Here is a 220,423-nt window from a genome sequence, read left to right as displayed (position 1 = left end):
CGCGATCACCAGCAGAATGCGAAACATGGGTATCCCCCGTCCGGAACGTTACTCGGCAGGAAACGCCTCGGCCGCGGCGGGGTTCCGCTGCGGCGAGGTTGACCATCGCCGCGCGGCATTGTCCCTTCCATCGGCAGGGAGACACGCGGAATGTTCGAGGATCTCAAGGGCAAGCGGGTTCTGGTGACGGGCGCTTCCTCGGGGTTAGGGGCGCATTTCGCCCGGCTGCTCGCGGGGAAGGGAGCGCATGTGGTGGCTGCGGCGCGCCGGACCGAGCGACTTGAGGAACTGGCGCGTGAGTGCGAGAGCTTGCGGGGCAAGGTCTTGCCGCTCGCGCTCGATGTGAGTTCGGCCAAGGTGATCGAGGCAGGCGTCGCCGAGGCTGCCAGGCTGCTCGGCGGGCTCGACGTGCTGGTCAACAATGCCGGCGTCGGCGAGACGGAAGCTGCGCTCTCGGTCAGCGAGGCGCAGTGGGACAGCCAGATCGACGTCAACCTGAAGGGCTGCTTCTTTGCGGCGCAGGCGGCGGCGAAGCTTATGGTGGAACAGGACGGCGGCGGGGCGATCGTCAACATCGCCTCGATCCTGGGCGAGCGCGTCGCCGGCAAGGTCGCACCCTATGCGATCTCCAAGGCCGGGCTGATCCAGATGACCAAGGCGCTGGCGCTGGAATGGGCCCGGCACAAGATCAGAGTCAACGCGCTGGCGCCGGGCTACATCGTCACCGACATCAATCGCGCGTTCTTCGCAGGGGAAGCCGGCGAGGCGCTGAAGAAGCGCATCCCGATGCGCCGGGCCGGTGAGCTCGATGATCTCGACGGGCCGCTCCTGCTGCTCTGCTCGGAGGCCGGCCGCTACATGACCGGCGCGGTCGTCGCGGTCGATGGCGGGCATCTGGTCAGCGGATTGTAGGTGGCCGGAACAGCCGGCGGCTGGGCAAGTTTCCTGTGTGGAAACAGGAGGAACCCATGCACAAGCCGGAAGGGCACAACGCGGTCTCGCCCTATCTCATGGTCACCGATGCCGAGCAGGCGCTCGCTTTCGCCAAGGCCGTCTTCGGAGCTGATCCCAGCTTTATCGCCCGGCGCGAGGATGGCGGGATCATGCATGCCGAGTTCAGGATCGACGATTCGATCGTGATGCTCGGGCAGGCGCCGGGCGGGCCGGAATCCCATGTCCATGTCTATGTGGCCGACCCCGACGCTTTGATCGCGAAGGCTGTGGCGGCTGGCGGCACGCTGATCCAGGCGCCGGAAGAGAAGGGGGACGGCGATCGCCGCGGCGGGGTCAAGGACCCCGCCGGTACGACGTGGTGGCTGGCGCGGATGGTCGATCCGGCGGGGCGAAAGAAGACGAACGCGCTCTAGCCAGAGGGCATTAAATCGCGCATCCGCAGCAAGGTTATCTTCTCGACCTGCGCGAGGGCGGTCTCGAATTCGCGCTGTGGCGTGCTCGCCATCCGTTCCTCGAAGTTCGCGAGGATGTCGGCCTTCGTCAGTCCCTTGACGGCCAGGATGAAGGGGATGCCGAACCTCGCCTTGTACGCTTCGTTCAGAGCGGTGAAACGGGCGCGCTCGTCGGATGTCAGGCGGTCGAGACCGGCCGAGCCCTGTTCGTCCGCCGATTCCGCGGTCAACTCGCCGGCGGCGGCGATCTTGCCGGCAAGGTCGGGGTGCTGTTTCAGGAAGGCTATCTGGGTTTCGCGCGGACTTTCCCGCACGACCCTGAACATTGCGGAGTGGAGCGCATCGGCGGAGTCGTGCTTCGCATTGATGCCAGCCGCGTAGGCCTTCTCGGCGATCCACGACGAATGCTCGAAGACCCGGCCAAAGACCTCGACGAAAAGCGCCCGAGGCAGCCGCGAGGGCCTGTAGCCCCCTTCCGGCGGATGTGTCCTGACCCAATGTCGGGCGATGTCGAGCCGCGTCGCGACCCAGACGCGATCATGGCTGTGGACGTAATCGAGGAAGCGGGCGAGCGCGGCGGCCCGGCCGGGCCGGCCGACGAGCCGGCAATGCAGGCCGACCGACATCATCTTCGGCGCGGTCTCGCCCTCGGCATAGAGCGTGTCGAACGAGTCCTTGAGATAGGCGAAGAACTGGTCGCCGCTGTTGAAGCCCTGTGGCGTCGCAAAGCGCATGTCGTTGGCGTCGAGCGTATAGGGGACGGCGAGCTGCGGGCCATGCGGCCCCTGCAGCCAATAGGGCAATTCGTCGGCATAGACGTCGGCGGTGTAGAGGAAGCCGCCTTCCGCCATGGTCAGCGGAATGGTGTTGACCGAGGTGCGGCCCTGATAGCAGCCGAGCGGACGGGTCCCGGCGAGCTCGGTCTGGATGCGGATCGCCTCGAGGATGTGCTCGCGCTCGAGCTCTGCGGGTGCGTCGCGATAGTCGATCCATTTCAGGCCGTGGGTCGCGATCTCCCAGCCGGCCTCCTGCATCGAGGCAACGATCTGCGGATAGCGCTGCAGGGCCGATGCGACGGCGAACACCGTGACGGGCAGATTGCGCTCAGTGAACATCCGCCACAGCCGCCAATAGCCGGCGCGCGAGCCGTATTCGTAGATCGACTCCATGTTCATATGGCGCTGGCCGGGCCAGGGCGCGGCACCGACGATTTCGGAGAGGAAGGCCTCCGAGGCGGCATCGCCATGCAGGATGTTGTTCTCGCCGCCCTCCTCGTAATTGACCACGAACTGCAAGGCGATGCGGGCCTGCCCCGGCCAGTGCGGATGCGGAGGGGTGCGGCCATAGCCGACGAGGTCGCGCGGGTAGGAAGGGCTCATGAGATGATTCAAGTCCATGCGAGCGAGAGTCAAGAACGGCCGGCAAGCCGTTGTCGATGAGGCGTTTTCAGCTGCCGCGATAGGTTGAATAGCTCCAGGGCGAAGCGAGCAGCGGTACGTGATAATGGCCCTGCGGCTCGGCGATGGCGAAGCGGATCGGCACGAGATCGAGGAAGGCCGGCTCAGGCAGTTTCGTGCCGAGATGGCGGAAATAGTCGCCGATCGCGAAGGTCAATTCATAGCTGCCGACCGGTAGCCTGCCGGTGAGCAGAGGCGCATCGGTGCGGCCGTCGGCATTGGTGACGGTGTCGGCGATCCGTTCGCGGCTACCGTCCGGCAGCAGCGCGTCGAGCGCGATCGCGACGCCCGCGGCCGGCCTGCCGTTGACCGTATCGAGCACATGCGTCGACAGACGCCCCATAGCCCTGAACCTCTCGTTGACGCTGCGTTGAGCAGCTGGAATGACGCTTGCCTTCCAAGGCTGCGAACCTAGTCTGAACTGTGATGCAAGTTCCCTTCCGGATTCCGCCCTGTCAAATCGCACACATACCGCTCCACCCGGAGTCCGTCCGTGCTTGAAGCCTATCTGATGGAGTGGGGCAGCCAGCTCCTGCGCTGGCTGCATGTGATCGCGGCGATCGCCTGGATCGGCTCGTCCTTCTTCTTCATCCACTTGGACGCCTCGCTGAGGGCCGCGCCGGATGCGCCCAGGACCGAGGCCGGTCAGCCGACGCAGTTTCTCGCCTGGCAGGTCCATGGCGGCGGCTTCTACGCGATGCGCAAATACCTGGTAGCGCCGGAGGTCCTGCCGAAGGAGCTGACCTGGCACAAATGGCAGGCCTACTGGACCTGGATCTCGGGCTTCTTCCTGCTGGTCTGGGTCTATTACGCCCAGTCGGAGCTCTATCTGATCGACCCGGCGGTGATGGCACTTTCGCCGATCGCGGCAGGCGCGATCGGCATCGCGGCATTGGCCGGGGGCTGGCTTTTCTACGATCTGCTCTGCAAGTCGCCGCTCGGCAAGAACGACGTCGTGCTCGGCCTGCTCGGCTTCGGCTACGTGGTGGCCGCAAGCTGGGCCTTTGCCTCGGTCTTCTCCGGGCGCGGCGCGCTGATTCATACCGGGGCGCTGATGGCGACGATCATGTCGGCCAATGTCTTCTTCGTGATCATGCCCGGCCAGCGCAAGACCATCGCTGCGATGGTCGCCGGCGAGGTGCCCGATCCGAAATACGGCAAGCAGGCCAAGCAGCGCTCGCTGCACAACAACTACATCACCCTGCCGGTACTGTTCCTGATGCTGGCGAACCACTACCCGGTGACCTACGCCAATTCGGCGGTGATCCCGGTTCTGGTCGCGCTGATCATCATCGCGGGTGCACTGATCCGGCATTTTTACAATGTTCGCCATGCCGACCATGCCAAGTCGCCGTGGTGGACCTGGGCGGTGGCGGCGCTTGCGCTCTGGCTCGCCTTCTGGGTGGCGATGGCGTCCTCGCCCGGAGGTCGCGAGCGTCTCGGGCTGAAGCCGCTGGAACCGGCCAAGCCGATGATGCTCGCCGGCCTGGTGCCGTCCTCGCCGGAGGTCGCCAACATCGTCACCGGACGCTGCGCCATGTGCCATGCGCCGGAGCCGTCCTGGCCTGGCCTGCAGATCGCGCCCAAGGGCGTCTTCCTGCACGAACCCGAGCTGATCGCCCGCCAGCGCCGCGCCATCGGCGTGCAGGCGGTGCTGACCCACGCCATGCCGCCGAACAACCTGTCGGGCATGACCGCGGACGAGCGGCGCGTCCTCGCCGCCTGGGTGGCGCAGAAGCGCTGACCCGGCTTCGCACGGCGCGGCAAGTTGACGCTGCCGGGCCACAGTCGGGCGCTCGATCCGCGCTGTTCAGTTTCATTCAGTTTCGGTTCATCGCGGAACCATCATCGTCGAACGTGATCACATCGGCGTGATCGGCGCGTGATCATGCGCGCCGGGCGCGCCGGGGGCCTTGGGGGTCCAGTTGAAAACCGTGTGGAGATCGGGCTCCAGCTACTGGCTGGCGGCCGCGCTGTTCTGTTGCGCCTGGGGGGCGCTGTGCTGGCCCTGGCTGTCGGGAGCGGTGACGATTCCGTTCGACGCCAAGGCGCATTTCCAGGCGCAGATCCAGTTCCTGGCGCAGGCCCTGCACTCGGGCCAGTCGCCGTTCTGGACCCACAACGTCTTCGCCGGCTCGCCCCAGGTCGCCGATCCGCAATCGCTGATCTTCTCGCCCGCGATCCTGCTGGCGCTGTTCAATCCCTCGCCGAGCTTCCGTGCGGTCGATGCCTATGTGCTGGCGCATCTGCTGGTCGGCGGGCTCGCCATGCTGATGTTCTTCCGCGACCGCAACTGGCATCCGGCCGGGGCGCTGCTCGCGGCGCTGGTTTTCGCCTTCGGCGCCTCCGCCGCCTGGCGGGTGCAGCATGTCGGCCAGATCGCTAGCTTTGCCTTCTTCGGATTGTCGTTCTGGCTGACGGCGCGGATGCTGCAGCGCGCCTCGCTGCGCTATGGCCTGCTCGCCGGCTTTTCCGCCGGGATGATGGTGCTCGAGCCCGATCAGGTCGCGTTGCTCGGCGCCTATATCCTGATCGGCATGGTTGTGGCCTACTGGCTCTCCGAGGGCTGGACGGGGTTGCGCGAAAGTCTCGCGCCGATCGCGGCCGCTTGCTTCGCCGGGATCGTCACCATTGCGGTGCCGCTGCTCTGGACCTGGCTCTTCGCCGAGGCGACGACGCGCCCCGCCATTGATCTCGTCGAAGCCGGCAGGGGCTCGCTGCACCCGGCCTCGCTGCTGACCGCCTTCGTCGGCGACCTGTTCGGCGTGCGTGACCCGTCCGTCGAATTCTGGGGACCTTACGCCCCGGACTGGAACGCCAAGGAGCTCTTCCTGTCGAAAAACATGGGGCAGGTCTATCTGGGGGCGTTGCCTTTCCTGCTGCTGATCGTGCCGGGCCTGACGCGCGGCTGGCTCTGGGACAGGGCGATCCGGCCCTTCACCATCCTGTTCGTGCTGATGGTGCTGTTCGCGCTCGGCCGCTACACGCCGCTGTTCCACCTGGCCTATGACTATCTGCCGGGCGTCAAGGTGTTCCGGCGGCCGGCCGATGCGACCTTCCTGATCGGCGGACTCGGGGCCGTGCTCTCGGGCTACCTGCTGCATCGCATGCTCAGCGAGGAGAAGCAGGGCGCGATCTGGCGCGATCTCGGCATCGGCGCCGGTGCGATCGCGCTGCTGATCGGCGTTGCCCTGCTGGTGGCGCGTCAGGCCGGCCATCTCGGTCAGGCCTGGCTGCCGAGCGCGACCGCTGCCGCCTGGTTCGCCAGCGCGCTCCTGCTCCTCGTGGTGCTGACGCGCTGGCGCGGCGCTGCGACCCCGCTTGCCGCAAGCCTGTTCATCACGGGCGTCGTCGCTGCCGACCTTGCTGCCAATAACGGTCCGAACGAGGCTACGGCGCTGGCGCCCGAGGTCTACGACGTGCTCCGGCCGGAGACCAAGAACGAGACCGTCGCCGTGCTGAAGAAGCTGACGGCGCAGCCGTCGGATTCAGCCCGGCGCGACCGGGTCGAACTGCTCGGCATGGGCTTCGAGTGGCCCAACGCCGGCATGATCCACGGCTTCGATCATACGCTCGGCTACAACCCGCTGCGTCTGGCCGACTTTTCGGATGCGGTCGGCACGCGCGATTCGATCGCGGCGCCGGGCGAGCGCGTGTTCACGCCCCTGTTCCCGTCCTATCGCTGCCGCCTCGCCGATTTCCTCGGCCTGCGCTACATCGCGACCAGGGTGCCGATCGGTGAGGTCGACCGCTCGCTGCGCGAGGGCGACCTCAAGCTCGTCGCCTATACCAAGGACGGCTACATCTACGAGAACCCGCGGGCGCTGCCGCGCGTGATGTTCGTCGGCGGCTGGGAGCTTGCCGATTTCGAGGGGATGAAGTCGGCCGGGAAATGGCCGGAGGCCGACCCGCAGCGCGTCGTCCTGCTCGACCAGGAGCCGGAGCCCGGCGTGCCGGAAGGGCCGGTCGCGAGCAATGCCGAGGTCAAGCTCAAGCGCTACCGCAACACGGTGGTCGAGATCGAGGTCACGACCGCCCAGCCCGGCTTCGTCGTGCTGAACGACATCTGGCACCCCTGGTGGAAGGCCGAGCTCGACGGCCAGGAGGTCGAGATCCTCAAGGCGAATGTCCTGTTCCGCGCCGTGCAGGTTCCGGCGGGCACGCACAAGATCCGCTTCAGCTTCCATCCGCTCGAGGGGGCGATCGCCGAACTGCGCGACCGCGTGACGCCGCCGGAAGAGGAGGGCGTGGTCGCGGAAGCGCCGACGCATAGCGGCCCCTCGGGCTCGCCGGCGACGCGCATCCAGCCGGTGCCGCCGGAGCCGGTTTCGCGCCCGGCGCACGACATGGCCGCACATGAGATGCTGCCGTCCGCGTCGGCGATATCGGTGGTGCGGTAGGGGCAAGCAACGTCATGCTCGGCCTTGAGCCGAGCATCTCAGGCCGGAACAGACTCCAATAGCGCCTTCCCGTCATGAGATTCTCGGGTCTGCGCTTCGCTTCGCCCGAGAATGACGCTGAGGGCTCAAGCCACGCCGAGCTTCTTCTGCAGGGCGCTCGACGAGGTCGTGTACTGGAAAGTCAGCCGCTTCTCCGGATAGACGTAGCGGTGGACCTTCTGGGCGGCGAGCGCCGCCTCGTGGAAGCCCGAGAGGATCAGCTTCAGCTTGCCGGGATAGGTGTTGATGTCGCCGATGGCGAAGATGCCAGGCACATTGGTCTCGAACTTCTCGGTGTCGGCCGGGATCAGGTTCTCGTGGAGGTTGAGACCCCAGTCTGCGATCGGGCCGAGCTTCATCGTCAACCCGAAGAAGGGCAGCATCGTGTTGCAGGCGATCTCGAACTCGACGCCGGCATTGTCACGGCAGATCGCGCCGTGCAGCTCGTTGCCCTCGCCCTTGAGGCCCATGACCTGGCCGAGCCGCAGATCCATCGCACCGGAGGCGACGAGGGCACGCATCTGCTCGACCGAATGCGGCGCGGCGCGAAAATCGTCGCGCCGATGCATCAGCGTCACGCGCTTTGCGATCGGCTGCAGGTTCAGCGTCCAGTCGAGCGCCGAATCGCCGCCGCCGACGATCAAGATCTCGCGGCCGCGGAAGGCCTCCATCTTGCGCACGGCATAGTGCACGCCGCCGCCGTCGCTGCGGCCCTCATAGGCCTCGATGCCGGGAATCGGGGGCTTCTTGGGCAGGAAGGAGCCGCCACCGGCGGCGATCAGCACCGTCTTGGCCGCGAACACCGTGCCGCCATCGGTGCGCAGGCGGAAACGCGGGGCCTCGGCTGAGCCGAGCACCTCGACCGCCTCGATCATCTGGTTGAGATGGAAGGTCGCGCCGAAGGGCTTGATCTGCTCCATCAGGTTGTCGACCAGCCCCTGGCCGGTGACGAGCGGGAAGCCGGGAATGTCGTAGATCGGCTTCTCCGGATAGAGCTCGGCGCACTGGCCGCCGACCTTGGGCAGGATGTCGACGAGATGGGCCCTGATGTCGAGCAGGCCGAGCTCGAACACGGCGAACAGGCCGCAGGGGCCGGCGCCGATGATCAGCGCGTCGGTCTCGACGGTCTCGCCCTCGATGGTGGCGGCGATGTTCATGGGTCTTCGTTCCTCAGGACGGCTTCAAGGGCCGCCGATCGCCCCCCGTTGCCGGAAATCCGCCGGCCTTGCAATGCGACATCGCGCAAGGCCGGGCGGGCCCGATCGCATGCGGGATGGGGCTTTCAACCGCCGGTTTCGGCGGTGAGCCCAGCGGCGGCGATGCCGGCGAGCGCCGCCGCCTCGTCATTGTCCGAGGTGTCGCCGGAGATGCCGACGACGCCGATGAGGTTGCCGCCGGGATCGCGGATCAGCGCGCCGCCGGGCACGGGCACGACCGGGCCGCCGACCGAGAGAGCGACGCCGTTGATGAAGTGCGGGCGCTCCAGCGCCATCTTGTTGAGGGTGCGCGGGCCGACGCCGAGCGCGATCGCGCCATTGGCCTTGCCGAGCGCGATCTCGCCGCGCTTCAGGCTGGTGCCGTCCTGCGCCAGGAAGAACTTCTGCGCGCCGCGGGCGTCGAGTACCGCGATGGCGAGCGGCTTCAGCCCGTTCTCGCGGGCGTATTTCAGGGCGCCGTCGACGATCACGTTGGCCTGGTCGAGGGAGAGGGCGGTCATGGGTGGCCTTTCCTGGGTATCGATGGCGGAGCCTGCCAGCTTGGCAACGTTCTGCCAGTGCCGGCGACATGAGGGAAGGGCAGTCGTCAGGCTTGGTCTCGTGACGGTTTAGTCTTGCAGTTGTCGTTCCGAGTCGGCTTCATGTGTTGCCCGCCTCGGGATATGTTCCGCAAGGTGATTGCCATTTTTGCGACCAGAACATGCTCCAAGGCTGTCGTGTTGCGCGAAGCCCGATCGTTCGGCCAATCCTGGCGGGGCGGCCAGCGCATGAGGAGAATACGCCATGGGTCTGTTCAGTTTCATCAAGGAAGCCGGCGCCAAGATCTTCGGGTCGAGCTCGGCCAATGCGGCAACGGCTGATCAGTTGCAGAAGGAACTGGCGGGCCATGGCCTGCCGTCCGACGTCAAGATCGACGTCTCAGGCGACAAGGTGAAGGTCTCCGGCAAGGCGATGACCACGGAGGAGGCCGAGAAGATCATCCTGGCGATCGGCAACACAGCCGGCGTCGGCTCGGTCGAATCGGAGCTGATCGTCAACAAGGAGGCGGCAGCCGCGGTATTCTACACGGTCAAGAAGGGCGATACGCTCTGGAAGATCGCCGAGGAGCATTACGGCAAGGGCAAGGGCGCCAAGTACACCGAGATCGTCAAGGCCAACACGCCGCCGGTGAAGGATCCCGACCTGATCCAGCCGGGCTGGGTGCTGCGCATCCCGCCGCTGGCCTGAGCCGGCGCGGCGTCTCCGCCGCTTGCCAATTGGTTGCAGATGAAACTATTATGACCGGGAGGCCGTCAGCGACGGCCTCCCGGCTTGCGTTCAGGCCGGTTTCCACCTCAATAGTGCAAGACGCGAGACGGGACGGGCGGCGAGGCCGCCGAAAGCCCGCGGCAGGGGCGACCGCAACCACCGATTTTTCCCAGGGGAGGGATGTAATGACTTTTGACCGCCGCAAATTCCTGACGCTCGCCGGCTCGGCCGTGGCTGCGCCCGCCGTGCTGCGCGCCACGCGCGCCAATGCCCAGGAAGTGACGCTGCGCATGCACCACTTCCTGCCGCCGGTGGCGAACGGGCATTCCAAGTTCCTGAAGCCATGGGCGGACAAGGTCGGAGCCGAATCGAACGGCCGGATCAAGATCGACATCTTCCCGTCGATGCAGCTCGGCGGCACGCCGCCGCAGCTCTACGATCAGGCTCGCGACGGCGTCGTCGACATCGTCTGGACGCTGCCCGGCAACACGCCCGGCCGCTTCACCGGCATCGAGGCGTTCGAACTGCCGTTCGTGCCGAACAAGCGGGCGCTGGTGAACTCGCTGGCGCTGACCGACTATGCCGCGGAGCACCTCAAGGACGAATTCAAGGACGTCCATCCGATCTGCTTCTGGGCGCATGATCACGGGCTGATCCACGCTAACAAGCCGGTGAAGACGATGGAGGACCTGAAGGGCCTCAAGCTGCGCTTCCCGACCCGGCTCGCCGGCGAGGCGCTGCGCGCGCTCGGCGCCAACGCCATCGGCATGCCGATCCCGCAGGTGCCGGAATCGCTGGCGCAGCGCGTCATCGACGGCTGCGTCGTGCCCTGGGAGGTCGTGCCGTCGATCAAGGTCCAGGAGCTGGTCAAGAACCATACCGAGATCCCAGGCTCGCCGACCTTCTATGTCGCGACCTTCGTGCTTGCCATGAACAAGGCCAAGTACGAGGGCCTGGCGCCCGACCTCAAGGCGATCATCGACAAGAACTCCGGCGCTGCGGCAGCGGCGATGGCCGGCAAGGTCTGGGACGAGCAGGCTGTCGTCGTCTCCGAGATGGTCAAGAAGCGCGGCAACAGCATCGTCACGCTGGAGCAGGCCGAGGCCGAGCGCTGGCAGAAGGCGACCGCGCCGGTGATCGAGGGCTGGCTCAAGACCGCCAAGGACAAGGGCCTCGACGGCGAGAAGCTGCTCGCCTCTGCTCGCGCCGCACTGACCAAGCACCAGAACGCCGCCTGACGCGATGACCGACAGGGCAGGGGAAGAGCGGCCGCCATCGCGCATCGACGCGGTGGCGGAGACGGTCGCGCTCGTCGGCGGTGCGCTGCTGATCGCGGTCGCGACCATGGTCGTGGTCAGCGTGACCTTGCGCAGCGATCTCGTCGGCGCCGCCGGCGTGCCAGGCGATTTCGAGCTGGTGCAGATGGCGACCGCGGTCGCCGCCTTCTGCTTCCTGCCGCTCTGCCAATTGAAGCGCGGCAACATCTTCGTCGACACTTTCACCCTGAAGCTGCCGCAGCGCTGGCGCGACGGCATCGATGCGCTCTGGGACGTGGTCTACGGCCTCGCCATGGCGCTGATCGCCTGGCGGCTCGGCGTCGGCGCGCGCTCGGCCCTCGCCAGCGGCGAGAACACCATGGTGCTGCAGCTGCCGGCCTATCTGCCGATCGCGCTCTGCGCGGTGCTCGCCGGCTTCGTCGCGCTCGCCGCCTTCGTCAGCGCCAGCCGCCTGATGAGGCAGCCCCGATGAGCGGCGCATATCTCGCGATCACCGGCTTTGCCGTCATGCTGGCGCTGATGGCGCTGCGCCTGCCGATCGGCCTCGCCATGCTGGTCGTCGGCAGCGCCGGCTATATCCAGCTCAACGGGCTCGAGCCCTTCCTCAACTACATCCGCACCACGCCGTATCAGATCTTCGCCAATTACACGCTCTCGGTGATCCCGCTCTTCGTGCTGATGGGCGCCTTCGCCGAGCGTTCCGGGCTGGCGGGCGACCTGTTCAAGGCGGCTTCCGCCTTCGTCGGCCATCGCCGCGGGGGCCTCGGCATGGCGATGATCGGGGCCTGCACCGGCTTCGGCGCGATCTGCGGCTCTTCGGTCGCGACCACCGCGACCTTCGCCCGCGCCGCGCTGCCCCAATTGCGCAGCTATCGCTACGATCCCGGCTTCGCCTGCGGCGTGACCGCGGTCGGCGGCACCCTCGGCATCCTGATCCCGCCCTCTGTCATCCTCGTCGTCTATGCGATCTCGACCGAGCAGAACATCGCCAAGCTGTTCCAGGCGGCGCTGATCCCCGGGCTGATGGCGGCGACGTTCTACTGCATTACCATCTGGATCATGTCGCGCGTCGACGGCACGCTCGCGCCCGCCCATGAGCGCACGCCCTGGCGCGAGCGCTGGCCGCTGCTGCTCGGTGTCATCCCGGCGCTGACGGTCGCGGTGATTGTGGTCGGCGGCATCTATGGCGGCGTCTTCACGCCGACGGAGGGAGCGTCGGTCGGCGCCTTCATCATGCTGGCGATCGGCCTGTTCCGGCGCACGCTCGGCTTCGACGGCGTCAAGCAGGCGATCCTGCAGACGGCCGAGACCTCGGCGATGATCTTCGCCATCCTGCTCGGCGCAGAGGTATTCAACGCCTTCCTGGCGCTGACGCAGGTGCCGACCGCGGCGGCGGAGATGATCGCGGCCTCCGGCTGGGCGCCCTATACGGTGCTGGTCGGCCTCCTGCTGTTCTACATCGTGCTCGGCGGCGTGATGGACGAACTCGCCATGATCCTGCTGACGCTGCCGGTGTTCTTCCCGATCGTGACGGCGCTCGATTTCGGCATGCCGACCGACGACATCGCGATCTGGTTCGGCATCCTCGTGCTGATCGTGGTCGGCATCGGCATGACCTGCCCGCCGATCGGGCTCAACGTCTTCGTCGTCGCCTCGCTGGCGCGCGACGTGCCGGTGACGCGGATCTATCGCGGCGTGCTGCCCTTCGTCGGCGCCGACGTGATCAGGCTCGGCATCTGCGTGGCATTTCCGGCGCTCAGCCTCTATCTGGTGAAGCTCCTGAACTGAGCGACCGCGAGCAGCAGCATGATCGTACACGACCTCGACATCGATGCCGTCAAGGCGGGCCTGGCCGATGGCTCGATCCTCATCGTCGACGTGCGCGAGCCGCATGAGTTCGCCGCCGGACGCATTCCGGGCTCGGTGTCACGGCCGCTGTCGCAATTCGATCCTGCCGACCTGCCGAACGAGCCGGGCAAACGCGTCGTGCTCTCCTGCGCCGCCGGGGTGCGCTCGCTGCGGGCGCTGGAATTCGCGCAGGCGGCCGGGCTCGACATCGACAGCCACTATATCGGCGGCTTCAAGGATTGGGCGATGCGGGGAGAATCCGTAGAGCGCTGACATCCGCTGAGCCCTCATCCTGAGAAGCGCTCCGCAGGATGAGGGCTTTGAAGGTATCGACGAGGTGCATCGCCTTCCGGTTGCGGTCAGCGGCACCAGCGTCGATAACGTGGCGCGGCCTCAAATCCGGCCGTGGTCGACCAAAGGTGCCCTATGAAGGCCTCCCGCCTGCTGAGCCTCTCCCTGGCAGCCCTGCTTTGCTCCGTGTCCGCAGCGCCGCCCGCCTTTTCGCAGGCCGCCCCGCAGACAGCAGCGAAGAAGCCGGCGCAGGATCCGGAGCTGCAGGCGGCGATCGCCAAGTCGAATGCCTATACCTCGCTCTCCAACCGGACGATCCGGGCGATCGAATCCTGGGATCGCTACAAGAGCTGGGTCGACCTGAAGAAGGGCCCGACCGGCAAGGAGCGCTACATCGATTACGGGCTCTACAGCCTCTATGACGTGAAGGACGAGATCGCCAAGGCCGAGGCGGCCGCCGGCCAGCCGCCGGCGCAGCCGGAGCTAGACGCCGCCGTGAAGCGCTATATCGCCGCCTATCAGGAGCTGGCGCCGCTGATCACCCGGGCCGAGCGCTATTACGAGCGCAAGGACTATCGCGGCGACAATCTCGCCGAGGGCCGCGAGCTGCATGCCAAGATGGTGCCGGCGGCGGAGGCTTTCCTGCGCGAGCGGACCGTGTTCGGCAATCAGCTCAACGGCTACAAGAAGGGCATCGACGCGCGCGAACTCGCCGCGATCGAGGCGAGCGAGGGCCGGCAGGCCCGCTGGCAGCTGCGCAACATCATGATCAATGCCCGTGCCGTCATGGACGTGATGCCGAGCAACGAGAAGCCGATCGTCGACCTGGCCGCCTTCGATACGGCGCTCGCCGGCTATTCCGGCGCGATCAAGGAGATGGACGCGTTCAAGGACAAGAATGCGTCCGGCGTGCCGATGATCGATTCCTCGGCCAGCTCCTGGCTCGGCAACCTGCGCGATTTCCGCGAGAAGCTCGGCAAGTCGAAGGGCGACGTCCGCAAGGGCGCGGCGGGCGACGCCAACCGGATCGTCTCCAGCTACAACATGATGGTGAGCATGGCAGACAGCGCCGCGCGCATGATCCGCTGAGTTTCAAGTCCCGCCTGCTTGCGCCCGGCGCATCCCGGCCCCCCTATATGGACTGGGGTGACGGCGCGGCTATCCTGCGCCAGTCTTTCTCATTCGAGTGATCCGAAGGAAGTTTGCCGATGCGTCCGATGAAGTTCGGGATGGGCCAGCCGGTGCGGCGGGTCGAGGATCAGCGCCTGACAACCGGCACCGGCCGCTATACCGACGACACCGCGGTCGAGGGCGCTCTGCACGCCTATGTGCTGCGCTCGCCGCACGCGCATGCCAAGTTCAAGATCGTCGACAAGCAGGCGGCGCTGAAGCGCAAGGGCGTCAAGCTGATCCTGACCGGCGAGGACGTCGCGCATCTCGGTGACATCCCCTGCAAGGGGCTTATCAAGGACATCTCCGGCAAGAACGTGAAGCCGAATTCGGTGCCGGTGCTGCCGACCGACACGGTGCGCCATGTCGGCGAGGCCATCGCCTTCATCGTCGCCGAGACGCTCGACCAGGCGCGCGACGCCGCCGAGGCGATCGAGATCGAGTTCGAGACGCTGCCGTCGATCACGGGCATCGCCGAGGCGCTCGAGAGCGGAGCGCCGCAGGTCTGGTCAGATCGCGACGGCAATGTCGCCTTCGAGGCGGAGCAGGGCAATCGCGAGCGGACGGAGAAGGCCTTCGCCAAGGCCGACCGGACGATCTCGATCACCATCGTCAACAACCGCCTCGCCTCCAACTACATGGAGACGCGCGCCTGCATCGCCGAATACGACAAGGCGACCAAGCGCTGGACCCTGACGCATGGCAGCCAGGGCAGCCACGGCACGCGCGACATCCTCGCCAACTACATCCTCAAGGTCGATCCCTCCCGCATCCGGGTGATCACCCCCGATGTCGGCGGCGGCTTCGGCACCAAGATCTTCATGTACCGCGAATACCCGCTGACCATGGTCGCGGCCGAGAAGCTGAAGCGGCCGGTGCGCTGGGTCGCGGACCGTACCGAGCACTTCCTCGCAGACACCCACGGCCGCGCCAATCTCACCACCGCGACGATGGCGCTCGACAAGCGCGGCAAGTTCATCGGCCTCAAGGTCGATCTCGCCGCCGACATGGGCGCCTATCTCTCGCAGTATGGGCCCTTCATCCCCTGGGTCGGCACGACGATGACGCCGGGCTGCTACAATATCCCGGCGGTGCATGTCCGCTTCCGCGGCGTCTTCACCCACACGACGCCGGTCGATGCCTATCGCGGCGCCGGGCGGCCCGAGGCGGCCTATCTGATCGAGCGTCTGGTCGATGCGATCGCGCGCGAGACCGGCAAGAGTCCTGATGCGGTGCGGGCGCTCAACTTCGTCAAGCCGGCCGAGATGCCGCACAAGACGCAGACCGGGCCGGTCTACGATTCCGGCGAGTTCGAGGGCCATATGCGCCGCGCCATGGAGGTGGCGGACTGGAAGGGCTTCAAGAGCCGCCTGAAGACCTCGCAGAAGGCCGGCAAGCTCCGCGGCATCGGCCTGGCCTGCTATATCGAGGCCTGCGGCGGCGGCGGGCCGGAGAGCTCGACTGTGATCCTGGAGAAGGACGGAACCGTCACCGTGCTGATCGGCACCCAGTCGAACGGGCAGGGCCACGAGACCGCCTATTCGCAGCTCGTCGCCCAGCATCTCGACATCCCGCTCGACCGCATCAAGGTCGTGCAGGGCGACACCGACCGGATCGCGACCGGCTCGGGCACCGGCGGCTCGCGCTCGATCCCGGTGGGCGGCGCGGCGCTGAATGCGGCGACCGGCATCCTCGCGGACAATCTCAAGAGCCTCGCCTCGGAGGCGCTCGAGGCCGCCCCGGGCGATCTCGAGATCGTCGACGGCGCCGTGCGAATCGTCGGCACCGACAAGGCGCTCGATCTCAAGGCGATCGCCAACCTGCCCGGCGCCAAGGCCGAGCAGCTCAGCGTGCATCAGAGCTGGACGCCGCCGGAGGCGACCTATCCGAACGGCACGCATGTCGTCGAGCTGGAGGTCGACCCGGCGACCGGCGGCACCGAAATCCAGAACTATGTCGTGGTCGACGATTTCGGCGTGACGCTGAACCCCATCATGCTGCAGGGGCAGGTCCACGGCGGTGCGGCCCAGGGCATCGGCCAGGCGCTGATGGAGGAGATCCGCTTCGATTCGTCCGGCCAGATGCTGACCGCGACCTTCATGGACTACGCCCTGCCGCGCGCGATCGACATCCCGAACTTCCATTTCGAGACGCGCAATGTGCCTTGTGTCACCAACGCCCTCGGCGTGAAGGGCGCAGGCGAGGCCGGGGCGATTGGTGCTTGCCCGGCGGTGATGAACGCCATGGTCGATGCGCTGAACCGCGCTGCCGGCATCAAGGCGATCGACATGCCGGCGACCCCACCAAAGGTGTTCTCGACGTTGAAGGCGGCGGGCTATCTCTCTTGATGCAAGGAGGCGTTTGCTTCCTTGCAAGGAGATTCACGACAATGCGACTTGGCGCTGTCGTGCACGTCAGGTGATCTGGAAGAGTTCAAAACAGCGCCGGGTCCGGCGCTGCCTTCCGGAGGATTCCCACGCATGCTTCGCTCTGCTTTCGTCGCCCTCGGTCTCGCCGTCGGCATTTCCGCCGTACTGGCCCAGGCCAACCCGATCTCCGAGCGGCGCGACGCGATGAAGGCGGTCGGCGCCGCGACGCGCGAGGGCGCGGCGATGGCCAAGGGCGAGGCGCCGTTCGATGCCGCCAAGGCGCAGGCGGTATTCAAGGTCTATGGCGACGCCGCCAAGAAGATGCCGGGCCTCTATCCGGACAGCGCCAAGACCGGCGGCGAGACCACGGCGGCGCCGAAGATCTGGGAGGACCAGGCCGGTTTCAAGGCCGCTTTCGCCAAGTTCGAGGCGGATGCCGCCAGGGGCGCTGCGGTGACCGATCTCGCCGGCTTCCGCACCGCTTTTGGTGACGCCACCAAGAATTGCGGCACCTGCCACGAGACCTACCGCATCAAGAAGTGACGGGCGGCTTCAAGCCGCCAGATTTGACCTGATCGAAGGAGCGGGCTTCCTTGAGGGAAGGCCCGCTCCATTCGTGTCTGCGAGGTTCGGCTCGAACCCTGTCGCGATACGAGCGTTGTTTGCCCGGGACAACCGAATGAGGAACCGATGCGCCGCCTGCTGATCACGCTTCTGGTCTTCATCGCGTTCGGCGTTGCCGGCTTCTTCGTCCTCACCGATCCACGTGTGGTCTCGCCTGGGCCCGAGGTCGGCACGCTGCCGGCGCCGGATCTCGAGAACGGCAAGCTGCTGTTCGCGGCCGGCGGCTGCGCCTCCTGCCATGCGACGCCGGGGCAGGACGACAAGAGCAGGCTGGGCGGCGGGCTGGTGCTGGAGTCGCCCTTCGGCAAGTTCCATGTGCCGAACATCTCGCCGCATACGCGTGACGGCATCGGCAACTGGGGCACGGCCGACTTCATCCAGGCGATGACTGCGGGTGTCTCGCCCTCGGGCCAGCACTATTACCCGGCCTTTCCCTATACCTCCTACCGGCAGATGCCGGCCAAGGCGGTGGCCGATCTCCTCGCCTATATCCGCACGCTGCCCTCGGTCGAGGGCAAGGCGCCGGCCCATGAGCTCGGCTTCCCCTTCAACATCCGCCGCCTGGTCGGCGGCTGGAAGCTGCTGTTCTTCGACGGCGCGCCGTTCAAGGCCGATCCCTCCAAGAGCGAGGAATGGAATCGCGGCGCCTATCTGGTGAACGGTCCCGGCCACTGCGCCGAATGCCATTCCAGCCGCAACCGGCTCGGCGCGATCGTTCAGGCAACGCGCTTTGCCGGCGGTCCCGATCCCGAGGGCAAGGGCTGGGTGCCGAACATCACCCAGGCCGAGGACGGGCTCGGCAAATGGTCCAAGGCCGAGATTGCCGAGTTGCTCAAGACCGGCTTCACGCCGAGCTTCGACAATGTCGGCGGCTCGATGGCTGCAGTGGTTCGCAACATGGCGCAATTGTCGGATGCCGACCGGCTGGCGATGGCTGAGTACCTGAAGTCGCTGCCGGCGGTGCACGGGCCAGCGAGGCCGCCGAAACCCGCGGGCTAGCCGGACCCCATACTCAGACCGTCGCTGCGCCTGCCGCGATCAGGTCCAGCATGCTCAACGCATCAGCCGGAAGCTGGAGTTCCACTGCCGCCAGATTTTCGCGCAGATGGGCGGTCGACGACGTGCCGGGGATCAGCAATATGTTGGGCGCGCGCTGCAGGAGCCAAGCCAGCGCCACTTGCATCGGGGTCGCGTCGAGCGCCTTGGCGACATCGGACAGTGCGGTCGATTGCAGCGGCGTGAAGCCGCCGAGGGGGAAGAACGGCACATAGGCTATCCCGGCAGCGGCGAGGTCATCGATCAGGGCGTCGTCATGCCGATGCGCCAGATTGTATTGGTTCTGCACGCAGACGATCTCGGCAATGCCGCGCCCCTGCGCCAGCTGTGTCGGAGTTATGTTGCTGAGCCCGATATGGCGGACGAGGCCCTGGCGCTGCAATTCGGCGAGCGCGGTAAGCGGTGCCTCGATCGAGCCTTCGGCAGGCCCGTGCACATCGAACATGACGCGCAGATTGACAACGTCGAGCGCATCCAGACCGAGATTGCGCAGGTTGTCATGGACTGCGCTGGTCAGCTCCTCGGCGGAGAAAGCCGGATTCCAGGAGCCGCCGGCACCGCGCTTTGCGCCGATCTTCGTGACGATGACGAGATCGTCCGGATAGGGGTGGAGAGCCTCGCGGATGATCTGGTTAGTGACGTGCGGGCCGTAGAAGTCGCTGGTGTCGATGTGGTCGACGCCACTGGCGACGGCTTCGCGCAGGACTGAAAGAGCTGCCTGCCGATCTTTGGGCGGGCCGAACACGCCCGGCCCCGCCAGTTGCATGGCGCCATAGCCCATGCGCTTCACCCGACGCGTGCCGAGCGTGAATGTTCCGACTTTGCCGATGTCCGTCATTGACCTGTCTCCTTTGGCTTGACCGAGCATGTACGCGGTCGGCATATAATGGATAAGGCAGCTCAATCGGTATGGGCTGTTCGGGAAAGCGAACAATGGCGGCTGATCTTGGCGACCTCACGGCCTTCGTCGCGGTTGCGCGCGCCGGCGGCTTCCGCGATGCGGCGCGGGCCAGCAATGGCAGCGCCTCAAGTTTCAGCGAGGCTGTGCGGCGGCTCGAAGCGCGGCTCGGTGTGCGCCTCCTCAACCGCACCACGCGCAGCGTCGCGCCGACCGAAGCGGGAGCCCGCCTGCTCGACAGGCTGGGACCGGCGCTCGGAGAGGTCGAGGCGGCGCTCGACGTCGTCAACGGCTTCCGCGATCGGCCGGCCGGGACGCTGAGGCTGAACGTGCCGGTCAGCGCGGCGCGGCTCGTGCTGCCCAGGATCGTGCCGGCCTTTCTCGCCGCCTATCCCGACATCACTCTGGAGGTGATCGCCGAGGACAGCTTCGTCGACATGCTCGCTTCGGGCTGCGATGCCGGGATCAGATATGGCGAGCGTCTGGAGCAGGACATGATCGCGGTGCCGATCGGCCCGGCCGAACAGCGCTTTGCGACGGCGGCGTCGCCCGCCTATCTCGATCGCTGCGGGCGGCCTGAGCATCCGCGCGACCTGCTGGGCCATGCCTGCCTGCGCGGCCGCTTCTCGAGCGGCGCGATGACATCCTGGGAATTCGAGCGCGACGGCGAGATCGTCCGCGTGGAGCCGAGCGGCCCGCTCATCGTTCGTGCCGGCGCTGCGATCGACCTTGCCGTCGAGGCAGCGATTGCGGGCAGCGGCGTCATCCAGCTCTTCGAGGACTGGCTGCGGCCTCATCTCGACAACGGCGCGCTGGAGCCCGTTCTCGAATCCTGGTGGGAGCGCTTCCCCGGGCCGTTCCTGTACTATCCGGGCAGGCGTCATCTGCCGGCGCCCCTCCGCGCCTTCGTCGACTTCGTCAAGGCGCAGGGGCGGTGGCCGTGACTGCGTCTAGTCCATCACCGCGGCCTTGAGGATGCAGACCATCAGGGCGGTGCCGGGCTGGTCGCCGATGCAGCGGACGATGTGCTGGCGGTCGCAGCGATAGCGCAGGGTCTCGCCGGCCTTGGCGCGCTGGGTGATGCCGCCGACATCGACCTCGAACTCGCCCGCGCTGACCGAGAGCGATTCGATCGAGCCGCGCTGATGCCCTTCCGAATCGAGCTCGCCGCCCGGCTCGGCGCTGACCTCGTACCACTGCAGCCATTCGACCGTCTTGATCCAGCCGATGATGGCGAGGCGCAGCTTGCCGTCCTCCGAGACCAGGATCGGCGTGTCGGGCCGCGCGATCTTCTCGATGAAGGCCTCTTCCTCGTTGTTCGAGAGCACGCGCTCGATCGAGACGTCGAGCGCCTGCGACAGCCGCCAGATCGTCGCCAGCGTCGGATTGGTCTCGTTGCGCTCGATCTGGCTGATGATCGACTTGGCGACACCGGACTGTTCGGCCAGTTCGGAGAGCGACAGGTTGTAGGCCTTGCGCAGCCGCTGGATGGTCTTGCCGAGCTGGCCCGAAATCACCTGCGCGCCGGATGCGAGCTCTCGGCCGCCACGTTCCCTGGTTTCGATGCCCATTGTGCTCATGCCTGCCGTCGCTCCTCTTGCCCGTCCAGAATGTGCCGTTTGGGAAAGAGAACGATTGGTTTGTCTTAGCGGACAATGCCTTGGATCGCTCCAGGCGGCAAGTCGAGTGGCTTCAGACCGAGCGGGACGGGCCGGCCTCGCGCGTCTCTTTCTTGAGCAGGCCGAGCTGCTTCTCGCGTAGGATGACGTAGATGCCCGACGCGATCACGATCAGCGAGCCGATGAGCACCGCCTGGACCGGCCATTCGCCGAAGACGAACCAGCCCAGCGCGGTCGCCCAGATCATCGTCGAATACTCGAACGGCGCGATCAGCGAGGCGTCGCCATAGCGGTAGGCCTGGACCAGCAGCATCTGGCCGAGACCGCCGAGCACGCCGATGGTGACGAGCAGGATGAAGTCCTTCAGGTCAGGCACGGTCCAGCCGAGCGCGAGCGTCAGCAGACCGAGCAGCGAGGTCAGCGACATGAAATAGAAGACGATGGCGCCGGTCTTCTCGGTATGGGTCAGCAGCCGGACCTCGATCGAGGCGAAGGCCGAGCAGAAGGCGCCGGCAAGCGCGAGCAGGGCGCCGATGGCCGGGCCGCCCGAGAGCCCGTGGCCGAAGGCCTGCGCGCCCATATGCGGGGAGAGCATCAGGAGCACGCCGAGGAAGCCGACGGCGACCGCGGTCCAGCGATAGATGCGCACGCGCTCCTTCAGGATCAGCGCCGCCAGCACGACGACGATCAACGGCGCGGCATAGCCGATCGCGACCGCGTCCGAGAGCGGCAGCAGATGCAGCGCGGCGAAGCCGAGGAACATGCCGGTCGAGCCGATGACGCCGCGCTTGAGATGGCCGCGCAGATTGCTCGTCTTGAGCGCCTCGGGGAATTCATGCCGCCAGGCCAGCCAGATGATCAGCGGAATCAGCGCGAAGAACGAGCGGAAGAAGACGAGCTCGCCGGTCGGATAGCGCGAGGCCAGCGTCTTGATGCCGGCCGACATCAGCGTGAACGACAGGGCCGAAAGCAGCTTGAGGCTGATGCCGAGGAGCGGTGACAAGGGAACAGGTCGGGCGCGAGGAATGGAAGTCTTGTGCAAGACCTCCAGTCCTTAGACCACGAGCGCCGAGCCGTTCCAAGCGCCGATCTTGCAAACCGGACCGGCGCGTCGCGGGACGCGATGGCGATGCGGTTCAGGCGAGGCGGTATTCGAGGATCTCGTCGTCCCGGTCGTCGAACGTGCCGGTCGAGGTCCAGCCCAGATGCCGGTAGAAACCATATGAGCGCACCGCCGGATCGGGTGAGCAACTGAGGAACAATCTGGCGAAGCCAAGCTCCCTGAAGTCGGCGACGACCAGGTTCAGCAAGGTCCGTCCGACACCTCTGTCCTCATGGTCGGGGAGCAGCGCCAGCACGGCGATCTCGCCGGTCTCGCGCTCGCCGAAGCAGTAGCCGACAATCTCATCGGCCTCGGTCGCGACATGGCCCGGCAGGCTGCCATCGGCGATGCCGGCCTGCCAGCTTTCGAGCGTGACACCCGCTTCCGCGAGGCGCTCGACCGATAAGGCGTTCTCCCGTGTCCTGCCGCGTAGAACGACGCAGGCAGGCGTATCCTCGGGGACGGCGCGGCGATAGGCGATGGTCATTGGTCTCGGTTTGGTACTGGAGGGTGAGAGCCGGAGCGCATCCTGACGCGCCCCGGCCGGCCCGGTTCAGAAATTGGCGCGGAACGACCCGCCGTCGATCAGGAAGTTCTGGCCGGTGATGTAGCCGGCATGGGCGCTGGCGATGAAGGCGCAGAGCTTGCCGAACTCGTCGGGCGTGCCGAGGCGGCCGGCCGGGACGGCTGCGAGCCTGCGCTTCGTCGCCTCCTCGATGCTGATGCCCTGCATCTCGGCGACCTTGTTGGTCGCGGTCTTGATCCGGTCGGTATCGAACACGCCGGGCAGGATGTTGTTGATGGTGACGTTGGCATGGGCGATCTCGCGGGCGACGCCGGCGAGGAAGGCGGTGAGGCCGGCGCGGGCGGCGGAGGAGACGTCGAGCCCGGTCAGCGGGGTGAGCACGCTCGCCGAGGTGATGTTGACGATGCGGCCGAAGCGCCGCTCGATCATGCCGTCGACCACGCGCTGCACCAGCTCCAGCGGCGTCGCCATGTTCTGCGCGACGCCTTCGAGCAGCCCCTCGCGCGTCACCTCGCGGAACGGCTTGGGCGGCGGGCCGCCATTGTTGTTGACCAGGATGTCAGGATTGGGCGCAGCGGCGAGCAGCGCATCCTGACCGGCCTTGGTCCCGACGTCGGCGACGACGGCGATCACGGTCGCGCCGGTGCTGGCACGAATCGCGGCCGCGGTGTCCTCAAGCGTCGTGGCGTCACGGCCGTTGACGACGACGGTACAGCCCGCTTCGGCCAGTGCCTGCGCGCAGCCGCGGCCCAGCCCCTTGCTCGAGGCGCAAACGATGGCCGTGCGGCCGGCGATACCCAGATCCATGGTCGTCTCCCGGAAAGGTCCGTTCCTGTGCGGGCAGGCAAAGCATGCTTTTGCCGCCGCGTCATCAAAGCGTAGTGCAAATCAGCCACACGCCGCAGGCAAGGCAACAGCATGGGCCGGCGGCCATGAGCGACGACAGCGACGCCAAGCAGGTTCGCAGCATCTTCATCTCGGACCTGCATCTGGGCACGCGCGGGGCCCAGGCGGATCTCGTGCTGGAGTTCCTGCGCGACTATGACGCGCCGACGATCTACCTGGTCGGCGACATCATCGATGGCTGGCGGCTGAAGAGCGGCTGGTACTTCCCGCAGTCGCACAACGACGTGGTGCAGAAGCTGCTGCGCAAGGTGCGCAAGGGCTCGAAGCTGATCTACGTCACCGGCAACCACGACGACTTCCTGCGCGATTATACCGGCCTGCAGTTCGGCGGCATCACGCTGGTCGATGACATCGTCCACGAGACGGCCGACGGCAAGCGCATGCTCGTCATTCATGGCGACCTGTTCGACCTCGTGGTGCGCAATGCCAAATGGCTCGCTCTGCTCGGCGACTGGGCCTACACGATCGCGCTCGTGCTCAACCACGGCATCAACAAGGTCCGCCGCGTCCTTCGCCTGCCGCACTGGTCGCTCTCGGCCTGGGCCAAGCACAAGGTCAAGAACGCCGTGAACTATATCGGCGAGTTCGAGCAGTGCCTCGCCGACGAGGCACGCCGGCACAAGGCCGACGGCGTGATCTGCGGCCACATCCACCATGCCGCGCAGCGCGAGATCGGCGGGCTGACCTACATCAACACCGGCGACTGGGTCGAAAGCTGCACGGCCGTGGTCGAGCACGACGATGGCCGCTTCGAGATCGTCCGCTGGCCGCAGCATCGGCAGAAGGGCGAGAAGCTGGCGCCCGTCATGGCACGCCCGACGCCAGCGCCGAGCCTCGTCGAGGCCGCGTGATGCGCGTCCTGATCGCGACGGACGCCTGGCGCCCGCAGATCAACGGCGTGGTGCGCTCGCTGGAGCGGATGGTCGAGGCGGCGCCTGAGTTCGGCGTCACCCCGCATATGCTGACGCCGGAAGGCTTCTGGCAGGTCGGCCTGCCGTCCTACCCCGACATCCGCATCGCACTGGCGACGCGCCGGCATGTCGCGAGGCGGATCGCCGAGTTCGCCCCGGACCATATCCATATCGCGACGGAAGGGCCGATCGGCTGGCTGACGCGCGCCGTCTGCCTGGCCCAGAAGCGCACTTTCACCACGAGCTATCACACCCGCTTTCCGCAATATGTCGCGGCGCGCTGGCCGATCCCCGAAAGCTGGAGCTATCGCTTCCTGCGTCGTTTTCACGGGCCGGCGGCTGGCGTGATGGTCTCGACGGCCACCGTCGAGGCGGAGCTCAGCGCCCATGGCTTCGAGCGCATCCTGCGCTGGGGCCGGGGTGTCGATCTCTCGCTGTTTCATCCGCGCCCTGAGAGCGTGCTCGACCTGCCGCGGCCGATCTTCCTCAGCGTCGGCCGGGTCGCAGTCGAGAAGAACCTCGAAGCCTTCCTGTCGCTGCGCCTGCCTGGCAGCAAGGTCGTGGTCGGTGACGGGCCCGCCCGTGCGGACCTCATGCGCGCCTTTCCGGAGGCGCATTTCCTCGGCGCTCGCGAGGGCGAGGATCTCGCGGCGATCTATGCCTCCTCCGACGTCTTCGTCTTTCCGAGCCTGACCGACACCTTCGGCATCGTGCTGCTGGAGGCGGCGGCGAGCGGGCTGCCGGTCGCAGCCTTCCCGGTGCAGGGACCGAGCGACGTCTTCGCCGGCAGCGAGGCGGCGGTGTTGCATGAGGATCTGCGCAGTGCTGCGCTCTCGGCCCTGCGTCTGCCACGCGAGGCCGGGCTGGAACTGGCCAAGCGCCACAGCTGGAACAGCAGCGCGGAGCAGTTCTACGGCCATATGCGCCGGGCGATGCAGGCGGCGGCCGCCGGCAAAATGGTGCGTATCGAGCCGGCGCCGGCCGAGACGACTGCGCTGTCCGTGCGGCTTGAGCCGGCGGAGCGGAAGGAATTCGCGTAAGTCTGGATCAGGCGCCCGGCGTCACAGCCGCCGCGAGCGGGCATGGCGCGGCAGGGCGGGCTGCGGCGCGCTCGCCGGCTTGAGCTCGCTGCGGAAATCGTCTCGGCGCTGGTGCACCGAGGCGATGACGAGGCCCATCGGCACGCCGAGGCCGACCAGCGCCGCTTCCGACAATTGCAGGCTGGCTTCGATCGTTTCCGGTACGGCGTCGTTCACCCCAAGCTCGTACAGATGCCGCGCATGCTTGGCGTCGCGGGCGCGGGCGACGATGATGAGGTCCTGCCGCACGCCGCGCGCTGCCGCGACGATCTCGTCGACGGCGCGGGGATTGTCGATGGTGACGATCAGCGCGGTCGCCTCCTCGAGGCCGCAGAGTCGCAGGAAATCCGGCTGGGTGGCGTTGCCGTAGAAGGCGGGGCGGCCGGCGCGGCGTTGCGTCGCGACCACGGCCGGGTCTGCGTCGAGGCTGATATAGGGCACCTTGTGCTGCGAGAGCATCTCGCCGACCAGCCGGCCGACGCGGCCGAGGCCGACGACAATGGCGCGGGGGGCATGATCGTCCGGCGGCAGGATATTCGCTTCGTCCGGAATTTTCACGGCCGGCGCCAGGCGTGCCGAGAGCTTTCGCGCCATGCGGGCAGCGAGCGGCAGGAAGATCATCGTCAGCGAGACGCCCGCGAGCACGAGCGCGGCCGCGTTCTGGTCGACCAGCTTGGCCGCGACGGACGCGGTCAGCAGCACGAAGGCGAACTCGCCGCCGGGCCCGACCATGATCGCGGTTTCGAGCGCGGTCGGCACCGACAGTTTGAAGTAGCGGGCGAACAGGAAGGTGATCGCGACCTTGGCGAGGAAGAGCCCGGCGGCGATGCTCAGGATCGCAACGGGCTGGGCCGCCAGGGCTGCAGGGTTCACGCTCATGCCGACGGTGAGGAAGAAGACGCCGATCAGCAGCGACTTGAACGGCTCGATCGTCACCTCGATGGCGCGGCGATACTCGGTCTCCGCCAGCAGGAGCCCGGCGATGAAGGCCCCGAGCCCCATGGAGAGGCCGGCTCCGGCGGCGATCAGCCCTGTGCCGAGCGCGACCAGCAGGGTTGCCGCCATGAAACTCTCGGAGGAATCCGTCGATGCGACCAGGCGAAAGAGCGGGCGCATGGCGAGACGGCCGATCACGACGATCGCGGCAATGGCTGCAATCGCCTGCAGCAGCGCCTGGGTCAGGCCGGCGATCAGCGAACCGCCATTCTGCGCACCGAGCACGCTGACCAGGAAGAGCAGCGGAATCACCGCAAGGTCCTGGCAGAGCAGGATGGCGAAGCTGGCGCGTCCGGCCGAGGAGGTCATGCGGCGATGGGCCGAGAGCAGCTCGACCACCATCGCGGTCGAGGACAGGGCGAGCGCCGTGCCAATCAGCAGCGCCGCGGCAGCCGGCTGTCCGAAGCTGTAGGCGATGGCGCTGATCGCCGCGGCCGAGAACGCGACCTGCCCGAGGCCCAGTCCGAAGACCAGCCGGCGCATGGTCTTGAGGCGCTCATAGGACAGTTCCAGCCCGATGACGAAGAGCAGGAAGGCGACGCCGAGTTCGGCCGGGCCGGCGAGCGCCTCTGCGCTCGAGACGGTGATGGTGCTGAGGATCGGGATCTTGGCGACGAGCCCGCCGAGACCATAGGGGCCGAGCACGGCACCGCAGGCCATGAAGGCGACGACCGAATTGACCCGGAAACGCTTGGCGAAGGGCACGATCACGCCGGCCGTGGCGAGCACGACCACGGCGTCACGATAGGCGGAAGGATCGATCGTCCCGGCCACGTCACCCTCGAAGAATCAAGCGAAGCTGCTGATCGCGAAGCTTTGCTTGGCAAAGCCTTGCAACACAAACCAAAACTCGCGTCGGGCCGACGAAAACTTGCCCTGTTGCCGGTCGACCTCTAAGCACGATGCTGTTCGCGGCAGCAGCATGGCCGCAAGCCAGCGATATGAAGGTCCCGCATGCGCTTTACCGGCACCGCTTCCTACGTCGCCACCGAGGACCTGACCGTCGCGGTCAATGCCGCGATCCGGCTGGAGCGACCGCTGCTGGTCAAGGGCGAGCCCGGCACCGGCAAGACCGTGCTGGCCGAGGAGATCGCCGCCGCGCTCGGCGCGCCGCTGCTGACCTGGCACGTCAAGTCGACGACCAAGGCGCAGCAGGGCCTCTACGAGTACGACGCGGTCAGCCGCCTGCGCGACAGCCAGCTCGGCGACGCCCGCGTCTCCGACATCGCCAACTACATCAAGCGCGGCAAGCTCTGGGAGGCCTTCGTCTCGCCGGTGCGGCCCGTGCTGCTCATCGACGAGATCGACAAGGCCGACATCGAGTTCCCGAACGACCTGCTGCTCGAGCTCGACCGCATGGAGTTCCATGTCTACGAGACCGGCGAGACGATCCGCGCGGCGCAGCGGCCGGTAATGATCATCACCTCGAACAACGAGAAGGAGCTGCCGGACGCCTTCCTGCGCCGCTGCTTCTTCCACTACATCCGCTTCCCGGACGCCGAGACGATGCAGAAAATCGTCGAGGTGCATTTCCCTGGCATCAAGAAGCGACTGATGGAGGAGGCGCTGCGCCTGTTTTTCGAGGTGCGCGAGGTGCCGGGCATCAAGAAGAAGCCCTCGACCTCCGAATTGCTCGACTGGCTGAAGCTGCTCGTCGCCGACGATATCGGCCCCGAGGTGCTGCGCGAGCGCGATCCGCGCAAGCTGATCCCGCCACTGCACGGCGCGCTGCTCAAGAACGAGCAGGATGTCTCGCTGTTCGAGAAGCTCGCCTTCATGGCGCGGCGGGAGAGCCGTTGAGCTTGGCCTCCGCCACCGTGTCGCAAGGCGGGATCGCGGTGGCGAGGTCGACTTTGGGATCGATCTCGCGGACGGCGTCCCTGAGATCGAAATCACGCATCAGCAGGACATAGTCCTGTGTTTCCGACGTCCTGAGATAGCCTGACATCGCGATCGGCTTGCCTGAGAGCTCGCCCAGGCGGCAAGCCTTGTCAGCTCCCAGCGCCAGGCTGCCGCGATTGCCGCTGTTCTGCGGGCCGGCGAACATCTCCTCGCGGAAGGCGCCAAGGCGGGCGGTGTCGGCCCGGCTCAGCCTGAACAGGGTGAAGCGGCGTCCCGGCGAAGCCACCGCCGGCAGCTTCGCCAGCTCGGCGGCTTCGCGGACTTCTTCCAGCACGACCTTGCGTTCATGGCGCCCGCCATCCTTGGGCAAGGCGATGAGCGTCATGGTGACGCCGCCGGGCAGGGTGCGGATGTCGGCCGGCAGGCTGATGCCGGCGCGCAGCTCGGCGAGGTCGGTCGTTCTGATGTCGACCTTGGCCAGCTTCGGCAAAGAGGCCAGCGGGACGTGGCCGCAGCCGGCGAGCAGGCCGCAAAGCAGCAGTGTGGCGGGCAGAACAGGGCGCATCGAGCTTTCCAGTGAAATGGTTTTGACATTCAGAAATTCATTTCTTAGTTTAATTTTGTCAATCACGGAGTGAAGATTCATGGCATTCTTTGTGAGCACGGCGCAGGAGCGGTCCCCCATGGCGAGGCTGCGGCGCATGAGTACGATTGCGCGCGTCCTGTGCATTGCGGCGGCGGCCTTGATGGCGTTCGGCGCCGTCTGGCTCTGGCGCGATCCCGAGCAGCTCGCCGCCTATGCCCGCGGCACGATCGGCGTCAGCGCCCCGGTCGGCCCGTTCTCGGAGCGCGGCTATTGGGCGGCGCTGACGATCGGCCTCGTACCTGCGGGCCTCTTCGTTGCCGCGATGTTGCGGCTCTCGAGCCTGTTCGGCCGCTTCGGCCGCGGCCAGGTGCTGGAGGAGGAGAACGCGCAGCGCCTCACCCGGATTGGCTGGCTGCTAACGGCAATGGGCGTCGCGACGCCACTGGCGCGGGCGCTGCAGAGTGTCGCGCTGACCTTCGACAACCCGTCAGGCCAGAAGCAATTGGCGATCACGCTCGATCCGGGGACGTTCGGCGTGCTGGCCGCAGGGGCGGCGCTGGTCGCCTTCGGGTTGGTCCTCAGAGAGGCGGTCCGGCTCGCGGACGAGAATCAGAGTTTCGTGTAGGAGTTCGACGATGCCGATCATCGTCGAACTCGATGTCATGCTGGCGCGCCGCAAAATGCGCTCGAAGGAACTGGCCCAGCGCATCGGTCTGACCGAGCAGCAGGTCTCGCAGCTGAAGTCCGGCAAGGTCCGCGGCATGCGCTTCGATACGCTGACGCGGATCTGTGCCGTGCTCGATTGCCAGCCGGGCGACCTGCTGCGCTACGAGCCGGGCGCCGATGATCTTGTGCCCGGCTCCGATGGCGATGATGCGTAGTGCCTGTCAGCCCAGCCCGAGCAGCGGGCGCGCCTGCAGCGCCGCGACGAGCGCCGTCGCGGTGATGGCGGCATAGGCGGCCGAGACCGTCCCGAGCGCAAAGAGCCCGGCCTTGCGCTGCCGGCTCGCCAACCAGAGAGCCACGCCGATCGCCGGGATGAACTGCAAGGCGTGCAAGCCAAGGAAATGCGCGATGCGCAGATCCCCGATCGTCAGCGACCAGCCGAAGAAGGGTATCGTCCGATGCGCTTCCGGCACGATGCCGACATAGTGGCCGCTCGCGCTCGAACTGAGGATGGCGCCGCTGGCGAGCCCGAAGACGCAGGTGAGGGCGAGCCCGACGACCAGAGACCAGCGCACCACCTCCGGCATCGGGGCGGCATCACGGCGGGAAAGCCCATAGGCAAGGAAGCCGGGCGCGATCGTGAACATCACCGCGCCGATGCCCATCAGCGCGTAGAGCGCGATGCCGATCCAGTCGTCGCGGTTGTAGTGCGAGGCTTCGACCCGCGAGGCGCGCCAGGCGATGTAGAGCACTTCGAGGACGATCGGCACGATCACCGGCCAGACCATGTAGCGCCCGAGCCAGGAGGCGCGGAAGCGGTCGCTCGCGAGCGGCAGGAACAGCGCCAGAGTCAGCAGGTAGATGGCGACCGAGATCTCGAATTTCAGCGGCTTGATCCAGGTGTCGACGCCATGGAACTGCCTGGTATCGATCAGCCAGGCGAGGCTGGTCGGCGCGGCCAAAGCGAGCATGGCGAAGGCGGCGGCGGTGAGGCGCGGCTCCAGCTCGAGATCAGGCAGCCAGGCCGGAAGGCGGGCCTGCAGGCGTGCGATGCGGTCTTCACGTGCCAGGCGAAAACAGGTTTCCAGCAGCAGGTAGGTGATGAAACCGAACGGGCCGAACAGGAAGACTATCGGCAGCACCGGCAGCATCAGCCAATGCGGGATCGCCTCTTCCTGCGAGCGGCGCAGGATCCAATTGCCGAGGAAGAGGTCGAAGGCGAGGTAGTGCACCCAGCCGGCGAGCAGCAGCGGCTTCGAGGCGAACAGGGCCGCAACCGAATCGAGCGAGGAGAAGCCGCCCTTGGCGTCGTGCCAACGGACGGCGATCAGCACGGCATAGCCGAGCGAGAGCAGGGCCGGGATGATCCAACCGGCAAGCGCTGCGGAAATGCCGCGCCAGCGTGGCAGCAGGATCAAGGCGGCCCAGCCGATCATCGCGAGCTGGCCTGCCCGGGTGAAGGCATCGTCGAAGCTGAGAGGCATCCTGCGCTCCAATCTTGACGCTGTTTAGTTGCGGGCTTGTCCTATTGCGTTATCTTAACGGCGTCAAGTTTGTTGGCGGCGGCGTGCGGGCGGGGCGTGCGATGGATACCAAGGTCGGCAAGCGCGGCGGCTATCATCATGGCGACCTGCGCCAGGCGATGATCGACGCGGCCGAGGCGGTGCTGGCCGAGAAGGGCGTCGGCGGCTTCACCTTGCGCGAATGCGCCCGCCGGGCCGGCGTGTCGCCAGCGGCGCCGGCGCATCATTTCGGCAATCTCGTCGGCCTTCTGACCGCGATCGCGACGCTCGGCTTCGACGATCTGTCGCAGACGATGGAGGCGGCCATCGCCAAGGCCGAGGCGTCCGGCGGCGATCGGCTGGCGGCGATCTGCGAGGGCTATCTCGCGGTCGCGCTGACGCGGCCCGGCCGCTTCCGCGTCGTCTTCGGGCGGCTCGGCCTGAAGAGCGGGGACGACGATCTGCGTCGCGCCGCCGTCCGGGCCTTCGGCATCCTGGTCCGGGAGACCAAGCTGGCGCTGGGGCGAGAGGTCGATGCCGATGTGCTGATGCGGCTGCCGTCGAGCTATGACGATGACGCCGATCTCGCCGAGATCCTGTTCGTCTGGTCGATCACCCATGGCTTCTCGACCATGCTGATCGACGGCCAGCTCGCGCCACTGGAGATGCAGCCGGGCGGGCGCGAGCGGCTGATCGCGCTGTATTCGGGTCGTCTCATGGAGATGCTTCTCGCCGCAGTACGGGCTTCCCCGCCCAAGCCACTCGCAAATCCCGCCAGCCATGGTTAGATGGCGGCCATGCGCCGCCTCATGCTTCTGCGCCATGCCAAATCGGCCTGGCCCGCCAACACCGCCGATCGCGACCGGCCGCTCGCCACGCGTGGACGCGAAGCCGCCCCGGTCATGGGTCGTTATCTCGCCGAGGAGCTGCTGCTGCCGGATCTCGTCCTGATCTCGCCGGCCAAGCGCACGGCCGAGACCTGGGAGCTGGTCAAGCCGATGCTGCCGGAGAAGCCGCCGACGCATTACGAGCCGCGCATCTACGAGGCCAAGCCCGAGCGCCTGCTCAACGTGGTGCAGGAGACGGATCCTGGCGTCCGCACGCTCCTCATGATCGGCCATAATCCCGGCTTCGAGGAGCTGGCCGCCAGGCTCGCCGGCCATGGCGACCGCTATGCCGCCGCGCGGATGGCGCAGAAATACCCGACCTGCGGCCTCGCCGTGATCGATTTTGCCATCGAGGACTGGCGCGATCTGGCCGCGCAAGGCGGCCGGCTCGACCGCTTCGTCACGCCGGGCTCGCTCGGCGAGGGGCCCGACGAATGAGATCGGTCTCGTACACACCCGCGCTCATCCTGAGGAGCGCTCTGAAGGAGCGCGTCTCGAAGGATGCTCCAGTTGTTTCCGGAGCCTCTTGGAGCATCCTTCGAGACGCCGCAGCGCGGCTCCTCAGGATGAGGGCTGAGGGTATTCCGCAGCGGCTTTCGAATCCGCTGCCCCGGTGAGCGAGCGCTCCTATCTCGAAGAGGCGCGCAATGCCGCGCTCGCCTTCGGCGACAGCCTGCTCGGGCTGGCGCGGCCGCGCCTGCGCATCGGCGTCACCGGGCTGTCGCGCTCGGGCAAGACGGTCTTCACCACCGCGCTGATCCAGAACCTGGTCGAAGGCGCAAAGCTGCCGGTGCTGAAGGCTTCCGCGGAAGGGCGGATTGCCCGTGTGCGACTGGTGCCGCAGCCCGACCCGGAGATCCCGCGCTTTCCCTATGAGGCGCATCGCGCCGCGCTGTCAGGCCCGGATCGGCGCTGGCCGGAGTCGACGCGGCGGATCTCGGAGCTGCGGATCGAGATCGATTACGAGCGCGCCGAGGGCTGGTTCAAGGGGCCGGCGACGCTGACGCTCGACATCGTCGACTATCCCGGCGAGTGGCTGCTCGATCTCGCGCTGATCGGGCAGGATTACGCCAGCTGGTCGGCGCAGGCGGTCGCGGATGCGCGCAAGGCGCACCGGCTCGCCATCGCTGCACCCTGGCTCGACGATTTGAAACAGCGCGACCCGGCCGGGCCAGCGGACGAGCTGGTGGCCGAAGCCGCCAGCGACGTGTTCAAGGCCTATCTCGCCGCCCTGCGCGCTGATCCGGAGGCCGTGGCGGTGACCCCGCCCGGCCGCTTCCTGATGCCGGGCGATCTTGAGGGCTCGCCGGCCCTGACCTTCGCGCCGCTCGACCTGCCACCGGGCGTGCAGCCGCAGGCCGGCACGCTCGCCGGACTGATGGCCGAGCGCTTCGAAGCCTATAAGCGGGTCGTGGTCGGCCCCTTCTTTCGCGAGCATTTCGCCCGGCTCGACCGGCAGATCGTACTGGTCGACGCGCTGGCGGCGCTCGATGCGGGTCCGGCTGCGCTCGCCGATCTCGAAACCGCGCTCGGCCAGGCGCTCTCGGCCTTCGCCGTCGGCCGCAACAGCCTGCTGTCGAGCCTGTTTGCGCCGCGGATCGAGAAGGTGCTGTTCGCCGCGACAAAGGCCGATCATCTGCACCATACCAGCCATGACCGGCTCGCCGGCGTGATGTCGCATCTGGTCGCGCGGGCCGCTGCGCAGGCGCAAGGGGCGGGGGCGAAGGTGGAGGCGATGGCCTTCGCGGCGATCCGCGCCACGCGCGAGGTCCGCATCCGCGAGGGCCGCGAGGAGTTGCCGGCGATCGCCGGGGTGCCGGAGGCAGGCGAAGTCGTCGACGGCGAGGTCTTCGATGGCCAGACGGAAGCGGCGATTTTTCCGGGCGACCTGCCGGAGCGGCCCGAGGCGATCTTCGATCCCGACGCGCCGCGCTGGCATGTCCGGGCGCCACGCTTCCGGCCGCCGCTGGTCAAGCCGGATGCCGGCGGGCGTTTGGTGCCGCCGCCGCAGATCCGCCTCGACCGCGCGCTCGAATTCCTGATCGGTGACAGGCTGGCGTGAGGAGGCGAGCATGAGCAAGGCGCCGCGTGCCATCCGGCTCGATCCGCAGGACGGCTCTTCCAACGACGCGGTCTTCGGCGGGCGCGGCGATGTCGCCGTCGTGCCGGAGGTCGAGCCGATCGAGCCGGAAGCCGCTCCGATTCCGCAGCCGAGGCGTCGCCGCTTCAGCTGGGGCAGCCTGTTCGTCGCGGCGCTGTCGGGCCTGCTGGCGCTCTCGGTCACGGTCTGGGCCGAGCAGACGATCCGCTGGCTGCTCGCCCTCAACCCGGCCGTCGGCATCGCGGCGCTGGTCTGCGCGGGCGTTGCGGCACTGGCGCTACTGGTCATGCTTCTGCGCGTGCTGCGCGACATCCTGCGCGAGCGGCGGGTCGAGGCACTGCGCGAGCGCGCCGTCGCGGCGCTCTCTGAGAGCGATCTCGGCAAGGCGCGCAGCGTCGCTGGCGATCTCGACAAGCTCTATGCTGGAAGGCCCGAGACGGCGAAGGGCAGGGCGGAGCTGACCCTGCATACGCCGCAGCTGCTCGCTGCCCGCGACCTGCTCACCGTTGCCGAGCGCAGCCTGCTCGCGCCGCTCGATGCGCTCGCGCAGGCGCAGGTTGCGCAGGCGGCGCGGCGCGTCTCGCTGGTCACGGCGGTGAGCCCGCGGGCGCTGGTCGACGTCGTCTTCGTGCTCGTCGCCTGCGCCCGGCTGCTGCGGACGATCGCGACGATCTATGCCGGTCGCCCCGGCGCGCTCGGGCTGTTCAGATTGGCGCGACAGGTGCTCGGCCATCTCGTCGTCACCGGCGGCATGGCGGCGGGCGATGCAGTGATCCAGCAGGTGCTCGGCCAGGGGCTGGCGGCGCGGCTTTCGGCCAAGCTCGGCGAGGGCGTGCTCAACGGCTTGCTGACCGCCCGGATCGGGCTCGCAGCCATCGCGGTCTGCAGGCCGCTGCCCTTCGTCGAGGAGACGCCGCCGGGATTGTCCGATGTCGCCGGCGATCTCTCCGGCTGGGGCGGCAAGGATAGTTGAGCCCGGCAGAATTTGCCGGTAGCGGACGAATCTGCCCGGTCGGAATCGTCCGGAAACCTTTCAAAAACCATCCAAGCTCTTGAAATATCTCACGCATGGCTCTGGCACAGGCCGTGCAAAACCAGCCTCGGTTCGACATGCCGCCCATGGGGGGCGCTGTCCAGGTCAGGTGACCAGGTGAGGTTGCGATGGGTGTTTTCAGTGCGCTGACGACGGCGGTGACGGGCATGCAGGCCCAGTCCTACGCCCTCGAGAATATCTCCGGCAACATCGCGAACTCGCGCACCGCCGGCTTCAAGCGGGTCGATACCAGCTTTTCCGACCTGGTGCCGGATTCGGCGCTGAACCGGCAGATCGCCGGCTCGGTCGCCTCCTATAGCCGCGCCACCAACACGATCCAGGGCGACCTGAACGCGACGCGCATCGACACCAACGCCGCGATCAACGGCGACGGCTTCTTCGTCGTCGACCAGCGCCAGAGCGGCGTCGGCGCTTCGACACAGTTCGCCAACAGCAATCTTTACACCCGCCGCGGCGATTTCGACTTCGACGCCGACGGCTACCTCGTCAACGGCGCCGGCTATTACCTCAAGGGCCAGAAGATCGACCCTGTCACCGGCCAGATCATCGGCAGCCAGCCCGACGTGCTGCGCATCACCAAGGACCAGTTCCCGGCCAAGGCGACAACCCAGATCGAATACAGCGCCAACATCCCGGCCTATCCGAAGACCAACAATGCCAATACCTCGACCCCGGGCTCCGAGCTGCTCAATGCCGGCACCGGCTTCGGTACGAATCCCGGAACGACCGCCTCGGGCGGTACCGGCACCGTGGTGGGCAGCGACCTGACCACCTTCCTCAACCGCTCGATCCCGGGTGGCTCGGTCACGGTCTACGATACGCTCGGCAAGGCAACCAGCGTCGAGCTGCGCTGGGCCAAGGTCTCCAATGCCGCGGCTGGCCCGCCGGCGGTGGCCGATACCTGGAACCTGTTCATCGCCGAGAACACCGGCGCGACCGGTACGACCGTCGCCTATCGAAATGTCGATACCGACATCACCTTCGACAACACCGGCAAGATGACGTCGCCGGCCAGCGGCAACATCACGATCCCGCCCATGACGATCGGTGGAAACGCCATCTCGCCTGCCTCCGCGCCGATCAGCATCGTCACCAACGGCACCAGCCTGACCCAGAACGGTGACACCAGTGGCCAGATCGACGCCCGCAGCATCCGCCAGAACGGTTACACCGCCGGTACGCTCGACCGGGTCTCGATCTCGAACGAAGGCCAGGTGATCGGCACCTTCAGCAACGGCCAGGTCGTGCCGCTGGCGCAGATCGCGGTCGCCCGCTTCAACGCAGGCAATGCGCTGAAGCGTCTCGATGGCGGCGCCTTCGAGGAGACGATCGAGTCGGGCGCGCCGATCGTCGGCCTGGGCACCGCGGCGCTGATCGGCGGCAATGTCGAGCAGTCCAACACCGACATCGCCGACGAGTTCTCGAAGATGATCGTCACCCAGCAGGCCTATTCGGCCAACACCAAGGTGATCTCGACGGCGCAGGAGATGCTGCGCGACGTCTTCAACATCATCCGCTGAGCGCTGAGAGCAGCCTGGCCTGACGGCCCAGAAGGGCCGGGCCAAAGAACAAGAGCCAAAGACGACAGGAGTTGACGATGGGTCTCAATACCGCACTCGGCACGTCGATTTCCGGGCTGAACAGCGCCCAGATCGGCATCGGCGTCGTCTCGCAGAACGTCGCCAATGCCAGCACGCCGGGCTATGTCCGGCGCAATGTCTCCAGCGTCGACTCGATCAGCGGCGGCACCGTCGGGGTCAGCAACCCCAACGTCCAGCGGCTGCTCGACCGCATCGTCCAGCACCAGCTGCTGCAGGAGAGCTCGGGCGCGTCCTATACCTCGACCCGCGCCCAGGTCTTCGCCAATCTCGACCAGCTCTTTGGTGCTCCTGGCAGCAAGACGGCGCTGGACTCGATGTACAGCACCTTCACCAATTCGCTGCAGGCGCTGCAGAACGACCCGTCCTCCTACACCAACCGCACGGCGGTGCTCGATGCGGCGAGCCAGCTCGCCAACCGGCTGCGGGGGCTGTCGGACGGCGTCCAGCAGCAGCGCTCGCAGGCCGAGGCCGGCATCGGCGCGGGGGTCACACGCGTCAACGAGCTGCTCGACCAGCTGACCAACGTCAATGCACGGATCGTCAACGCCCAGCAGACCTCCGGCACGGCGGATCTGCGCGACCAGCGTGACCGCATCGTTTCCGAGCTCTCGCAATATGTCGAGATCCGCACCGACGAGCGCCCGAACGGCGCGCTCAGCATCACGACCGCCTCGGGCACGCAGCTCTTCGACGGCCGCCCGACGGTCAAGTTCGAGTTCGACGCGCGCGCCAATATCGGCCCGCAGTCGCAATGGAGCAGCGACCCGACCAAGCGGACGGTCGGCACGATCGTCGCGCGCGACCTGAACGGCAACACGTTCGACGCGATCGCCAACAACACCTTCCGCTCTGGCGAGATCGGCGCGCTGGTCGAACTGCGCGACAAGACGCTGGTTCAGGCACAGGCGCAGCTCGACGAGATCGCCGCCCAGCTCTCCAGCGCGCTCTCGGATCGCGAGATCGCCGGCACGGCGGTCACGGCCGGCGGCTTCAACGGCTTCGACGTCGACCTCAGCGGGCTGGCCGCCGGCAATTCGGTGACGCTGGACTACACGATTCCGCCGAGCGGGCAGACGCAGCGCTTCACCTTCGTGCGCGTCGACTCGGCGACGTCGCTGCCCTTGCCGGCCTCGGCCCAGGGCGACGCCAACAACCGCGTCGTCGGCATCGACTTCTCCGGTGGCCCCGCATCCGTCGCGACGCAGATCCAGGCGGCCGTCGGCGCCGGCTTCACCGTGTCCAACACCGGCTCGACGCTGCGGGTCGTCGGCAGCGCGACGCGCGACGTCGCCGGCCTGACCGCGCGCCCGACCCAGACCTCGCTGACCGGCGGCACCGCCGAAATGCCGTTCTTCGTCGACGCGGGGCGCAACAACTCCGCCTATACCGGCTCCTATGAGGGTGGGGCGCAGTCGGTCGGCTTCGCCTCGCGCATCGCCGTCAATCCGGATCTGGTCGCAGACCGCTCGCGGCTCGTCGTCTACAACACCAGCCCGGCGACGCCGCAGGGCGACGTCACCCGGCCGAAATTCCTCTACGACCGTCTGACCTCGAGCCAGCGCAGCTTCACCAACGCGACCGGCTTCGACGGCTCGACCGCGACCTCGACCGGCACGGTCTCCAGCCTGGTCCAGCGCGTCGTCGCCGGCCAGGGCCAGGCGAGCGAGCAGGCCAAGCGCCTCGACGAGGGGCAGCAGGTCGCCTTCTCCTCGGTGCAGAGCCGTTTCCTCGAGGACACCAAGGTCAATGTCGATCAGGAAATGTCGACGCTGATCGAGTTGCAGAGCGCCTACGCCGCCAACGCACGCGTCATCTCCACCGTCAAGGAGTTGCTCGACGTGCTGATGAGACTGTGAGTGAGGAGGTAGCTCATGACCATCACCCCGACCGGTACCGGCGCCTACCGCCTCGCCAATCCCAACCAGTTCGTCTCGATGCGCGGCCAGCTCGAGGATCTGCAGCGGCAGCTCGCGACGCAGAAGAAGTCGCAGACCTATGCCGGCCTCGGCATGGATCGCGGCACCAGCCTCGACCTCAACGACAAGCTCTCGACGTTGGACGGCTTTCTCACCAGCATCCAGCGCTCGGACGTCAACCTCAAGCTGATGACCACGGCCGTCGAGAACTTCACCAAGCTCGCCGGCGAGACACGGGCCGATGCCCGGCCGGACAGCTATGTCGAGACATCGACCGGGCGTACCTCGCCGCAGGTGCTGGCCGAGGAAAAGTTCAAGCAGACGCTCGATCTGCTGAATTCGCAGGTGAATGGCCGCTATTTGTTCTCGGGCCGCACCTCCGATGTCGAGCCCGTGGTGGACTATTCGCTGATCATGGATGGCGATGCCACTCATGCCGGCCTGAAGCAGCTGATCTCCGAACGCAAGCAGGCCGACATCGGCGCCGGCGGCATGGGCCGTCTCGTCACCGGCGGCGCCGGCACCAACGCGACGATCGCCGAGGAGGCGGCCGGGCTGCCCTATGGCTTCAAGCTGACCGGCGCCTCCAGCAGCACGGCGGCGATGACCACGGCCTATAATGCCGGGCCGCCCGCCGATATCGCCGTCAACGTCGCCGCGCAGCCGCAGCCGGGCGATACGCTGAAGTTCGCGCTGACGCTTCCCGACGGCACGACGGAGGAGATCACCCTGACGGCGCGTGCGTCGGGCACCACCGGTGACCCGGCCGAAGGCTTCGTCATTGGCGTGGACGCGAACGCGACCGCCGCGAACCTGCGGACCGCGATCGGCGCGGCGCTGTCGCGCGAGGCGAAGACCTCGCTGTCGGCGTCGTCGGCCCAGGTCGCAGCCAAGGATTTCTTCGCGGGCAGCAAGAGCAATCCGCCGCTCCGGGTGCCCGGACCGCCTTTCGACACCGCAACCGCTGCGCCGGCGCCGGGCACGGCCGCCAATACGGTGATCTGGTACCAGGGTGACGATGCCGCCGGCTCCGCCAGGGCGACGGCGAGCGTCCAGGTCGACCAGGGCCAGCAGGTGGCGGCGGGCGCCCGCGCCAACGAAGAAGCTTTCCGCACCGGCCTGGCGCAGTTCGCGATCATGGCGGCCGAGACCTTCCCGGCGAGCGATCCGAATTCGAAACTGGCCTACGGTGCGATGACCGAGCGCGTGCGCAGCACGATCGGCTTCCCGACCGGGACGCAGGCGCCGTCCGAGATCATCGTCGAGCTCGGCTCGGCCCAGACCGCTATGGCGCAGGCCAAGGAGCGGCACACCGCGACCAAGGACTATCTGAGCACGACGCTCGCGGGCGTCGAGGACATCACCAAGGAGGAGGTGGCGATGCAGATCCTGGCGCTGCAGACCACTCTGCAGGCGAGCTACCAGACCACCTCTATGCTGCAGCAGCTGCGCCTGACGAATTATCTCTGAGGCCTTTGCCAAGGCTCCGAAACAGGAAACGGCCCGGATCGCTCCGGGCCGTTTTCGTTCGTATTCCGACTTGCCGCCCGAGGGCGTTCAGCGGCCGCGCAGGCCGGCGGCGATGTCGCGGTTGATGTTGACGAGGATGCCGATGGCGGCCGGCTCCGGCGCCGCGGCGATCTGGAACGTCCGGTTGAAGATGAAATTCGCGAGGCCGAGGATGTTGCGCTTGATCTCGACCGGCAGCGGATTGTCTTCGGCGATCACCGCCGAGACCAGAAGGGTCCAGAGCTTGCGGTTATAGGCCAGGGCTCCGTCGAGCTCGCCGGAACGGGTGGCCCAATCATCGACGATCATCTGGAGACGGGCGCCCGCCTTGAGCAGCAGGCCGGCTTCGAGTTCACGCGGCGACTGGACGTTCTGTGCCGTCTTCGACGCCGCGGCGTAGGCATTAAACCCGCTTTGCATGCTCGAGCAGTTCCGCCTCGTATGAGATCAGCTTCTTGGCAGCCTTGAGAGCTTTGTAGAGCTCACCGCTTAAGATGCAGTTATTGATTTCGGACATATGCGGCAAAGCGCTCGGCGCCGCCTGCATGAAGTCGCGCACGAGCTGGAAGTAGACTTCGTGCTGCTCGGTCGGATCGCCAGCCAGATACATCAGCTGTAGCGAGAGGTAGATCTTCTTGGCCGGCGTGTCGGCGCTGGCCGCGGTGAGGATGTCCTTCTCGCGCAGGATCGGCGCCTCGCCCTCGATGAAGAAGCGCGTGCGCTGCTCGTCGTTGCGGATGACGACCGAGCCGATGATGATGCGCTCGTTGGGCTTGAGCTCGACCTTGAGGGCCATGTCTGTCCCGCCTTCTGGCTATGAGGGGAGGGGCTCAGCCGAACAGGCGCAGCACGCCCTGGTCGGCCTGGTTGGCGAGCGAGAGGGCGGTCTGCGAGAGCTGCTGGCGCGTGTTGAGCGCGAGCAGGCTGGCGCCTTCCTCGTTCGGATCGGCCAGGACGAGATTGCCCGCGCCGGTGGTCAGCACGTTGGCGAGTTCCTTGGTGAAGTCCTGGCGCGTCTGCGCGACCGAAAGGTTCGAGCCGAGCGTCGAGGCCAGCGACTTCAAAGAGCTCAGCGAGCCGGTCAGGGCGGCGGTCGCCTTCTCGAGATCCATGTCGTTCTGGAAGTTGATGAAACCCGCCAGCTGCGTGTTGATCGCGCGCGGGATGCCGAGGTTGTCGGCCGTGATGGTCGAGCCCTGGATGTCGAGCCTGGTCTGGTTGCGGCCGGTCTTCTCGTTGAAGACGATCGAGAGGCGGTCGCCAGAGAGCAGGTTGATGCCGTTGTAGCTCGAATCCTTGGCGAGATCGTCGATCTTGTCGCGCAGGTCGTTGAACTGGTCGATCAGGTTCGAGCGCACCGCCGAGGTGATGTTCGACGAGGTGATGGTCGAAGTGCCGACATCGGCGTCGGCTGCGGCGAAGTTGATCGCAGTGTTGCTGTTGGTGCCGGCGACCTGCGCCGCAGTGATGGCGGCCGGGCCGGCGTTGCCGACGCCGAAACCGAACTCGACGGTCTGGGAGCCCTTGCCCTTGACGTTGAGCTGGCCCTTCTCGTCGACGAATGCCGTCACGAGGCCGGATTTATTGATCTCGTTGACGATGTCGCGAACCGTGGTCGTCGCCGTCAGTGCGAAGCTCGCCTCATAGGTGTCCGAGCCGACGGTGATCGAGAAGGCGGCGTTGGTGTTCGTCGTCGTATTGATGCCGAGATGACCGGGCGAAGTCGCGGTCGCCGCAGCGGGAGCAGCCGCGCCGGGCGCCCCGATCAGCTTGTCGAGCGCCACATCCTTCAGGCTCTTGCTGGTCACCGCGGTTTCGGCGGCGTTCGCCAAGGCGCCACCGGCCTTGGTCGGGCGGTTCTGGGCTGCGTCGGCCTGGGCCTGCTTGATCGTCGACTGCAGCGACTGAACCAGCTTGGTGATGCCGTCGATGCCCTTGGAGGCGGCCTGGATGGTTTGGATACCGTTCGAGATGCCGTCGAGCAGGTTGGTCAGCTGGCTCGAACGATCATTCAGCGACACGGAGGTGAAGTAGTTCACCGGATTGTCGATCGCCGAATTGACCTTGCGACCGGTCGCCAGGCGATTCTGGATCACGCCCTGCTGGGCGGTGGTCTGCTGGAGGGTCAGCAGGTTGTTGCGGACGCCGTTCGACAGGATGGTGTTGGCCATTTCAGGTCCCTCAGACAGCGCGATTCGGCGCTCAACGAGCTTGCTCTGAGCCAATAATCCTTTGTTAAGGCTAACAAACGGTTAATCACGTCGCTGCGCGCAAACGAAAAGCGGCGGAGCCGAAGCTCCGCCGCTCTTTTGCTTCGTCCCGCGTTCTGCGGGGTGATCCGCTTCTGCGGACCGAAGATCAGCCGAGGAGACGCAGGACGCCCTGGTCGGCCTGGTTGGCGAGCGAGAGCGCCTGCTGCGAGAGCTGCTGACGGGTCTGCAGCGCGAGCAGGGAGGCGGCCTCGGCGTTGAGGTCGGCGTTGACGAGGCTGTCGGCGCCGGAGGTCAGGACGTTCGCCAGGTCCTTGGTGAAGTCCTGGCGGGTCTGGACGACCGAGAGGTTGGCGCCGAAGGTCGAGGAGAGCGACTTCAGCGAGGTCAGCGCGCCGGTCAGCGACTTGGTCGCGGCTTCCAGATCGGAGTCGTTCTGGAAGTTGGTGCTGCCGGCGAGCTGGGTGTTGCCAGCCTTGACGATGCCGAGGTTGTCGGAGGTCAGCTGGGTGCCCTGGACGTCGAGCTTGGTCTGGTTCTTGCCGGTCTTCTCGTTGAAGACGACAGACAGACGGTCACCTGCGAGCAGGTTGATGCCGTTGAAGCCGGCATCCTTGGCGAGATCGTCGATCTTGGCGCGCAGGTCGTTGTACTGGTCGATCAGGTTCGAGCGCACCGCCGAGGTGATGCCCGACGAGGTGAGGCCGGCGCCGGTGCGATCGGCGGCGGCGAAGCCGACGGCCGTGTTGGCGCCACCGGTCTGAGCGTCGGTGATCGCGGCAGCGCCGCTCGCCGCCGCAGAACCGATACCGACCTGCAGAGCGTCGGAGCCGGTGCCCTTGACGTTGAGCTGGCCCTTCTCGTCGACGAAGGCGGTCGCGATGCCCGACTTGTTGATCTCGTTGACGAGGTCGCGGACCGTCGCGTTGGCGCCGCCGAACGAGGCCTCATAGGTCGTCGAACCGGCGACGATCGAGATGCCGATGTTGACGTTGGCGGTGGCGAGGCCGATGTTGCCCGAGCTCGACGCCGTGGCAGTATTGTTCGCGGCGCTGGCATCGTCATCGAGCAATTTCTTGTCGAGGGCGATGTCCTTCAGGCTCTTGCTGGTGAGGGCGACTTCAGCCGCGTTGGCCAGAGCCGTGCCGGCCTTGGTCGGGCGGTTCTGAGCCGCGTCGGCCTGGGCCTGCTTCACGGTCGACTGCAGCGAACCGACGAGCTTGGTGATGCCGTCGATGCCCTTGGAGGCAGCCTGGATGGTCTGGATGCCGTTCGAGATGCCGTCGAGCAGGCCGGTGAGCTGGCTCGAGCGATCATTCAGCGAGGCGGCGGTGAAGAAGTTGACCGGGCTGTCGATCGCGGAGTTGACCTTCTTGCCGGTGGCGAGACGGTTCTGGATCTGCGCGGACTGGGCGGCGGTCGACTGCAGCGTCGAGAGATTGTTGCGAACGCCGGCAGAGAGCGAAACGGCCATGATTTGATACCTTCCTGGTATGGTGCCTTCTGGCATCGAGCCCGTTCTGGACCCGACGGGGAGACCATGCGTCCGATCTCGTAACGAGCGGTAAATTCGGGGCGACGAACTGCTCGCAAACCGGGCGAAGTCCCGGCATGGTTAACGGATCCGGAACGGCCGCGGTCGAGACCGCGCGAGCTGCCGATTCCGAACTGGGCCCAAACGAAAAGCGGCGGAGCCGAGGCTCCGCCGCTCTTTTGCTTCGTCCCGCGTTCTGCGGGGTGATCCGCTCCTGCGGACCGAAGATCAGCCGAGGAGACGCAGGACGCCCTGGTCGGCCTGGTTGGCGAGCGAAAGCGCCTGCTGCGAGAGCTGCTGACGGGTCTGCAGCGCGAGCAGGGAGGCGGCTTCCTGGTTGAGGTCGGCGTTGACGAGGTTGTCCGCGCCGGAGGTCAGGACGTTCGCCAGGTCCTTGGTGAAGTCCTGCCGGGTCTGGACGACCGAGAGGCTCGCACCGAAGGTCGAGGAGAGCGACTTCAGCGAGGTCAACGCGCCGGTCAGCGACTTGGTCGCGGCTTCCAGATCGGAGTCGTTCTGGAAGTTGGTGCTACCGGCGAGCTGGGTGTTGCCAGCCTTGACGATGCCGAGGTTGTCGGACGTCAACTGCGTGCCCTGCACGTCGAGCTTGGTCTGGTTCTTGCCGGTCTTCTCGTTGAAGACGACAGAGAGACGGTCACCCGTGAGCAGGTTGATGCCGTTGAAGCCGGCATCCTTGGCGAGATCGTCGATCTTGCTGCGCAGGTCGTTGTACTGGTCGATCAGGTTCGAGCGCACCGCCGAGGTGATGCCCGACGAGGTGAGGCCGGCGCCCGTACGATCCGCGGCGGCGAAGCCGACGGCCGTGTTGGCGCCACCGGTCTGAGCGTCGGTGATCGCGGCAGCGCCGCTCGCCGCCGCAGAACCGATACCGACCTGCAGAGCGTCGGAGCCGGTGCCCTTGACGTTGAGCTGGCCCTTCTCGTCGACGAAGGCGGTCGCGATGCCCGACTTGTTGATCTCGTTGACGAGGTCGCGGACCGTCGCGTTGGCGCCGCCGAACGAGGCCTCATAGGTCGTCGAACCGGCGACGATCGAGATGCCGATGTTGACGTTGGCGGTGGCGAGGCCGATGTTGCCCGAGCTCGACGCCGTGGCAGCATTGTTCGCGGCGCTGGCATCGTCATCGAGCAATTTCTTGTCGAGGGCGATGTCCTTCAGGCTCTTGCTGGTGGTCGTGACTTCTGCCGCAGTGGCGAGAGCCGTGCCGGCCTTGGTCGGACGGTTCTGAGCCGCGTCGGCCTGGGCCTGCTTGATCGTCGACTGCAGCGAACCGACGAGCTTGGTGATGCCGTCGATGCCCTTGGAGGCAGCCTGGATGGTCTGGATGCCGTTCGAGATGCCGTCGAGCAGGCCGGTGAGCTGGCTCGAGCGATCATTCAGCGAGGCGGCGGTGAAGAAGTTGACCGGGCTGTCGATCGCGGAGTTGACCTTCTTGCCGGTAGCAAGACGGTTCTGGATCTGCGAGGACTGGGCGGCGGTCGATTGCAGCGTCGCAAGGTTATTGCGGACGCCAGCAGAGAGAGAAACGGCCATTTTATAATACCTTCCTGGTATGGTGCCTTCTGGCGTCGAGACCGTTCTGGCCGCGACCGAGGCAGGATGCGGCCGATTTCGTAACGAGCGGTGAATCCGGAGCGGCGAATTGCCCGCAATTTGGGCGAAGTTGCGAACTAGTTAACGAGTGTTAAATACTGTCGTGGCCAGGCTTGTGCGATCGGATCTGGCTTGACTAACGAAAAACGCCGCCGGCGAATACCAGCGGCGTCGAATGATGAGTGAGGTCGCTAAGCCTAGGCGAGGCGCTCGACCTCGTGATTGCGAGGAGCTTCCGCCTCACGATTACGCTCGATGATCTCGCGCGACCAGATGCGCAGCTTCAGCAGCGTCTCGTCAGGGAGCTGCTCGACAACTTCGCCGGTATCGCGGTTGGTCTTACGCAGTATGACGCTGCGCGTCTTCGGCTCGATATCGAGGCGCCGCTCGATCACGTCGCGCAACTCCTGCTGGCGGCGCTGCTCATCGAAGCGGCGTTGCTGGGCGGTATCGTCCTGCGCGCTCTGCTGGCGCTGCGCGTCGGAGCGGCGCTCCTCGGCACGGGCCCGGATGTCGAGCTGGACCGGTTCGCCAGCGGGGACCGAACGGACGGTCTTCTCCGGGGGGAGCTCGACCGGGGTCGCGCCGTTCTGGACGGAAATGTCGGTGCGGATCGTTGCCTGGACGGCACCGGTCGCGAACGTCTTTGGTGTCGCGCCGAAATCCATTCTGGACTCCTCTCGCAAGGGCGGACTTCTTCCAAGCCTGAGAGGATGCGGCAGAGAGTTGAATCCGCCGTTAGAGAAATTGGTAAATTGCAATGCGTTTTGCGCATTTCTCGCGCCTCGACAGCGTTAATGCTGCTTAGGTCGAGTCTCGGCTCAGATTAACCATGCAGTCTTTCGCCTGCGATGAATTCCTGATCTGAACATGCCGCAGGTGCTCGGATGTTTCTTCTTGCGGGCGGGGGGCTCACAGACTCTTCGAAATCACCATCGGGCCGGCATTGGGCCGCGCGAAGACTCCGGCGCCGACGGTCGCGGTCGGGCCGTAGCCGGGCGCCCTGTTCTGCTTGTTGGTGTCGACGGCCAGGTCGCGCATGATCGATTCCGAGATCGCCCGGGCCGTCGCCAGTACGGTCTGGTTGAGGTCGATCAGCTCCTGGAAGGCGAGATGGGTGCTCTTCAGGCGCTTGACCCGCTCCGGGGCGAAGCGGGCGAGCGCCACTGCGTTCAGTTTCACCTGCTCGACGCCCTTCATATAGACGCCGGCGAGCTCGGCCTTGCGTGCTTCGCGCTCCATCGCATCCTTGAGGCGTCCGGCCTTGACCAGCCCGGTCTCCTCGCCGACGACATGGGAAAGCGCGCTCAGCGTCTCCATCACGGCCTCGATCAGGCGTTCGGCCTCGATGGCGTTCGAGACGCGCGGGCGTTCGTCGACGACGCGCATCCGCTCAAGCATTGCCGGCTCCCGCCGACGTGGCAGCGGACTTGCCGGCCGAAGCCTGGACCTGGATCAGGTCCCGCATGATCTGGTCGGAGAGGCCGACGCCGCCGGACTTCTGGATCTGCTTGGCGTATTCCTGCGTCAGCATCGACCGCCAGACGTCGCCGCCCGTGCCGTTCTCGCCGAGCGGGCCTTCGGTCCCGCTCGAGCTCATCATGGTCTGGGTGAAGTTCTCGAGGAAGACGGTCTCGAAATCGTCGGCGGTCTTCTTGGCCTTGGTGTTCTGCGTGGAGCTGAGCGCGTCGGCGATGCCGCCGGCCAGCTTGGTGGCGGCGCCGATGGCGAGCTTGGCGGCAGGAGCGGCGAGGAGGGCACTCATTACATCACCTCGATGTCGGCTTGCAGCGCGCCGGCTGCCTTGATGGCTTGCAGGATGGAAAGCAGGTCGCGCGGGCCGATGCCGAGCGCGTTCAGCCCGTCGACCAGTTCGCGCAAGGTGACGCTCTCCTTGACGAGGGCGAGCTTGTTGTTGCCCTCGGTGTCGACCTTGACGTTGCTGCGCGGGACGACGACGGTCCGGCCATTGGAGAGCTCGTTGGGCTGGCTGACCTGCGGTTCCTCCGAGATCGTCACCGTCAGGTTGCCCTGGGCGACGGCCACGGTGGAGACGCGGACATCCTTGCCCATCACGATAATGCCGGAGCGCTCGTCGATGACGACACGGGCACCCTGATCGGGCTCGACCCGAAGCTGCTCGATATCGGTGAGCAGGCGGATCATGTTGCCCTGGAAGCGCGGCGGGATCTGCAGCACCACGGTCGACGGGTCGGTCGGCTCGGCCGAGTCGCCGCCGATGAAGTCGTTGATCGCGGCGGCGATGCGGCGGGCGGTGGTGAGGTCGGGATTGCGCAGCGACAGGCGCAGCGTCTTCAGCTTGTTCAGGGCGAAGTCGATCTCGCGCTCGACCAGGCCGCCATTGGCGATGCGCCCGACGGTCGGCACGCCGCGGGTGATCTTGGCGGCGTCGGCTTCAGCCGAGAAGCCGGCGATCGCGACCGGGCCCTGCGAAACGGCGTAGACCTCGCCATCGGCGCCGAGCAGCGGGGTCGCGAGCAATGTGCCGCCCTGCAGCGACTTGGCATCGCCCAGCGCCGAGACGGTGACGTCGAGGCGTGTGCCCTGGACGGCGAAAGGCGGCAGATTGGCGGTGATCATCACCGCCGCGACATTGGCGGTGCGCATGCTGGCGCCACGGGTGTTGACGCCGAGGCGCTCCAGCATCGCCTGCAGCGACTGCTTGGTGAAAGGCGCGTTGTTGAGCGTATCGCCGGTGCCGTTGAGGCCGACGACGATGCCGTAGCCGAGGATCTGGTTGCTGCGCACGCCCTCGACCGAGGCGAGGTCCTTGATGCGCGAGAGCGCGGTGCCCATGCCGCCGCTGCCGGCGAAGGCGGTGCGCGAGACGCCGGCCTCGGCCGCGCCGTTGCGCGTCGGAGCGTGGCTGCTGACGCCATTGCCGCCCCGAGCCAAAGGCGGCGCCGGAGCAAGATCGGCCGCCATCGCGGCGCCGGCCAGCAGCAAGGCTGCGAGCGGCGTCAGCAGATGGTGGAGGCGGAGGAAGCTAGGCATATGGCACCGGGTGGATCTGATGTCGCCAAGCCGTTGCGAAGAGCGTGCCAATTCGGAAGAAAGCGAAAACGCTTTTTAATCAGTATTTTAGAGATGGGACGTCAGATTGCTCATGGCGGGGCGGCCGGTACAAAGCTGCCGCCCCCGGCAAATCCTGCCGGGCGGTTTACCGCTCCTTAACCACGTTGCCGGCACAAGGAAGCGGGTCGGGCAGCGTCCCTGCAGCGCCTTTTCGGGCCGACCTTGCGAGAGCGTGATGATCCGCATCGACCAGCGCAGTCCGATCTCCTCGACGACGTCGACCAGTCGCAGCGGCACGACCGGCGGCTCGAGCTTCCGCCTGCCGGCCCGCGAGAGCGCCGGCGCGGCACAGGGCGCGGCCGTCAGCCATGCCGGCTCGCTCGACGGTTTGCTCGCGGTTCAGGCCGAGGAGGACGGGCAGGAGCGCAAGCGGCGCCAGGCCCGCCGCGGCCATGACCTGCTCGACGGGTTGGACCGGCTGAAGGCCGCCCTGCTCTCCGGGCGTGTCTCGCCGGCGGAGCTGGAGCGGCTGAAGGCGATGCTGTCGGCGCGGCGCGAGGCGACCGACGATCCCCGCCTCGACGAGGTCCTCGCCCATATCGAATTGCGCGCGGCGGTCGAGCTGGCGAAGCTCGGGCGCTGAGCGAGGGGCATCCCCTTCTCCCGCAAGGGGAGAGGGGAGGCGCGGTTCAATCGGCGACCCCTTGGTCGAATGAACGGCGAGCCAAATCAGCGGATGAACTGATCGGCGTACTCCGCCCCGAGGCCGTTGGTGGCGTAGTGCGCCCGGCATTTGTCGAGCCGGGTGAAGACGTCGTCATAGCCGAGGCATTTGCCGTCAGGATCGACATAGATCATCGCGCCGTTGACCTGGAACATGGTGATCATCTCCTCGACGTCGGGATCGACCACCAGCGTATGGGTCTCGCCGGGCGCCTCGTAGACATAGGAGCCCTCCGTCGCGGTCCAGTCATGCTCGAGATAGCGCCACTTTCCCCGCAGCACATAACCATGGACGGGCTGGGGATGGCGATGGCGCGAGAGCACGCCGGCGCGGCGCACGCGCAGCAGGTTCATCCAGTAGCCACGCGTCACCGATAGGCACAAAGGCCGGAACCAGACATTGTCGTCGACCGGCACCCAGACGCGCTCATCCTCCGGGATGACGTTCGGCACGATCAGCTCCGGCGGAGAATCCTTCGGCTGCGGGTGCCGATAGGGTGTCCAGCGTTCTTCGGTGCTGACCTGGACGGGGACCGGGCTGACCTTGTTCATCGCTGTTTCCTCCGGTTGAGTTTCTGATTCAGCTGGCTGGGCGATCGATTCAGGAAACGCCGCCAGATCGCTGGTGTTTCTCAGTCTTTTCAGACGGCGAGATAGCCGCCGTCGACCGGCAGGATCGTGCCGGTGATGAAGCGGGCGGCATCCGAGAGCAGGAACAGCACCGCCCCGCCGACATCGCCCGGCTCGCCCCAGCGGTTCATCGGGGTGCGCGAGAGGATCGGGGCGGAGCGGGCTGCGTCCTCGATGAGAGGCCTGGTCAGTTCGGTCGCGATCCAGCCGGGCGCGACCGCGTTGACGCGGATACCGTCCTGCGCCCAGGCGGCGGCGAGCGACTTGGTCAACTGGCCCACGCCGCCCTTCGAGGCGGAATAGCCCGGCGCATAGGCCGAGCCGTGGAAGGTCAGCATCGAAGCGGTGTTGACGATCGCGCCTTTGCTCGCGGCGAGCTTGTCCTTCGCTGCCAGGCACATGCGCATCGAGCCGGTGAGATTGACCTCGAGGGTTAGCCGGAAGGCCTCGATCTCGAATTCCTTGCCGCCGCGCTGGATCATGCCGGCGCAGTTGACCAGCGCGTCGATGCGCTCGCAGCCGGCGACGATCGCTGCGACCTGCGCATCGCTGGTGACGTCGAGGCGGGCATGACGGATGGCGGCATGGGCGGGCGTCGCCGCGACCTCCTCCTGCGTGAGACCGGTGGCGAGGACCTGGTAGCCGGCCTCGGCGAGTGCAAGCGCGGCGCCGGCGCCGATGCCGCGGGTGCCGCCGGTGACGAGGGCGAGGGGAGAGGAGGAGCTGGTCATGGCTCCAATCTAAATCGGTTCGCAACATTGCCAACTGCGTTGCACAGCGGGGCGCCCTGCGTCGGGGCCGGGGGACATCGGTCACGCCCCCGCGCGTTGCCCAAAAGGCCGGCTTCCCCCTAGCAGCGGAACCCGCTAGGAAGCGCGCGGGCTGGTAGTGGCGCTCAGCTGCTGCCTGCAATCGTTCCAGACTGACCAGAGCAGGGGTCGCATCACATGAGCAAGATCAAGGTCGCCAACCCGGTCGTCGACATGGACGGCGACGAGATGACCCGCATCATCTGGCAGCACATCAAGGACAAGCTGATCTTCCCCTATCTCGACCTCGAGCTCGATTATTTCGACCTTTCGGTCCAGAACCGTGACGCGACCGACGACCAGGTCACGATCGACGCCGCCAACGCCACCAAGAAGCATGGCGTCGCGGTCAAGTGCGCCACCATCACGCCGGATGAGGCGCGCGTGAAGGAGTTCAACCTCAAGTCGATGTGGAAAAGCCCGAACGGCACGATCCGCAACATCCTGGGCGGCGTGATCTTCCGCGAGCCGATCATCTGCAAGAACGTCCCGCGCCTGGTGCCCGGCTGGACCCAGCCGATCGTCATCGGCCGCCATGCCTATGGCGACCAGTACCGCGCGACCGATTTCAAGTTCCCCGGCAAGGGCACGCTCTCGATCAAGTTCGTCGGCGAGGACGGCAACGTCATCGAGAAGGAGGTCTTCAAGGCCCCCGACGCCGGTGTCGCGATGGCGATGTACAATCTCGACGACTCGATCCGCGATTTCGCCCGGGCGTCGCTGAACTACGGCCTGATGCGCAAGTATCCGGTCTATCTCTCGACCAAGAACACCATCCTCAAGACCTATGACGGGCGCTTCAAGGACATCTTCCAGGAGATCTTCGACGCCGAGTTCAAGGCGGAGTTCGACAAGCTCGGCATCACCTATGAGCACCGCCTGATCGACGACATGGTGGCGTCGGCGATGAAGTGGTCGGGCGGCTATGTCTGGGCCTGCAAGAACTATGATGGCGACGTTCAGTCCGACACGGTGGCGCAGGGCTTCGGCTCGCTCGGCCTGATGACCTCGGTGCTGATGACGCCGGATGGCAAGACCGTCGAGGCCGAGGCCGCGCACGGCACGGTGACCCGCCACTACCGCGAGCACCAGAAGGGCAAGGAGACCTCGACCAACTCGATCGCCTCGATCTTCGCTTGGACCCGCGGCCTCGCCCACCGCGCCAAGCTCGATGACAATGCCGAACTTGCCAAGTTCGCGACCCTGCTCGAGAAGGTCACGGTCGACACCGTCGAGGCCGGCGACATGACCAAGGACCTGGCGCTGCTGGTCGGCCCCGACCAGAAGTTCCTCTCGACCACCGGCTTCCTCGACAAGGTCAGCGACAACCTGAAGAAGGCGATGGCTGCGTAAGCGGCGTCGAGCCTGCCGACGATTCGAAGCCCGGCCAGTCTGGCCGGGCTTTTTCTCGTGGAGTGGAAGGCGTGAATGTCCGGGCAAGCAAGTCACCCCTAGGGGTGGAAGCTGACGTCAGCAATTGACTTCGACTTACGGCTGAGATTGTGGTTACTGGGAGTTCGAGCCGGTAATAGGTGGCAAATCTTGAACTTTGAGTACCGCGAGGCAGAGCGTCTGCAGGCGCTGGCGAACTACGATATGCTCGATACGCCGCGTGAGCGGGACTTCGACGAGATTGCGAGCCTGGCCTCCCGCATTTGCCAAACTCCCATAGCCGTGGTGAACCTCATCGCGGAAGATCGGCAGTTCTTCAAAGCAGAGGTCGGCCTTGGGGTTCGCGAAACGCCCCTCGACAACTCCTTCTGTGCAAAGGCGATCCTGGAGCAGGACTTCCTGCTCGTCCCGGATGCGACCAAAGACGCACGCTTCGATTGTAACCCTCTCGTCACCGGGGAACCCGGCCTGCGCTTTTATGCGGGTGCGCTGTTGAAGACCGAGGAAGGTCACGCAATCGGGACAGTCTGCGTCCTGGACTATCAGCCCCGCGTTCTCACAGAGCTCCAGCAGGACACGCTGAAAGTCCTGGCTAGACAGGTCATGCGGCAGTTGGAACTCCGTAGGGTCTTGCGCGACCGCGACAATGCCCAGCGCCAGCAGACCTTGCTCAACGCAGAAATCTCTCACCGCATGAAGAATACGTTGGCGATGGTGCAGGCCATCGCCACCCAGACACTCAAGGGCGTGGCCGAGCGCGATGCCGTCGCTGCATTTATCCAACGTATCTCGGCCATGGGCACGGCCCATGACCAACTTCTGCAGCAGGACTGGGCGGCTGCCTCCCTGATCAATGTTATTCGGCCGATGCTTAAATTACATGGCGACGGCGGTCGCATCCGAACCACAGGTCCGGACATCGAGCTTGGCCAGAAGGCGACCGTCTCCATCTCGTTATTGCTCCACGAGTTGGCGACGAATGCCGTCAAGTACGGCGCTCTGTCCGTACCGGCAGGCAAAGTCGATCTCACATGGAAAATCGAGACCGGTGCCGAGCCGTTCATCAGGTTGACTTGGGAAGAATTCGATGGCCCCAGAGTCGCCGAGCCTGAAAGGACGAGCTTCGGCTCTCGCCTCATTCAGATGGGTCTCGTGGGCAAGGGTGGGGTCGAAAAGCAGTACCTGCCGAGCGGCCTGCTTGCCACATTCGAGGCGACGATATCGGATGTACGAGAACTCTGAAGATGTCGCTCCGCCGCGTTCAGCAGGTCGGCGCTCCCGTTAGCGGAATGTCGGAAGTCGATCGGAAGCAGACATGACAGGAACGACATCCCCCCTCACCGGCGGCTGTCAGTGCGGCGCGGTGCGCTACCGGCTGCTGAAGCCACCGCACAAGGTCTCAGTCTGTTTCTGCCGGATGTGCCAGAAGGCGGTCGGCAATTATTTCGGCGCCTTCGCCTCCTCGCGCATCGAGAACGTCGTCTGGACGCGCGGGACGCCTTCGGTCTTCCGCTCGTCGGAGGTGGCCGAGCGCGGCTTCTGCAGGGAGTGCGGCACGCCGCTGAGCTTCAGCTATCCGGCCGCTGGCACGCTTGCGCTCGCGGTCGGCAGTCTCGACGATGCCACCGCCTTTTCCCCGACCCATGCCTATGGCGTCGAGGGCAGGGCCCCCTGGTTCGACGCGTTATGCCGCCTGGAGGGCACACGGACCGAGGACGACATCCCGGCGGATGAGCTGCCGGGTTATCGCTCGCGCCAGCATCCCGATCATGACTGAGCGCTACTCGACCACGAGTTCGCGCCGCGCCAGCACGCGCGAGCCGGTGAGGGGCGCGTCCATCACATAGCGCAGCTCATAAGCCCCGGGCTCGGCCGGCGCCTCCAGCGTGCTCTCGACATTCTCGGCCGGGAAGAAATTCGGCCCCTGCGCCTCGGGCGGTGCATCCGGCTTGACCAGCACGACGCGGTCGCGGTCGCCATTGGGGCCGATGCCGCGCACGGGCAGCGGATTGCCGCGCGCGACGCGGGCAGGGGCGGCGAGCGTTGCAGCCGGCTCGGTCGTCACCAGCGGCTGGCGCAGCAGGACGACCGGCTTGCCGTCGCTCTCACCGAGCAGGCGCCATTCGAAGCTGCCGACCTCGCCCGGCGCCGGCAGCGACAGCGCCGGGACCTGGCCGAGCGGAGAAGCGACGATCGCCGCATCCGGAGGATCGCCCGGCCGGCTGATGGCGAGGCGGGCATTGGCCGGGGCGCGGCTGACGAACACCGCCGCCATGGCGCCGGCCATCAGCGTGCGCGGCGCCGACAGGCTCGGGCCCTGCGGCTGGCGCTGCTGCGGCCGCGGCTGCTGGGCCATGGCAGGGCTGCCTGCGCAGAGGAGCAAAGCGAGGATCGTGCGGCGGGTCGGCATCATGCTGCTGCAAGTCGATGGAGATGGGCGGCGAGTTCCGGGTGACGCAGCATGAGCAGACGAAAATCGGCAGGATCAAGGACGAGCAGCTTGGTCGCGACCGTGGCATGCGCCGCGATGCCGCCCTCGGCAGCCGCGAGCTCGGTCAGGCAGAGCTCGCCGAAATAGCAGCCTTCGTCGAGCCGGCGGCTGCCATCGGGCTCGACGAGCTCGACCTCGCCGCTGGCGACGAAATAGAGCGAGTGCGCCGGCTCGTGCGGGCGCAGCACGACGCCGCCACCGCGCACGGTCCGGGCGCGCAATGCGTTCATGATCTCGGCGATCTCGGCGGCGTCGAGCCCGCTGAAGAGCGGCACGCGCGCCAGCATGCTCCAGGTGACGACGAACTCACGCCGGTGGATCTCCTGGGCGAAGGCGGTGGCGATGATGCCGACCGGCAGCGCCAGCATGACGAGGCCCATCACGGCGGTCAGCGACGCGACGACCTTGCCGAGCGGGCTGACCGGGAAGGCATCGCCATAGCCGACGGTGGTCAGCGTCACGATCGCCCACCACATCGCATCGGGGATGGTGCCGAACTTGTCCGGCTGCACGTCGTGCTCGACGAAATGCATCGCGGTCGCCGATAGCAGCATCACGCCGATCAGGATGACGACGCAGGCGGCGAGCGCCTTGCGCTCGGCATGCAGCGCCGCGCCGAGGGAAGCCATGCCGGGCGAATAGCGGCCGAGCTTGAAGAAGCGCAGCAGCCGGAACAGCAGCAGGATCTTGAGATCGCCATAGCCGAGCAGGGCGGCATAGAGCGGCACGGTGGCGAGGAAGTCGAGCAGGGCCGGCGGTGACAGCGCATAGGCGCGCCGCGCCGCCCAGTTGCTCAGTCCGCGGTAGCGCGCATGCTCGGGGGCGACCCAGAGCCGGACCCCATATTCGAGCGTGAACAGCACGGTCGAGGCCAGCTCGATCCCATGGAACAGGCGCTCGTGGGCGGTAGCGAAGCGCGGCACCGATTCCAGCACCAGCGCCGTGATGTTGACGACGATCAGCGCCACCAGCCCGCCATGGACGAGCCGCGCCGAGAGATCGTCGCCCGCGCCCCGGTCGATGATCAGATGCGCCCGCCGCCGCCAGCTCATGCCAGGCTGCGGGGCGGCGGACATGGTCGTTCAGCCCATCGCGGCGGCGACGGCTTCAAGCGCAGCTTCAGCCTGCGTGCCGTCCGGGCCGCCAGCCTGGGCCATGTCGCGGCGGCCGCCGCCGCCCTTGCCGCCGAGGCGTTCGGAGGCCGCGCGCACCAGCGCGACCGCGTCGAAGCGCCCGGTCAGATCGGGCGTGACGCCGACGACGACGCCGGCCTTGCCGTCCTCGGCGACCCCGACGATGGCGACGACGCCGGAGCCGACGCGAGCCTTGGCCTCGTCGGCCAGGCTCTTCAGGTCCTTCATCTCGACGCCGGTGACGGCGCGGGCCAGGAGCTTGGCACCGGCGATCTCGCGGATCGGATCGCTGGCTTCGCCGCCGCCGCCCATGGCGAGCTTCTTGCGAGCCTCGCTCAGCTCGCGCTCGAGCTTGCGCCGCTCCTCGACCAGGGTCGCGACGCGCGCCGGCAATTCAGCGATCGGCGCCTTCAGCAGGCCGGCCATCTCGTCGAGCGCGACGCTCTCCTCGCGCAGATGGCGACGGGCCGCCTCGCCGGTGAGCGCCTCGAGCCGGCGCACGCCGGCCGCGACGCCGGCCTCGGACAGGACGGTGACGAGGCCGATATCGCCGGTGCGGCTGGCATGCGTGCCGCCGCAGAGCTCGACCGAGAAGGCCTTCGGCGTCTCGGCATCGCGATCGGTGCCCATCGACACGACACGAACCTCGTCGCCGTATTTCTCGCCGAACAGAGCGCGCGCGCCTGAAGCGATGGCGTCGTCGACCGACATCAGCTTGGTGGTGATCGGCTCGTTCTGCAGCACGAGCCTGTTCGCCATCTCCTCGACTTTTGCCAGCTCCTCGCGCGAGATCGGCTTGGGGTGGCTGAAGTCGAAGCGCAGCCGTTCCGGCGCGACCTGCGAGCCCTTCTGCGCGACATGGTCGCCGAGCACGCGACGCAGCGCCTCGTGCAGCAGATGGGTGGCCGAATGGTTGGCGCGGATGGTGCCGCGCCGGCCATGGTCGACCGTCAGCTCGGCCGGCTTGCCGAGCTCGATCGCGCCGGAGACGACCTTGACCTGATGGGCGAAGACGTCGCCGAGCTTCTTCTGGACGTCGGTCACTTCAGCCTTGAAGCCGTTGCCGACCAGTGTGCCGGTATCGCCGACCTGGCCGCCGGACTCGCCATAGAACGGCGTCTGATTGAGGATGACGGTGCCGCTCTCGCCTTCTTTCAGCGTCGCGACCTCGGCATTGTCCTTGACCAGCGCGGTGACGACGCCCTCGGCGCTCTCGGTGTCGTACCCGAGGAACTCGGTCGCGCCGACGCGCTCGCGCAGCGGGAACCAGAGCGTCTCGGTCGCGGCCTCGCCGGTGCCGGCCCAGGCGGCGCGCGCCTTGGCCTTCTGCTGCGCCATCGCCGCATCGAAGCCCTCGATGTCGACGCCGACGCCGCGGGCACGCAGCGCGTCCTGGGTCAGGTCGAGCGGGAAGCCATAAGTGTCGTAGAGGGTGAAGGCGATGTCGCCCTTCAGCTTGTCGCCGGAGCCCAGTGCCTGCGTTTCCTGGTCGAGGATGGAGAGGCCGCGCGCCAGCGTGGTGCGGAAGCGGGTCTCCTCCAGCTTCAGCGTCTCCGAAATCAGCGCCTCGGCCCGGATCAGCTCGGGATAGGCCTGGCCCATCTCGCGCACCAGCGCCGGCACCAATTTGTGCATCAGCGGGTCCTTGGCGCCGAGCAACTGCGCATGGCGCATGCCGCGCCGCATGATCCGGCGCAGCACATAGCCGCGGCCCTCGTTAGAGGGCAGCACGCCATCGGCGATCAGGAAAGCGGAGCAGCGCAGATGGTCGGCGATGACGCGATGGCTCGCGCTCATCGGCCCGTCGGAGGGGACGTTGGTGAGATCGGCGATGGTGCGGATCAGCGTCGCGAACAGGTCGATCGCATAGTTGTCATGCGTACCCTGGAGCACGGCGGCAATACGCTCGAGGCCCATGCCTGTGTCGATCGAGGGGCGGGGCAGGTTGGTCCTGATACCGCCCGCGGCCTCCTCATACTGCATGAACACGAGGTTCCAGATCTCGATGAAGCGGTCGCCATCCTCGTCGGGCGAGCCCGGAGGGCCGCCGGGGATGTGGTCGCCATGATCATAGAAGATCTCGGAGCATGGGCCGCAGGGGCCGACATCGCCCATGCGCCAGAAATTGTCGGAGGTCGCGATGCGGATGATGCGCGAATCCGGCAGGCCGGCGATCTTCTTCCAGAGCGTGTGCGCCTCGTCGTCCTCGGAGTAGACCGTGACGGTCAGCTTGTCCTTGGGCAGGCCGAATTCGCGGGTGACCAGGGTCCAGGCATGGGTAATCGCCTGTTCCTTGAAATAGTCGCCGAAGGAGAAGTTCCCCAGCATTTCGAAGAAGGTGTGGTGGCGGGCGGTGTAGCCGACATTGTCGAGGTCGTTGTGCTTGCCGCCGGCGCGCACGCATTTCTGCGCCGTGGTGGCCCGCGCGTAGGGTCGCTTCTCCTGGCCGGTAAAGACGTTCTTGAACTGCACCATGCCGGAATTGGCGAACATCAAGGTCGGGTCGTTGCGCGGCACGAGCGGGCTCGACGGCACCACTTCATGGCCGTTCGACTTGAAGTAATCGAGGAAGGTCGACCTGATCTCGTTGACGCCGCTCATCGCAATCTTGGCTCTGTTCTGGTGGGGCCGGCCGGCCCGGCGCAGTGGTTCTAGTCAGCCCATGTGCGCCTGTCCAGAAAGCGCCCGCAAGGACGCCATACCGGCAAGCTGCTGACCACAAAACGGAAACGGGCGACCCGAAGGCCGCCCGTCGACTTAACTACCCCAAGCGCGGGTTTGAAGGCTCAGGCTTCGCCCTCGTCGAGGTCCTCGGCAGTCGGATCGGCGTTCTCCAGGATACGCTCGGCGACCAGGCCGGAATTCTGGCGGATCGTCGTCTCGATCTTGGCGGCGACGTCGGGATTGGCCTTGAGGAAGCTCTTGGCATTCTCGCGACCCTGGCCGAGGCGCTGGCTGTCGAAGGAGAACCAGGCGCCGGATTTCTCGACGATGCCGGCCTTGACGCCGAGATCGACCAGTTCGCCGGCCTTCGAGATGCCTTCGCCGAACATGATGTCGAACTCGACCTGCTTGAAGGGCGGCGCGACCTTGTTCTTGACGACCTTGACGCGGACCTGGTTGCCGGTCGCTTCGTCACGCTCCTTCAGCGTCGAGACGCGACGGATGTCGAGGCGGACCGAAGCGTAGAACTTGAGCGCATTGCCGCCGGTGGTCGTCTCGGGCGAGCCGTACATCACGCCGATCTTCATGCGGATCTGGTTGATGAAGATGACCATGCAGTTCGAGCGCGAGATCGAGGCGGTGAGCTTGCGCAGCGCCTGGCTCATCAGACGCGCCTGCAGGCCGGGCTGGTTGTCGCCCATCTCGCCCTCGATCTCGGCACGCGGCGTCAGCGCCGCGACCGAATCGACGACGAGCACATCGATCGCGCCGGAGCGGACCAGCGTGTCGGTGATCTCGAGCGCCTGCTCGCCGGTGTCGGGCTGCGAGATCAGCAGGTCGTCGAGGTTGACGCCGAGTTTGCGGGCATAGACCGGGTCGAGCGCGTGCTCGGCGTCGACGAAGGCGCAGACGCCGCCCTTCTTCTGGGCTTCGGCGATGGTGTGGAGCGCGAGCGTGGTCTTGCCGGAGGATTCAGGGCCGTAGATCTCGACGACCCGGCCGCGCGGCAGGCCGCCGACGCCCAGCGCGATGTCGAGCCCGAGCGAGCCGGTCGAGACCGTCTCGATCTCGATCGCCTGCTGGTTCTTGCCCAGGCGCATGATCGAGCCCTTGCCGAAAGCCCGTTCGATCTGCGAGAGCGCCGCATCGAGCGCCTTGGCCTTGTCCATAGAAGAGCCTTCCACGAGCCTGAGATTTGCCTGATTCACGACGTGCGCTCCTTATGGCAGGGGCGCGACCACATCTCAATCCGCGCCATGGCGATGACTATGGTCATGGTTTGTTCTCTCTCGCAAGTTCTTTTTTTGTTCTTGTTCCAGCGCGTCCCGGTTGTGGTCCTGCAGGATGATCGCGACCGGCTCCCAGGGTATAAGGCGTCATGCGCAAGTCCCTGATCAAGCTCCTCCTGATCCCGCTCGACCTCGTCGTCGGGTTCGTCATTCTGGTCGACGAACTGCTGCGGCCGCTCTACCGGCCGCTGATCGCCTGGTTCGCCTCGCTCAGGCTGGTGGCGCGGCTGGAAGATGCGATCGGGCGGCTGCCGCCCTATGGCGCGCTGGTCGCGCTGGCGATCCCCTTCGCCATCGTCGAGCCGCTGAAGCTGCTCGGCCTGGTGTTCCTGGCGCGCGGGGCGCTCACGGCCGGCATCGTCACGACCGCGGTCGGCCATCTTGCCGGCTTCCTGCTGGTCGAGCGCGTCTACCATGCCGGGCGAGCGCAACTCCTCACCATTCCCTGGTTCGCGCGGATCATGGGCTGGATCGATGCCATCCGTCAGGCGGTGATCGGGCGGATCAAGGCCAGCGCTGCCTGGCGGCGGGCGGTCGAACTCGTGCAGGTGGTGCGTGAGCGCTTGCGAGGCGTGAGGCTCTGGCTCGCCAGCCTGCGCGCCTGATGCGCTCAATCCTCCGGATCGGCCTGCCAGGCGGCCGCGAGCCGTTCCAGCTCCAGCGTGTAGCAATACAGCGCGAAGACGATGGCGAGCAGCAGGCCGGAGCGCCAGACCAGGCTGAAGCCGTCGCCGAGCTTGGTCAGCTCCGGCAGGTGACGCAGGAAATAGAGCGAGGCGAGCGCACCGCCGACGATCGCACCGAGGCGGGCGGCGAAAGCCAGCAGATGGCCGAGAGCCAGGCTGTGGAAGCCTGTGGGCACCGGCAGTCGGTACAGGCGGCTCCAGTAGCAAAACTGACCCAGCAACGCCGCCACGCAGATCTGAATCAGGATCTCGGTCGGTAGCATCTGCTGCTCGCCGATATGCGCGACCAGCACGCGGAAGGCGATGTGGATGTGGAAGAGGATCACCAGCGCGCAGGCCGTCTGCACGATCAGCAACAGCGTGTAGGCGAGGACCGGCCTTTGCGTCATGCGGCTCACGATAGAGGGCCGTCAGGCGCCGATCAAACCGCCTGGCTTTGCGCCGTCGCAGCGAGCGAGGCGGCGGCGCGGCCGGCGGCCTCGACATAGGCGGGGTCGCGATGGACGAGCATGACCGAGAAGGCGCCGTCCATGAGCAGCACGACCTGGCGGGCGAGTTCGTCGGGGGCGACGGCGCCATGCTCGGCGCAGGCGCCGGCGAGCCAGCGCTCGAAGCCTGCCTTGTGGCGCGCGCCGATCCTGATCGCGGGATGGCCGGGCAGGTTGGCGAGCTCCGCGGCGGTGCGCAGGAAGCCGCAGCCCTTCCAGCGCGGATGGCGGGCGGAGCGCGCGAGGTTCTGGAAGATCGCCTCGATCTTCTGCGGCAGGCCGCCCTCGGCCTTGTCGAACCAGCCGGCCATCAGCTTGAGATTGGGCTGGTCGCGCGCCTCGAGATAGGCGGCGACGAGCTCGTCCTTGCTCTCGAAATGGTAGTAGAGCGTGCGCTTGGTGACGCCGGCCTTCTCAGCCACCGCATCGACGCTGACGGCGCGGATGCCCTCGCTATAGAAGAGCTTGCTGGCGGCCTCGATGATGCGGGTGCGCGTCGGCTTGTCGGGTTCGGTCATGCCTCGATGTATACCGTACAGGTAGTATACATCGTCAAGCCGGGCGTGCAGCTTCGATCGGTCGAAACCGGAAGAAGGCCAAGGCCATGCCCGATAATGATCCCATCCTGATTCAACAGCGCGAGGCGATTGCGACGCTGACGCTGAACCGGCCCGAGAAGCTGAATGCGCTGAGCTACGGTCTGATCGACCGCCTGCTCGAAGTCCTCGATGCGATCGAGGTCGATCCTTCGGTCCGGGCGGTGATCCTGACCGGCGCGGGCGAGCGCGCCTTTTCGGCCGGCGGCGACATCCATGAATTCTCGCGGAGCGTCGCGGCCGGGCCGGAGCAGGCGGTGCGCGATTTCGTCCGCCGCGGGCAGAAGCTGACGGCGCGGCTGGAGGCCTTCGGCAAGCCGGTGATCGCGGCGGTGAACGGGCTCGCCTATGGCGGCGGCTGCGAGGTCACCGAGGCGGTGCCGCTCGCCATCGCCAGCGAGCGGGCGATGTTCGCCAAGCCGGAGATCAATCTCGGCATGCCGCCGACCTTCGGCGGGACACAGCGCCTGCCGCGCCTCGCCGGCCGCAAGCGCGCCATGGAGCTGCTGCTGACCGGCGATCCGTTCACGCCGCAGCGGGCGCTCGATATGGGGCTGATCAACGCGGTGGTGCCGCATCAGGAGCTGCTGCCGGCGGCGCAGGCGCTGGCGCAGCGCATCCTAAGGCATTCGTCCCTGGCTGCGGCGACCATCCTCACGGCGGTGACTCGCGGCATCAACGCCAGCATCGCCGAAGGGCTGTTGATCGAGAGCGAGCAGTTCGCCCGCATCGTGCCGACGGCCGATCTGCGCGAGGGGCTCGACGCCTGGATGGCGCGGCGCCAGCCGGTCTATTCCGGCGACTGGTCGCAGGTCGCCAAGGCCGGGTGAGGGAGCGGGCATGAGCGACCATTCGAGCTTCAGCCGCGAGGCTTTCGCCGCCTTCCGTGCCGATGACCGTCCAGGGCCGGTGCAGATGCTGAACCTGATCCGGCTCAATGCCGAAGCGCAGTATCCGGACGGACCGCATGGCGGCGGCCGCGAGGCATTCGCGGCCTATGGCCGGATCAGTGCGCCGGTGCTGACCCGGCTCGGCGGGCGGATCATCTGGCGCGGCGGCTTCGAGCAGATGCTGATCGGCCCGCGGGGCGAGCGCTGGGACATCTGCTTCATCGCCGAATATCCCAGCGTCGAGGCCTTCGCGGCGATGTTCCGCGATCCGATCTATCGCGAGGCGATGATGCATCGGCAGGCGGCGGTGAAGGATTGCCGCCTGATCCGGTTGGCGGCGCGGGAGGCGGGGGTGACCTTCGCCGGATAGGGCAGGGCCGCTCAGCCCTGCTTCAGGCGCCCGATCAGGCCGTGGATGTCGCCGAGCACGAAGAGGTCGCGCACCAGCCCGTCCTTGAAGGTGAAGGCCGGCGCGCCATGCCACCAGACATGGCGGCCGCTCGGCGGCACTCCGAACATCTCGCGGCGATGGAAGCCGTGGAAGCGCAAGCGCCCGAAGACGCGGTTGCCTTCCTCGACCATTGCCAGGATGTCCGAGGTGTACGTGCCGAGCGCGCCGGTGACCCAGTCGACATAACCCGCGAATTCGCGATGGCCGCGCAGGACCGGGCCGAGCGAGCCGCGAAAGGTGAAGTCCTCGTGGAAGATCCGCGGGATCAGCGACTTGTCGGCGCGGTCCCACATCTCCTTGTAGAAGACCCTGACGATCTCCTTCTGCGGCGAGAGCGTAACGCCGGCGAAGTCGAGGGCGGGCTCGTCGGGCGGCGCCTCGCGTCCCTGCGGCATCTCAGTCATGCTCGTCTTCTCCCTCCGGCGCGGCCCTCGAAAGCCCGCCTGATCAAGCTCGGACGAAGATGCACTGGAGGGCACAGCAAATTTCGCAAAGCGCCTTTGGCAGACGGCCCATGCCGAGCGGGCTGATCACCCCGCCGCGTGAGGCGTTTCCGCGGGGGCGGCCACGGCCGGTCTCTTGCCGCCCAGCCTGCGCGACAGTCCTTCCATGAACAGGAAGATCACCGGGGTGATAAACAGCGTCAGCACCTGCGAGACGATCAGCCCGCCGACGACGGCGAGGCCGAGCGGCTGGCGCAGTTCCGCGCTGGCGCCGGCGCCGATCGCGATCGGCAGGGCGCCGAGGATCGCCGCCAGCGTCGTCATGATGATCGGCCGGAAGCGGCGCAGGCAGGCTTCGCGGATCGCAGTGTCCGGCGGCTCGCCGGCGCGCTGCAGTTCGAGCGCGACGTCGATCATCATGATCGCGTTCTTCTTGACGATGCCGATCAGCATCAGGAGCCCGATCACGGCGATGACCGAGAGGTCGAGGCCGAAGAGCTTCAGCGTCAGGAGCGCGCCGAGCGCCGCAGCCGGCAGGCCGGTCAGGATGGTCAGCGGGTGGATGAAGCTCTCGTAGAGGATGCCGAGCACGATATAGATCGTCAGCACCGCGCCGGCGATCAGCAGGCCCTGATTGCCGAGCGACTGCTCGAAGGTCTTGGCGACGCCGGCGAAGCTGGTGCCGATCTGGGCGGGCAGGCCGAGTTCGGCCTTGATCGCGTCGATCCGCTGCACGGCCTCGCCGAGCGCGCGGCCGGCCGGCAGGTTGAAGGAGAGGGTGACGGCCGGGAGCTGGCCGAGCTGGTTGACGGTGAGCGGGCCGGCCTTGCGCTCGATCCGGGCGAAGGTGCCCAGCGGGACGAGCGCGCCGGAGGAGGAGCGGAAGCGGACCTGGTCGAGCCGGTCGTTCGACCACTGGATGTCGGGATTGAATTCGATGATGACCTGGTAGCTGTCGCTGGTGGTGTAGATCGTCGAGATCTGGCGCACGCCGAAGCCGGAATAGAGGCTGGAGCGCAGCACGTCGGCGCTGATGCCGAGCGACTGCGCCTTGGCCCGGTCGACGACGAGGTTGGCGAGCAGGGCCTTGTTCTGCAGGTCGGTGGTGACGTCGACGAAGAGCGGGTCGTGCTGCAGCGCCTCCAGCATCTTGCCCGACCAGTCGGACAGAGCGGCCTGGTCGATCGACTGCATCACGAACTGGTACTGGCTCTTGGAGGAACGCGCGCCGATGTTGAGGTTCTGCACCGGCGACATATAGGTCGCGATGCCGGGGATGGCGGCGAGCTGTCGACGCAGCTCCGCCAGCATCTGCTGCAGCGGCGGGCGCTGGTCTTTCGGTTTCAACTCGACGAAGAGCCGCCCGGCATTGAGGCTGCTCGACTGGCCGCTGGAGCCAATGGTCGAGGCGACATGGCTGACATAGGGCGAGCTGCGGAAGACCTCCTCGACCTTTTGTTGTAGCGCCGACATGGCGTCGAAAGAGATGTCCTGGCGCGCCTCGGTCGCGACCTGGAGCTGGCCGATATCCTCCTGCGGGAAAAAGCCCTTGGGGATGGTCACCACCAGCCAGGCGCTGGCGGCGACGCTGGCGAGGAAAATCATCAGGACGGTGCGCCGGTATGTCAGGCTGAGGTCGAGCCCGGCGCGATAGGCACCGAGCACGGCGTCGAAGCCGCGTTCGAGGAAGGCGAGCCGATCCTTCTTTCCAGGCTCCGCATGGCCGGCGGCACCGGCGCCGAGGCGTGCGCACATCATCGGCGTCAGCGTCAGCGAGACGAAGGCCGAGGCGAGGATGGCGACCGTGACGACGACCGCGAACTCGTTGAAGACGCGCCCGATCACGCCGCCCATCAGCAGCACCGGGATGAAGACGGCGACCAGCGAGAGCGAGATCGAGATGATGGTGAAGCCGATCTCGCTCGAACCCTTCAGCGCCGCGTCGAAGGCCGAGAGCCCATCCTCCTCCATGTGCCGGACGATATTCTCCAGCATCACGATCGCATCGTCGACGACGAGGCCGACCGCGAGCGTCAGGCCGAGCAGCGAGATGTTATCGATCGAGAAATCGAGCAGGTACATCGCCCCCAGCGTGGCGATCAGCGAAATCGGCACCGCCACCGCCGGGATCAGCGTCGCGGTGAAGCGGCGCAGGAACAGGAAGATCACCGCGACGACCAGCACGATCGTCAGCCCCAGCGTGAACTGCACGTCCTCGACCGCCTGGCGGATCGAGGCGGAGCGGTCGTTGAGCAGGCCGAGCGTCGTCGCCGGCGGCAGCAGCGACTGCATCTGGCCGATCGCCGTCTTGACCTTGTCGACGACATCGACCGTGTTGGCGTCAGGCTGGCGGAAGACGGCGACGACGAGGGCGCGCGAGCCGTCATACCAGCTGGCGAGCTGCAGGTTCTCGACGGAATCGATCACCTTGGCGACGTCGCCGAGCCGGACCGGGCGGCCATCGCGGGTGGCGATGATGATGTCGGCGAAATGGCCGGCGTCGGCGAGCTGGGTCTGCGCCTCCAGCGTCAATTGCTGCGGGCCGGACTGCATGGTGCCGACCGGGGTGTTGACGTTGGCGGCGGTGATCGCCGCCTGCAATTCGTTGATGCCGATGCCGCGGGCGGCGAGCGCGGTCGGATCGACCTGGATGCGCACCGCGTATTTCTGGCTGCTGAAGATCTGGACCTGCGCCACGCCCTCGACAGTGGAGAGGGTGGGGGAGAGCACCTGCTGGACGAAGGCGTCGATCTTGGAGAGCGGGGTGACGTCGCTCTTCAGCGCCAGCAGCAGGATCGGGGCGTCGGCGGGATTGAACTTGCGGTAGCTCGGCGGCGTCGTCATGTCGACCGGGAGCTGGCGCTGGGTGCGGGCGATCGCCGCCTGGACGTCGGCCGCCGCCGCGTCGATATCGCGGTCGAGCGCGAACTGGATCGCGATCGAGGTATTACCGAGCGCGTTGGTGGTCGCGATCGAATCGATGCCGGCGATGGTGGCGAACTGCTTGATCAATGGCGTCGCCACCGAGGTCGCCATGATCTCGGGCGAGGCGCCGGGCAATTGCGCGGAGACGTTGACGACCGGGAACTCGGCGCGCGGCAGCGCCGCGACCGGCAGGGAGCGCCAGGCGAACAGGCCGCCGAGGATCAGCGCGCACGACATCAGGATCGTCGCGACGGGATGGCGGATGCAGAAGGCAGAGACCGACATGGCGCGCCCTCAGGGCTTGGCGGTTTGCGGGGCGGTCAGCCTGATCCTGGCGCCGGGAGAAAGCCGCGACTGGCCTTCGGTCACGACCTTCTCGTCCTGCGCCAGGCCCGAGGCGATGGCGACGACGCCGTTCTCATTGGAGGCGACCTTGACCGGCCGCGCCTCGACCGTGTCGTCGGCTTTGGCGACGTAGACGAACGGGCCCTTCTGCCCCTCCTGCAGCGCGACCGAGGGCACGGTGACGGAGCCCGGCAGCATGCCGAGCTGGACGACGACATCGACATATTGCCCCGGCCAGAGCCGATGCGGATCGTTCGCGAACAGCGCCTTGACGCTGACGGTGCCCGACGGGATGTCGACGGCGGAATCGATGAAGGAGAGGTCGCCGGTGGCGAGCTCCTCCCGCGTGCCGGAAGCGTAGGCGGTGACCTTCGCCGGCATCTGCGCCTTGGCCGCTTCCTGTAGCAGGGTCAGGTCGCGCTCGGGCAAAGTGAAGGTGACGCGGATCGGGGCCAGCTGCGTCACCGTCACGAGGTTGCTGCTGGCATCGTTGGCGCGCACCGCATTGCCGGGCGTCGCGGCGATGGCGCCGAGCCGGCCGGAAATCGGGGCGGTGATCGTGGTGTAGCCGAGCCGGACCCGATCGAGCGCGAGCGTCGCTTCGTCGGCCTTGACGGCGGCGGTGGCGACGGCCTCGTCGGCGGTGGCCTGGTCGAGCGCCTGCTGCGTGCCGGCGCCCTTGTCGACCAGGCTTTTCTGGCGGGCGAGGTCGGCGCGTTTTTGCGCCACCGTCGCCTTGTCGCGCTCGACATTGGCTTCGTCGCGGGCGACCTGCGCCTTGAGCTCGCGATCGTCGAGGGTGAAGAGCAGGTCGCCCTGCTTGACCTCCTGGCCTTCCTTGACGTGCATATCGGCAATAATGCCGTCGAGGCGGGACTTGACCGCGACGATGGCGACCGGCTCGGCGAAGCCGATCGAGCGGCGTGTCACCGGAATGTCGGCGCGGCCCGCGAGCACGGTCGTGACCGGGCTCGCGATAGGGCCGGCGCGGCGCTCGGCATGGGCCTGCTCAGGGCCGTCCTGCGGCCTGATCACGCGCCACGCGGCAAAGACGGAGACAGCCACCAGAAGGGCTATGATCGCGTAACGTTTCATTGGTCACCACGGCGCAACGCTGTCCACGCGCTACTTTACCGCCTCCCGCCGCAGGGGGCCTGTCCGCCGCATGAACTCTTCGTAATGCTCGCGCGCCCGGGGGGCGCGGCGGCTGGCCCGGCGCCTCGTCGTATCCGCGAGAGAGGGCGCAGCAGGGCAGCGCGTCGATGCCGGAGCAGGCGCCCGTCGATCATGCAGAATTCATTGACCGGATAGTCGCCAATCCCGCGTAGCGGACGACGATTATTTAATCTGTCCGCGCTATCAGCTGCACAGTGATCGCTTGAGAAGGTTAGAGTGGATGGCTGCGCTGACTCCGGACGAATTCCGATCGTCTATCGATCTGGAAAAGCGCAAGTTTCACATGAAGTCCTATTTCGAGAGCAGCTTCTACCGGCAGTATCGCTCGGCAAACATGGCGCTGCGCACGCTCGGACGCTGTCCGCGCGTCCTGTCGCTGGGCGCCGGTGGCGCTTTCGTGGAGGAAATCGTCCAGAAGCATCTGGACGCCTCCGTCTTCGTCGTCGATTTCGCCGAGACCTTGGCGATCGAGAGCGATCTCTACGGGAATTTCGCGGGGATGTTCGCCGGCGACATCTCCGCGCCCGACTGGGTCTCGCCGCTTGAGTCAGTCGATGCGGTGTTCTGGTTCGACAATATCGAGCATCTGCGCATCGACCCGACCAGGATCCTGCGCAAGCTGCGCTCGGCGCTGTCGGAGAACGGCCAGATCTTCATCACCACCGACAATTTCGCGCGGCTGCGGAACATCCTGAAGCTGATCTTCAACCGCTCGATCGTCGCCCTGCCGAAGGACCTGTTCGCAGAGGTCGATTTCGAGCACGAATACGTCCACCGGCGCGAATACACCCGGCCGGAGCTGGAAGCCTGCCTGCGCGAGGCCGGCCTGAAGCTGGCCGAGGTCGAGATGCTCTGGCAGAGCCCGTCGGAGAGCTTGAAGAAGCTGCCGTTCCGGAGCTTCGAATACCTGTTCCCGCGCTTCCGCCCGCATATGCTGATCCGGGCTCAGAAGGCCGAGCAGGACGTCCGATTGACGACGGGCTGACCGAATTCCACCGTGTCCTGCTCGCGTGGGTCCCATCTTTCATAGGTCTTGAAACCGGGCTTCAGCCGCCATTCCAACCTGACCGAGCAGGAGCCCTTGCCATCCGTGGTCAGCCAGATGGCAAAGGTGTGCGTGCGCTCGGCGGTGAGACGCACGAGCGCCTCTGCGTTCACGACCTTCCAGCGCCCCTTTACCCGTCCTTCGACGTCCTCGCCGAGAACGCCTTGCTGAGACAGCCCCGGTCGCCGTCGCCCGAGGCCATCGCCGCGAACTTGCTCCGCAACTTTCCCGTCCTTGCCGAGCGTGAGATAGATCGTCCGGACGATCTCGTTTGGCTCGCCATCGATCTCGGGCTCTGTCCACGCGAGATAAAGCTGGAACCGCGCCTCCTGAGCGAGGGCAGGACGAACTGCGCCCAACAGAACCAGGCAGGCGAACGTCACAAGCGCGACGTAGCGGCTCATAGAACCTCGCAGGTGGCTTGCTCAACCTTGGGCTGGCTGTATCGGATCGGGATGTCGCGGCGGCGGGCCCAGCCCTCATAAGCGGTGAAGCCGGACTTGAGCCGCCATTCGAGCGTGACCGAGCAGGAGCGTGTGCCGTCGGTCCGCAGCCAGATGGCGAAGGTGTGCGAGCGTTCCGCGACGAGGCGCAACAGCGTGTTCTCGTTGAGCACTTTCCAGCGCGCGCGAGCGTCGAGGTCGTCGCCGAGCGCACCCTCGCGAACGCGCCCGCGTCCGCCGCGATTGCGATTGACTTCCTCCCTGACCGCGCCGCCCTTTCCGAGGATGACCGTGAGCGTGCGGCTCGCCAGCCGGGTTCTTTGCTCCGGCGCGATCTCGGGCACCGTCCAGGCCAGCGAGAGCCGGAAACGGGCCTCCTGGGCAAAGGCAGGACAGACGGCCCCGATCAGGGCAAGACAGGCGGTCGCGGCAAGGGCGAGATGCCGGCTCACAGCACGTCGCACCTTGCATTCGGCCAGCTCGGCTCGGTGAAGCGGACCGGCGGCTTACCCGGCTTCTTCGGACCCTCGTAGAGTGTGTGGCCGGGCTTCAGCCGCCACTCCAGGGTTGCGGTGCAGGACTGGTCGCCCTGGGTCCGCAACCAGATCGCGTAGGTGTGGGACGGGCGGGCCACCAGTCGCAGAAGCGTCGTTTCGTTGACGACCTTCCAGGCCTTGCGACGCGAGGTGCCGTCGCCTTCGCCGAGATCATTTTCCGTCTGCGTTACGGTCGAGCCCGCCCAGCCGTTTCCGACCCATGCCTCGAGCCGCTCCTCGACCTTTCCGTTGTCGCGCAGCGTCACGGTATAGCTGCGCCGGCTGAGCACCGAGCGCGTGCGCGGTTCGACATAGTTGGTGATCCAGGTCACCGTGATCCGAAAGCTCGCCTCTTTCGCCGAGACCCCCGACGGCCAGAGCAGCAGCGGCCCGAGCAGCCCGATGAAGGCGGCGCCGCGCAGGGTTGCCGAACCGGCCGAGATGACATGTCGAGTTAGCCTCACAGCACCTCGCACGAGGTTTTCAGGTCTGTCGGCTGCGAGAACAGCATCTTCGTTGCGCGCTTGGGGGCCCATGTCTCGTAGAGGCTGAAGCCGGGCTTGAGGCGCCATTCTGCCGAGACAGTGCAGGAGCGGCCACCATCGGTACGCAGCCAGATCGCATAGGTATGGGAGGGCCTGGCGGTGACGCGCAACAGGGTATGCTCGTTGAGGACCGTCCACTGCGTCGCAAAGCGGCCCTTCATGTCCTCGCCGAGCTCGGTCGCGCGCGAGGCGTGGCGGACCTGGCCGGCGCGCTGTCCATACTGCCGCGTGAACTCCTCGCTCACGCTCCCGCCGCCGCGAAGCGTCACCAGATAGGTGCTCGACGTCGGCCGCGAACGCTTCGTCGGTTCGACCTCGTGCTGGATCCATGAAATGGTCGCGCGGAACCGGACGTCCTGCGCCTGCGCGGCCGATGTCGCCAGCAGCGCCGCGCATGCGGTCGTCAGAGGTCCGAGTGCGCGGCCGCGTCCGGCCCCGGGGCGCCTCGCCCGCGCGCTCATTCGCAGAAGGACTGGCCGTTGAAGTTGAAGCAGCGCCCGCGCGCGGCGGGGGCGGGCGCACGGGCCGGAGCGGGCGGGCGCGCGGCCGCCGGGCGGACGGAGCGCTCCTGCGCGACGCGCTTGGGCTTGGGCGCGACGCAGTCGCCGTCCGAATCCAACCGCTCGCCGCGCGGGCAGCTCTTGGCGACGCAGACGCCGTCGCGCTCGACCTGCCGTGCCGTGCAGGTCAGCGGGCAGATGCGGCCGCTCTGGCGCTTGAGGATGTCGAGGAAGTCGGTGGTCGGGGTGCCGGGAACATCGAGATTGGCGAGACGCGCGAACTCGCGGACGGCGCGGCTGGTGGCCTTGCTCGTCCATTCGCCGTCGGGCTTGCCGCTGTAGCAGCCGACGCGGCCGAGCTCGAGGTTGATCGTGCGCGTCAGGCCGGCCAGGTCGATCACCGCAGGCGCCTTGGCTGGTTCCAGCGCCCCGCCGGGCAAGGCGGCCAGGCGCGGGCCCTCGTCGGGGCGCGCCGGAGCCGCCGCAGCCGCGCTCTGGACACGCTGCAGTTCCTCGGTGGCGCGCCGCCGCTCGGCCTCCAGCTCGGCCATGAGCCTGATGCGCTCGCGCTCACCGGCCTCGCGAATCTCCTGCTCGGCCTTGAGCCTCGCCGCGAGTTCGGCGGCAGCGCGCTTGTTTTCCTCTTCCAGCTTGGCGAGCCTTTCGGCGATGCGGCGGTCCTCGTCCTGCTTCTGGCGGTTGGCGTCGGTCTCCGCCGCCTTGAGCTTCTCGGTCTGGGCGAGGGAGAGGCGCTCCCGTTCGAGAGCCTGACGCTCGCGCTCCTTGTCGTCCCGGGCGCGGCGTGCCTGATCGTCGGCCCGCGCCGCCAGTTCGGCCTGGGCCTTGCGATTGTCGGCTTCGAGCTGCGCCAGGCGCTCGTCGAGCTTGCGGCGCTGCTCGGCCTGCTGCCTGGCCGCGTCCTCCTCGGCCTTGCGGCGCTGCTCGGCCTGGGCCGCAGCCAGCCGGTCCTGCTCAGCCCTGGCGGCGGCCAGGCGGGCGGCTTCGGCCTGGCGCGCGCTCTCGGCCGCCGCGGCGGCCTTGCGGCGCTCTTCCTCGTAGGTCGCGAGCTGCCGGCGCAGCGCCTCCTCGCGCTGGGCGCGCTCGACGGCCTCGATCCGGGCGCGGGCGGCATCGGCCAGATAGCTCTTCGGGAAGCGCGCGACGAAATCGCGCAGTGCCGGGCCGTCCTGGCTGTCGCGCAGCTTGGCCCAGGCCTGCTGGTCGGTTTCGCTGCGGTTGAAATAGAAGTCGCCGAGCAGGGAGATCGAGAGTTCCGGCGTCTGGCGGCCACCGGTACGCTGGTTCACGCCGGCGGCGACGCGCCGGAAGAGCTGGCCCACCTCCAGCCCCGGCTCGGCCAGCTGCTCGACGAGCGCGGCGCTGAAGGGGCTGTTGCGGCCTTTGCCATCCGCGGCGACATCGTTCGCCTGCGTCGCGTATGCGACGACCATGCCCCGGTTCTGGGCGATGCGGGCAAGGCCACGGCCGATCGACGAATCCCGCGAGCGGCCCGAGCTGGTGATCCGGTCGGCCAGCGGGTTGTTGCGGCACGCGTCGAGGATGAGCAGGCGCACGCCCTTGGCGTTCTGGAGCGCATCGATGACATCGGCGACCCGGGTCGTTTCGTAGGGGATGGAGAATTCGTCGCTCGGCGCGCTGTCGACCGGCAGCAGGAAGTTCTCGCCGCGAAACTGCAGGCCATGGCCGGCATAGAAGAAAAGGGCGGCGTCGGCGCCATCGGCGGCGCGGGCAAAGCGGCCGAGGGCCTCGCCCATGCCGCGACGGTCGAGATCGCGCCCCTCGATGACCTCGAAGCCGACAGCCCTGAGCGCCGCCGCCACATCCTGCGCATCGTTGCCGGGGTTGGGCAAAGCCGGAGCGGCGCGATAGGCCGAATTGCCGATGACCAGCGCGACGCGCCGCTCGCCCGTCTCGGCTGCGACGGCGCCTGCCAGGCCGCAGAGGAAGGTCAGCGCGACCAGCAGAAATCGGAAAGAGATCTGTCGGGGTGTCGGCACGGCCGCGAGTCCAGCTTATGTAATGAACATGTTTTAGCTGTTGGCGCGGTCAGTGCAATATCCGCCTTGTGGGTAGAGGCTGCGACGGTCTCTATGCTCAGCTCATCGCCGCCTTCACCGTCTCGACGAGCTGCTTCATCGTGAACGGCTTGGGCAGGAAGTGGAAATCCTCCCCTTCCGGCAGGTTCTTGCGGAAGGCCTCCTCGGCATAGCCGGAAACGAAGACGACCTTGGTCGTCGGGCTGCGCTTGCGCAGTTCGCCGAGCAGGGTCGGGCCGTCCATCTCGGGCATGACCACGTCGGAGATGACGAGGTCGATCTTGCCCTCGTGCTTCTGGAACTGGTCGAGCGCCTCGACGCCCGAGGCGGCCTCGTGGACGGTGTAGCCGCGTGAGACCAGCATGCGCGCGTTGAGCGCGCGCACCGCGTCCTCGTCCTCGACCAGCAGGATGACGCCCGCGCCGGTATGGTCGGCGGCAGCCTTCTTCGGGGCTTCCCTAGCTGCGGCCTCGGCGGCGATGTCCTCTTCGGTCGGGATGTAACGCGGCAGGAAGATGCGGAAATTGGTGCCGCGGCCGACGACGGAATCGCAGAAGACGAAGCCGCCGGTCTGCTTGACGATGCCGTAGACCATCGACAGGCCGAGGCCCGTGCCCTTGCCGACATCCTTGGTAGTGAAGAACGGCTCGAAGATCTTCTCCAGATGCTCCGGCGAGATGCCGGTGCCGCTATCCTCCACCTCGAGCAGCACGTAATCAGTCGCGGGGAGGGCGTCGTAGCCGAGCTCGCCGATCTCGGCCGCCGGCACGTTGCGGGTGCGGACCTGGAGCTTGCCGCCATTGGGCATGGCGTCGCGCGCGTTGACGGCGAGGTTGACCACGACCTGCTCGAGCTGGCCGAGATCGGCCTTGACCGGCCAGAGATCGCGGCCCTGGCGGACGTCGAGCGAGATCTTGTCGGCGACGACGCGCTTCAGCATCAGCGAGAGGTCGGAGAGCACGTCGCCGAGCGCCAGAACCTGCGGGCGCAGTGTCTGGCGACGCGAGAAGGCGAGCAATTGCCGGACCAGGGAGGCCGCCCGATAGGCGTTCTGCTTGATCTGCATGATGTCCGGGAAGGACGGGTCGGTCGGCTTGTGGCTGGCGAGCAGGAATTCCGAGGCGTTGATGATGACCTGCAACACGTTGTTGAAGTCATGCGCAATGCCGCCGGCGAGCTGGCCGACCGCCTGCATCTTGCCGGCCTGGTCCATATTGTCCTTGAGCTTGCGCTCGGCCGTGGTCTCAAGCGCATAGACGATGGCGCGCTCGCCATCGGCATCCTCGCTGACCGGAACCGGCGATAGATAGAGCCTTGCCGAGCGGCCGTCCTCGCCGGCGAGCGCCACGTCGAGCGGGGCGATCTCGCCCTTGCCGGCGAGCGCGGCGTCGAAGGCCTGAGCGAAGGCGCCGTTGCCATTGACCAGCTCCTGGATGGTCGCTGGCTGGTTCTGGCCTTGCATCAGGCGGGCGAAGGACGCGTTCGAGCGCAGGATCGCGCCGTGGCGATCGACGGTCGCGATCGCCATCGGCGTCGCATGGAAGAAGCGGGCGAAGCGCGCTTCGGCATCGGTGTGGCGGTCGGCCCCCGCTTCGCCGGCGGCGCGATTGAGCACGAGGGTGCGCGAGGCGCCGGCGCGCCCGTCCTGGCCGAAGGCGACCTGGTGGTGCAGCCGGACCGGTAGCGACTGGCCGTTGCGGCGGCGCAGATCGACATCGAGCACCTCGATGCGGACATCGCCGGGCTGGCCGCGAATGGCCTGGATCAATGCTGCGGCGTTGGGCGAGGCGATGTCGTCGAGCTGCAAGCCGCCGGAGCCGAAGCGGGCGAGATCATAGTCGAGCCAGCCGGCCAGCGTGGCGTTGAGGTAAGGCACTTCGCTGTCGGCGTCGATCGAGAGGAAGCCCGCCGGCGCGTGGTCGAGATAGTCGATCGCGTGCTGCAATTCCTGGAAGGCGTTTTCCTGGCGCTCGCGCTCCGGTGTGACGTCGGCGACGCTCCATTTGCAGGCCGGGCGGCCGGCGCGGGTGATCGGCGTGACGCGCACCCGGTACCAGCCGACCGCGCCGCGCTCGTTCAGCGCCGGTTCGAGCCGTATCTCCTCGGAGAGGCGGCGGCCGGCGCGGGCGGCGGTGGCGAGGCGGTAGATCGCCTCGGAGACCTCGGCGCGGCCCTTGAACAGGCGCTCGACCGGGGCGATCTCGCTGGCGTTGCGAGCGCCGGCGAAGGCGAGATAGGCCTCGTTGGCGTAAACGATGCGATTCTCACCCTCGGTGACGACGACGCCGTCCTCGGCGCTGTCGACGATCGCCTTGGTGAGGTCGTTGCGGGCCGAGCGCCCGGCGAACTGGACCAGCCCGATCGCGAAGGCGAACAGGCAGAACACCCCGACGACCGAGAGCAAGGCGAGCAGGCCGAGGATCAGCGGCTGCGCCCATTCATTGGCGATGAAGCCGAGCGCGATCGCGGCGCCGACCAGGAGGCCCGCGACCAAAAGAATGATGCCGACATGGCCTGGCCGGTCGGAGCGGTCGATCGCGCTCGGTGCCGTGCTTGCGCTCATTGCAGCGGGTCCGTTTCCTTCAGTCGCCCGTCGGTGATGGGTCGGCGCCGGGCATAGCGTAGAGAGATGTGCCCGACCAGCGAGTTAGGCGCGCCGACGCTTCAGGCGCAAGACGTATCCGATCACTTCGGCCACCGCCTGGTAGTGTTCGACAGGAATTTCATCGTCGACGTCGACGGTGGCGTATAGCGCGCGGGCCAGAGGCGGGTTCTCGACGATCGGGATGCGGTGCTCGCCGGCGACCTCGCGGATCTTGAGTGCGATCGCATCGACGCCCTTGGCGAGGCAGAGCGGTGCGCCCTGACCGTTCTCATATTGCAGGGCGATGGCGTAGTGGGTCGGGTTGGTGATGATCACCGTCGCCTTCGGCACCTGCGCCATCATGCGGGAGCGGGCGCGCTGAGCACGCAGCTGCCGGAGCTTGGCCTTCACCTCCGGATTGCCTTCGGTGTTCTTGTATTCGTCCTTCAGCTCCTGCTTGGTCATGCGCTGGCGCTGGTACCAGGTGAAGCGCTGGTAGCCGAAGTCGCCGATGGCGATGACGGCGAAGATCGCGAGCACGCCGGCCATCAGCTTGATCGTCAGCACGAGCACGGCGGGCAACAGCGCGTGCACGTCCATCTGGGCAAAGCCCTGCAGACGGTCGCGCTCGCCCCAGAGCACGATCCAGACGCCGACGCCGACCACCATGATCTTGGCGAGGCCCTTGGCGAAATTGACCCAGGCCTCCTTGCCGAAGATGCGCTTGGCGCCGGCCATCGGCGAGATCCGATCGAATTTCGGCATCATCGGCTCGGTGGTCCAGAGCGGCTTGTGCTGGATCAGGGCGCCGACGAAGGCGGCGATGAGGATAAAGCCGAGCGGCAGGGCCATGATGGCAAAGCCCGTCATCACACCCTTGCTGGTCACGTGGAAGAGCGCGCCCGCATCGTCCGAGACCTGATGGGCGTTCATCAGGAAAGAGCGCAGCGAGAGCGCGGCGTCCCGGGCGGAGCTGCCGGCAGCGACCAGCAGCGCCAGAGTGAAGCCGCAGAGCACGAAGAAGGTGCCGATCTCCTGGGATCTCGCGACGTCGCCCTTCTCGACGGCTTCGTCGAGCTTTCGCTGGGTCGGTTCTTCTGTGCGATCTTCGTTCTCGACGTCTCCCGCCATCGCTCTGTGTCCTTACAGGCCGATGAACTGGCGCAGGAAGGCGCCAAGATCGTCGAGGAAGACGCCCATCATCACCCCGACCGAGGCCAGCAGCACCAGCATGCCGCCAAGGATCGAGGCGGGGACAGCGAGGAAGAAGACCTGGAGCTGCGGCATCAGCCGCGCCAGCACACCAAGGCCGAGATTGAACAGCAGGCCGAAGACGATGAACGGCGCGGAAATCTGCACCGCGATCGAAAAGCCCTGCGCCATCGCCTTGACCGCGAGCGTCATCACGTCGCCGATCTCGGGGAAGCCGCCGGGCGGCAGCAGGCGATAGCTCTCATGGATGGCGGCGAGGGCCAGATGATGCAGGTCGGCCGCCAGGATCAACGTGATGCCGAGCATCGACAGGAAGTTGGCGAGCGAGGGGTTCTGCAGGCCGCCGGTCGGGTCGACGGTGACGGCAAAGCCGAGGCCGAGCGTCTGGGCGATGATGAAACCTGCGGTCTGGAGTGCCCCCATCAGCAGGCGCGCGCTGGCGCCGATGACAAGCCCGACCAGGATCTCGCTGATCAGGAGCCCGCCCAGGGCCGCCGGGGTCTGGGGAATCGTGATCGTGCCGCGCGCCATCGGCAAGATCACGAGCGCGACGAAGAAGGCGAGGGCGAGCCGGCCGCGCGAGAGGATCAGGCGCTCGCCGATCCCCGGCATCAGCATGACGAGCGTGCCGACGCGCGCGAAGACCAGCACGAACAATGCGCTGATCTCGGGCAGGACGGAGATCTGCATCGGGCGGACCCGGCTCCCGCGCCAGCAAGGCGCGCCGGCCGGACTCCACGACGAGGAGGCGCTGGCTGGCGCTGGACTCATTCGCCCGTGGCGATTCGGACGGCGACCCTGCCCATATAACCCGCCAGAGCATCGCCCATGAACGGCAAAAACAGCAGCAAGGCGGCGAAGACAGCGATGATCTTGGGGACGTAGACCAGGGTCTGCTCCTGGATCTGGGTCAGCGCCTGAATAAGCGAGACGACGAGGCCGACCACGAGCGCGATCAGCATCAGCGGCGCGCCGGCCTTGAGGAAGACGACGATGCCGTCGCGGGCGACGTCGAGGATGGCTCCGGAGGTCATCAGCTTGCGTTCCGTTTTTCGCGTTCGGGGGATGGCGGCGTCAGACGGGCATCCGCATGATTTCCTCATAGGCGGCGATGACGCGGTCGCGTACGGCCACCAGCGTCTCGATCGCGGCCTCGCTCTCGGCCACTGCGGTGACGACGTCGACGACGTCGGAGCGGCCGGCGGCGACCTTACCGACTTGGGTATCGGCCTGGCGGGCGCTCTGCGCCGTCGAATCCAGCGCCTTGCTGACCAGCGAGGAGAAATCGGGCAGGCCGGCTCCGGCGCCGTCGAGGCCGCCGACCGAGGCCGGCTTCTTCAACAGGGCGCTCGTGCCCATTCCCTGCATCGAGGCATAGGCGCCGGCGGCAAAGCTCGAAGTGGTCATCGGTTTGGCTCCGCTGAGTGATTGGCGCGAACTCCTCTCGCTCGGCTGCCGTCAGCCGAACGGAAAGCGCGCTGGCGCGTCAGGCGCGCAGGATGTCGATGGTGCGCTGGATCATCCGGCGCGTGGACGAGATGACGTTGAGGTTGGCCTCGTAGCTGCGCTGGGCTTCGCGCATGTCCATCGTCTCGATCAGCGAGTTGACGTTGGGCAGCTTGACCTGGCCGCTGGCGTCGGCCGCGGGGTGACCGGGATCGTACTTGCTGCGGAAGTCGCTGCGGTCGCGGCTGACGCGGCCGAGCTCGACCACCTGGGCTTCGAGCTCGCGGTCGAGCTTGCCCTGGAAGGTCACGATCTTGCGCCGGTAGGGGTCGGTGCCGGCGCGTTCCGGCGACGAATCGGCGTTGGCAAGGTTCTCGGCGATGACGCGCATGCGGCCGGCCTGGCCCTTCAGGCCGGAAGCGGCGACGGCGAGACTCTTGAGCAGGTCCATGATGAGGCTCCTTACCGGCCTTTGCCGATCGCGATCTTCATCAGCCCGAGGCTCTTGCTGTAGAGCGAGGCGGCGAGCTGATAGTCGGACTGGTTCTGCGCGACCTTCATCATCTCGTCCTCGAGATTGACGCTGTTGCCGCTCGGCGTGGTCTCGAAGCGCTTGGGATCGCGCGGGTCGAAGCCGCCGTTCTGGCCGGAAAGGCCCAGATGCTGCGGCGAGGTCTGCGCCAGCGTCACGCCGCCATTGCCGGCCGGGGACGGGGCACGCAGGTCATGCGGCTTGAAGCGCGGCGTATCGGCATTGGAGACGTTTTCGGCGAGCAGCTTCTGGCGCGCCTGGTGCCAGTGCATCCGCGTCTTCAGCGCCCCCATCAGGCCAAGGCCGTTGTTCGCCATGCCGCAATCTCCCGTCGGCTCCTGCCGAAGTGGGAAATTATTGCCGGGTGCATGGTTAATACCGGGTTAATTCACAGGGATCTGCACGATGAGGTTAACCATCCGCTAACCATGTTTCCCGAACTGGCGGGGCTTATGATATAGCCAGCTCCGTCTATCCGCCTGATCGCCCTTACAAAGAGCGGTCGGCGGCTGTCGCGTCGCTTCATGAGGCAGACCTTGCAGACTCTGTTTGGCTTCGAACTTTCCTCCGGCTTGCGTTGGATCATCGCCTTCGCCGTGGTGCTGCTCCTGGTCGCGCTGCTCGGCTTCTTCCTGCGGCGCATGAGCGGTGGTCGGCTGAAGTTCAAGGGGCAGGGCGGAGGCCGCACGCGCCAGCCGCGCCTCGGCGTGGTCGACGTCTACGATCTCGACCGGCAGCGCCAGCTGATCCTGGTGCGGCGCGACAATGTCGAGCACCTCGTGATGATCGGCGGCGCCTCCGACGTGGTTGTCGAGACCAACATCGTGCGGAGCGGCGGACGCGTCGCGGCGCCCCTGCCGAGCGAAGGCCTGGCGGAACGCCCGCTGGCGTTCGAGCCCGAATCGCGCCCGCAGCCCGCCGAAGACACCCGGCCGGCGTCGCCTCCGCCGGTGACGGCTCCGGCGGTACCGGTCGATCCCGTGCCGCCGCCGCGGCCGGTCTCGCCGCCGCCCCCGGCTCCGCCGCGCGCAGTCGTCCAGCCTCCGGTTCAACCGCAGCCGCCGCGGCCGGCCCAGGCGCCAAACGCGATTCCTCCGGCCGTCGCCGCGGGCGCTGGTGCCGGAATCGGCGCGACTTTGGCGCGCGATCCCGCTCCTTCCGCCAGCGCCAGCGAGCTCGGCGACATGGCCCGCCAGCTCGAAGAAGCGCTGAAGCGTCCGTTCTCGGCGGTGCGGCCCGGCTCCACTCCTCCGCGCACCGAGCCCGAGACGCCGCCGGCGCCCAAGCCCGTCGTGCCGCCGCCTGCTCCTCCGGTACAGCAGGCTCCCGTCAAGCCTCCGGCGCCGACGCCCGGGCCGGCGCGTCCGGCACTCGACATGGAAGCCGAGCTCGAAATGGCGCTGGGGCTGAAGCCTGCGCCGGCGCGTCCGGCCGCGTCCGAGGCGCCGCTGGTCGCCCCGCCGGTCTTCGCGCCGCCGAAGCCGCCCGCTCCCGCGCCGGTGAAGCTGGACGAGAAAAAGCCCGAGCCGGCGAAGGAGCAGGTGCTGCCGGTATCGGTCTCGGAAGCGGACAAGCCCGGCAAGTTCACGCCCGTCTTCGACGACGTGCTCGGCGCGGTCGAGAATGCCGCCAAGGCCGAAGGGCAGGGCAAGAACCAGCCCAAGCCGAACGAGCAGAAGCCTGCCGAAGGCAAGCCGGCCGAGGTAAAGCCTGCGGAGTCCAAGTCGACGGAAGCCAAGTCCACGGAAGCAAAGTCGGCGGAAACCAAGCCGGCGGATGCAAAGCCTGCCGACGCGAAGCCTGTCGAGGCCAAGCCTGCCGACGAGCCGAAGGCGGCCGCCAAGCCGCCCGAGGACGATCCGTTCTCGGTCGATGCGATCGAGGCCGAATTCGCCCGCCTGCTCGGGCGCGATCCCAAGCCGAAGGGCTGAGCCCGTTCCCCGGTGCGAAGGCGCCGGGGGATAGCCGCCGAAACCCTCTTCGCCCGGCAGTGAGCCTTGCTCTAGCGTTCCTCCTGCCCGCGCCGTGATTCGGGCGGGGACGGATGATGGGCAGGCGGATACCCACGGGACGCAGATTGCGCTGGTTGGCGGCGTTCGCAGCCGGGCTCGGCGCGCTCGGGATCGCCGCCGTGGCGCAGGCCCAGACCCTCTCGCTCGATCTCGGCCAGGGCGGCGTCACCGAGCGGGCGCTGCAGCTGATCGCCGCGATCACGGTGCTGTCGCTGGCGCCGTCGATCCTGATCATGGTGACCTCGTTTACCCGCATCGCCGTGGTGCTGTCGCTGCTGCGCTCGGCGCTCGGCACCCAGACCGCACCGCCCAATGCGGTGATCATCGGGCTCTCGCTGTTCCTGACCGGCTTCGTGATGGCGCCGACCCTGAAGGAGGCCTATCGCGTCGCAGGTGCGCCGCTGATCGCCGGGCAGATGCAGCCGCAGGAGGCGTTCGAGCGCGGCATCGTGCCGTTCCGCGAGTTCATGCTGAAGCATGTGCGCGAGAAGGACCTGGCGCTGTTCATGGAGATGTCGCGCGAGCCGAAGCCGGAGCGTCCGGAAGACATCCAGATCCAGGTGCTGGTGCCGGCCTTCATGATCTCGGAGCTCAGGCGCGCCTTCGAGATCGGCTTCCTGCTGTTCGTGCCCTTCCTGATCATCGATCTCGTGGTCGCGTCGATCCTGATGTCGGTCGGCATGATGATGCTGCCGCCGGTGACGGTGGCGCTGCCGTTCAAGCTGATCTTCTTCGTGCTGGTCGACGGCTGGGGACTGGTCGCCGGCTCGCTGGTGAAGAGTTACGGCAGCTGAAGCATCCGCTCAGCCCTGCCCCGGCCTTGGCCCGGCATTGGCGGCATCGGTCTCAGCCGGTTTCCGCCGCTCGCGCACGGTGCTGGAATAGGCCGGGTAGCGCTTGCGGTACTCCTTGAGGAAATCGCTCATCGTGTCGGAACCGGCGGCGGCGCGCGCGGCTTCGCGGATATCGGCGGCGCTGGCGCGGCTGGCGCCGGTGACGAAGCCGAACAGCCTGGCGTCGGCGCCCTGCGCCATCTTGGCGGCGAACTTGGTGCGCAGCCGGTCGAGCGAGAGCGCCTCGTCCGCCATGACATAGCCGATCGCGGCGCGCATCACGTCGGCGCGCTCGCCGTCGCCGAGCGGCGCCTGGCCGCGCCAGCTCTCGCCGAGGATGCGCTCCAGCGCCTCGCCGGCCTCGCGCCAGCGCCGGCCGTTCCAGAGGATGTCGGCGCCCAGCCGGTCGACCTCGGGGCCGCTCTCACCTTCGAGCAGATCGAGCGCCTGGTCGGTGCGCGAGAGGTCGGAGAGCGCCTTGGACTCCAGCAGCAGGCGGGCACGCTTCACATCGGCCGGCAATTCGGCGAGCCGGGTCGAGACGATCGCCTGCAGCGCCTCCGCCGGCTTGCCGTTCATCAGCCGGATCATGGCGAGCCGTGTCGCGACGGTTGAGCGCGCGGCGCCGGTCAGGCGGCGGTCCATCTGGTATTGCAGGATCTCGCTGGCCTGGTCGAGCAGATCGAGCTCGACCAGCCGGTCGGCGAGCAGGCGGGTGATCTCGTCGCCACGCCGGCCGATCGGCAGGTAGTCCTTGAAGTCGTAGAACAGCGCCAGGGCTTCGAGCCGCGGCAGCTTCTCCAGATCGGGATCGCTGAACAGCGCCTCGAAGCGCTGGGCGGTCTCGTCGTGCAGCAGCCGCGTCGCCGGATGTTCCGGGAAGACCTCGGTGGCGCGCCGCGCCGTCTGGAAGGCGTCGCGCCAGCGCTGTCGCTCGGCATAGAGGCGGCCGAGCTCGGCCAGGGCCTCGATCTCGATCTCGCCGCCGCGCCAGATCGCCGAGACGGTCTCGAGCCGGGCGATGGCTTCGTCGGCCGAGAAATCCGCTCGTTTCTCGGCGCGGGCGAGCTGGACGGCGCGCAACTGCGCCTCCGCTGCGATCGGCCTCGTCTTCGCATCGAAGAGCGGCTTGTAGCCGTTGATCGCCGCCTCCGGCCGACCGCTGACGTCGTCGAGCCTGGCGCGCAGCAGCGCCAGCTCCTCGGGATTGACCAGCTCCTCCGGCATGTCGGCGAGGCGGCCGATCTGCTTTTCCGCCACCGTGGTCTCGCCACTGGCGAATGCAGCCCGGGCCATCGCCGGGCGGAACTCGGCCTGGAGGTCGGCGGGATAGCGGTCGAGGATGCCTTCGGCCCGGCGGAAGCCGGCGAGCGCCTGGGCATTGCGGCCGAGCCTCTGTTCCGAGAGCGCGCGCCAGAGCCCGGTCTCGGCCTCGTCGCGGATCGGCGCCGCGTCGAACGCCTTCAGCGCCTCGGCGCTGCGATGCATGCGGGTGGCGATCAGGCCGCGCAGGAACAACGCTTCGCGATTGCCACGCATCGACGCATCGTCAGTCAGCAGCGCATTCAAGGGGCCGGCGGCCTCCGGCAGCATGCCGTTGGCGGCAAGGAAACGAGCCAGTGCCAGGCGGGTTTCGGATTTGCGGCCACGCGAAGCACCGGCTGTGTCACGCAGCATGGCGGCGGTGCGGTCGCGGATCTCCGGGGTGTGCAGGGCCGACCAGGCCTCGCTGTCGAGCAGCGGGCGGGCCGGCGCCGGCTCGCCCTTCTTCTCCGCCTCTTTCGGCTTGTCCGTGTCGAGGCTGACGATCAGCCCGGTCTGCCGGCCGATCCGGACCTCGTCGGTGTCGGCGCGCACGGCAAGATCATCCGCGACAGCGCTGACGACGACACCATGGGCACTCTGCGGCAGGCCGAACTCGAGGAAGCGATAGGGCTTGGCGACCGCCCGAGTCGGCCCGAGCGCAGTCGCGACGGCGAGACTGGGGCCGCCTTCGCTGTTCTCCAGCCAGTGCACGCCGGTCAGGCCCGGCACCGGTACAGCGACGATGGTCTGGCCGCGCTCGTCGGCGTCGCGGCGGGGCGTGAGGGCGCCGGCCGGCTTGCCGGCCCTGTCGCCGAAACTCAGCGACCATTGCGGGCCGTCGTCGGAAAGCCGCACGATCTGCTGGCGGCGCGTCTTCAGCCTGACGAGAGTGACCTTGGCCTCGCGCGTGACGGTGACGCCTTCGATCAGCGCCGGCAGCACGCCTTTGAGCTTGTCGGGATCGAGCGTGTCGCGCGTGTCGAAGACGAGCGTGATCCGGCCCGGTTCGGTAAAGGCGGCGGCGCCTGTCGGCCGCGAGAAGCGGAAATCGATGCGACCGCCATCGCCGTCGACAGCAGAGGCGATCTCGACATCGCGGGGAGGGCCGCCCGCCGCGACGGCGACCGCGGGCTTGGGCTGGGCCGCCGGCGTCTCGGTTTTCGGAGCGGGAGACGGCGGCGCCCCCGCGGTCTTCTGGTCGGGAGCCTTGGCGTCCGCCGCCTTGGCTTCGGCCGGCGCCGCAGCCTGAAGATCGGCCAGCGAGAGCGGCATGGCGGCGCCGGGGTGAGGCAGGTCGACGGTCCAGCCGGCCTCGTCGCGGAAGCTGCGGAGCTGGCGGTCCTTGGGCACGCTGAAGACGAGTTGCGTGCGGTCGTCCGCGATCGTCGCCTTCTCCAGCGTGAAGTCGGCCGGGAGCAGGCTGCGGATCTCCGATGGCGTCACCGCCAGCGCCTGGTCGAAACTCAGCGTCAGCTTGCCGTCATCGAGGCCGGAGGTGAGCATGGCTTCTGGCGGGGCCGAGAACATCAGCCGGTCGAGCGTCGGGAGGCGGGCGGTGCGGAAGCCGAGCGGCTTCGGCGCCGGAACCGGCATGCGGGCGATCTCGCGGGCGCGCGCCTCGGCCAGGCGCAGGCGCTGGGTGAGCTCGGCCAGGACCTCGGGCGGCAGACCGGGCAACTGGCCGGTCCAGTTCTCGGGCAGCAGGTCGACAAAGGCCTTGTCGCCGGCTTCGAGCAGATTGGCGCGATAGGGGCGGGCGAGCGCCAGGCGCAGGCCGCGCCCGTCGGGGTCGATCCTGATCACGGAGACATAGGCCGGCAGCTCGCCGGCAAGCCGGCTCGGATCGAGCTTCACAGGCTGGCTGAAGCCGATCACGACGACGCCGTTGGCGGTGCGGACCCGTGTGGTCACCGGCTCGTCGAAGGTGAAGGCGATGCGGCCGAAGCCGGCGCGCATGGCTTCGCCCCGCAAGGTCGCGGTGGCAGCCGTTGCCGGCGCGGCAAAGCCGGCAGCGAGGCTCAACGCCGCCAGGCCGATGCCGAAGCTCAGGGACCGCAGGATACGCACGACCGCTACTCAACCCGACGCGATAGGAAGAGCGGCGACAGGCTGCTCCAACCTGCGCGGAGGCTAGCCCGTCAAGGATAACGGGGGGTTAAGGGAGGGCCGCGTCTGGAGAGGGCGCCGCTCCCTGGATATGATCTATCGAGTAGGTCCGCCCACTGCGCGCCAGGTGCCGCGACAGGGCCCGCGCCGCTGGCGACAGGCTTCGGCCGTTGCGCACGCAGATCTTGAGGCAGGCCTTGCGCAGGTTGCGACCCTGGAGCGGAACGGCGACCAGGTGTCCTTCGACGACGTCGCGCCGCGTCGCGCAGCGCGTCAGGACGCTGACGCCGAGGCCGGCTCGCGCGAAGGAGCGCAGCGACTGGATCGAGTTGGTGACCAGCGCCGGCTTGAGCGCGACGCCGCTGGCCGCGACCATGTCGTCGACGAGGCGGCGCAGGCCGAAGGTCCGGTCGGGCAGGGCAAGGCGCATCTCGCCGATCTCCGCGATCCTGACCGAGTGCCGCCCAGCGACGGCATCGCCGGGATGGGCGGCAAGGACCAGTGCGTCGGCGATCTCGGCGAGCGAGAGCACGCTGCGATGCAGGATCGGATTGAACGTGACGATCACCTCGGCCTCGTCGTCGAGCAGGCGCTGCACCAGCTGGTCGGAACTCGCCACCATGATGTCGAAGCTCACCGATGGATGGGCGGCCGAGAATTCGGCAAGCGCGGGATAGACGAAATCGTCCATCGCGCCCTCGACCGTCCAGACGCGGACATGCCCGCGCTTCATGCCCTGGAGCTCGTCGACCGCGGCGCGCGCGGTCTGAACGCTGTCGAGGATGGTACGGGCCGTCTCCAGCACGGCCGCTCCCGCCGTGGTCAGCCGCATGCCGCGGGCCCTGCGCTCGAACAGGGCCGTGCCATACTCTTCCTCGAGGCTGGCGATCTGGCGGCTGATCGCCGAGGGCGCGACGCTCAGCGCATCGGCCGCCTCGCGGACCGAACCGTGATCGGCGACGAGCGCGAAATAGCGATAGCGGGTGAGCGACATGGCAACCGGCCGCGGTCGATGCGAGGGTCTGGACCGTAGACGAGCGTTGCCGGATCGGCAACGAACTCTCCGCGAAACCGCACTGGCTGAGCCGCCGGCCAGCCTTCTACGACTAGGAAAACCAGGCAAGGAACCGACCCGATGTACTCCACCCGCGCCAGCCAGGACGGCAGCTACAGGTTCATCCCGGCCGTCTATCAGTATTCCGGCGGGGTCGCGGCCGAGCCGGGCTTCCGCATCGAGCGGGCGCAGCTGGCGAGCCCGGTTGCGCTGGACAAGGGTCTTGCGCTGATCGAGGCGCATCTCAAGCGGATCGACCGGCCGCTCACGGCGCTCTGCGCCTGCGAGCTGCGCTCGCCGGAGCCCTTCTCGGAAGGCGGCTTCGACGCCTTCAACCGGCTCTATGCGTCGCGGCTCGATCAATGGGGCATCCTCCAGGGGCAGGTGAACCCTGTCGCCCGCACCAATATCTGCCCCGAGATCGGCAAGCCGGAGACCGTCTCGCTGCATGCCTTCAGCTATACCGTTCCGAATGCCGCGGCGAAGGCGAGCTTCGTGGTGGCGGGCAGCGGCGAGGCGCCCGAAGGCGGCGCGAGCTACGCCCAGGGTACGATCCGGCCGGGTGACGCCTCGCCCGAGGGCGTGCGGGCCAAGGCGCAATGGGTGATGGGCGAGATGGAGCGTCGCCTCGCCGGGCTCGGCCACGATTGGCGGGATGCCACGGTCGCGAACATCTACACGATCCGCGACATCCATCCGCTGCTGGCGGATGTCCTCCTGCCGATTACCAGCCTGGGCCGCGCCGTCACCTGGCACTTCTCGCGGCCGCCCGTGGCGGTGCTCGACTACGAGATGGATGTGCGCGGCCTGCCGCGGGAGATCGTGATCGAGGCGTCTGCCTGAGCGCGCCAGCGATGTGATGCGTTGCCAGAAATCGAACGGTCAAGTGGAGACGGTCCCGATGTTGCTCGATCGACGTGCGCTTCTCCTGGCGGGATTGACCCTGCCGACGCTGGCAAAGGCACAGTCTGTCTGGAAGCCGGAACGGCCGGTGCGTCTCATCCTGCCGTTCACGCCGGGCACTTCGATGGATCCGGTGGCGCGGCTGGCGCAGGAAAGCCTCAAGGACACGCTCGGCCAGAGCGTCGTGGTCGAGAACATCGCGGGAGCGGCGACGGTCATCGCCGGCGCCGAGACGCTGAAATCGCCGCCCGACGGGCACACCATGCTGATGATCGCCAACAGTTTCGCGGCGAACATCACGCTGCGGACACGAACCGCGGATTGGCAGCGCGCCTTCGTCCCGGTGGTGCAGGCGACGGTGGTGCCGCATGTGCTGACGGTCGCGCCGGCGCTGAAGGTGGACTGGGCCGGCTTCGTGAAGCATCTGCGCGACGGTGGGGGATCGATGACCTATGGCTCGCCGGGGATCGGCACCTCGCCGCATCTGGGTGCCGAGCATGTCCTGCGGCTCGTCGGCGGCACGGCGGTGCACGCGCCCTATAACGGGACTTCGCAGCTCTTCGTCGACCTCTACGCCGGCCGGATCGATTTCGCGCTCAGCAACCTGCCCGATGTCGTGCAGCCGATCGCGGAGGGCAAGCTCGTCGCGCTCGCGGTCACCTCCGAGCAGCGGGTGCGGGAATTGCCTGATATCCCGACCTTCGCCGAGCTCGGCCTGCCGGGCCTGCTTTCGGACAGTTGGTTCGGCATCATGGTCCGCCGCGACACGCCGGCGGCTGCCCGCGAGGCGCTGGAGCGCGCCTGGCTCACGGCCCTGGCGCGCCCTGATGTGCGTGAGCGCCTGCAAGGCTTGGGCTTCACGGTACTGGCACGGCCAGGCGCCGAGTTCGAAAAGGTGATCGACCGCTACGTTGCGACCTATGCGACGATCATCAAGGAGAGCGGCATCACCGTCCAGCAGTGACGGGCGGGGTCAGCGCTTCGGCGCAGGCTCGATCGCCGGCAACTCGTTGCCGGCCGGCGTCGGGGCCGGAGCGCGCTCGGTGGCGACAGCAGGGCGGCCGCGCACAGAGAGGGCGACGGTGAGGCGCTCGGCTGCTTCCGGCGACATGGCCGCGAGCACGTCCGACATCTTGCGCGGGCTCATCTGCTGGACGACGGGAACCAGGATGTCGAGCGCCAGCCGGTCGAAGACGCGGGCGGCGTCCTTCGGCTTCATCGTCTCGTACATGATCACCAGGTTCTTGACCGCCTGATTGGCCTCGCTCTCCTGCTTGCGCGGGCCTTCGACCTTCTCTTCCAGCGCCTTGAGGTCATCGACCCGGCCGCCGAGCTTCTTTTCGGCCGTATCGAGCAATTTCTCGCGCATGTCGAGCTCGCGCATGCGCGCCTCGATTTCGTCGCGGCGCTGGCCGAGGCGTTCGAGCAGGGCTTTCTCGGCCGGCGAGACCGGCTGGGCGGTGCCGTTCATGAGCCCCGCCTTGTTGCTGGGATTGGCGTCGCGCTTGGCCTGTTCCTCGGGCAAGGCCTTCGGTTTCGGCGGGTCGATCGTGCCGGTGGTCTCGGGGTCCATCAACAGGTCGGGCTGATGGGCCTTGGCGATGATCTTGGCGAGGCCCCCGGCCTCCTTCTCCGGCTTCGCGGTGAAGACCGGGGCGCTGGCGGGCACCTTGCCCGGATAGGGCTCCCCAGACCAGGCGAGCAGCTTCAGCGCCAGGAGGCCCATGGCGCCGAGGATGACGGCCGGGATGAGGCGGGGCGTCTGGATCACGCAGCCTGACCCTCGAGCCTGCGGGCGGCGCGGGCGCGGATCGCGGCGGCGGCGTCGGCGGTGCTGGCCATGCGGGAGAGGGCGGGCTTTTCCGCGACGGGCTCGGCCTTGGGCGCGACCATGGTCGCGGCGCTGACGATCTGGCCGATCCGCTCCATCACGGTCTGGCCGGCCTCGATCTGCTGGGCGAGGTCGGCGGCATAGCGCTCGGCGGTCTGCAGGCGCTCGGCGAGGGTGCGATCGCAATCGCCCAGCGTCAGCTTGAGACCGGCGATGGCGCGCTCGGCCGTGTCGGTGGCGGAGATCAGGGCGCCGATGGTCTGGCGCATCGCGCTCTCATCGGCCTTCAGCCGCTCGATGCGCTTGGAGAGCACGAAGCAGGTGACGATGGTGGCGACCAGCAGGCAGGCGACCAGGGCATCGGCGATCAGGGTGATGGTCATGGGCTGGTCTCCCTGATCAGGTCGGGCTGAGATGGCTGGTGTCGAAGGCGGCCATGGTCGTCTTGGAGCGCCGCAGCGGGCTGACGACCTGGACGGCGATCTTGTCGTCGACGCGGCCGATCCGGCCCTCGCTGACGATGAACTCGCCGCAGCGCAGCGAAGCGACCGAATCGGGACGGGCGTCGAACATCAGCGTGTCGCCGATTTCGAGCTTCATCACCCGCTTCAGGGGCATGGTGCATTCGTGGAGGACGCATTTCACGGCGACGTCCGCCTGCCAGACCTCGGTGGCGAGGTGGTTTTCCCAGATCGGGTCGCGCCCGAGCTTCTCACCCATGAAGCTCTCGAGGAGCAGCTCACGGATCGGTTCGATGGTGGCGTAGGGCAGGAGCAGATGGAGCGAGCCGCCGCGTCCTTCCATGTCGAAGCGCAGTTCGACGCGGATCGCGGCATTGGCCGGGCGCGAGATCGAGACGAAGCGCGGATTGGACTCGATCCGGTCGATTCGGAAGTTCACCGGCGATAGCGGCCGGAAGGCGGCCTCGGCATCGCTGAGCACGACGCCGATCACGCGGCGCAGCAGGCTCATCTCGATCGAGGTGAAGGGGCGTCCGTCGACGCGTGCCGCCGCCTGGCCGCGCTTGCCGCCGAGCATGGTGTCGAGCACCGAATAGGTGAGGGCGGACTCGATGGTGACGAGGCCGAAATTGTCCCATTCCTCGGCCTTGAACACCGCCAGCATCGCCGGCAGCGAGATCGAGTTGATGTAGTCGCCGAAACGCACCGAGCGGATGCCTTCCAGCGTCACCTCGACATTGTCGCTGAACAGGTTGCGCAGGCTGGTGGAGAGCAGGCGGACCAGACGCTCGAAGATGATCTCGAGCATCGGCAGGCGTTCATAGGTGACCGAGCCCGAATCGACGATCGCCTGGATGCCGTTGCGGCCGCCCTTGCCGTCATCTCCGATGGAGAAGCCGAGCATGGTATCGATCTCTTCCTGATTCATCAGGCGATCGATATTGGCCTCTGCCTCGCTACCATCGTCCTCGATGATGTCGGACATGGTGGCCCACTCGGCCGCCATGCCTTCCGGCGTCAGCGGAACCTTGTCCTTGTCTTCGAGATCGTCGTTGGCCATGGCGGTCTGCTTTGCGCGATCGGGCTGCCGCTATTGCAGCAGCAATTCCTTGAAGAGGACGGCGTCGACCTTGGCCGGGTAGACGGTGACGTTGACCCGGCGCAGCAGCTCTTCCTTCAGGCGGTACATGCCGGCCGAGCCGTCGAGGTCGGAGGGGCGCAATTCGCGCATGAAGACCTGGAAGGCGTCCTCGACGCGCGGCAGCAGCGGCTTGACCTGGTCCGCGGTCTTGGGATCGGCGATCTCGAGCGCGACCTTGATCCTGACGATCGGCTGGCGGTCCTGCTGCGGGCCGGCGCTGATGCCGATCATCGTGTCCTTCATCTCGACGAAGGTGATCAGCTTCTTGGCGGCCGCGGCAGCCTGCTCGGCGGTCACGTCGTCGGCCGGCTTCTTCTGGAGGAAGAAGAACCAGCCACCGCCGCCGAGCGCGGCGACGAGCGCCAGGGCGCCGCCGATGATGACGAGCTTCTTCTTGCCGGACTTCGGCGCCTCTTCGGCGCCGCCCTCGGCGGCTTCCTCGTCCTTTTTCGCCTTCTTCGCCATCTCGGCCCGCCCACTCGGGACGGGCGCCGCCCCGGCCCGTCTCTCTGGCGTTAACCTTCGCCCGATCACGGTTAACGGCCCGTTAAGGGCGGCAATTCTTGCCGGGTCGTTTCTGCCGCGCGGGCGGTTTCCGTCCAGCGGTGGTGAAGGCCCGCTTTCAATCTATCTTCAATGATATCAATAATTTGTCCGGATTAACCATGTTGGCACGTCGCTTGCCACCTGTTTGCCGTGGCCACCGCGCTGGGGAGCGTCGGGGCGGCCACGGGACAGATCGGGAGCAGGAGCCGTGGAAAACGCGCTTCTCGTCAGCCTGTCGCGCCAGATGGCTCTGGCGCGCGAGCTCGACGTCATCGCCAACAACGTCGCCAATGTCGGCACGAACGGCTTCAAGGCCCGTTCCGCCCGCTTTGCCGAGTATATCTCGCCGACGGCGCGGGCCGACACCTTTCCGACCATGGATCGGCGGCTCTCCTATGTCATCGACAAGGGCACGCCGATCGACCTGTCCGGCGGCATGATCGAGCGCACCGGCAACCCGCTCGACGTCGCCCTGCAGGGCGACAACTACCTCGTCGTCCAGACCGCGCAGGGCGAGCGCTACACTCGTGCCGGCTCGCTCGAGATCAACGGCCGCGGCCAGCTCGTGACCCAGGCCGGCCAGCCGGTCATGGGCGATGGCGGGCCGATCGTGTTCGGCTCGACCGAGAGCAATGCCCGCATCGCCACCGACGGCACCGTCACCTCCGACCAGGGCCAGCGCGGCAAGCTCCGGATCGTGCGCTTCGACAATCCCCGGGCGCTGGCCAGCGACGGCGCTAACCTGTTCTCCTCGACCGCTGCCGCCCAGCCGGCCGGGCCACAGGCGCGGCTCGAGACCGGAGCGATCGAGCGCTCGAACGTCAAGGCCGTGGTCGAGATGACCCGGCTGGTCGAGGTCCAGCGGGCCTATCAGACGCTCTCGGCGATGATGGGCAAGACCGACGAACTACGCGCCAAGGCGATTTCGCGCCTGGCCGATCAGCAAGCCTGACGCGGAAGGAGCCAGATCCATGCGCGCACTCTACACCGCCGCCACCGGCATGATGGCCCAGGAACTCAACGTCCAGGTCATCTCCAACAACATCGCGAACGTCCGCACCACCGGCTACAAGCGCCAGCGCATCCATTTCCAGGACCTGCTCTACGAGCACGTCCGCCGCGCCGGTACGCAGACCTCGGACCAGAATACGCAGGTTCCGGCCGGCACTTTCGTCGGCTCCGGCGTCAAGACCGCCTCGACCGGGCGGGTGATGAGCCAGGGCAACCTGTCCCCGACGGAGAAGGAATACGACGTCGCCATCCGCGGCGAGGGCTTCTTCCGCATCCAGATGCCGGACGGGCGCACCGCCTATTCGCGAGACGGCTCGTTCGATCTCGACAGCCAGGGCCGGCTGGTCACCCGCGACGGCTATCTCGTCCAGCCGGGCATCACCGTCCCGAACAACGCGACCGGCGTCTCCATCAACGCGCAGGGCACCGTCGAGGTGAGCCTGCCCGGCCAGACTGCGCCGCAGCAGCTCGGCCAGATTCAGCTCTCGCGTTTCATCAACAAGGTCGGCCTCGAATCGATCGGCGACAACCTGTTCGTCGAGACGGCCGGCTCCGGCCCGGCGATCGACGGGCTCGGCGGCGAGGAAGGCTTCGGCACGCTGCAGCAGAACTATCTGGAAGAAGGCAACGTCCAGGCGGTCACCGAGCTCTCCTCGCTGATCGCGGCCCAGCGTGCCTACGAGATGAACTCGAAGGTCATCTCGGCCGCCGACCAGATGATGCAGTCCACCACCCAGATCATGCGCTGACGGAGGATGAGCCAGATGATCCGCTCCGCTTTCATCGTCGCGACCCTGACGGCGTTTCCGGCCATGGCGCTCGCCCAGGCTCCGGCTCCGGTCGAGGAGCGCGCACCCACGGCAGCGCCCGCTGCAGCCGCCAAGCTCAGGCTGAAGGCCGATCTCACGCTGTCGCGCGACATCGTCGGCTTCGGCGACATTATCGCCGGACTGTCGCCGCAGGATGCGGCCCTGCCGGCCTTCCGGGCGCCTGCGCTCGGCGACACCGGCACCATCCAGGTCGCCCGCATCGTCGACGCCGCCGTGAAGCACGGGCTCTTGCGCGATGCCCAGGATCTCGACAGCCAGGGCGTCGCCCAGGTGGTCGTGACCCGCGCGGCGCGCCGGATCACCGGGCTCGATGTCGAGGCCGCGGTGAAATCGGCCCTGCTCGAGCGTTTCGGCTTCGACGGGCGTGCCTTCGCGCTGCTGCTCGACGGTGGCGCGCCGTCCGTCGTGGTCGAGCCGGAACTGACCGGAGACCTCGCGGCCCTCGACCTGAACTACGATGCCCGTACCCGTCGCGTCACCGGCCGGCTGACCATGCCGGGAAGCGCCGCGACCAGGCTGAAGCCGGTGCGCGTGTCGGGCCAGCTGGTCGAAACGGCCGAAGTGGTGGTGCCGCTGCGCACCATCGCCCGCGGCGAGACGCTCAAGCCCACCGACGTCACGGTCGAGCGCCGGCCGCGCGATGCACAGTTCAACGACGTGCTCGGCGAGATGAAGGCGGCGGTCGGCAAGGTCGCCAAGCGGACCCTGATGGCCGGCTCGGTGCTGCGCAGCGGCGACGTCCAGCGCGAGGAGGTCGTCGGGCGCGGCGACATCGTCACCATCCTCTACGAGGCGCGCGGCATCGCGATCAGCATGCGCGGCCGCGCCAGCGAAGCCGGCGCGATCGGCGACACCATCGCGATCACCAACATCCAGTCGAAGCGCGTGCTGCAGGGAACCGTCACCGGTCCCGGGCGCGTCAATGTCAGCCCGCATGGCGGCGGCCAGATCGCCGCCGCTCGCTGATCCCCATTGCTCAAGTTGCGGACCGTTGCCATGACCTCGACCAGCCCTCTCGCCCTCTCAGCCGTGCTTGGCCTCAGCCTGATGCTGGGCGCCTGCGGCGCCGTCGACCGGCTCGCCAATGTCGGCCAGGCGCCGGCGCTGTCGCCGATCGAGGACCCGACCGCAACGAAGGGCTACAAGCCGGTGCAGATGCCGATGCCGGCGGTGGAGCACGCCTCCTACGCGCCGAACTCGCTCTGGCGCACCGGCTCGCGTGCCTTCTTCAAGGACCAGCGCGCCCGGCTCGTCGGCGACCTCGTCACCGTCAAGGTCAAGGTCACCGATCGGGCCCAGCTCGACAACACCACCAAGCGCAGCCGCAAGAACGGCGAGGATCTCGGTGCCGAGAATTTCTTCGGGGCTGAGAGCAAGTGGAAGAAGAATGCCGATCCCAGCTCGTTCCTGAAACTCGACTCGGATTCTTCCAGCGAGGGCTCGGGCTCAGTGCGCCGGGCCGAGCAGCTCGCCACCAATGTCGCTGCCGTCGTCACCCAGACGCTGCCGAACGGCAACCTCGTCATCGAGGGCAAGCAGGAGATCAGGGTCAATTTCGAGGTGCGCGAACTGATCGTCGCCGGCGTGATCCGTCCGGAGGACATCGAATCCGACAACACGATCGATTCGGCCAAGATCGCCCAGGCCCGCATCGCCTATGGCGGCCGCGGCCAGATCACCGATGTGCAGCAGCCGCGCTACGGCCAGCAGGTGATGGATATCCTGCTGCCCTTCTGAACCGATCCCGAGTTTCCGGCGCGACGGCAACGCTCCCCACGTTCCATGCCTTCGCGCCGGCCCGGCGGTCTCTCCCGAGCCGCCATTCCTCCCGGCCGCCCGCCACGCTCCCCAAGCTACAAAAGCTGGCGGCCAGAAGCCCCGCGCCCTCCCGCGCGGGGCTTTGCTTTCCAAGATTGGATGGGCCTCGCCGGTGCTCAGCGCTGCGGCGTCGTCAGATAGGCCCACATCCGGTCGAGGATGGCGCCGGACCAGGTCGCGCGCTGGGCAACCTCTGCCTCGCCGAGGATGACCCCGCCCTCGGCGATCCCTGCCGCTCGCGCCTCGAACTCGACGCGCGCCGCGTCCTCGAGATACCAGGTCAGCACCACCGCCTCTTCCAGGCTTCCGCCGGCGGTGACCGCGCCGTTTCCGCGCATGACGATGGCGCGGGCCGCAGCCATCTGCTCTGCGAGGGCGGCGGCCTGCACGTCATCGCGCAGCAGTTGCGGATCGTCCCAAAGTGGCGGCTGCGGCGCGAAATAGCTGCCGAAGCCGTGCCGTGGCTTCGGGGTAATCCGGGCGGTGCCGAGCGTCATCACCCTGGGAGGCATCGAGCGCACGACGCCGCCGACCTCCGGCCGCCGCCGATAGATCTCGCGATGGATGCGGACCTCGCCGAGCACCGCGTCGGGCAATGGCCCCTCGAGCGGGACGACGCTGCAGCTATCCTCATCCCCGACCAGTCCGAGCGGCTTGGCCGGGGAGACGAGGAAATGGCCCTGGTCGAGGCGCATGCTGCAATGGCCATAGGCATGGACGAGGCCATGGCGCGCCAGCGCACGCCCGGCCTGCCGGACCAGATTCTCCTGAGCGGCGCTGGGCCGCGGCGATGTCGGGCTCACTTGTTGAATTCGGTGATGTTGGGCTTGGCGCCCCATTTGCAGAAGCCCTTCGGCTCGAACATGAACTGGCGCTCGCGCCAGAGCAGCTCGTCGGCGATCTCGCGCACGCCGCTGGAATATTCGAAGACCATGCCCTCCGGCCCTTCGAAATAGAGGAATTTTGCCGAGGAGGTCGGGTGCCGGCCGGGGCCGAAGACCATGCGCACCTCCCGGTCCTTCAGGAACTGGTGCGAGCGCATGATGTCGTCGCCGGTCTCGACCTGGTGGTTGATGTGCTGGATGCCGGGCTTCGCCGAGGGAAACAGCGCGATGGTGTGATGGACCTCGTCAATGCGCAGCAGCGGCGCGTCGCCGATGCGGTCGGAGACCTGCGCATTGGTGACCTTGGTCCAGAAGCCTTCGTCGCGGGCGAGATCGCTGGAGCAGAGGCCGACATGGCTGAAGCCGGTGATGCCGGCATCGCGCGCGCCGTGATAGCGCCGCCCGCTATAGGCCGGCCGCCAGGCGAGCTCGATCGGATTGCCGGTCGGGTCGCGGAAGGCGATGAAATCGTGGACCTTGCGCAGTGCCGCCTCCGAGGCGGTGCCGCGCCGGACGGGATGGCCGAGGCTTTCGAGCTGGGCTGCGGCTTCATCGAGATGAGATTGTTCTTCCACCTCGAAACAGACGACCTGGTCGCCCGGGTCGCCCTCGAAATAGCAGAGCGTGTGCTCGCGCGCGTCCGACTTGAAATAGACCGAGCCCTTGGCGCGCTCGGCGACGTCGAGGCCGAGGTATTCGGTGGCGAAATGGGTCGCGCCCTCGAGGTCGCGGGTCCCGAGCCGGACATAGGAGACATCGGCTAGCTTGATCATGGTCGCTCCCTCCTGCCGGCGCGGCGCCGGCGAAGACGCTTCACTGATATTCCGGAATCTGCGTGTCGCTGCCCCAGGCGCAGAAGGATTCGCGCTTGCGCGGGAACTGCCGGGCGCGGCGAGGCGAGGCGAGGCGCTCGCCTTCCGCGACATACGAGAAGTTGACGCCGTCGGGGCCGGCGACGCTCAGGAAGAGCTGCTGCGAGGCGGTGCGCCGGCCGGGGCCATCCATGATGCGTGCCTGGGCGCCACGCAGATGGTAGGCGTTCTGCATGACGAGATCGACGTCCTCGACGCCGAACTCGACGGAGAGGATGCCCTTCTCTTGCGAAGGATGCACGGCGATCCGGTGATGCGCCTCGTCGAAGCGGATATAGGCGGCGTCGCCGACCCAGTCGCTGACCTTGCCGCCGAGCAGTCTGGTCCAGACCTGCTGGTCGGAGGCGTCGGCCGCGCCGCGCAAGGCGATCGCTTCCAGCCCGGTGATGCCGGCATCGCGCGGGCCGTGATAGCGCCAACCGGACTCCAGCGGCCTGACCACAAGCTCGATGTCGTAGCCTGCCGCCATCCTGAAGCAGACGAACTGCCGGACTTTTCTGATGGCGCAGGCCTCGGCATCGCCAGGCGTGGTGGCGAAGCCGGCGCCCTGCAGCACCTTCTCGGCATGGGCCAGCGCGTCGGGATCGCGCAGCTCGAAGCCGATCGCCTGGCCGGCATCGAGCCCGTCGACATAGACCAGCGTGTGGTCGCGATAGTCGGAGCGGAAATAGGCTGATGTCTCGGTGCGGTTGACGAGCTGGAGACCGAGGATGCGGGAGGCGAAATCGGCGGCGCCCTTCAGATCGGCGGTGCCGAGCCGGACATAGCGCAATTGCTCGATGGTGATCGCGTCGCTCATAGCCCGAGATGCTCTTTCTGAAAGTCCTTGTCGGCCAGCAATGTCGCCGACGGTCCGTCGAAGACGACGCGGCCATGGTCGAGGACCAGCGCCCGTTCGGCGAGATTCAGCGCCATGGCGAGGTTCTGCTCGGCGATCAGCAGGGTATAGCCCTCGCCGCGCAGGCGCCCGACCGTGCCGATGATGACCTCCTCGATCGCCCGTGGCGAGAGGCCCTCGCTCGGCTCGTCGAGCACGATCAGATCAGCCTGCGTCAGCAGGGCCCGCGCGATCGCCAGCAATTGCCGCTCGCCGCCGCTGAGCGCGCCGCTGGAAAAGGAGCGCCGTTCCGCAAGGCGCGGGAAGTCCTCGTAGACGCGATCCTTGACCCAGCGCCGGTTCGGCTGCCTGCGCGACCACAGCGCCGCCATGGTCAGGTTCTCGTCGACGGTGAGATTGGCGTAGACGCCGCGCCCCTGCGGCACCAGCGCGACGCCGAGCCGGGCGATGCGGTGCCCCGGCCAGCCGGCGACGTCCTGGCCCTTGATCGCGATCCGGCCGGAGATTTGCGGCTCAAGCCCGAACAGGGCCGAGCAGAGCGTGCTCTTGCCGGCGCCGTTGCGGCCGAGCAGCGCCACGGCCTCGCCATGCGCCAGCGAGAAATCGACGCCGTGCAGGACGCGCACGCCGTCATAGCCGGCATCGAGCCCGGCGACTTCGAGATAGGTTGCGGCTGCCGATTGTTGCTGTGCCTGCGCGGACATCATGCTGCCTCCCCGAGCGAGGCGCCGAGATAAGCGGCCTGCGCACCCTCATGCGCCTTGATCGCGTCGGGCGTATCGCAGGCGATCAAGCGGCCGAGATCGAGCACGGCGACGCGGTCGCAGACGCGAAAGACGATATCGAGATCATGCGCGATCAGGATGGTGGAGAGGTCCTCGCCGAGCGTTCGGACGACCTCGATCAGGTGCTCGCCCTCGGCGCGCGACAGGCCGGCGGTGGGCTCGTCGAGCAGGAGTACGCGCGGGCGCATCGCCAGCGAGACCAGCACGTCGACGATGCGCTGCTCGCCATAGGACAGGCCCGCGACCGGCAAGTCGGCCCGATCGCGCAACTGGGCGCGCGTCAGCAACGCGTCGGCGGCTTCATCCGCTGCGGCGACGGTCTTGCGGCTGCCGAACCAGCCATAGCCTTCGCCGCTTCGGGACCGTGCTGCCAAGGCAAGGTTCTCGCGGACGCTGAGCTCCGGGAAGGCCATGCTCTTCTGGAAGGTCCGCACCAGCCCGGCGCGGACACGCATGTCGGGCTTTGCCCGGGTGATGTCCTCGCCGGCGAAGGCGACGCGGCCCTGATCGGGGATCAGGAAGCCGGTGACGATGTTGAACAGGGTCGTCTTGCCGGCGCCGTTGGGGCCGATCAGGCCGAGGCATTCGCCCTGACCGAGCGTGACCGAGACATCGCTCAGCACCTTCAGCCCGCCGAAGGACTTGGCGACGCCCTCGATCGCGAGCGCGGGAACGGCGTTCGCGCTCATGAGCGGCCCTCCGCATCATTGCGCCGTCCAAAGGCCGCCTTAAGCCCGGCGACGACGCCCTTCGGCATGATCATCACGGTCAGCACGAAGACGAGGCCGACGACGAGCTGCCAGCGATCGGTGTAGGACGAGACATAGGTCTGGATGCCCAGATAGATCGCCGAGCCGATGAAGGCGCCATAGAGCGAGCCGACGCCGCCGATCACCAGCATGATGATCATCATCGCCGACATCGTCCAATGCACGGCATTGGGGCCGACATACTGGTTGACGAATGGATAGAGCGCGCCGGCTGCGCCAGCGATGGCGCCGGAGGCGAGCAGCGCCATCAGGCGGATGCGCGGGATCGAATAACCGAGCGCGCTCATCCGGAGCTGGCGCTCGCGGGTGCCGAGCAGGGCCCGGCCGATCGGCGCATCGACGAAGGAGCGGGCGGCAAGGAATGCGACGAGCGCCAGCACCAGTGCGGCGAGATAGAGCGCGACGCCGTTATTGAGCGGGATCGTGGCGAAGCCGGTGTGCAGGGTCAGCGCCGGGAAGCCGCGTAGCCCGTCGGCGCCGCCGGTGACCTCGCGCCAGTGGAACACCACCTCCCAGACGATCTGGCCGACGATCAGGCTGAGGATCAGGAAGAACAGGGCGATGGTGCGCATCACCACGACGCCCATCAACAGTGCCGCCGCCATGCCGGTGGCGATGCCGACGGCGAGCATCACCACGACATCGGCGCCGAGCGTCTGCGCCGCGATCGCCGCGGCATAGGCCGCGCCGCCGAAGAAGACGGCGTGGCCGAGCGAGACCAGCCCGCCGAAGCCGACCAGCAAATCGAGGCTGAGCACGGCGGTGCCGATGATCAGGATCTCGGCGAGGAAACGCAGCTGGTAGTCGCCGGCGAAGAGCAGGGGAGCCGCAGCGGCGAGCGCAAGCAATGCCAGCCTCGCGGCCATCGGCAGGCTGCGCCGCTCACTGGCGGGGCGCGCTTCCACGCGGCCGGTCCCGTCGGTGATCGAGCTCATACCTGCCTCATCTTCCTGGCGACCAAGCCTTCGGGCAGCGCGACCAGCAGCGCGGCCATGACGGCGAGGGCGACGACGTTGGAGAATTCCGGCACCCAGACCTTGGAGAAGGTCATGGCGAAGCCGAGCAGGAGCGCGCTCAGCACGGTGCCGCGGAAGGTTCCGAGCCCGCCGGCGACGACGACGATCAGCGCCAGGATCAGCACCTCCTCGTCGAGGCCGGGATAGGCGGAGAGGATGCCCGCCCCGAGCGCGCCGGAAATGCCGCCGAGACCGGCCGAGATCACCAGCACGGCGGTGAAGATCCGGCGCGTGTCGAGGCCGAGCGTCTCGACGAAGCCGCGATCGGTGACGCAGGCCCTGACCACCGCGCCCCAGATGGTGCGGTCGATCACGAACCAGAGCGCGAAGGCGAGCGCCGCGCCGAAGCCGATTATGAAGAGCCGGTAGATCGGGAACGGCATGTCCATAATGAAGACGACGCCGCGCAGCGCTTCCGGGATTTCTGCCGAGAGGATCTGCGCGCCGAAACCCCAGCGCATCAGGTCGGCGAAGATCACCGATAGGCCGTAGGTCAAGAGCACCTGCATCAGATGAGTTCGTGCGTAGAACCGCCGGAACGGGAAGCGTTCCAGCAGGAAGCCGGCAAGGCCGGCGGCTACAAAGGCGACCGGGAAGGCGAGCCACCAGGGCGCGCCCGAAGCCAGCCAGTAGACGCCGACATAGGCGCCGAGCAGGAAGAAGGAGCCGTGGGTCAGGTTGACGAAATTCATCAGGTTGAGCACCACCGACAGGCCGAGCCCGGTCAGCAGCAGGAGCATCGAGAACGACAGCGCGTTCAGGCTCTGGACGGCGTAGAAGCCCACGGGAAAGCTCCTTCGTAGACCTCAGGCCACCGGGCCTGGATCGCGCACGGCCTTGTAGGTGTGAATCACCTGGTTGACCGGGCCGCCGGTGCTGTCCTTGATCTCGTTGACGTAGATGTCGAGGATCGCCTGGTTGTTGCGCGGATCGAACGGCATCGGCCCGAACACCGTCTCGACCTCCTTGGCGAGCAGCGCCTCCTTGACCTTCTCCTTGTTGGAGAGATCGCCCTGGACGCGCTCGATTGCGGCCTTGATCACCTGGCCGGTGACATAGCCGGCCGTGCCCATCTCGCCGGGCATGGCGCTGCGGGCGGCCTGATAGGCCCTGGTGAAGGCGGCCGAGCTCGGCGCCGTCGGCGACTGGTTGCAGGTGTTGAGCCCGCCGAGCGCCGCTTCCTTGACGGCCGAAACCACGTCTTCCTGATCGAACAACGCGCCGCTGCCGATCAGCTTGACCCTGCCGTGCAGGCGGTACTCGCGCATCTGACGCAGGAAGCGCACCGCGTCCGAGCCGGCGAAGAAGGAGAAGATGAATTCGGGCTTCTCGGCGGCGATCGTCGTCAGCAGCGGCCCGAAATCGGTGGTGCCCAGCGGCGCCCAGAGCTGCTTGCCGACCTTGCCGCCCTGCTGCTGGTAGCTCGCGACGAAATCGCCGACGGATTCGCGGCCGGCGGCGTAGTCGGCGGCGATGGTCAGGCAGCCGGACTTGCCGAGCTTCTCGAAGGCCCACTGGCCGGCGGTGTGGCCGAGCATCCAGTTGGTCTTGGTCGGCCGGAAGACGAAGGGGCTCGCCGCCTTGCGGGCGAGGTCATTGGCCGAGCCGGCCGAGATGAAGGTCAGTGCCTTGGCTTCGGTCACCACGTCGCGGACTGCGAGCGCCACCGCCGAGGAGATCACCCCGGAGACGATGTCGACATTGTCCTGCCCGAGGAGCTTGCGGAACTTGCGCACGCCCTCGTCGGGCTTGGCCTGATCGTCCTCGACGATCAATTCGACGGCGCGGCCCGCGAGCTTGCCGCCATTCTCGGCCAGGAACATCTGCATGCCGGCGCGCATGCTCTCGCCGAGCGCCGTGAACGGCCCCGACAGCGAGGTCACCATGCCGATCTTCAGCGGCTTGCTGGCGCCCTGCGCCAAAGCGGGCGCGCCGATCGCGCCTGAGAGGGCGGTGGCGCCCGCAGTCGCGAGGAGGCTGCGGCGGGACAGCGGAAAGCGCTCGGTCATGGGACGTCCTCCAACGGGGCGATCTTGGTGCCACTCGATTGGCCGGCATCCGATCAGAACGGCTTTGGCCTGTCAATATTATTTCGATATTTTTTCGACGAACTGAATCCGCCTCCGCACGGTCTCTTATAGAGATCCCCTTTAATTATAGGAATTAAAGAGATTTTGGTCGGCAATGATCAGTGCCATCAGGATTGTAATTTCGAAATTTGATGCTAGAGAAAGCTATCGACAACAGGAGCTGCGTGCTTCGGAATGTCCGCATCCGACAAGACCCTGGCCGACAGGACCTACCGCCAATTGCGCGGCGATATCGTCAACGGCCGGCTCGCGGCCGGCAGCAAGCTGAAGCTCGAAGGTCTGGCGCAGGACTATGAGGTCGGCATGTCGCCGCTGCGCGAGGCGCTCGCCCGCCTGATGGGCGACCTGCTCGTCGTCTCGGAAGGGCAGCGCGGCTTCTGGGTGGCGCCGCTTTCGCTCGACGAGCTCGACGACGTTTCGCGCGTTCGCGCTTTGATCGAGACCGAGGCGCTCAACGCCGCGATCCGCAATGGCGATGCGGCATGGGAGCGCGACGTCGCGACGGCGTTCGAGGCGCTGGCGGCGGTCGAGGAGCATCTGCCGCATACCAGCGAGGCATTGCCGCCGGAACAGCTTGAAACCTGGGAGGCGCGCAACCGCGCCTTCCACGCCGCTCTGGTCTCGGCCGCCGGCTCGCCGATGCTGATCAAGCTGCGCGACCTGCTCTACCAGCAGTCCGAGCGCTATCGCCGTGTCTCGCTCAACGTCTCGCGCGGTTGGCGCAACGTCCATGACGAGCACCGCGCCATCTACGACGCGACGATGCAGCGCAACGCGCTGCGGGCCTGCCGGATGACCGAGCTGCATCTCTCCCGCACGGCCGAAGAGGTGCGCAAGGCGATGGCCGCGCTGGCGCAGGACGACGACCAGGTATCCGGAGGCAAGGCGTGAGTGGTTTCGATCTGAGCGGCCAGACGATTCTGGTCACCGGCGCGGCCGGCGGCATCGGCGCGGTGACGGCGCAGGTTCTGGCGGGTCTTGGCGCCAGGCTCGTCCTGACCGACCGCATCTCCTGCGAGGCGACGATCGCGGGGCTCGGCGAGAAGGCAGGCGCCGCCCGCGAGATCGTCATCGACCTGCTCGACGATGACGCGCCCCGGCGCCTGTCGGAGCAGGCCGGGGCGATCGATGCCGCCGTCCTCGGCGCCGGCATCTACCGCCCGCTCGACTGGGATGACGATGGCTGGGACGAGGTCGCCGAGACGACGCTCTCGCTCAACCTGATGGCGCCGATGCGCCTGGCGCGCGAGCTCGTGCCCGCCATGGCGGCGCGGGGCGGGCGGGTTGTCCTCGTCGGCTCGATCGTCGCGGCGACCGGCGGCTCCTTCCCCGGCGTCGGCCCGCATTACGCGGCGTCGAAGGGCGGCCTGCACACGCTGGTGCGCTGGCTCGCCGCCCGCTTCGGAGGGCAGGGCGTGTTGGTCAACGGCGTCGCGCCGGGGATCACCGACACGGCCATGGTCGGTGTCCACGATCTCTCGGGCGCGCTGGCGAAGCATCCGCTCGGCCGGGCCGCCCGGCCGGAGGAGATCGCCTGGCCGATCGCCTTCCTCTGCTCACCGGCGGCGAGCTTCGTCTCCGGCGCCATCCTCGACGTGAACGGCGGCGCGATGATGCGCCCATGACGGCAAAATCAGACCGGGAGTGAGACGATGAACAGCGCCGTTCCGCGCTACCAGGGCGCTGCCGCCAGCGCCGAGACCGCCCGCCTGTCGCATTTCATCGACGGGCGCTTCGTGCCGGCCGGTCGCAGCAGCTTCGAGAACCGCCACCCGGCGACGGGCGAGCTGATCAACCTCGTGCCGGAGGCCGATTCGGCCGCGATCGACGATGCGGTCAAGGCGGCCAGGCGCGCGCTCAAGGGCCCGTGGGGCAAGATGAGCGAGCAGCAGCGCGCGGCCATCCTGCGCAAGGTCGCCGACGGGATCATGGCCCGCTTCGACGACTTCCTCGCCGCCGAGGTGCTCGACACCGGCAAGCCCAAGAGCCTCGCCTCGCATATCGACATTCCGCGCGGCGCCGCGAACTTCAACGTCTTCGCCGACCAGGTGCTGACGCTCTCGACCGAGACCTTCCGCATGGCGACGCCGGACGGGGCAGGGGCGCTGAACTATGCGATCCGCGGGCCGCGCGGCGTCATCGCCGTAGTCTGCCCGTGGAACCTGCCGCTGCTGCTTATGACCTGGAAGGTCGCGCCGGCGCTCGCCTGCGGCAACACCGTCGTGGTCAAGCCCTCCGAGGAGACGCCGACCACGGCGACCATGCTCGGCGAGATTATGAACGAGGCCGGCGTGCCGCCCGGCGTCTACAATGTCGTGCACGGCTTCGGCGAGGACAGCGCCGGCGAGTACCTGACCAGCCATCCGCTGGTGGATGGCATCACCTTCACCGGCGAGACGCGGACGGGCGAGGCGATCATGCGCGCCGCGTCGAGGGGCGTCCGTCCCGTCTCGCTCGAGCTCGGCGGCAAGAACGCCTCGCTGGTCTTCGCCGATTGCGACATGGACAAGGCGATCGAGGGCGTCGGTCGCGCCGTCTTCGCCAATTGCGGCCAGGTCTGCTTGGGTACCGAGCGCGTCTATGTGGAGCGGCCGATCTTCGCCGAGTTCACCCAGCGGCTGAAGCAGGCGGCTGAAAAGCTGAAGCCGGGCAACCCGTTCGAGGCCGCGACCACGCTTGGCCCGCTGATCAGCCAGGCCCATCGCGACAAGGTGCTGTCCTATTACGCCAAGGCGAAGGCCGAGGGGGCTGAGATCGTCACCGGCGGCGGCATCCCCGAGCTTGCGGCGCCGTATTCCGCCGGCTCCTTCATCGAGCCGACGATCTGGACGGGCCTTGCCGAGGATTCGGCGGTGATGCGCGAAGAGATCTTCGGGCCCTGCTGCAACATCGTGCCCTTCGACGAGGAGGATGCCGTCATCGCCCTGGCGAACGACAGCCCCTACGGGCTCGCGACCTCGATCTGGACGCAGAACCTGACGCGGGCGCACCGCGTCGCGGCGCAGGTCGAGGTCGGCATCACCTGGGTGAACTCCTGGTTCCTGCGCGATCTGCGCACGCCGTTCGGCGGCTCGAAGCAATCAGGCATCGGCCGCGAGGGCGGCGTGCACTCGATGGAGTTCTACACCGAGCTGCGCAACGTCTGCGTCAAGCTCTGAGGGCTCTTCGCTTTCTCCATCGCACCCGGCGCTCGCAAGCGATCGCCGTCTCCACACGCGCGATCAGCGCAACAGGTCATAGGAAACGTCCATGCTGACCGAAGCCCAGCGCGCACAGGTGGTGCGCTCCCTGCTCGAGAGCTATCGCACCAAGAAGCAGGGCGAGCGGCCCTCGCAGATGTTCCCGGAGATCGAGATCGCCGATTCCTATGCGATCTCCTCGGCCGTGGCGCAGGAGCGCGTCAAGGCCGGCGCCCGTATCATCGGCCACAAGATCGGCCTGACCTCGAAGGCGATGCAGGCCTCCTCGAAGATCGACGAGCCCGACTATGGCTATCTCTTCGACGATCTTCTCCTGAACGACGGCGCCAAGGTGAAGTTCGAGAATTTCTGCGTGCCGCGCGTCGAGCCGGAGTTGACCTTCATCCTGAAGGAGCCGCTGAAAGGGCCGGGCATCGGGCTGATCGACGTGCTACGGGCGACCGAATATGTCGTGCCCTCGATCGAGATCATCGATGCGCGCGTCACCGAGCCGCGCAAGATCTTCGACACGGTCGCCGACAATGGCGCCGCCGCCGGCATCGTGCTGGGCGGGCGGCCGGTCCGGCCTGAAGATGTCGACCTGCGCTGGGTCGGCGCGATCTTCTACCGCAACTCCGAGATCGAGGAGACCGGCCTCGCCGCCGGCGTGCTCGGCCATCCCGCCATGGCGATCGCCTGGCTCGCCAACAAGCTCGCGCCGTTCGACATCACGCTCAAGCCCGGCGACCTGATGCTGTCGGGTTCCTTCACTCGGCCGGTCTGGGCTAACAAGGGCGACACGCTGCATGCCGATTTCGGGCCGCTCGGCAGCGTCTCCGTGCAGTTCGTCTGAAGGATCGCTCGCCAATGGATCTGCCCCGCAACGCCTTCAAGGCCGCGCTCGCCCGCGGCGAACTGCAGATCGGGCTGTGGAGCAGCCTGTGCAGCCCGATCGTCGCCGAGATCATCGGCCATAGCGGCTTCGACTGGATTCTGGTCGACACCGAGCACTCGCCCAACGAGCCGCCGGCGGTTCTCGCCCAGCTCCAGGCGCTACAGGCCGGCACTGCGACGCCGATTGTGCGCCCGGCCTGGAACGATCCGGTGCTGCTGAAGCGCCTGCTCGACATCGGCACGCAGGCCGTGCTGGTGCCCTTCGTCCAGACTGCCGAGGAAGCCGCCAAGGCGGTCGCCGCCTGCCGCTATCCGCCGGCCGGCATCCGCGGCATCACTGTGAGCGGGCGCGGCAGCCGTTATGGCCGCGTGCCCGATTATCTCAAGCGCGCCGATGCCGAGATCTGCGTGCTCGTCCAGGTCGAGACCGGCGAGGCCTTGGCGCAGCTCGAGGCGATCGCCTCGGTCGATGGCGTCGACGGCGTCTTCATCGGCCCGGCCGATCTCTCCGCCTCGCTCGGCCATATCGGCAACCCCGGACATCCCGAAGTCCAGGCCGCGATCAAAGGCGCGGTCGAGCGGCTGACGGCCGTCGGCAAGCCGGCCGGCATTCTGACGCCGTCCGAGGCCGATGCACGGCGCTATATCGAATGGGGCTATCGCTTCGTCGCGGTCGGCTCGGATCTCGGCCTGCTGACCAAGCACGCCGACGCGCTGGCGAAGACGTTCCGATAGGCAGCACCCCCATCCTGACCGGACATCAGCCTTCTATGCAAAGAGGCCCCGCAGTCGCCTGCGGGGCCTCTTTTCATGAGCACGATGCGCGCATTCCTCAATCGTCCCGGAACACCCGCTCATTACGCTCGTGGCGCTCCTGCGCCTCCAGCGAAAGCGTCGCGATCGGGCGGGCTTCCAGGCGCTTCAGCGAGATCGGCTCGCCGGTCTCCTCGCAATAGCCGTAGGAGCCGTCCTCGATCCGGGAGAGCGCGGCGTCGATCTTCGAGATCAGCTTGCGCTGGCGATCGCGGGCGCGCAGCTCGATGGCGCGATCCGTCTCGGAGGAGGCGCGATCGGCGATGTCAGGATGATTCTCACTCTCGCTCTGCAAGGTGACCAGGGTCTCCTTGGCCTCCTTGAGAATCTCGTCCTTCCAGGCGAGCAGTTTGCTGCGGAAATACTCCCGCTGCCGCTCGTTCATGAACGGCTCGCTGTCGGAGGGCTTGTAGTCAGGGGCAAGACTAATCTGCTTCGACATGGCAGGCCTTCTGCATGAGCGTTCGATGGCCTCGCCGGCTTTGCCGTGTCGAGGCCGCCGATTTGGCGCCCTTATAGCGATTGGTCACACCGGGAACAATCGCTTTCGCGCAGCCGTGAACAAGCTGGCAAAGCGCTGGAAAATCAGCGCAATCCGGTATCGCAGTGGCGATGCCGGTGCCAGGCCGTGCCGGAGCCTGCCGGGATGGCCGGGTCTGGCCGGAATCGTTGCCCGGCTCTCGATTCTCCGGGCGGGAGCGTGCGGGTCGCCTGGCAGGGTGCATGGCCGGCTCGCGACGCGCTTCGCAGCATCCTGGTGCCGCCGCCGGGACGCGTCAGAACTGGAAGTAGATGAACTCGTAATTGGCGTCGTCGCCGATCTTGAACAGGACCAGCACGAAGAGGATGGCGGTGAGGACGGCGAGCCAGCGCGCCGGCGTCGCCTTGTGCACCGCTGCCCAGGCGGTCGGGCCGATCATCGCCACCGCGATCGCCGGCAGGAACGCGCGCCATTTGAAGCCGGAGCCGATGGGCGAGAGGCCGAGGAGCCCCTTGTAGATCGCCAGCGCCGCATCGAAGGAGGTGGCGCGGAACAGCACCCAGCAGAGGGCGACGAAGAGGAAGGTCAGCGCCCAGCCGAGCAGCTTGGGCATCGGCAGCCCGGCGCGACGCCAGAGCACGCCGATGGCGAGCACGACGCCATGCGCCATGCCCCAGGCGACGAAGTTGAGGCCGGCGCCGTGCCAGAGGCCTCCGAGCGCCATGGTGGCGAACAGCGCCCAGAGCTGGAGCGGCAGGCCGTGCCGCGAGCCGCCGAGCGGGATGTAGAGATAATCGCGCAGGAAGCGCGACAGCGTCATGTGCCAGCGTCGCCAGAAATCCTGCAGGCTGGTCGCGCGGTAGGGTGCGTCGAAGTTCTGCGGCAGCGCGATGCCGAAGAGCAGGGCAAGGCCCAGGGCCATGTCGGTGTAGCCGGAGAAGTCGAAATAGATCTGGAAGGTGAAGGCCAGCGTCCCCTGCCAAGCCTGCGCCATGCTGACCACTTCGCCGGCTGCCGCCGCCGCGAAGACCGGATTGGCATAGTCGGAAAGCGGGTCGCCGATCAGCACCTTCTTCGCCAGGCCGATCGTCAGCAGCATGATGCCGTGGGCGATACGCTCGGCCGCATCGGACCTGAGGTAAGGCCGCTCGTCGAACTGGTGCATGATCTCGCGCCAGCGCACCAGCGGCCCGGCCAGCACCTGGGGGAAGAAGGCGATGTAGAGCGCGTAGCGCACGAGATCGTAGCGCGGGGCTTCGCCGCGGCGCAGATCGGTCAGGTACATCACGTGATGGAAGGTGAAGAAGGAGATGCCGAGCGGCAGCGCGAGGTCGAGCCTCGTCATGGGCAATCCCGGAATCATCGCAGCGAGATCGGCGAAGAAGTTGAAGTATTTGAACAGCGCCAGGATCGCGAGATTGATCGCGATGGCCAGCGTGATCAGGCCGCCGGCCCTGGTCTTCTGGAAGGCTTCGGCGATCAGCCAGTTGAGCAGGATCGAGAAGCCGAGCAGCGGCACGAAGCGCCAGTCCCACCAGCCATAGAAGGCGAAGGAGAGCACCGCCAGCAGCGGCAGCCGCCAGGCCGGCGCGAAGCGCTCGACCAGCCAGTGCAGGGCGAGTGCGAGCGGCAGGAAGCCGAGCAGGAAGGCGAAGGAGTTGAACAGCATCGAGCGGGCGAGGGCGGGAGAGCGCCGCCTTAGACGATTATCGCCGCCCTGTCATGGTCAGGACGTCGCGCACCTTCCTCTCAAGCGCCCCGTCGCTCAGATATTGTCGCCCCTGAGCGCCTCGCAGACGGCCTGCGTTACCTGTGCCGTCGTCGCGGTGCCGCCGAGATCGGGCGTGTGCAGGGCAGGGTCGGCGGTGACGCGCTCGACCGCGCGCATCAGCCGCGCCGCCGCGGCTCTCTCGCCGAGATGCTCCAGCATCATCGCCCCGGTCCAGAAGGTCGCGACCGGGTTGGCGATGCCCTTGCCGGTGATGTCGAAGGCCGAGCCATGGATCGGCTCGAACATCGAGGGCGTCTTGCGCTCGGGGTTGAGATTCGCGGTCGGCGCGATGCCGAGCGAGCCGGCCAGCGCCGCGGCGAGATCGGAGAGGATGTCGGCATGGAGATTGGTCGCGACGATGGTGTCGAGCGTCTCCGGCTTCAACGTCATGCGCATGGTCATCGCGTCGACCAGCATCTTGTCCCAGGCGACATCCGGGAATTCGCGCGCCACTTCGGCGGCGATCTCGTCCCACATCACCATGCCGTGGCGCTGGGCGTTCGACTTGGTGACGACCGTCAGCAGCTTGCGCGGCCGCGAGCGGGCGATCTCGAAGGCGTAGCGGATGATCCGGGTCACGCCGGCGCGGGTGAACATCGCGACATCGGTCGCGACCTCCTCGGGCAGGCCCTTGTGGACGCGCCCGCCGACGCCGGAATACTCGCCCTCGGAGTTCTCTCGCACGATCACCCAGTCGAGCTCGGGGCCTGAAACATGGCGCAGCGGGCTGGTGATCCCCGGCAGGATGCGGGTCGGGCGGACATTGGCGTATTGGTCGAGGGGCTGGCAGATGGCGAGCCTGAGGCCCCAGAGCGTCAGATGGTCGGGAATGTCGGGCGCGCCGACGGCTCCGAAATAGATCGCATCGAAGGCGCGCAGCTGATCGGCGCCATCGGCTGGCATCATCACGCCATGCCTGCGGTAATAGTCTGATCCCCAGTCGAAGGCCTCGATGTCGAGGCGGAAGCCGCCGTCGCGCTCGGCGCAGGCATCCAGGGCCTGGAGCCCGGCGGCGATGACCTCGGGGCCGATCCCGTCCCCGCCGATGGCGGCGATCCTGTGCGTGCGCATGCTTATGTCCGATGCTGTCGTATTGCTGTGAGAGTTCGGCGCCCTATAGGACGGGACGCCGCCCTGGTGGCTACTGCGCCGTCACGCCGGCATTGCGGATGACCGGCACCCATTTGTCGATCTCGCTGCGGACGAGCTCGGCGAGCGCCGCCGGGGTCTGCCCGGCCTCGTCGGGCAATTCGGCGCCGAGATCGAGGAAGCGCTTGCGCGTCGGCTCGTCCTTGAGCGCGGCGCGGGCGGCGGCGTTCAGCCTGTCCACGATCTCCTTCGGCGTGCCCTTGGGTGCGAACATCGCGTTCCAGCCGGTGGCCTGGAACTGCGGCAGGCCCTGCTCGGCCGAGGTCGGGACATCGGGAATGACCGATAGACGGCTCTTGACCGCGACGACCAGGCCCTTGCCCTCTTTCGCCTGCACGCTCGGAACGATCGCGACGGTCTGGTCGCAGACATAATCGACCTGGCCGCCGAGCAGCGCGTTCAGCGCCGGACCTGAGCCGCGGAAGGGGACGTGCTGCGGCTTGGTCCCGAGCAGCGAGTCGAGGAAGAGGCAGGTCAGATGCGAGGTCGAGCCGACCCCGCCGGAGCCATAGTTCAGCTTCTCGGCATTGGCCTTGAGATAGGTGACGAATTCGCGGAAATCCTTGACCGGCAGGTCCTTCTTGGCGACCACCAGCATCGGCGTCGAGGCCGAGTTCATCACCGGCTCGAAATCGGTACGCGGGTCATAGGCAAGCTTGGGATAGAGCCCGACGCTGGCCGCCTGCGTGCCGAGATTGCCCATCAGCAGCGTGTAACCGTCCGGCGTCGCCTTCGCGACGCGGGCCGCGCCAGTGGTGCCGCCGGCGCCGGCGACGTTCTCGACCACGACGGACTGGCCGAGTGTGCGGCCCATATGGTCGGCCATCAGCCGGGCGACGATGTCGGTGGTGCCGCCGGCCGCGAAAGGCACGACCAGGGTGATCGCGCGGGTCGGGTAGGGCGCCTGAGCCATCGCCGGAGACGTCGCCGCCAGCCCGAGCGCCAGCGTCAGCAGCATTCGCTTCATCGGTTCTCTCCCTGTGCGAGCGCCGATCGGCGGCGCTTCGATCTGCTCTCCCATTTGTCTTCCATGGAAGTTTGCATGGCTGATCGTCGCGACAGGGATGCGCGCTGTCAAGTTTCCATTCTTGCTTGCATGGAAATAATCAAATGTGCTCAATCGGCCGTGGAGGAACCATGGCCGAGCTTGCGCGTCCCGATATCGTCGAAGTTGGAGCCAGGCGCGGTTCGCTGGTCGACGAGGCCTATGCGGCGCTGAAGCAGGCGATTCGCGACACCGATTTCCCGCCGGGCTATCAGGGCTCTGAGCAGGAGATCGCGGTTCGCCTCGGCATGAGCCGCACGCCGGTGCACGAAGCGATCATCCGCTTGCAGGAGGATGGTCTGGTCCGCGTCCTCTCCAAGCGCGGGGTGCTGATCTGCCCGCTGGCGCCACAGGACATTCGCGAGATCTGCGAGGTCGTGATTGCGGTCGAGTCGATGGCGGCCGAGCTGCTGGCGGGGTTGCCGGAGGCGACCCGCGCAACCGCTGCCGACGAACTGGAGGCGGCGACGGCCGCGATGGACGCAACGCTGGCTCAGGGCGACCTGCCGGGCTGGGCCGAAGCCGACGAGCTGTTCCATCGCCTGCTGGTCGAACATTGCGGCAATGGCCGCCTGCGCCGCATCGCCCAGACGGTGACCGACCAGGCCCATCGCGCCCGCATGCTGACGCTGAAGCTGCGTGCCAGGCCCACCGGCTCGGCGCAGGCGCATCGCACGATCATCGCGGCAGTGCGTTCAGGCGATGCGGCGGAGGCACATCGCAGCGCGAGGGGGCACCGCGTCGCCGCCCGCGACGAGATCGTGCCCTTGATCGAGCATATCGGCCTGCGGCAACTTTGAGCCGTCGGCATTCGCCCTGAACGATGCCGCACGCCTGCGGGACCGCCGAATGACGACGGATGCCTTCTTTGCGAAAATCCGGACCTATGCCGCGCTGTCGGAGGCGGCCGAGCGCGCCTGGACTGCCCTTCTGCGACCCAGGCACTATCGAAAGGACGACATCTTCATCAGGGCGGGAGATGTCCCGACCAGCTACGCCTTCGTCGTCGAGGGCCTGTTCTACCAGCACTATGTCGGCCCGGATGGCGACCTGATCGTCAAATACTTCTTTCCGGAGAACCGCATCGCCGCCTCGGTCAGCGCCACGCTGCTGGGCGAGCCGAGCCTGTTCACCATCACCGCGATCGAGGACAGCACGGTCCTCGAATACGACTTCGCGGCCTTCAGGGCGCTCGCCGCGACGTTCCCCGATATCGCCGCCTTCTACATCCGCTACATGGAACGGCACTGGATCATCGAGAAGGAGCCGGGCGAGATCTCGTTCCGACACGATGATGCCATGAAGCGCTATCGCGACTTCATCCGCCGCGAGCCGGAACTGCACCGGCGGCTGAAACAGCACCACATCGCTGCCTGGCTCGGCATCACTCCGGAAAGCCTCAGCCGCCTGCGGCGCGCCATCGCCTACGGCCGGATGGAGCGCGGCTGAGGCGTTTTCTTACCAAACATCAATTCGCCGGCGCCGCATCGCCCCTAGCACTCGCCATCAAGCAGCCGGGATGACGGTCATCGCGGCGCTTGTCGGACAGAGCGTGGCGCGCAGCGCGACGCTCGCGGGAGATGGCAAATGGTCAAGATGATTTTCGTGAACCTGCCGGTGGCGGAACTGGCGCGTGCCAGGGCCTTCTACGAGGCGCTGGGCTTCGTCAACAACCCCCAGTTCAGCGACGAAGGCTCCGCCTGCATGGTCTGGAGCGAGGCGATCCATGTGATGCTGCTTACCCATGCCAAATGGCAGGGCTTCACCAGCCGCCCGATTCCGCCGGCGGGCATGAGCGAGGTGATGCTGGCGGTCTCCTGCGAGAGCCGCGAGGCGGTCGACCGGATGAACGAGGCGGCGGCCAGCCATGGCGGCACCGCCGACGTCAATCCACAGCAGGATCTCGGCTTCCTGTTCAATCGCAGCCTGGCCGACCCCGACGGCCATGTCTGGGAGGCCGTGTGGATGGATCCGGCGGCGATCCCAGCGGGCTGAGACGCAGGTTCGCTCTTGTAAGGACCTTCCAATAGCCAAACCGGTCGAAAAGCCCGGCGGGGGACCGCCGGGCTTCTTTCAATCCGGTGCCAGGCGGCCGGTGAACAAGTCGCATCACCGCGGCTTGAAGTCCGCCCATCGCTTGTCCCGCTCAGCCGCATAGGCCTCGTCGAGGGTCGAGGTGAGATCGTCGCGGCGCATCACCTCGCCGCAGTTCTGGCAGGTCGGTCCAAGGCCAGGGTCGGCACCGCACGGATTGTGCACATAGCGGACCGCGACCTTCTCCTCGCCGGATTTGAGCCAGGTCTCGCCCCAGGCCCGCAGCGCCAGCAGGACAGGATGAAACGCCAGGCCCATGGGGGTCAGGACGTATTCGTGCCGGAGCGGCCGCGTGCTGTAGGCGCGCCGCTCCAGCAAGCCCAGCGCCTCCAGCTTCTTCAGCCGGGTCGCCAGCATCTGCGGGGTAACGTCGGCCTGGCACTGCAGCTGCTCGAAGCGGCCATTCCCCATGAACAGCTCCCGCAGGATCACCACGGTGAAACGATCCCCGACGAGCGCCTGGGCGCGTGCGACCGGACAGAGCGTCTGATCGGCCCCCGATGCTCCGGCTTCCATCGTGCAGCTATCCATCGGTCGCTCCCAATATGAAAACCATAGGGATCAAGGTCGGCTTGGCAATACATCAGCCAACAATCGCGGGCTCGCTCGCAGCCATCGTCCATGCGAGGGCGCAGCTCGGCACTGGACACTGCGCAGCGCTGTCCATGCGCTGCGCAGCTGCGCCTCACAGGATGCGGTACATCCGATGATCGATGCGGCCCTGACCGTATTCGCCGTAGCCGACGGTGACGATGCCGCAAAGCCAGGCATAGCGCTCGTCCGATGTCTCGAACCTGGGCGTCGGGCGCACATAGCTCTCGTCGAAGGATATCCGCTCGCCCCTGGCCAGGCGCTGACGGCCATCCGCCGGGAATTTGAGGAGGCCGTGCGACTCGTAGTGGATGAGAACGCCATCATCGGTGCGCAGGGTTGCGCGGACATCCATGCGGCTGATGCCGTCTGCGCCGAGGGAGACCCAGTCGCCGCCGCCCGGCAGCATCTGGCCACGCAGCCGAGGCCCTTCAAGGCGGCCGCCCTTGACCACGAAGGTCAAGCGCGTGCCGACCGGCGTCGGGATCACCTGGCCGATTTCCAGATCGATGCTGAGATCGAACAGATGCTCGACCGGCAGCGCGTCGACCAGCGCCCGATCGAACAACGGCGCCACGCGGTCGGCGGCAGATGCTTCTTGGTTCGTGGCCGTGTCCATCATGCCGCTTCGAACGCCGCCTTGACCTCAGCGAAATTGAAAAAGGTGTCCTTGCTCCTGACGAGCCCGTTGTGGTCGACCTCGACGACATCAAGGGCTCGGAAGCCTCGGCGATCCTTCCCGTCCGGCTTGAACGTCAGAGTCCAGTCGAGCGTCCAGTGACGGTCACCGAGCAAGAGCCGGTGCGTCTCCACGCCGAACTCGGGGTAACGCTCGAAAACCTGCGAGAACTCCGCGCGCAGTGCATCGCGACCTCGAATTTGGCCGACACGGCCATGGGCCTGGAAGGTGGACTCCTCAGCATGCAGGGCGAGGATGGCATCGACATCATGGGACTTCCAGGCAGCCGCGTATCGCTCCGCGATCTCCGCAACGTTCAAATCGGCATGTGTGGACAAGACGTCCTCCGGGGTTCGAGCGCGGCCGTCCGCGCTCCAGAACACTACCTATGATTTTCATAGAATCAAGTGACTATGAAAAGAAAAGTGAATATCGGCCGACCGCGGACGCGCGTTTCGGACCGTGGCGCTGGCGTGCGCGACATGGCATCGGCTAACTGGACTGGGACCGCCTCAGGCGTGGCGCTCAGCTTGCGGCTAGCAAGGAGCGAAGCCTCTGCCAGCTTCGCCGCAGTGGCTCGGAGGTCTGCGAGGCCTTCGCCATCGCGATTCCGCCTGTGAATGTCGCCACGACGAGCGCTGCGAGGCCGGCGGCGTCGCCTGGCCCGGCCGGGTCTTCGGAAGCGCGATGGGGAAGGCGCTCGGCTATGACCGCACGCCATCGCGCATAGATCGCATCCATTTCCAGCCTGAGATCGTCGTCCTGCCGCGAGAGTTCGACGGCCAGGTTCCCGAGCGGGCAGCCGGACACCTTGCCGTTGGCGTCCAGCTCGTCGAGCACCGACAAGAACACCGCATCGAGGCCGGCAATGGCGCTGGGTGCGCGGCGGAGCGGATCGATCCAGGTGGCTTCGATCGACGCTGCGACACGCTCGCGAATGACGGCGAGGCCCAATGCTTTCTTCGTCGGAAAATGATGCGAGAAAGCCCCGCCGGAAACACCCATTGCGGCCTTCAGGTCGCCGATCGAGGTCGAGCCGAAGCCATGGACGGTGAACGCCTCGAACGCCTGGTCGATGATCGCGTTGCGCAGGCCATCGGGATCGTTGCGCTGCGCTCGGCGTCCCATGCCCTTCTCCCGTTCGTCCGATATCGAGCTCCCCGAAAAATAGGCGATTGACAAAACAGGTCAACTGTCCTGTAAAACAGGACAGTTGACCTGTTTGGAGGAATCCGGTGTCGATCCTTTTCGAGCTGCGGCGCTATCGGCTGAAGCCGGGCGCTTTCGACGAGCTGCTCACCCTCTTCGAGCGCGAGTTCGTCCACACCCAGGAAGCTGTCGGAATGGACGTCCCGGCGATTTACCGCGACATCGGCGATCCAGACGCCTTCGTCTGGCTCCGCTCGTTCGAGAACATCGATGCGCGCGCACAAGCTCTCGCAACCTTCTACACCGGCGACGTCTGGAACCGTTTCGGCCCTGCGGCGAATGCGACGATGGTCAACTCGGACAATGTGCTGCTGCTTGCTCCCGGCAGGCTCGATCCGGCACTGCTCCCAAGATCCGGCGCCGACCGAGAAGACGCATCGGGCACGGCCGGAAAAGGTCTGATCACCATCTCGATCTGCTCACTCGCCCCCGGCCGCGAGCAGGAATTCGCGATCTTTTTCGAGACAGAGGCGAGACCGCTCCTCGAGCAGGCAGGCGCCAGGATCGACGCGACCTTCGTCACCGCAGCAGAGAGGAATTCGTTTCCCCGGCTTCCCGTGCGCGAAGGCGAACCCGTGTTCGTCTGGATCGCGGCCTTTGCGGACGCAGCGGCCGAAACAGCCTATCAGTCCAGGCTCGAGCAGGCAGAAGCGTGGCGGGATGCGGTGTATCCCGCTCTGGACCGACGGCTATGGCGCCCGATCGAGACGGCGCGGCTCATCCCCACCGGGCGCTCGCGCCATCGCTGGTAGGCGATGCCAAGCTCGCGGGTAGCGCAGGTGAAAAGAAGCTGACGGCTGGGCCTGCGCTGCGGTGACGACAATGGTTCGTTTGGCCCGGCAATATCTGCGCCACCGCTTCGATGGATCGCCGCAGGGTGGCGAATTTTTCCCCGTCCCGCTGCGATGCCGCTCCGCTGCAGAAAGATGTCCCGATGACGGTGCCCCAGCGGCCTCTCGGGCCAGGTGATGGACCGGCTGCGTCGCGCTGGCGCACCGCGCAGGCTGGTGATCTCTTTGCCGATCGATACAAAGACGCCCGGATCCAACAACGCTCTCCTCGATTCAATCAATCGATTGATTAAATTCGGAAGCCGTGCTATCGGCCTCGCCATGGCACGTACATCCATTCTCAAGGACGCCGAGGGCACGCGGCAGGCGCTGATCCGCGCCGGGCTCGACCTGTTCGGCCGCAATGGCTTCGATGCGACCTCGACGCGTGAGATCGCCCAGGCGGCGAAGGTCAACAGCGCCGGCATCGCCTATCATTTCGGCGGTAAGGATGGGCTCAGGCAGGCCTGCGCCGAGGCGATCATCGCCCGGATGCAGGCCGTGCTGGCAGGTGGGGCTCCCACGGTCTCGATCACGATCGATGCGGCGGATCGCGACGTCGCCACCGAGCAGCTGCTTGCGCTGATCGACCGGGTCGTCGCCTTCCTGACGACGGTTCCGGAGAGCGAGGTCGTCGCTCGCTTCGTCGTGCGCGAGATGCTGACGCCGAGCCCGGCCTTTGAGACGATCTATAGCGGGCTGTTCGAACCGGTGCATCGCCGGGTCTGCAAGGTCTGGGCTGCAGCGACGGGTATGGAGCCGGAGGCGCCGGCAACCAAGCTCGCCGTCTTCGCCGCGATCGGCCAGGTCTTCTATTTCCGCATCGCGCGGCCGGCGGTCACCCGGCGCCTGGGCTGGGACGTGATCGGCCCGGAGGAGGCGCGCGCCATAGCCGAAACCGTCAGGCGCTCGGTTCGCGCCAGCATCCTCGCCTGCAGGGGAGAGGCGTCATGATCCTCGATTTCATCTGCTCCTTCGCCATCGCCGCTTCGCTCGGAATCTGCGCGCCGCCGACCAGTCGCGTCGTCGGCTATGTCGAGGGCGAATATGTCCGCCTCGGCCCGATCGACACGGCGCGGATCGAGAACGTCTCGGTCCGCCGCGGCGAGCGCGTCGCGCCCGGTGCGCTGCTTGCCGAACTGCAGGCCGACGATGCCCGCAATGCTGTCGCCGAGAGCGAGGCGCGGCTGGTGCAGGCGCAGGCGCAGCTCGCCAATCTGCTCAGCGGCAAGCGGCCGGAGGAGATCGCGGTGATCGAGGCGACAGCCGTCTCCGCCAAGGCGCAGGAGCGCGAGGCCGAGCGGGCGCTGGAGCGGCGGCAGGATCTCTTCCGGCGCGGCGTCTCGACCCAGGCCGATCTCGATCAGGCCCAGACCGCGCGCGACGTCGCCGCGGCGAATGTGCGCCAGAGCGCCGCCAATCTCGCCGTCGCCCGGCTGGCGGCGCGCGAAGAGGAGATCAAGGCGGCGCAGAACCAGGTGGCGCAGGCGCAGGCCGCGCTCGACCAGGCCAAGTGGCGGCTCGGCCAGCGCAAGCTGATGGCGCCGGCGGCCGGGATCGTCACCGATCTGGTGCGCCATCCCGGCGAGCTCGCCGGCCCGTCGGCGCCGGCGTTGACGATCCTGCCCGACGGTGCGGTCAAGCTGATGCTCTACGTGCCCGAGGCGCTGCTGTTCGGCACCACCGTCGGCACCCGGCTCGACGTGCGCTGCTCGGGCTGTCCGCAGGGGATGGCGGCCACCGTGTCCTATGTCTCGCAGGAGCCGGAATTCACCCCGCCGGTGATCTATTCGGCCGAAACGCGGCAGAAGCTGGTCTATCTCGTCGAGGCGCGGCCCGAGGGCGCCCCTGCGACGCGGCTCCAGCCTGGGCAGATCGTCGACGTCATGCTGCGGGGGCGGCGGTGAGCGAGCGCAACGTCATCGACGTGCGCGGCCTGACCAAGCGCTTCGGCAAGCGCACGGTCGTCGACAATGTCGACCTCGCGGTCAGGGAAGGGGAGATCGTCGGCTTCCTCGGGCCCAACGGCTCCGGCAAGACCACGACGATCCGTTTGATCTGCGGCCTGCTCACGCCCGATGCCGGGGAGGGGACGGTGCTCGGGCTGGATGTCCGCACCCAGAGCGCCGAGATCAAGCTCCAGGTCGGCTACATGACGCAGAAGTTCTCGTTCTACGAGGACCTGACGATCGAGGAGAACCTGACTTTCGTCGCCCGGCTCTATGCGCTCAAGCCGGTCGAGGATGCCGTGGCGCGCACGCTCGACAGTCTCGGCCTGACCTCGCGCAAGGACCAGCTCGCCGGCACGCTGTCGGGTGGCTGGAAGCAGCGCCTCGCACTCGCTGCCTGCATCATGCACCAGCCGAAGCTGCTTTTGCTCGACGAGCCGACCGCCGGCGTCGACCCCAAGGCGCGGCGCGAGTTCTGGGATGAGATCCACCGCCTCGCTGGCGACGGGCTGACCGTGCTGGTCTCGACCCATTACATGGACGAGGCCGAGCGCTGCCACCGCATCGGCTACATCGCCTATGGCCGCATGCTGGCGACCGGCACCGTCGACGAGGTGGTGAAAGGCTCGGGCCTTTCGACCTATGTCGTCCATGGCGCACTGAAGCCGGCCGAGATCGCCGCGCTGGCGAAGACCGATGGCGTCGAGCAGATCGCGCCCTTCGGGACGACATTGCACGTTGTCGGCACCGACAAGACTAGGCTCGAAGCCGTGCTGGCGCCTCTCAAGGACCGTCCCGGCATCCGTGTCGAGCCCGACGCGACCAGCCTGGAGGATGTCTTCATCCAGTTCATGGCGAAGGCGCAAGCCGAGGGGAGGGCGGCATGAGCACGATGGCGCTGGCATCCCTGTTCTCGCCCGGCCGGCTCGGCGCGGTGCTGGCCAAGGAGTTCGTCCAGATGCGGCGCGACCGCATCACCTTCGCGATGATGCTGGTGGTGCCGATCGTCCAGCTCCTGCTCTTCGGCTATGCGATCAACAACGATCCCAAGGGCTTGCCGGCGGCGGTTCTGGCGCTGGGCCAGGATCGCTACACCCGTTCGGTCGTCGCGGCATTGGAGGTCTCCGGCTATTACCGCTTCGCCAAGCGACCGGAGAGCGCGGCGGAGGCGCAGAGCCTGATGGCGCGCGGCGCGATCTCCTTCCTCGTCACCATTCCCAGCGATTTCGGCATGCGGGTCGAACGCGGGGACGAGCCGCGCATCCTGGTCGAGGCCGATGCGACCGATCCGGCGGCCTCGAGCAATGCCGTCGGTGCGCTCCAGACCATCGCCAGCCGGGCATTGACGCGGGCGCTCGGTACCGAGGAGCTCAAGCGCGAGCAGAGCGAGAGCGCGCTCTCCTTCGTCATCCACCGGCGCTACAATCCCGAGGGCATCACCCAGTACAACATCGTGCCCGGCCTGCTCGGTGTCATCCTGCAGATGACCATGGTGATGATGACGGCGATGGCGCTGACCCGCGAGATCGAGCGCGGAACCATGGAGAACCTGCTGGCGATGCCGGCGACGCCGGGCGAGATCATGCTCGGCAAGGTGCTGCCCTATCTCGCCGTCGGCAGCGTCCAGGTCGCGGTGGTGCTCTCGGCGGCGAAGCTGCTCTTCGGCGTGCCCTTCCTCGGCAGCCTCGGATTGCTGCTGACCTGCGTCACCATCTTCGTGCTGGCGCTGGTGCTGCTCGGCTACACGATCTCGACCATGGCGCGCACGCAGCTCCAGGCGATGCAATTGACCTTCTTCTTCTTCCTGCCCTCGCTGCTGCTCTCCGGTTTCATGTTCCCCTATGCCGGCATGCCGCTCTGGGCGCAGTGGCTCGGCGAGATCTTCCCGCTGACGCATTTTCTGCGGGTGGTCCGGGCGATCATGCTGAAGGGAGCCGATCTCGGCGATATCGGGCTGGAGGTGTTCTACCTCTCCATCTTCGTGCCGATCTATGCCGGCATCGCATTGCTGCGCTTCAGGAGCACGCTGGATTGATGGGCAGGGCGCCGTGCGTCGTTCGGCGTTGTCGCTTGCAAAACAATAGTGACTGCGGTAGCGAGCCTGGGCCATGCAACCCAAGCTCGCTCCCCTCACCGAATGCCCCTGCGCACTTGCCGTCGAGACCGTCGGCGAGTGGTGGAGCATCCTGATCCTGCGCGATGCGCTGCAGGGGCTCACCCGCTTCGACGAGTTCGAGCGCAGCCTCGGCATCGCGCCGAACATGCTGACGCGCCGGCTGAAGCATCTCACCGAGAGCGGGCTGTTCGAGCGGCGGCTCTATAGCGAGCGGCCGAAGCGCTACGAATATGTCCTGACCGAGAAGGGCCGGGACGTCTTCCCGGTCGTGGTGGCGTTGATCGGTTTCGCCAATCGGCATCTTGCCCCCGAAGGGGCCTCGCTGCTGCTGGCCGAGCGCGGGACCGGCCGGCCGATCACCCCGATCGTCGTCGACGCGGCGACCTTGCAGCCGGTCACTGCGGACAGCGCCACCGTCATCGCCGGGCCGCGCGCCAGCAACGACCTGCGCGAGCGCCTCGCGGCGCGCCAGGCCGCTACCCGAGCCAGATCGTAATAGGAGCCGCCATGCGCCGCATCGTCGTCACCGGACTGGGCGTCGTCTCGCCTCTGGGCTGCGGCACCGAGCTCGCCTGGCAGCGCCTGCTCGCCGGCCGCTCGGGCCTGCGCCGCCTGCCGGACGCGGTCGCCGAGACCCTGCCGGCCAAGATCGCTGGCATCGTGCCGGGCAAGGCCGAGGATAATGAGGGTGGCTTCGATCCGGATGTCGCGATCGCGCCGAAGGACCAGCGCAAGATGGACCGCTTCATCCAGTTCGCGCTGGTCGCGGCCAAGGAGGCGCTGGCGCAGGCCGGTTGGCAGCCGCAGGACGAAGCCGAGCGCGAACGCACCGCGACCGTGATCGCCTCGGGCATCGGCGGCTTTCCAGCGATCGCCGAGGCGGTCCGCACGACCGACCATCGCGGCGTGCGCCGGCTCTCGCCCTTCACCGTGCCGTCCTTCCTGGTCAATCTCGCGGCCGGACATGTCTCGATCGACCATGGCTTCAAGGGGCCGATCGGCGCGCCCGTCACCGCCTGCGCCGCCGGCGTCCAGGCGATCGGCGATGCTGCCAGGATGATCCGGGCCGGCGAGGTCGACATCGCACTCTGCGGCGGCAGCGAAGCCTGCGTCGATCTCGTCTCGCTGGGTGGCTTCGCCGCGGCGCGGGCGCTTTCGACCGGGTTCAACGACGAGCCGGAGAAGGCCTCGCGCCCCTTCGACCGTGACCGCGACGGCTTCGTCATGGGCGAGGGCGCCGGGATCCTGGTGATCGAGGCGCTGGAGCATGCGCAGGCGCGTGGCGCGACGATCATCGCGGAACTCACCGGCTACGGCACCAGCGCCGACGCCTATCACATCACCTCCGGCCCCGAGGATGGGTCGGGCGCACGCCGGGCGATGGAGACGGCGCTGAAGCAGGCGGGTCTCAAGCCCGGCGATGTCGCCCATCTCAACGCCCATTCGACTTCGACGCCGGTCGGCGATCGCGGCGAGCTCGCCGCGATCAAGGCGGTGTTCGGCAGCGAAGGCGGCATCGCGATCAGCGCGACGAAATCGGCGACCGGTCATCTGCTCGGCGCAGCCGGCGGGCTGGAGGCGGTCTTCACCGTCCTCGCTCTGCGTGACCAGATCGCGCCGCCGACGCTCAATCTCGAGAACCCGGACGAGGATGCCGCCGGGCTCGACCTCGTGGCGAAGGCGGCGAGACCGATGGCGATGGAGCACGCCATCTCGAACGGCTTCGGCTTCGGCGGCGTCAATGCCAGCGTGGTGTTCAGGCGCTGGGCCTGAGAGGGTTCGGAAGTTCGCAAAAAAAAGCGCGAGTCGTCCCGGGCGACCGAAGGCAGACCCGGGACCCATTCCGGAACCTCTATCGGAAAGGCTCAGGAATGGGTCCCGGATCAGCGCCGCTGCGCGGCTTGTCCGGGATGACATCCGTTTTGATGGCGAAGCCTGGCCGGTTGGCGATTCAGGCCCTCAAAGCGTCACCACGACCTTGCCGAACTGCTCGTTCGATTCGAGGTAGCGATGCGCCTCGACGATCTCCTCGAACGGAAACGTCCGGGCGATGGTCGGCTTCAGCGAGCCGTCGTTCAGGCCGTCCAGGATGAAGGTCTTGGCGGCGGCGAGCCGAGCCGGGTCGCCTGCGATTTCGTGGACGAGATAGCCGCGCAGCGTCAGGCTCTTGCTCAGGACGTTGAAGAGCGGGAAGGGCGTCGCCTGCGGGCTGAGGCCGCCATATTCGAACAGGATGCCGCCGCGCCCCATCGCGGCGGTCAGTGGGATGAAGGCTGGGCCGCCGACCGCGTCGAACACCACCCTGACGCCGTCTTCGCCTGCGATCTCCTTCAATCGGGCTTCCAAGCCATCTTCGGCCAGTGCGACGACATGGGCGGCGCCGGCCTCGCGCAGCGCCTGCGCCTTGCGCGAAGTCCGCGTCACCGCAATCGCGATCGCGCCGATCCGGTTGGCGATCTGGATCGCGGCGAGGCCGACGCTGCTCGACGCGGCGGTGATCACCACATGCTCGCCCCGCGCGAGCCGTGCGATGTCGACCAGCGCGCCATAGGCGGTCAGGTACTGCATCCAGCTCGCCGCAGCCGCCTCCCAGCCGAGCGTCGGCGGGTGCTTCACCACCAATTCGGCCGGGACGGTGATGATCTCGCCATGCACCGGCGAGCTCATCATCGAGCGCGGTGGCACCAGGCTGACGGCATCGCCCGGCGTGAGGCCTTCGACGCCGGCGCCGATGCTCTCGATCAGGCCCGCGGCTTCGAGGCCGATGCCGGATGGAAACCGCGCCTGCTCGATATAGCTTCCCGAACGAAACAGGACCTCGGCCCGGTTGAGGCCGAGCGCCTTGGTCCGAATCTGGACTTCGCCATGGCCGGGCGGTGGGACGTCGATGTCCTCGATGGTCAAAACCTCGGGGCCGCCATGGCGGTGAAAGCGGATCGTGCGGGCCATGCTCATGACTCCAAAACAGAGTGAATGAATGAGCTATGGCAGCGCGCCGTACTGCGATAAATTCCGCTCCACGATCGACAATCGGAACCATTGATTTCGGATGATGGACCGCCTCACCAGCATGGCCGTATTCGTCAGGGCGGTCGATCTCGGCTCCTTCGCAGCGGCAGCAGCGGCGCTCGGCCTGTCCGCGCCGATGGTCGGCAAGCATGTCCGTTTCCTGGAAGAGCGGCTCGGCGTGCGCCTGCTCAACCGCACGACGCGGCGGCAGAGCCTGACCGAGTTCGGCCTTGCCTATTACGAACGCTGCCGGACGGTCCTCGCCGAGTCCGAGGCGGCCGATGCGCTCGCCGCCGACCAATTCGGCGAGCCACGCGGCAAGCTTCGGGTGGCGCTGCCGGTGCTGTTCGGCCGGTGCTGCGTCATGCCGATCCTGCTCGACCTTGCCCGCCGGCACCCGCAGCTGGAACTCGACCTTGCCTTCGGTGACGGCTTCGTCGAGCTCGCCGAAGGCGCGCATGATCTCGCCATCCGCACCGGCGAGCTGCACGATGCGGCGAACCTCGTGACGCGCCGGCTCGCCCGCCAGCATATGATCGTCTGCGCCGCGCCGTCCTATCTCGACGCCCATGGAACGCCGACGCGGCTGGCCGATCTCGCCGATCATGACGCGCTGATCTATCGCCGTTCCGGTGGCGTGCGTCCCTGGCTGTTCCCTCGCGAGGATGGGCCGGCGGTGGAGATGATGCCGCGGCATCGTTTGCGGTTCGACGATCTCGAGGCGATCGCCGATGCGGCCTTGCTCGGCATGGGGCTCGCCTGGCTGCCGTCCTGGCTGGTGCGCGAGCGCCTGAAAGCCGGCGCGCTCGTCGAATTGCTGCCGGGCGAGGGGCGACTACCCTATGACGTCCACGCGCTCTGGCTGCAGACGCCGCACCTGCCGCCGAAGGTGCGCGTCGCCATCGACGCGCTGGCCGCGGAGCTGCCGGGACTGATGTGAGGCGCTTGCGCAGCGGCTGGAAAAGACTAGTTATCTGACTAGGTTGATTTGAGCGTGGAGGGCGGAATGAAGAGCTGGCCGGTGCAGGATGCGAAGGCGCGCTTCAGCGAGTTGCTCGAGACCTGTCTCAAGGAAGGCCCCCAGATTGTCAGCAAGCGAGGTGCTGACGCCGCGGTTCTGGTCCCGCTGAAGGAGTGGGAGCGGCTTCAGCGAAGTGCGAAGCCGACATTGAAGGACTTATTGCTCGCGGACGAGGCTCGGGTCGATCTGGATTTTCCCAGGCGTGGCCGGCTCCGCCGGCGCGAGCCCGGGGAGCTGGTGTGAAGCATGTATCTCCTCGATACCAATGTCGTCTCCGAACTGCGCCGCCTGCGGCCGCATGGCGCCGTGCTGGCTTGGCTGGATGGCGTGGCCGATGCCGACCTGCATCTGTCCGCGGTCACCATCGGAGAGATAGAGGCCGGTATCGAGATGACTCGTGAGCAAGACGTTGCCAAGGCGGCGGAGATCGAGGCTTGGCTGGATCAGGTCGCGCGGACCTACAACGTCCTCGACATGAATGCCGACGTCTTTCGCGCCTGGGCAAGGCTGATGCACCGAAAGTCGGGTGAGATCATCGAGGACGCGATGATCGCAGCAACCGCCTCCGTCCACGGGTTGACGGTGGTCACGCGCAACACCCGCGATTTCGAGGGGCTGAACGTCCCGCTCCTCAACCCGTTTGCAGCCACCTGAGCGGTGATCAGCTTCGGTTTGCCGGGGCTGATGTGAGGCGGCCCCGGCGTCAGGTTCCGCTCAGAGCGGGATGTTGTCGTGCTTGCGCCAGGGGCGCTCGACGCTCTTGGTGCGCAGCATGGCGAGGGCCCGCGCGATCCGGCGGCGGGTCGAATGCGGCATGATCACCTCGTCGATATAGCCGCGCTCGGCCGCGACGAAGGGGCTCATGAAGCGGTCTTCATATTCCTTGGTCTGGCGCGCGATGGTCTCGGCATCGCCGCCGCGGAAGATGATCTCGACCGCGCCCTTGGCGCCCATCACCGCGATCTGCGCAGTCGGCCAGGCATAGTTGACGTCGGCGCCGATATGCTTCGACGCCATCACGTCATAGGCGCCGCCGAAGGCTTTTCGCGTGATGATCGTGACCAGCGGGACTGTGCATTCGCTGTAGGCGAAGAGCAGCTTGGCGCCGTGCTTGATCAGACCGCCATATTCCTGCGCCGTGCCGGGCAGGAAGCCGGGAACGTCGACCAGCGTGACGATCGGGATCTCGAAGGCGTCGCAATAGCGCACGAAGCGGGCGCCCTTGCGGCTGGCGTCGGAATCGAGCACGCCGGCCAGCACCATCGGCTGGTTGGCGACGATGCCGACGGTGCGGCCCTCGATGCGGGCGAAGCCCGTAACGATGTTCTTCGCATAGGCCTCCTGGATCTCGAAGAAATCGCCCTCGTCGACGACCTTCAGGATCAGTTCCTTGATGTCATAGGGCTTGTTCGGATTGTCCGGCACCAGCGTATCGAGGCTCATATCGACGCGGTCGGGCACGTCGAAGGAGGGCCACTCAGGCACGCCGACGGTGTTGTTGGCCGGCAGGAAATCGATCAGGCGGCGCACCTGCAAGAGCGCCTCGACATCGTTCTCGAACGAGCCGTCGGCGACCGAGGATTTGCTGGTGTGGACCTTGGCGCCCCCCAGCTCTTCGGAGGTTACGGTCTCGTTGGTGACGGTCTTCACCACCTCGGGGCCGGTGACGAACATGTAGCTGGTGTCACGGACCATGAAAATGAAGTCGGTCATCGCCGGCGAATAGACGTCGCCGCCGGCGCAGGGACCCATGATCACCGAGATCTGCGGGATGACGCCCGAAGCCTGGACGTTGCGCTTGAAGACCTCGCCGTAGCCGCCGAGCGCCGCGACGCCCTCCTGGATGCGGGCGCCGCCGGCGTCGAACAGGCCGACGATGGGGGCGCGCATCTTCAGCGCCATGTCCTGGATCTTGATGATCTTCTGGGCGTGGGTCTCGGAGAGCGAGCCGCCGAAGACGGTGAAGTCCTTGGAGAAGACGAAGACGGTGCGGCCATTGACCGTGCCCCAGCCGGTGACGACGCCGTCGCCGGGGATCTTCTCGGCCTTGTCCATGCCGAAATCGACGGCGCGGTGCTGCACGAACATGTCGAACTCCTCGAAGGAGTCCTTGTCGAGCAGCAGCTCGATGCGCTCGCGGGCAGTGAGTTTGCCGCGCTTGTGCTGCGCCGCGATGCGCTTTTCGCCGCCGCCGAGGCGTGCGCCCGCGCGCCGGTCTTCGAGCTGTTCGAGAATGTCCTTCATCAAGAGCCTCCCGGGGCGCAATCTTTAAAGGTCCTGTTCCCGCTTAAGCGGCGCTGCGGGCGAAGTCCATTGCGGCCTTCGCAGCATGCGGCTGGCGTTTTGTGCGCCGCGGTGCCGGTCACGGCATCGCCCGGTTCTGCGGGCCGCTGCCGCCATCGAGAAGCAGGCTGCGCAGGCCTGCAAGTGCATCCTGTAGCCTGTCGAGCTTCGGGCCGCCGAGACTGAGCCGCACGCCCCATGACGGCGCCTGCGCATCGGCCAGGAAAATCTCGGGAGCCGGCAGGAGGATGCCCGAAGCGGCGGCGCGCGCCGGCAGCGCCGTGGCCCGCTCCGGTGCCATCGGCAGCCAGACATGGAAGCCATTGCCCGAGCTCAACGCGGTCCCGGGCGGCAGAAGCTCGTGCGCCAGGGCGACGCGACGGCTCGCCTCATCGCGAATCGAGCGCGTGACCGACGCTGCAGTGTCCTCGCTGAGCCAGCGCTCCATGATCAGGCAAGAGAGCAGGGACGCCATGGTGCAGGTCGCGGCAAGTTCGGCGAGGGCGGGCGCCAGCCAGGGCTCGGGGACGAGCAGCGAGCCGATGCGCAGGCCCGGGCTCAGCACCTTCGACAGGCCGGAGACATGCAGCGTCCGCTCCGGCGCGAGCGCGGCGATTGCGATCGTGCCCGGCTCGGCCAGGGCGGCGTGAATATCGTCCTCGATGATCACGGCATCGTGGGCGCGGCAGAGCTTTGCGATGTCCTGGCGCCGGGCTTCGCCCATCGTCGCCGTGGTCGGATTGTGCAGGGTCGGCGTGACGTAGAGCACGGCGCGCCGCCCCGCCGTTTTCGCCTCATGCAAGGCCTTGTCGAGCGCCTGCGGGGCGAGGCCCTGCTCGTCGATGGCGAGGCCGGTCAGCCGCAGGCCACGTCGGCGGGCCAGGGCGATCGCCCCGGGATAGCTCGACGCCTCCGTCAGCAATTCGGTGTCCGGCCCACAGGTGATCGCGAATGCGATCGCCAGGGCATGCTGGGCTCCGTGGCAGATCAGCAGCCGCTCGGGGGCAGCGGCAATGCCTGTCGGCGCGAGCCAGCGGGCCAGCAGAGCACGATGGTCGAGCCTGCCGGCGGGCGCCGCATAGGCTCCGAAGCTGTCGGCATCGAGCCGCCTTGCGAGGTCGGACAGGCTGGCGGCGAGCAGGCGGTCGCTCAGCTGCTGCGGGGGCACGTTCACGCTGAGATCGATCGTGCGACTGGCCGCTCGGGGCAAGCCGGCGACGAACATGCCGCGGCCGCGGACGCTACGCACCAGGCCGCGACGTTCGAGCTGCGCATAGGCCTTGGTCACCGTGCCGATACCAATATTGAGCTGCCAGGCGAGGGGGCGGTGAGCCGGCAGGCGCGCGCCCGATGGCAGCGAGCCGTCGGCGATATCGCGAGCGAGGGCCTCGACCAGCCTTTCGCTGGCCGAGCCACGGCCCTCCGCGAGGCGCGGTCGCCAGGGTGAAGCGAGGAGCATGTGACCTTACAAATTGCGTCACGGGACACTTTTCACCCTATGCAAGAAGTGTCACATCCACAATCACCGGCGCGACGCTTGCTAACGCTGGACCGGACATGACACCGCAATTGCTGCTCGCCTTCATCGGCTATGCCTTCGTGACCTCGATCACGCCCGGGCCGAACAACACGCTGCTGCTCGCCTCCGGCGCCAATCACGGTTTTCGTGCTAGCCTGCCGCTGCTGCTGGGGATCAATCTCGGCTTCTCCGGCCTCGTCCTTGCGGTAGGCCTTGGGCTAGGGGGGCTGTTCAGCGCGATCCCTGTCCTGCACGACATCCTGCGCTATGCGGGCAGCGCCTATCTTCTTTATCTCGCCTGGAAGATCGCTCGTTCGGCTCCTCTGGAGCCCGGCGCAGAGGCGGCGCCGCCGCTCAGCTTTCCGGCGGCCGCGGCGTTCCAGTGGGTCAATCCGAAGGCCTGGATCATGGCGGTCGGAGCGGTTGCGGCCTACACGCCGACGGAGGGCTACTTCCTCAATCTCGCGATCGTCGTGATCGCCTATGCGCTGGTGAACGGGCCCTGCATCGCGGTCTGGGCCATCGGCGGCACGATGCTGCGCGGCCTGCTCTCCGACCCGGCGCGGCAGCGCGTGTTCAACGTCGTGATGGGGCTGCTGCTGGCTGCTTCGCTCTACCCAATTGTGGTGAGCTGACAGGCGCTTTCGTCAGCCGCTTGCGAATGAAATAAGTATATGCTTATGTGTTAGACATGGAGCAGGACATCTTCAAAGCGCTGGCCGATCCGACCCGGCGGGCGATCTTCGAGAAGCTCGCTGTCGGCGGCATGAACGCCAGTGCCTTGCGCGAGGGCATGGCGATCAGCCAGCCGGCGATGTCGCAGCACCTCGCCGTGCTGCGGACCGCCGGGCTGGTGCGCGAGGAACGACAGGGGCGCTTCGTCAACTACGAGGTCGACCCGAACGGGCTTGTCCTGATCGCGCAATGGCTGGCGAAATACCGGGCCTACTGGCCGGCGCGCATCGATGCCCTCAAGGATCTGCTGCGGGACATGGACCAATGAGCGAGAGCGAGACGCAGGAGCGCACCAAGGAGCTGGTGTTCGCATATCAGCTCGATGCGCCGCCCGAGAAGGTCTGGCGGGCGCTCAGCATTCCCGCCTTTCGCGAGCGCTGGCTGCCGGCGCAGGTCGAGGCGTTGTCCAGCGTGCCGGGCGAAGAGCTGCGCTACCGCTTGAGGGAGGACGAGCCGCCCTTCCTCGAGAGCGTCGTGACTTTCCAGCTCGCGCCGAACAACGGCGGGACCGAGCTGCGGATCGTCCATAGCCTGACCGATACGCGGCTGAGCGCGTCGCCGGCACCTGCGAACAGCAACCAGCCGCTGATGCTGCGCGCCGCCTGACGGCGCGGGCCCGGTCCGCAAGCACCATCAACAATCCGGAACTGAGGAGGTCGTCGATGCACGGCACGATGCAGCTCGTCCCCATGGTCGTCGAACAGTCGACGCGCGGGGAACGCTCCTTCGACATCTACTCGCGGCTGCTGCGCGAGCGGATCGTCTTCCTGAACGGCGAGGTCAACGACGCCAGCGCCGCACTGGTCTGCGCGCAATTGTTGTTCCTGGAGGCCGAGAACCCGAAGCGGCCGGTCCATTTCTACATCAACTCGCCGGGCGGCGTGGTCACCAGCGGCCTCGCGATCTACGACACGATGCAGTACATCCGCTCACCCGTGCATACGCTCTGCATGGGCACGGCCCGCTCGATGGGCTCCTTCCTCCTGATGGCGGGCGAGCCGGGCGAGCGCGCGGCCTTGCCCAATGCCAGCCTGCATGTCCACCAGCCGCTCGGCGGGGCGCAGGGGCAGGCGTCCGACATCCTGATCCATGCCGAGGAGATCCAGAAGACCAAGCGGCGGATGATCCGGCTCTATGCCGAGCATTGCGGACGCAGCGAGGAGGAGGTCGAGCGCACGCTCGACCGCGACCGCTTCATGACCGCCGAGGAAGGCAAGGACTGGGGGCTGATCGACCGCGTGCTGACCGAGGCTCCGGCAGTGGAGGCATGAGGTATTTGCGGGATGTTGGTTCGGGACCTTTTCCCGTGCGCGAGTCGTCCCGGGCGTAAGGCCCGGGACCCATTTCGGAACCTCTCTCGGAAAGGCTCAGGCATGGGTCCCGGATCGGCGCCGCTTCGCGGCTTGTCCGGGACGACATGAAATGAGCAGAGCGACTTTGGCCGGGCAGACCGTCAGCCGCTCGGCCTGCTCGGATCGCCGAACTCGCGGTTGAGGTCGACCGCGGCGCGCACGAGCTCGGTCGCGATCTTCGTATCGACCGCATCGCCCGCGCGCAGCACCATGGTCGCGAGCTCGAACTTGCCGCCCGGCTTCAGCCGCGGCTCGATATGGCGCAGGCGCTTGCCGCGCCAGAAGCCGAAGAGCACGCGCTCGGCCTCGGCCCGGATCAGCAGCACGGGCCCGTTCGAAAAATAGACCAGATGCGTCCACTTGATCCGCTCGTCGAGCGGAGCTGCCGCCTTCACGGCAGCGCGCAGGGCCTCGACCGCCTTGAGTCGCCAGCCATCGAGCTGGGCGATATAGTCTTCCGGGTTGTCAGCCTTGGGCGCGCCCGGGATCATCGCCTCTAGCCCTTCGTCAGCAGCAGCACGGCGGCGTCGTATTCCTTGCGGCGGATGGCGCGGCGCTCGGCCGCTTCCTCGTCCTGACCCCAGATCTCGATCTGGTAGTCCTCGTCGAGATGGGCGGCGGCCCAGGCCGCCTCGGCGTCGATCAGCCGCTCAGTCAACGCGAGCATCAGGATGGTCGAGCCGGTCAGCGTCATGACGTTGTGGGCGCCGGCGAGCGCGACCGGGGAGGTGATCGCGGCGACGCGCTTGGCCACGGCGTCGAGCACCGTCTGTGGCTGCTGCGTGAAGATCACGCCCTGCGCCATGACGAAGCGACCGCCGATACGGTCTTCGAGCGCCACGATCAGCGGGTTCCAGACCGCATCCTGCCGCTCGACCAGCGCTTCGGGCTCGCCGGCGCGATAGCAGAGCGCATCGCTGCCGGCATAGCGGACGATCTCGGCGCGGACGGCCCCATGCTGGTCGGCCACGCCGTCGAGCGCCGAATTGACCAGCCGGGTCAGCGGCATGCGGGCCGGGTCGATCTCACCGGTCTGGGCGTCCCATTCCGCCGCCAGCGCTTCGGCGACAGTGCGCGATGCTACGGCGAGCGGCTTGCGGGCCGGGGTGCGGGCGGTGCGGCCGTCGAGCGCGACATGGAACAGGTCGTCACGCTCCAGCACGCCCGCTTTCTCGTAGAAGCGCTTGGGCAGCGGGTTGCGCATCGCCTGCTGGGCGGCGGCGACGGGATCGGGCTGGCGCTGGCCGGCAGCGCCGAAGCGGGCAAGGAAATCATCGGTCGACATGGGCCGGGGTCTAACACGACGCCGAGCGCTGGTCAGCCACCGAACCTGTCGCGCCAGGCCGGCTTGGCGCCCGCAAAGGGCAGGGCGCTAGCTGAATATACCGCCCGCGCCACGGCGCGCGCCAGCACGTCGGCGGCGGTGGCACAGAGTTCGGTCAGGGCATAGGCATCCGACGGGGCGCCGCTATGGCCGGTCGCGGCGGCGAAGACGACGTCGCCGTCGAGCGGGGCGTGCACGGGGCGCAGTGCCCGCGCCAGCCCGTCATGGGCGCAGAGCGCCATACGCTTGGCCTGTGCCTTGGTCAGCACGGCGTCGGTCGCGACCAAGGCGATGGTGGTGTTGGCGCCGGGCCCACCCTTTAAACGCAGGCCGAGGTCCTCAGGTGGGATCGTCGCCGGCCAGCCACGGCCGCCGAACTCGGCGCCTTGCTCGTAAGGCGCGGCCCAGAAATGCGGGCCGTCGCCGATCGTCGCGGTGCCGACGGCGTTGACCGCGACCAGCGCGCCGACGACCTGGCCGGTCGCTGCCCTCGCACTGGCCGAGCCGAGCCCGCCCTTGAGATTGGCAGTGGTCGCGCCGAAGCCGGCGCCGACGCTGCCGAGCGTGAACTCGGCCGCAGCGGCGGCGCTCGCAGTCTCGGCGAGAGCGCGATAGGGCGCCTCGCCCTCGCCGCGGGCGAAGGGCTTGTCGCCGCCATTGGCGAGGTCGAACAGGATCGCCTGCGGCACGATCGGCACGCGATAGCCGGCGATCGGGAAGCCGCGTCCTTGCCGCGCCAGCCAGCTCAGGGCGCCATCGGCAGCGGATAGGCCCCAGATCGAGCCGCCGGAGAGAACGATGCCGTCGATATGCTCGACCGTCATGCCCGGCTCGAGCAGCGCGGTGTCGCGCGTGCCGGGCGCACCGCCGAGCACGGCGACGGAAGCGATGCTCGGCCGCTCGAACAGGGCGACGGTGACCCCGGTCGCGGCAGCGGAATCCTCGGCATTGCCCACGAGGACGCCACGAACATCGGTGATGAGATTGCGCATGGCTGAAGCTCGTTGCGGATTCGGCGCGGTGATCATTGCCGGCATGCTGCGCCGATTCGGCGTAGCGCGGCGACCCTGATGGAACTTACCGCTCGTCGGCGCGTCGTGCCGACATTACGATCTTGTCATGCGTGCGCCATGGCCGGGTCAGGCCGTCCGAGGCATCGTGGCGACATCGCGACCCGGCTTCGAGACCCGCAAAGCGACCCGTTGTTGTAGACACCACAATCGGAGACCTCGCATGAAACGCATCGCCCTCATCGTCGCCTCCAGCGCTGCGGCTGTCGCTGCGACCCTGGCGATCGCACAGCCACAGCCGATCCCGCCCGCTCCGGGCGGCAATCCGCCGGGGCAGCAGCAGAACGAGACGCGCGGTGATCGTGCGGATCGCGGCGATCGCACCGACCGGCGCGAGGAATGGCGCCAGCGCCGCGCCGAGCGGGCGACCGCACGGATGAACGAGCGCCTCGCCCAGCTGCGCACCGACCTCAAGCTCAAGCCCGAGCAGGTGCCGGCCTTCGAGAAGCTGGAAGCGCTGATCAAGCGCAATGCCGAGCAGCGCCAGGAGCGCTTCGCCAAGATGCGCGAGCAGCGCGAGACCTTCCGCGACGCCGACATCATGGAGCGGCTCGACATGATGGCGAACCGCCAGGGCGAGCGCGCGGCCCGCAGCAAGGAGATGGCGGATGCGGTGCGCCCGCTCTGGTCGACGCTGTCGGACGAGCAGAAGACCGTGGCACGCCGGGCCGTGCGCCAGGCGATGTCGGAAGGCCGCGAGCGGATGCGCGAGATGCGCGGGCGCTCGATGGAATGGCATGGCCGGGGCGGCGATCGTGACCGCTATGGCGATGACGATCGGGGACCGCGCCGCTGGCGCGACCGCGGCCATGACGACGACGATCGCGGCTGATTGCCTGCTGTCGGAAATGAGAAGGGCTGCCGCGGGGCCGCCCTTTTTTGTTTGAGCTCCACAACCCTCATCCTGAGGAGATCGCGTCAGGGGCGTCTCGAAGGATGCTCCAGCTGGTTCCGGAGCTTCCTGGACGATCCTTCGAGACGCAGCCCGAAGCCTGCTCCTCAGGATGAGGGCTCAGGTGAGTATTCGGACTGCTCAGGTGCCGACAGCGTCCTTGACGCATTTCGTCGTGAAGCTGGTCTTGGCGGCGCCCGCCAGCTTCTTGTCGGCCGCCTGCTTGTCGCAAGCCGCGCCGGCATCCTTCTCGCATTTGGTCACGAAGCTGGTCTTGGCCGCACCGGCGAGCTTCTTTTCTGCAGCCTGCGCATTGCAGCTCGGGCTCTGGGCGACGGCGGCACTGGACAGGCCGATGGCGAGGGCAGCGAGGATGAGCGTCTTCATGGCGGGATGATCCCTGTGGCGGGACAAGGATGCTAACCTGAGTCGCGACGCAGCGTCATCGCGCAGGCAGAATGCGCAGGTCGTCGGTCCAGCGCGCCGATTTCGCGAATCGGGCCAGAGCGTTGCCGCGCTCGGTTGAGAGGTTGAATCAATATCCGAGGCGCAAGCGACCGCGCCTGCCGGCAAGATCGGGTCCCCTTCATTGAACCGTCACATCCTGCCCGCTATAGGCGGCCGGGTCGCGGCAGTCGGAAGCGCGCCGCCGTTACCGGGGGCAGGCGCATGCGCTTCATCCAGACCTTCGAGCTCTATCCCTTCCTCGATTCGGTCGTCAGTCTGCTTGCCGCCTTCGTGCTGGGCGCGCTGATCGGGGCCGAGCGTCAATATCGCCAGCGAACCGCGGGCCTGCGCACCACCGTGCTGGTCGCGGTCGGCGCCGCCGCCTTCGTCGATCTCGCCATGCGGCTCGCCGGGGCGGATGGCGCGATCCGCGTCATCGCCTATGTCGTCTCCGGCATCGGTTTCCTCGGCGCCGGCGTGATCATGAAGGAGGGGATGAACGTCCGCGGCCTCAACACCGCGGCGACGCTCTGGTGCGCGGCCGCGGTCGGCGCCTGTACCGGCGCCGACATGGTGGCGGAGGGGGCCCTCGCCACGGTCTTCGTCATCGCCGGCAACACCTTGCTGCGGCCGCTGGTCAACGCGATCAACCGCATCCCGATCAACGAGGAGGCCTCGGAGGCGACCTATGAAGTCGTCGTCACCACCGATCCCGAGGCGCTGCCCTCGGTGCGCGAAAAGATGGTCGAGCTGCTGGAACAGGCCAATTACCCGGTCGGCGACGTCAAGACCGTCGAGCGCGGCGAGGATGCCATCGAGATCGTCGCGACGCTGATCAGCACGGCCGTCGAGCGCAAGGAGCTCGACGCCGTGGTCGAGCGGATCGAGCGCGTTGCCGGTGTCACCCATGCGACCTGGGAGAGCAGCACCAGTGATTGAGCGCTGCCCTCAACGCCTGACGATGCGGTTCTCGACGCCCGAGGTCGAGATGCTCGGCTCCCGGACATCGGCGGCGGCCGTCCAGCTCAGGCTGTTCTTGATGCCGCCGACCTCGATCTTCGCCGGTCCGGTCAGCTCCAGATCGATCGCATGATCGGCGCCTGAGACATCGATCTCGGCCGCGGTCTCGCCGGCATGGACCTTGGTCGAGACCGTGTTCTCGGCCGTCTCGACGGTGAGGCTGCCGGTCGAGCCGCCGTTCGCCTTGTTCTGAGCACCGCTGACCGCAAGCGAGGTCGAATCTTCGAAACTGACCTTGTGGCCGCTGCCGTGGATGCCGATCGCGCCGCAGCTTCCCTTGAGCTCGACCGTATGGCCCTGGCCGGTGATGGCGACATCTTCGCCATTGCAGGTGAAGTCGCGCGACTGGCCGACGCCGGCGATGCTGATTTCGCCTGCAACAGCGAGTGTCGGGGCGGCGAGCACAACGAGCAGAATGGGAAGGGTCGGTTTCAAGGGCCTTCTCCTTTGGCGACCACCAGGCAGCCCAGGGCGGCTGCCATCAGCCTGCCTGACGGCGAACTATGGCCGTGATGAGGAGGCTCCCGAGCAGGCGGGTGGCGTTCGGTGTCGAGTGCGCCGGCGCAATCGGAGGTTGATCAGCGTGGGAACGACGGTAACGTCCGCTCCGTGGCATTCGGGAGGCTGGGACGGAATGAAGCCTATCGCGCAGGACTGCAGCCTGGCAGCTGCGGCGCTCCTTTTCGGCTTCGTTCTTGCCCCGGGCGCGAGCCTCGCAGACGGCCCGCTCCCTGCATTCCAGACGAGCTTCGCAACGAACTGCCTGAGCTCGAAAGACTGGAAGATTTCCGGGCAGCTCGACAAGGCGGTGCGGGCCGATCGCATCCGCTGCGTCGACGGCGAGCGGGCCGGGCAGGAGAGGCCGGCGCTCGCGATCACGGTGAAGCCCGGCGACGCCTACGACCCCAATCCCGGCTCGACGCCGACCGAGCGCTCGGAGGTCCAGATGACCGCCGAGTTGATCCGTTTCGATGCGACGAGCTGGTACAGCTTCCGCTTCCGGGTGGAGAGCCCGTGGGCGCCGCGGCGCAACCGCACGGTGATCCAGCAGATCAAGCAGAACATCGACCTGCGCTACGAGAAGGGCCGGGGCGGCGAGGAGATCTGCGACGCCGCCAACCCGCTGTTCAAGATCGAGGTCGACTCGGACAACGGCAAGCCGGTGTTCCGGGCCAAGACGGCGGGGACCGAAACCTGCGGCGACAGTGTCGGCCAGGCGCAGTTCTGCGGCGACTGGCCGATCGAGCCGGATCGCTGGCACCGCGTCAATGTCATGATCCGGCCGAGCCAGCAGGCCGGCGACAGCCGCCTCAGGCTCTGGCTCGACGGGCGCGCCTGCCCGGAGTTCCGCGGCGTGCTCGGCTATACGCGCTATGGCACGGTGAAGGACGGCAAGCCCTTCATCGACACGCAGCCGCGCTTCGGCATCTATCGCGACGCGCTGCCCGATGTCAGCCAGACGATCCTGTTCGACGACATCGCCTTCTGGACGCAGGACCCGGCCGGCCATCCGGGCTGGGACGGGATCGCCGATACGCGTCCCGATCAGCCGATGGTGCAGGCCAATCGCTAGCTCGCATCGCGGCTAGAGCGGTCATCCACCATGCAGGATCGCCCGCGCCCTCGACCGGGTGCGAGGCGGCGGCCCTCCCTTGCGGGAAGAGCGACATGCCAAAATGAGGAGTCCACATTCCGGCTCGATGCTCTAGCATTCCGTTGGGTCCGGGGCGGATCGATCGTGGAAAAACGGCTTCGTTAGACGGCTGCTGCGTATCGAGACCGAATATGCTTCACGTGGAGTCTCGTCATGGGCAACATCGCGTAGTTCACGCCGGTCGACTACATCAAGCGCCTGCATAGTCTTTCAGTTCCTGGTTATGATGGAACTGTCGCAATAACGCGATACATGTCGGCTAATCCTGCCTATGGCGGTAATGCCCGCCCGGCCGACTTGCTGAACGCAATCGCCGCCGCGGTGAAGAAGCGTACCGATCTGGCAGCGAAGACGAAGGTCGACGGCTATGCTCGCGTCTTCACCGGGCAGGGCGATCCCGACGGTTTCATCAATGTCATGAGCCTCGTCGTCGAGCTGCGCGAGGAGCTCATGAAGACCAAGGCCCTGGCCGAGCCGCTGAAGAAGGGCAACTATCTGCAGGAGCTCTGCGACAGGGGCGTCTTCGGCATGGACTGCATCGGCTTCGTCGGGACGTACATGTCGGAATCCTGCCTCGAGCCGAGCTATCCCGGCGGGCGACCGCTCGACTACACGGCCACGTTTCCGCCGATCAAGGATGTCGACGAGATCGAGCAGTACAGCGTCGTGATGAAGGCTGACGGCCAGCACATCCAGATGATCAACGACTATGAGCTTCTGGCGAACGGAACGTTGAAGGTCGATCTCTGCCAGTCGGCCAGCTGGGCTGGTCCATTTGATTCGAAGAAGGGATACGGGCCGCAGTTCAATGGCGGCGTCCTGCTCCGCCCCGGGGGCGGCAGCTACCTCCCCGTCGAAGCATTCCGGGCCGCGATGGCCAAGTTCAAGCAGCAGAACAGCGATCCCAAGGCGATCGTGGCCAAGGAGAAGGAACTCCGCAAGGAAATGACGGAAACGAACCGGAAGTTCGGCTTCTGTGGTGGCGCAATCTTCCAGCTTGGCGGAGACGGCAGCCCGCCGAACCCGGTTTCCGGCTCGGTCTATATCGGCGTGATGAAGGGCGGCGGAATCCGGATCAAGACACCGCGGGACTGGTCGGCCGTGGAATACCAGCAGCGCTGAGACAGCGAGCCGATAAAAAAGGAGAGGGCGATGTTTCGCCCTCTCCTGAAACGTTGACAGCAGCCGGACCGTGCAAACCGGTCCGAACGATCAGCGCGAGTAGAACTCGATGACCAGGTTCGGCTCCATCTGCACCGCATAGGGCACGTCCGACAGGGTCGGGGTGCGGGTGTAGGTGGCGGTCGACTTGGTGTGGTCGGCGTCGATGTAGTCAGGCACGTCGCGCTCGGCGAGGGCGGCCGACTCGATGACGATGGCGAGCTGGCGCGAGCTCTCCTTGATCGCGATCACGTCGCCCGGCTTGACCTGGTACGAGGCGATGTTGACGCGCTTGCCGTTCACGGTGATGTGGCCGTGATTGATGAACTGGCGGGCGGCGAAGACGGTCGGGACGAACTTGGCGCGGTAGATCACCGCGTCGAGACGGCGCTCGAGCAGGCCGACCAGGTTCTCGCCCGAGTCGCCCTTGAGGCGGATCGCCTCGGCGTAGTAGCGGCGGAACTGCTTCTCGGAGATCGAGCCGTAGTAGCCCTTCAGCTTCTGCTTGGCGCGCAGCTGGGTGCCGAAGTCGGACGGCTTGCCCTTGCGGCGCTGGCCGTGCTGGCCGGGGCCGTATTCGCGGCGGTTGACCGGGGACTTCGGGCGGCCCCAGATGTTCTGACCGAGACGGCGGTCAATCTTGTACTTCGCCTCATGGCGCTTCGACATGTCGCGTGTCCTCTATGGTTCGCGAGTTGAGGACCGCGCCCTCCTCCTCCCCGTCTCCGGGGCGACAGATCCGGCTCGAGAAGACGAGCGGATCACGGGTGCGGAAAAAGCCACGCGGCCCCGTGAGGAGCCGCGCAACGCCGGCTTACAAGCACTGCCGGCGTGATTTGTCAAACCTTTCCGCGTCAGAGCGGCAGCGGCTCGGTGTCGATGCGCGCCAGGCCGAAGCCGGCGAGCGCGATATGGGCCGGGCCGGAGAGGCTGGTACCGTCGGTGAAGACGGCGACCGTCGAAGCCGCCTCCGGGCGCGGCTGCGCCGGTCCGAGCAATTGCTCCGTGCGCCGCGCGATCGCAGGGGCGGGGTCGATCCACTCGACCGGCCAGGGCGCAAGACGCTGCAGGCGCGGCAGCAGCAGCGGGTAATGCGTGCAGGCGAGCGTCACCACATCGGTGCGCCGGCCGTCGCGGGCGACGAAGCAGGGCGCGATCTCGGCGGCGATCATGGCATCGTCGGCCGGCTCGCCCTTCAGCACCGCTTCCGCCAGGGCGGCGAGGTTGCCGGCGCCGACCAGAATGACCTCGCAGCCGGCGGCATAGCGCTCGATCAGGTCGTGCGTGTAGTCGCGGGCGACGGTGCCGGGCGTCGCCAGCACCGAGATCAGTCCGCTGCGCGTGCGCTCCGCCGCGGATTTCACTGCCGGGACGGTGCCGACAAAGGGGATGGCGAAGCGGGCCCGGAGCGCCGGCAGCACCAAAGTGGAGGCGGTGTTGCAGGCGATGACGACGAGATCGGGATGGAAACGGTCGACCAGACGCTCCATCACAGACAGTACACGATCGACCAGCGCCTGCTCGCCGAGGCGGCCATAGGGGAAGGCGGCATCGTCCGCAGCGTAGACGATGTCGGCATCGGGGCGCTGGCGCATGACCTCGCGCAGCACGGTGAGGCCGCCGAGACCGGAATCGAAGACGAGGATGGTCGGGGTTCGCAAGCAGAGCACCGGCGCGGCATAGCCGGCTCCGGCCAGAAGATCGACCCGCATCGCACTCATACCCGTCGCGTCCGGTAAGCTCTCGATTGGACGCCTGGCGAGTTAAGGAGCGGTGAACGCTTCGCTACGCGCCGTTTGATAATTTAGTTGACTCTGTCCATTAATTGGCATTTCTCATCGTGGGATGAGTAGGTCAGCCATGTCCGCCACAGACACGCCTGCCATCGCGGCGATCCGCCGTTTCGGCCGCTTCCACACCCGCTTCATCGGAGCGCTGGGCGGAGATCTGCACGGCTCCGGATTCGGGCTGACGGAAGGGCGCGTGCTCTATGAGCTGGCGCAGCGCGATGGCTGGCGGGCCGGCGAACTGGCGCGTGAGCTCGGGCTCGACCCGGCCTATCTCTCGCGACTGCTGAAGCGCTTCACCGAACTGGGCTGGCTGGAGCGGGCGAGGGCGGACGGCGATGGGCGCGCCTATGAGCTGAAGCTGACGGCCGCAGGGCACGACGCCTTCGCGCCGCTCGACGAGGCCTCGCGCCGGCAGGCCGACATGATCCTGTCCCGCCTCGGCACGGGCGAGCAGGCGAGCCTCGTCTGCGCGCTGGAGCGGGCGCAGACGCTGCTGTCGGGCGCTGCCGGCCCGCAGCCAACGGTTGCGATCCGTGATCATCGTCCCGGCGATATCGGCTGGGTGATCTCGGCGCATGCCAGGCTCTATTCCGAGGTCTATGGCTGGGACATCAGCTTCGAGGCGCTGGTCGCCGAAATCGCGGCGAAGTTTCTGCGCGAATTCAAGCCGGGGCAGGAGCGCTGCTTCATCGCCGAGCTCGATGGCGAGTCGGTCGGCTCGGCTGTCGTGGTGCAGGAGAGCGAGGAGGTGGCGAAGCTACGGCTCGTGCTGGTCGAGACGCGGGCGCAGGGGCTCGGCCTCGGCAAGCAGCTGGTGCGCGAGGCGATCGCTTTCGCCCGTGCGGCCGGCTATCGCCGCATGGTCCTGTGGACCAACGACATCCTGCACGCCGCCCGCGCCATCTACATCGCCGAGGGCTTCAGGCTGGTGGCGGAGGAGCAGCATCACTCCTTCGGGAAGGACCTGGTTGGGCAGAACTGGGAGCGCGATCTGTAGCGCTCGGCCAGAGCAGCAGGAACAGCAGGGAGGCGATCGAGAGCGCGCCGCCGACCGGCGTCATCGTCTCGAGCGGCGCCGGCAGGCGCGCCTGCATCAGCATCGGTAGCACGGCATATTCGAGCAGCTCGATCGCAGCCATCACGGCGATGACAGGCAGGACCGGAAAGGCGGTGTCACGAATGCGCTGGATCGCAAGCGCCAGCAGCGTCCAATAGAGCAGGACCTGGATCGCGGCGTTGGGAATTGGCTCGACGAAGAGGCGGGGGTCGGCGTCTTCCGCCCAGGTCAGGCCGAGAAGCCGCTCGGCGATGACGGCGACGACGAGCAGCAGCGCGCAAGCCAGCAGCAGATGGCCCGCGAATGTGCCTCGCCCGAGCCTGCCATCGAGCCGCCACAGGCGGGAGAAGCCGGAGAGCATGCGTTCGCCGTCACTGCACCGAGGTCAGCGCCGCCCGCTGGAAGTCGGTGCGGCGCTGCTGGTGCAGCGCGCCGTCTCCCGTCGTCACGACCGAGAACATTACGAAGCCGCCCTGCTTGCGCGGCAGTACATAGAACTCGGAATACTTGGCATCGCCGCCATTCTCGCAGGACGAGAAGCCGCGCAGCACGCTCGCCCCTTCGACGGTGTCGGTGGTCCGGCCCGAAGCGAATCTCCCCTGGCAGCCGCGCGCGTCGGCGGCGGAGACCGCGGCGGCGACGTCGACATCCTTCTGGTTCGGATTGGAAAGGACGCGCACGAGCCCGGTCGCGCCCTTGGCCTGCCAGCCGGCGCCGTTGCCGCCGATGCCGGACGGCGCCTCCGCGCCGCTCAGCACCTTCGGCTCGGGCAGTTGTGCCTTGAGCAGGAAATTGGTCGCGAGCGTCACCGCCTCGAGTTGGATCGCCGGATCGGTTGCCGCGGCGGTCGTGGTGCCGCCCTGCGCGGGCGCCGGCGTGCCGGGCGCGACCTTCAGGCTGGCGTTGGCCTTCACGCAGTCGAGCAGCGCCGGCATGATCTCGGCGGTCGCGGTCAGGCGGAAGGTGTAGCGCGCACCGAGCATGTTGGCTTCGAGGAACTGCGCGCCGCGGAAGGCGCGGACGATGTTGGAGTTCGCCGGCATGGTGACGACGACGAGCTGCGGCTGCACCGCCTTGGCGTTGATGCGGACGATGTCGTTGCGGTCGAAGGCCATCTCCATCGGCACGTCCGTGCCGGGCTTCAGACCCCAGGAGCGGTTGGAGAAGCCGAGGTTCCAGCCGTAATTACCGTTGAGCGAGGCGTGCATGGTGACGCCGCTCTTGTAGCTCGCCGAGACCGCGCAATGAGAGAACACGCCGGTTTCGTTGTTGGTGAAGGCGCCGCCGGCCCAGTTGCCGACCGAGAATTTTGCATAAGGCCCGGCAGCCAGCACAGGCGAGGCCAGCAGGACACCGGCAAGAACGAGCGACAGGCGCATTATCAGGCTCCGCATCGATCCCCAGCGCAGCCATGGTGGCAAAGACCTGCCGGGTTGGGCAAGCCTTGTCCGTGCCAGAGCCGGTCTCGGGAGCGCCTAGACCTTGAGGCGGGCCACCGCCGCGGCGGCTGTGCGCCCGGCGAGAGTCGCGCCGCCTGCGGTCATGGCGCCGCCGCCGGCGGTCGCCTCGCCGGCGAGCCAGAGCTTGCCGCCGATCGGCTCGGCCAGGATCTCGCGCGCATCGGCATGGCCCGGCCGGCAGACGGAATAGGAGCCGTGCGAGAACGGGTCGGTCCACCAGGCCGGGAAAGAGACCGGGCCGGCCGCCTTGCGGAACTCGGTCCCGACCATCGCGGCGAGCAGGTCGACGACCTGCTCGCGGGCGGCAGCGGGGCCGGCGCTCGAGAGATCGCGGGCGAAATCGCCGCCGCAATAGCCGATGACCAGGTCGCGATCGTCGGGGAAGAGATCGAAGCTGATCAGCCGCTCCGCCGAGCCGGCCTCGAAATAGGTCGTACCCGGGACGATGCCGAAGCGATCGCCTGCGACCTTGAGCGCGATCTTGGTGAGCGCGCCCATGCCGATGCCGGCGAGCGCGTCACGGGTGCGGGCTGGAAGCTGGGGCGTGAAGCGGATCGCGCCCGATTTCAGCACGCCGACCGGCACGGTGACGATGCAGGCGCGCGCCCGGAGTGTTCCCGCGGCGGTGGTGATGGCGACGCGCGAGCCGCTCCAGTCGATCGCAGTGACCGGCTGGCCGAGGCGGATGTCGAGGCCTTCGGCATAGCGGGTGACGAGATTGCCGTAGCCGCTCGGCACGACGTAGTCCTCGCCCGCCCAGAGCCGCTGATAGTCGCGGGCCGAGATGCGCGCCGATTCCTCGCCGATCGAGAGCAGCATGCCGGAGGCCGCGACCGGCGCGAGATCGGGGCCCAGATCGGCCAGCACCTGCGCGACCGAGAGGTCGCGATCGTCCAGGTCGGCATTGTCGAGCCGCCGGTCGATCTCGCCGAAGGCGCCGCGGCGGCGAGCACGGTCGCCGGCGGGCATGGGCTTGCCGCTCTGGAAGAGCTGGAAGCCACCGCCGCGGCTCTCGCTCGGGGTCTGTACGCCGAGCTCGCGGGCGATCTCGGTCCACGGGTTGCGCTCGGCCCAGTGGATGAACATCGCCCCCGCGTCATAGGCCGGGCCGAGCGAGGAATCGGTGAAGGTGCGCCCGCCGAGGCGATCGCGGGCTTCGAGCACGACAACGTAGCGCCCGGCGGCCTGGAGCTGTTTCGCCGCGGCGATGCCGGCCGCTCCGGCACCGATCACCACCGCGTCCGGCTCGGCGGCGCGGGCGGGCGAGTGCCCACTGGCGGCGCTCATCGCCAGCGCGCCAGCGCCTGTCAGCAATGTCCGGCGGTCGAGCATGAAGAAAAGTCCGTGTGTCTGCGGCGGGCCGATGATGCCAGCCGCTTTTCGCGCTGCAATACACGAGCACGCGTGTGGCGGGAGCAGGGCCATCACAGCTTTGCGAGGCCGATCGCATGTCCGTCTCGGCCGCTCTCCGCCTTTCAGTTTAGACCAATGATAAATTCAGTTTAGAATTCCAATAAATAAGTAATCTATCACGCAACCGCGAGTCTATTGACAGTTAAATTGGGCTTTAATAACCGCTGATGGTGAAAGTAAGGCGCAAGGCCTAGTTTTCATGGATTATAAAAAGCATTTCGACTTGGCAAGTCAGTTTGACGGGTCGATCTGCTTGTCAGCGACAGGACATGGGCGATGGGGACGAATGGCAGTGGGCTGCGCCGGGGCGTAGCGCTTGGAGCCTTGATGCTGGCGGCAGCGCCGGCGCTGGCGCAGCAGCAACGCAATTCCGCTCCGCCCGCGGCCACCGAGCAGCTGCAGCTCGACCAGATCAACGTGCAGGGCGAGCGTGAGGCTGCGCCGCTGCTGCAAGGGCCGACGACCACGACGACGACGCGCGCCGAGCTCGACCGCCAGCAGGTGCAGAGCCTGACGGACCTGTCGAACCGGGTCGAGGCGGGCATCACCTTCAATCGCCAGAACGGCTCGCTCAACATTCGCGGCCTCGACGGCGCGCGCGTGCTGACGACGATCGACGGCATCCGCCAGCCCTTCCTGATCGACACCCGCATCAACCGCGCCGGCACGAACGCCTTCGACTTCGACTCGCTGTCCTCGCTCGACCTGCTGCGCGGCGGCAGCGGCGGCGCCACGCTGGGTGGTGGCGCGCTGGGCGGCGCGCTGGCGGTGCGCACGCTCGACCCCGAGGACATCATCCGCAATGGCCGCTCCTATGGCGCGCTCGCCAAGACCGGCTATGACAGCACCGATCGGGCCTGGTTCGGCAGCGCTGCCGCGGCGGCCCGCATGGGCGGCACTTCAGTGCTGCTGCAGGGCGGTTTCCGCAACGGCCACGAAATCGACAGCAAGGGCAATGACAAGTCGATCGGCGCCACCCGCACCGCGCCGAACCCGGCCGACTTCAATCAGTACAGCTTCCTCGGCAAGATCTACCAGCAGGTCGGCGAAGCCCATCGCTTCGGCATCACCGGCGAGTTCTTCAAGCGTGCCGACCGGATCCAGACCCGGACCAGCACGGTGTCGCTGACCGGCAATTTCCGCCCGGGCGCCTATCAGACCGGCGAGGATGTCGAGCGCAACCGCGTCTCGCTGACCTATGACTACAAGCAGCCCGGCGGCCTCCTGATCGACGAGGCGCACGCCAATCTCTACTGGCAGCGGCTGAAGCGCAACGACCTGGTCAGCGCCTATCGCTACACCAGCATCGTCGGGCCCTATGGCCGCGACAACGAGAACGAGCAGACCGCCTACGGCTTCAATGGCCACGTCATCAAGAACCTGCAGACCGGCGGGCTCTCGCATCGCGTCCTTCTCGGCACCGAGCTGCGCATGTCGTCGCTGAAGCAGTATTCCTCCGGCGTGGACAACTGCCCGGCGCGGCCGGCGAGCGGCTCCTATACGGGGGCGTTCACCACCTGCAACAACCTCTTCACCAACCAGTCGGACCAGCCCGACATCGATGGGCGGCTCGTCGGCGTCTACGTCCAGGACGAGATCGGCCTGCTTGAAAACCGCCTGCGCGTCACGCCCGGCGTGCGCTTCGACTGGTATGAGGAGAAGCCGCAGTCGACGCCGGCCTATTCGGCCGGCGGCTCGCGCCCGGTCGGCCTGCCGCCGTCCTCGAGCGACTCGGCCTGGTCGCCGCGCATCAGGCTGGAATACGACATTCTGAAGGACGCGCCTTGGGTGAAGGATGTCACCGTGTTCGCGCAATGGGCCAAGAGCTTCCGCGCGCCGACGGCAGATGAGCTCTATGGCCGGTTCGGCGGACCAAGCACCTATCTGCGCGCCGGCAATCCGCTCCTGCGTCCGGAGGAGGGCAATGGCGTGGATGTCGGGCTGCGCTTCGGCGACAAGCAGCTCGGCGGCTCGATCACCTATTTCCACACCAGCTACCGCAACTATATCGAGCAGTACCAGCAGCAGGCCGCGGGCGTGGGCGGGCTTTACCCGCAGGGCGGCATCGTCGGCCTGCGCAACATCCCGCGCGCCGAGATCCAGGGCGTCGAGGTCAACGGGCAATACGGTTTCGCGCCGAACTGGCTGGTGCGCGGCTCCTTCGCCTATACCCGCGGCCGCAACAAGACCGACGACATCTTCCTCAACTCGATCCCGCCGATGCAGGGCATCGTCGCCATCGCCTACGGCACGGATCGCTGGGGCGCCGAGGTCTCGGCCAAGATGGCCGGCAAGCGGGACGACGTCTCTACGGTCCAGGCCGGAACCGGCTTCAAGGCACCGGGCTATACGCTCTTCAACGCCTCGGCCTGGTGGCGCCCGATGCCGGAGATCGCCGACCTCGAATTGCAGATCGGCGTCTACAACATCTTCGACCGCAAGTACTGGGATGCGGCCAACGTGCCGCTCTCCCGCCCGCAGCCGCGCGACTACTACAGCGAGCCCGGCCGCACCGTGAAGGCGACGCTCAAATACCAGTTCTGAGCGTCGGAGGTTTCGAGGCCTGACTTAGGCCGGTCCTTCGGGGCCGGCCTTTTTTTCGTCGGGCAAGTGGAATCAAGACTTCCGAAGCAGCGAATGCCTCGATCGGGGAGAGAGTGGCTCGCAATGGCATGGGATCAGAGCGGATCATCGTCGTGGATCCGTCCGATGCCGGCACATCGACATTCGGTCCTCGCCCAGGATGACGACAGTGGTTCGGTGGAAAGTCAGCACGCTTGCGCCGCCGCAGGACCTGCGGCGGCGGAGCCATAGGATGATCAGGCTTTCGGCTCGCTGCGGCCGGCTCTCGGTCCCTCGGCCAATGATTTGAACACGCCGCGCAAGGTCCGTGCCTCCTGCTCGGTCATGTCGAGCCGGTGCAGGATGTCGCGCAGATTGGCTGTCATGATCGGCTTCTTGCCGGGTGGAAAGAAACCGCAGCGATCGAGCTCGCCTTCGAGATAGTCGAACATCGACAGGACGGTCGCGCGGCTTGCCGGCGGGGAGGGGTTGTTCTCGCGGAAGGGCGGCTCGCCGCCACTCGCCTTCAGCCATTCATAGCCGCAGAGCAGCACCGCCTGCGCCAGGTTGAGCGAGGCGAAGGCCGGGTTGACCGGGAAGGTCAGGATCGCGTCGGCGAAGCTGATCTCCTCATTGGTCAGCCCGATGCGCTCGCGCCCGAACAGGATGCCGACGCGTTCTCCTGTGCCGATGCGCTCGGAGAGGCCGGGCATCGCCTCGGCCGGCGTGACGACGCGCTTCATCTGGCCGCGCTCGCGCGCCGTCGTCGCCAGCACATGGTTGAGGTCGGCGATCGCCGCGGCGGCATCGGGGAAGAGCCGGGCATTGTCGAGGATATGGGTGGCGCCGGAGGCAGCCGCCGTCGCGCCCTTCTTCAGGCCGCCGCCGCTCGGCCAGCCGTCGCGCGGCGCAACCAGCCGCAGCTCGGTCAGGCCGAAATTCGCCATGGCGCGGGCGCACATGCCGATGTTCTCCGCGAGCTGCGGTTCGACGAGGATGATGATGGGGGCCTGTCCCGCGATGGACGGGCGGGTGCGGTCGGTGCCGGAACCGGTCATGTGATCAAGGCTGCGTCCTGAAAGAGCGCGCAGCCATGCGCCGGCTGTGCCGCTCCCGTCAACCGCTTCGCCGGGATCAGGCGCGGCGGCGCTCGCGAGAGAAGTCGACGACCGGGCCGCCCCGGCCGCTGTCATGGGTCCGGAAGGCCGCAACCAGGCTGTTCAACCGCTCGATCTGCTGCCCCAGCGCCGTGGCCGAGGCGGCGCTCTGCTCGGCGAGCGCGGCGTTCGCCTGGGTCATCTCGTCCATATGGGCAATGGTCTGGCTCATTTCGTCGATTCCGCTGGCCTGCTCGGACGAGGCCGAGGAGACCTCGGTGACCGTCGTCGCGACGCGTTGCGAGGCCTCGACGATCTGGCCGAGCACGGCGCCGGCCGAGCGCACCAGCTCGACGCCGTCGCTTACTTGCGTGTTCGAGGCCTTGATCAGCGCGGAAATGCTCTTGGCGGCTTCGGCCGAGCGCTGGGCGAGGGTGCGCACCTCGCTGGCGACGACGGCGAATCCCTTGCCGGCATCGCCGGCGCGGGCGGCTTCGACCGCGGCATTCAGCGCCAGCAGATTGGTCTGGAAGGCGATCTCGTCGATGACTGAGGTGATGTCGGAGATCTTCTTCGAGGCGTCCTCGATCCGGGTCATCGCCTGGACCGCGTCGTCGACGATGGCGCCGCCCTTGCGGGCGATGCCGCTCGCCTCGTGGGAAAGATTGGCGGCCTGCCTCGAGGCGTCGGCCGCGGCCTTGACCGAGGCGGCGAGCTCCTCGGTCGTGGCGGCGCTCTCCTCCAGCGAGGAGGCCTGCTCCTCGGTGCGCTTCGAGAGGTCGTCGGCGCCGCTGGTGATCTCGCGGCCGGCAATCGCGACCTCGGCCGAGGTCGCCTTGATCGCGTCGACGGTGGCGGCGAGGCGCTCGATCGCGCTGTTGAAGTCCTGCTTCAGCGTCTCATAGTCGGGCGCGACGGCATCCTCGATCCGCACGGTGAGGTCGCCCTGCGAGAGACGGGCGAGCGCATCGGCCAGCAAGGCGACGATTTCGCGCTGCTCGGCGAGCAGGGAGCCTTGTGCCGCGGCGGCCTCCTCGCGCTGCCGCGCAATGGCGAGGTTCTGGCGCTCGGCTGCGGCCCGGCCCTCGCTTGTCTCGGCCTCCAGCCGCTGCACGGCAAGCCCGTTATCCTTGAACACCTGCACGGCCTGCGCCATCTGGCCGATCTCGTCGCGGCGCGACAGGCCGGAAATCGCGACCTCGTAGTCGCCGGCGGCGAGCTTCAGCATGGCATCGCGCAGGCGGCGCAGTGGCACGGCGGTGGTGCGGCCGACGATGTAGGCGGCGATCAGGCCGAGCACCAGCGCGGCCGCGATCGTCCCCAGGATGATCCCTTGCGTCCAGCTCTGCGCTTCGGCGAGGCGGGCGCCCGCCTGGGCCTCCTCCGCAGAGAGCCGGGTTTCGAGCTCCTGCAGCGGCGGCGCGATCAGGTCGAATTCGCCGGAGAGCTTCTCGCCGGCAAGCATGAAGTCCTTCTCGGCCTTGCTCCAGGCGGGAACGATCTCGGCATAGGCCTTGAAGGCCGGCTCGATCTCGGCCTTGGCTTCGGCTGGCACGCCCTGGCGGCCGAGCGCGCGCTCGAAGCGGCCCTGCTCGACCTCCCATTGCCCGAGCAGGCTCTCGTCGAGGGAGAGTCGATAGGCGGCGTCGATGCGGCGCAGGGCGGCGAGGATGCCGGGAAGGCGCGCAAGGTCGGGCGAATCAGAGCCCATGCTGTTGGATCGGACCTTGGTCTCCAGAGCCTCGGCGGCGTCTTCCAGCCTGGCGGCGAGACCGTCCGGAGCGGCCGAACGAAGGGCGAGCTGCATCGTGCTGATCGCCTGGAAATCGGCTTCGATCGCCTTCATCGGCGTATCGAGCGCGGCGATGCTGTCGCGCACGCGCTCGGCGCCATTGGCGTTGCCGAGGCGCGCGATCGCCTCCTTCAGTGATTCAAGACCGGTGCCGAAGTCCTTGAGATCGGTGGCTTCCTGGCGGAAGCGGACATCGCGGCTCTGCGCTTTCAGCGCGAAGCTCGCAGCACGCACCTCGCGCGAGCGGGCGGCGAGGGCGGAATAGGCCTTGTGAACCTCGAAGGCGGCGGTGAGCCGGCCGCTGCCGGTCCAGGATGCGGCGCCGATCAGCACGAGGCCGAGAACGAAGACGACGCTGACCAGCGCGATCCGGAGCTGGATCGTCAGGCGCGATGCGGCCGAGCGCGAGTGTTCGGTAGACAACGCAATAGCCCTCACGCCTGTCGAGATCGGGCGAGAGCCTGCCAAAACAGGCTTAATGTTCCCCTAAACGAAGACGGGCGCGGCCTCGCGGCTGCGCCCGCTTTGTCGATGAGCCGGCCTTCGTGCCTCAGAACTCTTCCCAGCCGGACTCGTCCGAGCGGGTATTGACCTGCCTGCGGGCGGGAGCCTGGCGCGGCGCTGCTTTTTTCTGTTCGGCGATCGCAGCCGCGAGTTTGCGCAGCCGCTGCGGCTCAGCGCCCTGGCCGGTCGCGATCGCCGCGAGGTCGGCGGTGCGCAGGGGCGGGGGCGCATAGGGAGCGGCCGCGGCTGGTGCCCTGGCAGCCGGCGCAAGCTCGTCGCCGGTCCTGAACGTCGCGACCAGTGCATTGAGCTCGGCGATCTTGCCGGCGAGCGCATTGGCCGAGGCGGCGCTCTGCTCGGCGAGCGCGGCGTTGGCCTGGGTCATCTCGTCCATATGCGCGACGGTCTGGCTCATCTCCTCGATGCCGTTCGCCTGTTCGGCCGAGGCGGTCGCGACCTCGGAGATGGTGGTCTGGACGCCGCGCGAGGCCTCGACGATGCGGGTCAGGGCATCGCCGGCCTGACGGACCAGCTTCACGCCGGCCTCGACCTCATTGTTCGAGGAGGAGATCAGGCCGGAGATGTCCTTGGCTGCCTCGCCGGAGCGCTGGGCGAGGGTGCGGACCTCGGAGGCGACGACCGCGAAGCCCTTGCCGGCGTCGCCGGCGCGGGCGGCCTCGACCGCGGCGTTGAGCGCCAGCAGGTTTGTCTGGAAGGCGATGCCGTCGATCACCGAGACGATCTCGGAGATCTTCTTCGAGGCCTCCTCGATCCGGGCCATGGCGGCGACCGCCTCGCCGGCGATCACGCCGCCATCCTGGGCGACCTGCATCGCCTGGCCGGCCTGGCGTACGGCCTGCTGCGAAGACTGCGCGGATGCCTTGACCGAGGCGGCGAGCTCCTCGGTGGTCGCAGCGCTCTCCTCCAGCGACGAGGCCTGCTCCTCGGTGCGCTTGGAGAGATCGTCAGCTCCGGTCGAGATCTCGCGGGCGGAGAGGCCGACATCGGAGGCGTTGGCCTGGATCGTCCGCATCGTGGTCGAGAGCCGCTCGGCGGTCTGGTTGATCGCCTCCTGCAGCGCGGCGAAGCGGCCGCGATAGCCGGTCGTCACGCGATGGGTGAGGTCGCCGGCGGCGAGCGACTGCATCGCATCGGCGAACTCGGTGGTCGCGGCATCGACGACGGCGTTGATCTCGTTGACGCCCTCGACCAGCTCGCGCAGCGGGCCCTCGACATCGCCGGCCTCGGCCTGGCCGGAGAAATCGCCGGCGCGGGCCGCCGCGACGATGCCTGCGACCTCGCCGACGAGGGTGCGGACCTTGGCCGCCTGCTCGGCGTCGGCCAGCATGGCGACCTCGCGGTCGCGCCGGTTGGTTTCGAGCGCGAGCGCGTTCTGGCGATAGTCCTCGAGCGCGCCGCTCAGCGTGCCGATCTCGTCGGGGCAGGGCGGGGCCGGGATCTTCTGGGCGAAGTCACCGGCCTGCATGCCGGCCAAGGCTGTCTGCAGCTGGACCAGCGGCCGGGCGATACGGCGCTGCACGCCGCGCCAGCTCACGACGCAGATGGCGAGCAGAGCGAGGAAGAGACCGCCGGTGATCGCGAGCCGGGTCCAGGCCCGCGTCAGCGTCGCCCGGGTCACGTTCTCCATCTCGTCGAAGGACTGGCCGACGGCCGCGAGGATGGTGTTGAACGGGCCGTTGCACTGCTTGGTCCAGTCCTCGGCGGCGACGACCGGGCTGCTGCCCTGGCCGACGCGGCCGAGCTGCTCGTCCATCAGGCGGTTGGCGGCGGTGACCTCGCTGTTCATGGCGCCGACCTTGCGCACAAGCTCGGGGCTGACGCCCGGGCGCGCCGCCAGCTGGGTCAGCTGCGCGACGCTGGAGTCGGACGCGCCGCGCATCTCGCCGAGCCGACGCAGTTGCGCGGCGTCCATCGGCTTGTTGCTGCCGAAGACGGGGCGGAGCACCGAGCACTGCGTGCCGTAGTTCGAGCGCACACGCCAGCCGGCCGCCTTGAAGTTCTGCAGGTCGGCGAGCACCGGATCGGACATGCGGACTGCGGTCGAGGTCGCGTCGGAGGCCGTCGTCATCGCCGTCTCGATATCGCCGACGCCGTTGTACCAAGGCATCGTCGCCGCAAGGCTGCGCTGCGCCTTCGGCTTGCCAGCCTCGGCGTACATCTCCGGCAGCTTGGCGGCAGTCGCCTTCTCCTTCTGGTCGATCGCGTCGGCGAGCGCCTTGCGGTCGGAAAGATCGGTGCTGCGCAGCAGTGTCATGGCGCTGGCGAGCGCGTCGCGATTGGCCTGCTCGATCTTCTTCAGCGTCGGCGCCGGATCGTCGGCGACCTGGATCGCGGTCTGGGCCTGGCCGCGATTGGAGCGGATTGTATTGCCGGCGTTGAGGAGGGCTTCGTCGGCGGCGACCAGCTCGACGAGCCGCCTGCTGGTCAGGACGTCATCGACGGCCTGCCCGGCGAGAAAGGCTAGCGCGCCGAGGCCGGGCACGCACAGGCAGGCCATGGTGGCGACGAGGTAGTTCCTGATCGAAGCGGGGAAAAGATTCACTGGCACTGTCCGGGCTGTTCTGGCGCGGACAGGGAGGAGTTAGCGCTCCGCCCCCGTTCGCAATGTCGGGTCCGGCAGCGTTGTCAGCATACCTTTAAAATTTTGCCTCATTTCGGCCTTGCCGATTGCCGCGCTCAGCGCGCGGCAGCGCTCGCGACAGAGCGCATCACCCGGAGCATGTTGCCGCCGGCGAGCTTGGCGAGGTTCTCATCCGACCAGCCGCGCCGGATCAGCTCAGCGATCACGCGCGGGAAGGTCGAGGCATCCTCGAGGCCCTCGGGATTGAGGCCGCCGAAGAAATCGGAGCCGATGCCGACATGGTCGTGGCCGATCCGCTTGGCGAGGTATTCGACATGATCGCAATATTCAGCCAGCGTCGCCTTCGGGCGGGGGCCGGCGGTGCGGACGATCTCGGCCTCGGCCTTCCTGTAGTCGAGCCCGTCCGGCGTCTTGCCGTACTGGTCCTTGGCCGGGCGATGCCAGTCGCGCGAGGCCTGGCTGATGAAGTCGGGCACGAAGGTCGCCATCACCAGCCCGTCGTTCCCTGCGACCCGATCGAGCACGTCGTCCGGGACATTGCGCGGATGGTCGCAGAGCGAGAAGGCGTTGGAATGCGACCAGACCACCGGGGCCGTGCTGACGTCGAGCACGTCGTGCATCACCTTGGGCGAGACATGGGCGAGGTCGACGATCATGCCGAGCCGGTTCATCCGGCCGATGACTTCCTTGCCGAAGGCGGCGAGCCCGTTGTGGCGCGGGGCGTCGGTGGCCGAGTCGCACCAGTCATGAGTGTCGTTGTGGCAGAGCGTCATCAGCCGGACGCCGAGATCCCAATAGGCGTCGAGCGCGTCGAGCTCGTTGTCGAGCGCCGAGCCGTTCTCGATCGTCATGAACAGGGCGATGCGGCCTTCCTTCCTGGCGGCCTCGACGTCGTCGGCCGACAGGCCCGGCCTGAAGACATCGGCATGGCGCTCCCAGATTCGGCGCATCAGCGCGATCTGCGCCAGCGCGAAGCCGGCGGGCTTGGGGTGATTCGGCGGGACATAGGCCGCGAAGAATTGCCCGGCGAGCTTGCCGGCCTGCATGCGCGGGATGTCGGTGTCGGTCTCGGGATGGACCTTGCCAAGGTCATAGGCGGAAAGATCGCCCTTCGCCGTCCGGTCGAGCCTCACGACATAGGGAAGGTCGTTGTGGCCGTCGATCAGCGGGACGCGGTCGAGCAAAGCGAGCGCCATGTCATAGGCGGCATCGGTGACGGGAGCGGCGGCGAGGACCATGGCGCACCTGGGAAGCAGGTTTCGGGAAGCGGGATTCGCAAGGGGTGATCGTGGCAGCGCCCGGTTCCCGGCGCGAGGCCAAAAAGCGCATGCCGTGAACGCGATAGAGGCCGCCATTCCGGTATCTCGCGCTGGGGTGGTGCGACATCGGGCCCATAAGGGCCGGTATCGCAGGATCGTGTACTGCATGCCGAGCAATCATCTTGCGCCGAATGCGCGCAGGGCCGCAGCATTGGCTGCCTATTGCATATGCAATGTGACGCAGATTGCTTTTGACAGAAATGTGGCGCGGAGTGATTGTCGAGCGCGCAGACGGTTGGTAGCTCTGCGCCGTAATCGCATCCCGCATGCGCCGGTATCATATCGCGCAGAAAAGAACGGGTAACTGATTCGAGGGGTTAGGCGTCGTTCAATGGAAGTATTCGTCCAGCAGCTCATCAACGGGCTGACCCTGGGGTCAATCTACGGCCTCATCGCCATCGGCTACACGATGGTCTTCGGCATCATCGGCATGGTGAACTTCGCGCATGGCGACGTCTTCATGCTGTCGGCGTTCATCGCGTTGATCTTCTTCATGCTGATCTCGGCCTGGTTCGGGGCCGGTCTGATCGTGCTGGCGCTGATCTTCGTCCTGATCCTCGCGATGTTCTTCACCTCGCTGTGGAACTGGACGATCGAACGCGTCGCCTACAGGCCGCTGCGCGGTTCGTTCCGCCTGGCGCCGCTGATCTCGGCGATCGGCATGTCGATCTTCCTGATGAACTTCGTCCAGGTCGTTCAGGGGCCGCGCAACAAGCCGACCCCGCCGATGCTGAACCAGTCGATCCTGCTGATCGACAGCGCGACCTATCCAGTCTCGATCTCCTACAAGCAGATCGTCATCATCGTGACCACGATCGTGCTGCTCGCAGCCTTCTGGTACCTGGTGCAGAAGACGCCGCTCGGCCGGGCCCAGCGCGCCTGCGAGCAGGACCGCAAGATGGCTTCGCTGCTTGGCGTGGACGTGGATCGCACGATCTCGATCACCTTCGTGATGGGCGCGGCGCTCGCGGCGGTCGCCGGCGTCATGTACCTCGTGCTCTACGGCGTCGTGAACTTCGCCGACGGCTTCACGCCCGGCGTCAAGGCCTTCACCGCGGCCGTGCTGGGCGGCATCGGCTCATTGCCCGGCGCGGTGCTCGGCGGGCTGCTGATCGGCCTGATCGAGGTGATGTGGTCGGCCTATTTCACCATCGACTACAAGGACGTCGCCGCCTTCTGCATCCTCGCGGTCGTCCTCGTGTTCATGCCCTCCGGCATCCTCGGCCGGCCGGAAGTCGAGAAGGTCTGACGCTCATGGCAGGAGAGGCATCGACCCCGGCCAAGCGCCAGGCTGACATGATGAAAGCATTGAAGGAGGCGGCCTTCGCGGCGCTGGTCACCTTCGGCCTGTGCATACCGATCATCGCCTGGGGCACGCGCCAGAATCTCGACAACCAGCTCGTGCTCGATCCGCGTTGGGACGCGGTGGCCTGGGCCGTGGCAATCATCTTCGTCGGCCGCTTCCTGATGGCGCTGCGCCAGCAGAAGCGAGGTGAAGGCAAGTCGGCGGTGCGGCTGCTGCCGCATGGCACGATCGGCTTCTTCCAGCGCCATTCGCGAATCTTCTCGGTGTTCGGCCTGGGCTTCCTGCTCACCTTCCCGATCATCGCGATCACCCTCGCGGGCTGGGGCGGGGCGCTGAAATGGATCGACAATTTCGGCGTCCAGATCCTGATCTACGTCATGCTCGGCTGGGGGCTGAACATCGTCGTCGGCCTCGCCGGCCTGCTCGACCTCGGCTATGTCGCCTTCTATGCGGTCGGCGCCTATTCCTACGCGCTGCTCGCCAAGAATTTCGGCCTGTCCTTCTGGATCCTGCTGCCGCTCTCGGGCATCCTCGCCGCCTTCTGGGGCATGCTGCTCGGCTTCCCCGTGCTGAGGCTGCGCGGCGACTATCTTGCGATCGTGACGCTGGCCTTCGGCGAGATCATCCGCCTCGTCCTGATCAACTGGACGGACTTCTCGAACGGCTATGCCGGCATCTCCGGCATCCCGCGGCCGAGCTTCTTCGGGATACCGTTCACGGCCGGCGATGACGGCTTCGCGGCGGTATTCGGGCTCGAATTCTCGCCGCTCTACCGAACGATCTTCCTCTACTATGTCATTCTGTGCCTGGCGCTGCTCACCGCCTACGTCAGCCTGCGCCTGCGCCGTCTGCCGGTCGGGCGCGCCTGGGAGGCGCTGCGCGAGGACGAGATCGCCTGCCGCTCGCTCGGCATCAACACCACCAATACCAAGCTGACGGCCTTCTCGCTTGGCGCCATGTTCGGCGGTTTTGCCGGCTCGTTCTTCGCGGCGCGGCAGGGCTTCATCTCCCCTGAATCCTTCGTCTTCATGGAATCGGCGGTGATCCTCGCCATCGTCGTGCTCGGCGGCATGGGCTCGCTCTGGGGCTGCGCCATCGCCGCGATCGCGATGATCGGCGGCACCGAGCTCTTGCGTGAACTCGACTGGCTGAAGCAGATCTTCGGTCCCGACTTCGACCCGACCAAATACCGCATGCTGATCTTCGGCTTCGCCATGGTGGTGATCATGATCTGGAAGCCGCGCGGGCTGATCTCGACCCGCGAGCCGACCGCCTTCCTCAAGGAGAAGAAGGTCATCTCGGCGGACATGGTCCAGGAGGGGCACGGCTGATGACGACCAAGCCGCTTCTTCAGGTCGAGCATGTCACCATGCGCTTCGGCGGCCTGACCGCCGTCAACGACCTCTCCTTCGAGGCCCGCAAAGGCGACATCACCGCGCTGATCGGCCCCAACGGCGCCGGCAAGACCACGGTGTTCAACTGCATCACCGGCTTCTACAAGCCGACCGAAGGCATGATGACGCTGACGCAGGACAGCGGGGACAGCTATCTGCTCGAGCGCATGCCGGACTTCCGCATCGCCTGGAAGGCCAAGGTCGCCCGCACCTTCCAGAACATCCGCCTGTTCGGCGGCATGACGGTGCTGGAGAACCTGCTGGTCGCGCAGCACAACCCGCTGATGATCGCCTCGGGCTTCACCTTCCTCGGCGTGCTCGGCATCGGCGGCTACAAGGCGCGCGAGAAGGAAGCGATCGAGAAGGCCAAATTCTGGCTGGAGAAGATCAATCTGATCGATCGCGCCGACGACCCGGCCGCCGACCTGCCCTATGGCGATCAGCGGCGCCTCGAGATCGCCCGGGCGATGTGCACCGATCCTGTGCTGCTCTGCCTCGACGAGCCGGCCGCGGGCCTCAACCCGCGCGAGAGCCTCGACCTCAACAATCTGCTCCTGTCGATCCGCAAGGACCACGGCACGGCGCTGCTCCTGATCGAACACGACATGTCGGTGGTGATGGAAATCTCTGATCATGTCGTGGTGCTCGACTACGGCACCAAGATCGCGGACGGCACGCCGGCCGAAGTCCAGGCCGATCCGAAGGTGATCGCGGCCTATCTCGGCGTCGACGACGAAGAGGTCGAGGCGGTGGAAGCGGAGGTCGGCCTATGAGCGAAGCAGGGGCGCTTCTCTCCGTCCGCGGCGTCAAGACCTATTACGGCAAGATCATCGCGCTGAAGGGCGTCGACGTCGACGTCCGCCAGGGCGAGATCGTGACCATGATCGGTGCCAACGGCGCGGGCAAGTCGACGCTGATGATGACGATCTTCGGCACTCCGCAGGCGCGCGAAGGTACCATCACCTATGAGGGGCGCGACATCACCAAGATGCCGAGCCATCAGATCTCGCGCCTCGGCATCGCGCAATCGCCGGAAGGCCGCCGCATCTTCCCGCGCATGACGGTGTTCGAGAACCTGCAGATGGGTGCGGCCGTCGCCGGCATGCAGCATTTCGACGAGGATCTCGAGAAGATCTGCGCGCTCTTTCCGCGCGTGAAGGAGCGGCTGCAGCAGCGCGGCGGCACGCTCTCGGGCGGCGAGCAGCAGATGGTCGCGATCGCCCGCGCGCTGATGGCGCGGCCGAAGCTCCTGATGCTCGACGAGCCCTCGCTCGGCCTCGCCCCGCTGATCGTCAAGCAGATCTTCGAGGCGATCAAGGAGCTCAACCGCAGCCAGGGGCTGACCGTGTTCCTGGTCGAGCAGAACGCCTTCCATGCGCTCAAGCTCGCCCATCGCGGCTATGTCATGGTCAACGGCGTCATCACCATGAGCGGCTCCGGCAAGGAGCTGCTCGCCAATCCGCAGGTGCGGGCGGCCTATCTCGAAGGCGGACGGCATTGAGCGCCGCGAGCTTGAACGGAGCACGATGATGCAGGGCATTCTCTACGAGGAGCCGACCATCTGGCTCTTCCTGCTGGTGACGGTGGTGATGGGCGGCTGGGCCGCCTGGATGGCCGGCCGGGCAGTAGCGATCACCTGGCGCCCGCCGGTCCAGCTCGTCTTCTACACGCTGATCCTCGGGCTGGTGATCCGCTTCATCCATTTCGCTTTGTTCGAGGCGACGCTGCTGACGCTGCACTACTACATCGTCGACACGCTGGTCCTGTTCGCCTTCGCCGTCGCAGGCTGGCGCTACAACCGGGCACGGCAGATGACGACGCAGTATCGCTGGCTCTACGAGCGCACCGGGCCCTTCAGCTGGAGGGCTCGCGAGAGCTCCTGACGCCGCGCAAACACCACGAAAGTTCACCGGGCTTGCCGCGTGACAGCACCTCGAAAAAGCGCAAGACTGCGCATTCCGGTGGCACCACGCGCCGAGACGGGACGGCCAGGCCGACCCGTAATATACTCACAGGGGAGTCACAACGCATGAAGAAGCTGCTCTTGGGCGGTATTGCCCTTGGCGCGGTCCTCGCCTTTTCGGGCGTAGCGAACGCACAGATCAAGCTCGGCGTCGGCGGCCCGATCACGGGGCCGAATGCGGCGTTCGGGGCGCAGCTGAAGAACGGCGCCGAACAGGCTGCCGAAGACATCAACGCGGCCGGCGGCATCCTCGGCCAGAAGATCCAGGTCGTGGTCGGTGACGACGTCTCGGATCCGAAGCAGGGCGTCTCCGTCGCCAACAAGTTCGTCGGCGACGGCGTCAAGTTGGTGCTCGGCCACTTCAACTCCGGCGTCACCATGCCGGCGTCGGAAGTCTATGCCGAGAACGGCATCCTGATGATCAGCCCGTCGGCGACCAACCCGAAGATCACCGAGCGCGGGCTGTGGAACGTGTTCCGCACCTGCGGCCGTGACGATCAGCAGGGTTCGGTGGCGGCCGAGTACATTGCCAAGAATCTCAAGGGCAAGAAGATCGCCATCGTTCACGACAAGACGACCTATGGCCAGGGCCTCGCCGACGAGACCCGCAAGGGCCTGACCAAGGCCGGCGTCAAGGACGTGCTCTATGAAGGCGTCAACGCCGGCGAGAAGGACTTCTCGGCGCTGATCTCGAAGCTGAAGTCGACGGGTGCCGACTACCTCTACTGGGGTGGCTTGCACACCGAGGGCGGCCTGATCGTGCGCCAGATGCGCGACCAGGGCCTGAAGACCGTGATGATCTCCGGCGACGGCATCACCACCGACGAGTTCGCCACGATCGGCGGCCCGGGCGTCGAAGGCACGCTGATGACCTTCCCGCCGGATCCGCAGAAGCGTCCCGAGGCGGCTGCGGTCCTGAAGAAGTTCGAGGCCCGCAAGTTCAAGCCGGAAGCCTACACGCTGTACAGCTACGCCGCTGTCCAGATCATGGCCGAAGGCGCCAAGCGTGCGAACTCGGTCGATCCCAAGAAGATCGCTGCGGCGCTGCACGGCGGCCAGCCGGTCGACACCGTCATCGGCAAGATCGGCTTCGACAAGAAGGGCGACATCACCCGCCCGGACTACACCGTCTACACCTGGAAGAAGGGTGCCGACGGCAAGATCGGCTACGTCGAGAACTGATCGGCGCTGATCGCCGCAAGGCATGAGACGAGCCCGCTCCGGAGCGATCCGGGGCGGGTTTTTCTTGGGGCTGCCTTCCATCGGATCACGGGGCCACGAAGCAGAAAAAGAACGCGCGGATTGTCGGGGGCCGCGATGGCTTTTCGTCCTTTGGATGCCAAGCCCGTCAAGCAGTCCGTGGGAGCCTGCCGATGACCGTCATCATCACCGCCTTTGAACGCTCGCCCGACCGGGGCAATGGCCTGGCGCGCGATATGCGCGTGCGTTGGGCGCTTGAAGAGGCCGGCGAGCCCTACGAGGTCCGGCTCCTGTCGTTCAAGACGATGAAGGAGCCCGCGCATCTCGCGATTCAGCCATTCGGGCAGATCCCGACCTATGAAGATGGCGATCTCACCCTGTTCGAGTCGGGGGCGATCGTGCTTCATGTCGCGGAGCGCCATCCCGGCCTGCTGCCGGACGAGGCGAAGGCCCGGGCGCGGGCGATCATGTGGATGTTCGCGGCGCTCAACACGCTGGAGCCGCCGATCTTCGACCGCAGCCTGGTCAGGATCCTCGAGCGCTACAAGCCCTGGTACGAGGAGCGCCTGAGCGCCCTCGACGATATCATATGCAAGCGGCTAGAGGGCCTCTCCAGCCATCTCGGCGATGCGGATTGGCTCGACGGTGCATTCAGTGCGGGGGATCTCCTGATGGTGACGGTGCTGCGCCGGCTGCAGGGTTCGGGCCTGCTGGAGGAGCGGCCGAACCTTGCCGCCTATGTCGCCCGCGCCGAGGCGCGACCGGCTTACCAGCGCGCTTTCGAGGCTCAGCGAGCCGTGTTCGCGGCCTCACCGGCGAGTTGAAGCAGCGCTGGGACGGGACGCGTACGGCTCTGCCGGTGCGGGATTTGAAGCTAAATCGAAGCCGGGTTCTTAACGTCTGTCGAATATCGAGCCCTCGAGACGTGGGAGCGCGATGTTCAACAAGCAGAGTCATCCCCTGCCGGCAGCGGTCGAAGCCGAGATCATTTCTCGTCTGTTCAACGCTCTGCCCCAGATCGGCTTCGTAACCACCTGTTTCGTCGCCGGGACGATCTTCATCGCCTGGGAAACCCGCGATGCCTGGACGTGGGCAATCCTGGGCGTCGCGATCGCGACAAGCGTCGCACGTATCGCTGGCATTCTGGCCTATCGGCGCTGGGCGCCGAAACCGATGACGCTGGAGCAGGCGCGGCGCTGGGAGCGTGCCTATTCGCTTCCGGCCCTCGCGTTCACGGTCGGCATTGCCCTTCTGACCGTCAGGGTCTTCGCTGCCGGCTGGACCAATGGTGAAATCCTCGCGGTCGGCCTGACCATGGCGCTGACGGCCGGCTCCTGCGCGCGGACCTTGCGCTACTGGCTCTGCGCAACGCTTTCGACCATCGCGTTGACCGTGTTGATCGTGATGCTTCTTCTGTCTGCTGATCCGGTCCGGATCGGCATTGCCGCATTGTTCGCGCTCTACCTGTTTTCGATCTTCGAGTCGTCGCGCCACATCGTCGGCCAGGTCGAGGCGCTTCTCATTGCAGAACGGGAACTCGAGGCTGCGGCAAGACGAGATCCCCTGACCGGCCTCGCAAACAGGCGCGCTTTCGACGAGGCGCTCGCCGAGGCTTCAGCCACCGGGGGCTTCGCTTTGCTGCTGCTCGATCTCGATGGCTTCAAGGCGGTGAACGATCGCCTGGGCCACGCCGCCGGCGACGAACTTCTGCACCAGGTCGCGGCACGGCTGTCCGGCATGCTGAGGACTGGCGACATGCTGGCACGCCTCGGCGGGGACGAATTTGCCGCGATCCTGCCGACCGCCGACACGGCTGCGGTGAAAGCGATTGCCGATCGGGCGGTGGCGCTGGTCGGGCTACCCTACGCCGTGCTCGGCGCGCCGGCGATCGTCGGGATCTCGATCGGCTTCGAGGTCGTGGAGATCGGGCACGCCGTCGATGGACAGCAGGTCAAGGAGGCGGCAGACCGCGCGCTGTATTCTGCCAAGGCGGCGGGCAAGGGCCAGGCGGTCTTCGCCAGAGCCGCCTGAACCTGAGGAGCGAGCCTCGCTCCTCTGACGGCGAGCACAGCCCTGCGTCGATCAGACCGCCGTCAGGTTCTTCATGAAGCCGGCGAAGCGCAGCAGCCCGTCCGGCCAGGGACCATGGCCGGATTCGGTGTTGATATGGCCGCTGTCGCCGGCATCGACGAACTCCGAGCCCCAGGCTTCGGCCAACGCCCTGGCCTCATCCGGCGTGCAATAGGGGTCGGTCGCGCTCGCGATCAGCACCGAGCGGAAGGGCAGGGGCTTTTGCGGGATCGCACTGAAATCGTCGGCCATGCCGGGGATGGCGCGCTTGGCGCGCTCGGAGGCCGGGGCGACCAGGAAGGCGCCGGCGACCTCATGCGGTTTCAGATGCTCGGCCGCATGCGCGACGGCGCTGCAGCCGGCCGAATGGGCGACGATGACGACGGGCTTCGTCGCGGCGCGCACGGCGGCGACGATACGGTTTGCCCAGCCGTCGCGGGTCGGCTTGTACCAGTCCTCCTGCTCGACGCGGCGGGCGGTGGGCAGCTTGGCTTCCCAACGGCTCTGCCAATGGTCGGGGCCGGAGCCCGACCAGCCGGGGACAATCAGGATGTCGGTGTCGGAGGTTTTCATAGCCGCTAGATAGCGCTCGGTTCCGTGAAATCCAGCAGGCGCCTCAGGCTTCCCCGAACACCCGGCGGAAGATCGTGTCGACGTGCTTGAAGTGATAGCCCTCGTCGAACATCGCCTCCAACTGCGCCACGGAGAGCTTGGCGGTGACGTCCTTGTCGGCCTTGAGGTTTGTGAGGAAATCCTCGCCATGCTCCCAGGTGCGCATCGCATTGCGCTGGACCATGGAGTAGCTGTCCTCGCGGCTGGCGCCGGCCTGAGTCAGAGCGAGCAGGACGCGCTGCGAATTGTGCAGGCCGCCGAGCTTGTCGAGGTTCTTCCTCATGTTCTGCGGATAGATCAGCAGCTTGTCGACGACGCCGGTGAGGCGGGCCAGCGCGAAATCGAGCGTCACAGTCGCATCGGGGCCGATCATGCGTTCGACGCTGGAATGCGAGATGTCGCGCTCGTGCCAGAGCGCGACGTTCTCCAGCGCAGGCGTCACCATGCCGCGCACCAGCCGGGCGAGGCCGGTCAGATTCTCGGTCAGGACGGGGTTGCGCTTGTGCGGCATCGCCGAGGAGCCCTTCTGGCCCGGCGAGAAATACTCTTCCGCCTCATAGACCTCGGTGCGCTGGAGATGGCGGATCTCGGTGGCGAGGCGCTCGACGCTGGAGGCCACGACGCCGAGCGTGGCGAAGAACATGGCGTGGCGGTCGCGCGGGATGACCTGGGTCGAGACCGGCTCCGGCGTCAGCCCCATCTTCTGCGCGACGTATTCCTCAACCTGCGGGTCGATATTGGCGAAGGTGCCGACGGCGCCGGAGATGGCGCAGGTCGCGATCTCGGCGCGGGCGGCGACCAGCCGGGCGCGGCAGCGGTCGAACTCGGCATAGGCCTGGGCGAGCTTCAGGCCGAAGGTCACCGGCTCGGCATGGATGCCGTGCGAGCGGCCGATGGTCGGGGTCAGCTTGTGCTCGAAGGCGCGGCGCCTGATGGCGGCGAGCAGGGCGTCGACATCGGCGATCAGGATGTCGGTGGCGCGCGCCAACTGCACCGAGAGCGTGGTGTCGAGCACATCCGAGGAGGTCATGCCCTGGTGGACGAAGCGCGCCTCGGGGCCGACGATCTCGGCGAGATGGGTCAGGAAGGCGATGACGTCATGCTTGGTGACGCGCTCGATCTCGTCGATGCGGGCGACGTCAAAGGTGGCGTCCCTGGCCTTGGCCCAGATCGTCGCCGCCGCTTCCTTCGGCACGACGCCGAGCTCGGCGAGCTTGTCGGTGGCGTGCGCCTCGATCTCGAACCAGATGCGGAAGCGCGTCTGCGGCTCCCAGATCGCGACCATCTCGGGGCGGGAATAACGGGGGATCATAGCGGGCTCGCGACGTGACGATGAAAGGCTCGCCGGCTCGCTAGCACGGACGGGCCGCCGACGGAATGCCGCAGGCCCGCTGCTGACAGCTTCGGACCCCCGTCCTGCCTAGCGTCCGCGCCGGCTGGGCGGGATGCTCCGTAGCTCTGGAGCATCGACAGACCCAAGGAGGAAAAGACCGATGTCCTATGTCGATGGTTTCGTTGCGGCCGTGCCTGCCGCCAATCGCGACGCTTATGCCGAGCACGCCCGCAAGATGGCGCCGATCTTCAAGGAATTCGGCGCGACGCGGGTCGCCGAGAACTGGGGCGACGATGTCCAGCACGGCAAGCAGACCGACTTCTATCGCGCCGTCGCGGCCAAGGATGACGAGGTCGTGGTCTTCGCCTGGGTCGAGTGGCCAAGCAAGGAGGCGCGCGACGCCGCCTGGCAGAAGATGATGGAGGATCCCCGCATGGCGCCGGGCGCCAACCCGATGCCCTTCGACGGTGCCCGGATGATCTATGGCGGCTTCGCCGGTATTGATTTGTAGAAGACGCCGTCATTCTCGGGCGGAGCGTAGCGCAGACCCGAGAATCTCATGACGAGAAGGCGCCGGCTGGAGCCTCTTTCGGCCTGAGATGCTGGGCAAGCCCGAGCATGACGCGTGGCCACTATCAGACCCAGTCGCCGCGCGCCGCCTCCGCCGCCTTGCGGATGGCGGCGATGTTGCCGGCATAGGCCGAGGGGCCGCCCTTGAACACCGCCGAGCCGGCGACCAGCGTATCGGCGCCGGCCTTGATGCAGAGCGGCGCCGTCTCCGGTGTGACGCCGCCGTCGATCTCGAGCGCGATCGGCCGCTCGCCGATCAAGGCGCGCACCTGCGCGATCTTCTCGACCACCGAATGGATGAAGCTCTGGCCGCCGAAGCCGGGGTTGACCGTCATCAGCAGGATCAGGTCGACATCGCCGATCAGCGGCTCGGCCGCGCTCGCCGGGGTGCCGGGATTGAGCACGATGCCGGCCTGCTTGCCCTGGGCCTTGATCGCCTGCAGCGTCCGGTGCGGATGCGCGCCGGCCTCGACATGGAAGGAGATCAGGTCGGCGCCGGCCTTGGCGAAGGCCTCGATGTAGGGATCGACCGGCGCGATCATCAGGTGGACGTCGAAGAACTTCTTGGTGTGCGGCCGGATCGCCTTCAGCACATCGGGGCCGAAGGTGATGTTGGGCACGAAATGCCCGTCCATCACGTCGCAATGGATCCAGTCGGCGCCGGCCTCGTCGATGGCGCGGACCTCTTCGCCGAGCTTGGCGAAATCGGCGGAGAGGATGGATGGGGCGATGCGGAAAGTGCTCATGCGGCGTGGTCTAGCGCCGCGCTGCTGCTCTCGCAATCGCGAAAGGCTGCCGTCAGGCCCGCTTCAGCGGAAACGACAGGCGTCGGTCGGCCTCGGCGATCTCGACGGCCGCCTGGGTGAAGGCGGGACGCAGCTTCAGCCGCTCGAACCAGCGTGACAGGCCGTCGAACGGCGCGAGCGAGGGGCCGCCGAGCCGAAGCGAGAACAGCACGCTCATGAACAGGGCGATATCCGCGACCGAGACGGCATCGCCGAAGAACTCGCGGCCGGCGAGCCGGTCTTCGAGCTCGGCATAGTGCTTTTCCAGGGCGTGCTCGGCGATCAGCGCATCGGCTTCCTGAGCGAGGCGCCTGGTCTGGTCGCTGCTCGGCGGGCTGGTGCGGTGCATCAGCGGCTTCAGCGCCTGCAGCATGATCTCGTCGGCATAGAGCTCGTCGAGCCGGCAGCGGGCGCGGGCGCCGGGGCAGACCGGCAAGAGCGGCGGCTCAGGATAGGCGTCTTCGAGATATTCGAGGATTATCGTGGAATCGTAGAGCACGATTCCGTCATCGTTCAGCACCGGGACCTGCCGCTTGGGGTTGAGAGCGACGACTTCGGGATGCTTGGGGTCGTAGCCGGTCGTCTGGTTGAACGGCACCATGATGCGCTCGAAAGCGAGACCTTTCTCGCGCAGTGCGATCTCGACCTTGCGCGAGAACAGGCTGAGCGGCCCCGAATAGAGCGTGATCATAACAGGAACTCCGGTTTTGCTTGCCGGAACTCTGACAAAGCTTGCAGTCAGCCCGCGTCAGCAGGGGCTTCCCTGCGTCTGATCCGCGCTGCGACACCGCGCAGCAGCCAGGGCAGCAGATAGATCGGGAACTGGGCCAGCGCGAAATACAGATAGGTGGTCGGCGGCACGCCGGCGCCGAGCGCCGCAACCAGCAGGCCCATGTTCCGCTGCCCGGTGCCGTAGCCGATCATGAAGCGCTCGGAGATGGGGAAGCGGCGCAAGGCGAGCCAGGCGCTGGCGAGGCCGACCGCGGAGACCAGGAAGGCGACGGCCAGGAACAGCGCGACCTGCCCCGGCCGGTCCATTGCCGCTTTGGTCACTCCGTCCATCGCCGCGATGGCGAAGACGAAATACATCAGCACGCCGAAGCCATCGAGATTGGGCTTGAGCTCCCGGATGCGCTCGGCCCCGAGCCAACGCCTTATCGCGAAGGCGACGGCCATGCCGCCGCCGATGAACATGACGAGCCGCAGGGCCAGCGCCAGCCGGTCGAGCGGGACGGCGGCCCCCGCCAGCCAGTCCACCAGGAACGGCGCAATGATCGGGCTCACGATGGTGGTGACGATCACCCCTGCGATGATCAGCGAAGGCTCGAAGCCGTAGAGGATGGCGACCGCAGGCGACGACATGATCGGCGGCGCCGCGCCCATGATAGCGATGCCGAGCAGAAGGCCGGGGTCGAGCGCCTCGCGCCCGAGCACAGCGAGGGCTGCGGCGATCAGCAGCGCGGGGACGAACAGCAGCCAGAGGCAGGTCACGACCAGCTTCGCCGGCCGGCGCACCAGGCCGCCGATGACGCGCAGGTCGGCGCGCATGAACACGACGGTGGTGAAGCAGAAGATCGTGATCGGCAGGAGCGGGCGCGCCGCCGCGGAGAATTGCGGCAGAGCGAGGCCAAGGAAGATCGAGAGCGCGAAGCCCTGCGTGCCGTAGCGGCCGAGCAGAGCGAGGGCGGAGGCGAGGGCGGCGAGCATCGAGACCGGAGAAGCGAAACGGGGCGCCACACTGGCCGATCCGAAGGGCGGCGTCATCTGGGGGCGGCGCAGGGCGGTACGTCGTCAGTGCGCGACCGTGGCCACAACCGGCGTCCACTTCGCTCGGAATTGCTCTAGACGCTGCTCAGCAACAGGCTGGTCTCGCTGTTCGCGACACCGTCGATCATCCGCACCTCGCGCAGGACCCTGTCGAACTCGGCGAGGCTGCCGGCGCGGATATTGGCGACCAGGTCCCAATTGCCGTTGGTGGTGTGCAGCGTATGGACCTCCGGCAGCCCGCGCAGCTTGCGGATGACCTGCGTCGTCGACTTGCCGACGACCTCGACCATCATCACCGCGTGCACGGCATTCTCATCGTAGTCGTCGCGGACGCGGGCGGTGAAGCCGAGCAGCGTTCCCGTCTCGAGCAGCCGTTCCAGCCGGTTCTGGACGGTGCCGCGGGCGACCCCCAACACGATCGCAAGCTTGGAGAGCGAGGCCCGGCCATCGGCCCGCAGATGCGTGATCAACGCGCGATCGAGCGTGTCGGGGACATATTTGGCAATCTCTGCGACCATCGAGGCTCCTGACCGAAAGAGCGATTCAGGTAAGCAATCTGTTCAATTGATTGTCGAAAATAACACAGTTCTGATCTTTCGGCCAACATGCCGCCAGCTGTAGAATCGCCTCTCAACAGCACGGGACCTGGCACTGCCGATGACCGCATTACCTCCCTCCGCGAAGGCGATGGTGCCGTTCGTCAGCGTCGACAACATGATGCGCCTCGTCCATCGGGTCGGCATCGAGACAATGCTGCGCGAGCTCACTGATCGCATCGAGGAGGATTTCCGGCGCTGGGAGAGCTTCGACAAGACACCGCGCATCGCCAGCCATTCGCGCGACGGCGTGATCGAGCTGATGCCGACCTCGGACGGCACGATCTACGGCTGCAAATACGTCAACGGTCATCCCAAGAACGTCGCCTCCGGCCTGCAGACGGTCACTGCCTTCGGCCTGCTGGCCGAGGTCGCCAGCGGCTATCCAGTCCTGCTCACCGAGATGACGCTGCTGACCGCGCTGCGCACCGCCGCCACCTCCGCCATGGCGGCGCGGCAGCTGGCGCCGAAGGGCGCCCGCACCATGGCGATGATCGGCAATGGCGCGCAAGCCGAGTTCCAGGCGCTGGCGATGAAGGCGGTCATCGGCATCGAGGCGGTCAGGCTCTACGACATCGATCCCGCCGCCACCGAGAAGACGCGGCGCAACCTGCAGGGGAGCGGGCTGGCGGTCACCGCCTGCGGCACCGCGCAAGCAGCCGTCGAGGGGGCTGAGATCATCACCACCTGCACCGCCGACAAGCAGTTCGCGACGATCCTGACCGACAACATGGTCGGGCGCGGCGTCCACCTCAACGCCATCGGCGGCGACTGCCCGGGCAAGACCGAACTCCACCGCGACATCCTGCTGCGCGCCGACACCTTCGTCGAATACCCGCCACAAACCTGGATCGAGGGCGAGATCCAGCAGATGGAGAAGGATTATCCGATCACCGAGCTCTGGCGCGTCGTCACTGGGCAGGCGCCGGGCCGGCGCGATCCCACGCAGATCACGCTGTTCGACAGCGTCGGCTTCGCGATCGAGGACTTCTCGGCGCTGCGCTATCTGCGCGAGCGCATCGCCGGCACGGACCTCTACCAGAACCTCGACATGATCGCCGATCCGGACGAGCCGCGCGATCTCTTCGGCATGCTGCAGCGCGCCGCCGACTGACCTTCCAACGCGATCGAGCTCCAGGGCCGGAACGGGCGCGTCCTCGCCTTGTCGACGATGGCCTTTTCCGCTTTGACCTCCGAACAGCTCGGCATCATCGGCGAGAGTGCGCGGCCGCTGCCGCTCGCGCTCCCGACGATCGAGCGGGCCGGTGGTTCGACCCGCTGTACGATCGCCGGGGTGCATCTGAATCCGCGTTCTTTCCCGTCATCGGAATGACGAGTGCAAGCCTGTGCAGAAAATTGCGCAGGATCAGCTTGGATTCCAACTCGGGTCGCTGCACTGCAATAGGTGCGGCAGAAGCTGCGAAACTTTGCCCGTTTATCCGCAACATTCAACGAAATGGCTGACAGCGCTGCGGCTGGCGCTATTCTTGCTGGCGGGGAAGGCTGGCGGAGACAGGGCCGATGCGTACGGACGCGATCGTTGTTGGGGCGGGCATCGTCGGGATTTCGGTGGCGCTGCATCTGCAAAAGGCAGGCCGCTCGGTGCTGCTGGTCGATCGCGGCCAGCCCGGCGGTGAGACCAGCTACGGCAATGCCGGCCTGATCCAGCGCGAAGGCGTCTACCCCTACGGCTTCCCGCATGATTTCGGCGCGCTCATCCGCTATGCGATGAACAACACCATCGATGCGCACTACCATTGGAACGCGATCCCCAAGCTCGCCCCCTTCCTGTGGTCGTACTGGATGCATTCGCGCGCCTCGCAGCACGAGGCGATCGCCCATAAATACGCGACCCTGATCGAGCATTGTGTCACCGAGCACGACGCGCTGGCGCAGGAAGCCGGCGCGACCGATCTCCTGCGCCGCAAGGGCTGGATGAAGGTCTTCCGCACGCAAGCGCAGCAGGATGAACGGCTCGCCGAGGCCGAGCGCTGGAAGCGCGATTACGGCTTGAACCATCGCGCGCTCGACGTTGCGGCCTTGCGGGCCGAGGAGCCGCATCTCGACCAGAGCCTGATCGGCGGCCTGCATTGGACCGATCCGGTGACGGTGATCGACCCGCTCGGCCTGTCCAAGGCCTATCTGGCGCTGTTCGAAAAGCTCGGCGGGCGCTTCGCCCAGGGCGATGCCGGCACGCTCGCGCAGGACGGCGATCGCTGGAGCGTGACACTGGCCGATGGCACCAAGGCGCTCGGCATGGACGCGATCGTGGCGCTCGGCCCCTGGGCCGACGTGCTGACGAACCGGCTCGGCTACCGTCTGCCGCTGGCGGTCAAGCGCGGCTATCACATGCATTACAAGCCGCTCGGCAACGCCGTGCTGAATCATCCGGTGCTCGACACCGAGCGCGGCTATTTCCTGGCGCCGATGCGCCAGGGCGTGCGCCTCACCACCGGCGCCGAATTCGCCAATCGCGGCGCGCCGAAGACGCCGGTGCAACTCGCCCGGGCCGAGCCGATCGCCAAGACCCTGTTCCCGCTGGGCGAGCGGCTCGAAGCCGAGCCCTGGCTCGGCAATCGGCCGTGCACGCCGGACATGATGCCGATCATCGGTCCGGCGCCGAAGCACAGGAACCTGTGGTTCTCCTTCGGCCACGCCCATCATGGGCTGACGCTGGCGGCGGTGACCGGCCGCATGGTCGCCGAGATGGTGAGCGGCCAGAAGGTCTTCGTCGATCCCACGCCGTTCGCACCGGCGCGGTTCGGCTGAATCTCAGGCGGGGCGCAGCGCCGCATTCCGCCGCACCAGCCAGACGGCGAAGGCCGAGGCGGTCACGTACATGATCAGGCTGTAGATGCCGGGCACCACGGCTGCGGCCGGATTGCGCAGCACGTTGAGGGCGATGAAGATCGCCAGCGCGGCATTGTGGATGCCGATCTCCATGGCGATCGCCACCGCCTGGCCCTTGGGCAGGCGCAGCGCCAGCGGGGCGAGGTAGCCGGTGAGCATGCTGACCAAGTTGAAGGCGAGGCAGGCGCCGCCGACCGCGATCAGGCTCGGCAGCAGTGCCTTGCGCTCGATATAGATCGCACCGGCGATCAGGATGGCGAGGACCAGGATCGAGAAGATCTTGATAGGTTTCTCGGCGCGAATGGCGACGCGTTCGGCGCGCGCCCGCAGCAGCATGCCGAGCGCGACCGGGATCAGGATGATTGCGCCGACCTCGATCACCTTGCGATGCGGCGGCGGCACGTACTGGCCGTTGCCGAGGAAATAGCTCAGCGAGAGATCGAGCACGATCGGCAGCGTCAGCAGGCAGAGCAGGCTGTTGACCGCCGTCAGCGTGATGTTGAGAGCCACGTCGCCGCGGGCGAGGTGGCTGTAGATATTGGCCGTTGCGCCGCCCGGAGCGGCCGCGAGCAGCATCAGGCCGACGGCGTGATCGGGCGACAGCTTGAGGCCGATCGCGATCGCGAAGGCGGCGAGGGGCAGCAGCAGGACCTGGAGGAAAAGACCGAAGCCGACCGCCAGCGGATAGCGGGCAATACGGCGGAAGTCCCCGATCGTCAGGCTCAGGCCCAGTCCGAGCATGACGATGCCAATGGCGAGCGGCAACAGCAGATCGGTCACGATCGAACCCTGCATTGCGCGCTTCCCCTTGTCGGCCTTTTCTATGCCGTTGCGTCAGGCTAGTTGAGGAATGGATCCTACGCCACGGACTGGGTTGGATCTTTTCGTAGCAAGGTTTCCGATTCTTTCGATGATGCTCAGAAAGACGCGCAGACCGGCTTGAGAATCACTCCGACCGATTGCTGGTGGAAGCGGTGCTTGTAGGCTTCGGCGATGGCGGCGACCTTGTCACGATTCGCAGGTTCATCCGAGATCGCGATCTGGACCAGCTTGCTGGGCTCGCGGATCAATCGGCCACGCTCGCGGTCACGATATTGCCCGCTGGCGTCGAGAATGGTCAGTCCGTCAGGGAAGCGCGGCGTCAGCTCTTCATCGACGAAGCGGCGGAAGGCCGCTTCGCTGACGCCGATGCTGTCGCCGATCTTGCGGCCGAAGAGCAGCTCGGCTGAGAGCATTGCCTGCTGGCCGGACAGGCAGGAATGGGGCGCAAGGCCGGCGCAGCCGGCGAGGGTGCTTGCAATCAGAAGCGCAAAGCTGAGTCGGATCATGGCCTTGCCCCTGTCGGCTGAGAGATCGATTCAGTCAGCCGAGCTATGCGCCGGGCATTGCCGCCTCAGAAGCGCTGTGGGCTGAAATGGCCGACGTCGATCGCCGGCGAACGGCCGGCGATCAGCGCGGCGACGAGATCGGCCGTCGCGGTCGACTGGGTCATGCCGTAATGGCCATGGCCGAAGGCGTAGACGACATTGGGATTGCGGCTTGCCTTGCCGATCACCGGCAAGGAATCCGGCAGCGATGGCCGGAAACCCATCCAGACCCTGCCGCTGTCGAAAGCCGGCAGGCCGTCCACCAGCCTCGTTGCCTTGTCGTAGAGCGCCCTTGTGCGGGCATGGTTGGGCGGCGCCTTGAGACCGCCGAACTCGACCGCACCGCCGATGCGCAAGCCGCTTTCCAGCGGGGTCATGACGAAGCCGTCATCCTTGAAGCCGATCGGCCGGCTGGTCAGGCCGGTCACGCCGGGAAAGCTGACATTGTAGCCGCGCTCGGTGTCGAGGGGGATGGTATCGCCCATCGCCGCCGCCAACGGCTTCGACCAGGCGCCGGCCGCGACGACGACGCGATCGACGACGCGCTGCCAGCCATCGGGGCCGACCAAGGCAGGGCGCTCGCCCAGCGAGATGTTGGTGACCTCCGCCTTCTCGAAGCTGGCGCCGCGCGCGAGCGCCGTCTCGAACAGGGCCATGGTGAGGGCGAGCGGGTCGCTGATATGGGCGCAATCGGGATGGAAGGCGGCGCCAGCGAAGCGATCCCTGAGCGCCGGCTCGAGCTGGCGCAGCTCCTGCGAGGGCAGCATGTCGACGGCGATGCCGGCGGCGCGCTGGCGCCGGGCGAGCGCTTCGAGGCCGGCGGTGTCGCCCGGATTGCTGTAGGTGTAGAGCGCGCCGCGGCGATGGATATGGTTGCTGATGCCGGCCTTTTCGCCACGCGCCAGCCAGGCCGGCAGCGCCAATTGCTGGATCGCGATCATGCCGGCGATCGAGCGCTCATAGGCGGCCGGGCGGGCTGCGAGCAGGAAACGCGCCAGCCAGGGCAGCAATTGCGGGAGATAGCCGAGGCGGATCGCCAGCGGCCCGAGAGGATCGAGCAGGAAGCCCGGCACCTTGCGCAGCATGTTCGGGCTGGCGATCGGCAGCACGTCGGTATGCGCGATGATGCCGGCATTGCCGCGCGAGGGACCGAAGGCCGGCCCCTCCTTGTCGAGGATCAGGACCTCGTGGCCCTCGTCGAGCAGGGCGTGGGCGGTCGCCGTGCCGACGATACCGGCGCCGATGATCGCGATCTTCATGTGGTGGGCAGCAGCTTGAGGGCGGCCGGCTGCTTCACCTCGATCTCGACGAAGGCGATCGGGTGGGGCGAGCCGTTCATCACGTCGTGCTGGATGCCGGCCTGGCGCATATAGGCCTGGCCCTGTGCCAGCGGCACGTCTGTTTCCTTGGTGCCGTCATGGATGCGCAAGGTCCCGGCGACCAGCATGATCACGAAATAGGGCCAGCCATGGCTGTGCCAGCCAGTGACCGCGCCGGGTTCGAAGTCCCAGCGGGTGATCCGGACGGTGTCGTCGTCCTGCTGAAGCGTGGCGACGGCGGGGATCGTGCAGGTGAACGCCATGTCGCCTCCATACGCGGATTATTTACCGTCGATCGGCCGGCTTGCCCGCCTTGCGGTTCTGGTGAAAGTTCTGATATATCAATGCTGTCCGACGCGTCAAGCATCACGGGGGCTGCCCATGACTGAGGATGCCCGCGTTTCCGGCGAGGATTCCGTCGGCGGCCGCGCCTCCGCCAGCCTGTCCGACCTGGCCTATCGCCGCCTCGAGGAGGCGATCGTGACGCTGTCGCTGCGGCCGGGCGCAGTGCTGACCGAGGCGCAGATGATCGATCTCGTCGGCGTCGGCCGCACGCCGGTCCGCGAGGCGTTGATCCGGCTGGCGCAGCAGGGGCTGGTCGAGATTTTGCCGCGCAAGGGCGTCGCCGTCACCGCCATCGACGCGATCGATGTGATGGCCGCGCTCGATGCCCGCGAAGCGCTGGAGCGCCTGATCGCGGCCGAGGCGGCTAGGCGCGCCGGCCCGTCCGAGCGCAGTGCCATCCTGGCCAAGGCCCGGGCGATGCGCGAGGCGGCGCAGGCCGACGACGTCAACGCCTATATGCGCCTCGACAAGGAACTCGATACGCTGGTCGCGTCGGCGGCTCGCAGCCCTTATGCCAGCCGGGCCGTCGAGCCGCTGCAGGCGCTGATCCGCCGAGCCTGGTATTTCTTCGACCGGCAGATCGATCTGGTGCCGGCCGCGCAGCATCATGTGATCCTTGCCCAGGCGCTGGTCGCAGGTCAGTCGGAGGCGGCCACCGAGGCGAGCGATGCGTTGATGGGACATCTGCGTGCCGGGCTGCTCGCCGCCCTGAGGCGCGAGTGAGCGTGTTCCGCCAACGTGATATATCTTAACCCTCCCGCAGAATCGCCGGGAATGTCGACAATTGATGCAACTGGCCTTTTACACCTGCGCGCTTAGATAAAAGGCGGTAACCTCGCGCAGAGTTGGGCGATGAACAGCATGGTCGATGCCGCCTTACGCGCCGCGCTCCCCGATGCGCAGGCCTTCCGCGAGGCGATGGCGCAGGTCCCGAGCGCTACTCATATCGTGACGACCCTCGGCGCTGCCGGCCGCTCGGGGCTGACGGCGACTGCGTTCAGCTCGGTTTCGGTTGCGCCGCCGACCGTTCTGGTCTGCATCGAGGCCGCCAGCCGGACGCTGGCGGCGATCGAGGAGAGCGGCATCTTCTGCGTCAACACGCTGGCGGCGGCCGATCATGAGCTCGCCACGGTGTTCTCGGGCCGGCGCGGCCTGACAGGCGAAGAGCGCTTCGCGATGGGCGAATGGGGCGAGCTTTCGACCGGGGCGCCCGTGCTGGCGAGCGCGCTCGCCAGCTTCGATTGCCGGGTGGCGGCGGTTCACCGCGTCACCACCCACCGCATCCTGATCGGACAGGTGGTCGCGCTCGGCGGCGGCGGCTCTGGCCCAGGCCTGGTCTACCGCCATCGCCGTTTCGGCGGCTTCTGAGGCAGGCCTCTCGGCTCAGCCATTGCCGCCCATGTATTCCCGTTCTTCCTCGTAGAGCACGAGGATGCGGTCGATGATCGCGTCGGTCGCGCCGCGATAGGTGGTCGGGTCGAACAGGTCGTCGAGTTCCTCGCCGGTGAGCCTGCCTGCCAATGTCGGATGCTCGGCCAGGACATCCCTGAGATGGCGGCCGCTGGCGATGCAGTCGCGGCTGGCCTCCTCCAGCAGATGATGGGCCTCGCCGCGGCCGATCGTCTGCGCCAATGCGAGCGAGACGCGTTCGGCCATGACGAGGCCGTTGGTGAGGTCGAGATTGTACTGCATCTGCTCCGGGAAGACCTGCAGCCCCTCGACCAGGGCGACGGCATGATTCAGCGCTCCGCCCGCGACCAGAAAGAGCTCGCGCAAGGTCGGCCATTCGGCATGCCAGCCGCCCATGGCGCGCTCATGCTCCTGCGGCATCGCCGCGAGCATGGTCGCGACCAATCCTGGCGCGCGCTTGGCCGCGGTCAGGATCAGGGTGCACAGGACCGGATTGCGCTTGTGCGGCATGGCGGAGGAGCCGCCTTTGCCCGGCGCCTCCGGCTCGGCCAGCTCGCCGATCTCGGTCTGCGCCATCAGGGCGATGTCCCCGGCCATCTTGCCGAGATGGCCCAGCAGCAGGCCGAGCTCGGTCGCGATCCGGGCCGGGCGCCGGCGCTGGGTGTGCCAGGGCACGCGCACGGCGCCGATCGAGGGCATGATGCGGGCGAAGGCTTCCGAGACCGCATCGGCCTTGTCGCCGAGCGAGGCGAGGCTGCCGGCGGCGCCGCCGAGCTGATGCGCCGACTCCCCCCAGATCATGAAATCGTCATGGAAGGAGACGATCGGGTCCAGCCAGTTGGCCGCCTTGAGCCCGAAGGAGATCGGGACCGCATGCTGGAGGAAGGTGCGGCCGATCATCGGCGTGCGGCGATGATCGCGAGCGAGGGCGGCAAGGGCATGGGCGAGGCGGGCCGAGCGGGCGAGGATCAGCTCCTGCGCGGCCCGGTACTGCTGGGCCTGGCCGGAATCGATCACGTCCTGGCTGGTCGCGCCGTAATGCACCCATTTCGCCGCGTCGGCATCGGCAGCGGCGACGCGGGCCGTCAGTGCCTTGACCAGCGGGATCGCCGGATTGCCGGCGAGCGTCGCGGCCTTGCCGATCTCGGCGATGTCGTAGAGTTCGGCCTTGCACTGCGGAGCGATCGCCTCGGCTGCGGCGGGCGGAATGACCCCGACCTCCGCTTCGGCCCGGGCGAGGGCCGCCTCGAAATCGAGCATGCCCTGCAGCGCGGCGCGATCGTCGAGGACGGCTGACATCTCGCGGTCGGCGAAGAGCTCGCCATAGAGGCCGGCCTCAGCCATGTCGGCGCGCGCCCTGGTGCGGAGCGGTCATTGCTACCCACATCCCAGCTTCGTCCTCTTGTGCGCGCCGGTCATTTCCGGCCATGGATTAAGGGAACTTGGATAGACCCGAGGCGGGGCCGGCTGCAACCTGCCGGCCATCCTGGGAACGGTGAGGAGCTCAGCCCATGGCGATGACGATGAACGGCGAGGCGACGCTGCCCGCGGCCAAGCAGGTGGTCTGGGAAAAGCTCAACGACGCCGAGGTGCTGAAGGCCTGCATCCCTGGCTGCGAACAGCTCAACAAGGATGACGACACGCATTTCTCGGCGGTGGTGAAGGTCAAGCTCGGCCCGGTGAAGGCGACCTTCAAGGGCAAGGTCGAATTGCAGGACCTCGACCCGCCGAACGGCTATCGCATCGTCGGCGAAGGCGAGGGCGGCATCGCCGGCTTCGCCAAGGGCGGCGCCAAGGTCATGCTGGAGGACGCCGAAGGCGGGCAGACCCTGCTGCGCTACGAGGTCGATGCCCAGGTCGGCGGCAAGCTGATGCAGCTCGGCTCGCGCCTGATCGATTCGGTCTCGAAGAAGCTGGCAGACGAGTTCTTCGCCAATTTCGCCAAGGCGGTCAGCGAGGGCTGACGATCACGAGGCCCGCCGGAGCGCTGCCAGCGCCTCGCTGACCGTCGCCTCGGCCGCGCCGACCTGGAGGGCGATGTCGGCCGCGGCGGCATTGGCGCGTTCCAGCGCCTTCTCGGTCGTGCCGAGGCTGTCGTTGACGCGGGTCGCGCTGCCGATCGCCTCGTCCGAACCGTGCGCGACCTCGGCGGCGTGCCGGGCGATGCCGCCGGTGACGCTGCTCTGCTGGGCGACCGCGTCCGAGATCGCCTCCGAATCCGACTTGATCTCGCCGATGGTCGCGCCGATCGAGGCGGCACGGACGCCGCAGGCTTCGGCGCTGGCCGAGAGTTCGGCGATCTGGGCGGCGATCTCCTGCGTCGCCGAGGCGGTCTGCGTCGCCAGCGACTTCACCTCGGCCGCCACCACGGCGAAGCCCCGGCCGGATTCGCCGGCGCGGGCCGCCTCGATGGTGGCGTTGAGGGCCAGGAGATTGGTCTGCGCGGCGATGTCGGCGATCATGCCGACAACGGTGCCGATGCTGCTGGTGACGTGGCGCAGCCGGGCGATCGCCTCGTCCATCGCCTCGGCATCGGCGACGGCGCGGTTGGCGATCTCGAGGCTCTGGCGGGCGCGCTGGCCGATCTCCGCGATGTTCGCCGACATTTCCTCGGTCGCGGCCGCGGTCTGCATCGCCTTCTCGCGGACGAGCAGCGATGTCTGGGTGACCGAACCGACCTGATCCTTGATGAAGCTGCTGGCCGCCGAGGTCTCGCCGGCGGTTTCGACGAAGAGATCGACTGCCTTGCTGATCGCGCCGTCGAGCTGGCCGATCCGCGAGGTCAGCGTCGCGGCGACCTCGTCGAGCGCGACGCCGCGGCGGCGGGCCTCCGCCGCCTCGAATTCGCGGTCGAGCGACATGGCGGTGTTGACGTCGTAGGTCAGCACCCGCTCGATGATGAAGAGGTCGTGCGGGATGTCGCGCCGCGAGAAGACGAGGCGCGTGCGGCTCTCCTGCAGGAAGATCCGGAACAGGGTGAAGGCGATCGAGGCGCGGGCACGGGCACCGACCTGGCCGTGCCGCTCGAGAATGGTGAGCCGCTCGAGCGAATCGCAATAGCGCTGGTCGAAGTCGCCGTCGAAGAGCAGGCGGAAGTGGTCGGCTTCGGCGGCGTAGAGCTCGGTGGCGGCCGGCTCGACCGCGAGCTTCAGCATCGGATGGATGGCGAAGGCGCGCGCGAAATCCTGCTCGACGACCTCGGTGATGACCCGCTCGACAATCGCGCGATAGCGGCGCAGGCGCTGCCGCTGGCGCTCGTCATAGCCGATCGCCTTGAGGCGACGCTGGACGTGTTCGAGGATCGAGGCCAACCGCGCCATCCATGAGCGCGACGATCGGAGATCGTCATTCCAGTCCACGAGGTTGCATGGGCGTGGTTAAGAATCGGCAAAGGGGATGACGCCGCGATGGTGCATCGCGAAGCGGCTGTTCAGGTGTCCTTCGTCAAAACCATGCAAAAACATCGCCAAAACAGCAGGCTTCCGGAATGGCGGTGCGCTTGACCGCGGAAAATCCCGGGTCCACATTGGTTTTTGAAGTTGTTCCAAGGAAATTCTCCGCCGGCCCGTGACGGGCCGGCGCATGGATCGTGCGGTCTTCGAGATGTCGTGGGCCGTTCAGAAAACAGGCTTTCGGAGGAGTGCCCCATGGCCAATCTGTCCATGACGGTGAACGGCAAAGCCGTCACCGCGACTGTCGATCCGCGCACCCTCCTGGTGCAGTTCCTCAGAGAAAATCTCCGGCTGACCGGAACGCATGTCGGCTGCGATACCAGCCAGTGCGGCGCTTGCGTCGTGCATCTCGACGGCAAGGCGGTGAAGGCCTGCACCACGCTGGCGCTGTCCTGCGAGGGCGCCTCGGTGACGACGATCGAGGGGCTGGCCAATGGCGGGGCGCTGCATCCGATGCAGGAGGCCTTCCGCGAGCATCACGGCCTGCAATGCGGCTTCTGCACGCCTGGGATGATCATGGCGGCGGTCGATATCGTGAACCGGCGCGGCAACCACCTCGACGAGAAGACGATCCGCGAAGATCTCGATGGCAATATCTGCCGCTGCACCGGCTACCACAACATCGTCAAGGCGATCGCCGCCGGCGCCGAGGCAATGGCGGGTGGCTCGACCAAGGACCGTGAGCCGCCGCGGCAGGCCGCCGAGTAAGCGCCGTCTCGGGCCGCGCCGTGATGCGGGCCTCGCCGATGTGATCCAGCCATAGTCGCTTCAACGCCCAATAAGAGGCGTCACGCCAGGAGGAATCCATGTCCGCTACCGGAATCGGCGCTTCTGTCCGCCGCAAGGAAGACCATCGCTTCATCACCGGCCAGGGTCGCTATACCGACGACATTAACCGGCCGGGCCAGGCTCACGCCTATTTCCTGCGCTCGCCGCATGCGCATGCCACGCTGAAAGCGATCGATACGAAAGCCGCCGCGGCGATGCCCGGCGTGCTCGGCATCTTCACCGGCGATGATCTGGCTGCCGACAAGGTCGGCGGGCTGATCTGCGGCTGGATGATCCACAACAAGGACGGCTCGCCGATGAGGGCAGGCCCGCATCCGGCGCTCGCCCAGGGCAAGGTCCGCTATGTCGGAGACCATGTCGCGGTGGTGGTGGCCGAGACGCTAGCGCAGGCGCGCGACGCGGCCGAGGCGATCATCGTCGATTACGGCGTGCTGCCGGCGGTGGTCGACACCGCGACCGCGGCGAAGTCCAAGACGCAGGTCCATGCCGAGGCGCCGGACAATACGGTGTTCAACTGGCATCTCGGCGACAAGGGCGCGACCGATGCCGCCTTCAAGGCGGCCAAGCACGTCACCAGGCTCGATATCGTCAACAACCGGCTAGTGCCGAACCCGATGGAGCCGCGCGCCGCGGTCGGGGATTACGACCAGGGCGAGGGCGCCTTCACCCTCTATACGACGAGCCAGAACCCGCATGTGGCGCGCCTCGTGCTCTCGGCCTTCATCGGCATCGCGCCGGAGAATAAGCTGCGCGTGATCGCCCCCGATGTCGGCGGCGGCTTCGGTTCGAAGATCTTCATCTATGCCGAGGAGACCGTCTGCGTCTGGGCGGCGAAGAAGGTCGGCCGTCCCGTGAAATGGACCTCGGACCGGACCGAAGCCTTCCTCTCCGACGCGCATGGCCGCGACCATGTCACCCATGCCGAGCTCGCCATGGACGGCGACGGGAAGATGCTGGGGATGCGGGTGCACACCACCGCCAATCTCGGCGCCTATCTCTCGACCTTCTCGTCCTCGGTGCCGACCTATCTCTACGCGCCGCTGCTGTCGGGCCAATACGACATCCCGGCGATCTATTGCGAGGTCGACGCGGTCTACACCAACACCGCTCCAGTCGATGCCTACAGGGGCGCCGGCCGGCCGGAAGCGACCTTCGTGGTCGAGCGGCTGGTCGAGGTCGCGGCGCGCCAGCTCGGCAAGGACCCGGCCAAGTTCCGCACGCAGAACTTCGTCAGGAAGTTCCCGCACCAGACGCCGGTGATCATGATGTACGACACCGGCAATTACAGCGCCTCGCTGAAGAAAGCGCTGGAGATCATCGACTACAAGGGCTTCGGCAAGCGCCGGCGCGATTCCGCCCGCAATGGCAAGCTGCGCGGCATCGGTTTCTCCGCTTATATCGAGGCTTGCGGCATCGCCCCGTCGGCTGCGGTCGGCTCGCTCGGGGCCGGCGTCGGCTTATGGGAATCGGCCGAGGTCCGGGTCAACCCGGTCGGCACGATCGAGGTCCTGACCGGCTCGCACAGCCACGGCCAGGGCCATGAGACGACCTTCGCCCAGCTCGTCTCCGATCGGCTCGGCGTGCCCTTGGAGAATGTCTCGATCGTCCATGGCGACACCGACAAGGTGCAGATGGGCATGGGCACCTATGGCTCGCGCTCCGGAGCGGTCGGCATGTCGGCCATCTTCAAGGCGATCGACAAGGTGATCGCCAAGGGCAAGAAGGTCGCGGCCTATGTGCTTGAGGCCGACGAGGCCGATATCGACTTCAAGGACGGCAACTTCACCGTCAAGGGCACCGACCGGAAACTCGATTTCGGTTCCTGCGCGCTGCAGGCCTATGTCGCGCACAAGTTCAACGGCCAGGACCTCGAACCGGGCCTGAAGGAGGGAGCGTTCTACGACCCGACCAACTTCACCTTCCCAGCCGGCGTCCATATCTGCGAGCTCGAGATCGACCCCGACACCGGCATCACCAGGATCGAGCGCTGGTCCGCGGTCGACGATTTCGGCAATGTCATCAATCCGATGATCGTCGAGGGCCAGGTCCATGGCGGCATCGCCCAGGGCGTCGGCCAGGCACTGCTCGAAGGCGCCCGCTACAACGCCGAAGGCCAGCTCGTGACCGCGAGCTTCATGGACTACTGCATGCCGCGCGCCGACGATCTGCCGTCCTTCGAGGTCGGCATGACCGTCACGCCATGCCCGTCGAATCCGCTGGGCATCAAGGGGTGCGGCGAGGCCGGCGCCATTGCCGCGCCGCCCGCGGTCATCAACGCCATCACCGACGCGCTCGGCCATGAGGACATCGCCATGCCGGCGACGCCGCAGGCCGTCTGGCGCGCCGCGCAGAAAACGCTCAGCCGCATGGCTGCCGAGTGATCTGAAAGGACGAGACCATGTACGCCTTCACCTATCACCGCCCGGCGACCGCGCGCCAGGCCGCCAGCCTCCTCGCCAAGAAGGAGGATGCCAAGCTGCTCGCTGGCGGCCACACTTTGCTGCCGACGATGAAGCAGCGCCTGGCCTCGCCCGGCGCGCTGGTCGATCTCTCCTCCTGCGCCGACCTCAAGGGCATCGCCCGCAAAGGCCGCAACCTCGTCATTGGCGCGATGACGACGCATGCCGAGGTCGCATCGTCTCCCGAGGTGCAGCAGGCGATTCCGGCGCTGGCCTATCTCGCCAGCCATATCGGCGATCCGCATGTGCGCCATCGCGGCACGATCGGCGGCTCGGTCGCCAACAACGATCCGGCGGCCGATTATCCGGCAGCGCTGCTGGCGCTCGGCGCGACGGTGGTGACCAACAAGCGCAAGCTGCCGGCGGAGGAGTTCTTCAGCGGCCTCTACGAGACGGCACTGGATGAGGGTGAGATCATCATCAAGGTCTCGTTCCCGGTCGCGTCCAAGGCAGGCTATGCCAAGTTCCGCAATCCGGCCTCGCGCTATGCGCTGGTCGGCGTCTTCGTCGCCAAGCGCGGCAGCGAGGTCGCTGTCGCTATCATCGGCGCCGGCGAAGGCGGCGTCTTCCGCTGGCCGGAGGCGGAAGCGGCGCTGAAAGCGCGCTTTGCGGTGAAATCGCTCGACGGGCTCAAGCACACCGCCAAGGGCATCAATGGCGATATCCATGCCGATGCCGAATATCGCGCCCATCTCATCGGCGTGATGGCGAAGCAGGCGGTGGCGCAGGCGACGGGGAAATAGGTGGCGCCGCCGGCCAGGTCGGGTGCGCTTCTGGGAGTTCCTGCTGACCGCGGTCATCGCCGAGCTCACGCCTGGGCCGAACATGGGCTATCTCGTTGCGCTCAGCCTGGCGCGCGGTCAGCGCGCGGGACTTGCCGCGGTTGCCGGTGTAGCGCTCGGTCTTGCGCTCCTCGGCTTGGCGGCGGCGTTCGGGTTCGCCTTCGTCAGCGCGCAGGCGCCGCTCGCTGCGCAGGCTCTGCGCTGGGCCGGCATCGCCTATCTGCTCTGGCTCGCCTATGACGCTTGGCGCGATCCGCCGCCCGGGGCGGGTGACGAACTCGGCCCGTCCTTTCGGCGCGGCCTCGTTACCAATCTCCTCAATCCCAAGGCGGCAATCTTCTATGTCGCGGTGATTCCGCTGTTCCTGCCGGTGCCGGCACCGCGCGACCAGCTCCTGCTGCTCACCGGTTGCTTCGTGGTGATCGCAACCGTGATCCACGTCGCACTCGTGCTCGGTGCCTCCGCCTCGCGCGCGCTGCTCTTCCATCCATCGCGCGAGCGTGCGATCCGTCGCGGCGCGGCAGTGGGAATGGCGCTTGTCGCGCTATGGTTCGCTTGGTCGACGCGCTGATCCCGTGTCCGGCCGTGTCGCTCGTCGAGATGAGTTTCTAGACTGGATGCCGATGTCCGCAAGCTGCTCTCTTCCGTCTTCCATCGACGCCACGCTGTCCCTGCTGCAGTCCCAGGGCTATGTCGCCGACCGGGCGCTGGCGACCGTGCTCTTCCTGGCGCTCAGGATGAAGCGGCCGCTGCTGCTCGAGGGGGAAGCCGGTACCGGCAAGACCGAGATCGCCAAGGTGCTGTCCGCCGCGCTCGGGCGCCGCTTGATCCGCCTGCAATGCTATGAGGGGCTCGACCTCGCCTCGGCCGTCTACGAATGGAACTATGCCGGCCAGATGATGGCGATCCGTCTCGCCGAGGCCGGCGGCGTCGCCGGCGACCGCGAACGGCTGGAGAACGACCTGTTCTCGGAACGCTATCTGGTCAAGCGCCCGCTGCTGCAGGCGCTGGAGCCGCAGGAGGGCGGCGCGCCGATCCTGCTGATCGACGAGCTCGACCGCACCGACGAGGCTTTCGAGGCCTTCCTGCTCGAAGTGCTGGCCGATGCGCAGGTGACGATCCCCGAGCTCGGCACGATCAAGGCAGCCGAGCCGCCGATCGTGATCCTGACCTCGAACCGCACCCGCGAGATCCATGACGCGCTGAAGCGCCGCTGCCTCTATCACTGGGTCGGCTATCCCGACGCCGCCCGCGAACTGGCGATCCTGAAGGCGAAGGCGCCTGGCGCTCCCGCCAAGCTCGCCAAGCAGGTCGTGTCCTTCGTGCAGGCGATCCGCAAGGAGGAATTGTTCAAGGCGCCGGGCGTCGCCGAGACGCTGGACTGGGCGAGCGCGCTGGTCGAGCTCGACGCGGTGGCGCTCGACCCGGCCATCGTCTCCGACACGCTCGGCGCGCTGCTGAAGTACCAGGACGACATCCAGGCGATGCAGGGCTCGAAGGTCGGCGAACTGCTCGACCAGGCCAAGCAGGCGGCGCGGGGATGAGCTTTCGCCGTCATTCTCGGGCGAAGCGAAGCGCAGACCCGAGAATCTCAGGCAAGATGAAACTGGTTTCCGAGGTGCTCGGGTCAAGCCCGAGCATGACGCGCTACGACGGGAGCAAGCGATGAACGACGACATCAAGGCGATCGAGGCCGCGACCTGGACCTATCTCGATGGGCTCTATGAGGGCGATGTCGACAAGCTCGCCTCGGTCTTTCATCCGACCAGCGCGCTCACCCAATCGCTCGACGGCGAGCTCAAGGTCGTGCCGCGCGCGCAGTGGTTCGAGGCGGTGCGCGGGCGCAAGTCGCCGAAGGAGACCGCGCTGGAGCGCGACGATCATATCCTCGCGATCGATCTGGTCGGGCCGTCCATGGCGCTGGTCAAGGTCAAGTGCCAGATGCCGCCGCGTTATTTCACCGACCTTCTGTCCTTCCTGAAGGTCGACGGCAAATGGGTCGTGGCGCAGAAGGTGTTCATGACCGAGACGGCGGCGTGAGCAGCTGTCCTGCCAGGAAGGGCGCGGGGAACCCCTCTCCCGAGTGGGAGAGGGGCAGGGGTGGGGGACCGCCGCCGATTACGAGGGCAAGACGGTTGCCGCCGCGCCTTCCGTGGAAAGGGCAGGCCCGCATCCGGCGCTCCGCGCCACCTTCTCCCATCCGGGAGAAGGAAGAGGGCGGCTCGTGCTTCATCGGCGATGCGAGACGTGGATGCTCGCCACAGGGGCGAGCATGACGGTGGAGAGATGACCGGCAAGCTGCCCGAGAACGTCGCCTATTTTGCCCGCGCTTTGCGCGGTGCCGGCCTGCGCGTCGGGCCGGGCGCCGTGGTCGAGGCAGTCGAGGCGCTGGCCGATGGCGCACTTGGGCAGCGCGACGACGTCTATTGGGCGCTGCATGCGATCTTCGTGAAGAAGCACGAGGATTCGGCGGTCTACGACCAGGCCTTCCGGCTATTCTGGCGCCGGCGCGGGCTGATCGAGAAATTGATGGCGCAGATGTCGCCGGTGACGCCGCGGGTCGACGGCGAGCCGCAGAAGCCGGAAGCCGGCGCCCTGCGCGTCGCCGAGGCCTTCACCCCGCCGCCTCGGGAGGAGGAGCCCCCGGTCGAACTGACCGAGCTCAGCGCCAGGCTCACTGTCTCCGAGCGCGAGACGCTGAAATCGCGCGACTTCGCCCAGATGAGCGCAGCCGAGATCGCCAGAGCGCGCCAGCTGATCGCCGAGCTGCGATTGCCCAACGATGCCGTGCCGACGCGGCGCTTCCAGCCCGCCCATGTCGGGGCGCGGATCGATCCGCGCCGCACCTTCCGGCGCTCGCTCAGGGGTGGCGGCGCCTCGATCGACCTGGCCTTCCGCGAGCGCGCCGAGGTCCATCCGCCTGTTGTCGCGCTCGTCGACATCTCCGGCTCGATGGCGGAATATTCGCGCATCTTCCTGCATTTCCTGCATGCCGTCACCGAGCAGCGCCGGCGCGTGCATTCCTTCGTCTTCGGCACGCGGCTGACCAATGTGACGCGCATGCTCCGCGCCCGCGACCCGGACGAGGCGCTGGCGCTCGCCGGCAAGGCGGCGCCGGACTGGGAGGGCGGCACGCGCATCGCCTCGGCGCTGCACGCCTTCAACAGGGTCTGGTCGCGCCGGGTGCTCGCGGGCGGGGCGGTGGTGCTGCTCTTCACCGACGGGCTGGAGCGGCATCTGGGACCCGATTTGCCCTTCGAGATGGACCGTCTGCACCGCTCCTGCCGGCAGCTGACCTGGCTCAACCCGCTGCTGCGCTACGACGCCTTCGAGGCGCGGGCCAGCGGCATCCGGGCAATGCTGCCGCATGTCGACCAGTTCCGGCCGATTCACAATCTCGCCGCGATGGCCGATCTCTGCGCCGCGCTGTCCTCCGACGCACGGCAGATCACAGATCCGCGCCAGTGGTTGAAGAAGGCAGGTTGAGGCATGATCTGTTTTGGAACCAGCCCTCATCCTGAGGAGCGATCGCAGCTCGCGTCTCGAAGGATGCTCCAGTCGCCTCCTGAAGCATCCTTCGAGACGCCGCTGGGCAGCTCCTCAGGATGAGGGCTGAGGGAGGCAATTCATGATCAGCACCGACACCGACATCCTCGCCACCGCCGAGGCCTGGGCCAAGGCCGGGCGCGGCGTCGCGCTCGCCACCGTGGTCGAGACCTGGGGCTCGGCCCCACGGCCGGTCGGCTCGCATCTCGTTATCGACGGCGAGGGCAATTTCCTCGGCTCGGTCTCCGGCGGCTGCGTCGAGGGCGCGGTCGTCGCCGAAGCGGGCGACGTCATTGCCGACGGCAGGCCGCGCACGCTCGAATTCGGCGTCGCCGACGAGACGGCCTGGCAGGTCGGCCTCTCCTGCGGTGGGCGGATCAAGGTCTATGTCGAGCCGGTCCGGGCTTAAGGGAAACCGTCGATGGCCTCTTGGGAAACGCTTCTCGCTTTCGCGACGGTGACGCTGCTGATCGCCTATTTTCCGGGTCCGGCGCTGCTCTATACGGCGGCGCAGACCATCGCCCATGGCCGCAAGGCCGGGCTGATGGCGATGCTCGGCATCCATCTCGGCTGCTATGTCCATGTCGTCGCCGCAGCCTTCGGCCTGTCGGCGGTGTTCAAGCACGTGCCTGAGCTCTATCTCGCAGTGAAGATCGTCGGCGCGCTCTATCTGGTCTGGCTCGGCATCGGCATGATCCGCTCCAGGCTCGGCGGCGAGGTGCAGGCGGTCGCGCCGGCCAAGACGGTCCGGCGCGCGCTGATCGATTCCTTCATCGTCGAGGTGCTGAACCCGAAGGTCGCGCTGTTCTTCATCGCGCTCCTGCCGCAGTTCGTCGATCCCACGGCGGCGCTGCCGGTCTGGGCGCAGTTCCTGATCCTCGGCACGATCGTCAATTTCGCCTTCTCGTCGGCCGACCTCGTCACCGTTCTGGCCGCCAGCCTGGTGATGAGGACGATGAAGGCGAGCCGCGCCGGCTTCGCCTTCGGGCGCTGGCTCGGCGGCTCGCTGATGATCGGGCTCGGCCTCAAGCTCGCCACCGACAGGGGTTGACGCCGTGGATATCCAGCTCCTCTCCACGCTCAACAGCGAGCGCGCCGCCCGCCGCGCGACGGTCCTCATCACCGATCTCGGCTCGGGCGAGCAGCGGCTGGTCAAGGAGGCCGATGTCGCCGGCGATGAGATGGCGGAGGCGCTCGACAAGCAGTTGCGCAGCGGCAAGAGCGGTACTGTCGAGGTCGACGGCAAAGCCTATTTCCTGACCGTGCAGGCGCCGCCGCCGCGCATCATCGTCACAGGCGCCGTCCACATCTCGCAGGCGCTGGCACCGATGGCCAAGCTGCTCGATCTCGACGTCACCGTCATCGATCCGCGCACCGCTTTCGCCACGCAGGAGCGTTTTCCGGACGTGACGCTGCTGGCGGAGTGGCCGGATGAAGCGCTGCAGAGCGTGCCGTTCGACGGCTATACCGCCTTCGTCGCGCTGACGCATGACCCCAAGATCGACGATCCCGCCTTGCAGGCGGCGCTGCGCTCGAGCTGCTTCTATATCGGCGCGCTCGGCAGCCGGAAGACGCATGGCAAGCGGCTGGAGCGGCTCGCCGCGGCCGGCTTCGGCGAGGCCGATGTGAAACGCATCCATGCGCCGATCGGGCTCGATATCGGCGCGGTCTCGCCGGCCGAGATCGCGCTCGCGATCCTCGGCGAGATCGTGCAGGCCCTGCGTGGCCCGCGCCGCAAGCCGGTTTGAATGTAGCGACTTGGCTGTTCCCCGGGTTCATTCGCGAGTCGTCCCGCACGGAGCGCAGCGGAGATCCGGGACCATTCCGGAAGCTCTTTCGGAAAGGCTCCGGAATGGATCCCGCGTCTCCCTGCGGTCGCCCGGGACGACCTGAGAGGGCGGGCGGAGGACGGACTTTGAGGATGATAGTGCGATGAAGTTCGGTCCCATCCCTATCGCCGAGGCCGCCGGCGCGGTCGCGGCCCATACGGTGCGCGCCGGCGAGGCGATCGTGCGCAAGGGCGCGACGATCGGCGAGGAGGATGTGCGCAAGCTCGCCGCCGCCGGCCTGACCGAGGTCGTCGCGGTGCAGCTCGAAACCGGCGACATCGACGAGAACGCGGCCGCAGAACAACTGGCGCGGGCGCTGGCCGGCCGGGCGGTGGTGACCGAGGCGCCGTTCACCGGCCGGGTCAACCTGTTCGCAGCTGCGCCGGGCGTGCTGCAGATCGATGCGGGCGTGATCGATGCGCTCAACGCCGTCGATGAGGCGATCACGGTCGCGACCCTGCCGGCGCTGAAGCCGGTGGTCGCCGGCGAGATGGTCGGCACGGTCAAGATCATCCCCTATGCCGTGCCGGAGAAGCGGATCGCCGAGGCGCTCGAACGGCTCGGCGCTGCCAAGCCGATCGCGATCGCCGAATACAAACTGACATCGGTCGCGGTGATCTCGACGCTGCTGCCGGGCCTCAAGACCAGTGTGGTCGACAAGACGCTGCGGACCATCGCCGAGCGGCTGGAGCCGGCCAGCGCCACGATCGAGCGCGACGCCCGCGTCCCGCATGAAAGCCCGCCGCTGGCGCAGGCGATCCGCGAGGCGGTGGCCGGGCCGGCCGATCTCGTCGTCGTCTTCGGCGCTTCCGCTATCACCGACCGGCGCGACGTCGTGCCGAAGGCGCTGGTCGAAGCGGGCGGCACGGTCGAGCATCTCGGCATGCCGGTCGATCCCGGCAACCTGCTGATGCTGGGCGAACTCGACGGCAAGCCGGTGATCGGCGCGCCGGGTTGTGCCCGCTCGCCCAAGGAGAACGGCTTCGACTGGGTGCTGCAGCGCTGCCTCGCCAAGGTGCCGGTAACGCGCGCCGAGATCCAGAAGATGGGCGTCGGTGGGCTCTTGATGGAGATCGTCTCGCGGCCGCAGCCGCGTGCGCCCGGCCGGGGCGAGGTGGCTCCGATCGCGGGTATCGTGCTGGCGGCCGGGCGCTCGACCCGGATGGGCGCCGGCAACAAGCTGCTGCAGGAGGTGCGTGGCAAGCCGCTGGTGCGCCATGCCGTCGAGGCCCAGCTCGCCTCGCGCGCCGCGCCGGTCATCGTTGTCACCGGTCATCAGCAGGACGAGGTCCGTGCCGCACTCGCCGGGCTCGACGTCGCCCTCGTGCACAACCCCGCCTTCGCCGACGGACTCGCCGGCTCGCTCAAGGCCGGGCTTGCGGCGCTGCCGAAGGACGTGCCCGGCGTCGTCGTCTCGCTCGGCGACATGCCGAACGTCACCGCCGGGGTGATCGACCGGCTGGCCCAGGCCTTCGCCGACCGTGCCGATGCGCTCGCCGTGGCGCCTACGCTGCTCGGCCAGCGCGGCAACCCGGTGCTGTTGGCGCGCAAGCTCTTCCCGGAGGTCGCCAAGCTCGATGGCGATCAGGGTGCACGCCGCCTGCTCGATGCCGCCGGCGACGCGGTCGAGGAGATCGCGCTCGACGATCCCGCCATCGCGCTCGACATCGATACGCCCGAAGCGCTGCAGGCGCTGACGGGGCAGGGGCCGCGCTGAGGGCTCACCGCTTCCAGAGCAGCCCGAGCGTGATATAGGCGCCGGCCTTGTCGTCGCGCGTCTTCTGGACGCCACTGGCGAGGCGCCAGTCGAGGCCGAAGAGCTGCAGGCCAGTGAGATGCAGCCCGAGCCGGAGCTTGTGATAGTCGCGCTCGCGGTAGCCCTCTATCTCGGGGCCGAAATAGAGCTCATCCATCAGCCGCCAGCCCCCGGCCAGGCGCGCCCAATAGCGGCTGCGATCGCCGGGGATCGCATAGGCATTGGCCTGCACGAGCCAGTTCTCGGCGAGTTTCGACCAGAGGTCGGCCTGCAGGCGCAACATGCCGCGTTGCTCGAAGCTGCGCTCGCCGCGGTTCTCGCTGTAGCGGGCCTCGATCTCGGGACCGGCCGAGAACGACAGGAAGGTATCGTCGATCCGCCATTCATAGCCGAGCAGGGCGCTGAACTCGGTCTTGTAGAGGCGACCCTGCGTCGGCTTGCGCTGGGCCGGCTCGACGCTTTCGCCCCATTTCAGGCCGAGGCGGAAGCCGCTGGCATCGAGCCCGCCGCTATTGCCAAACGCCCATTTCAGCCCGACGGAGCCGTAGGTCTTGCTGGCGTCGGCTTCGAGCGAGCCGAAGATCGCCAGCGAGAGCGGGCTGCGCTCCATCAGCGCCGGATCGGCTTTCAGGGGCGATGAGGCGAGCGCAGCCGCCGCGCCGATGGCGCGGGCGAGCACGCCCGAACGCTTCGCGACCCCCAACGGCACGCCCACGCCCCTTCCGTCGCATACTCAGACGGCGCCAGTACACGTCATGAGTGTGGCAGTTGGCAGAATTCCTGCAAGTGTTTGTTAACCATCGCGGCGCAGCCTGATGGCGGCCGGCTCATCGTCTTCCTGGGTCAAGGAGGGTATAGGTCATGGTTTCGCAGGATTTCCTTCGCCAGTTGGCGGGTTACGGGCTGACGACCGCCAAGATTCTCTACCGGATGCCCGACCACCCCGACTTCCTCCAGACCTATGTCTGGCAGGACTACGACCTCGCCCCGCGTTTTCCAGAACTGCACCGGTTCCTCGATTTCTGGCGGCGCGAGCTCGACGGGCCGCTGCATTCGATCACGGTGGCGCATTCGCAGCTCATCCGCCCGGCCGAGATCGTCAATGTGAACGGCGTACTGACCTTGCACTGACGGGCATGCAGCCGGTGGGGTTGTTGGCCTGGCGCGGGGCATGCTAGGCCGCAGGCCCTGCTCATCGCCTGGCGAGCCTGCTTGTCCTCCCCTTTGCGCACTTCCGGATTGCTGATCGCGCTGACCCATCTGCCGGGTCCGCGCGTGGCCATCCGCGACATCGTCGCGGCGCTGCGCGACCGGGCCTATGCGCTGCTCGTCGTGCTGCTCGGCCTGCCGAACTGCCTGCCGATGCCGCCGCCGATCCCGCTGGTCTGCGGCCTGGTGCTCGCCTTCGTCGCCGCGCAGATGCTGATGGCGCGGGCGACGCCCTGGTTGCCGCAACGGCTGCTGAACCGCAGCATCGCCCAGACGGACCTCGCGCGCGCCGTCGGACGCGCCTTGCCGCCGCTGATCCGGCTCGAGCGCTTCTCGAAGCCGCGGCTGACCATGCTCGGCGGCCCTTTCGCGCTGCCGGTCCTCGGCGCGGTGCTGCTGCTCCTGGCGCTTGGGCTGATCGTGGCCGCGCCCTTCATCGGCCAGATCCCGCTCGGGCTCGCGGTCTGCCTGGTCGGGCTCGGCCTGGTCGAGCGTGACGGCGTGCTGATCATTGCCGGGGCCGTGGTCGGCGCGGTCGGCCTCGCTTTGTCGGCGGGCTTCGCCTATGCGCTGGTGAGCTGGCTGGCGAGCTTCTTCTAGGTCTCTCGCTCAGGCTGCGAGCGCCTGCTCGAACGGCCGGTCGAGTGTCAGCAGGCGGTCGATCTCCTCGGGCGGCACGCCCTTGGAGAACAGGAAGCCCTGCAATTCGTGGCAGCCGATCGCCTGCAGGAAACGGTGCTGCTCGGCCGTCTCGACGCCCTCGGCGCAGACCCGCAGGCCGAGCGCCCGGCCGAGATGCACGACCGAATGGACGAGGATCGCCGATTCGCCGGTCGCCTCCATGTATTCGAGGAAGGAGCGGTCGATCTTGATCTTGTCGAAGGCGAAGCGGCGCAGATAGATCAGGCTCGAATAGCCGGTGCCGAAATCGTCGAGCGCCAGGCTGACGCCATGGGCACGCAGGTCCATCATCGCGGCTTCGGCAGCATCGGCATCCTCGACCACGACGCCCTCGGTCAGCTCCAGCTCGAGCCGCTCGGGGTCGAAGCCGGTTTCCTCGAGGACGCGGATTACGCTCGCGACGAAGTCCTTGTGGCGGAACTGAATCGGCGAGACGTTGACGGCCAGCTTGATGCCGGGCCATTGCCGGGCCTGCTCGCAGGCGCGGCGCAGCACCCATTCGCTGAGCGGCACGATCAGGCCGCGCTCTTCGGCGATGCCGATGAACTCGGACGGCGGGATCATCCCGTGCTCGGGATGCGGCCAGCGCACCAGCGCCTCGACACCGACGATGCTGGAGCCGTCGATCGAGACCTGTGGCTGGTAGTGCAGCAGCAGCTGGTCGCGGGCGATGGCGTTGCGCAGATCCTCTTCGACCATGCGCTTGAGATGCAGCGCCCGGTTCATCTGCGGCTCGAAGAAGGAGTAGCGGTTCCGGCCTTCGTTCTTGGCCTGATAGAGCGCGGTGTCGGCAAGGCGCAGCAGCGTGCTGCGGTCGGCGCCGTCGCGCGGTGCATGGGCGATGCCGATCGAGCAGCCGATGCTGACGGCGACGCCGCCGATCTCGAAAGGCTCGGTCAGCGCGTCGAGGATGCGCTGGCCGAGCACGGCACTGGCGTTCGGCGCCTCCATATGGGTCTGGATGATGCCGAACTCGTCGCCGCCGAGGCGGGCGACCGTGTCGCCCAGCCGCAGGACGGTGGTCAGGCGCTTGGCGGCCTGACGGATCAGCTCGTCGCCGGCATTGTGGCCGTAGGTGTCGTTCACGGCCTTGAAGCGATCGAGGTCGAGCAGCAGTACGGCGAGCCCGCTCTTGGTCCGACCTAGCTGGGCGATCTCCTGGTCGAGCCGGAGGTCGAAGGTGCGGCGGTTGGGCAGGCCGGAGAGTTCGTCCTGGCCGGCGAGGCGATGGATCTGGCTCTCGCGTGCGGCGATCTGCTGGGCGGCGCTCCGCAGGCGATGGAAGACATAGGCGAACAGAGCGACGAACAGGAGGACGACCGCGCCGAGTGCCCAGGCGAACTGGTGGATCATCGCATCGCCCGGCCGCTCCGGCGTCCAGCTCAGCCAGGCGTTGACGGAGCCGTCGGGCGAGGCGATGTCGCGCCGTCCCAGCGGATTGACGGGGCGTTCGGTCACGACTGCCAGCTGGGGGAGGCGATAGCGCAGGCCGATCTCGTTGAGCTGGGCCTGCGTCACCTTGCGATAGCCGACGATGAAGGCTGCCGCCTCGGGAAACTGGGGACGGCCGGTCTGCTCGCCCTTGCGTAGGTCGGCGGTCATGACGCCGACGGTGTCGGCGCCGTTCTGGATCAGCCTGGCCGTGACCGGACCTTCGCCGATGCCATGTGGTTCCGTCTGAGCCGTGCCGCCAGGCAGGTCCGGCCTGATCCGGACCAGGGCGTCGTAGTCGGCCTGGGTTGCGGTTTCGCCATGTTGGACGCCGGCGAGGATGCGGCCGGAGGCGGTCACCAGATAGGTGCCGTCGAAATCGAGGAAGCGATTGCTGACCTGGGCGAAGGCCCATTGCAGTGTGACGCTCGGCAGGAGGCTGTTGAGGATCGGCTGCAGCACGCCCGCGGCCTGCAGATTTTCGAAGCGCAGCTGGCGCAGGCGCACCTGCGTCGCCAGTGCCGTCTCGACACGGTCGCGCTGGCGGGTAGCTTCGAGCTGGTTGGTGTCGTTCACCATGGCCGACATCACGCCGAGTACCGCCGCCAGAACCAGCGCGAACGCACCGGCCAAGGTCGCCAGCGTGCGTGTCAGCATGCGTGCCGACGATTCGGTGTTCGTCATCTTAACGTTCGTCGGCAAGACTCAGACCTGTAGCGGCACGCTGACAGCGGACCTTGGCAGGGGAATCTTGCTATCCGGTTTCCAGAACCGCCGAGAAATCAGCGAAGCTGCGGATTCTTCAGCCGAAATCGCCGCGCCGAGACTATTCGCCGGTCGGCTCGTAGGGTGGGCGCGGGATCGCCATATGGGCGGCGCGTAGAGCCGCCGACCAGCGCTCGCGCAGATCATGGAAATAGGGCTCGCCGGCCTCGATGCGGCGGTTCAGCTCAGGCGCTGCAGCATCGCGCCTGAGCACGATGATATCGATCGGCAGGCCGACGCCGAGATTGGAGCGCATGGTCGAATCCATCGAGATCAGCCCGACCTTGAGCGCGTCGTAGAGATGCGACCTGAAGGTGACGGCACGGTCGAGGATCGGCTTGCCGTATTTGTGCTCGCCGATCTGCAGGAAGGGCGCGTCCATGCCGCATTCGATGAAGTTTCCGGCCGAATAGACCATAAAGAGCCGCATCGGCTGGCCGACGATCTGGCCGCCGAACAGCAGCGACATGTCGTATTTGAGACCGGCCTCGCGCAGCGCCTCGCCATCGGTCTCGCGCACGATGCGCACGGCGCGGCCGACGAGCTGTGCGGCGCGGAACATCGAGGGCGCGTTCTGCAGCGTCTCGGCCTCGCCCGTCTCCGGATTGGGAATGCCTTCATGGAGCAGGCTGACGATCGACTGCGTGAGCGAGAGGTTGCCGGCGGTGGCGAGCGCCATCGTCCGCTCGCCCGGCCAGGAGAAGACGTGCAGCTTGCGGAAGGTCGAGATGTCGTCGAGCCCGGCATTGGTGCGGGTGTCGGCGATCATCACGAGCCCGTCCTGGACGAGGATACCGGCGCAATAGGTCACGATGATCTCCGCAGCGCGCCGACATGGCACGCGAGAGGCTGGGTATCAGGCCGTCATGACAGCGGCAATGCGGTGGTGCCGCTACTGCCCCTGGAAACGGGGCTTGGCTGCCTGGGCGCTGACCTCGATCAGGAGGCTCTCGCCCTGACCGCCCGTACGGGCGCCGCGGACCGGGGCGGCGTCGGCGAAGTCGAGCCCGGCGGCGACGCGAACATGGGTGTCGATCGGGCAGAGTCCATTGGCGGCATCGAAACCGATCCAGCCGTAATCCGGCAGCCAGGCCTCGGCCCAGGCATGGGCGCCGTCGGCGTGAGGCAGGGTGTCGGAGGCCGCAACATAGCCGGAGACATAACGCGCCGGTGCGCCGAGCAGGCGGGCGCAGGTCATGAAGACATGTGCGACGTCCTGCGGGATGCCTTCGCCGGCCTCGACGCAGGCGGCGGCGCCGATGCCGAGATGGTCGGCGGTCGGCACGCAACGGATCTCGGTGTTGATCGTCTCCATCAGGGCGTGCAGCTTGGTGAGGTCGCTGCCGTCGCGACTGGCAGCCTTGTCGGCGAGTGCACGCAAAGCCTCGCTGCCTTGCGTCAGGTGGGTGTCGCGCATGAACACGTCCGGCGGCACCTTCTCGGTCACGCCGCGGACCACCCCGGCAAGGTCGACGGTCTCGACCAGGCCGTTGATCTCGATCGTGTAGTCGTCGATCGATCCTTCGGCCGAGAAGTCGTGGGTGATGTTACCGAACGGGTCCTGTCCGGCATGCAGGCGCCCATCGATATTGGGCGCTATGCGCCATGACATGACATGCTGACCGTCATGGTCGCGCGGGGTCAGCCGCAGAACCTGCCTGAGCTGGCGCACCGGCTCGGCATAGGAATACGCGATGCTGTGGGAGATCCGGATCCGCATGCGGTGAGGAATCCAAATTCGAGCGCGGAAGGGAAGCTCTAAGAGCCTCTAACAGAATCTGAGCAGGTCTGGACGTCGGCAATTCGTCCGATCCGCCAGGATCGGCGTGAAGCCGATACCGTTGGTATCGGCAAGCGACGCGACGCCGCGGGCGGGCGAATTCCCGGCGCCGGAGGTGGGCCTTGGAGGGCCGCCTGCGGCGTCGGACCGACTTGCCGATATCGAAGGATATCGGCTGCGCGTTCCTCCTGGCATTCGGCTCCTCCAAGACCCATCCAGACCTGCTCAGATTCTGTTAGAGACTCTTATTGCAGGTATTGTTCGACAATGACGTTTCCGAGGCGGTTGTTCTCGGTGATGAAGTCCTCGATGAACTCGTGCAGCCCGCGCTGGAACACTGCTTCGATCGGCGTGTTGGCGAGATTGGTCAGGGTCTTGCGCGCCTGGCGCTGGGCCGGACCGTGCCGGTTGTAGGCGTCGCCGATCTGGTCGAGGAAGCGCGAGATGTTCTCATAGCAGCTCGCCAGCGAGCGCGGCATGCGCCGGTTGAGGATCAGGAGGTCGGCGATCAGCACGGGTTTTACCGCCTGGCGATAAACCCAGTGATAGGCTGTGAGCGCCGAGACCTCGCGCAGCATCGTCGTCCACTGGAAATAATCCAGCGATCCGCCGACCTGCTCGGTCTCCGGCAGCAGCACATGGTATTTCACGTCGAGGATGCGGGCAGTGTTGTCGGCGCGCTCGACATTGACGCCGAGTCGCGAGAACCAGTAGCCGTCGTCGCGCAGCATGGTGCGGTAAGCCGAGCCGTCGAAGGTCAGCGAAACATTCTTCACCCAGTCGAGGAAGCGGGCGAACTCCTCGCGGTCCATGCGCTTGCGCTCGAAGCGCTGCAGTTCGAGCCAGGCGCCGTTGAGCGCGTCCCACATCTCCGAGGTCAGCGCGGTGCGGACCGCGCGGGCGTTGGAGCGGGCGAGGGCGAAGCAGTTGCGGATCGAGGTGGGATTGTCCGGATTGAAGCTGAGGAAATCGCAGACATTGCGCTCGTTCGCCTCGCCATAGGCCTTGGCGAAGGTATCCTCGCAGCCGGCTGTGGCGACGGCGCTCTGCCATTCGGTGCCGGCGCCGCCATAGGCGGAGGGGAGGTTCGTCAGGCGGGTCGTGGCGTCGAGGATGCGGGCGAGGTATTCGGCCCGTTCGACATAGCGCGAGACCCAGTAGAGGCTGTCGGCGGTACGGGAAAGCATGATCAGGTCCGGTCTCTTGGCGTGATGTAGTTCGCGCGAGCGCCTTGCGTCGGGGTCAGGTTGGATCGAGGTCGCTCCCGTTCGCTCATGCATCGAGAACCCAGGTGTCCTTTGTGCCGCCGCCCTGGCTGGAATTGACCACGAGCGAGCCCTCCTTGAGCGCGACGCGGGTCAGCCCGCCCGGGACGCAGGAAATGCCGTTGGCTCCCGACAGCACATAGGGTCGCAGATCGACATGGCGCGGCGCAACGCCCGAGGCGACGAAGGTCGGGCAGGTCGAGAGCGCCAGCGTCGGCTGGGCTATGAAGCCCTCGGGCTGCGCCTTCAGCTTCTTGCGGAAGGTCTCGATCTGCTGCTTGCTGGCATGCGGGCCGACCAGCATGCCGTAGCCGCCGGAGCCGTTGACCTCCTTGACGACCAGCTTGTCGAGATTGTCGAGCACATAGGCGTTGGCCTCGCGCTCACGGCAGCGGTAGGTCGGCACGTTCTTCAGGATCGGCTCCTCGCCGGTGAAGAACTTCACGATCTCCGGCATGTAGCTGTAGACGGCCTTGTCGTCGGCGACGCCGGTGCCGACCGCGTTGGCGAGCGTGACGTTGCCGGCCTTGTAGGCGCCGATGATGCCGGGCACGCCGAGCACCGAGTCGCTGCGGAAGACAAGCGGATCGATGAAGTCGTCGTCGATGCGGCGGTAGATTACGTCGACGCGCTTCGGCCCCTGCGTCGTGCGCATATAGACGACGTCGTCCTTGACCAGCAGGTCCGAGCCCTCGACCAGCTCGACGCCGAGCTTGTCGGCCAGGAAGGAGTGCTCGTAGAAGGCCGAATTGTACTGGCCGGGGGTCAGGAGGCAGATCGTCGGATCGGAGGAGGCCGAGTGCGGGGCGACCGAGCGCAAGGTCGCCAGCAGCTGGTCGGGGTAATTGTCGACCGGCGCGACGCGGTGGGTGGCGAACAGCTCCGGGAAGAGCCGCAGCATCACCTCGCGGTTCTCCATCATGTAGGAGACGCCCGACGGCGTGCGGGCATTGTCCTCGAGCACATAGAAGGTGTCGTCGTCGACGCGGACGATGTCGATGCCGGCGATGTGGCAGTAGATGCCGTGCGGCACCTGGAAATCGACCATCTGCAGCTGGTAGCAGGCGTTGCGGTAGACCAGCTCCGGTGGGATGATCCCTGCCTTCAGGCACTCCTTCTTCCCGTAGACATCGGCCAGGAACATGTTGAGCGCGGTGACGCGCTGGCGCAGGCCCTTTTCCAGCTTTGTCCATTCCGGCTTGGTCAGCACGCGCGGGATGATGTCGAAGGGGATCAGGCGCTCGGTCGATTCCTCGTCGCCGTAGACGGCGAAGGTTATGCCGATCCGGCGGAAGAACAGCTCGGCCTGTGAGCGGCGCAGCGCCAGCATCTCGGGTGGCGCCTCCTTCAGCCAGCGATCGAGCTCGCCATAGGCCGCCCGCAGGCCGCCTTCTCCCCCGGTCATCTCGTCGAATGCGACCATGCAGCCGTCTTCCCCTGTTTCGGCTAGCCTATGCGTATTCGCTCGCGTTCGGAAAGGGGTTCTTTGCCAAGCACTTTGGCTAGACTTGCCTCTTTCTTGGGCAGAGATCAGCTCGCCGCAGCAGCGGCCGGCGCGCCGATGGTCGCCGCGATCAGGGTCGCCAGCGTCGCCGCGGCCCGTGCTTCGGTGACATGGCCGCGTAGCAGCTCGATCGAGATCGCTTCGCCCGCGCCGAGGATGCCGACGCAGCGCAGCTGCAACTCGTCAGCGGGAAGGTGGCCTGCACACCGGGCAAAAGCGCCCTGCCAGATCCCGACATAGCGGGCGGTGAGCTCGCGCTGCACCGCCTCCATCGTCTCGCTGCCTCTCAATGCGGCCGAGAGCGCGTACCATTCGGTGCCGACCTCGCGGGCGCAGCTCATATAGGCCGCGGCGATCGTCGCGGCCACGGCACCGAGCTCGTCTGCGGTCGCCTTCAGCGTCTCCACCAGAATGGCGGTCTGCCGATCGTCGATGCGCCGGAAGAGTTCGGCCATCAGCGCCTCGCGCGTGCCGAAATGATCGTAAGCGACAGGCTTGGTGACGCCCGCGCGTTCGGCCACCCGTGCCAGCGTCAGCGCATCGGTGCCCTCTTCGCGCACCATCTCCTGGGCGCAATCGAGCAGCTGCTCGCGGCGTTCCTGCTTCGGCAGCTTGCGGCTTGAGGCGACGGCGAAGGGCTCTGGCATGGCGATTCAAGAATCCCGGCGAAGGCGCGCTTGACAAGAGGGAAATTGCATTCCTACTTATAGTAAGTTACTCATAGTAATAAAGCTGGCGCTTCGGCGTTGGCTCCGTGACGGAGGCCTCCTGTGCCCAATATCCAAAATCCAGTCCTCATCATCGGCGGTTCCGGCGTCGTCGGCGCGCAGACCGCTGCGGCGATCCGCCGTCTGCATCCCGGCCTGCCAGTCACGATCGCCGGCCGCGACCTCGGCAAGGCGCGGGCCGTCGCCGGGCAGCTCGGCGTCGAGGCGCTTGCCGCCGATCTCTCCAAGCCCGATCTCGGCCTGCCGGAGAGCGGCCGCTTCAGCGCCATCATCGTCTTCGTCAAGGACGACTGGAGCAATGCGCTGCGTTTCGCCCAGCGCCAGGGCATCCCGCATCTCAGCGTCTCAAGCGGCGCCTTCGAGATCGGCATCGAGGCCGCCGGCTTCATCCATCAGCCGCAGGCGGCGCCGGTCGTGCTCGCCAGCCAGTGGCTGGCTGGCGCGGCGCTGTTTCCGGCGCTGGAGTACGCCAAGGCGTTCCGTTCGATCAATCGGATCCACGTCGGCGTGCTGCTCGACGAGCATGATATGGGCGGGCAGGCGGCGCTGGCCGATTACGAACGCATCACGCAGTCGGGCTCGGCGACGTTGACGCTGAAGGCTGGCCGATTCGCCTGGATCGCGGGCGAGGAGGCCGAGGCGCGCTATCGCAGCGTCGACGGCGTCGAGCTGCCGGCCACGGCCTATGGTCCGCTCGATGTACTCAGCCTCGCCACCGCGACCGACGCCAAGGATATCCGCTTCGATCTGGCCTTCGACGTTTCGGCCAGCCGCCGGGCCGGCGGGCCGTTCTCGACCGAGAGCGTGATCACGATCGAGGGCGTGCTGTACTCCGGCGAGCGCGGCGCCCGGACCTATGAGGTCGTGCATCCGCAGGGCCAGGCGCCGCTGACGGCGCTCGGCGTCGCGCTCGCAACCGAACGCGCGCTCGGGCTAGCCGGCGGCGAGGCGTTGAAGCCCGGCCTCTACTTCCCCGACAGCATCATCGAGCCTGCCTATTACCTCGCCCGGATGAAGGAATTCGGCGCGGTCTTCACGGAGCGCAACGCCAATGGCTGAAGTCGTTTTCGGCCCCGTCCTCATCCTGGGCGGCTATGGCAGCGTCGGCTCACGCACGGCCCGCGCCCTGCGTCAGCTTCATCCTGAAATGCCGCTGGTGATTGCCGGGCGCGACACAGCGAAGGCGGAAGCGCTGGCAGCAGAGCTTGGTCACGCAGTCAGCGCTCCGCTCGATCTCGAACGCGACGATCTCGGCCTGCCGGCTGATCTCAAGCCGGCGGTCGTGCTGACGGCGGTGCGCGATCTGTCGCTGCGCACGCAGAACTGGGCCGCCGCGCAGGGCGCGGCCTATATCGCGCTCTCGGACGGCGTCTTCGAGATCGGCCCTGCGATCGCCGGCTTCATCCGCCAGCCCGGCGCTGCGCCGGTCGTCCTGCTCGGACACAGCATGGGCTCGGTGCCAGCCCTCGCGGCACTGCACGCCGCATCCGATTTCGAGCGCATCGAGGCGATCGAGGTCGGCCTCGTCTTCGATCCGGCCGATCCGCTGGGGCTGGCCTCGCAGGAGGACATGGAGCGGATCGGCGCGATCGGCCCGGCGCCTCTCGTCAGATCGCAAGGGCTGTGGCGCTGGATCGGCGCGCCGCAAACTGAGCGCAGCTTTACCGGTATCGACGGCCGCACGCATGACGGCGCGACGGTCGGCCTGGTCGACGTCTTCAGCCTGTCGGCCAGCGCGGCCAAGAGCGTTCGCGTCGATTTTGCCGAGGGGCAGACGGCGAGCACCTTGCGTGGCGAGAAGCCCTCGCATGAGGTGATCATCGAGATCGCGGGGCAGCGCAAGGATGGTCGCGAGGGCCGCTTCCGCTGGGAGCTGGTCGACCTGGACGGCTATGCCGCGCTCAGCGCCAAGGGCATAGCCGTGGTGATCGAGGGCTTGTTCGGATTGGCCGGCAAGCCGCGGCCGGCCTCGGGGCTGCATCTGCCGGAGACGCTTGTCGAAACCGGCCATCTGATGCGGCGGCTGGCCGGGTTCAGCATCGTCATGCGGGAGACGTGACCGGCCACGTCAAACCCGGCGTGCTGCGCCTGGGGCAGCCTCAGATCAGCCCCAGGCCCTTGAAGCTGGCATGGCCGTCGCGGCCGACGATGATGTGGTCGTGGATGGCGATGCCGAGCGGCTTGGCGATATCGACCAATTCGCGAGTCATGCGCATGTCGGCGCCGGACGGGGTCGGGTCGCCGGAGGGGTGGTTATGCACCAGGATCAACGCGGTCGCCGAGAGCTCCAGCGCCCGGCGCATCACCTCGCGCGGATAGACCGGGGTGTGGTCGACCGTGCCGGTCTGCTGCACCTCGTCGGCGATCAGTGCGTTCTTCTTGTCGAGGAAGAGAATGCGGAACTGCTCGCGCTCGGCAAAGGCCATGGCGAGGCGGCAATAATCGATCACCGAGGACCAAGAGGACAGAACCGGCTTCTTGGCGACCTGGCCCTTCATCGTGCGCTTCAGCGCTGCCTCGACGATCTTGAGGTCGAGCGCGACGCTTTCGGTGACGCCCTTGACCTCCGTGAGCCGCGAGATCGGCGCGCCGATCACCTCCGCGAAGGAGCCGAAATGCTGGATCAATTGCTTGGCGAGCGGCTTGACGTCGCGCCGCAGGATCGAGCGGAAGAGCAGCAGCTCTAGCAGTTCGTAGTCGGGCAGGGCGCCGTCGCCGGCGTCGAGGAAGCGCTGGCGCAGGCGGTCGCGATGGCCGAGATGATGCGGCGGGGCTTCGGCCGGGGCGGCGGCAAGCGGGGCTGATTTACCGTTGCCCCTGGTCTTCATGGGCGCGGCGCGAGCGGGTTGTCGAGGCCGGCGGGCGAGAGCGTGAAGATCTCGCAACCCGTATCGGTCACGCCGACCGTATGCTCGAACTGGGCCGAGAGCGAACGATCGCGCGTCACCGCCGTCCAGCCATCGGAGAGCACCTTCACGCTCGCCTTGCCGAGATTGATCATCGGCTCGATGGTGAAGAGCATGCCGGGCTTGAGCTCGACGCCTTCGCCGGGGCTGCCATAGTGCAGGATGTTCGGCGCGTCGTGGAAGACCTGGCCGAGGCCATGCCCGCAGAAGTCGCGCACGACCGAGCAGCGCTCGCCCTCGGCATAGCGCTGGATGGCGAAGCCGATATCGCCGGTGGTCGCCCCCGGGCGCGTGGCGCGGATACCGCGCAACAGGCTCTCATAGGTGATTTCGACCAACCGCTCGGCCTTGCGCGGGATATCGCCGACCGCAAACATCCGGCTGGAATCGCCATGCCAGCCATCGACGATGAGGGTGTAGTCGATGTTGATGATGTCGCCCTCGCGCATCGGCTTGTCGTCGGGGATGCCGTGACAGACGACGTGGTTGATCGAGGTGCAGATCGACTTGGTGTAGCCGCGATAGAACAGTGTCGCCGGGTAGGCGCCGTTGTCCATGGCGAACTGGAAGGCGAGGTCGTCGAGGCGCTGCGTGGTGACACCCGGCTTGACCTCGCCGGCGAGCATGTCAAGGCCGCGCGCGGTCAGCTGCCCGGCCTTGCGCATTGCCGCGAAGGCTTCGGGTCCATGCAGCTTGATGGCGGGATCGCGCCGCCCGCGCGAGATCGATTCGTTCAGGGTCATTCCGGAAGGCCGCTCCTTGGTTTCCTTATTTATTGGGTTTGGGGTGCGGTGCAAGGCGGATGCGCCGCCGGGATCGCCGACGAAGCCGCTGGCGCCATCCGCGCTTGGGGTGTATCAGCCCGCCGATGGCACTCAATGAGATCAGGTCGGTCGAGGACCAGCCTTTCGGCACTTTCGCGCCGCAGGGGCTCATCGCCCGCATCATCGGCTGGACGCGCTGCGCCTCCGGCTCCTTCCTCGGACGCAAGGTCGCCTTCGCGCTGCGCCGCCTCGGGCTGAACCGGCTCAAGGGCCAGCCTGTCGACATCGAGGCGCTCGGTGCGCAGATGCGGCTCTATCCCGAGGGCAATGTCTGCGAGAAGCGTGTGCTGTTCACGCCGCAGTATTTCGATGCGCAGGAGCGCGAGCTCCTGGCCGCGCGCATCCGCGACGGCTTCAGCTTCATCGATGTCGGTGCCAATATCGGCGCCTACTCGCTGTTCGTCGCGGCGCGGGCGGGGCGGAGCGCGCGCATCCTCGCGGTCGAGCCGCAGCCCGACATCTTCGCGCGGCTGACCTACAACATCGCCCAGAACCCGTTCGGCACGGTCAAGGCGATCGCCTGCGCGCTCGCCGACAAGCCGGGCGAGCTGACGCTCTTCCTCGACCCCGCCAACAAGGGCGAATCGAGCGTGCGCATCCTGCGTTCCAGCAATGCGAACTCGGTCCGCGTGCCGGCGACGACCCTGCTCGCTCTGGTGCAGAGCGAGGGCTATGAGCGGATCGATGCGATCAAGCTCGATGTCGAGGGCGCCGAGGACCTGATCCTCGAACCCTTCCTGCGGGATGCGCCCGAGGCGCTCTGGCCCGGCTTCGTCATCGTCGAGGATTCGCGCGGCCGCTGGCAGGCGGACCTGCCGGCCCTGCTGGAAAGCAAGGGCTACAGGCTGATCGCCCAGACCCGGCTCAACCTAGTCTACGAGCGCACGACCTCGTGAGGCGCTGCGCCGCGCGCGCATGGCCGCTCCGACTGGCGCGGTGCTTGAGCACTTGTGCGCAAGCGGCTTAGCTCGCTGGCGTATCGGGGCACGCATGCGGCGAAATCAAACAGCAAGGAAAAGCCCATGACGGCAGAGCCATCGCCCGCCTTCCAGCCGGTGATCACCGCCGCGATCCTTGTGATCGGCGACGAGATCCTGTCCGGACGGACCAAGGACAAGAACATCGGCTACATCGCCGAGTACCTGACCAATATCGGAATCGAGCTGCGCGAGGTCAGGGTCGTGCCCGACCTGACCGACGAGATCGTCTCGGCGCTCAACGCGCTGCGCTCGCGCTACACCTATGTCTTCACCACCGGCGGCATCGGCCCGACCCATGACGATATTACGGCGGATGCGGTCGCGGCCGCCTTCGGCGTGCCGATCGATTACGACCAGCGCGCGATCGACATGCTGCTGGAGCGCTTCCCCAAGGATCAGCTCAACGAGGCCAGGATGCGGATGACGCGCATTCCGGCCGGCGCCGACCTGATCGCCAATTCGGTGTCGAAGGCCCCGGGCTTCAAGATCGGCAACGTCCATGTCATGGCCGGCGTGCCGGCGATCATGCAGGCCATGCTCGACGTCGTCGGACCGACATTGAAGACCGGTGCCAAGATACTGTCGGAGACGGTGCAGGCTGGCCTGCGCGAGGGCGATATCGGCACGCCGCTCGCCGAGATCGCCAAAGCCCATCCCGACTGCTCGATAGGCTCCTACCCGTTCTGGTCGGAAACCGGGCCGGACACCAATATCGTCGTCCGCTCGCGCGATCCGGAGAAGCTGGCGCTGGCAACGGCAGCCGTGAAGGCGATGGTCGAGGCAGAGCGGTCGCGGCTGCGCCGTTAGAGACGTCGCGTGCTGGGCGGAACCATAATTCCCGCGCGCGTTGCGATGCGGCGGGAGTGACGTTGTCGTTCTGACCAAAAGCACTCTGGCTCAGGTCAATTCAACCCAGGCGAGCGAACTTCTCGATGGTTGTGTCGTATAAAAATACACTTTTTACGAGCATGACGTATTGCTCATAAACGATCGAGTGCCGCGCTACTAGTCCAGCCGGTCAGTATTCCCGGCAGCCACCGCCGCGCGTCCTGGATATCGAGGCTTGATCTTCCATACAAGCTGCATGTTACTGTCTCATTTGCATACACACGAAAGCTCTTGCCTTGGGAGCCAGCACAGGCGCAAGCGTTTTCGTCAGGCTCCAGCGCTGCCGTATCAAGCATTCGCGCTGTCATTATCAGTCCGTAAACGAATTAATTGCATTCTTGACCTGTTCAAATGGGGGCAAGAGGCATGCGGCTCAATCCTTTCAGGAGCGGCGCCTCGCGCCGCGACCTCGCGGCGGAAATGGCGGCGCTGAACCGCTCGACGGCGGTGATCAGCTTCGCGCTTGATGGCACGATCCTCGACGCCAACGAGAACTTCCTCAAGGCGATGGGCTATACGCTCGATCAGGTACGCGGGCGCCATCACAGCATCTTCGTAACCAAGGAAGAAGCCGCAAGCGCCGAATACAAGGATTTCTGGGCGCGGCTGGCGCGCGGCGAATACGAGGCGCGGCAGTTCCTGCGCGTCGGCGCCGATGGCCGCGAGCTCTGGATCGAAGCGAGCTACAACCCTGTCCTCAACTCCAGCGGCAAGCCGGTCAAGGTCGTCAAGTTCGCGACCGTCATCACCGACCAGAAGAACCGGGAAGCCGACATGGGCGGGCAGGTCTCGGCGATCCGCAAGGCGATGGCAGTGATCGAGTTCACGCTCGACGGCCATATCCTCGACGCCAACGAGAACTTCCTTGCCGTCACCGGCTATTCGCTCGACGAGATCAAGGGCAAGCATCATTCCATGTTCTGCGACGCGGCCTATCGCAGCTCGGCGGAATACCGCGCCTTCTGGGAGAAGCTCGGCCGCGGCGAGTATGATTCCGGCCAGTACCAGCGCTTCGGCAAGGGCGGCCGCGAAGTCTGGATCCAGGCGAGCTACAACCCGATCATGGACGCCAAGGGGCGGCCGCTGAAAGTGGTGAAATACGCCACCGACATCACCGAGCAGAAGGCGGCGCGCCAGCTCGCCAAGGCGGTGGGCGAGGCGCAGAGCGTGATCGGCCGGGCCAAGGACAAGGACCTGACCCCGCGCATCGACATGGCCGGCAAGGAGGGCGAGGTCGCCGTCCTCTGCGGCGGCATCAACGAGCTGATCGAGACGATGGCGCAGATGATCAGCGCCGTCGGCGCGATCTCGGGCAAGGTCGGCGCCGCGGCCGACAAGATGGCGAGCGAGAGCGTCGAGCTCGCCGAACGCGCCGAATCCCAGGCCGCAAGCCTGCAGGAAACCGCAGCGACGACCGAGGAGCTCGCCGCCTCGATCAAGACCAGCGCCGGCAATTCGCGCCAGGCGGCGGCGCTCGGTGACGAGGCGAAGACCGTCGCCTCGCGCGGCGGGGCGATCGTCACCGATGCGGTGGCGGCGATGGGCCGGATCGAGCAGGCCTCGGCCTCGATCGCCGACATCATCTCGATGATCGACGAGATCTCGTTCCAGACCAACCTGCTCGCACTCAATGCCGCGGTCGAGGCGGCGCGGGCCGGCGATGCCGGGCGGGGCTTCGCGGTCGTCGCCTCGGAGGTCAGGGCGCTCGCCGGCCGCTCCAGCGAGTCCGCCAACGGCATCAAGTCGCTGATCGCCAATTCCAGCGAGCAGGTCCGCTCCGGCGTCCAGCTGGTCAAGGATGCCGGCCGCACGCTCGACGAGATCGTCGATGCGGCCAACCGGGTCGCCGGCACCATCGCCGAGATCTCGAGCGCGGCGACCGAGCAGGCCAATGGCGTCGAGGAAATGGCGAAGACCGTCGCTCATATGGACGAGATCACCCAGCGCAACTCGCTGATGGCCGACGCCAGCTCGAAGCTGTCGCGCGACCTCCAGGGCGAGACGCAGGCGCTGGCGGCGCTGGTCGGCGCCTTCCGGCTCGGCGGCAGCGACCAGCCGGCGCGACTGGCCGCGGATCTGCGCGCGGTCCTGCCGGCGATGAAGGCTGCAGCCGCGCCGGGCAAACCCGTGCCGTTCCCGCGTGCCAGGGTGGCCAATGGCGGCCGGGGCGACGACGGCTGGGCCGAGTTCTAGGCGATTTTGGAACTGCGCGGCGGGGATTATCGCTGCACGGCTCTTGCCAGCGCCGGCCGAATGCGCTTTGCGGAAAGCCTCTTTTTCAGACTGCCGCAGGACCCGCCGCCATGGCCGATGCTTCCGCCAACAAGGCCTTTCCCGTTTCCTGGGACCAGTTCCACCGCGACGCCCGCGCACTCGCCTGGCGCCTGTCCGATGCCGGCCCGTTCGAGGCGATGGTCTGCATCACCCGCGGCGGCCTGGTGCCGGCGGCGATCATCTGCCGCGAGCTCGGCCTGCGCCTGATCGAGACGGTCTGCATCGCGAGCTATCACGACTACAAGAACCAGTCGGAGCTCAAGGTGATGAAGGAGATCGCCCCCTCGATCCGCGCCATCGGCGACGGCAAGGGCAAGGGCGTGCTCGTCGTCGACGACCTGACCGACACCGGCAAGACGGCCCGCGTCGTGCGCGAGATGCTGCCGAACGCGCATTTCGCCACGGTCTACGCCAAGCCGGCCGGCGTGCCGGTTGTCGACACCTTCGTCACCGAGGTCAGCCAGGACACCTGGATCTACTTCCCCTGGGACATGGGCCTGGCCTATGTCGAGCCGATCGCCAAGGACCACAAGGGCTGAGGCTCAGGCGCTGCTCGGCGCCTTCAGCGCCACCACTATGCCGGTGACGGCCAGCGCCATGCCGGCGATCTCCAGCGTCGAGGCCTGCTCGCCGAGCATGATCGCGCCCGACAGCGCCGTCACCACCGGCACGAGCGGCAGGAACAGCGCGGCGCGGGCGGCGCCGAGGATCGTGACCGCTTCCGTGTAGAGGAAGAGCGCGACGGCGCCGACCAGAACGCCCTGATAGAGCGCCTGCAGCGCGATCGCCGATAGCGGCACCGAGAGAAGGTTGACCGGCTGGACCAGCGCCAGCAGCGGCAGGAGCGGCACCGAGAGCAGGCAGGTCGCCATGGTGACCTCGACCGCGTCCGCCCCCCAGCGCCGGGCGAGCAGGCCGAACACCGACCAGAGCACCGCAATCAGCACGAAGAGCAGGTCGCCGATCCAGGCGCCCTCGCGGGTCGGCGTGTTCGCCATCGCCTCGAAGGAGAAGACCACGATCCCGGCGACGATGATGGCGAGCCCGATCACCCTGAGCGGGCTGATCCGGTCGCCGAGCACGAAGACGGCGAGAAGCGCGGTGGCGACCGGGATCAGCCCGGGCGAGATCACCGAGGAGTGCAGCGCCGGGGCGAAATGCGCGCCGCCGACCAGGATCAGGCTGTAGCTCGGGCCGACGATGGCGGTGAGGATCAGCGCCCGCTTCCAGCCGAGCTTGCCGACCGGGAAGGGTTTCAGTCGCGCGATGGCGAAGGGCAGCAGCACCAGCGCGGCGGCGAGGAAGCGCAGGATCGTGACGTCGCCGGCCGAGAGCCCGTCGACCACCGATTGCCGTGAGACGACCGACTGCACGCCCCAGATCACGGCCGAGAGGATGCCGAAGGCAAAGCCGATGGCGAGGCGGGGGGAGGCGGGATTGGACACTGTTCAAGGCCTTGCGGGAGCAGGGCGGCTTATGGGCTCAAGCGGGAGGTTGCGGCAAGGGTGGGCGCGGCGGGAGGCTCTACGCCGGACGCATGGGGAGGAATGGGATGAAGGGCGCGGGGAACCCTTCTCCCCTCGGGGGGAGAAGGTGGCAGCGCGAAGCGCTGACGGATGAGGGAAGGATGGCTCACCCGGTCGAACCGCCCTCATCCCCTGCCGGACCTTCTCCCCCGAGGGGAGAAGGGAGCCGCCTACTCCACCGCCGCGACCAGCCGCTCCAGGAAGCCGTCGATCGCGGCCTTGTCGATCCAGCGCAGCACGGCGACGAGCTCGTGCTCGGGGTCGATCCAGATCAGGTTGTTGCCCGCTCCTTGCGCGCTGAAGGCGCTCGCCGGCAGCTTGGGATTGGCGGCCGGGCCGTGGTTCAGCCACCAGAGGAAGCCGTAATTCGGCAGGGTCGGCGAGGGCACGACCGACTGCGCCAGCCAGGACGAGGGAATCAGCTCTCGCCCCTCCCAGACGCCGTTCTGCGCGATCAACTGGCCGAAGCGGGCATGGTCGCGGGCGCTGATGAAGAGGCCGCCGCCCCAATGGCCGCCGCCGGGGACCGACTGCATGCGCTCTCCGTCGATCTCGACCCACGAGGTCTCGTAGCCCTCCCAGCGCCAGCCTTGCGAGGCGCCGACCTTGTCCATGATGCGCTCGCGCAGCACGTCGGGAAGCGGCTTGCGGAAGCGGCGCAGCAGCGCATAGCCGAGCGCATTCACCCGGACGTCGTTGTATTCGTAGAGGCTGCCGGGCTCGCGCAGCTCGCGGCGCTGGCCTTTTCGGCTGTTGTCGGCGCCGATGCCGATCTGCCTGAAATGGTCGACCTGGTCGGATTTGCCGAAGATCTCGCCCTGCCATTCGCTGTTCATGTTGAGCAGATGGCGCCAGTTGATCTTCGCATTGTGCGGGCTGGAGAAATGCTGGCCGTCGACGCTTTTCCCCACCGGCTCGTCGATATCGGCGATCAGCCCGTCGGCGACGGCAAGGCCCGCCAGCACCGAGAGATAGCTCTTGGCGATCGAGAAGGTCATGTCGGCGCGCTCGACATCGCCCCACTCGGCGATCGTCTCGCCGCCCTTCAGCACGACGCCGGCCGGCCCGCCGCGCGGCTCGACCGGCCCGACGATCTCGGTCCAAGGCCCCTTCTCGTCCCATTCGCGATTCCCGACATAGGCGCCGTCCGGATAGAACATGCTGCGCGGCCAGGGGGAGTCGTGGGCCTGGGCGAAATCGACGGCGGCCTGGAGGCGGGCGGGGGAGAGGGAGCTAGGCAAGGTGAGGACTCTTGGAGATTCGGGATGAGATCGCTCTAACACTGCTTGCGCAGGGTGTCTTTGCCCGGCACGGGGCCATCCAAATTCTTGTCCGGGAAATTACCAGGCAGTTCTAGTCGACCGAAACTAGGAAATTCAACCTTGAGCAGCCCAAGCCCCAAGTGTCTTTTCCGCATATGTAGATGATATAATTATCAGTGCCTTTGTATTTGTTCTTTGGAATGTAGTAATATGTGGTTTCTCCTATCTGACGTATGGTCCCGTTCTGCGGGTGTTTCATCACCACGATCTTGTCCATGCGCCAAGCAAATCCGACGCCGAACGAGTGGCCGCAGCCCTCGTTGTCTGCATTTACGCGCAGATCCACCTTATCATTCGTGTGCAGATACCATTTTGGCCCGCTGACAGTGCATTTTGCTTCCGCTGGGCCTGCATGTGCCACAAGCAGCCAAAACAAGCCCAGATACTTCACTGCCACAGCCTCCTCAAGGAGGTATATTGTCATGTTATTTAGGGAAGAATCAATATTCCATTGCGCTAACGATCGTCGCATGAGGCAGGCTGTGGGATAAATACATGATGGTCACTTTTCGAGTTGGCTTTCGCTCGCCTCCTCCAGCCGCAGCGGGTCGGCGCATGCAACCACCCTCACTCCTCCATCATCGTCTCGACAAACGTCGCCGGGTCCAGGCAGAACTCGCGGATCAGGCGGAAATGCTGGGTCTCCTCGATCGTCACCGGATCGAGCCCGTATTTGGTCAGGCCGAGCAGGCGGGCGCCGGGATAGGCCATCAGGATCGGGGCGTGCGTCGCCATGATCACCTGGCACTGGCAGAGCCGGTCCATCCGGCGCAGCAGCTTGAGGAACTCGATCTGGCGGGCCGGCGACAGCGCCGATTCCGGCTCGTCGAAGATGAAGATGCCGCGGCGCTGGCAGCGCTCCTCGAAGAAGCGGAGAAAACCCTCGCCATGCGAATGGGAGAGGAAATCGGGGCCGCGCTGGCCAGCATCGAGCGCGGCCTTGTCGAGATAGCGCGCCACCGAGAAGAAGCTTTCGGCCCGAAAGAACCAGCCATCGGTGACTTTCGGCAGCCAGCTCGCCCTGAGCGAGCGGGCGAGCGCGCCGCCCATGGCCTCGACGGCCTGGGCATGATCGACCGGGCGATAGCCCTTGCCGCCGCCGGAGTCGTCATAGCCGGCGAGCACGGCGATGCCTTCGAGCAGCGTCGATTTCCCGGTGCCGTTCTCGCCGACGATGATGGTGATCGGCCTGTCGAAGGACAGCTCGAACGCCTCGCGCAGGAAGGGCAGGCACCAGGGATAGGCGTCGGCGTCCGGCACCGCGTCGCGGTCGAGCCAGATGCGCCGGAGAAAAGGCGCGGGCAGGCGGGTCTGGGTTCGTCGCATCGGGGCTCGCGGGCGGGGTGGGAGATGCAACCTACGGTATGCGATGCTTCAATCAAAGCGCGGGTCGTCCCGGACAAGCCGCAGGCCTGAGCCCGGAACTCATTGAACACTGCCTTTTTCGTCATGGTCGGGCTTGTCCCGACCATCCACGTCTTTGCTGATCGAGCGCAGTGTTCAAGACGTGGATGCTCGCCACAAGGGCGAGCATGACGGGCGGGACACCCCATATCCAAAGGCGGCTCCAGACAGGTCGATGCGCTCGCCGGCTTCCACCGCGAGGGTTCGATTGGTCGCCATCCGAGGGAGGGCGCGGGGTCAAGGCGGCGTCGCAGTCGACGGCTGCGTGCCGAATGTCGATGTCGAGATGTCGAGGCAGCGCCACTGGCCACTGCCCAACCCCGCGCCGCGGTTCTCTTCAGGTGTTCTCGCCGTCTGGTTACGTCCGGCAGGACTGGGAGGGCCTCTCCCATCGACGAAAACCCCTCCGTGGTGGAAGGAGTCGGGATCGCAGAAGTGGGTCGCACTCGTGCTGAACCGGGCTCCTTCGGGCTCGCAAGGCCCTGTCGCCACGAAACACCGCTCTCCCGCCCGGCCTCATGATGCCTCGCGAAGCCCCCTCGGTTCGGGCGGGACGGGAGGAAGCATAAGCCGGGTTTCGGGGGCGGGGATTGATTGGGACGTTATCCCCGCTTCGCCCGGCCGGCATGCTCGCCCCCGAACACCGCATTGCAGGAAGGAAGACGTGGATGGTCGGGACAAGCCCGACCATGACGGAAAAGGCGTGGAACCCCAGGCAAACACGCGCGGCGGCGCCGGCCTTGCAAGGTCAGCCGACACCGCAATCGGACTTGGGCGCGCCGGGGGGCGGCAGCGTGACGGTGAAATCCTTGCGGGCGATCTCGTCCCCGCGCAACGAGACGATCATCGTCCACGGGCCGGGCGCCATTTCCCAGTCATGCTCGAAGGTGAAGCCGATATGGCTGAGACCATCGACCACATAGCTGGGAAAGCGCGTCTCGGCGCTCTGCCTGCCGTCGGGGCGCGTCAGGTCCGGGTGCAGAACCCGCACCTCGACGCGGTCCGGCATGCGGAATGGCGGCGTCGGGATCAGCTTCACCGTGATCCCGAAGTTCCGGCAGAGCCGAGCCTCGATCCGATCGCTGCGCTCGATATAGCGCAGCTTCTGCATGGCGCGGACCGGTTCCAGAACGCGTTGACCGGTATCCGGCGGGCTATCGACGAGGCGCCCGGCGACCACGCCGAAGTCGACGATCTCAGCCTTGGGGCCGGCAACCGCGGGCCCCGCCATGGTGATGAGCGCCATGGCAGCGCCAGTCGTCGCGATCCGTCGCACTCGCATGATCATGTCAAAGCGCGATCTGATGGAAAGATTGTGGCGGGGGCAGCGCGGCATCGCCCGACACGGCGCGAGCCCCGGCTTTTCAGGCTGCCGAGCCGGTGATCAGGCGCAGATAATGCTCGGCATGCTGATAGTAGCGCTCGGCCTCGATCCGGTCGCCGGCGAGGGCCTTGGCCTTGGCCAGAGCGAGATAACGCTCGTAACTGGCCCGCGCGGATGAGCCCCGCCTTGGCTGCGTGGGGTTGGTCCGGGGGACATGATCGTCGAAGGCGGTGGATCCGGGTTGGCGCGTGGGCATGACCGGCCTCCTCATCCCAGCATCTTCCTGACGATGCGCCGCAGCTCCTCGCGGCTGAGGCCGCAGGGCTCCGGCTTCCAATCGGGGGCGGATTTCGGCGTAAGCGTGGTGGCGATCGCGTCGGCGACGTACCTGGTCTCGGGTGACTTCAGTTCGGTTGATACTAGCATTGATATCCGTTTGCCGCTCGGCCGGGGCCGGGCGGTCTTGTGTGTGAAATCGCCGGGCACGCTGTGCGTGCAGCAATGGTGCTGCCGAGGGCAGCAATCGGTTTTCGACGATAGGAGTAAGGCGCGCCGCAGGGTCCAATCAGAGGAGCCAGTCGGTCAATCGTCGCCTCTACATTCTGTCTATAGAAACAATGCGGCCAAAACAAGTTGGCCAGCGGCGCTTTTATTTTTGGGGCCCGCCGAGATCCTACGGGAAATAGTTGGTCGGCACAGTTGCCGTACGATGACGGCAGGGTCCGTTGAGATTCTTCTCGATGGCCGTCATGGCAGCATCCACCGACAGGAACGGCCCCTTCCGGATATCGCTCAGGCGCGCGACCTGATCCTGCCCGAGAACGATCCAGCAACTGCCATGCGGGTCGCGAATGATCGAGCAGATCGAGCGTTCGAGCAGGTCGGAGACGCCCCAGTTGCCGGAGAGATCACGCCGCACGGTCGTATCCATGAATTCCTCCGGGTCCATGCCGATATGGCTATGGAAGCGGTGATTGTAAGGGCGGGCTGCGGATCGCGATGCAGGCGTCACGTCCGCCATCGCGCTGCTGAGCCGCATTTCATTTCGCAGTTGCAGCAAAATCCAAATCCTGCTCACCTGCTCCCGCTCATCACACGATTGAAAAGCGGAGAGCGGCGTGGCGGGTGCGGAGGAATTGTCGCCATCGGCGCTGGCGGGCGAATTGTCGGCGGCGATCGTGCAGGCGCGCTCGGATGCGCGCGAGGACCCGTTCGGCAATCCGGTGCTGCGCGTCACGCTCTGGCTGACCCGGAAGATGGATCGCGGCGAGGTGACGCTTGCCGATACCGCCGCGCTGATCCGCCAGCTCGGACGCGCCGCCCTGGCCGACCGGGCAGCGCGCGTCGCCGCCTATGTCGGGCTGGAGCGCGACGAGAGCGAAGCCTATGCCGCGCTGGCGCGGCGTGTCGCGGACGAGGCGAGCGCTTCGGCGCAGCCCTTCGAGGCCTATGCGGCGGCGCTGGCGCGGGTACGCTTCGCTGCCGTCTTCACCGCGCATCCGACCTTCGGCATGAGCCGGGCGGTGGCGCATGCGCTGGCCGAGCTCGCCTCGAACGAGGGCGAGGCGACGGCGCTGAGGGCCGCCGACCTCTCCTTCCGGCCGGATGCGGCGATCACCCTGCAGGACGAGTTCGAGCAGGCACGCTTTTCGGTGCGCAACGCCCGCGATGCGATCGACCGGCTGAATGCCGCCTTCCTGGCCGAGGCGCGGGCGCGCTGGCCGCAGCGCTGGCGCGAGCTCAGGCCGCGCGCCCTGCTGCTCGCCTCCTGGGTCGGCTGCGACACCGATGGACGCACCGATATCGGTTGGTGGGACACGCTGCGCTACCGGCTGGAATCGAAGCGCGGCCAGTTCTTCCGCCTGCTGGAGAAGCTGCCGGAGGCGCCGGCGACCGCCGAGGTGAGGGCGCTGGTCGAGGAGGCGCTCGCCGCGGTGGAGCGGCAGCTGGCGCTCTGCCCGCCGCTCAACAGCAAGCCGGAGATCGCGGCCCTGCAGGCATTCTCGCTGGCGCTCGTCGGCGAGCGGGAGGCGGCGCTGCCGGAAGCGTCGAAGCTGGTGGCGGCGCTCGACAAGGCGATCGTGCTGGCCGAGGACGAGGCGACGGCGGAAGCTCTGATCCTGGCGCGGGCGGGCGTCATCGCCCACGGCGTCTCGATCGCGCTGCCGCATTTCCGGCTGAACGCCTCGCAGCTTCACAACGCCATGCGCGGGGTGATCTCGCTCGACGAGGAACCGGCCCAGCCGGCACAGCGGCGCGCCTTCCTCGCAGCCGTCAACCAGGCGCTCGCCAAAGTGAAGCCGACGCCGGTCGATTTCGGCGCGCTCGCGGTCGAGCGCGCCTCGGCGGCGCGAATGATGATGATGGTCGCGCAGATCGTGAAGCATGTCGACGGTTCGCGGCCCGTGCGCTTCCTGATCGCCGAGACCGAGACCGGCTATACGCTCCTGTCGGCGCTCTATCTCGCCAGGCGCTTCGGCATCGCCGATCTCGTCGAGATCTCGCCGCTCTTCGAGACGTCGGACGCCCTCGAACAGGGGCCCCGCATCATCGACGAGGCGCTGCGCAGCCCGCATTGGCGCGACTATCTCAAGCGTCATGGCCGGCTCTGCGTCCAGTTCGGCTATTCCGATTCCGGCCGCTATATCGGCCAGGTCGCGGCGACCTTCTGGGTCGAGCGGCTGAGGAGCCGCATCCTCGAGCTGCTGCAGCGCTACGGGCTCACCGATATCGAGCTGGTGATCTTCGACACGCATGGCGAGTCGGCCGGGCGCGGCGCCCATCCCGACAGCCTCAGCGACCGGCTCGCCTATCTCGATCCGGAATGGCCGCGACGCGCCTTCGCCAAGGCCGGCGTCAAGGTCACGCGCGAGACCAGCTTCCAGGGCAGCGACGGCTATCTGCTCTTCGGCACCAGGGGGCTTGCGGGCGCGACGGTGGCGCGCATCGCCGAAGCCGTCTTCGCGGACGCGGCTGCCGGCGCAGACGATCCGATCTATGCCGAGCCGGACTTCGCCACCGAATTCTTCCAGACCGTGCGCGAGCAGATGACCCATCTCGTCGACGATCCCGGCTATGCGGCCCTGATCGGCACGTTCGGCCCCTCTCTGCTCGACAAGACCGGCTCGCGCCCGGCGGCACGGCAGAGCGATGCCGGCGGGCCGACGGTGATCCGCCATCCCCGTGAGCTGCGCGCCATTCCCAACAATGCGATCCTGCAGCAGCTCGGCTGGCTGGCGAACAGCGTGCACGGCATCGGCCAGGCGGCAGCGCGGGCGCCGGATCTGTTCGCCAGCATGCGCGAGAGCTCCGAACGCTTCGGCCGGGCCTACCGGCTTGCGGCCAATGCCATGGCGAACAGCGATCTCGACGTGCTGCGCGCCTATCTCGACACGCTCGATGCCGGCTCCTGGTTCGACCGGGCCCGGCGTACCGAGAAGGAGGGGCGCCGCGACGAGTTGCTCGCCGTCGCCGAGACGCTGGCGCGGCTCGATCTTGCGCCTTCGCTGCGAAGGCTGTTCTGGCGCTTCGCATCCGATCGGCTGAAGCTGAAGGAGGCCGCGGGCGAGCCGCCGGCGATGCCGGTCCGGCTGGTGGCGCTGCATACGCTGCGCCTCTCGCTGCTGCACCGGATCTGGCTGTCGGCCACGCATATCCCGGACTTCCGGCCATATGCCGGGGTGACGCGCGAGCTCCTGCTCGAGCGTATCCTGCGGCTCGACATGGCCGGGGCGCTGGCGCTGCTCGGCCAGATCTTCCCGCTCAATCCCGACCCGGCGCTGGGGCTCGATTTCGGCGAGCCTGCCGGCCCTCGCGAGGGCGGCGCCTATGCCGCCTTCCATCGCGACGTGGTCGAGCCGATGCGGGAGTGCTTTGGGCTGCTACGCGAGGTCTCGGGCGCGATCCAGCATGAGATCGGGGCGTTCGGGTGAGGGGTGTGGGCGTCATGGTCGACCTTGAGCCGACCATCTCCTGAAAGAGATTCCCGGGTCCGCGCTGCGCTTCGCCCGAGAATGACGAATTGTCTCAGCGTGTCCGTTCCGAGAGCTCGGCCGAAGCGCTGATGTTGCGGTCGGAGATCGACTGGACCGGCTCCCAGACGGTGTGGCTGTCCCGCGGGGTCGAGACCAGATATTTGAGCTGGCTCTTGGCCTTGGCCGAAAGCAGCGGGCTCGACTGGAAGCTGGCGAAGTTGGAATAGGCGCGCGAGCCGCCGTCGAAGACCACGACGCGATCCTTCAGGACGATGATGTCGCCCTTCTTCAGCGTCTCGTCCTTGAGGTACCAGAACGGGTCGTTGGCGTACTCCATCGGCTTGACGAGCTTCGGCTTCGGGCCGTCCTTGCCGGCATCGAGCGTCGTCCCGGCCTTCTTCTGCTTTGGCCGCACCGTCATGTGCAGCGGATTGTCGGGCACGGGCGCGTAGGTCGGCCGCTGCGGGACGCCGAACAGCGTCTCCCAGAACCCTGCCGCGCTAGCAGGCGAGGCGAGAGCGACGGAAGCCGCTGCGAGTGCAGCAGCGGCGATGATCGGTTTCGACATGGTCGGCACGGCTGCAGTCCCCAGCTCCGCAACCGGAGATAGCGATGAACGTCCCCCATCTCAATGACGGAAGCGCGACGTGATGAACGGCTTCTTCGTCAAATTTCAGCGATTGCGCGGTAGCCATTTCGAGATTGGTGATCGGGAGCCGGATTCGGGCGATTTCTTGCTGCAATGCAGCGTGTTAGCGGCGTTTCGCACATCTCAGTCATGCGCCAGCAAAGGGTTCAAGACTGTGGATGCTCGAGCATCGCGGGCAAGACCGCAATGGTCGCGAACGCGAAGGCCGGGCGCTCGCGCCACGCCGACGCGTTCGGCTGTCACAATGAGGGGCGATGACAGGAGCAGGCGCAGCCGAGGCATCGCAGCAGTCTCCAGTCGCGGCACAACCCAGCGTGCCGGATGATGATGGGGAAGTTGCCGCCAGCGGATTGTATCGCGGCCCGTTCGCCTTAGGTTGCGCGCAAGAGGAACGCTGAAGGGAGCACGAGCCGAATGGCCGCGACCGAACTGCCGGCACAGCCCTTCGATGTCGAAGGCGCCCGGACCACGCTGTTCCAGGCGCTGCTGGCTGCCGCCGGTAAGCACGGCAGGAGTCGCATCGCGCTGGAGGATCCGGAGCGCAAGCCGCTCAGCTATGGCAGTCTGGTGCTGGGCGCGCTGGTGCTCGGCCGCAAGCTTTCGGCGTTGACCAGGCCCGGCGAAAAGGTCGGGCTGATGCTGCCCAACGTGCAGGGCATGGCGGTGACGCTGTTTGGGCTCTCGGCGTTCGGCCGCGTGCCGGCGCTGCTCAACTTCACCGCCGGCCTGAAGAACCTCACCGCGGCCTGCGAGATCGGGCCGATCTCGACCATCGTCACCTCTCGCCGCTTCATCGACCAGGCCAAGCTCGACGACATCGTCGAGGCGCTGGCGCCGGGGCGGCGGGTGATCTATCTCGAAGACGTCCGCAAGGAATTGACCAGCCTCGACAAGGTGATCGGTGCGCTCGCCTCGCTGGCGCCCGGGCTGGCGCTTCGCAGCCATGCGGCGAAGCCCGACGATCCGGCCGTGGTGCTGTTCACCTCCGGCACCGAGGGCAAGCCCAAGGGCGTGGTGCTGAGCCATGCCAATCTGGTCTCCAACGCCAACCAGATCTTCCAGCTCGCCGCCGGCTTCCTCAGCGAGCGCGACATCGTCATGAACCCGCTGCCGGCCTTCCACTCCTTCGGGCTGACCGCAGCGCTGCTGATGCCGCTGACCCACGGCATGAAGGTCGTGCTCTATCCGAGCCCGCTGCACTACAAGCAGGTGCCCAAGCTGATCGGCGAGACCGGGGCGACCTTCCTGTTCGCCACCGACACGTTCCTTCAGGGCTACGCGCGCGCCGCCGACGAGGGCGACCTCAAGAGCGTGCGCTATGTCGTCGCCGGGGCCGAGCGGGTGAAGCCGGAGACACGCAAGCTCTGGGAGCCCTATGGCACCACCATCCTCGAAGGCTATGGCTGCACCGAGTGCTCGCCGGTGCTGGCCTGCAATACGCCGGTGGCGATGCGCGACGGCACGGTCGGGCGGCTCCTACCCGGGATCACGGCGAAGCTCGAGCCGGTCGAGGGCATCAGCGAGGGCGGGCGACTCTGCGTCAAGGGGCCGAACGTGATGCTCGGCTATCTCAACGCCGACAATCCCGGCGCGATCATGCCGCCGGAGGGCGGCTGGCACGACACCGGCGACATCGTTTCGATCGATGACGGCTTCGTCGCGATCAAGGGGCGAGCCAAGCGCTTTGCCAAGCTCGGCGGCGAGATGGTCTCGCTGGCAGCGGTCGAATCGATGGTCGCCGGGCTCTGGCCCGGTCACAATCACGTGGTCGTGGCGCTGCCCGACATGCGCAAGGGCGAGCAGCTCGTGCTCGTCACCGAGAAGCCCGACGCCGAGAAGAAGGCGCTGCAGGACGAGGCCAAGCGCCAGGGTTTCCCGGAGCTATGGCTGCCCAAGGCCATCCTCGTCACGGCCACGATTCCTGTGCTCGGCAACGGCAAGATCGATTATGGTGGCACGCGCGAGCTCGCCATCATGATGAGGCCGCTGCTGTGACGCCACAATCGCATGCTCTGGGAAGCCGCATGATCACGCTTCTTCCCCTCGTCTTCGCCCGCGCGGCGGCCTTCGCCGTGGCCGGGATCGCCCTTGCACCTGCCGATCTTGCCGCCCAGGCCGCCGGCCAGACCTATGTTCGCCGCGACGAATGCATCGAAGCCGGCAAGCTCTCGGCCGAACAGTGCGAGCACGCCTATCGCAACGCCCGCGCCGAATTCGAGCAGAAGGCGCCGCGCTATGCTTCGCGCAGCGCGTGCGAGCGCGTCCATAAGCGCTGCGGCGCCCAGGTCTCGACCACCGGCGGCTGGGACGCGCTGGCGCGTGGCGGCGGCGGGCAGTCCTACGTGCCGCGCTTCGTCGGAATCCGCGTCACGGGCGAGGGCGCCCAGGGCAAGGCCTTTCCGATCATCGAGGGCACGGGCAAGGTCGCCTTCTCGGCCCGCCAGGTCGCGGCGCTCGACGACAAGGTCGCGGCCCGCCGGGCGGTGATGGGCGGCGGCGGCCAGCACCAGCAGGCGAGCGGCCCCTATATCCGCCGCGGCGACCGCGACGATACGGTGCGCGTGCCGATGCAGGAGAAGAAGATCGGCTCCGACGTCGCGCCCGGGCTCTATGTCGATCCGGACGGGGTCGAATGGTACAAGCCGGCACATCGGCGCTGAGGACAGGTGCGCAACCGGCGCTTGTCGCCGGGCGCTGGTATCGCTAACCAGTCTCGCCGCGCGGACGTGGCGAAACTGGTAGACGCAAGGCACTTAAAATGCCTCGCCGGAAACGGCATGCGGGTTCGATCCCCGCCGTCCGCACCATCATGCCCCTTTGCGGGAGGGCCAGCCCGAGACGAAGAGGCCAGCCCATACGCGCGGGAAACCCTTTGGCCCACCGGAAGCCTACTTGCAGTCCAGCTGCTCGATCCGCGGCAGGCCCGACAGGCGGACTTTTGGATTGTAGGTGACCGAACAGCTCTTCGTGCCGGCCGGAAGCTCCTGGGCCAATGAGATCGAGGTGCCGGCATAGCCGCATTCGATCCAGATTCGGCGTTCGGAAGAGCTGGCAAACTGCCAGGTCGAGACCTCGCGATCCCTGACCTTCCGTGTCGCATCCGGGGCCAGGCTGACCTGCTCGCTCGGCTGGCCGTCATAGAAGGTGACCTGGCTGACGCGATGCGGCGTCTTGCTGCGCAGATCGCGCCAGCCCGGAATGGCCGCGGTGAGCTGCTGCTGCGTCTCAACTTCGGCCGGGCATTGCGGCGCCGCGAGCGCCTCGCCGGCGAGGACCACGAACAATCCCGCTGCCATCAAAATCCTGCTCATGCCGCTATCGCCCCGCTACCATTCGATCGCTGAAAACGCGTTGCCGTCGTTGCTCAATCCCGATTTCGTCGGTGTCCAGCGAATTGTACGACGCCTGACCTCCCCTTGCGCGCGCCATTGATCGAGGACCTGAATCCCGGTGGCATCCTGGCCCAGATAAATCGCCGCGTGCTTGCCGGTGCTGCCGGTCTGCGGATATTTTCCGTCGACGAATGTCGCGATGGCCGTGCCGACCGGAAGCACGGGGCCGTCCTTGGTGACCTTGCGCCCCTCAATCCAGAACTTGGTCTGTGGGGCTTTGAGCGTCTGCTGGATGAACTCAACGCATTCTGCATTGCCTTTTGCGTTGGTATAGGAGGTTCCAGCATAGCTTTGCTCGAGCGTCTTGCCGCTCTCTGGTTTTAGAATGTGCTCCATGCTGGACCTCGTGAAATACTTAAATCGCGGGGCGCTCTGAGCCGGCGCGTTACTTCATAAGGAAACTACGTAACTTTGGCGCCCGGCCTTTGGAGCCATTGTGCACATTTGAACGACTATCGGCAGTAACAGCCGCTGGGACGCGAAATTTATACCTCCGCAGGCGAGTTCAAAATTTGGATTGATTTGCATCGGCCGAACTGCGTAACTGCAAGGCCTTCAACTCACCTGGCAGCAGGGGCGA

The 220,423-nt window shown here is 67.1% G+C and carries 221 protein-coding genes, 1 tRNA gene and 1 pseudogene (1 of these 223 running past the window's edge); 108 read left to right on the top strand and 115 right to left on the bottom strand.

Annotated elements, in window-relative coordinates:
• Positions 1-27: the 5' end (the start) of a hypothetical protein gene (locus V7S63_RS17790; RefSeq protein WP_091843359.1), read on the bottom strand. 156 nt of this gene lie to the left of the window's left edge; the window shows 27 of its 183 coding nt (coding positions 1-27); its start codon is at positions 25-27; the stop codon falls past the left edge of the window.
• A 123-nt stretch (positions 28-150) separates the two neighbouring features.
• Between V7S63_RS17790 and V7S63_RS17785 the strand changes: the two genes are divergently transcribed.
• On the top strand, positions 151-912 hold the full coding sequence (locus tag V7S63_RS17785; protein ID WP_336531163.1) for an SDR family NAD(P)-dependent oxidoreductase: 762 nt from the start codon (positions 151-153) through the stop codon (positions 910-912).
• Positions 913-968: 56 nt separating this feature from the next.
• Positions 969-1,367 (top strand): VOC family protein, encoded by a 399-nt coding sequence (locus tag V7S63_RS17780; RefSeq protein ID WP_336531162.1) that lies wholly within the window; start codon positions 969-971, stop codon positions 1,365-1,367.
• Here the strand turns inward: V7S63_RS17780 and puuE are convergent.
• Positions 1,364-2,785, bottom strand: a complete 1,422-nt coding sequence (puuE, locus tag V7S63_RS17775) for an allantoinase PuuE (protein ID WP_336531161.1) — start codon at positions 2,783-2,785, stop codon at positions 1,364-1,366. The genes V7S63_RS17780 and puuE overlap by 4 nt on opposite strands.
• A 67-nt stretch (positions 2,786-2,852) precedes the next feature.
• The gene (uraH, locus tag V7S63_RS17770) at positions 2,853-3,206 is read right to left on the bottom strand and encodes a hydroxyisourate hydrolase (protein ID WP_091843344.1); all 354 of its coding nucleotides are present in this window, start codon (positions 3,204-3,206) and stop codon (positions 2,853-2,855) included.
• A gap of 168 nt (positions 3,207-3,374) precedes the next feature.
• On the opposite strand from uraH, the gene V7S63_RS17765 reads away from it, so the two are divergent.
• On the top strand, positions 3,375-4,607 hold the full coding sequence (locus tag V7S63_RS17765) for a urate hydroxylase PuuD (protein WP_336531178.1): 1,233 nt from the start codon (positions 3,375-3,377) through the stop codon (positions 4,605-4,607).
• A 181-nt stretch (positions 4,608-4,788) separates the two neighbouring features.
• Positions 4,789-7,263, top strand: coding sequence for a hypothetical protein (locus V7S63_RS17760; RefSeq protein WP_336531160.1), 2,475 nt, complete (start codon positions 4,789-4,791; stop codon positions 7,261-7,263).
• A gap of 125 nt (positions 7,264-7,388) precedes the next feature.
• Here the strand turns inward: V7S63_RS17760 and V7S63_RS17755 are convergent, their stop codons facing one another.
• Both V7S63_RS17755 and V7S63_RS17750 read right to left on the bottom strand, forming a co-directional pair.
• Entirely contained in the window at positions 7,389-8,459 is a 1,071-nt protein-coding gene (locus V7S63_RS17755; RefSeq protein WP_336531159.1) for an NAD(P)/FAD-dependent oxidoreductase, read from the bottom strand.
• 125 nt (positions 8,460-8,584) lie between these two features.
• Positions 8,585-9,019, bottom strand: a complete 435-nt coding sequence (locus tag V7S63_RS17750) for a GlcG/HbpS family heme-binding protein (RefSeq protein WP_336531158.1) — start codon at positions 9,017-9,019, stop codon at positions 8,585-8,587.
• 283 nt (positions 9,020-9,302) lie between these two features.
• Here V7S63_RS17750 and lysM point away from each other — a divergent pair, with 283 nt between their 5' ends.
• The 9 genes from lysM (at position 9,303) to V7S63_RS17705 (ending at position 18,345) form a co-directional block, all read left to right on the top strand.
• Positions 9,303-9,746, top strand: a complete 444-nt coding sequence (lysM, locus tag V7S63_RS17745) for a peptidoglycan-binding protein LysM (protein WP_091843329.1) — start codon at positions 9,303-9,305, stop codon at positions 9,744-9,746.
• A 206-nt stretch (positions 9,747-9,952) separates the two neighbouring features.
• Positions 9,953-11,005: a TRAP transporter substrate-binding protein gene (locus tag V7S63_RS17740; RefSeq protein ID WP_091843324.1), complete on the top strand. Its 1,053-nt coding sequence runs from the start codon at positions 9,953-9,955 to the stop codon at positions 11,003-11,005.
• 4 nt (positions 11,006-11,009) lie between these two features.
• Positions 11,010-11,516 (top strand): TRAP transporter small permease, encoded by a 507-nt coding sequence (locus tag V7S63_RS17735; RefSeq protein ID WP_091843319.1) that lies wholly within the window; start codon positions 11,010-11,012, stop codon positions 11,514-11,516.
• Positions 11,513-12,832, top strand: coding sequence for a TRAP transporter large permease (locus V7S63_RS17730; RefSeq protein WP_336531157.1), 1,320 nt, complete (start codon positions 11,513-11,515; stop codon positions 12,830-12,832). Before V7S63_RS17735 ends, V7S63_RS17730 begins: the two co-directional genes overlap by 4 nt.
• An 18-nt stretch (positions 12,833-12,850) precedes the next feature.
• Positions 12,851-13,165 (top strand): rhodanese-like domain-containing protein, encoded by a 315-nt coding sequence (locus V7S63_RS17725; RefSeq protein WP_336531156.1) that lies wholly within the window; start codon positions 12,851-12,853, stop codon positions 13,163-13,165.
• Positions 13,166-13,318: 153 nt separating this feature from the next.
• Entirely contained in the window at positions 13,319-14,272 is a 954-nt protein-coding gene (locus tag V7S63_RS17720; RefSeq protein WP_336531155.1) for a YiiG family protein, read from the top strand.
• Between the two features lie 119 nt (positions 14,273-14,391).
• The gene (locus tag V7S63_RS17715; protein ID WP_336531154.1) at positions 14,392-16,701 is read left to right on the top strand and encodes a xanthine dehydrogenase family protein molybdopterin-binding subunit; all 2,310 of its coding nucleotides are present in this window, start codon (positions 14,392-14,394) and stop codon (positions 16,699-16,701) included.
• A gap of 132 nt (positions 16,702-16,833) precedes the next feature.
• Positions 16,834-17,265, top strand: coding sequence for a c-type cytochrome (locus V7S63_RS17710; protein ID WP_336531153.1), 432 nt, complete (start codon positions 16,834-16,836; stop codon positions 17,263-17,265).
• Positions 17,266-17,412: 147 nt separating this feature from the next.
• Positions 17,413-18,345 carry a cytochrome c gene (locus V7S63_RS17705; RefSeq protein WP_336531152.1) on the top strand — a complete coding sequence of 311 codons (933 nt, stop codon included), beginning with the start codon at positions 17,413-17,415 and terminating at the stop codon, positions 18,343-18,345.
• Positions 18,346-18,358: 13 nt separating this feature from the next.
• Here the strand turns inward: V7S63_RS17705 and V7S63_RS17700 are convergent, their stop codons facing one another.
• Positions 18,359-19,240 carry an aldo/keto reductase family oxidoreductase gene (locus V7S63_RS17700; protein ID WP_336531177.1) on the bottom strand — a complete coding sequence of 294 codons (882 nt, stop codon included), beginning with the start codon at positions 19,238-19,240 and terminating at the stop codon, positions 18,359-18,361.
• A 95-nt stretch (positions 19,241-19,335) separates the two neighbouring features.
• On the opposite strand from V7S63_RS17700, the gene V7S63_RS17695 reads away from it, so the two are divergent.
• Entirely contained in the window at positions 19,336-20,244 is a 909-nt protein-coding gene (locus tag V7S63_RS17695) for a LysR family transcriptional regulator (protein WP_091843285.1), read from the top strand.
• 6 nt (positions 20,245-20,250) lie between these two features.
• On the opposite strand, the gene V7S63_RS17690 is transcribed toward V7S63_RS17695, so the two are convergent.
• From V7S63_RS17690 to V7S63_RS17675, 4 genes are all read right to left on the bottom strand, one after another.
• Entirely contained in the window at positions 20,251-20,871 is a 621-nt protein-coding gene (locus tag V7S63_RS17690) for a helix-turn-helix domain-containing protein (RefSeq protein WP_091843280.1), read from the bottom strand.
• A gap of 121 nt (positions 20,872-20,992) precedes the next feature.
• Positions 20,993-21,922: a DMT family transporter gene (locus V7S63_RS17685; protein ID WP_091843277.1), complete on the bottom strand. Its 930-nt coding sequence runs from the start codon at positions 21,920-21,922 to the stop codon at positions 20,993-20,995.
• Positions 21,923-22,055: 133 nt separating this feature from the next.
• Positions 22,056-22,508, bottom strand: coding sequence for a GNAT family N-acetyltransferase (locus V7S63_RS17680; protein ID WP_336531151.1), 453 nt, complete (start codon positions 22,506-22,508; stop codon positions 22,056-22,058).
• Positions 22,509-22,574: 66 nt separating this feature from the next.
• The gene (locus V7S63_RS17675) at positions 22,575-23,354 is read right to left on the bottom strand and encodes an SDR family oxidoreductase (protein WP_091843270.1); all 780 of its coding nucleotides are present in this window, start codon (positions 23,352-23,354) and stop codon (positions 22,575-22,577) included.
• Between the two features lie 125 nt (positions 23,355-23,479).
• Here V7S63_RS17675 and V7S63_RS17670 point away from each other — a divergent pair, with 125 nt between their 5' ends.
• On the top strand, positions 23,480-24,304 hold the full coding sequence (locus tag V7S63_RS17670) for a UDP-2,3-diacylglucosamine diphosphatase (RefSeq protein ID WP_091843267.1): 825 nt from the start codon (positions 23,480-23,482) through the stop codon (positions 24,302-24,304).
• Positions 24,304-25,404, top strand: coding sequence for a glycosyltransferase family 4 protein (locus V7S63_RS17665; protein WP_336531150.1), 1,101 nt, complete (start codon positions 24,304-24,306; stop codon positions 25,402-25,404). The genes V7S63_RS17670 and V7S63_RS17665 overlap by 1 nt, the downstream gene beginning before the upstream one ends.
• Positions 25,405-25,425: 21 nt before the next feature.
• Here the strand turns inward: V7S63_RS17665 and V7S63_RS17660 are convergent, their stop codons facing one another.
• A complete protein-coding gene (locus V7S63_RS17660; protein WP_091843258.1) occupies positions 25,426-27,213 on the bottom strand; it encodes a cation:proton antiporter domain-containing protein in 1,788 nt (595 codons plus the stop codon).
• A 180-nt stretch (positions 27,214-27,393) separates the two neighbouring features.
• Between V7S63_RS17660 and V7S63_RS17655 the strand changes: the two genes are divergently transcribed.
• Positions 27,394-28,239, top strand: a complete 846-nt coding sequence (locus V7S63_RS17655) for an AAA family ATPase (RefSeq protein WP_091843255.1) — start codon at positions 27,394-27,396, stop codon at positions 28,237-28,239.
• Here V7S63_RS17655 and V7S63_RS17650 read toward each other — a convergent pair.
• Positions 28,214-28,984 carry a hypothetical protein gene (locus V7S63_RS17650; protein ID WP_336531149.1) on the bottom strand — a complete coding sequence of 257 codons (771 nt, stop codon included), beginning with the start codon at positions 28,982-28,984 and terminating at the stop codon, positions 28,214-28,216. The two genes, V7S63_RS17655 and V7S63_RS17650, sit on opposite strands and share 26 nt — an antisense overlap.
• Here V7S63_RS17650 and V7S63_RS17645 point away from each other — a divergent pair.
• Complete coding sequence (locus V7S63_RS17645; RefSeq protein WP_167561798.1) at positions 28,983-29,492, top strand: DUF2975 domain-containing protein; 510 nt, start codon at positions 28,983-28,985, stop codon at positions 29,490-29,492. The two genes, V7S63_RS17650 and V7S63_RS17645, sit on opposite strands and share 2 nt — an antisense overlap.
• Before the next feature lie 10 nt (positions 29,493-29,502).
• Positions 29,503-29,748, top strand: coding sequence for a helix-turn-helix domain-containing protein (locus V7S63_RS17640; RefSeq protein WP_152012862.1), 246 nt, complete (start codon positions 29,503-29,505; stop codon positions 29,746-29,748).
• 6 nt (positions 29,749-29,754) lie between these two features.
• On the opposite strand, the gene V7S63_RS17635 is transcribed toward V7S63_RS17640, so the two are convergent.
• Positions 29,755-31,017, bottom strand: coding sequence for an ABA4-like family protein (locus V7S63_RS17635; RefSeq protein ID WP_336531148.1), 1,263 nt, complete (start codon positions 31,015-31,017; stop codon positions 29,755-29,757).
• Between the two features lie 101 nt (positions 31,018-31,118).
• Between V7S63_RS17635 and V7S63_RS17630 the strand changes: the two genes are divergently transcribed.
• The 7 genes from V7S63_RS17630 (at position 31,119) to V7S63_RS17600 (ending at position 40,064) form a co-directional block, all read left to right on the top strand.
• Positions 31,119-31,823 carry a TetR/AcrR family transcriptional regulator gene (locus V7S63_RS17630; protein ID WP_336531147.1) on the top strand — a complete coding sequence of 235 codons (705 nt, stop codon included), beginning with the start codon at positions 31,119-31,121 and terminating at the stop codon, positions 31,821-31,823.
• A gap of 9 nt (positions 31,824-31,832) precedes the next feature.
• A complete protein-coding gene (locus tag V7S63_RS17625) occupies positions 31,833-32,360 on the top strand; it encodes a SixA phosphatase family protein (RefSeq protein WP_091843388.1) in 528 nt (175 codons plus the stop codon).
• A gap of 175 nt (positions 32,361-32,535) precedes the next feature.
• Entirely contained in the window at positions 32,536-33,984 is a 1,449-nt protein-coding gene (locus V7S63_RS17620; RefSeq protein WP_336531146.1) for a YcjX family GTP-binding protein, read from the top strand.
• Positions 33,985-33,994: 10 nt separating this feature from the next.
• On the top strand, positions 33,995-34,996 hold the full coding sequence (locus V7S63_RS17615) for a YcjF family protein (protein WP_336531145.1): 1,002 nt from the start codon (positions 33,995-33,997) through the stop codon (positions 34,994-34,996).
• A 188-nt stretch (positions 34,997-35,184) separates the two neighbouring features.
• Positions 35,185-36,597, top strand: coding sequence for a flagellar hook protein FlgE (locus V7S63_RS17610; RefSeq protein WP_091843220.1), 1,413 nt, complete (start codon positions 35,185-35,187; stop codon positions 36,595-36,597).
• A gap of 77 nt (positions 36,598-36,674) precedes the next feature.
• Entirely contained in the window at positions 36,675-38,534 is a 1,860-nt protein-coding gene (gene flgK, locus V7S63_RS17605) for a flagellar hook-associated protein FlgK (RefSeq protein WP_336531144.1), read from the top strand.
• A 15-nt stretch (positions 38,535-38,549) separates the two neighbouring features.
• The gene (locus V7S63_RS17600) at positions 38,550-40,064 is read left to right on the top strand and encodes a hypothetical protein (RefSeq protein ID WP_091843213.1); all 1,515 of its coding nucleotides are present in this window, start codon (positions 38,550-38,552) and stop codon (positions 40,062-40,064) included.
• 87 nt (positions 40,065-40,151) lie between these two features.
• On the opposite strand, the gene flaF is transcribed toward V7S63_RS17600, so the two are convergent.
• The 9 genes from flaF to V7S63_RS17555 all read right to left on the bottom strand — a co-directional run bounded on the left by flaF (position 40,152) and on the right by V7S63_RS17555 (position 48,407).
• Complete coding sequence (gene flaF / locus V7S63_RS17595; RefSeq protein WP_091843208.1) at positions 40,152-40,523, bottom strand: flagellar biosynthesis regulator FlaF; 372 nt, start codon at positions 40,521-40,523, stop codon at positions 40,152-40,154.
• Positions 40,507-40,899, bottom strand: coding sequence for a flagellar biosynthesis repressor FlbT (gene flbT / locus V7S63_RS17590; protein WP_091843204.1), 393 nt, complete (start codon positions 40,897-40,899; stop codon positions 40,507-40,509). The genes flaF and flbT overlap by 17 nt, the downstream gene beginning before the upstream one ends.
• A gap of 34 nt (positions 40,900-40,933) precedes the next feature.
• Positions 40,934-42,274, bottom strand: coding sequence for a flagellin N-terminal helical domain-containing protein (locus V7S63_RS17585; protein WP_091843201.1), 1,341 nt, complete (start codon positions 42,272-42,274; stop codon positions 40,934-40,936).
• A 187-nt stretch (positions 42,275-42,461) separates the two neighbouring features.
• Complete coding sequence (locus V7S63_RS17580; protein ID WP_336531143.1) at positions 42,462-43,787, bottom strand: flagellin N-terminal helical domain-containing protein; 1,326 nt, start codon at positions 43,785-43,787, stop codon at positions 42,462-42,464.
• A gap of 288 nt (positions 43,788-44,075) precedes the next feature.
• Positions 44,076-45,401 (bottom strand): flagellin N-terminal helical domain-containing protein, encoded by a 1,326-nt coding sequence (locus tag V7S63_RS17575; protein WP_336531142.1) that lies wholly within the window; start codon positions 45,399-45,401, stop codon positions 44,076-44,078.
• A gap of 257 nt (positions 45,402-45,658) precedes the next feature.
• The gene (locus tag V7S63_RS17570; RefSeq protein ID WP_336531141.1) at positions 45,659-46,129 is read right to left on the bottom strand and encodes a hypothetical protein; all 471 of its coding nucleotides are present in this window, start codon (positions 46,127-46,129) and stop codon (positions 45,659-45,661) included.
• A gap of 244 nt (positions 46,130-46,373) precedes the next feature.
• Complete coding sequence (locus V7S63_RS17565) at positions 46,374-46,862, bottom strand: hypothetical protein (protein ID WP_336531140.1); 489 nt, start codon at positions 46,860-46,862, stop codon at positions 46,374-46,376.
• Positions 46,855-47,226, bottom strand: a complete 372-nt coding sequence (locus tag V7S63_RS17560; protein WP_091840796.1) for a rod-binding protein — start codon at positions 47,224-47,226, stop codon at positions 46,855-46,857. The genes V7S63_RS17565 and V7S63_RS17560 overlap by 8 nt, the downstream gene beginning before the upstream one ends.
• A complete protein-coding gene (locus V7S63_RS17555) occupies positions 47,226-48,407 on the bottom strand; it encodes a flagellar basal body P-ring protein FlgI (protein ID WP_425285472.1) in 1,182 nt (393 codons plus the stop codon). Before V7S63_RS17555 ends, V7S63_RS17560 begins: the two co-directional genes overlap by 1 nt.
• Positions 48,408-48,732: 325 nt before the next feature.
• Between V7S63_RS17555 and V7S63_RS17550 the strand changes: the two genes are divergently transcribed.
• Complete coding sequence (locus V7S63_RS17550) at positions 48,733-49,140, top strand: flagellar assembly protein FliX (RefSeq protein WP_336531139.1); 408 nt, start codon at positions 48,733-48,735, stop codon at positions 49,138-49,140.
• 86 nt (positions 49,141-49,226) lie between these two features.
• Here V7S63_RS17550 and V7S63_RS17545 read toward each other — a convergent pair whose 3' ends face one another.
• Both V7S63_RS17545 and V7S63_RS17540 read right to left on the bottom strand, forming a co-directional pair.
• Positions 49,227-49,772, bottom strand: a complete 546-nt coding sequence (locus V7S63_RS17545; RefSeq protein WP_091840801.1) for a 2,4'-dihydroxyacetophenone dioxygenase family protein — start codon at positions 49,770-49,772, stop codon at positions 49,227-49,229.
• Positions 49,773-49,861: 89 nt separating this feature from the next.
• Complete coding sequence (locus V7S63_RS17540) at positions 49,862-50,581, bottom strand: SDR family NAD(P)-dependent oxidoreductase (protein ID WP_336531138.1); 720 nt, start codon at positions 50,579-50,581, stop codon at positions 49,862-49,864.
• 216 nt (positions 50,582-50,797) lie between these two features.
• Between V7S63_RS17540 and V7S63_RS17535 the strand changes: the two genes are divergently transcribed.
• The 3 genes from V7S63_RS17535 to V7S63_RS17525 all read left to right on the top strand — a co-directional run bounded on the left by V7S63_RS17535 (position 50,798) and on the right by V7S63_RS17525 (position 53,828).
• The gene (locus V7S63_RS17535; RefSeq protein ID WP_336531137.1) at positions 50,798-52,012 is read left to right on the top strand and encodes an NADP-dependent isocitrate dehydrogenase; all 1,215 of its coding nucleotides are present in this window, start codon (positions 50,798-50,800) and stop codon (positions 52,010-52,012) included.
• Positions 52,013-52,201: 189 nt separating this feature from the next.
• The gene (locus tag V7S63_RS17530; RefSeq protein ID WP_336531136.1) at positions 52,202-53,293 is read left to right on the top strand and encodes a sensor histidine kinase; all 1,092 of its coding nucleotides are present in this window, start codon (positions 52,202-52,204) and stop codon (positions 53,291-53,293) included.
• Positions 53,294-53,366: 73 nt separating this feature from the next.
• On the top strand, positions 53,367-53,828 hold the full coding sequence (locus tag V7S63_RS17525; protein WP_100959339.1) for a GFA family protein: 462 nt from the start codon (positions 53,367-53,369) through the stop codon (positions 53,826-53,828).
• 3 nt (positions 53,829-53,831) lie between these two features.
• On the opposite strand, the gene V7S63_RS17520 is transcribed toward V7S63_RS17525, so the two are convergent.
• The 4 genes from V7S63_RS17520 to recA all read right to left on the bottom strand — a co-directional run bounded on the left by V7S63_RS17520 (position 53,832) and on the right by recA (position 59,547).
• Positions 53,832-54,407: a hypothetical protein gene (locus V7S63_RS17520; protein WP_336531135.1), complete on the bottom strand. Its 576-nt coding sequence runs from the start codon at positions 54,405-54,407 to the stop codon at positions 53,832-53,834.
• A gap of 53 nt (positions 54,408-54,460) precedes the next feature.
• Complete coding sequence (locus V7S63_RS17515; RefSeq protein ID WP_336531134.1) at positions 54,461-55,618, bottom strand: cyclic nucleotide-gated ion channel; 1,158 nt, start codon at positions 55,616-55,618, stop codon at positions 54,461-54,463.
• A gap of 6 nt (positions 55,619-55,624) precedes the next feature.
• Entirely contained in the window at positions 55,625-58,276 is a 2,652-nt protein-coding gene (alaS, locus tag V7S63_RS17510; RefSeq protein WP_336531133.1) for an alanine--tRNA ligase, read from the bottom strand.
• 185 nt (positions 58,277-58,461) lie between these two features.
• Positions 58,462-59,547 carry a recombinase RecA gene (gene recA / locus V7S63_RS17505; RefSeq protein WP_336531132.1) on the bottom strand — a complete coding sequence of 362 codons (1,086 nt, stop codon included), beginning with the start codon at positions 59,545-59,547 and terminating at the stop codon, positions 58,462-58,464.
• Positions 59,548-59,717: 170 nt separating this feature from the next.
• Here recA and V7S63_RS17500 point away from each other — a divergent pair, with 170 nt between their 5' ends.
• Positions 59,718-60,233 (top strand): hypothetical protein, encoded by a 516-nt coding sequence (locus tag V7S63_RS17500; protein WP_336531131.1) that lies wholly within the window; start codon positions 59,718-59,720, stop codon positions 60,231-60,233.
• A 5-nt stretch (positions 60,234-60,238) separates the two neighbouring features.
• Here V7S63_RS17500 and V7S63_RS17495 read toward each other — a convergent pair whose 3' ends face one another.
• Together V7S63_RS17495 and V7S63_RS17490 are read right to left on the bottom strand one after the other, a co-directional pair.
• Entirely contained in the window at positions 60,239-60,703 is a 465-nt protein-coding gene (locus V7S63_RS17495) for a hypothetical protein (protein WP_336531130.1), read from the bottom strand.
• A gap of 32 nt (positions 60,704-60,735) precedes the next feature.
• Positions 60,736-61,320 carry a TetR/AcrR family transcriptional regulator gene (locus tag V7S63_RS17490; RefSeq protein WP_336531129.1) on the bottom strand — a complete coding sequence of 195 codons (585 nt, stop codon included), beginning with the start codon at positions 61,318-61,320 and terminating at the stop codon, positions 60,736-60,738.
• A gap of 86 nt (positions 61,321-61,406) precedes the next feature.
• On the opposite strand from V7S63_RS17490, the gene V7S63_RS17485 reads away from it, so the two are divergent.
• Positions 61,407-62,228 carry a crotonase/enoyl-CoA hydratase family protein gene (locus V7S63_RS17485; RefSeq protein ID WP_336531128.1) on the top strand — a complete coding sequence of 274 codons (822 nt, stop codon included), beginning with the start codon at positions 61,407-61,409 and terminating at the stop codon, positions 62,226-62,228.
• Positions 62,229-62,238: 10 nt separating this feature from the next.
• The gene (locus V7S63_RS17480) at positions 62,239-62,658 is read left to right on the top strand and encodes a DUF1330 domain-containing protein (RefSeq protein ID WP_091840824.1); all 420 of its coding nucleotides are present in this window, start codon (positions 62,239-62,241) and stop codon (positions 62,656-62,658) included.
• Between the two features lie 11 nt (positions 62,659-62,669).
• On the opposite strand, the gene V7S63_RS17475 is transcribed toward V7S63_RS17480, so the two are convergent.
• The 3 genes from V7S63_RS17475 to V7S63_RS17465 form a co-directional block, all read right to left on the bottom strand.
• Positions 62,670-63,143 carry an ester cyclase gene (locus tag V7S63_RS17475; protein WP_336531127.1) on the bottom strand — a complete coding sequence of 158 codons (474 nt, stop codon included), beginning with the start codon at positions 63,141-63,143 and terminating at the stop codon, positions 62,670-62,672.
• A gap of 126 nt (positions 63,144-63,269) precedes the next feature.
• Positions 63,270-66,392: an efflux RND transporter permease subunit gene (locus tag V7S63_RS17470; protein ID WP_336531126.1), complete on the bottom strand. Its 3,123-nt coding sequence runs from the start codon at positions 66,390-66,392 to the stop codon at positions 63,270-63,272.
• Positions 66,393-66,401: 9 nt separating this feature from the next.
• A complete protein-coding gene (locus V7S63_RS17465; RefSeq protein WP_336531125.1) occupies positions 66,402-67,547 on the bottom strand; it encodes an efflux RND transporter periplasmic adaptor subunit in 1,146 nt (381 codons plus the stop codon).
• A 301-nt stretch (positions 67,548-67,848) separates the two neighbouring features.
• Between V7S63_RS17465 and V7S63_RS17460 the strand changes: the two genes are divergently transcribed.
• Positions 67,849-68,613, top strand: coding sequence for a class I SAM-dependent methyltransferase (locus tag V7S63_RS17460; RefSeq protein WP_336531124.1), 765 nt, complete (start codon positions 67,849-67,851; stop codon positions 68,611-68,613).
• On the opposite strand, the gene V7S63_RS17455 is transcribed toward V7S63_RS17460, so the two are convergent.
• From V7S63_RS17455 to flgB, 12 genes are all read right to left on the bottom strand, one after another.
• Positions 68,574-69,077, bottom strand: a complete 504-nt coding sequence (locus V7S63_RS17455; protein ID WP_336531123.1) for a hypothetical protein — start codon at positions 69,075-69,077, stop codon at positions 68,574-68,576. The genes V7S63_RS17460 and V7S63_RS17455 overlap by 40 nt on opposite strands.
• Positions 69,074-69,568 carry a hypothetical protein gene (locus V7S63_RS17450; protein WP_336531122.1) on the bottom strand — a complete coding sequence of 165 codons (495 nt, stop codon included), beginning with the start codon at positions 69,566-69,568 and terminating at the stop codon, positions 69,074-69,076. The genes V7S63_RS17455 and V7S63_RS17450 overlap by 4 nt, the downstream gene beginning before the upstream one ends.
• Positions 69,565-70,116 (bottom strand): hypothetical protein, encoded by a 552-nt coding sequence (locus tag V7S63_RS17445; RefSeq protein WP_336531121.1) that lies wholly within the window; start codon positions 70,114-70,116, stop codon positions 69,565-69,567. The genes V7S63_RS17450 and V7S63_RS17445 overlap by 4 nt, the downstream gene beginning before the upstream one ends.
• A complete protein-coding gene (locus V7S63_RS17440; protein WP_143079786.1) occupies positions 70,113-70,442 on the bottom strand; it encodes a hypothetical protein in 330 nt (109 codons plus the stop codon). The genes V7S63_RS17445 and V7S63_RS17440 overlap by 4 nt, the downstream gene beginning before the upstream one ends.
• 212 nt (positions 70,443-70,654) lie before the next feature.
• Positions 70,655-72,715, bottom strand: coding sequence for a caspase family protein (locus V7S63_RS17435; RefSeq protein WP_336531120.1), 2,061 nt, complete (start codon positions 72,713-72,715; stop codon positions 70,655-70,657).
• A 97-nt stretch (positions 72,716-72,812) separates the two neighbouring features.
• Positions 72,813-75,317, bottom strand: coding sequence for a cell cycle histidine kinase CckA (gene cckA, locus V7S63_RS17430; protein WP_336531119.1), 2,505 nt, complete (start codon positions 75,315-75,317; stop codon positions 72,813-72,815).
• Between the two features lie 84 nt (positions 75,318-75,401).
• Positions 75,402-76,469: a flagellar biosynthesis protein FlhB gene (gene flhB / locus V7S63_RS17425; RefSeq protein WP_100965151.1), complete on the bottom strand. Its 1,068-nt coding sequence runs from the start codon at positions 76,467-76,469 to the stop codon at positions 75,402-75,404.
• 12 nt (positions 76,470-76,481) lie between these two features.
• Positions 76,482-77,240, bottom strand: a complete 759-nt coding sequence (gene fliR, locus V7S63_RS17420) for a flagellar biosynthetic protein FliR (protein WP_091840855.1) — start codon at positions 77,238-77,240, stop codon at positions 76,482-76,484.
• Between the two features lie 77 nt (positions 77,241-77,317).
• Positions 77,318-77,584, bottom strand: a complete 267-nt coding sequence (gene fliQ, locus V7S63_RS17415) for a flagellar biosynthesis protein FliQ (RefSeq protein ID WP_091840857.1) — start codon at positions 77,582-77,584, stop codon at positions 77,318-77,320.
• Between the two features lie 40 nt (positions 77,585-77,624).
• Complete coding sequence (gene fliE / locus V7S63_RS17410) at positions 77,625-77,957, bottom strand: flagellar hook-basal body complex protein FliE (RefSeq protein WP_091840860.1); 333 nt, start codon at positions 77,955-77,957, stop codon at positions 77,625-77,627.
• Between the two features lie 79 nt (positions 77,958-78,036).
• Complete coding sequence (flgC, locus tag V7S63_RS17405) at positions 78,037-78,447, bottom strand: flagellar basal body rod protein FlgC (protein WP_091840862.1); 411 nt, start codon at positions 78,445-78,447, stop codon at positions 78,037-78,039.
• A gap of 11 nt (positions 78,448-78,458) precedes the next feature.
• Positions 78,459-78,845 (bottom strand): flagellar basal body rod protein FlgB, encoded by a 387-nt coding sequence (gene flgB / locus V7S63_RS17400; protein ID WP_091840864.1) that lies wholly within the window; start codon positions 78,843-78,845, stop codon positions 78,459-78,461.
• Between the two features lie 219 nt (positions 78,846-79,064).
• Here flgB and V7S63_RS17395 point away from each other — a divergent pair, with 219 nt between their 5' ends.
• Both V7S63_RS17395 and fliP read left to right on the top strand, forming a co-directional pair.
• Positions 79,065-80,459 (top strand): hypothetical protein, encoded by a 1,395-nt coding sequence (locus V7S63_RS17395; protein ID WP_336531118.1) that lies wholly within the window; start codon positions 79,065-79,067, stop codon positions 80,457-80,459.
• A gap of 116 nt (positions 80,460-80,575) precedes the next feature.
• A complete protein-coding gene (gene fliP, locus V7S63_RS17390; protein ID WP_244543991.1) occupies positions 80,576-81,334 on the top strand; it encodes a flagellar type III secretion system pore protein FliP in 759 nt (252 codons plus the stop codon).
• 9 nt (positions 81,335-81,343) lie between these two features.
• On the opposite strand, the gene V7S63_RS17385 is transcribed toward fliP, so the two are convergent.
• Positions 81,344-84,745: a hypothetical protein gene (locus tag V7S63_RS17385; protein WP_336531117.1), complete on the bottom strand. Its 3,402-nt coding sequence runs from the start codon at positions 84,743-84,745 to the stop codon at positions 81,344-81,346.
• Positions 84,746-84,833: 88 nt separating this feature from the next.
• Positions 84,834-85,778, bottom strand: coding sequence for a LysR family transcriptional regulator (locus V7S63_RS17380; protein WP_336531116.1), 945 nt, complete (start codon positions 85,776-85,778; stop codon positions 84,834-84,836).
• A gap of 141 nt (positions 85,779-85,919) precedes the next feature.
• Here V7S63_RS17380 and cnbZ point away from each other — a divergent pair, with 141 nt between their 5' ends.
• A complete protein-coding gene (cnbZ, locus tag V7S63_RS17375) occupies positions 85,920-86,681 on the top strand; it encodes a 2-amino-5-chloromuconate deaminase CnbZ (protein ID WP_336531115.1) in 762 nt (253 codons plus the stop codon).
• Positions 86,682-86,739: 58 nt separating this feature from the next.
• A complete protein-coding gene (locus tag V7S63_RS17370; protein WP_336531114.1) occupies positions 86,740-87,705 on the top strand; it encodes a Bug family tripartite tricarboxylate transporter substrate binding protein in 966 nt (321 codons plus the stop codon).
• Positions 87,706-87,714: 9 nt separating this feature from the next.
• Here the strand turns inward: V7S63_RS17370 and V7S63_RS17365 are convergent, their stop codons facing one another.
• From V7S63_RS17365 to V7S63_RS17350, 4 genes are read right to left on the bottom strand one after another with little or no spacing between them, the layout of a single operon-like run.
• Entirely contained in the window at positions 87,715-88,512 is a 798-nt protein-coding gene (locus V7S63_RS17365; protein ID WP_248307662.1) for a MotE family protein, read from the bottom strand.
• Entirely contained in the window at positions 88,509-88,955 is a 447-nt protein-coding gene (locus tag V7S63_RS17360; protein WP_091840884.1) for a DUF6468 domain-containing protein, read from the bottom strand. The genes V7S63_RS17365 and V7S63_RS17360 overlap by 4 nt, the downstream gene beginning before the upstream one ends.
• Positions 88,956-88,971: 16 nt before the next feature.
• On the bottom strand, positions 88,972-90,093 hold the full coding sequence (fliM, locus tag V7S63_RS17355) for a flagellar motor switch protein FliM (protein ID WP_091840886.1): 1,122 nt from the start codon (positions 90,091-90,093) through the stop codon (positions 88,972-88,974).
• 30 nt (positions 90,094-90,123) lie between these two features.
• Entirely contained in the window at positions 90,124-90,639 is a 516-nt protein-coding gene (locus V7S63_RS17350; RefSeq protein ID WP_336531113.1) for a flagellar basal body-associated FliL family protein, read from the bottom strand.
• 289 nt (positions 90,640-90,928) lie between these two features.
• Between V7S63_RS17350 and flgF the strand changes: the two genes are divergently transcribed.
• From flgF to flgH, 4 genes are read left to right on the top strand one after another with little or no spacing between them, the layout of a single operon-like run.
• Positions 90,929-91,672: a flagellar basal-body rod protein FlgF gene (gene flgF / locus V7S63_RS17345; protein ID WP_100965123.1), complete on the top strand. Its 744-nt coding sequence runs from the start codon at positions 90,929-90,931 to the stop codon at positions 91,670-91,672.
• Positions 91,673-91,691: 19 nt separating this feature from the next.
• Positions 91,692-92,480 carry a flagellar basal-body rod protein FlgG gene (gene flgG / locus V7S63_RS17340; RefSeq protein ID WP_091840892.1) on the top strand — a complete coding sequence of 263 codons (789 nt, stop codon included), beginning with the start codon at positions 91,692-91,694 and terminating at the stop codon, positions 92,478-92,480.
• Positions 92,481-92,495: 15 nt separating this feature from the next.
• Positions 92,496-93,527 (top strand): flagellar basal body P-ring formation chaperone FlgA, encoded by a 1,032-nt coding sequence (gene flgA, locus V7S63_RS17335; RefSeq protein WP_336531112.1) that lies wholly within the window; start codon positions 92,496-92,498, stop codon positions 93,525-93,527.
• A 30-nt stretch (positions 93,528-93,557) separates the two neighbouring features.
• Positions 93,558-94,298, top strand: coding sequence for a flagellar basal body L-ring protein FlgH (gene flgH / locus V7S63_RS17330; RefSeq protein WP_336531111.1), 741 nt, complete (start codon positions 93,558-93,560; stop codon positions 94,296-94,298).
• A gap of 197 nt (positions 94,299-94,495) precedes the next feature.
• Here flgH and V7S63_RS17325 read toward each other — a convergent pair whose 3' ends face one another.
• From V7S63_RS17325 to V7S63_RS17290, 8 genes are read right to left on the bottom strand one after another with little or no spacing between them, the layout of a single operon-like run.
• Complete coding sequence (locus tag V7S63_RS17325) at positions 94,496-95,182, bottom strand: class II aldolase/adducin family protein (protein ID WP_336531110.1); 687 nt, start codon at positions 95,180-95,182, stop codon at positions 94,496-94,498.
• Positions 95,179-96,036: a VOC family protein gene (locus tag V7S63_RS17320; protein WP_336531109.1), complete on the bottom strand. Its 858-nt coding sequence runs from the start codon at positions 96,034-96,036 to the stop codon at positions 95,179-95,181. The genes V7S63_RS17325 and V7S63_RS17320 overlap by 4 nt, the downstream gene beginning before the upstream one ends.
• Before the next feature lie 40 nt (positions 96,037-96,076).
• Positions 96,077-96,934, bottom strand: coding sequence for a VOC family protein (locus V7S63_RS17315; RefSeq protein ID WP_336531108.1), 858 nt, complete (start codon positions 96,932-96,934; stop codon positions 96,077-96,079).
• The gene (locus V7S63_RS17310; RefSeq protein WP_336531107.1) at positions 96,931-97,677 is read right to left on the bottom strand and encodes an ABC transporter ATP-binding protein; all 747 of its coding nucleotides are present in this window, start codon (positions 97,675-97,677) and stop codon (positions 96,931-96,933) included. The genes V7S63_RS17315 and V7S63_RS17310 overlap by 4 nt, the downstream gene beginning before the upstream one ends.
• The gene (locus tag V7S63_RS17305) at positions 97,677-98,447 is read right to left on the bottom strand and encodes an ABC transporter ATP-binding protein (protein ID WP_336531106.1); all 771 of its coding nucleotides are present in this window, start codon (positions 98,445-98,447) and stop codon (positions 97,677-97,679) included. The genes V7S63_RS17310 and V7S63_RS17305 overlap by 1 nt, the downstream gene beginning before the upstream one ends.
• Entirely contained in the window at positions 98,444-99,463 is a 1,020-nt protein-coding gene (locus tag V7S63_RS17300) for a branched-chain amino acid ABC transporter permease (protein WP_336531105.1), read from the bottom strand. The genes V7S63_RS17305 and V7S63_RS17300 overlap by 4 nt, the downstream gene beginning before the upstream one ends.
• The gene (locus V7S63_RS17295) at positions 99,460-100,329 is read right to left on the bottom strand and encodes a branched-chain amino acid ABC transporter permease (RefSeq protein WP_336531104.1); all 870 of its coding nucleotides are present in this window, start codon (positions 100,327-100,329) and stop codon (positions 99,460-99,462) included. The genes V7S63_RS17300 and V7S63_RS17295 overlap by 4 nt, the downstream gene beginning before the upstream one ends.
• A 21-nt stretch (positions 100,330-100,350) precedes the next feature.
• A complete protein-coding gene (locus tag V7S63_RS17290) occupies positions 100,351-101,553 on the bottom strand; it encodes an ABC transporter substrate-binding protein (RefSeq protein WP_336531103.1) in 1,203 nt (400 codons plus the stop codon).
• Positions 101,554-101,808: 255 nt separating this feature from the next.
• Here V7S63_RS17290 and V7S63_RS17285 point away from each other — a divergent pair, with 255 nt between their 5' ends.
• The 5 genes from V7S63_RS17285 (at position 101,809) to V7S63_RS17265 (ending at position 106,442) form a co-directional block, all read left to right on the top strand.
• Complete coding sequence (locus V7S63_RS17285) at positions 101,809-102,525, top strand: GntR family transcriptional regulator (protein ID WP_336531102.1); 717 nt, start codon at positions 101,809-101,811, stop codon at positions 102,523-102,525.
• A complete protein-coding gene (locus tag V7S63_RS17280; protein WP_336531101.1) occupies positions 102,522-103,259 on the top strand; it encodes an SDR family NAD(P)-dependent oxidoreductase in 738 nt (245 codons plus the stop codon). The genes V7S63_RS17285 and V7S63_RS17280 overlap by 4 nt, the downstream gene beginning before the upstream one ends.
• A 27-nt stretch (positions 103,260-103,286) precedes the next feature.
• Positions 103,287-104,792 carry a 2-hydroxymuconic semialdehyde dehydrogenase gene (locus V7S63_RS17275; RefSeq protein WP_336531100.1) on the top strand — a complete coding sequence of 502 codons (1,506 nt, stop codon included), beginning with the start codon at positions 103,287-103,289 and terminating at the stop codon, positions 104,790-104,792.
• 91 nt (positions 104,793-104,883) lie between these two features.
• A complete protein-coding gene (locus V7S63_RS17270; RefSeq protein WP_336531099.1) occupies positions 104,884-105,666 on the top strand; it encodes a fumarylacetoacetate hydrolase family protein in 783 nt (260 codons plus the stop codon).
• 14 nt (positions 105,667-105,680) lie between these two features.
• On the top strand, positions 105,681-106,442 hold the full coding sequence (locus tag V7S63_RS17265) for an HpcH/HpaI aldolase family protein (protein ID WP_100965094.1): 762 nt from the start codon (positions 105,681-105,683) through the stop codon (positions 106,440-106,442).
• A 97-nt stretch (positions 106,443-106,539) separates the two neighbouring features.
• Here V7S63_RS17265 and dksA read toward each other — a convergent pair whose 3' ends face one another.
• The 4 genes from dksA to V7S63_RS17245 form a co-directional block, all read right to left on the bottom strand.
• Positions 106,540-106,962 (bottom strand): RNA polymerase-binding protein DksA, encoded by a 423-nt coding sequence (dksA, locus tag V7S63_RS17260; protein WP_091840932.1) that lies wholly within the window; start codon positions 106,960-106,962, stop codon positions 106,540-106,542.
• A 334-nt stretch (positions 106,963-107,296) separates the two neighbouring features.
• The gene (locus V7S63_RS17255) at positions 107,297-108,670 is read right to left on the bottom strand and encodes an MBOAT family O-acyltransferase (RefSeq protein WP_336531098.1); all 1,374 of its coding nucleotides are present in this window, start codon (positions 108,668-108,670) and stop codon (positions 107,297-107,299) included.
• A gap of 96 nt (positions 108,671-108,766) precedes the next feature.
• Positions 108,767-109,843 carry a tartrate dehydrogenase gene (locus V7S63_RS17250; RefSeq protein WP_336531097.1) on the bottom strand — a complete coding sequence of 359 codons (1,077 nt, stop codon included), beginning with the start codon at positions 109,841-109,843 and terminating at the stop codon, positions 108,767-108,769.
• A gap of 70 nt (positions 109,844-109,913) precedes the next feature.
• Positions 109,914-110,888 carry a tripartite tricarboxylate transporter substrate-binding protein gene (locus V7S63_RS17245; RefSeq protein ID WP_336531096.1) on the bottom strand — a complete coding sequence of 325 codons (975 nt, stop codon included), beginning with the start codon at positions 110,886-110,888 and terminating at the stop codon, positions 109,914-109,916.
• A 170-nt stretch (positions 110,889-111,058) separates the two neighbouring features.
• Between V7S63_RS17245 and V7S63_RS17240 the strand changes: the two genes are divergently transcribed.
• The 3 genes from V7S63_RS17240 (at position 111,059) to V7S63_RS17230 (ending at position 112,961) form a co-directional block, all read left to right on the top strand.
• Positions 111,059-111,766 carry a GntR family transcriptional regulator gene (locus tag V7S63_RS17240; RefSeq protein ID WP_336531095.1) on the top strand — a complete coding sequence of 236 codons (708 nt, stop codon included), beginning with the start codon at positions 111,059-111,061 and terminating at the stop codon, positions 111,764-111,766.
• Between the two features lie 49 nt (positions 111,767-111,815).
• Entirely contained in the window at positions 111,816-112,415 is a 600-nt protein-coding gene (locus tag V7S63_RS17235) for a Crp/Fnr family transcriptional regulator (protein WP_100965084.1), read from the top strand.
• Between the two features lie 138 nt (positions 112,416-112,553).
• Entirely contained in the window at positions 112,554-112,961 is a 408-nt protein-coding gene (locus tag V7S63_RS17230) for a VOC family protein (protein ID WP_336531094.1), read from the top strand.
• A gap of 114 nt (positions 112,962-113,075) precedes the next feature.
• Here V7S63_RS17230 and V7S63_RS17225 read toward each other — a convergent pair whose 3' ends face one another.
• From V7S63_RS17225 to V7S63_RS17210, 4 genes are all read right to left on the bottom strand, one after another.
• Positions 113,076-113,591 (bottom strand): winged helix-turn-helix transcriptional regulator, encoded by a 516-nt coding sequence (locus tag V7S63_RS17225; protein WP_336531093.1) that lies wholly within the window; start codon positions 113,589-113,591, stop codon positions 113,076-113,078.
• 154 nt (positions 113,592-113,745) lie between these two features.
• Positions 113,746-114,270, bottom strand: a complete 525-nt coding sequence (locus V7S63_RS17220) for a DUF3237 domain-containing protein (protein WP_336531092.1) — start codon at positions 114,268-114,270, stop codon at positions 113,746-113,748.
• Positions 114,270-114,668 carry a nuclear transport factor 2 family protein gene (locus tag V7S63_RS17215; RefSeq protein ID WP_336531091.1) on the bottom strand — a complete coding sequence of 133 codons (399 nt, stop codon included), beginning with the start codon at positions 114,666-114,668 and terminating at the stop codon, positions 114,270-114,272. Before V7S63_RS17215 ends, V7S63_RS17220 begins: the two co-directional genes overlap by 1 nt.
• Before the next feature lie 187 nt (positions 114,669-114,855).
• A complete protein-coding gene (locus V7S63_RS17210) occupies positions 114,856-115,458 on the bottom strand; it encodes a TetR/AcrR family transcriptional regulator (protein WP_336531090.1) in 603 nt (200 codons plus the stop codon).
• A 107-nt stretch (positions 115,459-115,565) separates the two neighbouring features.
• On the opposite strand from V7S63_RS17210, the gene V7S63_RS17205 reads away from it, so the two are divergent.
• The 7 genes from V7S63_RS17205 (at position 115,566) to fabF (ending at position 122,207) form a co-directional block, all read left to right on the top strand.
• Positions 115,566-116,291, top strand: a complete 726-nt coding sequence (locus V7S63_RS17205; protein ID WP_336531089.1) for an NIPSNAP family protein — start codon at positions 115,566-115,568, stop codon at positions 116,289-116,291.
• A 360-nt stretch (positions 116,292-116,651) separates the two neighbouring features.
• Positions 116,652-117,323: a CerR family C-terminal domain-containing protein gene (locus V7S63_RS17200; protein WP_336531088.1), complete on the top strand. Its 672-nt coding sequence runs from the start codon at positions 116,652-116,654 to the stop codon at positions 117,321-117,323.
• Positions 117,320-118,276, top strand: coding sequence for an HlyD family secretion protein (locus V7S63_RS17195; RefSeq protein ID WP_336531087.1), 957 nt, complete (start codon positions 117,320-117,322; stop codon positions 118,274-118,276). The genes V7S63_RS17200 and V7S63_RS17195 overlap by 4 nt, the downstream gene beginning before the upstream one ends.
• Positions 118,273-119,205 carry an ABC transporter ATP-binding protein gene (locus V7S63_RS17190; RefSeq protein WP_336531086.1) on the top strand — a complete coding sequence of 311 codons (933 nt, stop codon included), beginning with the start codon at positions 118,273-118,275 and terminating at the stop codon, positions 119,203-119,205. The genes V7S63_RS17195 and V7S63_RS17190 overlap by 4 nt, the downstream gene beginning before the upstream one ends.
• A 5-nt stretch (positions 119,206-119,210) precedes the next feature.
• Positions 119,211-120,353 (top strand): ABC transporter permease, encoded by a 1,143-nt coding sequence (locus tag V7S63_RS17185; RefSeq protein WP_336531176.1) that lies wholly within the window; start codon positions 119,211-119,213, stop codon positions 120,351-120,353.
• Between the two features lie 73 nt (positions 120,354-120,426).
• Entirely contained in the window at positions 120,427-120,930 is a 504-nt protein-coding gene (locus V7S63_RS17180) for a winged helix-turn-helix transcriptional regulator (RefSeq protein ID WP_336531085.1), read from the top strand.
• An 11-nt stretch (positions 120,931-120,941) separates the two neighbouring features.
• Positions 120,942-122,207, top strand: a complete 1,266-nt coding sequence (gene fabF / locus V7S63_RS17175; RefSeq protein ID WP_336531084.1) for a beta-ketoacyl-ACP synthase II — start codon at positions 120,942-120,944, stop codon at positions 122,205-122,207.
• 186 nt (positions 122,208-122,393) lie between these two features.
• On the opposite strand, the gene V7S63_RS17170 is transcribed toward fabF, so the two are convergent.
• Positions 122,394-123,383 (bottom strand): zinc-dependent alcohol dehydrogenase family protein, encoded by a 990-nt coding sequence (locus V7S63_RS17170; RefSeq protein ID WP_336531083.1) that lies wholly within the window; start codon positions 123,381-123,383, stop codon positions 122,394-122,396.
• Between the two features lie 103 nt (positions 123,384-123,486).
• Between V7S63_RS17170 and V7S63_RS17165 the strand changes: the two genes are divergently transcribed.
• The 3 genes from V7S63_RS17165 (at position 123,487) to V7S63_RS17155 (ending at position 125,118) form a co-directional block, all read left to right on the top strand.
• Positions 123,487-124,383 (top strand): LysR substrate-binding domain-containing protein, encoded by an 897-nt coding sequence (locus V7S63_RS17165; protein ID WP_336531082.1) that lies wholly within the window; start codon positions 123,487-123,489, stop codon positions 124,381-124,383.
• 66 nt (positions 124,384-124,449) lie between these two features.
• Positions 124,450-124,707, top strand: a complete 258-nt coding sequence (locus V7S63_RS17160) for a type II toxin-antitoxin system Phd/YefM family antitoxin (RefSeq protein ID WP_336531081.1) — start codon at positions 124,450-124,452, stop codon at positions 124,705-124,707.
• 3 nt (positions 124,708-124,710) lie between these two features.
• Positions 124,711-125,118 carry a type II toxin-antitoxin system VapC family toxin gene (locus V7S63_RS17155; RefSeq protein ID WP_336531080.1) on the top strand — a complete coding sequence of 136 codons (408 nt, stop codon included), beginning with the start codon at positions 124,711-124,713 and terminating at the stop codon, positions 125,116-125,118.
• A gap of 60 nt (positions 125,119-125,178) precedes the next feature.
• Here V7S63_RS17155 and V7S63_RS17150 read toward each other — a convergent pair whose 3' ends face one another.
• Together V7S63_RS17150 and V7S63_RS17145 are read right to left on the bottom strand one after the other, a co-directional pair.
• On the bottom strand, positions 125,179-126,708 hold the full coding sequence (locus tag V7S63_RS17150; protein WP_336531079.1) for an acyl-CoA carboxylase subunit beta: 1,530 nt from the start codon (positions 126,706-126,708) through the stop codon (positions 125,179-125,181).
• A 118-nt stretch (positions 126,709-126,826) separates the two neighbouring features.
• Complete coding sequence (locus tag V7S63_RS17145; RefSeq protein WP_336531078.1) at positions 126,827-128,206, bottom strand: aminotransferase-like domain-containing protein; 1,380 nt, start codon at positions 128,204-128,206, stop codon at positions 126,827-126,829.
• A gap of 98 nt (positions 128,207-128,304) precedes the next feature.
• Between V7S63_RS17145 and V7S63_RS17140 the strand changes: the two genes are divergently transcribed.
• From V7S63_RS17140 to V7S63_RS17125, 4 genes are read left to right on the top strand one after another with little or no spacing between them, the layout of a single operon-like run.
• A complete protein-coding gene (locus V7S63_RS17140; RefSeq protein ID WP_336531077.1) occupies positions 128,305-128,901 on the top strand; it encodes a LysE family translocator in 597 nt (198 codons plus the stop codon).
• 56 nt (positions 128,902-128,957) lie between these two features.
• Positions 128,958-129,269, top strand: a complete 312-nt coding sequence (locus tag V7S63_RS17135; RefSeq protein ID WP_336531076.1) for an ArsR/SmtB family transcription factor — start codon at positions 128,958-128,960, stop codon at positions 129,267-129,269.
• Positions 129,266-129,607: an SRPBCC family protein gene (locus V7S63_RS17130; RefSeq protein ID WP_336531075.1), complete on the top strand. Its 342-nt coding sequence runs from the start codon at positions 129,266-129,268 to the stop codon at positions 129,605-129,607. The genes V7S63_RS17135 and V7S63_RS17130 overlap by 4 nt, the downstream gene beginning before the upstream one ends.
• 56 nt (positions 129,608-129,663) lie before the next feature.
• Positions 129,664-130,272 (top strand): ATP-dependent Clp protease proteolytic subunit, encoded by a 609-nt coding sequence (locus tag V7S63_RS17125; RefSeq protein WP_092161998.1) that lies wholly within the window; start codon positions 129,664-129,666, stop codon positions 130,270-130,272.
• A gap of 182 nt (positions 130,273-130,454) precedes the next feature.
• Here V7S63_RS17125 and V7S63_RS17120 read toward each other — a convergent pair whose 3' ends face one another.
• Genes V7S63_RS17120 through V7S63_RS17110 form a run of 3 tightly spaced genes read right to left on the bottom strand, consistent with a single transcriptional unit; the run spans position 130,455 to position 132,669 of the window.
• Positions 130,455-130,844 carry a DUF1801 domain-containing protein gene (locus tag V7S63_RS17120; RefSeq protein ID WP_336531074.1) on the bottom strand — a complete coding sequence of 130 codons (390 nt, stop codon included), beginning with the start codon at positions 130,842-130,844 and terminating at the stop codon, positions 130,455-130,457.
• Between the two features lie 5 nt (positions 130,845-130,849).
• Positions 130,850-131,638 carry an ATP12 family chaperone protein gene (locus tag V7S63_RS17115; protein WP_336531073.1) on the bottom strand — a complete coding sequence of 263 codons (789 nt, stop codon included), beginning with the start codon at positions 131,636-131,638 and terminating at the stop codon, positions 130,850-130,852.
• A 32-nt stretch (positions 131,639-131,670) separates the two neighbouring features.
• Positions 131,671-132,669 carry a P1 family peptidase gene (locus V7S63_RS17110; protein WP_336531072.1) on the bottom strand — a complete coding sequence of 333 codons (999 nt, stop codon included), beginning with the start codon at positions 132,667-132,669 and terminating at the stop codon, positions 131,671-131,673.
• Positions 132,670-132,910: 241 nt separating this feature from the next.
• Between V7S63_RS17110 and V7S63_RS17105 the strand changes: the two genes are divergently transcribed.
• Entirely contained in the window at positions 132,911-133,579 is a 669-nt protein-coding gene (locus tag V7S63_RS17105; RefSeq protein ID WP_336531071.1) for a Spy/CpxP family protein refolding chaperone, read from the top strand.
• 201 nt (positions 133,580-133,780) lie between these two features.
• Here V7S63_RS17105 and V7S63_RS17100 read toward each other — a convergent pair whose 3' ends face one another.
• The gene (locus V7S63_RS17100; protein WP_100965042.1) at positions 133,781-134,026 is read right to left on the bottom strand and encodes a hypothetical protein; all 246 of its coding nucleotides are present in this window, start codon (positions 134,024-134,026) and stop codon (positions 133,781-133,783) included.
• A 282-nt stretch (positions 134,027-134,308) separates the two neighbouring features.
• Here V7S63_RS17100 and V7S63_RS17095 point away from each other — a divergent pair, with 282 nt between their 5' ends.
• Positions 134,309-135,025 carry an MgtC/SapB family protein gene (locus V7S63_RS17095; protein WP_336531070.1) on the top strand — a complete coding sequence of 239 codons (717 nt, stop codon included), beginning with the start codon at positions 134,309-134,311 and terminating at the stop codon, positions 135,023-135,025.
• Between the two features lie 9 nt (positions 135,026-135,034).
• Here the strand turns inward: V7S63_RS17095 and V7S63_RS17090 are convergent, their stop codons facing one another.
• On the bottom strand, positions 135,035-135,541 hold the full coding sequence (locus V7S63_RS17090; RefSeq protein ID WP_336531069.1) for a DUF3060 domain-containing protein: 507 nt from the start codon (positions 135,539-135,541) through the stop codon (positions 135,035-135,037).
• Positions 135,542-135,740: 199 nt separating this feature from the next.
• Here V7S63_RS17090 and V7S63_RS17085 point away from each other — a divergent pair, with 199 nt between their 5' ends.
• Together V7S63_RS17085 and V7S63_RS17080 are read left to right on the top strand one after the other, a co-directional pair.
• The gene (locus V7S63_RS17085; RefSeq protein WP_336531068.1) at positions 135,741-136,679 is read left to right on the top strand and encodes a heparin lyase I family protein; all 939 of its coding nucleotides are present in this window, start codon (positions 135,741-135,743) and stop codon (positions 136,677-136,679) included.
• A 333-nt stretch (positions 136,680-137,012) separates the two neighbouring features.
• Positions 137,013-137,882: a hypothetical protein gene (locus V7S63_RS17080; protein WP_336531067.1), complete on the top strand. Its 870-nt coding sequence runs from the start codon at positions 137,013-137,015 to the stop codon at positions 137,880-137,882.
• Between the two features lie 90 nt (positions 137,883-137,972).
• Here V7S63_RS17080 and rpsD read toward each other — a convergent pair whose 3' ends face one another.
• Positions 137,973-138,590: a 30S ribosomal protein S4 gene (rpsD, locus tag V7S63_RS17075; RefSeq protein ID WP_091841016.1), complete on the bottom strand. Its 618-nt coding sequence runs from the start codon at positions 138,588-138,590 to the stop codon at positions 137,973-137,975.
• A 185-nt stretch (positions 138,591-138,775) separates the two neighbouring features.
• Positions 138,776-139,633, bottom strand: a complete 858-nt coding sequence (gene murI / locus V7S63_RS17070) for a glutamate racemase (RefSeq protein ID WP_336531175.1) — start codon at positions 139,631-139,633, stop codon at positions 138,776-138,778.
• 148 nt (positions 139,634-139,781) lie between these two features.
• On the opposite strand from murI, the gene V7S63_RS17065 reads away from it, so the two are divergent.
• Positions 139,782-140,708 (top strand): bifunctional helix-turn-helix transcriptional regulator/GNAT family N-acetyltransferase, encoded by a 927-nt coding sequence (locus V7S63_RS17065; RefSeq protein ID WP_336531066.1) that lies wholly within the window; start codon positions 139,782-139,784, stop codon positions 140,706-140,708.
• Here the strand turns inward: V7S63_RS17065 and V7S63_RS17060 are convergent.
• The 3 genes from V7S63_RS17060 to V7S63_RS17050 all read right to left on the bottom strand — a co-directional run bounded on the left by V7S63_RS17060 (position 140,632) and on the right by V7S63_RS17050 (position 143,560).
• Positions 140,632-141,129, bottom strand: a complete 498-nt coding sequence (locus V7S63_RS17060; RefSeq protein WP_336531065.1) for a hypothetical protein — start codon at positions 141,127-141,129, stop codon at positions 140,632-140,634. The two genes, V7S63_RS17065 and V7S63_RS17060, sit on opposite strands and share 77 nt — an antisense overlap.
• 10 nt (positions 141,130-141,139) lie before the next feature.
• Complete coding sequence (locus V7S63_RS17055; RefSeq protein WP_336531064.1) at positions 141,140-142,147, bottom strand: hypothetical protein; 1,008 nt, start codon at positions 142,145-142,147, stop codon at positions 141,140-141,142.
• Between the two features lie 96 nt (positions 142,148-142,243).
• Positions 142,244-143,560 carry a flavin monoamine oxidase family protein gene (locus tag V7S63_RS17050; RefSeq protein ID WP_336531063.1) on the bottom strand — a complete coding sequence of 439 codons (1,317 nt, stop codon included), beginning with the start codon at positions 143,558-143,560 and terminating at the stop codon, positions 142,244-142,246.
• Between the two features lie 408 nt (positions 143,561-143,968).
• Here V7S63_RS17050 and V7S63_RS17045 point away from each other — a divergent pair, with 408 nt between their 5' ends.
• A complete protein-coding gene (locus V7S63_RS17045; RefSeq protein ID WP_336531062.1) occupies positions 143,969-146,185 on the top strand; it encodes a TonB-dependent hemoglobin/transferrin/lactoferrin family receptor in 2,217 nt (738 codons plus the stop codon).
• A gap of 275 nt (positions 146,186-146,460) precedes the next feature.
• On the opposite strand, the gene V7S63_RS17040 is transcribed toward V7S63_RS17045, so the two are convergent.
• The 4 genes from V7S63_RS17040 to V7S63_RS17025 all read right to left on the bottom strand — a co-directional run bounded on the left by V7S63_RS17040 (position 146,461) and on the right by V7S63_RS17025 (position 153,436).
• A complete protein-coding gene (locus V7S63_RS17040; RefSeq protein ID WP_336531061.1) occupies positions 146,461-147,261 on the bottom strand; it encodes an RNA methyltransferase in 801 nt (266 codons plus the stop codon).
• A 76-nt stretch (positions 147,262-147,337) separates the two neighbouring features.
• A complete protein-coding gene (locus tag V7S63_RS17035; RefSeq protein ID WP_336531060.1) occupies positions 147,338-149,515 on the bottom strand; it encodes a methyl-accepting chemotaxis protein in 2,178 nt (725 codons plus the stop codon).
• Between the two features lie 127 nt (positions 149,516-149,642).
• Positions 149,643-152,159, bottom strand: coding sequence for a methyl-accepting chemotaxis protein (locus V7S63_RS17030; RefSeq protein ID WP_336531059.1), 2,517 nt, complete (start codon positions 152,157-152,159; stop codon positions 149,643-149,645).
• Between the two features lie 134 nt (positions 152,160-152,293).
• Positions 152,294-153,436, bottom strand: coding sequence for a dipeptidase (locus V7S63_RS17025; protein WP_336531058.1), 1,143 nt, complete (start codon positions 153,434-153,436; stop codon positions 152,294-152,296).
• 412 nt (positions 153,437-153,848) lie between these two features.
• On the opposite strand from V7S63_RS17025, the gene V7S63_RS17020 reads away from it, so the two are divergent.
• The 8 genes from V7S63_RS17020 (at position 153,849) to V7S63_RS16985 (ending at position 161,411) form a co-directional block, all read left to right on the top strand.
• Positions 153,849-154,766 (top strand): branched-chain amino acid ABC transporter permease, encoded by a 918-nt coding sequence (locus V7S63_RS17020; RefSeq protein WP_091841039.1) that lies wholly within the window; start codon positions 153,849-153,851, stop codon positions 154,764-154,766.
• Between the two features lie 5 nt (positions 154,767-154,771).
• Positions 154,772-156,154 carry a high-affinity branched-chain amino acid ABC transporter permease LivM gene (livM, locus tag V7S63_RS17015; RefSeq protein ID WP_091841041.1) on the top strand — a complete coding sequence of 461 codons (1,383 nt, stop codon included), beginning with the start codon at positions 154,772-154,774 and terminating at the stop codon, positions 156,152-156,154.
• Positions 156,154-156,990, top strand: a complete 837-nt coding sequence (locus tag V7S63_RS17010) for an ABC transporter ATP-binding protein (protein WP_091841044.1) — start codon at positions 156,154-156,156, stop codon at positions 156,988-156,990. The genes livM and V7S63_RS17010 overlap by 1 nt, the downstream gene beginning before the upstream one ends.
• Positions 156,987-157,718 carry an ABC transporter ATP-binding protein gene (locus V7S63_RS17005; protein WP_091841047.1) on the top strand — a complete coding sequence of 244 codons (732 nt, stop codon included), beginning with the start codon at positions 156,987-156,989 and terminating at the stop codon, positions 157,716-157,718. The genes V7S63_RS17010 and V7S63_RS17005 overlap by 4 nt, the downstream gene beginning before the upstream one ends.
• Before the next feature lie 28 nt (positions 157,719-157,746).
• Positions 157,747-158,100: a DUF6867 family protein gene (locus V7S63_RS17000; RefSeq protein WP_091841347.1), complete on the top strand. Its 354-nt coding sequence runs from the start codon at positions 157,747-157,749 to the stop codon at positions 158,098-158,100.
• Positions 158,101-158,246: 146 nt separating this feature from the next.
• The gene (locus V7S63_RS16995) at positions 158,247-159,362 is read left to right on the top strand and encodes a branched-chain amino acid ABC transporter substrate-binding protein (RefSeq protein ID WP_091841050.1); all 1,116 of its coding nucleotides are present in this window, start codon (positions 158,247-158,249) and stop codon (positions 159,360-159,362) included.
• Positions 159,363-159,553: 191 nt separating this feature from the next.
• Positions 159,554-160,204 (top strand): glutathione S-transferase family protein, encoded by a 651-nt coding sequence (locus V7S63_RS16990; RefSeq protein WP_336531057.1) that lies wholly within the window; start codon positions 159,554-159,556, stop codon positions 160,202-160,204.
• A gap of 112 nt (positions 160,205-160,316) precedes the next feature.
• Complete coding sequence (locus tag V7S63_RS16985; protein WP_336531056.1) at positions 160,317-161,411, top strand: GGDEF domain-containing protein; 1,095 nt, start codon at positions 160,317-160,319, stop codon at positions 161,409-161,411.
• A gap of 51 nt (positions 161,412-161,462) precedes the next feature.
• On the opposite strand, the gene V7S63_RS16980 is transcribed toward V7S63_RS16985, so the two are convergent.
• Both V7S63_RS16980 and purB read right to left on the bottom strand, forming a co-directional pair.
• A complete protein-coding gene (locus tag V7S63_RS16980; RefSeq protein WP_100965005.1) occupies positions 161,463-162,023 on the bottom strand; it encodes an RBBP9/YdeN family alpha/beta hydrolase in 561 nt (186 codons plus the stop codon).
• 43 nt (positions 162,024-162,066) lie between these two features.
• On the bottom strand, positions 162,067-163,374 hold the full coding sequence (gene purB / locus V7S63_RS16975; protein ID WP_091841058.1) for an adenylosuccinate lyase: 1,308 nt from the start codon (positions 163,372-163,374) through the stop codon (positions 162,067-162,069).
• A 181-nt stretch (positions 163,375-163,555) separates the two neighbouring features.
• Between purB and V7S63_RS16970 the strand changes: the two genes are divergently transcribed.
• Positions 163,556-163,906 carry a DUF1428 domain-containing protein gene (locus V7S63_RS16970; protein WP_336531055.1) on the top strand — a complete coding sequence of 117 codons (351 nt, stop codon included), beginning with the start codon at positions 163,556-163,558 and terminating at the stop codon, positions 163,904-163,906.
• 124 nt (positions 163,907-164,030) lie between these two features.
• Here V7S63_RS16970 and rpe read toward each other — a convergent pair whose 3' ends face one another.
• The 4 genes from rpe to V7S63_RS16950 all read right to left on the bottom strand — a co-directional run bounded on the left by rpe (position 164,031) and on the right by V7S63_RS16950 (position 167,035).
• The gene (gene rpe / locus V7S63_RS16965) at positions 164,031-164,711 is read right to left on the bottom strand and encodes a ribulose-phosphate 3-epimerase (RefSeq protein ID WP_336531054.1); all 681 of its coding nucleotides are present in this window, start codon (positions 164,709-164,711) and stop codon (positions 164,031-164,033) included.
• A 52-nt stretch (positions 164,712-164,763) separates the two neighbouring features.
• Positions 164,764-165,441: a glutathione S-transferase family protein gene (locus tag V7S63_RS16960; RefSeq protein WP_244543995.1), complete on the bottom strand. Its 678-nt coding sequence runs from the start codon at positions 165,439-165,441 to the stop codon at positions 164,764-164,766.
• 47 nt (positions 165,442-165,488) lie between these two features.
• Positions 165,489-166,487, bottom strand: a complete 999-nt coding sequence (locus V7S63_RS16955; protein ID WP_336531053.1) for a hypothetical protein — start codon at positions 166,485-166,487, stop codon at positions 165,489-165,491.
• Positions 166,488-166,591: 104 nt separating this feature from the next.
• Positions 166,592-167,035, bottom strand: a complete 444-nt coding sequence (locus V7S63_RS16950; RefSeq protein WP_100964995.1) for an Lrp/AsnC family transcriptional regulator — start codon at positions 167,033-167,035, stop codon at positions 166,592-166,594.
• Positions 167,036-167,174: 139 nt separating this feature from the next.
• Between V7S63_RS16950 and V7S63_RS16945 the strand changes: the two genes are divergently transcribed.
• From V7S63_RS16945 to V7S63_RS16935, 3 genes and pseudogenes are all read left to right on the top strand, one after another.
• Positions 167,175-168,227, top strand: coding sequence for an ornithine cyclodeaminase (locus tag V7S63_RS16945; RefSeq protein WP_336531052.1), 1,053 nt, complete (start codon positions 167,175-167,177; stop codon positions 168,225-168,227).
• 6 nt (positions 168,228-168,233) lie between these two features.
• Positions 168,234-168,446: pseudogene (locus tag V7S63_RS16940) on the top strand (arginine deiminase-related protein); the annotation flags it as partial.
• Positions 168,447-168,634: 188 nt separating this feature from the next.
• A complete protein-coding gene (locus tag V7S63_RS16935) occupies positions 168,635-169,882 on the top strand; it encodes an NAD(P)/FAD-dependent oxidoreductase (RefSeq protein WP_336531051.1) in 1,248 nt (415 codons plus the stop codon).
• A 3-nt stretch (positions 169,883-169,885) separates the two neighbouring features.
• Here the strand turns inward: V7S63_RS16935 and V7S63_RS16930 are convergent, their stop codons facing one another.
• From V7S63_RS16930 to V7S63_RS16915, 4 genes are all read right to left on the bottom strand, one after another.
• Positions 169,886-170,758, bottom strand: coding sequence for a bile acid:sodium symporter family protein (locus V7S63_RS16930; RefSeq protein WP_336531050.1), 873 nt, complete (start codon positions 170,756-170,758; stop codon positions 169,886-169,888).
• 122 nt (positions 170,759-170,880) lie between these two features.
• Complete coding sequence (locus V7S63_RS16925) at positions 170,881-171,291, bottom strand: DUF3574 domain-containing protein (protein WP_336531049.1); 411 nt, start codon at positions 171,289-171,291, stop codon at positions 170,881-170,883.
• 65 nt (positions 171,292-171,356) lie between these two features.
• On the bottom strand, positions 171,357-172,589 hold the full coding sequence (locus tag V7S63_RS16920; protein WP_336531048.1) for an FAD-binding oxidoreductase: 1,233 nt from the start codon (positions 172,587-172,589) through the stop codon (positions 171,357-171,359).
• A complete protein-coding gene (locus V7S63_RS16915; protein WP_100964983.1) occupies positions 172,586-172,912 on the bottom strand; it encodes a cupin domain-containing protein in 327 nt (108 codons plus the stop codon). The genes V7S63_RS16920 and V7S63_RS16915 overlap by 4 nt, the downstream gene beginning before the upstream one ends.
• 118 nt (positions 172,913-173,030) lie before the next feature.
• Here V7S63_RS16915 and V7S63_RS16910 point away from each other — a divergent pair, with 118 nt between their 5' ends.
• Together V7S63_RS16910 and V7S63_RS16905 are read left to right on the top strand one after the other, a co-directional pair.
• On the top strand, positions 173,031-173,717 hold the full coding sequence (locus V7S63_RS16910) for a GntR family transcriptional regulator (RefSeq protein WP_336531047.1): 687 nt from the start codon (positions 173,031-173,033) through the stop codon (positions 173,715-173,717).
• Positions 173,718-173,846: 129 nt separating this feature from the next.
• Positions 173,847-174,362 (top strand): flavin reductase, encoded by a 516-nt coding sequence (locus tag V7S63_RS16905; protein WP_091841089.1) that lies wholly within the window; start codon positions 173,847-173,849, stop codon positions 174,360-174,362.
• Positions 174,363-174,377: 15 nt separating this feature from the next.
• Here the strand turns inward: V7S63_RS16905 and pcaB are convergent, their stop codons facing one another.
• Positions 174,378-175,748 (bottom strand): 3-carboxy-cis,cis-muconate cycloisomerase, encoded by a 1,371-nt coding sequence (gene pcaB / locus V7S63_RS16900; protein WP_336531046.1) that lies wholly within the window; start codon positions 175,746-175,748, stop codon positions 174,378-174,380.
• A 167-nt stretch (positions 175,749-175,915) separates the two neighbouring features.
• On the opposite strand from pcaB, the gene V7S63_RS16895 reads away from it, so the two are divergent.
• The gene (locus tag V7S63_RS16895; RefSeq protein WP_091841093.1) at positions 175,916-176,368 is read left to right on the top strand and encodes an SRPBCC family protein; all 453 of its coding nucleotides are present in this window, start codon (positions 175,916-175,918) and stop codon (positions 176,366-176,368) included.
• 3 nt (positions 176,369-176,371) lie between these two features.
• On the opposite strand, the gene V7S63_RS16890 is transcribed toward V7S63_RS16895, so the two are convergent.
• Positions 176,372-177,715 carry a methyl-accepting chemotaxis protein gene (locus V7S63_RS16890; RefSeq protein ID WP_336531045.1) on the bottom strand — a complete coding sequence of 448 codons (1,344 nt, stop codon included), beginning with the start codon at positions 177,713-177,715 and terminating at the stop codon, positions 176,372-176,374.
• Between the two features lie 336 nt (positions 177,716-178,051).
• On the opposite strand from V7S63_RS16890, the gene V7S63_RS16885 reads away from it, so the two are divergent.
• The 11 genes from V7S63_RS16885 to V7S63_RS16835 all read left to right on the top strand — a co-directional run bounded on the left by V7S63_RS16885 (position 178,052) and on the right by V7S63_RS16835 (position 188,978).
• Positions 178,052-178,564 carry a (2Fe-2S)-binding protein gene (locus V7S63_RS16885; protein ID WP_091841098.1) on the top strand — a complete coding sequence of 171 codons (513 nt, stop codon included), beginning with the start codon at positions 178,052-178,054 and terminating at the stop codon, positions 178,562-178,564.
• A 98-nt stretch (positions 178,565-178,662) separates the two neighbouring features.
• Positions 178,663-181,026 carry a xanthine dehydrogenase family protein molybdopterin-binding subunit gene (locus V7S63_RS16880; protein WP_336531044.1) on the top strand — a complete coding sequence of 788 codons (2,364 nt, stop codon included), beginning with the start codon at positions 178,663-178,665 and terminating at the stop codon, positions 181,024-181,026.
• A gap of 17 nt (positions 181,027-181,043) precedes the next feature.
• A complete protein-coding gene (locus tag V7S63_RS16875) occupies positions 181,044-181,847 on the top strand; it encodes an FAD binding domain-containing protein (RefSeq protein ID WP_336531043.1) in 804 nt (267 codons plus the stop codon).
• A gap of 22 nt (positions 181,848-181,869) precedes the next feature.
• A complete protein-coding gene (locus tag V7S63_RS16870; protein WP_244543997.1) occupies positions 181,870-182,457 on the top strand; it encodes a LysE family translocator in 588 nt (195 codons plus the stop codon).
• A 52-nt stretch (positions 182,458-182,509) separates the two neighbouring features.
• Positions 182,510-183,430: an AAA family ATPase gene (locus V7S63_RS16865; protein WP_336531042.1), complete on the top strand. Its 921-nt coding sequence runs from the start codon at positions 182,510-182,512 to the stop codon at positions 183,428-183,430.
• A 121-nt stretch (positions 183,431-183,551) separates the two neighbouring features.
• On the top strand, positions 183,552-183,926 hold the full coding sequence (locus tag V7S63_RS16860) for a nuclear transport factor 2 family protein (RefSeq protein WP_100964964.1): 375 nt from the start codon (positions 183,552-183,554) through the stop codon (positions 183,924-183,926).
• 246 nt (positions 183,927-184,172) lie between these two features.
• Positions 184,173-185,372 (top strand): vWA domain-containing protein, encoded by a 1,200-nt coding sequence (locus V7S63_RS16855; protein ID WP_336531173.1) that lies wholly within the window; start codon positions 184,173-184,175, stop codon positions 185,370-185,372.
• A gap of 142 nt (positions 185,373-185,514) precedes the next feature.
• Positions 185,515-185,841, top strand: coding sequence for an XdhC family protein (locus tag V7S63_RS16850; RefSeq protein WP_336531041.1), 327 nt, complete (start codon positions 185,515-185,517; stop codon positions 185,839-185,841).
• Positions 185,842-185,853: 12 nt separating this feature from the next.
• Positions 185,854-186,483, top strand: a complete 630-nt coding sequence (locus tag V7S63_RS16845; RefSeq protein ID WP_100964958.1) for a LysE family translocator — start codon at positions 185,854-185,856, stop codon at positions 186,481-186,483.
• A 4-nt stretch (positions 186,484-186,487) separates the two neighbouring features.
• Entirely contained in the window at positions 186,488-187,180 is a 693-nt protein-coding gene (locus V7S63_RS16840) for an XdhC family protein (protein WP_336531040.1), read from the top strand.
• Between the two features lie 184 nt (positions 187,181-187,364).
• Entirely contained in the window at positions 187,365-188,978 is a 1,614-nt protein-coding gene (locus tag V7S63_RS16835) for a molybdopterin-binding/glycosyltransferase family 2 protein (RefSeq protein ID WP_336531039.1), read from the top strand.
• Positions 188,979-188,982: 4 nt separating this feature from the next.
• Here the strand turns inward: V7S63_RS16835 and bcsS are convergent, their stop codons facing one another.
• Positions 188,983-189,726, bottom strand: coding sequence for a cellulose biosynthesis protein BcsS (gene bcsS / locus V7S63_RS16830; RefSeq protein ID WP_336531038.1), 744 nt, complete (start codon positions 189,724-189,726; stop codon positions 188,983-188,985).
• Positions 189,727-189,878: 152 nt separating this feature from the next.
• Between bcsS and V7S63_RS16825 the strand changes: the two genes are divergently transcribed.
• Positions 189,879-190,148 carry an usg protein gene (locus V7S63_RS16825; RefSeq protein ID WP_091841123.1) on the top strand — a complete coding sequence of 90 codons (270 nt, stop codon included), beginning with the start codon at positions 189,879-189,881 and terminating at the stop codon, positions 190,146-190,148.
• A gap of 81 nt (positions 190,149-190,229) precedes the next feature.
• Positions 190,230-190,826, top strand: coding sequence for an exopolysaccharide biosynthesis protein (locus tag V7S63_RS16820; RefSeq protein WP_336531037.1), 597 nt, complete (start codon positions 190,230-190,232; stop codon positions 190,824-190,826).
• 9 nt (positions 190,827-190,835) lie between these two features.
• Here V7S63_RS16820 and V7S63_RS16815 read toward each other — a convergent pair whose 3' ends face one another.
• The 6 genes from V7S63_RS16815 to V7S63_RS16790 form a co-directional block, all read right to left on the bottom strand.
• Positions 190,836-193,022: a putative bifunctional diguanylate cyclase/phosphodiesterase gene (locus tag V7S63_RS16815; RefSeq protein WP_336531036.1), complete on the bottom strand. Its 2,187-nt coding sequence runs from the start codon at positions 193,020-193,022 to the stop codon at positions 190,836-190,838.
• A gap of 142 nt (positions 193,023-193,164) precedes the next feature.
• On the bottom strand, positions 193,165-193,914 hold the full coding sequence (locus V7S63_RS16810; protein WP_091841132.1) for a proteasome-type protease: 750 nt from the start codon (positions 193,912-193,914) through the stop codon (positions 193,165-193,167).
• 81 nt (positions 193,915-193,995) lie between these two features.
• A complete protein-coding gene (locus V7S63_RS16805) occupies positions 193,996-194,823 on the bottom strand; it encodes a transglutaminase family protein (RefSeq protein ID WP_336531035.1) in 828 nt (275 codons plus the stop codon).
• Between the two features lie 305 nt (positions 194,824-195,128).
• Positions 195,129-196,070 (bottom strand): alpha-E domain-containing protein, encoded by a 942-nt coding sequence (locus V7S63_RS16800; RefSeq protein ID WP_091841137.1) that lies wholly within the window; start codon positions 196,068-196,070, stop codon positions 195,129-195,131.
• 85 nt (positions 196,071-196,155) lie between these two features.
• Positions 196,156-197,571, bottom strand: a complete 1,416-nt coding sequence (locus V7S63_RS16795; protein WP_336531034.1) for a circularly permuted type 2 ATP-grasp protein — start codon at positions 197,569-197,571, stop codon at positions 196,156-196,158.
• Between the two features lie 107 nt (positions 197,572-197,678).
• On the bottom strand, positions 197,679-198,299 hold the full coding sequence (locus V7S63_RS16790) for a TetR/AcrR family transcriptional regulator (RefSeq protein WP_091841142.1): 621 nt from the start codon (positions 198,297-198,299) through the stop codon (positions 197,679-197,681).
• A 123-nt stretch (positions 198,300-198,422) separates the two neighbouring features.
• On the opposite strand from V7S63_RS16790, the gene V7S63_RS16785 reads away from it, so the two are divergent.
• Both V7S63_RS16785 and V7S63_RS16780 read left to right on the top strand, forming a co-directional pair.
• A complete protein-coding gene (locus tag V7S63_RS16785; RefSeq protein WP_336531033.1) occupies positions 198,423-199,439 on the top strand; it encodes an NAD(P)-dependent oxidoreductase in 1,017 nt (338 codons plus the stop codon).
• A complete protein-coding gene (locus V7S63_RS16780) occupies positions 199,432-200,439 on the top strand; it encodes an NAD(P)-dependent oxidoreductase (RefSeq protein ID WP_336531032.1) in 1,008 nt (335 codons plus the stop codon). Before V7S63_RS16785 ends, V7S63_RS16780 begins: the two co-directional genes overlap by 8 nt.
• A gap of 40 nt (positions 200,440-200,479) precedes the next feature.
• Here V7S63_RS16780 and radC read toward each other — a convergent pair whose 3' ends face one another.
• Positions 200,480-201,208, bottom strand: coding sequence for a RadC family protein (gene radC, locus V7S63_RS16775; protein ID WP_336531031.1), 729 nt, complete (start codon positions 201,206-201,208; stop codon positions 200,480-200,482).
• A complete protein-coding gene (gene map / locus V7S63_RS16770) occupies positions 201,205-202,029 on the bottom strand; it encodes a type I methionyl aminopeptidase (RefSeq protein ID WP_336531030.1) in 825 nt (274 codons plus the stop codon). The genes radC and map overlap by 4 nt, the downstream gene beginning before the upstream one ends.
• A 125-nt stretch (positions 202,030-202,154) precedes the next feature.
• Here map and V7S63_RS16765 point away from each other — a divergent pair, with 125 nt between their 5' ends.
• The 4 genes from V7S63_RS16765 (at position 202,155) to gpt (ending at position 206,791) form a co-directional block, all read left to right on the top strand.
• Positions 202,155-203,006: an FkbM family methyltransferase gene (locus V7S63_RS16765; protein ID WP_336531029.1), complete on the top strand. Its 852-nt coding sequence runs from the start codon at positions 202,155-202,157 to the stop codon at positions 203,004-203,006.
• A 126-nt stretch (positions 203,007-203,132) separates the two neighbouring features.
• A complete protein-coding gene (locus tag V7S63_RS16760; RefSeq protein WP_100964934.1) occupies positions 203,133-203,897 on the top strand; it encodes a competence/damage-inducible protein A in 765 nt (254 codons plus the stop codon).
• Between the two features lie 447 nt (positions 203,898-204,344).
• The gene (locus tag V7S63_RS16755; protein ID WP_336531028.1) at positions 204,345-206,171 is read left to right on the top strand and encodes a methyl-accepting chemotaxis protein; all 1,827 of its coding nucleotides are present in this window, start codon (positions 204,345-204,347) and stop codon (positions 206,169-206,171) included.
• A 110-nt stretch (positions 206,172-206,281) separates the two neighbouring features.
• Positions 206,282-206,791: a xanthine phosphoribosyltransferase gene (gene gpt / locus V7S63_RS16750; RefSeq protein ID WP_091841164.1), complete on the top strand. Its 510-nt coding sequence runs from the start codon at positions 206,282-206,284 to the stop codon at positions 206,789-206,791.
• A 3-nt stretch (positions 206,792-206,794) separates the two neighbouring features.
• Here the strand turns inward: gpt and V7S63_RS16745 are convergent, their stop codons facing one another.
• The 7 genes from V7S63_RS16745 to V7S63_RS16715 all read right to left on the bottom strand — a co-directional run bounded on the left by V7S63_RS16745 (position 206,795) and on the right by V7S63_RS16715 (position 212,906).
• Positions 206,795-207,697, bottom strand: coding sequence for a DMT family transporter (locus V7S63_RS16745; RefSeq protein WP_336531027.1), 903 nt, complete (start codon positions 207,695-207,697; stop codon positions 206,795-206,797).
• A gap of 251 nt (positions 207,698-207,948) precedes the next feature.
• Positions 207,949-209,019, bottom strand: coding sequence for a serine hydrolase domain-containing protein (locus V7S63_RS16740; protein ID WP_336531026.1), 1,071 nt, complete (start codon positions 209,017-209,019; stop codon positions 207,949-207,951).
• Positions 209,020-209,131: 112 nt separating this feature from the next.
• Positions 209,132-209,491 (bottom strand): hypothetical protein, encoded by a 360-nt coding sequence (locus V7S63_RS16735; RefSeq protein ID WP_336531025.1) that lies wholly within the window; start codon positions 209,489-209,491, stop codon positions 209,132-209,134.
• Between the two features lie 176 nt (positions 209,492-209,667).
• Positions 209,668-210,426: an AAA family ATPase gene (locus tag V7S63_RS16730; protein ID WP_336531024.1), complete on the bottom strand. Its 759-nt coding sequence runs from the start codon at positions 210,424-210,426 to the stop codon at positions 209,668-209,670.
• A gap of 826 nt (positions 210,427-211,252) precedes the next feature.
• On the bottom strand, positions 211,253-211,750 hold the full coding sequence (locus V7S63_RS16725) for a DUF3859 domain-containing protein (protein ID WP_336531023.1): 498 nt from the start codon (positions 211,748-211,750) through the stop codon (positions 211,253-211,255).
• A gap of 118 nt (positions 211,751-211,868) precedes the next feature.
• A complete protein-coding gene (locus tag V7S63_RS16720) occupies positions 211,869-212,084 on the bottom strand; it encodes a DUF4167 domain-containing protein (RefSeq protein ID WP_199777578.1) in 216 nt (71 codons plus the stop codon).
• Positions 212,085-212,501: 417 nt separating this feature from the next.
• On the bottom strand, positions 212,502-212,906 hold the full coding sequence (locus V7S63_RS16715; RefSeq protein WP_336531022.1) for a hypothetical protein: 405 nt from the start codon (positions 212,904-212,906) through the stop codon (positions 212,502-212,504).
• A gap of 178 nt (positions 212,907-213,084) precedes the next feature.
• On the opposite strand from V7S63_RS16715, the gene V7S63_RS16710 reads away from it, so the two are divergent.
• Complete coding sequence (locus V7S63_RS16710; RefSeq protein WP_336531172.1) at positions 213,085-215,760, top strand: phosphoenolpyruvate carboxylase; 2,676 nt, start codon at positions 213,085-213,087, stop codon at positions 215,758-215,760.
• A 94-nt stretch (positions 215,761-215,854) separates the two neighbouring features.
• Here the strand turns inward: V7S63_RS16710 and V7S63_RS16705 are convergent, their stop codons facing one another.
• Positions 215,855-216,370, bottom strand: a complete 516-nt coding sequence (locus tag V7S63_RS16705; RefSeq protein ID WP_336531021.1) for a hypothetical protein — start codon at positions 216,368-216,370, stop codon at positions 215,855-215,857.
• A 495-nt stretch (positions 216,371-216,865) separates the two neighbouring features.
• Here V7S63_RS16705 and V7S63_RS16700 point away from each other — a divergent pair, with 495 nt between their 5' ends.
• The 3 genes from V7S63_RS16700 to V7S63_RS16690 all read left to right on the top strand — a co-directional run bounded on the left by V7S63_RS16700 (position 216,866) and on the right by V7S63_RS16690 (position 219,258).
• On the top strand, positions 216,866-218,446 hold the full coding sequence (locus V7S63_RS16700) for an AMP-binding protein (RefSeq protein WP_336531020.1): 1,581 nt from the start codon (positions 216,866-216,868) through the stop codon (positions 218,444-218,446).
• Between the two features lie 29 nt (positions 218,447-218,475).
• Positions 218,476-219,111: a DUF1190 domain-containing protein gene (locus V7S63_RS16695; protein WP_336531019.1), complete on the top strand. Its 636-nt coding sequence runs from the start codon at positions 218,476-218,478 to the stop codon at positions 219,109-219,111.
• A 60-nt stretch (positions 219,112-219,171) separates the two neighbouring features.
• A tRNA-Leu gene (locus V7S63_RS16690) sits at positions 219,172-219,258 on the top strand.
• An 81-nt stretch (positions 219,259-219,339) separates the two neighbouring features.
• Here V7S63_RS16690 and V7S63_RS16685 read toward each other — a convergent pair.
• Together V7S63_RS16685 and V7S63_RS16680 are read right to left on the bottom strand one after the other, a co-directional pair.
• On the bottom strand, positions 219,340-219,762 hold the full coding sequence (locus V7S63_RS16685) for an STY0301 family protein (protein ID WP_336531018.1): 423 nt from the start codon (positions 219,760-219,762) through the stop codon (positions 219,340-219,342).
• A 15-nt stretch (positions 219,763-219,777) separates the two neighbouring features.
• Positions 219,778-220,179 carry a BPSL0067 family protein gene (locus tag V7S63_RS16680; protein ID WP_143079799.1) on the bottom strand — a complete coding sequence of 134 codons (402 nt, stop codon included), beginning with the start codon at positions 220,177-220,179 and terminating at the stop codon, positions 219,778-219,780.
• Positions 220,180-220,423: the final 244 nt, after the last annotated feature.

The organism is Allobosea sp. CCNWLY174 (assembly GCF_037120455.1).
In the GTDB taxonomy this organism is placed as follows: Bacteria; Pseudomonadota; Alphaproteobacteria; order Rhizobiales; family Beijerinckiaceae; genus Allobosea; species Allobosea lupini.
This window is presented reverse-complemented; position numbering and strand designations above follow the sequence as displayed.

Excerpts from the sequence above, each read along its gene's own strand:
- V7S63_RS17120 (WP_336531074.1), bottom strand. The coding sequence starts at position 130,844 with ATGATCCCGGGCGCGCCCAAGGCTGACAACCCGGAAGACTATATCGCC.
- uraH (WP_091843344.1), bottom strand. The coding sequence starts at position 3,206 with ATGGGGCGTCTGTCGACGCATGTGCTCGATACGGTCAACGGCAGGCCG.
- V7S63_RS17720 (WP_336531155.1), top strand. The coding sequence starts at position 13,319 with ATGAAGGCCTCCCGCCTGCTGAGCCTCTCCCTGGCAGCCCTGCTTTGC.
- V7S63_RS17585 (WP_091843201.1), bottom strand. The coding sequence starts at position 42,274 with ATGGCCAACACCATCCTGTCGAACGGCGTCCGCAACAACCTGCTGACC.
- V7S63_RS16790 (WP_091841142.1), bottom strand. The coding sequence starts at position 198,299 with ATGCCAGAGCCCTTCGCCGTCGCCTCAAGCCGCAAGCTGCCGAAGCAG.
- V7S63_RS16815 (WP_336531036.1), bottom strand. The coding sequence starts at position 193,022 with ATGACGAACACCGAATCGTCGGCACGCATGCTGACACGCACGCTGGCG.
- V7S63_RS17065 (WP_336531066.1), top strand. The coding sequence starts at position 139,782 with ATGTCCGCCACAGACACGCCTGCCATCGCGGCGATCCGCCGTTTCGGC.
- livM (WP_091841041.1), top strand. The coding sequence starts at position 154,772 with ATGGCAGGAGAGGCATCGACCCCGGCCAAGCGCCAGGCTGACATGATG.
- V7S63_RS16925 (WP_336531049.1), bottom strand. The coding sequence starts at position 171,291 with ATGATCCGACTCAGCTTTGCGCTTCTGATTGCAAGCACCCTCGCCGGC.
- V7S63_RS17570 (WP_336531141.1), bottom strand. The coding sequence starts at position 46,129 with ATGGATTTCGGCGCGACACCAAAGACGTTCGCGACCGGTGCCGTCCAG.
- V7S63_RS16720 (WP_199777578.1), bottom strand. The coding sequence starts at position 212,084 with ATGCCCACGCGCCAACCCGGATCCACCGCCTTCGACGATCATGTCCCC.
- V7S63_RS16970 (WP_336531055.1), top strand. The coding sequence starts at position 163,556 with ATGTCCTATGTCGATGGTTTCGTTGCGGCCGTGCCTGCCGCCAATCGC.
- V7S63_RS17310 (WP_336531107.1), bottom strand. The coding sequence starts at position 97,677 with ATGTCCGCGCAGGCACAGCAACAATCGGCAGCCGCAACCTATCTCGAA.
- flgA (WP_336531112.1), top strand. The coding sequence starts at position 92,496 with ATGATCCGCTCCGCTTTCATCGTCGCGACCCTGACGGCGTTTCCGGCC.
- V7S63_RS17110 (WP_336531072.1), bottom strand. The coding sequence starts at position 132,669 with ATGCGCAATCTCATCACCGATGTTCGTGGCGTCCTCGTGGGCAATGCC.
- V7S63_RS17715 (WP_336531154.1), top strand. The coding sequence starts at position 14,392 with ATGCGTCCGATGAAGTTCGGGATGGGCCAGCCGGTGCGGCGGGTCGAG.
- V7S63_RS17565 (WP_336531140.1), bottom strand. The coding sequence starts at position 46,862 with ATGCTTGAGCGGATGCGCGTCGTCGACGAACGCCCGCGCGTCTCGAAC.
- V7S63_RS17455 (WP_336531123.1), bottom strand. The coding sequence starts at position 69,077 with ATGAGCCGCTACGTCGCGCTTGTGACGTTCGCCTGCCTGGTTCTGTTG.
- V7S63_RS17750 (WP_336531158.1), bottom strand. The coding sequence starts at position 9,019 with ATGACCGCCCTCTCCCTCGACCAGGCCAACGTGATCGTCGACGGCGCC.
- V7S63_RS16760 (WP_100964934.1), top strand. The coding sequence starts at position 203,133 with ATGACGGCAGAGCCATCGCCCGCCTTCCAGCCGGTGATCACCGCCGCG.
- V7S63_RS16930 (WP_336531050.1), bottom strand. The coding sequence starts at position 170,758 with ATGCAGGGTTCGATCGTGACCGATCTGCTGTTGCCGCTCGCCATTGGC.
- V7S63_RS17480 (WP_091840824.1), top strand. The coding sequence starts at position 62,239 with ATGAGCGACCATTCGAGCTTCAGCCGCGAGGCTTTCGCCGCCTTCCGT.
- V7S63_RS16905 (WP_091841089.1), top strand. The coding sequence starts at position 173,847 with ATGAACAGCATGGTCGATGCCGCCTTACGCGCCGCGCTCCCCGATGCG.
- V7S63_RS17550 (WP_336531139.1), top strand. The coding sequence starts at position 48,733 with ATGATCCGCATCGACCAGCGCAGTCCGATCTCCTCGACGACGTCGACC.
- V7S63_RS17555 (WP_425285472.1), bottom strand. The coding sequence starts at position 48,407 with ATGGCGGCCGATCTTGCTCCGGCGCCGCCTTTGGCTCGGGGCGGCAAT.
- V7S63_RS17225 (WP_336531093.1), bottom strand. The coding sequence starts at position 113,591 with ATGGATAGCTGCACGATGGAAGCCGGAGCATCGGGGGCCGATCAGACG.
- V7S63_RS17705 (WP_336531152.1), top strand. The coding sequence starts at position 17,413 with ATGCGCCGCCTGCTGATCACGCTTCTGGTCTTCATCGCGTTCGGCGTT.
- V7S63_RS17625 (WP_091843388.1), top strand. The coding sequence starts at position 31,833 with ATGCGCCGCCTCATGCTTCTGCGCCATGCCAAATCGGCCTGGCCCGCC.
- V7S63_RS16885 (WP_091841098.1), top strand. The coding sequence starts at position 178,052 with ATGGCCAATCTGTCCATGACGGTGAACGGCAAAGCCGTCACCGCGACT.
- V7S63_RS17560 (WP_091840796.1), bottom strand. The coding sequence starts at position 47,226 with ATGAGTGCCCTCCTCGCCGCTCCTGCCGCCAAGCTCGCCATCGGCGCC.
- V7S63_RS17140 (WP_336531077.1), top strand. The coding sequence starts at position 128,305 with ATGACACCGCAATTGCTGCTCGCCTTCATCGGCTATGCCTTCGTGACC.
- fliM (WP_091840886.1), bottom strand. The coding sequence starts at position 90,093 with ATGGCCAACGACGATCTCGAAGACAAGGACAAGGTTCCGCTGACGCCG.
- cnbZ (WP_336531115.1), top strand. The coding sequence starts at position 85,920 with ATGTACTCCACCCGCGCCAGCCAGGACGGCAGCTACAGGTTCATCCCG.
- V7S63_RS17150 (WP_336531079.1), bottom strand. The coding sequence starts at position 126,708 with ATGAAGGACATTCTCGAACAGCTCGAAGACCGGCGCGCGGGCGCACGC.
- V7S63_RS17000 (WP_091841347.1), top strand. The coding sequence starts at position 157,747 with ATGCAGGGCATTCTCTACGAGGAGCCGACCATCTGGCTCTTCCTGCTG.
- V7S63_RS17635 (WP_336531148.1), bottom strand. The coding sequence starts at position 31,017 with ATGCCTCTCAGCTTCGACGATGCCTTCACCCGGGCAGGCCAGCTCGCG.
- cckA (WP_336531119.1), bottom strand. The coding sequence starts at position 75,317 with ATGAGCGCAAGCACGGCACCGAGCGCGATCGACCGCTCCGACCGGCCA.
- V7S63_RS17535 (WP_336531137.1), top strand. The coding sequence starts at position 50,798 with ATGAGCAAGATCAAGGTCGCCAACCCGGTCGTCGACATGGACGGCGAC.
- V7S63_RS17135 (WP_336531076.1), top strand. The coding sequence starts at position 128,958 with ATGGAGCAGGACATCTTCAAAGCGCTGGCCGATCCGACCCGGCGGGCG.
- V7S63_RS16780 (WP_336531032.1), top strand. The coding sequence starts at position 199,432 with ATGGCTGAAGTCGTTTTCGGCCCCGTCCTCATCCTGGGCGGCTATGGC.
- V7S63_RS16950 (WP_100964995.1), bottom strand. The coding sequence starts at position 167,035 with ATGGTCGCAGAGATTGCCAAATATGTCCCCGACACGCTCGATCGCGCG.
- V7S63_RS17670 (WP_091843267.1), top strand. The coding sequence starts at position 23,480 with ATGAGCGACGACAGCGACGCCAAGCAGGTTCGCAGCATCTTCATCTCG.
- V7S63_RS16700 (WP_336531020.1), top strand. The coding sequence starts at position 216,866 with ATGGCCGCGACCGAACTGCCGGCACAGCCCTTCGATGTCGAAGGCGCC.
- V7S63_RS17210 (WP_336531090.1), bottom strand. The coding sequence starts at position 115,458 with ATGGGACGCCGAGCGCAGCGCAACGATCCCGATGGCCTGCGCAACGCG.
- V7S63_RS16855 (WP_336531173.1), top strand. The coding sequence starts at position 184,173 with ATGACCGGCAAGCTGCCCGAGAACGTCGCCTATTTTGCCCGCGCTTTG.
- V7S63_RS17485 (WP_336531128.1), top strand. The coding sequence starts at position 61,407 with ATGCCCGATAATGATCCCATCCTGATTCAACAGCGCGAGGCGATTGCG.
- V7S63_RS17615 (WP_336531145.1), top strand. The coding sequence starts at position 33,995 with ATGAGCAAGGCGCCGCGTGCCATCCGGCTCGATCCGCAGGACGGCTCT.
- V7S63_RS17460 (WP_336531124.1), top strand. The coding sequence starts at position 67,849 with ATGGCTGCGCTGACTCCGGACGAATTCCGATCGTCTATCGATCTGGAA.
- flbT (WP_091843204.1), bottom strand. The coding sequence starts at position 40,899 with ATGGCCCTCAAGGTCGAGCTCAAGCCCAACGAGCGCATCATCATCGGC.
- V7S63_RS17665 (WP_336531150.1), top strand. The coding sequence starts at position 24,304 with ATGCGCGTCCTGATCGCGACGGACGCCTGGCGCCCGCAGATCAACGGC.
- V7S63_RS17500 (WP_336531131.1), top strand. The coding sequence starts at position 59,718 with ATGCGCAAGTCCCTGATCAAGCTCCTCCTGATCCCGCTCGACCTCGTC.
- flgB (WP_091840864.1), bottom strand. The coding sequence starts at position 78,845 with ATGGCGAACAACGGCCTTGGCCTGATGGGGGCGCTGAAGACGCGGATG.
- V7S63_RS17055 (WP_336531064.1), bottom strand. The coding sequence starts at position 142,147 with ATGCGCCTGTCGCTCGTTCTTGCCGGTGTCCTGCTGGCCTCGCCTGTG.
- V7S63_RS17285 (WP_336531102.1), top strand. The coding sequence starts at position 101,809 with ATGTCCGCATCCGACAAGACCCTGGCCGACAGGACCTACCGCCAATTG.
- V7S63_RS17160 (WP_336531081.1), top strand. The coding sequence starts at position 124,450 with ATGAAGAGCTGGCCGGTGCAGGATGCGAAGGCGCGCTTCAGCGAGTTG.
- V7S63_RS16825 (WP_091841123.1), top strand. The coding sequence starts at position 189,879 with ATGGTTTCGCAGGATTTCCTTCGCCAGTTGGCGGGTTACGGGCTGACG.
- V7S63_RS17525 (WP_100959339.1), top strand. The coding sequence starts at position 53,367 with ATGACAGGAACGACATCCCCCCTCACCGGCGGCTGTCAGTGCGGCGCG.
- V7S63_RS17130 (WP_336531075.1), top strand. The coding sequence starts at position 129,266 with ATGAGCGAGAGCGAGACGCAGGAGCGCACCAAGGAGCTGGTGTTCGCA.
- V7S63_RS17350 (WP_336531113.1), bottom strand. The coding sequence starts at position 90,639 with ATGGCGAAGAAGGCGAAAAAGGACGAGGAAGCCGCCGAGGGCGGCGCC.
- V7S63_RS17045 (WP_336531062.1), top strand. The coding sequence starts at position 143,969 with ATGCTGGCGGCAGCGCCGGCGCTGGCGCAGCAGCAACGCAATTCCGCT.
- V7S63_RS17360 (WP_091840884.1), bottom strand. The coding sequence starts at position 88,955 with ATGACCATCACCCTGATCGCCGATGCCCTGGTCGCCTGCCTGCTGGTC.
- V7S63_RS17545 (WP_091840801.1), bottom strand. The coding sequence starts at position 49,772 with ATGAACAAGGTCAGCCCGGTCCCCGTCCAGGTCAGCACCGAAGAACGC.
- V7S63_RS16990 (WP_336531057.1), top strand. The coding sequence starts at position 159,554 with ATGACCGTCATCATCACCGCCTTTGAACGCTCGCCCGACCGGGGCAAT.
- V7S63_RS17100 (WP_100965042.1), bottom strand. The coding sequence starts at position 134,026 with ATGAAGACGCTCATCCTCGCTGCCCTCGCCATCGGCCTGTCCAGTGCC.
- V7S63_RS17725 (WP_336531156.1), top strand. The coding sequence starts at position 12,851 with ATGATCGTACACGACCTCGACATCGATGCCGTCAAGGCGGGCCTGGCC.
- V7S63_RS17040 (WP_336531061.1), bottom strand. The coding sequence starts at position 147,261 with ATGACCGGTTCCGGCACCGACCGCACCCGCCCGTCCATCGCGGGACAG.
- V7S63_RS16985 (WP_336531056.1), top strand. The coding sequence starts at position 160,317 with ATGTTCAACAAGCAGAGTCATCCCCTGCCGGCAGCGGTCGAAGCCGAG.
- V7S63_RS17315 (WP_336531108.1), bottom strand. The coding sequence starts at position 96,934 with ATGAGCGACGCGATCACCATCGAGCAATTGCGCTATGTCCGGCTCGGC.
- flgK (WP_336531144.1), top strand. The coding sequence starts at position 36,675 with ATGGGTCTCAATACCGCACTCGGCACGTCGATTTCCGGGCTGAACAGC.
- murI (WP_336531175.1), bottom strand. The coding sequence starts at position 139,633 with ATGCGGGTCGATCTTCTGGCCGGAGCCGGCTATGCCGCGCCGGTGCTC.
- V7S63_RS17755 (WP_336531159.1), bottom strand. The coding sequence starts at position 8,459 with ATGAACATCGCCGCCACCATCGAGGGCGAGACCGTCGAGACCGACGCG.
- V7S63_RS17540 (WP_336531138.1), bottom strand. The coding sequence starts at position 50,581 with ATGACCAGCTCCTCCTCTCCCCTCGCCCTCGTCACCGGCGGCACCCGC.
- fabF (WP_336531084.1), top strand. The coding sequence starts at position 120,942 with ATGCGCCGCATCGTCGTCACCGGACTGGGCGTCGTCTCGCCTCTGGGC.
- dksA (WP_091840932.1), bottom strand. The coding sequence starts at position 106,962 with ATGTCGAAGCAGATTAGTCTTGCCCCTGACTACAAGCCCTCCGACAGC.
- V7S63_RS16725 (WP_336531023.1), bottom strand. The coding sequence starts at position 211,750 with ATGGCGCTCATCACCATGGCGGGGCCCGCGGTTGCCGGCCCCAAGGCT.
- V7S63_RS17085 (WP_336531068.1), top strand. The coding sequence starts at position 135,741 with ATGAAGCCTATCGCGCAGGACTGCAGCCTGGCAGCTGCGGCGCTCCTT.
- V7S63_RS17785 (WP_336531163.1), top strand. The coding sequence starts at position 151 with ATGTTCGAGGATCTCAAGGGCAAGCGGGTTCTGGTGACGGGCGCTTCC.
- V7S63_RS16805 (WP_336531035.1), bottom strand. The coding sequence starts at position 194,823 with ATGCGGATCCGGATCTCCCACAGCATCGCGTATTCCTATGCCGAGCCG.
- V7S63_RS17475 (WP_336531127.1), bottom strand. The coding sequence starts at position 63,143 with ATGACTGAGATGCCGCAGGGACGCGAGGCGCCGCCCGACGAGCCCGCC.
- V7S63_RS17610 (WP_091843220.1), top strand. The coding sequence starts at position 35,185 with ATGGGTGTTTTCAGTGCGCTGACGACGGCGGTGACGGGCATGCAGGCC.
- V7S63_RS17680 (WP_336531151.1), bottom strand. The coding sequence starts at position 22,508 with ATGACCATCGCCTATCGCCGCGCCGTCCCCGAGGATACGCCTGCCTGC.
- V7S63_RS17490 (WP_336531129.1), bottom strand. The coding sequence starts at position 61,320 with ATGACCGAACCCGACAAGCCGACGCGCACCCGCATCATCGAGGCCGCC.
- V7S63_RS16795 (WP_336531034.1), bottom strand. The coding sequence starts at position 197,571 with ATGGTCGCATTCGACGAGATGACCGGGGGAGAAGGCGGCCTGCGGGCG.
- V7S63_RS17270 (WP_336531099.1), top strand. The coding sequence starts at position 104,884 with ATGCTGACCGAAGCCCAGCGCGCACAGGTGGTGCGCTCCCTGCTCGAG.
- V7S63_RS17050 (WP_336531063.1), bottom strand. The coding sequence starts at position 143,560 with ATGCTCGACCGCCGGACATTGCTGACAGGCGCTGGCGCGCTGGCGATG.
- fliR (WP_091840855.1), bottom strand. The coding sequence starts at position 77,240 with ATGCAGATCTCCGTCCTGCCCGAGATCAGCGCATTGTTCGTGCTGGTC.
- V7S63_RS17370 (WP_336531114.1), top strand. The coding sequence starts at position 86,740 with ATGTTGCTCGATCGACGTGCGCTTCTCCTGGCGGGATTGACCCTGCCG.
- V7S63_RS17520 (WP_336531135.1), bottom strand. The coding sequence starts at position 54,407 with ATGGCCCAGCAGCCGCGGCCGCAGCAGCGCCAGCCGCAGGGCCCGAGC.
- V7S63_RS17265 (WP_100965094.1), top strand. The coding sequence starts at position 105,681 with ATGGATCTGCCCCGCAACGCCTTCAAGGCCGCGCTCGCCCGCGGCGAA.
- fliQ (WP_091840857.1), bottom strand. The coding sequence starts at position 77,584 with ATGACCTCCGGAGCCATCCTCGACGTCGCCCGCGACGGCATCGTCGTC.
- flgH (WP_336531111.1), top strand. The coding sequence starts at position 93,558 with ATGACCTCGACCAGCCCTCTCGCCCTCTCAGCCGTGCTTGGCCTCAGC.
- V7S63_RS17255 (WP_336531098.1), bottom strand. The coding sequence starts at position 108,670 with ATGCTGTTCAACTCCTTCGCCTTCCTGCTCGGCTTCCTGCCGCTCGCA.
- gpt (WP_091841164.1), top strand. The coding sequence starts at position 206,282 with ATGGCCGATGCTTCCGCCAACAAGGCCTTTCCCGTTTCCTGGGACCAG.
- V7S63_RS17380 (WP_336531116.1), bottom strand. The coding sequence starts at position 85,778 with ATGTCGCTCACCCGCTATCGCTATTTCGCGCTCGTCGCCGATCACGGT.
- V7S63_RS17600 (WP_091843213.1), top strand. The coding sequence starts at position 38,550 with ATGACCATCACCCCGACCGGTACCGGCGCCTACCGCCTCGCCAATCCC.
- V7S63_RS16880 (WP_336531044.1), top strand. The coding sequence starts at position 178,663 with ATGTCCGCTACCGGAATCGGCGCTTCTGTCCGCCGCAAGGAAGACCAT.
- V7S63_RS17115 (WP_336531073.1), bottom strand. The coding sequence starts at position 131,638 with ATGTCGACCGATGATTTCCTTGCCCGCTTCGGCGCTGCCGGCCAGCGC.
- V7S63_RS17165 (WP_336531082.1), top strand. The coding sequence starts at position 123,487 with ATGGACCGCCTCACCAGCATGGCCGTATTCGTCAGGGCGGTCGATCTC.
- V7S63_RS17740 (WP_091843324.1), top strand. The coding sequence starts at position 9,953 with ATGACTTTTGACCGCCGCAAATTCCTGACGCTCGCCGGCTCGGCCGTG.
- V7S63_RS16945 (WP_336531052.1), top strand. The coding sequence starts at position 167,175 with ATGACCGCATTACCTCCCTCCGCGAAGGCGATGGTGCCGTTCGTCAGC.
- flgC (WP_091840862.1), bottom strand. The coding sequence starts at position 78,447 with ATGGACCTGCTCAAGAGTCTCGCCGTCGCCGCTTCCGGCCTGAAGGGC.
- V7S63_RS17495 (WP_336531130.1), bottom strand. The coding sequence starts at position 60,703 with ATGACGCAAAGGCCGGTCCTCGCCTACACGCTGTTGCTGATCGTGCAG.
- V7S63_RS17005 (WP_091841047.1), top strand. The coding sequence starts at position 156,987 with ATGAGCGAAGCAGGGGCGCTTCTCTCCGTCCGCGGCGTCAAGACCTAT.
- V7S63_RS17305 (WP_336531106.1), bottom strand. The coding sequence starts at position 98,447 with ATGAGCGCGAACGCCGTTCCCGCGCTCGCGATCGAGGGCGTCGCCAAG.
- V7S63_RS17080 (WP_336531067.1), top strand. The coding sequence starts at position 137,013 with ATGTCGGCTAATCCTGCCTATGGCGGTAATGCCCGCCCGGCCGACTTG.
- V7S63_RS17655 (WP_091843255.1), top strand. The coding sequence starts at position 27,394 with ATGCGCTTTACCGGCACCGCTTCCTACGTCGCCACCGAGGACCTGACC.
- V7S63_RS17695 (WP_091843285.1), top strand. The coding sequence starts at position 19,336 with ATGGCGGCTGATCTTGGCGACCTCACGGCCTTCGTCGCGGTTGCGCGC.
- V7S63_RS17125 (WP_092161998.1), top strand. The coding sequence starts at position 129,664 with ATGCACGGCACGATGCAGCTCGTCCCCATGGTCGTCGAACAGTCGACG.
- V7S63_RS16695 (WP_336531019.1), top strand. The coding sequence starts at position 218,476 with ATGATCACGCTTCTTCCCCTCGTCTTCGCCCGCGCGGCGGCCTTCGCC.
- flhB (WP_100965151.1), bottom strand. The coding sequence starts at position 76,469 with ATGGCGGGAGACGTCGAGAACGAAGATCGCACAGAAGAACCGACCCAG.
- V7S63_RS17230 (WP_336531094.1), top strand. The coding sequence starts at position 112,554 with ATGGTCAAGATGATTTTCGTGAACCTGCCGGTGGCGGAACTGGCGCGT.
- V7S63_RS16935 (WP_336531051.1), top strand. The coding sequence starts at position 168,635 with ATGCGTACGGACGCGATCGTTGTTGGGGCGGGCATCGTCGGGATTTCG.
- V7S63_RS17780 (WP_336531162.1), top strand. The coding sequence starts at position 969 with ATGCACAAGCCGGAAGGGCACAACGCGGTCTCGCCCTATCTCATGGTC.
- pcaB (WP_336531046.1), bottom strand. The coding sequence starts at position 175,748 with ATGGCTGAGGCCGGCCTCTATGGCGAGCTCTTCGCCGACCGCGAGATG.
- V7S63_RS17700 (WP_336531177.1), bottom strand. The coding sequence starts at position 19,240 with ATGACGGACATCGGCAAAGTCGGAACATTCACGCTCGGCACGCGTCGG.
- V7S63_RS17200 (WP_336531088.1), top strand. The coding sequence starts at position 116,652 with ATGGCACGTACATCCATTCTCAAGGACGCCGAGGGCACGCGGCAGGCG.
- map (WP_336531030.1), bottom strand. The coding sequence starts at position 202,029 with ATGACCCTGAACGAATCGATCTCGCGCGGGCGGCGCGATCCCGCCATC.
- V7S63_RS16865 (WP_336531042.1), top strand. The coding sequence starts at position 182,510 with ATGTCCGCAAGCTGCTCTCTTCCGTCTTCCATCGACGCCACGCTGTCC.
- V7S63_RS16730 (WP_336531024.1), bottom strand. The coding sequence starts at position 210,426 with ATGCGACGAACCCAGACCCGCCTGCCCGCGCCTTTTCTCCGGCGCATC.
- V7S63_RS17240 (WP_336531095.1), top strand. The coding sequence starts at position 111,059 with ATGGCCGAGCTTGCGCGTCCCGATATCGTCGAAGTTGGAGCCAGGCGC.
- V7S63_RS16920 (WP_336531048.1), bottom strand. The coding sequence starts at position 172,589 with ATGAAGATCGCGATCATCGGCGCCGGTATCGTCGGCACGGCGACCGCC.
- rpsD (WP_091841016.1), bottom strand. The coding sequence starts at position 138,590 with ATGTCGAAGCGCCATGAGGCGAAGTACAAGATTGACCGCCGTCTCGGT.
- V7S63_RS17025 (WP_336531058.1), bottom strand. The coding sequence starts at position 153,436 with ATGGTCCTCGCCGCCGCTCCCGTCACCGATGCCGCCTATGACATGGCG.
- V7S63_RS17145 (WP_336531078.1), bottom strand. The coding sequence starts at position 128,206 with ATGCTCCTCGCTTCACCCTGGCGACCGCGCCTCGCGGAGGGCCGTGGC.
- V7S63_RS17470 (WP_336531126.1), bottom strand. The coding sequence starts at position 66,392 with ATGTCGGTCTCTGCCTTCTGCATCCGCCATCCCGTCGCGACGATCCTG.
- V7S63_RS16860 (WP_100964964.1), top strand. The coding sequence starts at position 183,552 with ATGAACGACGACATCAAGGCGATCGAGGCCGCGACCTGGACCTATCTC.
- V7S63_RS17195 (WP_336531087.1), top strand. The coding sequence starts at position 117,320 with ATGATCCTCGATTTCATCTGCTCCTTCGCCATCGCCGCTTCGCTCGGA.
- V7S63_RS17170 (WP_336531083.1), bottom strand. The coding sequence starts at position 123,383 with ATGGCCCGCACGATCCGCTTTCACCGCCATGGCGGCCCCGAGGTTTTG.
- V7S63_RS16705 (WP_336531021.1), bottom strand. The coding sequence starts at position 216,370 with ATGTCGAAACCGATCATCGCCGCTGCTGCACTCGCAGCGGCTTCCGTC.
- V7S63_RS17010 (WP_091841044.1), top strand. The coding sequence starts at position 156,154 with ATGACGACCAAGCCGCTTCTTCAGGTCGAGCATGTCACCATGCGCTTC.
- V7S63_RS17245 (WP_336531096.1), bottom strand. The coding sequence starts at position 110,888 with ATGAAGCGAATGCTGCTGACGCTGGCGCTCGGGCTGGCGGCGACGTCT.
- V7S63_RS17185 (WP_336531176.1), top strand. The coding sequence starts at position 119,211 with ATGGCGCTGGCATCCCTGTTCTCGCCCGGCCGGCTCGGCGCGGTGCTG.
- V7S63_RS17095 (WP_336531070.1), top strand. The coding sequence starts at position 134,309 with ATGCGCTTCATCCAGACCTTCGAGCTCTATCCCTTCCTCGATTCGGTC.
- purB (WP_091841058.1), bottom strand. The coding sequence starts at position 163,374 with ATGATCCCCCGTTATTCCCGCCCCGAGATGGTCGCGATCTGGGAGCCG.
- fliP (WP_244543991.1), top strand. The coding sequence starts at position 80,576 with ATGGGCAGGCGGATACCCACGGGACGCAGATTGCGCTGGTTGGCGGCG.
- V7S63_RS16995 (WP_091841050.1), top strand. The coding sequence starts at position 158,247 with ATGAAGAAGCTGCTCTTGGGCGGTATTGCCCTTGGCGCGGTCCTCGCC.
- V7S63_RS17765 (WP_336531178.1), top strand. The coding sequence starts at position 3,375 with ATGGAGTGGGGCAGCCAGCTCCTGCGCTGGCTGCATGTGATCGCGGCG.
- V7S63_RS17580 (WP_336531143.1), bottom strand. The coding sequence starts at position 43,787 with ATGGCCGTTTCGCTCTCTGCCGGCGTTCGCAACAATCTCTCGACGCTG.
- V7S63_RS16680 (WP_143079799.1), bottom strand. The coding sequence starts at position 220,179 with ATGGAGCACATTCTAAAACCAGAGAGCGGCAAGACGCTCGAGCAAAGC.
- V7S63_RS17690 (WP_091843280.1), bottom strand. The coding sequence starts at position 20,871 with ATGGGCATCGAAACCAGGGAACGTGGCGGCCGAGAGCTCGCATCCGGC.
- V7S63_RS17155 (WP_336531080.1), top strand. The coding sequence starts at position 124,711 with ATGTATCTCCTCGATACCAATGTCGTCTCCGAACTGCGCCGCCTGCGG.
- V7S63_RS16765 (WP_336531029.1), top strand. The coding sequence starts at position 202,155 with ATGGCACTCAATGAGATCAGGTCGGTCGAGGACCAGCCTTTCGGCACT.
- V7S63_RS17645 (WP_167561798.1), top strand. The coding sequence starts at position 28,983 with ATGAGTACGATTGCGCGCGTCCTGTGCATTGCGGCGGCGGCCTTGATG.
- V7S63_RS16755 (WP_336531028.1), top strand. The coding sequence starts at position 204,345 with ATGCGGCTCAATCCTTTCAGGAGCGGCGCCTCGCGCCGCGACCTCGCG.
- V7S63_RS16875 (WP_336531043.1), top strand. The coding sequence starts at position 181,044 with ATGTACGCCTTCACCTATCACCGCCCGGCGACCGCGCGCCAGGCCGCC.
- fliE (WP_091840860.1), bottom strand. The coding sequence starts at position 77,957 with ATGACCACTTCGAGCTTTGCCGCCGGCGCCTATGCCTCGATGCAGGGA.
- V7S63_RS16710 (WP_336531172.1), top strand. The coding sequence starts at position 213,085 with ATGGATCGCGGCGAGGTGACGCTTGCCGATACCGCCGCGCTGATCCGC.
- V7S63_RS16800 (WP_091841137.1), bottom strand. The coding sequence starts at position 196,070 with ATGCTTTCCCGTACCGCCGACAGCCTCTACTGGGTCTCGCGCTATGTC.
- V7S63_RS17290 (WP_336531103.1), bottom strand. The coding sequence starts at position 101,553 with ATGACCGAGCGCTTTCCGCTGTCCCGCCGCAGCCTCCTCGCGACTGCG.
- V7S63_RS17250 (WP_336531097.1), bottom strand. The coding sequence starts at position 109,843 with ATGCGCACGCACAGGATCGCCGCCATCGGCGGGGACGGGATCGGCCCC.
- V7S63_RS17630 (WP_336531147.1), top strand. The coding sequence starts at position 31,119 with ATGGATACCAAGGTCGGCAAGCGCGGCGGCTATCATCATGGCGACCTG.
- alaS (WP_336531133.1), bottom strand. The coding sequence starts at position 58,276 with ATGAGCGGCGTCAACGAGATCAGGTCGACCTTCCTCGATTACTTCAAG.
- V7S63_RS17575 (WP_336531142.1), bottom strand. The coding sequence starts at position 45,401 with ATGGCCGTTTCTCTCTCTGCTGGCGTCCGCAATAACCTTGCGACGCTG.
- lysM (WP_091843329.1), top strand. The coding sequence starts at position 9,303 with ATGGGTCTGTTCAGTTTCATCAAGGAAGCCGGCGCCAAGATCTTCGGG.
- V7S63_RS17275 (WP_336531100.1), top strand. The coding sequence starts at position 103,287 with ATGAACAGCGCCGTTCCGCGCTACCAGGGCGCTGCCGCCAGCGCCGAG.
- radC (WP_336531031.1), bottom strand. The coding sequence starts at position 201,208 with ATGAAGACCAGGGGCAACGGTAAATCAGCCCCGCTTGCCGCCGCCCCG.
- V7S63_RS16910 (WP_336531047.1), top strand. The coding sequence starts at position 173,031 with ATGACTGAGGATGCCCGCGTTTCCGGCGAGGATTCCGTCGGCGGCCGC.
- V7S63_RS17020 (WP_091841039.1), top strand. The coding sequence starts at position 153,849 with ATGGAAGTATTCGTCCAGCAGCTCATCAACGGGCTGACCCTGGGGTCA.
- V7S63_RS16895 (WP_091841093.1), top strand. The coding sequence starts at position 175,916 with ATGGCGATGACGATGAACGGCGAGGCGACGCTGCCCGCGGCCAAGCAG.
- V7S63_RS17465 (WP_336531125.1), bottom strand. The coding sequence starts at position 67,547 with ATGAAACGTTACGCGATCATAGCCCTTCTGGTGGCTGTCTCCGTCTTT.
- V7S63_RS17320 (WP_336531109.1), bottom strand. The coding sequence starts at position 96,036 with ATGATCAAGCTAGCCGATGTCTCCTATGTCCGGCTCGGGACCCGCGAC.
- V7S63_RS17735 (WP_091843319.1), top strand. The coding sequence starts at position 11,010 with ATGACCGACAGGGCAGGGGAAGAGCGGCCGCCATCGCGCATCGACGCG.
- V7S63_RS16915 (WP_100964983.1), bottom strand. The coding sequence starts at position 172,912 with ATGGCGTTCACCTGCACGATCCCCGCCGTCGCCACGCTTCAGCAGGAC.
- V7S63_RS16835 (WP_336531039.1), top strand. The coding sequence starts at position 187,365 with ATGAAGTTCGGTCCCATCCCTATCGCCGAGGCCGCCGGCGCGGTCGCG.
- V7S63_RS17675 (WP_091843270.1), bottom strand. The coding sequence starts at position 23,354 with ATGGATCTGGGTATCGCCGGCCGCACGGCCATCGTTTGCGCCTCGAGC.
- puuE (WP_336531161.1), bottom strand. The coding sequence starts at position 2,785 with ATGAGCCCTTCCTACCCGCGCGACCTCGTCGGCTATGGCCGCACCCCT.
- V7S63_RS17235 (WP_100965084.1), top strand. The coding sequence starts at position 111,816 with ATGACGACGGATGCCTTCTTTGCGAAAATCCGGACCTATGCCGCGCTG.
- V7S63_RS17650 (WP_336531149.1), bottom strand. The coding sequence starts at position 28,984 with ATGCGCCGCAGCCTCGCCATGGGGGACCGCTCCTGCGCCGTGCTCACA.
- V7S63_RS17730 (WP_336531157.1), top strand. The coding sequence starts at position 11,513 with ATGAGCGGCGCATATCTCGCGATCACCGGCTTTGCCGTCATGCTGGCG.
- V7S63_RS17105 (WP_336531071.1), top strand. The coding sequence starts at position 132,911 with ATGAAACGCATCGCCCTCATCGTCGCCTCCAGCGCTGCGGCTGTCGCT.
- V7S63_RS17300 (WP_336531105.1), bottom strand. The coding sequence starts at position 99,463 with ATGAGCTCGATCACCGACGGGACCGGCCGCGTGGAAGCGCGCCCCGCC.
- V7S63_RS16980 (WP_100965005.1), bottom strand. The coding sequence starts at position 162,023 with ATGAAAACCTCCGACACCGACATCCTGATTGTCCCCGGCTGGTCGGGC.
- flaF (WP_091843208.1), bottom strand. The coding sequence starts at position 40,523 with ATGCAAAGCGGGTTTAATGCCTACGCCGCGGCGTCGAAGACGGCACAG.
- V7S63_RS17180 (WP_336531085.1), top strand. The coding sequence starts at position 120,427 with ATGCAACCCAAGCTCGCTCCCCTCACCGAATGCCCCTGCGCACTTGCC.
- V7S63_RS17640 (WP_152012862.1), top strand. The coding sequence starts at position 29,503 with ATGCCGATCATCGTCGAACTCGATGTCATGCTGGCGCGCCGCAAAATG.
- V7S63_RS16845 (WP_100964958.1), top strand. The coding sequence starts at position 185,854 with ATGGCCTCTTGGGAAACGCTTCTCGCTTTCGCGACGGTGACGCTGCTG.
- V7S63_RS16850 (WP_336531041.1), top strand. The coding sequence starts at position 185,515 with ATGATCAGCACCGACACCGACATCCTCGCCACCGCCGAGGCCTGGGCC.
- V7S63_RS17060 (WP_336531065.1), bottom strand. The coding sequence starts at position 141,129 with ATGCTCTCCGGCTTCTCCCGCCTGTGGCGGCTCGATGGCAGGCTCGGG.
- rpe (WP_336531054.1), bottom strand. The coding sequence starts at position 164,711 with ATGAGCACTTTCCGCATCGCCCCATCCATCCTCTCCGCCGATTTCGCC.
- flgG (WP_091840892.1), top strand. The coding sequence starts at position 91,692 with ATGCGCGCACTCTACACCGCCGCCACCGGCATGATGGCCCAGGAACTC.
- V7S63_RS17515 (WP_336531134.1), bottom strand. The coding sequence starts at position 55,618 with ATGTCCGCCGCCCCGCAGCCTGGCATGAGCTGGCGGCGGCGGGCGCAT.
- V7S63_RS16960 (WP_244543995.1), bottom strand. The coding sequence starts at position 165,441 with ATGATCACGCTCTATTCGGGGCCGCTCAGCCTGTTCTCGCGCAAGGTC.
- V7S63_RS17710 (WP_336531153.1), top strand. The coding sequence starts at position 16,834 with ATGCTTCGCTCTGCTTTCGTCGCCCTCGGTCTCGCCGTCGGCATTTCC.
- V7S63_RS17220 (WP_336531092.1), bottom strand. The coding sequence starts at position 114,270 with ATGGACACGGCCACGAACCAAGAAGCATCTGCCGCCGACCGCGTGGCG.
- V7S63_RS16685 (WP_336531018.1), bottom strand. The coding sequence starts at position 219,762 with ATGAGCAGGATTTTGATGGCAGCGGGATTGTTCGTGGTCCTCGCCGGC.